The 230686-nt window shown below is 50.7% G+C and carries 220 protein-coding genes, 4 tRNA genes and 1 pseudogene (2 of these 225 cut by a window edge); 58 read left to right on the top strand and 167 right to left on the bottom strand.

The window, feature by feature from the left end; all coding sequences use genetic code 11:
• From istA (NST96_RS14685) to NST96_RS14695, 3 genes are all read left to right on the top strand, one after another.
• On the top strand, nt 1-156 hold the final stretch of the coding sequence (gene istA, locus NST96_RS14685) for an IS21 family transposase (protein WP_251256056.1). The gene continues 1353 nt to the left of window position 1, outside the view; the window shows 156 of its 1509 coding nt (coding positions 1354-1509); its start codon lies beyond the left edge, outside the window; it ends in the stop codon at nt 154-156.
• Entirely contained in the window at nt 153-896 is a 744-nt protein-coding gene (gene istB, locus NST96_RS14690) for an IS21-like element helper ATPase IstB (protein ID WP_025846873.1), read from the top strand. Before istA (NST96_RS14685) ends, istB (NST96_RS14690) begins: the two co-directional genes overlap by 4 nt.
• A gap of 196 nt (nt 897-1092) precedes the next feature.
• Entirely contained in the window at nt 1093-1224 is a 132-nt protein-coding gene (locus NST96_RS14695) for a hypothetical protein (RefSeq protein ID WP_255320384.1), read from the top strand.
• A gap of 604 nt (nt 1225-1828) precedes the next feature.
• Here NST96_RS14695 and plsY read toward each other — a convergent pair.
• Together plsY and NST96_RS14705 are read right to left on the bottom strand one after the other, a co-directional pair.
• On the bottom strand, nt 1829-2452 hold the full coding sequence (plsY, locus tag NST96_RS14700) for a glycerol-3-phosphate 1-O-acyltransferase PlsY (RefSeq protein WP_003390540.1): 624 nt from the start codon (nt 2450-2452) through the stop codon (nt 1829-1831).
• Nucleotides 2453-2757: 305 nt separating this feature from the next.
• Complete coding sequence (locus NST96_RS14705; RefSeq protein WP_264484574.1) at nt 2758-2889, bottom strand: hypothetical protein; 132 nt, start codon at nt 2887-2889, stop codon at nt 2758-2760.
• A 134-nt stretch (nt 2890-3023) separates the two neighbouring features.
• Between NST96_RS14705 and NST96_RS14710 the strand changes: the two genes are divergently transcribed.
• Nucleotides 3024-3224: a hypothetical protein gene (locus tag NST96_RS14710; protein ID WP_003390542.1), complete on the top strand. Its 201-nt coding sequence runs from the start codon at nt 3024-3026 to the stop codon at nt 3222-3224.
• Nucleotides 3225-4094: 870 nt separating this feature from the next.
• Here NST96_RS14710 and NST96_RS14715 read toward each other — a convergent pair.
• On the bottom strand, nt 4095-4412 hold the full coding sequence (locus NST96_RS14715; protein ID WP_031933044.1) for a hypothetical protein: 318 nt from the start codon (nt 4410-4412) through the stop codon (nt 4095-4097).
• A 122-nt stretch (nt 4413-4534) separates the two neighbouring features.
• On the opposite strand from NST96_RS14715, the gene NST96_RS14720 reads away from it, so the two are divergent.
• On the top strand, nt 4535-4933 hold the full coding sequence (locus NST96_RS14720; protein WP_003390545.1) for a hypothetical protein: 399 nt from the start codon (nt 4535-4537) through the stop codon (nt 4931-4933).
• 961 nt (nt 4934-5894) lie between these two features.
• A complete protein-coding gene (locus NST96_RS14725) occupies nt 5895-6023 on the top strand; it encodes a hypothetical protein (RefSeq protein ID WP_264484573.1) in 129 nt (42 codons plus the stop codon).
• A gap of 746 nt (nt 6024-6769) precedes the next feature.
• Here NST96_RS14725 and NST96_RS14730 read toward each other — a convergent pair.
• The 5 genes and pseudogenes from NST96_RS14730 to NST96_RS14750 all read right to left on the bottom strand — a co-directional run bounded on the left by NST96_RS14730 (nt 6770) and on the right by NST96_RS14750 (nt 10252).
• Nucleotides 6770-7233: pseudogene (locus NST96_RS14730) on the bottom strand (SRPBCC family protein).
• A 367-nt stretch (nt 7234-7600) separates the two neighbouring features.
• Nucleotides 7601-8311 carry a B3/4 domain-containing protein gene (locus NST96_RS14735; protein ID WP_342404153.1) on the bottom strand — a complete coding sequence of 237 codons (711 nt, stop codon included), beginning with the start codon at nt 8309-8311 and terminating at the stop codon, nt 7601-7603.
• 87 nt (nt 8312-8398) lie between these two features.
• Nucleotides 8399-9037 carry a LysE family translocator gene (locus NST96_RS14740; RefSeq protein WP_031933358.1) on the bottom strand — a complete coding sequence of 213 codons (639 nt, stop codon included), beginning with the start codon at nt 9035-9037 and terminating at the stop codon, nt 8399-8401.
• Nucleotides 9038-9106: 69 nt separating this feature from the next.
• A complete protein-coding gene (locus NST96_RS14745) occupies nt 9107-9721 on the bottom strand; it encodes an FMN-binding negative transcriptional regulator (protein WP_227278668.1) in 615 nt (204 codons plus the stop codon).
• 186 nt (nt 9722-9907) lie between these two features.
• The gene (locus NST96_RS14750; protein ID WP_342404154.1) at nt 9908-10252 is read right to left on the bottom strand and encodes a hypothetical protein; all 345 of its coding nucleotides are present in this window, start codon (nt 10250-10252) and stop codon (nt 9908-9910) included.
• 53 nt (nt 10253-10305) lie between these two features.
• Between NST96_RS14750 and istA (NST96_RS14755) the strand changes: the two genes are divergently transcribed.
• Both istA (NST96_RS14755) and istB (NST96_RS14760) read left to right on the top strand, forming a co-directional pair.
• A complete protein-coding gene (gene istA, locus NST96_RS14755; protein ID WP_023555239.1) occupies nt 10306-11811 on the top strand; it encodes an IS21 family transposase in 1506 nt (501 codons plus the stop codon).
• Nucleotides 11808-12536, top strand: coding sequence for an IS21-like element helper ATPase IstB (gene istB, locus NST96_RS14760; RefSeq protein WP_023555238.1), 729 nt, complete (start codon nt 11808-11810; stop codon nt 12534-12536). Before istA (NST96_RS14755) ends, istB (NST96_RS14760) begins: the two co-directional genes overlap by 4 nt.
• Here istB (NST96_RS14760) and NST96_RS14765 read toward each other — a convergent pair.
• A complete protein-coding gene (locus NST96_RS14765) occupies nt 12481-12996 on the bottom strand; it encodes an FMN-binding negative transcriptional regulator (RefSeq protein ID WP_342406541.1) in 516 nt (171 codons plus the stop codon). The two genes, istB (NST96_RS14760) and NST96_RS14765, sit on opposite strands and share 56 nt — an antisense overlap.
• Before the next feature lie 130 nt (nt 12997-13126).
• Here NST96_RS14765 and NST96_RS14770 point away from each other — a divergent pair, with 130 nt between their 5' ends.
• Both NST96_RS14770 and NST96_RS14775 read left to right on the top strand, forming a co-directional pair.
• A complete protein-coding gene (locus NST96_RS14770) occupies nt 13127-14506 on the top strand; it encodes a PLP-dependent aminotransferase family protein (protein ID WP_342404155.1) in 1380 nt (459 codons plus the stop codon).
• A 448-nt stretch (nt 14507-14954) separates the two neighbouring features.
• Complete coding sequence (locus NST96_RS14775; protein WP_003385600.1) at nt 14955-15863, top strand: EamA family transporter; 909 nt, start codon at nt 14955-14957, stop codon at nt 15861-15863.
• A gap of 322 nt (nt 15864-16185) precedes the next feature.
• Here NST96_RS14775 and NST96_RS14780 read toward each other — a convergent pair whose 3' ends face one another.
• From NST96_RS14780 to NST96_RS14865, 18 genes are all read right to left on the bottom strand, one after another.
• A complete protein-coding gene (locus NST96_RS14780; RefSeq protein ID WP_172920479.1) occupies nt 16186-16584 on the bottom strand; it encodes a hypothetical protein in 399 nt (132 codons plus the stop codon).
• A gap of 397 nt (nt 16585-16981) precedes the next feature.
• Nucleotides 16982-17055 (bottom strand) — tRNA-Gly (locus NST96_RS14785).
• 392 nt (nt 17056-17447) lie between these two features.
• Nucleotides 17448-17774, bottom strand: a complete 327-nt coding sequence (locus NST96_RS14790; protein ID WP_003385603.1) for an inorganic diphosphatase — start codon at nt 17772-17774, stop codon at nt 17448-17450.
• A gap of 196 nt (nt 17775-17970) precedes the next feature.
• Entirely contained in the window at nt 17971-19731 is a 1761-nt protein-coding gene (locus NST96_RS14795; RefSeq protein WP_342404156.1) for an ABC transporter ATP-binding protein, read from the bottom strand.
• 266 nt (nt 19732-19997) lie between these two features.
• Nucleotides 19998-21788, bottom strand: a complete 1791-nt coding sequence (locus NST96_RS14800) for an ABC transporter ATP-binding protein (RefSeq protein WP_031932006.1) — start codon at nt 21786-21788, stop codon at nt 19998-20000.
• A 151-nt stretch (nt 21789-21939) separates the two neighbouring features.
• On the bottom strand, nt 21940-23523 hold the full coding sequence (locus tag NST96_RS14805) for an ABC transporter substrate-binding protein (protein ID WP_327986013.1): 1584 nt from the start codon (nt 23521-23523) through the stop codon (nt 21940-21942).
• Nucleotides 23489-24313, bottom strand: coding sequence for an ABC transporter ATP-binding protein (locus NST96_RS14810; RefSeq protein ID WP_342404157.1), 825 nt, complete (start codon nt 24311-24313; stop codon nt 23489-23491). Before NST96_RS14810 ends, NST96_RS14805 begins: the two co-directional genes overlap by 35 nt.
• A complete protein-coding gene (locus tag NST96_RS14815; RefSeq protein ID WP_003385611.1) occupies nt 24310-25134 on the bottom strand; it encodes an ABC transporter permease subunit in 825 nt (274 codons plus the stop codon). Before NST96_RS14815 ends, NST96_RS14810 begins: the two co-directional genes overlap by 4 nt.
• Nucleotides 25127-26065, bottom strand: a complete 939-nt coding sequence (locus tag NST96_RS14820) for an ABC transporter permease (protein WP_216621129.1) — start codon at nt 26063-26065, stop codon at nt 25127-25129. Before NST96_RS14820 ends, NST96_RS14815 begins: the two co-directional genes overlap by 8 nt.
• Before the next feature lie 152 nt (nt 26066-26217).
• Nucleotides 26218-26706, bottom strand: a complete 489-nt coding sequence (locus NST96_RS14825) for a MarR family transcriptional regulator (protein WP_003385614.1) — start codon at nt 26704-26706, stop codon at nt 26218-26220.
• Between the two features lie 171 nt (nt 26707-26877).
• Nucleotides 26878-26964, bottom strand: a tRNA-Leu gene (locus NST96_RS14830).
• Between the two features lie 25 nt (nt 26965-26989).
• Nucleotides 26990-27074, bottom strand: a tRNA-Tyr gene (locus tag NST96_RS14835).
• Between the two features lie 6 nt (nt 27075-27080).
• Nucleotides 27081-27156: transfer RNA gene (locus NST96_RS14840), tRNA-Thr, on the bottom strand.
• A 102-nt stretch (nt 27157-27258) separates the two neighbouring features.
• Nucleotides 27259-27573 (bottom strand): hypothetical protein, encoded by a 315-nt coding sequence (locus tag NST96_RS14845; RefSeq protein ID WP_024984085.1) that lies wholly within the window; start codon nt 27571-27573, stop codon nt 27259-27261.
• A 178-nt stretch (nt 27574-27751) separates the two neighbouring features.
• Nucleotides 27752-28318: a thioredoxin family protein gene (locus tag NST96_RS14850; RefSeq protein WP_003385616.1), complete on the bottom strand. Its 567-nt coding sequence runs from the start codon at nt 28316-28318 to the stop codon at nt 27752-27754.
• Between the two features lie 257 nt (nt 28319-28575).
• A complete protein-coding gene (locus tag NST96_RS14855) occupies nt 28576-28734 on the bottom strand; it encodes a YycC family protein (protein ID WP_003385617.1) in 159 nt (52 codons plus the stop codon).
• A gap of 130 nt (nt 28735-28864) precedes the next feature.
• Entirely contained in the window at nt 28865-29620 is a 756-nt protein-coding gene (locus NST96_RS14860; RefSeq protein WP_031932011.1) for a 2-phosphosulfolactate phosphatase, read from the bottom strand.
• 406 nt (nt 29621-30026) lie between these two features.
• Complete coding sequence (locus tag NST96_RS14865) at nt 30027-30227, bottom strand: hypothetical protein (RefSeq protein WP_003385619.1); 201 nt, start codon at nt 30225-30227, stop codon at nt 30027-30029.
• A gap of 251 nt (nt 30228-30478) precedes the next feature.
• Between NST96_RS14865 and NST96_RS14870 the strand changes: the two genes are divergently transcribed.
• Nucleotides 30479-31639: a CapA family protein gene (locus tag NST96_RS14870; RefSeq protein WP_003385620.1), complete on the top strand. Its 1161-nt coding sequence runs from the start codon at nt 30479-30481 to the stop codon at nt 31637-31639.
• 24 nt (nt 31640-31663) lie between these two features.
• Here the strand turns inward: NST96_RS14870 and NST96_RS14875 are convergent, their stop codons facing one another.
• From NST96_RS14875 to NST96_RS14925, 11 genes are all read right to left on the bottom strand, one after another.
• A complete protein-coding gene (locus NST96_RS14875; RefSeq protein ID WP_024984185.1) occupies nt 31664-32206 on the bottom strand; it encodes a TlpA disulfide reductase family protein in 543 nt (180 codons plus the stop codon).
• Nucleotides 32207-32220: 14 nt separating this feature from the next.
• Entirely contained in the window at nt 32221-32931 is a 711-nt protein-coding gene (locus tag NST96_RS14880) for a cytochrome c biogenesis protein CcdA (protein WP_003385623.1), read from the bottom strand.
• 250 nt (nt 32932-33181) lie between these two features.
• Nucleotides 33182-34699 carry an ATP-binding protein gene (locus tag NST96_RS14885; RefSeq protein WP_031932847.1) on the bottom strand — a complete coding sequence of 506 codons (1518 nt, stop codon included), beginning with the start codon at nt 34697-34699 and terminating at the stop codon, nt 33182-33184.
• A gap of 133 nt (nt 34700-34832) precedes the next feature.
• Nucleotides 34833-36590, bottom strand: a complete 1758-nt coding sequence (locus tag NST96_RS14890) for an aromatic amino acid hydroxylase (RefSeq protein WP_171506735.1) — start codon at nt 36588-36590, stop codon at nt 34833-34835.
• 164 nt (nt 36591-36754) lie between these two features.
• Nucleotides 36755-37045 (bottom strand): antibiotic biosynthesis monooxygenase family protein, encoded by a 291-nt coding sequence (locus NST96_RS14895; RefSeq protein ID WP_003385627.1) that lies wholly within the window; start codon nt 37043-37045, stop codon nt 36755-36757.
• Nucleotides 37046-37122: 77 nt separating this feature from the next.
• Nucleotides 37123-38034 carry a hypothetical protein gene (locus NST96_RS14900; RefSeq protein ID WP_003385628.1) on the bottom strand — a complete coding sequence of 304 codons (912 nt, stop codon included), beginning with the start codon at nt 38032-38034 and terminating at the stop codon, nt 37123-37125.
• Nucleotides 38035-38091: 57 nt separating this feature from the next.
• The gene (gene thiE / locus NST96_RS14905; protein WP_003385629.1) at nt 38092-38772 is read right to left on the bottom strand and encodes a thiamine phosphate synthase; all 681 of its coding nucleotides are present in this window, start codon (nt 38770-38772) and stop codon (nt 38092-38094) included.
• The gene (locus NST96_RS14910; protein ID WP_342404158.1) at nt 38769-39404 is read right to left on the bottom strand and encodes a thiamine phosphate synthase; all 636 of its coding nucleotides are present in this window, start codon (nt 39402-39404) and stop codon (nt 38769-38771) included. Before NST96_RS14910 ends, thiE begins: the two co-directional genes overlap by 4 nt.
• Entirely contained in the window at nt 39382-39741 is a 360-nt protein-coding gene (locus NST96_RS14915) for a hypothetical protein (protein WP_122958316.1), read from the bottom strand. Before NST96_RS14915 ends, NST96_RS14910 begins: the two co-directional genes overlap by 23 nt.
• Before the next feature lie 335 nt (nt 39742-40076).
• A complete protein-coding gene (locus NST96_RS14920; RefSeq protein WP_039070351.1) occupies nt 40077-40487 on the bottom strand; it encodes a DUF3054 domain-containing protein in 411 nt (136 codons plus the stop codon).
• A gap of 84 nt (nt 40488-40571) precedes the next feature.
• On the bottom strand, nt 40572-41162 hold the full coding sequence (locus NST96_RS14925; protein WP_024984180.1) for a GNAT family N-acetyltransferase: 591 nt from the start codon (nt 41160-41162) through the stop codon (nt 40572-40574).
• 245 nt (nt 41163-41407) lie between these two features.
• Here NST96_RS14925 and NST96_RS14930 point away from each other — a divergent pair, with 245 nt between their 5' ends.
• Together NST96_RS14930 and NST96_RS14935 are read left to right on the top strand one after the other, a co-directional pair.
• A complete protein-coding gene (locus tag NST96_RS14930; protein WP_003385634.1) occupies nt 41408-43168 on the top strand; it encodes a UbiD family decarboxylase in 1761 nt (586 codons plus the stop codon).
• A 168-nt stretch (nt 43169-43336) separates the two neighbouring features.
• The gene (locus NST96_RS14935) at nt 43337-44824 is read left to right on the top strand and encodes an NCS1 family nucleobase:cation symporter-1 (RefSeq protein ID WP_342404159.1); all 1488 of its coding nucleotides are present in this window, start codon (nt 43337-43339) and stop codon (nt 44822-44824) included.
• 110 nt (nt 44825-44934) lie between these two features.
• Here NST96_RS14935 and NST96_RS14940 read toward each other — a convergent pair whose 3' ends face one another.
• The 6 genes from NST96_RS14940 to NST96_RS14965 all read right to left on the bottom strand — a co-directional run bounded on the left by NST96_RS14940 (nt 44935) and on the right by NST96_RS14965 (nt 52464).
• A complete protein-coding gene (locus tag NST96_RS14940) occupies nt 44935-46647 on the bottom strand; it encodes a methyl-accepting chemotaxis protein (protein ID WP_003385637.1) in 1713 nt (570 codons plus the stop codon).
• A gap of 95 nt (nt 46648-46742) precedes the next feature.
• Nucleotides 46743-47267 (bottom strand): hypothetical protein, encoded by a 525-nt coding sequence (locus tag NST96_RS14945; protein WP_024984177.1) that lies wholly within the window; start codon nt 47265-47267, stop codon nt 46743-46745.
• A gap of 117 nt (nt 47268-47384) precedes the next feature.
• Nucleotides 47385-48275, bottom strand: a complete 891-nt coding sequence (locus NST96_RS14950) for a nitrilase-related carbon-nitrogen hydrolase (RefSeq protein ID WP_122958320.1) — start codon at nt 48273-48275, stop codon at nt 47385-47387.
• A gap of 34 nt (nt 48276-48309) precedes the next feature.
• The gene (hydA, locus tag NST96_RS14955; RefSeq protein WP_122958321.1) at nt 48310-49695 is read right to left on the bottom strand and encodes a dihydropyrimidinase; all 1386 of its coding nucleotides are present in this window, start codon (nt 49693-49695) and stop codon (nt 48310-48312) included.
• A 93-nt stretch (nt 49696-49788) separates the two neighbouring features.
• Nucleotides 49789-51075, bottom strand: a complete 1287-nt coding sequence (gene preA, locus NST96_RS14960; protein WP_031932857.1) for an NAD-dependent dihydropyrimidine dehydrogenase subunit PreA — start codon at nt 51073-51075, stop codon at nt 49789-49791.
• A gap of 18 nt (nt 51076-51093) precedes the next feature.
• Nucleotides 51094-52464 carry an NAD(P)-dependent oxidoreductase gene (locus NST96_RS14965; RefSeq protein ID WP_172920488.1) on the bottom strand — a complete coding sequence of 457 codons (1371 nt, stop codon included), beginning with the start codon at nt 52462-52464 and terminating at the stop codon, nt 51094-51096.
• Between the two features lie 189 nt (nt 52465-52653).
• Between NST96_RS14965 and NST96_RS14970 the strand changes: the two genes are divergently transcribed.
• Together NST96_RS14970 and NST96_RS14975 are read left to right on the top strand one after the other, a co-directional pair.
• On the top strand, nt 52654-53211 hold the full coding sequence (locus NST96_RS14970; protein WP_039070300.1) for a hypothetical protein: 558 nt from the start codon (nt 52654-52656) through the stop codon (nt 53209-53211).
• 9 nt (nt 53212-53220) lie between these two features.
• Nucleotides 53221-53646, top strand: coding sequence for a hypothetical protein (locus NST96_RS14975; protein ID WP_003385644.1), 426 nt, complete (start codon nt 53221-53223; stop codon nt 53644-53646).
• Nucleotides 53647-53648: 2 nt separating this feature from the next.
• On the opposite strand, the gene NST96_RS14980 is transcribed toward NST96_RS14975, so the two are convergent.
• On the bottom strand, nt 53649-55001 hold the full coding sequence (locus tag NST96_RS14980; protein ID WP_227277623.1) for a hypothetical protein: 1353 nt from the start codon (nt 54999-55001) through the stop codon (nt 53649-53651).
• A 225-nt stretch (nt 55002-55226) separates the two neighbouring features.
• Here NST96_RS14980 and NST96_RS14985 point away from each other — a divergent pair, with 225 nt between their 5' ends.
• A complete protein-coding gene (locus NST96_RS14985) occupies nt 55227-55454 on the top strand; it encodes a PLDc N-terminal domain-containing protein (protein WP_003385646.1) in 228 nt (75 codons plus the stop codon).
• 92 nt (nt 55455-55546) lie between these two features.
• Here NST96_RS14985 and NST96_RS14990 read toward each other — a convergent pair whose 3' ends face one another.
• Both NST96_RS14990 and NST96_RS14995 read right to left on the bottom strand, forming a co-directional pair.
• Nucleotides 55547-56911 carry an aspartate aminotransferase family protein gene (locus NST96_RS14990; RefSeq protein ID WP_024984172.1) on the bottom strand — a complete coding sequence of 455 codons (1365 nt, stop codon included), beginning with the start codon at nt 56909-56911 and terminating at the stop codon, nt 55547-55549.
• 18 nt (nt 56912-56929) lie between these two features.
• On the bottom strand, nt 56930-58438 hold the full coding sequence (locus tag NST96_RS14995; protein ID WP_024984171.1) for a CoA-acylating methylmalonate-semialdehyde dehydrogenase: 1509 nt from the start codon (nt 58436-58438) through the stop codon (nt 56930-56932).
• Nucleotides 58439-58569: 131 nt separating this feature from the next.
• Between NST96_RS14995 and NST96_RS15000 the strand changes: the two genes are divergently transcribed.
• A complete protein-coding gene (locus tag NST96_RS15000; protein ID WP_243014688.1) occupies nt 58570-60249 on the top strand; it encodes a PucR family transcriptional regulator in 1680 nt (559 codons plus the stop codon).
• A gap of 42 nt (nt 60250-60291) precedes the next feature.
• Here the strand turns inward: NST96_RS15000 and NST96_RS15005 are convergent, their stop codons facing one another.
• The 8 genes from NST96_RS15005 to NST96_RS15040 all read right to left on the bottom strand — a co-directional run bounded on the left by NST96_RS15005 (nt 60292) and on the right by NST96_RS15040 (nt 71384).
• On the bottom strand, nt 60292-62535 hold the full coding sequence (locus NST96_RS15005) for a S8 family serine peptidase (RefSeq protein ID WP_342404160.1): 2244 nt from the start codon (nt 62533-62535) through the stop codon (nt 60292-60294).
• Nucleotides 62536-62723: 188 nt separating this feature from the next.
• A complete protein-coding gene (locus NST96_RS15010; RefSeq protein ID WP_003385652.1) occupies nt 62724-63689 on the bottom strand; it encodes a dipeptide ABC transporter ATP-binding protein in 966 nt (321 codons plus the stop codon).
• Nucleotides 63686-64669: an ABC transporter ATP-binding protein gene (locus NST96_RS15015; RefSeq protein WP_024984168.1), complete on the bottom strand. Its 984-nt coding sequence runs from the start codon at nt 64667-64669 to the stop codon at nt 63686-63688. Before NST96_RS15015 ends, NST96_RS15010 begins: the two co-directional genes overlap by 4 nt.
• Nucleotides 64670-64681: 12 nt before the next feature.
• Nucleotides 64682-65605, bottom strand: coding sequence for an oligopeptide ABC transporter permease (opp4C, locus tag NST96_RS15020; RefSeq protein ID WP_003385654.1), 924 nt, complete (start codon nt 65603-65605; stop codon nt 64682-64684).
• 11 nt (nt 65606-65616) lie between these two features.
• A complete protein-coding gene (locus NST96_RS15025) occupies nt 65617-66582 on the bottom strand; it encodes an ABC transporter permease (protein WP_003385656.1) in 966 nt (321 codons plus the stop codon).
• 80 nt (nt 66583-66662) lie between these two features.
• Nucleotides 66663-68423 (bottom strand): ABC transporter substrate-binding protein, encoded by a 1761-nt coding sequence (locus NST96_RS15030; RefSeq protein ID WP_342404161.1) that lies wholly within the window; start codon nt 68421-68423, stop codon nt 66663-66665.
• 161 nt (nt 68424-68584) lie between these two features.
• A complete protein-coding gene (locus NST96_RS15035) occupies nt 68585-70984 on the bottom strand; it encodes an AAA family ATPase (RefSeq protein WP_122958325.1) in 2400 nt (799 codons plus the stop codon).
• A gap of 196 nt (nt 70985-71180) precedes the next feature.
• Entirely contained in the window at nt 71181-71384 is a 204-nt protein-coding gene (locus NST96_RS15040; protein WP_003385659.1) for a hypothetical protein, read from the bottom strand.
• Nucleotides 71385-71518: 134 nt separating this feature from the next.
• Here NST96_RS15040 and istA (NST96_RS15045) point away from each other — a divergent pair, with 134 nt between their 5' ends.
• The 6 genes from istA (NST96_RS15045) (at nt 71519) to NST96_RS15070 (ending at nt 77112) form a co-directional block, all read left to right on the top strand.
• Nucleotides 71519-73027: an IS21 family transposase gene (gene istA / locus NST96_RS15045; protein ID WP_024985261.1), complete on the top strand. Its 1509-nt coding sequence runs from the start codon at nt 71519-71521 to the stop codon at nt 73025-73027.
• A complete protein-coding gene (gene istB / locus NST96_RS15050) occupies nt 73024-73767 on the top strand; it encodes an IS21-like element helper ATPase IstB (RefSeq protein ID WP_227278642.1) in 744 nt (247 codons plus the stop codon). The genes istA (NST96_RS15045) and istB (NST96_RS15050) overlap by 4 nt, the downstream gene beginning before the upstream one ends.
• A 289-nt stretch (nt 73768-74056) precedes the next feature.
• The gene (locus NST96_RS15055; RefSeq protein WP_171506740.1) at nt 74057-74317 is read left to right on the top strand and encodes a hypothetical protein; all 261 of its coding nucleotides are present in this window, start codon (nt 74057-74059) and stop codon (nt 74315-74317) included.
• A 1420-nt stretch (nt 74318-75737) separates the two neighbouring features.
• Complete coding sequence (locus tag NST96_RS15060; RefSeq protein ID WP_232425920.1) at nt 75738-75959, top strand: hypothetical protein; 222 nt, start codon at nt 75738-75740, stop codon at nt 75957-75959.
• Between the two features lie 280 nt (nt 75960-76239).
• Nucleotides 76240-76410: a hypothetical protein gene (locus tag NST96_RS15065; RefSeq protein ID WP_161785217.1), complete on the top strand. Its 171-nt coding sequence runs from the start codon at nt 76240-76242 to the stop codon at nt 76408-76410.
• A 258-nt stretch (nt 76411-76668) separates the two neighbouring features.
• Entirely contained in the window at nt 76669-77112 is a 444-nt protein-coding gene (locus NST96_RS15070) for a hypothetical protein (protein WP_231504320.1), read from the top strand.
• A gap of 137 nt (nt 77113-77249) precedes the next feature.
• Here the strand turns inward: NST96_RS15070 and NST96_RS15075 are convergent, their stop codons facing one another.
• The 7 genes from NST96_RS15075 to NST96_RS15105 all read right to left on the bottom strand — a co-directional run bounded on the left by NST96_RS15075 (nt 77250) and on the right by NST96_RS15105 (nt 86285).
• Nucleotides 77250-78197, bottom strand: a complete 948-nt coding sequence (locus NST96_RS15075) for an EamA family transporter (protein WP_024984162.1) — start codon at nt 78195-78197, stop codon at nt 77250-77252.
• Nucleotides 78175-78921 (bottom strand): GntR family transcriptional regulator, encoded by a 747-nt coding sequence (locus NST96_RS15080; protein ID WP_081607691.1) that lies wholly within the window; start codon nt 78919-78921, stop codon nt 78175-78177. Before NST96_RS15080 ends, NST96_RS15075 begins: the two co-directional genes overlap by 23 nt.
• 149 nt (nt 78922-79070) lie before the next feature.
• The gene (locus tag NST96_RS15085) at nt 79071-79397 is read right to left on the bottom strand and encodes a hypothetical protein (protein WP_024984160.1); all 327 of its coding nucleotides are present in this window, start codon (nt 79395-79397) and stop codon (nt 79071-79073) included.
• Nucleotides 79398-79402: 5 nt separating this feature from the next.
• Nucleotides 79403-81943: a DNA topoisomerase IV subunit A gene (gene parC, locus NST96_RS15090; protein ID WP_342404162.1), complete on the bottom strand. Its 2541-nt coding sequence runs from the start codon at nt 81941-81943 to the stop codon at nt 79403-79405.
• 2 nt (nt 81944-81945) lie between these two features.
• Nucleotides 81946-83904 carry a DNA gyrase subunit B gene (locus tag NST96_RS15095; RefSeq protein ID WP_024984158.1) on the bottom strand — a complete coding sequence of 653 codons (1959 nt, stop codon included), beginning with the start codon at nt 83902-83904 and terminating at the stop codon, nt 81946-81948.
• A gap of 367 nt (nt 83905-84271) precedes the next feature.
• Nucleotides 84272-85399: an Rv1355c family protein gene (locus tag NST96_RS15100; RefSeq protein WP_039070989.1), complete on the bottom strand. Its 1128-nt coding sequence runs from the start codon at nt 85397-85399 to the stop codon at nt 84272-84274.
• 34 nt (nt 85400-85433) lie between these two features.
• A complete protein-coding gene (locus NST96_RS15105; RefSeq protein ID WP_003385673.1) occupies nt 85434-86285 on the bottom strand; it encodes a hypothetical protein in 852 nt (283 codons plus the stop codon).
• A gap of 221 nt (nt 86286-86506) precedes the next feature.
• Here NST96_RS15105 and NST96_RS15110 point away from each other — a divergent pair, with 221 nt between their 5' ends.
• Nucleotides 86507-86884 carry a general stress protein gene (locus NST96_RS15110; RefSeq protein ID WP_003385674.1) on the top strand — a complete coding sequence of 126 codons (378 nt, stop codon included), beginning with the start codon at nt 86507-86509 and terminating at the stop codon, nt 86882-86884.
• Between the two features lie 53 nt (nt 86885-86937).
• On the opposite strand, the gene NST96_RS15115 is transcribed toward NST96_RS15110, so the two are convergent.
• From NST96_RS15115 to NST96_RS15155, 9 genes are all read right to left on the bottom strand, one after another.
• A complete protein-coding gene (locus tag NST96_RS15115; RefSeq protein ID WP_003385675.1) occupies nt 86938-87240 on the bottom strand; it encodes a DUF1292 domain-containing protein in 303 nt (100 codons plus the stop codon).
• 77 nt (nt 87241-87317) lie between these two features.
• Nucleotides 87318-88748 carry an ATP-binding protein gene (locus NST96_RS15120; RefSeq protein ID WP_003385676.1) on the bottom strand — a complete coding sequence of 477 codons (1431 nt, stop codon included), beginning with the start codon at nt 88746-88748 and terminating at the stop codon, nt 87318-87320.
• A gap of 118 nt (nt 88749-88866) precedes the next feature.
• Entirely contained in the window at nt 88867-89037 is a 171-nt protein-coding gene (locus tag NST96_RS15125) for a hypothetical protein (RefSeq protein ID WP_003385677.1), read from the bottom strand.
• A 44-nt stretch (nt 89038-89081) separates the two neighbouring features.
• Complete coding sequence (locus tag NST96_RS15130) at nt 89082-89930, bottom strand: ABC transporter permease subunit (RefSeq protein WP_035979656.1); 849 nt, start codon at nt 89928-89930, stop codon at nt 89082-89084.
• Nucleotides 89927-90856, bottom strand: coding sequence for an ABC transporter ATP-binding protein (locus NST96_RS15135; protein WP_338463445.1), 930 nt, complete (start codon nt 90854-90856; stop codon nt 89927-89929). Before NST96_RS15135 ends, NST96_RS15130 begins: the two co-directional genes overlap by 4 nt.
• A complete protein-coding gene (locus tag NST96_RS15140; RefSeq protein ID WP_003385682.1) occupies nt 90849-93104 on the bottom strand; it encodes a hypothetical protein in 2256 nt (751 codons plus the stop codon). Before NST96_RS15140 ends, NST96_RS15135 begins: the two co-directional genes overlap by 8 nt.
• An 18-nt stretch (nt 93105-93122) precedes the next feature.
• A complete protein-coding gene (locus tag NST96_RS15145; RefSeq protein WP_003385683.1) occupies nt 93123-94199 on the bottom strand; it encodes a PD40 domain-containing protein in 1077 nt (358 codons plus the stop codon).
• Nucleotides 94196-94759 (bottom strand): sigma-70 family RNA polymerase sigma factor, encoded by a 564-nt coding sequence (locus tag NST96_RS15150; RefSeq protein WP_003385684.1) that lies wholly within the window; start codon nt 94757-94759, stop codon nt 94196-94198. The genes NST96_RS15145 and NST96_RS15150 overlap by 4 nt, the downstream gene beginning before the upstream one ends.
• 172 nt (nt 94760-94931) lie before the next feature.
• Nucleotides 94932-96080: a PLP-dependent aspartate aminotransferase family protein gene (locus tag NST96_RS15155; RefSeq protein WP_003385685.1), complete on the bottom strand. Its 1149-nt coding sequence runs from the start codon at nt 96078-96080 to the stop codon at nt 94932-94934.
• A 151-nt stretch (nt 96081-96231) separates the two neighbouring features.
• On the opposite strand from NST96_RS15155, the gene NST96_RS15160 reads away from it, so the two are divergent.
• From NST96_RS15160 to NST96_RS15185, 6 genes are all read left to right on the top strand, one after another.
• The gene (locus NST96_RS15160) at nt 96232-96591 is read left to right on the top strand and encodes a response regulator (protein ID WP_003385686.1); all 360 of its coding nucleotides are present in this window, start codon (nt 96232-96234) and stop codon (nt 96589-96591) included.
• 133 nt (nt 96592-96724) lie between these two features.
• Nucleotides 96725-98248: an IS1182 family transposase gene (locus tag NST96_RS15165; RefSeq protein WP_342404163.1), complete on the top strand. Its 1524-nt coding sequence runs from the start codon at nt 96725-96727 to the stop codon at nt 98246-98248.
• Between the two features lie 67 nt (nt 98249-98315).
• Nucleotides 98316-99014 carry a peptidylprolyl isomerase gene (locus NST96_RS15170; RefSeq protein ID WP_003385687.1) on the top strand — a complete coding sequence of 233 codons (699 nt, stop codon included), beginning with the start codon at nt 98316-98318 and terminating at the stop codon, nt 99012-99014.
• 99 nt (nt 99015-99113) lie between these two features.
• Nucleotides 99114-99893 (top strand): hypothetical protein, encoded by a 780-nt coding sequence (locus tag NST96_RS15175; protein ID WP_003385688.1) that lies wholly within the window; start codon nt 99114-99116, stop codon nt 99891-99893.
• Nucleotides 99894-99899: 6 nt separating this feature from the next.
• Nucleotides 99900-100460 carry a hypothetical protein gene (locus tag NST96_RS15180; RefSeq protein WP_003385689.1) on the top strand — a complete coding sequence of 187 codons (561 nt, stop codon included), beginning with the start codon at nt 99900-99902 and terminating at the stop codon, nt 100458-100460.
• Between the two features lie 116 nt (nt 100461-100576).
• On the top strand, nt 100577-101215 hold the full coding sequence (locus NST96_RS15185; protein WP_227277632.1) for a cell wall hydrolase: 639 nt from the start codon (nt 100577-100579) through the stop codon (nt 101213-101215).
• A gap of 320 nt (nt 101216-101535) precedes the next feature.
• On the opposite strand, the gene NST96_RS15190 is transcribed toward NST96_RS15185, so the two are convergent.
• Complete coding sequence (locus NST96_RS15190; protein WP_122958330.1) at nt 101536-102300, bottom strand: glucose 1-dehydrogenase; 765 nt, start codon at nt 102298-102300, stop codon at nt 101536-101538.
• 162 nt (nt 102301-102462) lie between these two features.
• Between NST96_RS15190 and NST96_RS15195 the strand changes: the two genes are divergently transcribed.
• Both NST96_RS15195 and NST96_RS15200 read left to right on the top strand, forming a co-directional pair.
• Nucleotides 102463-102771 (top strand): YfhH family protein, encoded by a 309-nt coding sequence (locus tag NST96_RS15195; RefSeq protein ID WP_024984089.1) that lies wholly within the window; start codon nt 102463-102465, stop codon nt 102769-102771.
• A 122-nt stretch (nt 102772-102893) separates the two neighbouring features.
• Nucleotides 102894-103343 carry a DUF441 domain-containing protein gene (locus NST96_RS15200; protein ID WP_024984090.1) on the top strand — a complete coding sequence of 150 codons (450 nt, stop codon included), beginning with the start codon at nt 102894-102896 and terminating at the stop codon, nt 103341-103343.
• Nucleotides 103344-103345: 2 nt separating this feature from the next.
• On the opposite strand, the gene NST96_RS15205 is transcribed toward NST96_RS15200, so the two are convergent.
• Nucleotides 103346-103666, bottom strand: coding sequence for an iron-sulfur cluster biosynthesis family protein (locus tag NST96_RS15205; RefSeq protein ID WP_003385694.1), 321 nt, complete (start codon nt 103664-103666; stop codon nt 103346-103348).
• A 100-nt stretch (nt 103667-103766) separates the two neighbouring features.
• Here NST96_RS15205 and NST96_RS15210 point away from each other — a divergent pair, with 100 nt between their 5' ends.
• From NST96_RS15210 to NST96_RS15220, 3 genes are all read left to right on the top strand, one after another.
• Entirely contained in the window at nt 103767-103907 is a 141-nt protein-coding gene (locus tag NST96_RS15210; protein WP_170208365.1) for a hypothetical protein, read from the top strand.
• A gap of 87 nt (nt 103908-103994) precedes the next feature.
• Nucleotides 103995-105044, top strand: a complete 1050-nt coding sequence (locus NST96_RS15215; RefSeq protein ID WP_122958331.1) for a DUF2515 family protein — start codon at nt 103995-103997, stop codon at nt 105042-105044.
• Between the two features lie 22 nt (nt 105045-105066).
• Entirely contained in the window at nt 105067-106008 is a 942-nt protein-coding gene (locus NST96_RS15220; protein WP_003385699.1) for a hypothetical protein, read from the top strand.
• Between the two features lie 41 nt (nt 106009-106049).
• On the opposite strand, the gene NST96_RS15225 is transcribed toward NST96_RS15220, so the two are convergent.
• Nucleotides 106050-106892 carry a DUF1444 family protein gene (locus NST96_RS15225; RefSeq protein WP_228006815.1) on the bottom strand — a complete coding sequence of 281 codons (843 nt, stop codon included), beginning with the start codon at nt 106890-106892 and terminating at the stop codon, nt 106050-106052.
• Between the two features lie 81 nt (nt 106893-106973).
• Nucleotides 106974-108173: a DUF3900 domain-containing protein gene (locus NST96_RS15230; RefSeq protein WP_003385702.1), complete on the bottom strand. Its 1200-nt coding sequence runs from the start codon at nt 108171-108173 to the stop codon at nt 106974-106976.
• Nucleotides 108174-108324: 151 nt separating this feature from the next.
• Between NST96_RS15230 and NST96_RS15235 the strand changes: the two genes are divergently transcribed.
• Nucleotides 108325-109173, top strand: a complete 849-nt coding sequence (locus NST96_RS15235; RefSeq protein ID WP_003385704.1) for a protein kinase — start codon at nt 108325-108327, stop codon at nt 109171-109173.
• A 24-nt stretch (nt 109174-109197) separates the two neighbouring features.
• On the opposite strand, the gene NST96_RS15240 is transcribed toward NST96_RS15235, so the two are convergent.
• The 3 genes from NST96_RS15240 to NST96_RS15250 all read right to left on the bottom strand — a co-directional run bounded on the left by NST96_RS15240 (nt 109198) and on the right by NST96_RS15250 (nt 110935).
• Nucleotides 109198-109353 (bottom strand): hypothetical protein, encoded by a 156-nt coding sequence (locus NST96_RS15240; protein WP_003385706.1) that lies wholly within the window; start codon nt 109351-109353, stop codon nt 109198-109200.
• Nucleotides 109354-109391: 38 nt separating this feature from the next.
• Nucleotides 109392-110588 carry a DEAD/DEAH box helicase gene (locus NST96_RS15245; RefSeq protein WP_251246880.1) on the bottom strand — a complete coding sequence of 399 codons (1197 nt, stop codon included), beginning with the start codon at nt 110586-110588 and terminating at the stop codon, nt 109392-109394.
• Nucleotides 110589-110791: 203 nt separating this feature from the next.
• Nucleotides 110792-110935, bottom strand: coding sequence for a hypothetical protein (locus NST96_RS15250; RefSeq protein ID WP_003385710.1), 144 nt, complete (start codon nt 110933-110935; stop codon nt 110792-110794).
• A 120-nt stretch (nt 110936-111055) separates the two neighbouring features.
• Between NST96_RS15250 and NST96_RS15255 the strand changes: the two genes are divergently transcribed.
• Together NST96_RS15255 and NST96_RS15260 are read left to right on the top strand one after the other, a co-directional pair.
• Nucleotides 111056-112123: a phosphodiester glycosidase family protein gene (locus NST96_RS15255; RefSeq protein WP_172920795.1), complete on the top strand. Its 1068-nt coding sequence runs from the start codon at nt 111056-111058 to the stop codon at nt 112121-112123.
• A 10-nt stretch (nt 112124-112133) separates the two neighbouring features.
• Nucleotides 112134-112640 (top strand): DUF6886 family protein, encoded by a 507-nt coding sequence (locus tag NST96_RS15260; protein WP_227277615.1) that lies wholly within the window; start codon nt 112134-112136, stop codon nt 112638-112640.
• A 67-nt stretch (nt 112641-112707) separates the two neighbouring features.
• On the opposite strand, the gene NST96_RS15265 is transcribed toward NST96_RS15260, so the two are convergent.
• Together NST96_RS15265 and NST96_RS15270 are read right to left on the bottom strand one after the other, a co-directional pair.
• Complete coding sequence (locus tag NST96_RS15265; protein ID WP_122958334.1) at nt 112708-114279, bottom strand: ABC-F family ATP-binding cassette domain-containing protein; 1572 nt, start codon at nt 114277-114279, stop codon at nt 112708-112710.
• A gap of 26 nt (nt 114280-114305) precedes the next feature.
• Nucleotides 114306-115181, bottom strand: a complete 876-nt coding sequence (locus NST96_RS15270) for a HEPN domain-containing protein (protein WP_003385714.1) — start codon at nt 115179-115181, stop codon at nt 114306-114308.
• Between the two features lie 229 nt (nt 115182-115410).
• On the opposite strand from NST96_RS15270, the gene NST96_RS15275 reads away from it, so the two are divergent.
• Entirely contained in the window at nt 115411-115566 is a 156-nt protein-coding gene (locus NST96_RS15275; protein ID WP_340701332.1) for a small acid-soluble spore protein P, read from the top strand.
• Nucleotides 115567-115656: 90 nt separating this feature from the next.
• Nucleotides 115657-116397, top strand: coding sequence for a hypothetical protein (locus tag NST96_RS15280; protein WP_039070974.1), 741 nt, complete (start codon nt 115657-115659; stop codon nt 116395-116397).
• On the opposite strand, the gene NST96_RS15285 is transcribed toward NST96_RS15280, so the two are convergent.
• From NST96_RS15285 to pdhA, 5 genes are all read right to left on the bottom strand, one after another.
• Nucleotides 116394-116570: an aspartyl-phosphate phosphatase Spo0E family protein gene (locus NST96_RS15285; RefSeq protein ID WP_003385717.1), complete on the bottom strand. Its 177-nt coding sequence runs from the start codon at nt 116568-116570 to the stop codon at nt 116394-116396. The genes NST96_RS15280 and NST96_RS15285 overlap by 4 nt on opposite strands.
• A gap of 106 nt (nt 116571-116676) precedes the next feature.
• Nucleotides 116677-118086 carry a dihydrolipoyl dehydrogenase gene (gene lpdA / locus NST96_RS15290; RefSeq protein WP_003385718.1) on the bottom strand — a complete coding sequence of 470 codons (1410 nt, stop codon included), beginning with the start codon at nt 118084-118086 and terminating at the stop codon, nt 116677-116679.
• 6 nt (nt 118087-118092) lie between these two features.
• Nucleotides 118093-119469, bottom strand: a complete 1377-nt coding sequence (locus NST96_RS15295; protein ID WP_003385720.1) for a dihydrolipoamide acetyltransferase family protein — start codon at nt 119467-119469, stop codon at nt 118093-118095.
• A gap of 106 nt (nt 119470-119575) precedes the next feature.
• On the bottom strand, nt 119576-120556 hold the full coding sequence (locus NST96_RS15300) for an alpha-ketoacid dehydrogenase subunit beta (protein WP_003385721.1): 981 nt from the start codon (nt 120554-120556) through the stop codon (nt 119576-119578).
• Nucleotides 120557-120559: 3 nt separating this feature from the next.
• A complete protein-coding gene (pdhA, locus tag NST96_RS15305; protein WP_003385723.1) occupies nt 120560-121645 on the bottom strand; it encodes a pyruvate dehydrogenase (acetyl-transferring) E1 component subunit alpha in 1086 nt (361 codons plus the stop codon).
• A gap of 246 nt (nt 121646-121891) precedes the next feature.
• Between pdhA and NST96_RS15310 the strand changes: the two genes are divergently transcribed.
• Complete coding sequence (locus tag NST96_RS15310; protein WP_003385724.1) at nt 121892-122626, top strand: alpha/beta hydrolase-fold protein; 735 nt, start codon at nt 121892-121894, stop codon at nt 122624-122626.
• An 18-nt stretch (nt 122627-122644) separates the two neighbouring features.
• Here NST96_RS15310 and NST96_RS15315 read toward each other — a convergent pair whose 3' ends face one another.
• Nucleotides 122645-122836: a hypothetical protein gene (locus NST96_RS15315; protein WP_003385725.1), complete on the bottom strand. Its 192-nt coding sequence runs from the start codon at nt 122834-122836 to the stop codon at nt 122645-122647.
• A gap of 249 nt (nt 122837-123085) precedes the next feature.
• Between NST96_RS15315 and NST96_RS15320 the strand changes: the two genes are divergently transcribed.
• The 3 genes from NST96_RS15320 to NST96_RS15330 are packed head-to-tail and all read left to right on the top strand — an operon-like array spanning nt 123086 to nt 126973.
• Nucleotides 123086-124600 (top strand): spore germination protein, encoded by a 1515-nt coding sequence (locus NST96_RS15320; protein WP_003385726.1) that lies wholly within the window; start codon nt 123086-123088, stop codon nt 124598-124600.
• Nucleotides 124601-124616: 16 nt separating this feature from the next.
• Entirely contained in the window at nt 124617-125741 is a 1125-nt protein-coding gene (locus NST96_RS15325; RefSeq protein ID WP_051925541.1) for a GerAB/ArcD/ProY family transporter, read from the top strand.
• A complete protein-coding gene (locus NST96_RS15330) occupies nt 125738-126973 on the top strand; it encodes a Ger(x)C family spore germination protein (protein WP_327970479.1) in 1236 nt (411 codons plus the stop codon). The genes NST96_RS15325 and NST96_RS15330 overlap by 4 nt, the downstream gene beginning before the upstream one ends.
• 143 nt (nt 126974-127116) lie before the next feature.
• On the opposite strand, the gene ltaE is transcribed toward NST96_RS15330, so the two are convergent.
• On the bottom strand, nt 127117-128154 hold the full coding sequence (ltaE, locus tag NST96_RS15335) for a low-specificity L-threonine aldolase (protein WP_003385729.1): 1038 nt from the start codon (nt 128152-128154) through the stop codon (nt 127117-127119).
• A gap of 110 nt (nt 128155-128264) precedes the next feature.
• On the opposite strand from ltaE, the gene NST96_RS15340 reads away from it, so the two are divergent.
• Nucleotides 128265-128567, top strand: coding sequence for an iron-sulfur cluster biosynthesis family protein (locus tag NST96_RS15340; RefSeq protein WP_003385730.1), 303 nt, complete (start codon nt 128265-128267; stop codon nt 128565-128567).
• Nucleotides 128568-128886: 319 nt separating this feature from the next.
• On the opposite strand, the gene NST96_RS15345 is transcribed toward NST96_RS15340, so the two are convergent.
• The 4 genes from NST96_RS15345 to NST96_RS15360 form a co-directional block, all read right to left on the bottom strand.
• Nucleotides 128887-131133, bottom strand: coding sequence for a UvrD-helicase domain-containing protein (locus NST96_RS15345; RefSeq protein WP_327955575.1), 2247 nt, complete (start codon nt 131131-131133; stop codon nt 128887-128889).
• Nucleotides 131134-131336: 203 nt separating this feature from the next.
• Complete coding sequence (gene crcB / locus NST96_RS15350) at nt 131337-131705, bottom strand: fluoride efflux transporter CrcB (RefSeq protein ID WP_003385733.1); 369 nt, start codon at nt 131703-131705, stop codon at nt 131337-131339.
• Between the two features lie 92 nt (nt 131706-131797).
• Nucleotides 131798-131995 (bottom strand): DUF896 domain-containing protein, encoded by a 198-nt coding sequence (locus tag NST96_RS15355; RefSeq protein WP_003385734.1) that lies wholly within the window; start codon nt 131993-131995, stop codon nt 131798-131800.
• An 80-nt stretch (nt 131996-132075) separates the two neighbouring features.
• Nucleotides 132076-132432: a LysM peptidoglycan-binding domain-containing protein gene (locus tag NST96_RS15360; protein WP_003385735.1), complete on the bottom strand. Its 357-nt coding sequence runs from the start codon at nt 132430-132432 to the stop codon at nt 132076-132078.
• A gap of 156 nt (nt 132433-132588) precedes the next feature.
• Between NST96_RS15360 and lexA the strand changes: the two genes are divergently transcribed.
• Nucleotides 132589-133212 (top strand): transcriptional repressor LexA, encoded by a 624-nt coding sequence (gene lexA, locus NST96_RS15365; protein ID WP_003385736.1) that lies wholly within the window; start codon nt 132589-132591, stop codon nt 133210-133212.
• Between the two features lie 185 nt (nt 133213-133397).
• Here the strand turns inward: lexA and NST96_RS15370 are convergent, their stop codons facing one another.
• The 3 genes from NST96_RS15370 to istA (NST96_RS15380) form a co-directional block, all read right to left on the bottom strand.
• The gene (locus NST96_RS15370) at nt 133398-133883 is read right to left on the bottom strand and encodes a DUF456 family protein (protein ID WP_003385737.1); all 486 of its coding nucleotides are present in this window, start codon (nt 133881-133883) and stop codon (nt 133398-133400) included.
• 367 nt (nt 133884-134250) lie between these two features.
• On the bottom strand, nt 134251-134979 hold the full coding sequence (gene istB / locus NST96_RS15375) for an IS21-like element helper ATPase IstB (RefSeq protein WP_023555238.1): 729 nt from the start codon (nt 134977-134979) through the stop codon (nt 134251-134253).
• Nucleotides 134976-136481, bottom strand: coding sequence for an IS21 family transposase (gene istA / locus NST96_RS15380; RefSeq protein WP_023555239.1), 1506 nt, complete (start codon nt 136479-136481; stop codon nt 134976-134978). Before istA (NST96_RS15380) ends, istB (NST96_RS15375) begins: the two co-directional genes overlap by 4 nt.
• Nucleotides 136482-136555: 74 nt before the next feature.
• Here istA (NST96_RS15380) and NST96_RS15385 point away from each other — a divergent pair, with 74 nt between their 5' ends.
• Nucleotides 136556-137143, top strand: a complete 588-nt coding sequence (locus NST96_RS15385; protein ID WP_342404164.1) for a DUF4269 domain-containing protein — start codon at nt 136556-136558, stop codon at nt 137141-137143.
• A gap of 186 nt (nt 137144-137329) precedes the next feature.
• On the opposite strand, the gene NST96_RS15390 is transcribed toward NST96_RS15385, so the two are convergent.
• The 11 genes from NST96_RS15390 to NST96_RS15440 form a co-directional block, all read right to left on the bottom strand.
• A complete protein-coding gene (locus tag NST96_RS15390) occupies nt 137330-137893 on the bottom strand; it encodes a hypothetical protein (protein ID WP_342404165.1) in 564 nt (187 codons plus the stop codon).
• A gap of 1 nt (nt 137894) precedes the next feature.
• A complete protein-coding gene (locus tag NST96_RS15395; RefSeq protein WP_251873633.1) occupies nt 137895-138689 on the bottom strand; it encodes a transposase in 795 nt (264 codons plus the stop codon).
• A 950-nt stretch (nt 138690-139639) separates the two neighbouring features.
• Complete coding sequence (gene glnA, locus NST96_RS15400; RefSeq protein ID WP_003385739.1) at nt 139640-140974, bottom strand: type I glutamate--ammonia ligase; 1335 nt, start codon at nt 140972-140974, stop codon at nt 139640-139642.
• Nucleotides 140975-141005: 31 nt separating this feature from the next.
• On the bottom strand, nt 141006-141416 hold the full coding sequence (locus tag NST96_RS15405) for a MerR family transcriptional regulator (protein ID WP_003385740.1): 411 nt from the start codon (nt 141414-141416) through the stop codon (nt 141006-141008).
• Nucleotides 141417-141575: 159 nt separating this feature from the next.
• A complete protein-coding gene (locus tag NST96_RS15410; protein ID WP_003385741.1) occupies nt 141576-142856 on the bottom strand; it encodes a methionine gamma-lyase family protein in 1281 nt (426 codons plus the stop codon).
• A 7-nt stretch (nt 142857-142863) separates the two neighbouring features.
• Nucleotides 142864-144156, bottom strand: a complete 1293-nt coding sequence (gene hflX, locus NST96_RS15415; RefSeq protein ID WP_024983803.1) for a GTPase HflX — start codon at nt 144154-144156, stop codon at nt 142864-142866.
• Between the two features lie 49 nt (nt 144157-144205).
• Nucleotides 144206-145126, bottom strand: coding sequence for an AAA family ATPase (locus tag NST96_RS15420; RefSeq protein WP_051567368.1), 921 nt, complete (start codon nt 145124-145126; stop codon nt 144206-144208).
• A gap of 225 nt (nt 145127-145351) precedes the next feature.
• Nucleotides 145352-146140 (bottom strand): DUF4184 family protein, encoded by a 789-nt coding sequence (locus NST96_RS15425; protein WP_172921118.1) that lies wholly within the window; start codon nt 146138-146140, stop codon nt 145352-145354.
• A 144-nt stretch (nt 146141-146284) separates the two neighbouring features.
• Nucleotides 146285-146527, bottom strand: coding sequence for an RNA chaperone Hfq (gene hfq, locus NST96_RS15430; protein WP_003385747.1), 243 nt, complete (start codon nt 146525-146527; stop codon nt 146285-146287).
• 30 nt (nt 146528-146557) lie between these two features.
• Nucleotides 146558-147517, bottom strand: a complete 960-nt coding sequence (gene miaA / locus NST96_RS15435; protein ID WP_003385748.1) for a tRNA (adenosine(37)-N6)-dimethylallyltransferase MiaA — start codon at nt 147515-147517, stop codon at nt 146558-146560.
• A complete protein-coding gene (locus NST96_RS15440; protein WP_003385749.1) occupies nt 147514-148299 on the bottom strand; it encodes a class I SAM-dependent methyltransferase in 786 nt (261 codons plus the stop codon). The genes miaA and NST96_RS15440 overlap by 4 nt, the downstream gene beginning before the upstream one ends.
• Nucleotides 148300-148568: 269 nt before the next feature.
• Between NST96_RS15440 and NST96_RS15445 the strand changes: the two genes are divergently transcribed.
• Both NST96_RS15445 and NST96_RS15450 read left to right on the top strand, forming a co-directional pair.
• Nucleotides 148569-149243, top strand: a complete 675-nt coding sequence (locus NST96_RS15445; protein WP_031932882.1) for an SIMPL domain-containing protein — start codon at nt 148569-148571, stop codon at nt 149241-149243.
• Nucleotides 149244-149495: 252 nt separating this feature from the next.
• Complete coding sequence (locus tag NST96_RS15450; RefSeq protein ID WP_031932883.1) at nt 149496-150791, top strand: hemolysin family protein; 1296 nt, start codon at nt 149496-149498, stop codon at nt 150789-150791.
• Between the two features lie 95 nt (nt 150792-150886).
• Here NST96_RS15450 and mutL read toward each other — a convergent pair whose 3' ends face one another.
• The 6 genes from mutL to miaB form a co-directional block, all read right to left on the bottom strand.
• Nucleotides 150887-153007, bottom strand: coding sequence for a DNA mismatch repair endonuclease MutL (gene mutL / locus NST96_RS15455; RefSeq protein ID WP_342404166.1), 2121 nt, complete (start codon nt 153005-153007; stop codon nt 150887-150889).
• Nucleotides 153008-153028: 21 nt separating this feature from the next.
• A complete protein-coding gene (mutS, locus tag NST96_RS15460) occupies nt 153029-155605 on the bottom strand; it encodes a DNA mismatch repair protein MutS (RefSeq protein ID WP_003385753.1) in 2577 nt (858 codons plus the stop codon).
• Between the two features lie 110 nt (nt 155606-155715).
• The gene (locus NST96_RS15465) at nt 155716-157029 is read right to left on the bottom strand and encodes a hypothetical protein (protein ID WP_122957673.1); all 1314 of its coding nucleotides are present in this window, start codon (nt 157027-157029) and stop codon (nt 155716-155718) included.
• A gap of 127 nt (nt 157030-157156) precedes the next feature.
• On the bottom strand, nt 157157-157717 hold the full coding sequence (cotE, locus tag NST96_RS15470) for an outer spore coat protein CotE (RefSeq protein WP_003385755.1): 561 nt from the start codon (nt 157715-157717) through the stop codon (nt 157157-157159).
• A gap of 132 nt (nt 157718-157849) precedes the next feature.
• Nucleotides 157850-158293 (bottom strand): YlbF family regulator, encoded by a 444-nt coding sequence (locus NST96_RS15475; protein ID WP_003385756.1) that lies wholly within the window; start codon nt 158291-158293, stop codon nt 157850-157852.
• A gap of 6 nt (nt 158294-158299) precedes the next feature.
• A complete protein-coding gene (gene miaB / locus NST96_RS15480) occupies nt 158300-159811 on the bottom strand; it encodes a tRNA (N6-isopentenyl adenosine(37)-C2)-methylthiotransferase MiaB (protein WP_024983809.1) in 1512 nt (503 codons plus the stop codon).
• A 449-nt stretch (nt 159812-160260) separates the two neighbouring features.
• On the opposite strand from miaB, the gene NST96_RS15485 reads away from it, so the two are divergent.
• From NST96_RS15485 to NST96_RS15495, 3 genes are all read left to right on the top strand, one after another.
• Nucleotides 160261-161490, top strand: coding sequence for an S-layer homology domain-containing protein (locus NST96_RS15485; RefSeq protein ID WP_003385760.1), 1230 nt, complete (start codon nt 160261-160263; stop codon nt 161488-161490).
• A 161-nt stretch (nt 161491-161651) separates the two neighbouring features.
• A complete protein-coding gene (locus tag NST96_RS15490) occupies nt 161652-162500 on the top strand; it encodes a lipoate--protein ligase family protein (RefSeq protein WP_031932887.1) in 849 nt (282 codons plus the stop codon).
• Between the two features lie 70 nt (nt 162501-162570).
• Nucleotides 162571-163707 carry an acyltransferase gene (locus NST96_RS15495; protein ID WP_003385763.1) on the top strand — a complete coding sequence of 379 codons (1137 nt, stop codon included), beginning with the start codon at nt 162571-162573 and terminating at the stop codon, nt 163705-163707.
• A 7-nt stretch (nt 163708-163714) separates the two neighbouring features.
• Here NST96_RS15495 and NST96_RS15500 read toward each other — a convergent pair whose 3' ends face one another.
• Entirely contained in the window at nt 163715-164422 is a 708-nt protein-coding gene (locus NST96_RS15500; RefSeq protein WP_311068400.1) for a hypothetical protein, read from the bottom strand.
• A 289-nt stretch (nt 164423-164711) separates the two neighbouring features.
• Between NST96_RS15500 and cbpB the strand changes: the two genes are divergently transcribed.
• Nucleotides 164712-165188, top strand: a complete 477-nt coding sequence (gene cbpB / locus NST96_RS15505) for a cyclic-di-AMP-binding protein CbpB (RefSeq protein ID WP_003385765.1) — start codon at nt 164712-164714, stop codon at nt 165186-165188.
• A 64-nt stretch (nt 165189-165252) separates the two neighbouring features.
• Here the strand turns inward: cbpB and NST96_RS15510 are convergent, their stop codons facing one another.
• The 3 genes from NST96_RS15510 to NST96_RS15520 all read right to left on the bottom strand — a co-directional run bounded on the left by NST96_RS15510 (nt 165253) and on the right by NST96_RS15520 (nt 167892).
• Nucleotides 165253-166332, bottom strand: a complete 1080-nt coding sequence (locus tag NST96_RS15510; protein ID WP_003385766.1) for a YheC/YheD family protein — start codon at nt 166330-166332, stop codon at nt 165253-165255.
• A 223-nt stretch (nt 166333-166555) separates the two neighbouring features.
• Entirely contained in the window at nt 166556-167116 is a 561-nt protein-coding gene (locus NST96_RS15515; protein WP_024983812.1) for a class I SAM-dependent methyltransferase, read from the bottom strand.
• A gap of 20 nt (nt 167117-167136) precedes the next feature.
• Nucleotides 167137-167892: an MBL fold metallo-hydrolase gene (locus NST96_RS15520; RefSeq protein WP_024983813.1), complete on the bottom strand. Its 756-nt coding sequence runs from the start codon at nt 167890-167892 to the stop codon at nt 167137-167139.
• A 52-nt stretch (nt 167893-167944) separates the two neighbouring features.
• Here NST96_RS15520 and NST96_RS15525 point away from each other — a divergent pair, with 52 nt between their 5' ends.
• The gene (locus NST96_RS15525; RefSeq protein WP_003385769.1) at nt 167945-168985 is read left to right on the top strand and encodes a hypothetical protein; all 1041 of its coding nucleotides are present in this window, start codon (nt 167945-167947) and stop codon (nt 168983-168985) included.
• Between the two features lie 99 nt (nt 168986-169084).
• Here NST96_RS15525 and NST96_RS15530 read toward each other — a convergent pair whose 3' ends face one another.
• The 36 genes from NST96_RS15530 to NST96_RS15705 all read right to left on the bottom strand — a co-directional run bounded on the left by NST96_RS15530 (nt 169085) and on the right by NST96_RS15705 (nt 210317).
• Nucleotides 169085-169951, bottom strand: coding sequence for a 2-oxoacid:ferredoxin oxidoreductase subunit beta (locus NST96_RS15530; RefSeq protein ID WP_003385771.1), 867 nt, complete (start codon nt 169949-169951; stop codon nt 169085-169087).
• Nucleotides 169923-171701, bottom strand: coding sequence for a 2-oxoacid:acceptor oxidoreductase subunit alpha (locus NST96_RS15535; protein ID WP_003385773.1), 1779 nt, complete (start codon nt 171699-171701; stop codon nt 169923-169925). The genes NST96_RS15530 and NST96_RS15535 overlap by 29 nt, the downstream gene beginning before the upstream one ends.
• A 194-nt stretch (nt 171702-171895) precedes the next feature.
• Nucleotides 171896-172834: a dipeptidase gene (locus NST96_RS15540; RefSeq protein WP_342404167.1), complete on the bottom strand. Its 939-nt coding sequence runs from the start codon at nt 172832-172834 to the stop codon at nt 171896-171898.
• Nucleotides 172835-172980: 146 nt separating this feature from the next.
• Nucleotides 172981-173241 carry a stage V sporulation protein SpoVS gene (spoVS, locus tag NST96_RS15545; protein ID WP_003385776.1) on the bottom strand — a complete coding sequence of 87 codons (261 nt, stop codon included), beginning with the start codon at nt 173239-173241 and terminating at the stop codon, nt 172981-172983.
• A gap of 117 nt (nt 173242-173358) precedes the next feature.
• Nucleotides 173359-174153: a TIGR00282 family metallophosphoesterase gene (locus NST96_RS15550; RefSeq protein ID WP_024983816.1), complete on the bottom strand. Its 795-nt coding sequence runs from the start codon at nt 174151-174153 to the stop codon at nt 173359-173361.
• A 251-nt stretch (nt 174154-174404) separates the two neighbouring features.
• Nucleotides 174405-175961, bottom strand: a complete 1557-nt coding sequence (rny, locus tag NST96_RS15555; protein ID WP_031932891.1) for a ribonuclease Y — start codon at nt 175959-175961, stop codon at nt 174405-174407.
• A gap of 276 nt (nt 175962-176237) precedes the next feature.
• The gene (locus NST96_RS15560; RefSeq protein ID WP_003385781.1) at nt 176238-176879 is read right to left on the bottom strand and encodes a RecX family transcriptional regulator; all 642 of its coding nucleotides are present in this window, start codon (nt 176877-176879) and stop codon (nt 176238-176240) included.
• Between the two features lie 65 nt (nt 176880-176944).
• Nucleotides 176945-178003, bottom strand: coding sequence for a recombinase RecA (gene recA, locus NST96_RS15565; protein ID WP_003385782.1), 1059 nt, complete (start codon nt 178001-178003; stop codon nt 176945-176947).
• 162 nt (nt 178004-178165) lie between these two features.
• Nucleotides 178166-179752, bottom strand: a complete 1587-nt coding sequence (locus tag NST96_RS15570; protein ID WP_003385783.1) for a DEAD/DEAH box helicase — start codon at nt 179750-179752, stop codon at nt 178166-178168.
• On the bottom strand, nt 179749-180999 hold the full coding sequence (locus tag NST96_RS15575; protein ID WP_122957668.1) for a competence/damage-inducible protein A: 1251 nt from the start codon (nt 180997-180999) through the stop codon (nt 179749-179751). The genes NST96_RS15570 and NST96_RS15575 overlap by 4 nt, the downstream gene beginning before the upstream one ends.
• Before the next feature lie 53 nt (nt 181000-181052).
• A complete protein-coding gene (gene pgsA / locus NST96_RS15580) occupies nt 181053-181628 on the bottom strand; it encodes a CDP-diacylglycerol--glycerol-3-phosphate 3-phosphatidyltransferase (RefSeq protein WP_003385785.1) in 576 nt (191 codons plus the stop codon).
• Nucleotides 181629-182975, bottom strand: coding sequence for a 30S ribosomal protein S12 methylthiotransferase RimO (rimO, locus tag NST96_RS15585; RefSeq protein ID WP_003385786.1), 1347 nt, complete (start codon nt 182973-182975; stop codon nt 181629-181631).
• Between the two features lie 114 nt (nt 182976-183089).
• Nucleotides 183090-183998, bottom strand: coding sequence for a RodZ domain-containing protein (locus NST96_RS15590; protein WP_342404168.1), 909 nt, complete (start codon nt 183996-183998; stop codon nt 183090-183092).
• An 18-nt stretch (nt 183999-184016) separates the two neighbouring features.
• Complete coding sequence (locus NST96_RS15595) at nt 184017-184796, bottom strand: YmfK family protein (RefSeq protein ID WP_003385788.1); 780 nt, start codon at nt 184794-184796, stop codon at nt 184017-184019.
• 124 nt (nt 184797-184920) lie between these two features.
• Nucleotides 184921-185190 carry a DUF3243 domain-containing protein gene (locus tag NST96_RS15600; protein ID WP_003385789.1) on the bottom strand — a complete coding sequence of 90 codons (270 nt, stop codon included), beginning with the start codon at nt 185188-185190 and terminating at the stop codon, nt 184921-184923.
• Between the two features lie 90 nt (nt 185191-185280).
• Nucleotides 185281-186015, bottom strand: a complete 735-nt coding sequence (locus NST96_RS15605) for an SDR family oxidoreductase (RefSeq protein ID WP_342404169.1) — start codon at nt 186013-186015, stop codon at nt 185281-185283.
• 9 nt (nt 186016-186024) lie between these two features.
• On the bottom strand, nt 186025-187317 hold the full coding sequence (locus tag NST96_RS15610; protein ID WP_031932893.1) for a pitrilysin family protein: 1293 nt from the start codon (nt 187315-187317) through the stop codon (nt 186025-186027).
• Nucleotide 187318: 1 nt separating this feature from the next.
• Nucleotides 187319-188614, bottom strand: coding sequence for a pitrilysin family protein (locus NST96_RS15615; RefSeq protein WP_172921122.1), 1296 nt, complete (start codon nt 188612-188614; stop codon nt 187319-187321).
• Nucleotides 188615-188790: 176 nt separating this feature from the next.
• Nucleotides 188791-189501, bottom strand: coding sequence for an ABC transporter ATP-binding protein (locus NST96_RS15620; protein WP_003385795.1), 711 nt, complete (start codon nt 189499-189501; stop codon nt 188791-188793).
• Nucleotides 189488-191257: a branched-chain amino acid ABC transporter ATP-binding protein/permease gene (locus NST96_RS15625; RefSeq protein WP_003385796.1), complete on the bottom strand. Its 1770-nt coding sequence runs from the start codon at nt 191255-191257 to the stop codon at nt 189488-189490. Before NST96_RS15625 ends, NST96_RS15620 begins: the two co-directional genes overlap by 14 nt.
• A 1-nt stretch (nt 191258) precedes the next feature.
• Nucleotides 191259-192143, bottom strand: a complete 885-nt coding sequence (locus NST96_RS15630) for a branched-chain amino acid ABC transporter permease (protein ID WP_003385797.1) — start codon at nt 192141-192143, stop codon at nt 191259-191261.
• A gap of 60 nt (nt 192144-192203) precedes the next feature.
• On the bottom strand, nt 192204-193421 hold the full coding sequence (locus tag NST96_RS15635) for an ABC transporter substrate-binding protein (protein WP_003385798.1): 1218 nt from the start codon (nt 193419-193421) through the stop codon (nt 192204-192206).
• Nucleotides 193422-193451: 30 nt separating this feature from the next.
• Entirely contained in the window at nt 193452-194243 is a 792-nt protein-coding gene (locus NST96_RS15640) for a 3-hydroxybutyrate dehydrogenase (protein ID WP_342404170.1), read from the bottom strand.
• Nucleotides 194244-194404: 161 nt separating this feature from the next.
• Entirely contained in the window at nt 194405-196114 is a 1710-nt protein-coding gene (locus NST96_RS15645) for a sigma-54-dependent Fis family transcriptional regulator (RefSeq protein WP_003385800.1), read from the bottom strand.
• Nucleotides 196115-196196: 82 nt separating this feature from the next.
• Nucleotides 196197-196352 carry a hypothetical protein gene (locus NST96_RS15650; protein ID WP_170208368.1) on the bottom strand — a complete coding sequence of 52 codons (156 nt, stop codon included), beginning with the start codon at nt 196350-196352 and terminating at the stop codon, nt 196197-196199.
• Nucleotides 196353-196433: 81 nt separating this feature from the next.
• Entirely contained in the window at nt 196434-197606 is a 1173-nt protein-coding gene (locus NST96_RS15655; RefSeq protein ID WP_039071453.1) for a stalk domain-containing protein, read from the bottom strand.
• An 80-nt stretch (nt 197607-197686) separates the two neighbouring features.
• On the bottom strand, nt 197687-198646 hold the full coding sequence (locus NST96_RS15660; protein WP_003385802.1) for an ABC transporter permease: 960 nt from the start codon (nt 198644-198646) through the stop codon (nt 197687-197689).
• Nucleotides 198646-199716: an ABC transporter permease gene (locus tag NST96_RS15665; protein ID WP_003385804.1), complete on the bottom strand. Its 1071-nt coding sequence runs from the start codon at nt 199714-199716 to the stop codon at nt 198646-198648. The genes NST96_RS15660 and NST96_RS15665 overlap by 1 nt, the downstream gene beginning before the upstream one ends.
• Nucleotides 199709-201223: an ABC transporter ATP-binding protein gene (locus NST96_RS15670; RefSeq protein ID WP_031932897.1), complete on the bottom strand. Its 1515-nt coding sequence runs from the start codon at nt 201221-201223 to the stop codon at nt 199709-199711. The genes NST96_RS15665 and NST96_RS15670 overlap by 8 nt, the downstream gene beginning before the upstream one ends.
• A gap of 124 nt (nt 201224-201347) precedes the next feature.
• Nucleotides 201348-202409, bottom strand: coding sequence for a BMP family ABC transporter substrate-binding protein (locus NST96_RS15675; protein WP_003385809.1), 1062 nt, complete (start codon nt 202407-202409; stop codon nt 201348-201350).
• Between the two features lie 59 nt (nt 202410-202468).
• Complete coding sequence (locus NST96_RS15680; protein ID WP_003385811.1) at nt 202469-203194, bottom strand: GntR family transcriptional regulator; 726 nt, start codon at nt 203192-203194, stop codon at nt 202469-202471.
• 214 nt (nt 203195-203408) lie between these two features.
• Complete coding sequence (locus tag NST96_RS15685; protein ID WP_051925545.1) at nt 203409-205832, bottom strand: DNA translocase FtsK; 2424 nt, start codon at nt 205830-205832, stop codon at nt 203409-203411.
• A 106-nt stretch (nt 205833-205938) separates the two neighbouring features.
• Nucleotides 205939-206172: a YlzJ-like family protein gene (locus tag NST96_RS15690; protein WP_003385816.1), complete on the bottom strand. Its 234-nt coding sequence runs from the start codon at nt 206170-206172 to the stop codon at nt 205939-205941.
• Nucleotides 206169-206966 (bottom strand): ClpP family protease, encoded by a 798-nt coding sequence (locus tag NST96_RS15695; protein WP_003385817.1) that lies wholly within the window; start codon nt 206964-206966, stop codon nt 206169-206171. The genes NST96_RS15690 and NST96_RS15695 overlap by 4 nt, the downstream gene beginning before the upstream one ends.
• Before the next feature lie 77 nt (nt 206967-207043).
• Nucleotides 207044-208300, bottom strand: a complete 1257-nt coding sequence (locus tag NST96_RS15700; protein ID WP_003385818.1) for a hypothetical protein — start codon at nt 208298-208300, stop codon at nt 207044-207046.
• 340 nt (nt 208301-208640) lie between these two features.
• Entirely contained in the window at nt 208641-210317 is a 1677-nt protein-coding gene (locus NST96_RS15705) for a ribonuclease J (protein WP_003385819.1), read from the bottom strand.
• Nucleotides 210318-210530: 213 nt separating this feature from the next.
• Here NST96_RS15705 and NST96_RS15710 point away from each other — a divergent pair, with 213 nt between their 5' ends.
• Genes NST96_RS15710 through NST96_RS15725 form a run of 4 tightly spaced genes read left to right on the top strand, consistent with a single transcriptional unit; the run spans nt 210531 to nt 214713 of the window.
• Entirely contained in the window at nt 210531-212189 is a 1659-nt protein-coding gene (locus tag NST96_RS15710; protein WP_003385820.1) for a spore germination protein, read from the top strand.
• Nucleotides 212173-213294 carry an endospore germination permease gene (locus NST96_RS15715; protein ID WP_003385821.1) on the top strand — a complete coding sequence of 374 codons (1122 nt, stop codon included), beginning with the start codon at nt 212173-212175 and terminating at the stop codon, nt 213292-213294. The genes NST96_RS15710 and NST96_RS15715 overlap by 17 nt, the downstream gene beginning before the upstream one ends.
• Nucleotides 213263-214489 carry a Ger(x)C family spore germination protein gene (locus NST96_RS15720; RefSeq protein ID WP_003385822.1) on the top strand — a complete coding sequence of 409 codons (1227 nt, stop codon included), beginning with the start codon at nt 213263-213265 and terminating at the stop codon, nt 214487-214489. Before NST96_RS15715 ends, NST96_RS15720 begins: the two co-directional genes overlap by 32 nt.
• A gap of 11 nt (nt 214490-214500) precedes the next feature.
• On the top strand, nt 214501-214713 hold the full coding sequence (locus NST96_RS15725; protein WP_342404171.1) for a CLC_0170 family protein: 213 nt from the start codon (nt 214501-214503) through the stop codon (nt 214711-214713).
• Between the two features lie 60 nt (nt 214714-214773).
• On the opposite strand, the gene dapA is transcribed toward NST96_RS15725, so the two are convergent.
• From dapA to infB, 16 genes are all read right to left on the bottom strand, one after another.
• A complete protein-coding gene (dapA, locus tag NST96_RS15730) occupies nt 214774-215640 on the bottom strand; it encodes a 4-hydroxy-tetrahydrodipicolinate synthase (RefSeq protein WP_003385825.1) in 867 nt (288 codons plus the stop codon).
• Nucleotides 215641-215687: 47 nt separating this feature from the next.
• Complete coding sequence (gene dapG, locus NST96_RS15735) at nt 215688-216914, bottom strand: aspartate kinase (RefSeq protein WP_003385826.1); 1227 nt, start codon at nt 216912-216914, stop codon at nt 215688-215690.
• Nucleotides 216915-216925: 11 nt separating this feature from the next.
• On the bottom strand, nt 216926-217966 hold the full coding sequence (locus tag NST96_RS15740; protein ID WP_003385827.1) for an aspartate-semialdehyde dehydrogenase: 1041 nt from the start codon (nt 217964-217966) through the stop codon (nt 216926-216928).
• A 40-nt stretch (nt 217967-218006) separates the two neighbouring features.
• A complete protein-coding gene (locus NST96_RS15745; RefSeq protein WP_003385828.1) occupies nt 218007-218603 on the bottom strand; it encodes a dipicolinate synthase subunit B in 597 nt (198 codons plus the stop codon).
• The gene (gene dpsA / locus NST96_RS15750) at nt 218596-219498 is read right to left on the bottom strand and encodes a dipicolinate synthase subunit DpsA (protein WP_024983827.1); all 903 of its coding nucleotides are present in this window, start codon (nt 219496-219498) and stop codon (nt 218596-218598) included. Before dpsA ends, NST96_RS15745 begins: the two co-directional genes overlap by 8 nt.
• Before the next feature lie 136 nt (nt 219499-219634).
• A complete protein-coding gene (locus NST96_RS15755; RefSeq protein ID WP_003385830.1) occupies nt 219635-219895 on the bottom strand; it encodes a YlmC/YmxH family sporulation protein in 261 nt (86 codons plus the stop codon).
• Nucleotides 219896-220042: 147 nt separating this feature from the next.
• Nucleotides 220043-221296, bottom strand: coding sequence for a pitrilysin family protein (locus NST96_RS15760; protein ID WP_003385831.1), 1254 nt, complete (start codon nt 221294-221296; stop codon nt 220043-220045).
• Between the two features lie 101 nt (nt 221297-221397).
• Complete coding sequence (locus NST96_RS15765; RefSeq protein WP_003385832.1) at nt 221398-222375, bottom strand: polysaccharide deacetylase family protein; 978 nt, start codon at nt 222373-222375, stop codon at nt 221398-221400.
• 174 nt (nt 222376-222549) lie between these two features.
• Nucleotides 222550-224685, bottom strand: coding sequence for a polyribonucleotide nucleotidyltransferase (pnp, locus tag NST96_RS15770; RefSeq protein WP_003385833.1), 2136 nt, complete (start codon nt 224683-224685; stop codon nt 222550-222552).
• 161 nt (nt 224686-224846) lie between these two features.
• A complete protein-coding gene (rpsO, locus tag NST96_RS15775; protein WP_003385834.1) occupies nt 224847-225116 on the bottom strand; it encodes a 30S ribosomal protein S15 in 270 nt (89 codons plus the stop codon).
• A gap of 129 nt (nt 225117-225245) precedes the next feature.
• Entirely contained in the window at nt 225246-226187 is a 942-nt protein-coding gene (locus NST96_RS15780) for a bifunctional riboflavin kinase/FAD synthetase (RefSeq protein WP_003385836.1), read from the bottom strand.
• A gap of 2 nt (nt 226188-226189) precedes the next feature.
• A complete protein-coding gene (truB, locus tag NST96_RS15785; RefSeq protein ID WP_003385838.1) occupies nt 226190-227116 on the bottom strand; it encodes a tRNA pseudouridine(55) synthase TruB in 927 nt (308 codons plus the stop codon).
• A complete protein-coding gene (locus NST96_RS15790) occupies nt 227109-228104 on the bottom strand; it encodes a bifunctional oligoribonuclease/PAP phosphatase NrnA (protein ID WP_031932903.1) in 996 nt (331 codons plus the stop codon). The genes truB and NST96_RS15790 overlap by 8 nt, the downstream gene beginning before the upstream one ends.
• Entirely contained in the window at nt 228097-228468 is a 372-nt protein-coding gene (gene rbfA / locus NST96_RS15795) for a 30S ribosome-binding factor RbfA (RefSeq protein WP_003385841.1), read from the bottom strand. The genes NST96_RS15790 and rbfA overlap by 8 nt, the downstream gene beginning before the upstream one ends.
• A gap of 22 nt (nt 228469-228490) precedes the next feature.
• Entirely contained in the window at nt 228491-228772 is a 282-nt protein-coding gene (locus tag NST96_RS15800) for a DUF503 domain-containing protein (protein ID WP_003385842.1), read from the bottom strand.
• A protein-coding gene (gene infB, locus NST96_RS15805) for a translation initiation factor IF-2 (RefSeq protein ID WP_003385843.1) crosses the window boundary here: on the bottom strand, nt 228772-230686 show its 3' portion. It continues 548 nt past the right edge of the window; only the last 1915 of its 2463 coding nucleotides appear in the window; its start codon lies beyond the right edge, outside the window; it ends in the stop codon at nt 228772-228774. The genes NST96_RS15800 and infB overlap by 1 nt, the downstream gene beginning before the upstream one ends.

Raw genomic sequence — 230686 nt, forward strand, 5'->3', positions numbered from 1 at the left:
GCCGTAAGGCAATTATTGTTTCAGCGAACATTGCCGGAACACCGTTTGCCCCAACTCTCGTTGGCGGAGGATAGCTCTGTTCCACGTATTCAGGTAAAGGCCCCAGATCTTAGCCAGTACAATCGTTTGTTACAGAAAAGGAGTGTGGTTCATTGAGTACGAGTTTCCTGCTTGAAACCTACGCGAAACGCCTTCGCTTACCTGCGATTAAACGTGTCTATAAGGAAATCGCCCATGATGCTGCTGAACGGCAAATTCCCTACGAGGAGTTCCTCTTAGCCCTACTAGAGCAAGAAGTTCAGCAAAGGGATGCTAACCAAATCGCGAGTCGCATCAAGCACGCCAAATTCCCTTCTATGAAAACGCTCGATCAATTTGAATTCTCGGCGATTCCGTCCCTCAATAAGCCCAAATTGCTTCAACTGGCTCGTTGTGAGTACATCGAAAAGGCAGAGAACATCATGTTTATCGGAAACTCTGGCACTGGCAAAACTCATCTCTCCATTGCACTCGGGAAGGAAGCTTGCCATCATGGCTATTCCGTTCAGTTTTGGACTGCCGCTAAAATATGTAACGAGCTTATGGAAGCTCAGTCCCAAAAGCGAATCCTCCAGCTAGAGAGGCAATGGTTGAAAACAGATTTGATTATTTTGGATGAAGTCGGGTTTGTCCCTCTGAGTCGGACCGGGGCGGAGTTATTATTCCAATTTTGTGCGGCCCGCTATGAGAAAGGAAGCATGATCATTACCAGTAATCTGGAATTTACGGAATGGACACAGATTTTCAAAGATGAGCAAATGACGTCAGCCCTGGTTGATCGGCTTACCCATCGTGCCCATATCTTTGCAATGAATGGAGACAGCTATCGCTTTAAGCAGAGCATTCAAAGATCGTGATCATGAAAAAGTTACCCACCCGACGGGTGGATTGATTTTTGCCATGGTGGTCAATTTTTTGATGAGCACGGTGGTCAACATTTTGATTGACATTCACAGGCGGATGAAAACGAGGAAATTATTACCTTTTACGGTTGAAACCAGATGTAACTTGGGATAAAATTAACATAAAATTACAAATTTGGGGTGTGGAATGATGAAGAAGATCGCTGCGATTGTTTTTTCTGTCATGCTGGTTCTGTCTGTATCGAGTGCTGCGCTTGCTGCCAAGCCAGCGGAAGTTCGTCCATCGTGTGCGATGGTTCCATGGTGTGTGATTATGAATTAAGAACTTACAGGACTCTTATGAGGGGGGCTTCATGTGCCCTTTGGACTGAAGAAAACCCCGACAAAATGTGGGGGTTCTATCTGGGCTGGCACCTTACTTACAGGTGTCCGCTCTTTCTTTTTTTGAAAACCTGTCATCATGTCTACCATTCCATACGGAAAGGAGCGTGAAGGAGTGGATTCCGCATGATCGATATCGTATCAATCATTTTGATTACAGTTCTCCTCGTTAGTTGGGGTTTTATCGTAAACTCCCATTCGCTTCGTAAAAAATGGATTTATGTACTGATAACATTCGTCATGTTTTGGGGGATTGTTGAATTGATAGACTACCTTGCCCCTTCATCCCCTCACTATGAATAATCAATTACCCGTGACGCTAGCTTATTTACTTTTTTTTGTAAAAATGGCTATTGCCTCGGGTACTCTCCCTCCGCAAAGATACATTGAATGAAAAACTTCTGGAGTCCCCTATCCCGCTTGTAAGCAACCCTGAATTTTTTATTCAGGCCTCATTAAACGCTATATCCAGATCGTCGTCCCAAGAAAGAAAACCACCATGGCGCATAGCACCAATCATCAACACGCTCAACACGGTAAAAACATCAAAAAAGAAGCTTATTTTCTGTTCCTGAGAGCAGCCTTTGTATATTTGCCGTATGCCTGAAAACAACCATAAGCGCCATTAGGCACGCAAATATATAAAAATACAAGGTATTCCCAAAAACAGGAATAAATGAAATAACCGCAAAAAGCACTGTTGCACATATTGTGCCTAAAGAAACATAACGGGTCAAAGCTACTATTATCACAAAAAAGCCAAGGCATAAAAGGGCCATCACCCAGTCAACCATGAACAGCACAGCCACTGCTGTAAGTGCTCCCTTGCCCCCTTTAAAGCCAAAATATACCGGCCAGTTATGCCCAATAACCGCTCCTGCGCCTGCCGCTAAAAGGCTTACGCATTCTTTAGCCTCTCCCGAATAAAAGTAAACGCCAATGTACAAGCCTATCATACAGGCAATGATCCCTTTTAATATATCTCCCGCAAGAACTAACACCGCAGCAGATTTCCCAAGTACCCTCAGCGTATTGGTAAGTCCGGCGCTTTTGCTTCCATGGCTTCTTATGTCCGTGCCGTATATGTTCCCTACAATTACTGCGGTATTCAGGCTGCCCAAAAGGTAGCCCAAAATTAAGGCTGCCAAAAGCTTTATAATATCAATCATCGCTCTTCTCCCTTGGAGTATTCTCATTTTCTTTTATTTATCCATCTATACAGGGTTCATCCGCCGTCAAACCTGCCTCCTTTACCCATTGGTTATATCAATGAATGACTGCGGCCAAATATTTTGCCAAGCATATTTATGAACCTTTGCCAAGCAAATAGAATATATAGGGATGTTTTCTCTCATATTTGCCATTCTTTGGAGGTGTTCTCTCTCAGAATTCTTACATTCGGTAATTTTCAGATATTTTTGTTTCCTGGCTTCATTATAACATATCTCTTATTTTTTCAGATGTTCTCGCAAGTTTAAAGGGAGGGATTTTGCCGACGAGCGAATCCGATCTGGTTGTAAATTCGAGCCGTTTCCTGGGCTTCCTCTCCCCTTCTCCGTGTCTCTTTACGGTTTAGCTTCGGCAGAAAAGACATCTGTGCGCTCATCTTCCGTACCCCCTCGCGTTTTGCCATGGTATAACGTTGGTAGCGTATATACTTTCGATCTCCAGCATGGGGACTTTTCTTTTTCTGCCTCATACCTCTTCTGCTACCGTTAGTTGCGGAAGGGGGTGAGAACTATGACCAAGCGTCTGTACTTTTTTGTAAGTCTCCATGACGCGCTGCGAATCAGTAATGAACTTTCACAACTCGGTGTAAGTCGTTACCATGTACAGCCACACGATTTGGAAGTCGCTTTTGTTTTTGAACGTGTGTCAGAAGTTACACAGGTCGTCTTGAGGCGTTTGTTTGGTACAGATGGTGTGTCACAACAAGACTAACCCAGCAGCTGGTGTTTCCTCGAATGAGGGGCACCAGCTCCGTATTTCCATCGAAATATTGTGTTAAGCTTCGATATCTCATGAAAAAATGCTGTTTACAGAATCTCCCTAAAATGATACGTTATTGTCAGAACTTTCTGTGAGGAGGTGATCCGATGAAAAAGTTGCTTGCTGTTGTTTTTTCTGTGGTAATGGTTATGTCTGTAACTGCTGGTGCTACAGCTGCTGAAACACAAGGGTGTTATGCACAACGTGTTTGCCAAGAAATTTATTAATTGAACTTGTGTAGATCTTTCCATAACGGGACTGGAGCTTAAGGGTACTTTATGTACCCTTTTCTGTTTATTGGCTTCCTCCTCATCACAATTTCTCTTTTGGTAAATGACAGCTCCTTTTGCTTTGAAAAATCCGAAGCTCACTGCTTGCGGCATCTACTGGTTCCAGAAATGACAGTTACTCTTGTGCGCTGATCTTCCCTTCCCCTCACGGTTAGACCTCCGTGGTATAATTTTTGGCCGAGTTATTACCCAAATCTCCCTCAATTGGGGATTCTATAGAAAGTGGTTGATACGATGGTTTATGCCATCAATGACTGGGCCTTCTCTAATGACACAGAATTCCCTCATCAAGATTGGGACCTTTTTCTTACTGATTTAAGTACCGCTCCTTTACTACTATCACTATCAATGAATCCGAAAGTAGCGAAGGCTAAACGAAAAGTCTTTCTAGCTTGCCTATACCTATTTGTAGGTGATGCAGTTGGAATAGTAAAAGATAAAAACTACCTTGAGGAAGTCCGACTTTTTGTAGAGCAAGCATCATCCAATCGAAATTATTACATCCAACAATGGGTTTCTCGGTCGTTTCAACTTATTCAAAACCCTGAGCTTTTCGATTACAAAAAATGGTGTGATGGGATTGATATCTTTTCTTTCTGGGACGATTACGTTTTCCTTTGTTCCCGATATGTTTTGTAAAATCTAAGCCGTTCCTCCTGTTGCAAATCCTCGGTAAGAAAAAATCGCCCCTACACACCCGGACTTCATACCTTGCTGCTTGTTCGATTTCCTCATCAGTCATTCCGTATTTTTTCAGGAACCGTTCCCACCCGACTGGAATGATTTGAACTCCTTTATGAAGAATGCGGACCATCTTTAAAAAGGATTGCTTTTCCTTTTCCTGTTCCATGCCTTTACCCCTTCTTTACAAATTGAGTGATTTGAAAAATCGAATCGAATTGTAACAAATTACCACTACCTTCGTCCTTATAGTGGAAACAATACCAACACTTGAATCGGAGGTATTTCATTTTGAACAAAAAACTTTTTACATCGGGGAACTTAATAGTTGTTCTTCCTCTCTTATTTGCGCTTTTAATACCTGCAAGATTCTTACTTGACTCATCACCAGCCCAAAGAAATAAATTTGATTGGAACTTACAAGCCGGTTCTGCCAATGGAATTGTAGCCAAAACTCCAATTGATGTAGCGAGCAATTTGTATTACAACGATAGGCCGTTACGGAACGCACTGGTAAAAGTAACCTACTTTGACAATAACCAACACGTGAGTATTGTCATGCAACCTTACGAGGATGGATATGAAGGGACCGTTTTCTTCCAAGAATCAGGAAAATATACCCTTCGATTTTCTGTAGAGAAAGGAACTATTACTGGTTCAGAAGTTTGGGAAATTGATGTAAAAGAATAGGTGAGATGTGTTTTTTTGTGAAGACACCAATCTCATGATCCATTAGCAACGAATAGAGTTATAATTTACTCGACTCTTGTTCAAATAAGGATGATTTTGAATGCGACTCCCTTATTTTATCGGGCTTATTATTTACATACTGGTTTTGTCTCCAGTCCTGGCTGTAATCGCAGCCAAACCTTCACCCTCCGGATTCCTGATTGGTGCTGCGATCGTAAAATCATTCGCATTTTTCTTGTTCATACTAATCACTATCATTTTCTTCTCATACTGTTATCTAATTAAAGCTTACTCAAAAGGCCGCCACTCGTTTCTTGCGGCGATACTTGTATCCATTGTGGCACTTACTTCATTCACTCTTTGGGATCAGTATTTTTGTCATTTCTGTTATCCGGTTTTTCATGTCGGCCCAAATGAAACCCCTGTATCCGAGCGGAAATGAGTTACAAAATCACTGCTTAGTAAAAAGCCTCTTAGCAAACTCTAGGTGATCAAAAAATGGGCCTTACACATGAGTTTTTCTTAGTGCGGAGTGAAAGTTGAGCAGGTAGTTATAAGTGATAATCTTGTTATCTACATATGGGACTCTCTTCGTTAGATCCCTTCCTTTTAATCCCTCAACGAAAGAAAACCACATCGGTTTCAATTACCACGGTATAACGTTCATTCGTCACGAAGGTGCAAGACTTCTCAAAGACATTTGCTTAGGTTGGTCACACCTGTTTTCTCTGGCGCCTTCAACACGCCAACTCACTGGCGACTTTGTTATGGATGAGAACTAAAATCCTAACAACTTTGGCAGCTATTGCGGATCGGGCTTTTCACGAAAACTACATCATCGTTCACCACGGCATTTAGCATTTTGAGCAGGTTTGAAAGCTCATATATCATCCGCCCACCATTTTACAATAAACCCAAATAATGATAGAATATTAACAACTTTCAGTAAGGAGGTGATCCCATGAATAAGTTCCTTGCTGCTTCTTTGTCTCTTGCATTTGCTCTTGCTTTGCTCGCAGTTCCTTTGCATAATGCTCAAGCCGCAAGTATTACATGCATACCAAAACCAAATGAATGGTGGTGCGTCTAGATGCTAATCCGTGAGCGCCATCTCTCCGACCTGTCCTGACAAAAGTTTCTGTAATTGGAGGCGGTCGGAGTTGCCGATCACGCAAACTCTGAATTCTAATCCGGGTCCTCACACCGCCTCCCAAAGAGTAGCAATGGTTTCTGCATATGGTTCATCGTTTAGCTACTTTTCCTCGATATAATCTTTACATAATTGAGCTAGTTTTTAACATAATCATGATTATGTTAATTCAATGGCTGCTATCGTACAGATCACGTTCACCTCACCCTGTCACCCGCACGCTTGTAAATCCTGGTTGTCTGGATTGCAATGATAGGAAAAACTAGGTTCCCTCACCAGGAATGTCCGAAGAAATTTCGTCCAACAATCCTTCAGCGCTCCTTCTTTGGCTTCATTTTCACTTCCCCTGCAACCCTCAGACAAAAAGAAAAAACCTTGATTTTTCAAGGTTTCAACACTCTGATTCGATGTAGCGGGTGATGGTGCTCGAACCCTCGCCGCTAGCCTGAAAAGAAGGAAAAACAGTATCCCTGCAAACCCGTACTTATCTAAAAACCCTTGTAAATCAAGGGAGATGCAATCAACAATAAAGGAAGGTCATTTCTATTTCTGTTAGATTTGCCCGATAAGGAATCAATAGTAGGTACTCCCTCACTGTTATTGATCTGAAAGGAAACCTGTTTGGCCGCCCTTACAAATTTTTAAATCCATGAAAAGGTCCGAAATACCAGGCTTGCCTCTTCCTTTTACGATATGCTTGCCAAAAGCTCCTCCAGGCGATCCATGGTCTGTTCGGCACCTGGGACGGCATATACTTTCACCTTTCGAATATAGCGGCAGTTTCTTCGAAAACGGTGCTGTACGTAAGTCTGGTCTTACCATCCAGATCCTCAAAAATGGCTGTGGCCAGAAAATGAGGAAAAACATCGTGTTTGATGACGATTCGCTCGGGTTTAACGACCTCGACAAAAACATTGGTGTTGGGATAGTCAACGCCATCTGGACCGTGCATGATAAATTGCCATGTACCGCCCGGTTTCATCTCAAACTTCTGAAGAGTCAACGTAAAGCCTTGAGGTCCCCACCACTTTGACAGGTACTCCTCTTTCGTCCAGGCATCAAACACAAGATCGCGTGGAGCATCCAATACGCGAGTGATCACAATCTCGCGTTCGCCTACTTGCGCTCCGCTTTCGTTGTTTTGGTTCATGTCAATCCCTCCAAAATGAAATTGACTTCGACTTGCTAAACCTATAGCACAAAGCAGCTTCCCTTGCATTCCTTTCCATATGACACGGGGAAACCGTCATCATTGTTCAGCTCCTTTTTCAATCATAGCAAATACATACTGAACCGGTTTCTTTCAGATTGCTCTCTTGAATCATCCCAATCATTGTTTCCTACTCATACATTTAAACGGGGAGCATTACTCTCATGATATGATGAGGATAAAAAGCCTATAAAAAAACCCGCCGCAGCGGGTTTCATGTATGAGTGCTGACAAGCATTGATATGGACAGAAACGTATTTTCGTCCATATCAACTGACAGGGCCCCTCTCTTAAACGCTATTTGACCTTAACCAAAAATTGCCATTTCCCGATTATTCATATCCAACACTTCAATCTTCACAGTTCCCCCGAGATGACGGGACACCAAATCAGCCAATTCTTTCAGCGCCATGTGAAACTCATCGCTTCTGGTTTCATCTACTAATTCAATACAGAGGAATGCGTTTTTCGTCTTTTCTGTTAGCATCGTTCTCTGAGCTTCACGCCAATTCCAGCATCTGCATATGGCGCCCGCATCATCTTTATAAACAATTTCACCTTCATAAGGCGGAGCATTTTCATCACTTCCCAATGGAATAAACGGTTCGTTGCCAATTGCTTGTGTGAGCCGAATATCGCCTGCAAAAGTGTCGATATCTTCTCCGCCACACGGAAGTCCATAACGCAATGAAATGGAATTATAGATGTCGACAAGCGGGTTTATGGTTCCGATATGATTGCCGTTTTTCACTCTTTTTAATAAAGCTTCGATGGAGCACCTTGCCCCTTTCTTTGTCTTGAATTTCTGAAAGGCTTCCCGCCAAACGGATATGACTGGATTGCCGCTGAATTCCTCCAGCCTCAAGAATGTGTGTGCTTCTTTCTCAGCCTCCTGCAGCAGTTTCTCGTAGATTTCAACATCCCTTATGGAATTATCGATCCCTTGGCAAATAACGGTTCCAATTTTTGCGTGAGGAAATAGCGACCAAAAATCATCTTCAATGATAAATCTTGGCATCGAATATCTCTCCATTTCTTTTTGCTATATTGTTTGTGTAAAATCACGATTTGTTGTGTCACAACCCGACATGTCATCATCACACGCTTATGTTTTGGACGGGCTCGCAAAGGCGGAGAATACCCCTAGAGCAATATAAAAATAACCAGTCATCCGATTCATTAACTTTGTACTCGCTTTCCTACCCACAATCCGCTTTCTTATACTTGCTGCAAGAACAGCATACAGACCATCACTGATAAAAGCTAGGATAAGAAATATCGTTCCTAAAAGCAAAAATTGTGTTGTGACTGATCCAGCCGAAGGTGAAATGAATTGCGGAAAGAAGGATAAAAAAAAGAGTGCTGTCTTCGGATTCATTACTTCTACGAGTGCCGATTCGTAAAAAATCTTACGTAACCTTTTGCGAGGGGCTGTTGGAATTTCGGAAGTTGTTCCAGCGGATGCAGAAAATAAAGTTTTGCACCCCAGATAGATAAGATAAGCAGCGCCCAAGTATTTTACGATAGCAAAGGCTGTTGCCGATGTCATCAGGATCGCAGAAACTCCGATTGCTCCTGCCAGAACGTGAACAGAACCACCGAGTGATACACCAAGAACGGACACGAGCCCCGCTCTCTTGCCTTGATCGATACTTCTTGCCATAATGTAGAACACAGCAGGTCCAGGTATGATTAACAATGCAGCGGCAGCCATTACAAATAGCCAAATCGTTGAAAACTCCATAGGATGCAACTCCTTGTTGTATTTTTGCCCAAGCTGTAACCAGCTCCTCCTTGATTGGTGAAAGCAAAGTCAGACTTTATTTGTAAGGTTCGCTTTCATCAAGGAAGCAATTTGCTGCTCGTTTGAAAATGGAATCCGTTCCAACTGATTTATAACGAGCTCCTGTCTGTGCAAGGAATGGTTTTGACTTAGCTTTGCCTTTCCTTCCACCCGATCGATTTTGATTTTGAATCCTTGAACGCCTTTGTTCATACCAGAAAGAAACTCAGTATCTACATCTTGCAGTCTGTAAGGGCTGTCAGGAGCTTCATACTTCGCTACCATATCATTCATGGAACTCATTAATTCCTCTTCATCCTCGATTAGCTCAACTTCTCCGTAAACATGGACAGTCACATAATTCCACGTGGGCACTGCTTTATTGGTCTCGTACCAAGATGGAGAGATATAGCAATGAGGACCATGGAAAACGGTTAAGACCGTCTGATTTCGAATATCGTGCCACTGCGGGTTCGGACGGGCAAAATGACCGTACAAATGGGTTTTCTCCTTGTTCAAGATCAGAGGCAAATGTGTTGCAAAGGGCATTCCTTTATGAATGGAAAACAATGTTGCAAAACTGTTCTCCTGTATGACCTTGTAGGCGGCTTCTTCTTTCATTGTAAAATGCTCCGGGATATACATTTGCAATTCTCCTAATCCTCTTTTTGACATACAACGGATTTCCATTATCCAGTATGATATAACTCAAGCTGACATGTAAAAAAGGTACAGTATTGAAAAATCGCGCATGTCAGTGAGTGGAAAAGTGATAAAAGTGCTGACTGGCCCCTGGGGCTGCACGATAACAATCTGTCATAACCGGGCCGATTATTCAAATAACCCTTTCCGTTTCTCGCGCATCCACTGAGCAACCTGAATTTCCTCTTGATCCTCTGATTTTTCAAGCTCTGCAACAATCGATTTATAATCGGTATCGCTTCGATTCTGGCTCATTTTGGCCGCAGCTTCAATGGAGGTGATCTCAATTTCAAAACCGACGATCCCTTTCATTTCTCTCTCAAGCAGCTCAGGATCAAACGTCTCCCAGAGCCGACCATTTTCTCGGTGAGATTCATAGCTGTTTATGGCAGGATAAAAGTGCAGAGAATTGCGGCGGAAAACTGCAGAGTTCCACCGCAATTCTGAGGCCATGAAAAAGGCACTTGCCAACATCCCCCTACAAAATCTACCCTTGGATTTGGCTAGAATCTGAGGGAGTGAGAGGAATGTTGAAAGTGCCACAACAACAGTATATCCGATTTTTGCGGGAAGTCGAAGGGTGTTCGATTCAGGAAATTGCGGAACGTGTCCAGGTGAATTGGCGAACCGCCAAGAAATATGCGGATCGCGACGATTGGAATGAACCGGTATGCAAGCGAAAAGGCCGCCATCCGGTGTTGGGACCGTACTTAGAGATTATTGACACATGGCTGGAGGATGATGAGCGTCTTCCACGCAAGCAACGCCATACAGCCGTCCGCATGTTTCAGCGGTTACGGGATGAGTACGGCTTCCCTGGCGGGCAGCGAACGGTATCCGAATATGTCTCCAAACGGAAGAAAGCCATGGCAGCCGAACGAGCCGAACATTTTGAGCGTTTGGAGCATCCAGGCGGGGAAGCCCAGGCTGACTTTGGGACGGTGTACGTGGTCAAGTCGGGAGAACTGGTGGAGCGGAAAGTATTGACCCTGTCGTTTCCGTACAGCAATGCCGCCTTTGTGTTCCCGGTTCCGAAAGAAAACACGGAATGCTTTCTGGAGGCCTTAGGGCGGCTATTTCAGCAAATGGGAGGGGTTCCTCGCAAGATTTGGTTTGACAACTTGTCCGCTGCTGTTGTGTCCATCCAGCAAGGCGGAAAACGAGAGTGTACGGAAGCGTTTCGGCGTTTCTGCGCCCATTACCGCTTTGAGCCCCTGTTTTGCAATCCATACAGCGGCCATGAGAAAGGCCATGTGGAAAACAAAGTGGGGTATGGACGCCGGAACTGGTGTGTTCCGCCACCGGTTATCGATACGCCGGAACAACTGGAGACGTATTTGGCGGAAGCTGCCCGTGCGGATATGCAGCGCCCTCACTATGTGAAAAAGCAAACCATTGCCGAGTTGTGGAAGCAAGAAAAATGCAAGCTGCTGACGCTGCCGACGACACCGCTGGAGATTTTCCGGCTGGAGACGTGCCACCTGAACAAATACGCTGAGCTGTCGTTTGACGCGGCTCTCTTCCCGTTGCCGCAGTGTCGGGCCATGCAGCCGGTTTTGGTGAAAGTCAAGTGGGATGTGCTGGAGGTGTTAACGGCAGACGGGACATACACCCCGATTGTGACATTGCCTCGTCCCTATACGGAGAAAGTCATTCCAGTAGATTGGAAGGCGGTATTGAAGAGATATGAAAAACGCCCGCGGGCGGTGATGTATTCTTCCTTTACCAATATGATGCCTCAGGCGCTCCAAACGTTTTTGACGGTGGAAGACATGAATGCACGAAAAGCACGAATTCGCCTGCTCCATCGATTGCTCGACACCTATACGTTGAAGGAAATCGGGCAAGTACTGGGAGAATTGTCGCATCAGCAAGAGCATCTGGCTGTTGCCTTGGAGCATGCCCTTTACGCGATAAAACACCCTGTTTTCCGCCCGGAACCGTTTTCAGAGTCGCATACACCCCCTGCCCTTCACGGGCAGATACCCATACTGGATGAGTACGACCGGATCCTGGGGGTGAGGGTGGAATGAGAGAAGAGCTGGCAAAGGTGTGCAAAACTTTGCATTTGGCGCATGTGATGGAAACCTATGAACAGGTGCCGTTTGAAGATCGGGAGAGCTTCTTGCTGGGAGTCTTGCGGATGGAGATTCAACGGCGGGAGGAGACAAAGCTGAAGCGACTGATAAAGAAAGCCGCGTTTCCCCAACTGAAGACACTGGAAGATTACGCTTTTGAGGCAGTCACCTTACCGGAAACATGTACAAAGGAGGGATTGATCGACCTACGTTTTTTGGAGCGCAAGGAAAATGTGCTGATGCTGGGAAAAGTGGGCACGGGGAAGACCCATCTGGCAACAGCGCTTGGCGTAGAGGCGTGCCGAAGGGGATATGCCGTTCGATTCTTCCGTGTTCCCGATCTGGTTGCGCTCTTGCAGGAAAAACACGCGAATGGGGCACTGATGCGGTTTCAAAAAGAACTGGCAGACTGTGAGTTGTTGATTTTGGACGAGGTTGGGTTTGTTCCCTTTCACCAAACGGGGGCTGAGCTGTTGTTTCATGTTATCTCGGCCTGCTATGAGAGAAACAGTGTGATTGTGACGTCGAATTTGGAGTTTGGGCAGTGGAATACGGTGTTTGGAGATACGCGATTGACGGCAGCCCTTGTGGATCGCCTCGTCCACCACGCCCATATTCTGGCGTTTACCGGAGAAAGCTACCGACTGCGCCATGCTCTATCCAGCATGAAGTCTTCCTAAATTCTTTTGTATTGATGTTGGCAGTGTTCTGCATAAATTGGCCGCCAAACTCTGCATTTTTGAGTTGCAAAATACAATAGCGTTTCAGCATAGAGTCCAAAGCCGATTTCAGCTCATCCTTCTCAAGCACACGCGATGTTCCATACGCATGTACAGCGAGATAGTCCCATGTAGGAACCTCTTCTCTCTCATACCAGCTTGACGAAATGTAAGCGTGCGGTCCTTGGAAAATAAGCAACACATCACGGTTATGGTCCAATGTTTTCTTCTGGATGTTTCCGTAAGCAATGTGCCCGGTCGCATAAATTTTCCCTTCCTCTTCACGAATTTCCAAAGGGATGTGTGTAGCCAACGGGCGCTGTTCATCAACCGTAATCAATAAGGCAAACGGGTAGGACTTCATCATTTGAACGGCCTCATCATGATTCATCCGATATTGCTTAGGAATATACACATTCATCATCCTTTCAGCTCGCAATAGAATGACTCGGAAAATTGGCAGTAAAAATCGTGACAAAGATATCGTATGATGCGAGCTGACATAAAAAAAGATACAATAACAAACAAATATACATGTCAGAGGGATGAAAATGAAAAACGCCATTTTTTCCTTTCAAGATAACTCTCCGAAATACAAACAAATCTACGAGAAATTTAAATCATTCATTGAACAAGGCGACCTGAAGGCGAATGAGCCATTGCCCTCCATTCGCCAGCTTGCGGATTCCCTGCATGTGAGCCGCAATACAACATTAATGGCATATGAACAGCTTGTTGCTGAAGGGTATATTCGTGGAGAGGGCCGTAAAGGTTATTTTGTAAATGAGTTGGAGCCCCTTTTATTTCAGGAAGCTCGCAGTTCTTCCAATCATAAGCAAACCGAACCGGCCCCACCCGTTCGCGTAGATTTCCGGGCAGGCGTCGTCGATCAAGCGCACTTCCCTTTAAAAACGTGGAGAAGGATCTCGAACCAAGTATTAACGGAAAAGGACAGCTTTCGATACGGGGAACCTTTTGGCGAAATGTGCCTGCGTGAACAAATCGCAGCCTATATACTCCAGTCTCGTGGGGTGAGAACAGATCCAGATGCTATCATTATCGGAAGCAGTACCGGGCAAATGCTCGTGTATCTCGGTCTTGTCCTGAAACGTGATTTTTCCAGCATCATTGTGGAGGATCCTGGCTATGATGGCGCCAGAGAAGCTTTTCGAGCAAACGGTTTTACGCTTGAAACACTGCCCGTTTACGAGTCAGGTGCTGATTTTTCACACCTGGAATATTTGACATCACGGTTAATTTATGTGGCGCCGTCCCATCACAGTCCATACGGGGTAAGCATGCCCATTCAGCAAAGGCACGCCCTCATCCATTGGGCAAACAAGAAGCAAGGCTATATCATCGAAGACGATTACGACAGTGAATTTCGCTATACCCAGCAACCATTCCCCGCTCTCGCATCCATCGACTCAACGAGAGTGATTTATCTTGGAAATTTCTCAAAGTGCTTTCTTCCCGGAATTCGCTTAACTTACATGGTGTTGCCAGAGCCACTTTTACACGGTTACAAAAAGCAATTCAAACATTTCGAGAGCACTACTTCCCTACTTAGCCAATTTGCTATGGCAAAATTTATGGAAGAAGGGGAATGGACTCGCCATATTAAACGCATGCGTCTTGTTTACAAACGAAAAATGCAGCAGTTGGTTTTTGAGTTAAGGAATCATTTCGAGCAAAATCTATCGATTATTGGCGAGCAGTCTGGCTTGTACGTATTAGTCAAAGTACACTTGGAGCGTTCAGAGGAATGGCTCATTCAACAAGCATCCATGCAGGGGGTTAAAGTTTATCCTACTTCACTCTACTTCATTAAAAACAAAACCGATAAACCGATGATTAAACTTGGTTTCAGCAATTTGTCCTGTGAAGAAATCCAGCTTGGTGTGGAGCTCTTAAAAAAGGCTTGGTTATAAAATACATTACACATTTGCCACTTAAGAACGCCTTCTTACTGGTAGATCGGCTTAAAAAACTGCGCGGGATCAGACTGAATTTTTATTTTTGTTGAACATAATCTACTTTTGCACAAAAAGTACTCATCAGTGAACGAACGGGTTCGATAGTTGAATAATAGAGATAAGACGAGCGGCATTCTATCACCCCCACCTGCTATGAAGAGACAATTAAAGCTTGATTTCTCAAGGTTTTTATACTCTGATTTATGGGTCGGTTGATAAATTTTGTGACCTGATAAAGCTATTTTGTTGTAGAATAAGATACATCACTGAAAGGAGATGAAAGCCGATGTTGTATTCACCACTTTTTGAGAATGATGTACCTGTAATTATTCTCCCTTAACGGAAGAATAATTACGTCTCCGTTAAGGACATAAATAGTGTCTATAAAACGGAGGTCAACAATATGAAAAATACCATACTTGGTTCTTTATATTTATCACTCGCTGCTAGTATTTGGGGCGGAATGTATGTTGTCGTTAAAGTTGTGGTCGATATTGTACCACCACTTGAATTAGTATGGCTTCGCTATGTAATTGCTCTTTTAGCACTACTCATTATCGGAGCCCTGACAAAACAATCATGGCGTGTCGCAAAACGTGACTGGCCATTAATCATTTTGATTGGTTTCATTGGAAATACGATTTCTATCGTTACGCAAGAGGTCGGAACGATGCTCTCCTCTGCGCAAATGGGAGCCATTATTACATCAACGACACCTGCATTTATGGTCCTGTTTGCAAGAATGATCCTCAAAGAAAAAATTACTGCAAAGAAAGCCATTTCTATTGTTTTGGCAACCACTGGTGTCTGTGTAATTGTCGGAACTGCTCAAATCGATACCTCAAATCAGTTGGGTGGCGTATCTCTGATTATCGCAGCACTAACGTGGTCACTTATGTCTGTCCTTGTAAAGCGCGTACCAGGGCAATATTCGCAAATTGTCGTAACAAGCTACAGTATCCTTGTAGCCATTGCCCTTCTAACGCCTTTTACACTTGGGAGATTGACTAAGCTTGATTTTCAAGCGATTATGCAGCCTTCTATTTGGGGTGGCTTGCTATATTTGGGGGTCATTTCTACAGCGTGTGGCTTTTTGTTGTGGAATCGAGGCTTGCAAAAGCTTAATGCTTCCAGTGGCGGATTATTTTTCTTTTTACAGCCGATAGTGGGTACTTTTTTAGGTTGGGTATTACTTGGCGAACAGATTGGTTTGTCTTTTTGGATGGGCACAGTATTTATTTTTATTGGGCTGCTACTAGTCATTCGCGACGATAAACCTCAGAAAGAAACCAAAACTGTGTTCATGGAATAGCAGTACAGACAGAAATAACGGCATTCTAGGACTTTCTTTTCTCGTCCTGGATTGCCGCTGTTGTTCTTTGATCCGAGTTAGGTTTAAAACGAATGAAACTACTATTGACGGTAAAACTAGCTGAAAAAATAATTCAAATCGTACAGTCCATGTTTCCGAGCATCAATTAATCTAGCTAGAGTAATCCATATAGCTGACTTTTTTACTTTATAGACAAAATGATTCATACTATAAATATAAATATCCCGTCTCACTTTTCACAAGGGGAAGACGGGATGGTTATGTTTGTGGTTAGGATTTTGTTATTTCATATCCAAACTTTTTAGTTTGATCCTCCCTTTGGAACTAAACACCCTTTATCCTTTTTTATAATGAGTCCACAAATCATCGTTATTAAGAGATTGGATACTAAAGGCGGGTAAAAGATAAAGTGATTTGCCCCAAGAAATACTATAAATTCAAAAAGAGCAATGCTAAACAGCAAGATAAACAACGTTCTGCTTCCAAGTCGGTACATGATAAATATCACCACTGCCATTACAAGGAACCGAATTGCAGTCAGTTTTGAAACGCCCCAAAAATCTTTCCACGGAATGAAACCTTGATTCACATCGTCAACAATAACAAAATAAAGAAACCCTTCAAGCATTGAGCTGCCAACTATATATACAGAGAAGATTGACGGAATAATTAGTCGGAAGACTTTTTGTTCCAAATTCACTTTTACAAATTCCCCCAATAATAAGAATCAATTACATTATACGCAACCTTTATAACCACTTCAATTGGTATATGATCTTAAACACAAAATGTTGGACCACAACTGTGTATAGCACACAATGACAAAAAAATCGGTTTTACTTTTCATATCACAGGTTCTTGTCCATATAACCAGCCTGTTCTCAGATAAGGAACGAGCTATTTACTAGGCAACCGCTTTTTTTGGCGTTGGTTGTATGTTGTATTCACACGGCTTTTTGAGTTAACGAGAAAGTTCGCTATCTTTGAGGGGAGAATCACTCACCATATGCCACTAAATAGCATCCCTCCCCCCTTCAACCTAAAGAATCAAAAAGAAAAAAACCTTGATTTCTCAAGGTTTTTACAATCTGATTCTATGGAGCGGGTGATGGGAATCGAACCCACGCCGCTAGCTTGGGAAGCTAGAGTTCTACCATTGAACTACACCCGCAGGTATCCAAACATCCGCAACGAATGGTGCCGGTGAAGGGAAGTACGCCCTCTCCCTAGCTAGAAAGGAATTTCGTTTTGCGAATATTATTATAACACACGTGAAAATGAAGTCAAGAAAACATGTTAAGAACCTGCGAAAAACCTTGGAAACCAAGGCCATTTCGCAGGTTCTTCTGTTTTTTGCAGGGTTCAGAAGCGTTTGAGAGATTCGAAATGCATTTTGTACATGTCCCAGAAATCCGATGAACAAGCGGAAGCTGAGGGTGGAATCATTCGGGAAGACGGGCCGTGTGGTCGACTTTGGCATAGACAGATGCCATCAAAAGCGGATCAAAACATCAGTGGCTGGAAATACGGTTCGTACACGCAACGGACGTATTTCACCGAGCTTTACATGATGATATTGATTTGAAAGAATCGTTCTTGGAACTCAATCAATGCGCGAATCTGTTCACTGGTATAATGCTTGTTAGATACAACAAGTTTATCTTCTACATCATCATGTCTAATAACGACTGCGATTACTTTTCCTTCATAAGTTTCCAGCGGTTCAAACTCACCCAGGACATAGGCATCTATCTCCATGCCATCCCCCGAGATTGTGCCGGGAATATATCCGTAATTGAGAAGGTAGATGAAGTGATGTCTGGGATGTTTCGAACCTAACGGTCTGTCTATTTTCACTTTTACCTGTTTATGGAGGTAATCTGATACCATTGCTTTCTCCCTTCGCCAAGTGAACTATTGTGTAAACGCTTTGTAGCAGGCATTATTTCGGTCATCAATTTGAAAAGGCGCTCTGAATCAAATCATCCTTGAGATATATTGTATGCTTGGTTCTTCATCGAGAGAAACCTTTCCCCTTCTAACGGCATGAGTCCCTTCCATGATCGATTCGTACCGGCGGCCCGCACTATGCCCGTTTGACGATGTGCCAGCTCCGGGCGCGCTCGTATTGGTCGAACAGACGGGCAAAAATTCCCTCTCCCTGGCGGAGTTCCTCCGGCTTCCCGATTTCGGCGACACGGCCCGCATCGAGTACGATAACTTGATCGGCGGCGGCTAGCGTCGACGGACGATGAGCGATAACGATGACTGTCCGGTCGGGATCGCCGGCCAGATTGGCGATCGCTTGGCTAACCGCGATCTCGTTCTCTGGATCAAGCGCGGAGCTCGCCTCGTCGATCAGCACGATCCGTGCACGCTTCAGGAACGCCCGGGCAATAGACACCCGCTGCCGCTCACCCCCGGACAGTTGGGCGCCTCCCTCGCCGACACGCGAGCGCCAGCCTTGCGGGAGACGGGCGATGACGTCGTCGAGGCGGGCAGCGCGCGCGGCGGCGGCAAGCTCCTCATCCGTGGCGTCCGGCTTGGCAAGCCGGACGTTTTCCTCAATCGTCGTGTCGAACAAATACACGTCCTGGAACACGATAGCGACATCACTCATCAACACTTCTTCATTCAGGCTTCGGACGTCGACGCCGCCGATGCGTACGCTGCCTTTGTCGACGTCGAAGAATCGGGCGATGAGCCGGATGACGGTCGTCTTGCCGGAGCCCGACGGCCCAACGAGTGCTGTCATCGTTCCGGGGAGACAACGGAATGATACATCGGACAAGGCTGGCGCCTTGCCGGTTTCCTGCTCATAATGATAGGTTACGCTTTCAAATTCGATGCCAGCATTCTCCAGACGAGTTACAGGCTTTGGTGCTTTCGGAAGCGGACGGGTGTGCAGAATCGCCTGAACGCGCCCGATCGAGTTGTCCATCGCGCGGAGAGCTCCAATCAGTTCAATCAGATTGCCGATCGGCTCCAGAAAGCGGACGGCCAGCACGAACAGCACGACCGCATCCGGGATGGGAAGCGATCGTTCCAGCAGCAGCCAAGCTCCTAGCGCAAGCACGGCCGCGAACCCGATCATTACAACGGCGGTGAATGTCAGATCTGGCACCATGGAGCGACGCAAACCGCGGCGGTAGGTTCGGCGATGCTCTTCTAGCGCCTCACGCAGCCGGGCGGTACCGGTCGTACCGTGACCGGCCGCTCGCAGCACCGTCTGCGCTTGCCCGAGCTCGATGGGCCGCCCGGCAATCTCCGTGGCTGCCTCCTCCAGCTCAACCTCGGCGATGCTGGCAATGTGCCCGGCACGCCGCAAGGTCAGGAAAGCGATGGGGGCAATGGCGAGAAACAGCAGCGCCATCCGCCAGTCGACCGCAAACGTGACCACGATGACGGTAGCCGGCACAAGGACGGAAACGATCGCCGGGAATCCAATCGTAACGGTCAGGTGAGAGATCGTGTTGACGTCAGCGGTGACCGCCCGGGCGAGGCGGGCTTTGCGGTCGGCCGTGAACCATCCGAGAGGGAGAGTTGTCACGTGCCGCATCAGATGGTGTCTGAGCTCAGCGGCGAGCTCCATACTGGCGGCGAAGCCGAATGGCGTGGCGATGACGGTGAGCACAGCATAGACGGCAAGGCCGATTCCGCCCGCGAATAGCCACGGCCCAGCAGCGGCGAAGTCCGGCTCCGGGCGCAGCAGCGCCCGCAAGATCGGAACGAGCATGCCGAGCAGCACTCCCTGCAATACTGCCAGAATCACTTGCAACGAACCGAGACGCAAAAGCAGCTTCGGGTCCGGCCATAACCGATACAGGTTGCGGATCATAGGAATCATAGACATTCTCCTTTTTACAAGGTTTAACATGTGAAGGCATGGCTTCCTGGCACGTTTATCCGTTGGGCTAGGTTTGTTTTTGTTCATTCGTTTGCAGGCAGATAGGCAGTCAGTCATTCAGCCTTGTGTACGAAGGCTCCGGCGAGGCCAGCCACCCCGATGCAACTGATCTCTCGCTGCAACGCTGGCAGCCTGCGTGAGCCGAACGGCGTCAACTCAGCTGATGCCGGTGCCGTGCCGGAGTTTGTCGGAGCCGACGCTGCGACTCATACAGATTCTCCCTGCTGTTGAGCTTTCCACATGCGGGCATACAGCCCCTTGTGGGCGAGCAGTTCCTCATGGGTTCCGTGTTCGGTTAGCCGCCCATCGTTCAGAACGAGAATTTGGTCGGCGTTTCGGATTGTGTGCAGCCGGTGTGCGATGACGATCACGGTTTTGCCGGTGGCGAGCTCGGCCAACGCGTCCTGAACGGCCGCTTCGCTGTCCGGGTCAAGCGAAGCCGTGGCTTCGTCCAAAATGACGATCGGCGCACCGGACAGAATCGCCCTTGCAATCGTCAACCGCTGCCGCTCGCCGCCAGACAGCCCGCCTGTGCCAGCACCCAAAACCGTATCGTAACCGTTCGGAAGCTGTTCAATCACGTGATGGATCTGGGCGGCGACAGCGGCACGACGAACCTCCTCGTCCGTAGCGTCAGGGCGGCCAATGCGGATGTTTTCCCTAACCGTGTCCCTCAGCAGCACGACGTCCTGGAATACGAGCGACATCAACTTTAGCAGCTCCGGCGTCGGGATGGACCGGATGTCAATGCCGCCGATGCGGATCGCGCCGTCGGTGACGTCGTAAAAGCGCGGCAGCAGGCTCGCGATCGTCGTCTTCCCGGCACCCGAAGGACCTACGATTGCGGTTACGGTCCCGGGCTCGCATACTGCACTTATGTCTGAAAGCGCGTTGGTCTTGCCGTCGTAAGAGAAGGAGACACGGTCGAATTCGATGCGATGATCCCGCGGCTTCTGCGGCTGCTCCGCTTCGGACAGCGCTTGAAGCGACAGCAGCTGCTCGATATGGCTGGCCGCCATCCGTCCCTGGCGCAAACCTTGTGAGCCGTGAATCGCCGGGGTGATCGACGTTGGCAACCCAATACCGACGATCAGGAAGGGCAACAAGTCAGCGACTGCGAGCTGATCCTTAGCGACAAAACCAAGACCGGCTGCCATCACCACGGCCAGTACCGACATTTCGGAAGAAAACAGCCGGGAGACAGCAGAGCTGTACCGGGTCTCCGACACCCACGCGCTCATCGCCTCGGTATGATCGCGAACGGCTTCGGCGAAACGCTGCAGAATGCGCCCTCCCGTACCGAACGTTTTTACGACCGTGATCCCATCGGCATATTCGACACCGGCGGCGCTGATGCGCTCTTCCGCCGCCTGCAGACGGGCCATATGCGTCGTGATCGAACGCATCGCGATGCGAAAGGAAGTGGCCATCACGGCGAGAACGGCGGCCGTGATCAGCGTCATCCGCCAATCAATTATCGCCAAATAGGCGAAACCGACCGTCATTGCTACGACAGCGCCGATCATTTCACCGAGAGCATGGGCGATTAGCTGATGCATCACTTCCAGATCGGTCGTCATCGCCTTCTTGATGGCACCGGAGCCAGTTGCCCGAAACCAGCCAAGCGGCACTACACCCAGATGGCGGACGAGCCGCTTGCGGATGTCGTGCAACGTTTCGGCGTCTGCATAGTGGCCGAGTCGCGATGACAGGAAAACGAGCACGAGCCTGAGCGCTGCGCCGGCCGCTCCGATGCCCACCCACATCCAGACTTCCCTGGCTGCGTCTGCAGCACTGGCGGCGACGAGCACGTGGCGCGCGATCTCCGCGACGGCGATATAAGGGGCGAGTCCGGCCGCTGCCCCGAGCGCTGAGAGCAGGGCGCAGCCGATTAGATGCAGACGTACTGGACGCAACAGCCGGGCGAGTGCCCCGAAGCCGATCATGTGCTGTTCTTCTATGTGGGCCGAATGTTTTACCCCATCTCGTTCAACCATTGTATTCACCTCATTGGATATCAAAATAAGGAATAGCTTTGCCGGCTGATGCCGTGTGCAGCTATGCCTGTTACCTTCCTGCTCGGCTGGCCATAGAGAAGACGAGTACCCCTAAAAGTCTATAGCAGCTATAGGCCAGGGGTAAAAAAATTCACTTTAACTTGATCCCCGCAACATTGAAATGGGACGGCTGCCCGGCGTAGAACGTATATCCTTTTATTTTATCGGTGTTATGCAGTGCCAACTCCCGCGTGTAGGAAATGGGAAGCAAAGTCGCTTTGTCGTGAATTTCGCTTAAAACAAAGTGATAGGTTTTCCGGATTTCCTTTTCATCCGTCGTGACGTTCAGCCGTTGAATGATGTCATTTCCGTTTTTCACAAGAGCGAGCGCCTGAGCGGCCGGATAGTCGTTCTTCAGATCGGGTTTCATATTGGAGATCGTGGTATGCGGGTCCCATGGATTGCCGTACGTCTGATAAAGGGTAATCGCCACCCCTTTAGCGTACTCGGCATGAAACGCCATCTTCTCCATGCCGTTTCCTTTCATCTCCATGCCGATTTCTTTCAGTTGCGCGGCCAGCACGAGGATCAAATCGTCAATCATGGGGTCGCCTTTTATATACAAAATCTCACCCTTTAGCATAACGCCGTCTTTTTCCCGTACGCCATCGCCATCTGCATCCACCCAACCCGCATTTTCCAGCAGCGCTATTGCTTGTTGCCTGTCGTAAATACGCGGGACCAGTTGGACGTCGCAGTAAGGCAACGCGGGGTCCAAAATGCTGTCCGCTCTCGTTTCAATCCCCGCAAAGATATTTTGAACAATACTCATTTTGTCAATGGCATAGCTGACTGCGAGCCGCACATTCAAGTCGTCGAATGGCGCTTTGGATACATCGAAGGCAAGAAAACGGGTATAATTCGCTTCTCCCTCCGAGACGAGCGCGCCATACCCGGCAGCCTTCATCTCATTGAATCCGTCAAAAGATATTTGGCGGGTCCCCACGAGGAGATCTACCTCCCCGTTGCGAAAAGCAAGCAGCCTGGCGTGATTATCGGGAATCACTTTCACATGGAACCGCTCAACCTCGGGAGGCTCTCCCCAATAGTGGGGGTTTCGGACGAAGGTATAGATATTGCCGTCCCTGTCGCCCCTGTACATGTAGGGGCCGGTACCGAGCGTGACAGTTTTTAGCGTGTCCTTGACGGAACCATCCTCATGAAAGGCATTCGGCGACACGCTCATTGCTCTCGCCATGCAGACACGCTTGAGCTGGCCGCCGCTTAGTTCGTGGGGCAGCCGCTCCAACTGCGCCGCTGACAGCTTCATCCGTTCGGCCAGCGCCAGCACTTTCTCGCGCTCTTCGCTCCGGTCCAGGTTCGTTAGGCAGCGGATCGGCTCAGCGATCGAATCGTACACGCTGCGCCGAGGATCGAGGGAGCCGCTCGCGTTTTGCAGCACCATCTGATACTCTGCCCGTTTCTTGCGAAGCTCCCGTGGGTGCATCTCCCATACGCTGGCACCATCAAACAAAATCTCTCCGCTCGTCGGTGGATCGATCGCCATTAACAGTCGGGCAAGCGTGCTTTTGCCGCTGCCGCTCTCGCCGACTAACGCGTAACGAACATCCGAACGAAGTGTGAGGGAGACCTGCTTGACTGCATCGAACGTAACTGAACGCCCACGGCTGCCTTTGCCCCTATACTGTTTGGATACATCCCTCATCTCGATCATGTCGGTCTTCCTTCCTCATGAGTATTCTGGCCTCCAAAAGCTCCTTTGTGTATGCTTCTCTGGGTGCTGCAAAGACGTCATGTACCGTACCGCGCTCGATCACCTCCCCTTCCCGCATGACGAGCATCTCGTCCGCCAGACCCGCGGCGACGCCGAAGTCGTGGGTGACGAGCAGCAGCCCGATTCCGCTTTGCTTCAACTGTTTGAGTTCCTGCAGGACCATGCTTTGATTGCGGACGTCCAGAGCGGTCGTCGGCTCGTCGGCAATAATTACGTCCGGCTCGTGAATGATTGCCAGGGCGATGACGATCCGTTGCAGCATGCCGCCGCTCAATTCGGACGGATAGCTGTTCATCAGTTGCTCGCAGCGGGGCAGATTCATCCGCTCCAGCGCCCGGACACCGGACGAGTAAGCGTCCCTTTTGCTTATACAGCGGTGGGCCATGATCGTCTCCGTGATTTGAGTGCCGATGGTGGCGGTCGGATCAAACGCCATCATCGGATGCTGCACGATCATCGCAATCCGGTTGCCTCGCAGCGCTCGCATATCCCGCTCGCTTGCCGCAAGCAGCTCTTGTCCGCGATAGCGGATGCTCCCGGAAACAGTAAATGTACGATCATGAAGCAACCGCATGATTGCCTTGCAAGTCAGCGTCTTCCCACTGCCGCTCTCCCCGACAACGGCCAGCGCGGCCCCTTTGCGAAGTGCGAAACTCACTTGCTTGACGATGGGCTTGCCCGTTTGCTTCAGCCCGATGCACAGGCTTTCGACTTGCAACAATTCGCTCATTCGCTTGCCTCCTCAGGAGAGAGAATGTCCCGGAGCGCCTCGCCGAACAGGTTGAACCCGGCCGCCGCGAGCAAGATACACAAGCCGGGATAGACGACCAGCGTCGGATGGGAAAAGAAATGCGCTTTCGCCTCGCTGAGCATCGCCCCCCACTCCGGCGTCCCTGCTTCGAAGCCGAGCCCAAGAAACGATAGGCCGGACACCATCAGGATGAACCCGGCGATGCCGGTACTCAGGTATACCGCAAATTGCGGCAGCAGGTTGGGCATGATGTGGCCAAACACGATTCGCCAGCCGCTGCATCCAGCGATACAGGAAGCGACAATGTAGTCCTTGCCTTTTTCCAGGCTGGCGTACGACCAGACTACTTTGGCGAACCACGCCCACATGGTGCTGACGGTCGCCGCGACAATGCTCACGAGCCCTTGCCCGAGCGAGCCAATCAGCGCCAGCATGAGAACGAGAGAAGGAAACGCCATTACAATATCGCACACAACCAAAAAGCCGCGTTCCCATCTCCCGCCGATATAGGCCGCTGCCGTTCCAAGCGCCGCCCCGATGCCGCCCAGCACAAACAGTGTCGGCACGGCAATACCGAGTGAGTAGATCGCTCCGTACAGCAGCCGGGAGAGCACGCACCGGCCCAACTGATCGGTCCCGAGCGGGTATTGGGCGCTGGGAGCCAGAAACCTGCTCATCACATCAATCTTGTTCGGATCGTTGGGTGCCATGACAGGAGCGAGCACAGCCATGATCGAGACGATGGCGATCAGCGCAAGGCCGGCAAGGGCCTGTTTGTTGTTCAGGATCGCTTTACCCATACAGCCTTTCCTCCTTGTCCGTCAGCTTCGGGTTCAGTCGCGCATTGATCAGTTCCGCCGCCGTTCGGGTCAAAACGAAGATGAGCGCGATGACAAGCACGCATCCGTTGACGGTCGGCAAATCGCGGGCCATGCTGGCATTAACCAGATGCATGCCGATGCCTGGCAGCGAGAATAGACTCTCGACGACCGCGCTGCCGGTGACCAGCAGCCCGACGTATTGACAAAAGAGCGTAATGAGTGGCGGTAACGAGTTTTTGACCACATGTACCCACACAATCCGGCTCTGGCGGATTCCTCTTGCTCTGGCGTAAACGACATAATCTTTATTCAAATTGGACAACAGTGTCGCACGGAACAGGCGGATAAAGGCGGACGCCGCCGGTACCGCCAGCGTAAGCGAAGGGAGAATCAGACTGCCGAGCGTGCCCGTATTCACCACCTGGAACACAGGGAGGATCAAAGTGAACAGCAGCAGCAGGAGAAATCCGAGCCAAAAGCTCGGCAGTGAGATGCCGAGGATGGTCGCCCATCGGACTGCTTGATCGAATAGAGTTCCCGGCTTCAAGGCAGTCAGAATGCCGATCGGAACCGTAACCAACGCGACCCACACGAGGGCGAGCCCAACCAGTTGCAGCGTCACGGGCAATTTTTCGGCAATGTCGGAGAGGACTGGCTTTTTCGTCAAATAAGAGATGCCCAAATCTCCTTGCAGAAGATTGCCGACCCAACGGAAATACTGCTGATGTAACGGCAGATGAAGGCCCAGCTCTACGCGAATGGCGGCAATCTGTTCGGGCGTCGGCTGCTGGGTGACCCGGAGCGCATACGCTTCGGCCGGATCGACCGGCGAGATGCTGGCCAGCAGGAAAGAGAGGAGGGTTACCCCGAACAGTACCACTGCAAGCCCGGTCAATCTCCTTCGAATCATGGACACCACGGCATGTTCACCTCGTTTCGGCAAGTTTCTTGAATGAACAAGATAATCATTCTCAATTAATGTTGTTTTTTATTCCACCATTTCTGGTGGAATTCACAATTTGAATGTCTATAGGTACTATAGTCTTTATGTAAAAATTTTTCTCATTTTTGCTTCTTCTTCTCTTCCTCAGTTGCGGTCTGCAGTTTTGCCGCCAGGTCGATCAAACATTGTTTCAAAAACCGTACCTGCTCCTCGGATTTTCCCTCCAAAACGCTGTAAACCAGATCATCAAACGCTTCGTGAAACCTCAGATGGTTCAAATGCGCGATTTCCCCTTCGCAAGTGAGCGTGAGCAGAAATCGAGACTGGTTGCGAGGGTCTCTTTCTTTTTTGATCAATCCTTTCTTTTCCAGCTTGATCAGAATCTGGGACACAGCACCAAGGGTCACACCGAGCTTTTCAGCCAGCGCGGTAATATGTATCCCTTCGTTTTCTTTAATCGCCGATACGGTATGGATTTCCGCATAATAAATTTGTTTGCCATCCTTTGTTCTTAAAAAATGGGTGGTCTTCTCGAAATCCATATATGCTGTTACTGCATCCAAAAAGTAATAACTGAGTTGAGTTTGGCGCAACTCATTCATGTCCATGCTGATTACCACCTCAAGAAAAAAGTATATAGCAGCTATAGAGCTGTTGTCAACAAAAGGAAATATGCCCATGATGTACCGACCGCAGAGTCTGCAAATCGTTGGGACTGATGGTCCACATAAAAAAAATTCTTCAGGTGCCTCGACCCGAAGAATATCGTCGCTCTATGATGGTGCCGGTGAAGGGACTTGAACCCCCACTCCATTGCTGGAAACGGATTTTGAGTCCGTCGCGTCTGCCAATTCCGCCACACCGGCTCGAATTATAAACTGACAGAAAAGATGGTGGGGAGAGACGGATTCGAACCGCCGAACCCATAGGGAGCAGATTTACAGTCTGCCGCGTTTAGCCACTTCGCTATCTCCCCGAAAAATGGTGCCGGCGATAGGACTTGAACCCACAACCCCCTGATTACAAGTCAGGTGCTCTACCAATTGAGCTACACCGGCATACATCGATGTTTTTCCTTTTATGAAAAACGAATCGACGCTTTTAACTCTAACATAATAGAATTAATATTGTCAATACATACTCAATTTCTTCAGACCCTCTTACTTGTCGTTCCCTACCTGATCCAATATTTGCTTTGCCCACTCATGAAAGAGAGCAAGGGCCTGTTCCACATCAGGAAACGTCTTCTCTTCTTCGCAAATGTATTCGGGAAAATCGGTGATTCTGTTTCGTCTGATCCTAACTGCATCTGCCTCACATTTTATCTCTAAAAAATGAGGGACGGCATCATCGAGGCCATACTGATTTTCAAGAAACTCGTATGTACGAACCCATTCCAATATCCGGACTTCATTTGGACGAAGGCGCAGAACCTGCTCCAATGACATGATGGTCTCATTTCCGTAGTAATGCAAGCTTTTCATTCCTTCCAAAAGAAGCGGACAGGAGCGAACCGTTGAGCCGCGCTCCCATCCCTGCTTCTATTTACAGCCGATTTTCTGTCAACATGAGCACTCTCCCGAATCCGGCGTAGCGAACTGCTTCCCTGGATCTCGGCTGGTCTCGGGTGGTGCTCCAGCTCCTTGTCTGCAATTAAATAGCCGATAGTACGTCCCGCAGTTCTTTTACGATCACCTGCTGGTAGCCGGTGCCCTCTCCGTACTGGGCGAGCATCTCGGCACGAGCGACTTTAATCTTTTCCTCGTAGTCGGGTGCATTCCGGTCCGGATTCTGTTGTTTAAAAGCAGTCATCACTGCTTGCACATGCTGCGGGCGCGGGCCCCATTTGGCGAGAACATGTCCGCCAGTATCTGCAAAGATGACGACAGGAATCGCGCGGCCTCCCATGGTGAGGAATTCATCCATGAGGTCGAGGTGGTCTTCCATCACCATGATTTCTGTAGGGATTTCTGTTTCTTCCAAAGCCCGGAGCACAACCGGCACATTGCGAACCACATCGCCGCACCAATCGGCTGCGATGATCAGGCAACGCAGATCGTCACGATGGCGAAGCGATGCGAAAAACTCGCGGTCTTCCTCGCTGGCCCAAGCAAACTTCTCGAACCAATCGTTGAACGCTTCCTGATTTTTTGTCATTCCCTGGATGAAATCCTGCGGTTTTACACCAGTTCCGTATTTATGCGCTACATTTACTGCCATATGATCCCCTCCAAATTTTTGTTCTTATGTAGGTATGATTCACCAGGACCTATGAAAATCCTTTGCCTGCTTGCACATCGGGAGGATTGCTGCAGATACCGCAATGGCGAGTATGTTTGTCGGTACAACAGCATCTCGATCGACGGGCGGTTGCAGGCAAAGGAAAATGCTGCGTTGGATCTGCATGAGAACGTCGTACGAAGAGAAGCTTCTTTGATAAAGCCTCTTTGCTCGTGGAAGATCAAAGGGAAAGCTCCTTACTCCCCGGCCTCTTTTTTCTCCGCTTCTTCTTTTGCCAGCTCCATCATTTTTTGCAGCAAGATATGTTGCGGCATGTGCATCAGGCGCTCCAAAGGAACCTGCAATGCTTCCGCCAGCTTCACAGCCGTTTCCGGCGAAATCGCGAGTGGTCTCATGGACAACCACTTCCCTTCATCGTTATGTACACCTAGTATAATACAGCACTGCTTGCCTTGCCAGATACGCGGTATGAGCCGCGCGCAAGGTCGGTGATGCGATGTCTTCCATGATCCATACTACATTTCATTAAAGAGCATCTCGAAAGTGGTTCCGGTCCAAAATGGGAACCTCCTGATACATATCCAGACGGGCACAGTGGCGAACGTCTTCGGCAAAGCCCTTTTCACGCAGCTCTCGCCCGCTGCCACAATCCCAGATTAAATCTGCGATGCGGTTCCTGCCCTCGCGAAATGCTCCCTCACAGACCAGGGCCTCCGGAGATTTACTCCCCGCCAAACCGGATATGATCGCACCAGCTCCTAAATAATCCTCGATCCCTGGCCGAAGATCATTTTCGCCGTCTCGTCCGCCTTGCCAATACTCTCCGCATGGAACGACAGTGATGGACGCTCCCGTCTTTCTTTGAAGGCTATTCGCATACTTAGCAGCAGCAGTCGCATTCAACAGACTGCCGACCAATAGGGCAGAGGCACCGGCAGCAAGCCGGGAACAAGCAGCTCCATTGAGTGAGCATAGGACATATTTTTTCTCTGCATCCCTGGGCCCAAACGATACCGGGGACAAAGAGGGTCTTCCAGCTCTCGCCGCTTCTGCTCTTCCCAGCAGCAATTCTGCCCCGATCTCGTCTGCATAGGCGGCAGCCTGTTCATTAATCGGCGGGGGGTATGGATAAACAATCGCATGATGATGGATGGCAGTAACGATTGTCGAAGAAAAGCTGAGAACATCGACGACAATCGCAATATCCCCCCGTTCGGCAGCTTCTCGTGCCCCGCGTTTTCCCCATTCCACTTTTACCAGAAATGGCTCTTGATCAAACATGATTTGCACCCTTTTTGGATTCGACTTACTGTCATTATCTGATAGTGCCAAAAAAAGAAATAGACTTTTTATCCAATATTTATTAGAATTTATAATAGATTCCAAAACGCAACTTCCATATATTACCATCATTTAAGAGATGTCCAAATCGGGTATCCCTTTTTTATTATTATGGAATATTCTTCTCTGTTCTCTACTCTGCTTCCCTGTTTCCTCGTTTTCCACTTAGAATTGCACTTGGCGTGTCAACCTCCTTCAGTCCATACAGTTATGAAAATCTTGATAAGCAAACGAATAAACATATCCAAACCAAAAAATAAAGGGATAATCCCGGCCCTGACAGCTTTAAGCAGGCGATTACCCCGACCTCACACTTCTGTTTCCCTTCTCTGGAACTGATCTCGTATCAGGCACGGGGCCTGGTCAAAATACACGGCACTCCAAAACCAACGGCTCCCGGCTGCGCCATCTTCTCTACATACTCCATACCGCGTGTACATGGCTCCTTGCAGACCATGCAGGTCCCGGAAGTCACAATCTTTAAATTCACTTGATTGGGATGCTGTTTGGAATCCTTCTTTCCTCTCCCCTTCTTTGGCTTGGACACCTCTATCCCTCCTCTGCCTCATGTCCGTTTATCATATGAGGCAAAGGAATCCGTTCTCCTTAGGCAATGGTACAAAAAAAGACCGTTAGTAGCAAAAATGGGCCGGGCTTTGAAGCCCAGTCTCCTCCCTTGCTAGAGCCGCAACCAGGGCCGCTTGATTAGGCTTTTGGCTTTTCAGCATGTTATAATTATCTTTATGTTTTGAAGAAAGCCGCCCCTTGCGGCAGAAGGCTTTGATATGAGGGAGAGCGATGCATCAAACAAGGATAGACCGCTTAAAAGCGAAGCGCAGAAGAAAAAGAAAATTGTTGACGATTGTATTGCGAACGATTCTATTTACGTTTGTCCTGCTGGGAGCCTGTCTGGTTTTTTATTTGCTGCACAACTTCTGGAACCATTCCCAAGAAAAGCAGCCGGACCAGCCTGCTGAGCAGGCAGGTGAAAACAAACAAGCCGCTACCGTAAACCTGACTTTTGTCGGCGACGTGATCTTGACTGGTCATGTGGAAACCAGGTTGAAAGAAAACGGATATGATTTTCCGTATGTCCACGTACATCCATACTTTCAACAGGATGATTTTACGGTTGCCAATCTGGAGACGCCTGTTACAAAAAACGGTACACCGGCCTCCAACAAAGAGTTCGTCTACAAGTCTCCACCGGAGGCAATTCCAGCTATGAAGGAAGCAGGTATCGATCTGGTGAATCTGGCTAACAATCACTCGATGGATCAGGGGGAAAGCGGTCTTTTGGATACTTTTCAGGTGCTGGAAGACAACGGTCTGGAGTATGTAGGGGCTGGCCCGGATGCAAAGCGTGCCTATGCGCCGGCATACGTCGAGCGCAATGGCATTCGGATGGCGTTTTTCGGCTTCAGTCGCGTCGTCCCGAATGTAAGCTGGTACGCAGGCAAAAACAAGCCGGGTATCGCGGTCTCGTATGATCCGGCAAAGGCCGTGGAAGCCATTCAACTGGCCAGAGGACAAGCAGATCTGGTCATTGTCATCGCCCATTGGGGAAAAGAGCGGGAAGACTATCCCGTAGATCATCAGATGGAGCTGTCCCGGGCATATATAGATGCGGGTGCAGACCTGGTGATCGGCGGCCATCCGCATGTGCTGCAGGGCTTTGAACAGTACAACGAGAAATGGATCGCCTACAGTCTTGGGAATTTTATCTTTACCCGTTCCAACGACCCTAAAACATGGGAGACGATGGTTCTCCAGGCCTCCTGTACAAAAACGGGCGATTGCCAGCTGAAAATGCTTCCCCACCATGCCGAGCTGGGACAAGCTGTTCCGATGAATGAGGAAAACAGCCAGGCGCTTCGTCAGCGGATGGAATCGCTATCCAAAGATGTGCAAATTTTGCCTGACGGGAGCGTTCAAAGAAAAGCTGATCCGGAGAACTAAAATAAAACAGGGCCGCTGCCTCCCCTACCGCAGCGGTCCTGTTTTTCCTTCCAGCAATCTTTTCAATTCCGTTTCCAGATAGTGCCCCTCTACCATTCCGATGATTTTCTTTCGGATGATCCCTTGCTTATCCACCAGATAAGTGGTAGGAAATGCTTGAATCCAGTAGCGGTTGGCTACATCACCGGTAACGTCCATCGGAATCGGGAAAGTGAGCTTATACTGCTTTACAAATGCTTGCGCTCCCTCCAGACTGTCGTTGGAAGTTACGTTTACACCGTAAAAGTCCACCTGCTGCCCGTATTTCTCCGCAACTTTTTGCAAGTCCGGCGCTTCCAGTTTGCACGGGCCGCACCAGGACGCCCAAAAATTGATGACAAGCGGTTTCTCCCGCTTCCCTGCGACCTCGTACGTCTGATCGTCAAGCCCTCGCAGCGAAAAATGCGGCGCTTCGAATCCTGCTTCCGGCCTTTGTTCCACCGTCACTGCACCCGTCTGTTGAGAAGGCTGCCAGATTGCTGCGCCTACAAGCACAGCGATAACCATTGCCAGTATGAGTCTTTTCATGTGGTCACCCCGGGTTAGAATCCGGTGAAGCCTCCGTACATCTTAATCAGGACTTTCGTGATGTCTGTCATCTTGTCCGTATACAGCAACACGCCAAACAAGATCATCAGAGCACCGCCCACTTTCATCAGCCGGTCAGAGTACTTCATGATTCCCTTGACCTTGCTGATGAAAAACGTCATGACAAAGAATGGAATCGCAAAGCCCGCAGTATAGGCCAGGGTATAAGACAGGGCGCTCCCCGGATCATTCATGCCGAGAACGATAATACCGGAGAGAATCGGTCCCACACACGGCGTCCAGCCAGCAGCGTACGTAATTCCAACCAGGACGGAGCCGGTATACCCGATCGGCCGGGATTTCAGGTCCACTTTCCACGTCTTCATCATCCAGTCCATCTTAAAGACTTGAAGCATCACCAAACCGATGATCACAAGTAATATGCCCCCTAATTGGCGAATCAAATCCTTTTGGGAGGCAAAAAGGCTGCCCAACCAGGAAGTAGACAGTCCCAAGGCGACGAAAACAATCGAAAATCCAAAGATAAAGAACAGGGTGTGCAATAGCGCCTGCCGTTGGAAAACAGCTCTTCCCTTTTTCACCTCATCCATCGTAACGCCGGTAATATAGGAAATGAACGAAGGATACAAGGGCAGACAGCAAGGGGAAACAAAAGAAAGAAAGCCCGCACCAAATGCTAAAAAGACGGAAAGATCTCCACTCATAGATACCTCCGTGGGGTAATGGTAATTCTATTGTACCGAAACTTGGCATCGCTCAAAAGCAAAACGGGCACTTTGTCTTAAAACGTTACCATTTCTTTTACATAATAAATGTTACGTAAACAATAACTGTTTGAATCATGCTCGTTTTCTATATAATACTGACAAGCGTAAATCCTTATGAGTGCTGTCCCTTTCAAATGCAAGGAAAAAAAGACAAATGCCTCATTTGTACATGAATCATTTGTCTTTATTACCCATTTGAAATTGGAAGCCTTACTTCAAAGCGTGCCCCTCCCAAACGCAGGGAGTTCTCCGCGAAAATTTCTCCTCCGTGGTCGAGGATGATTCGCTGTGTGGTGGACAGCCCAAGTCCGGTCCCGTCAGGCTTGGTCGTGTAAAAGGGAACGAATAAATTTTTTAATACCTTATCTTCCAGACCGGGACCGTCATCTTCGACGGTCAAGACGACCTGATTAATCGACGCGTACACCGAGACTTCCACGATAGACCCCTTGGTCGCGATTGCCTCCATCGCGTTCTTGAGGATGTTGAGGACCGCTTGCTTGATGCGTGCCCTATACCCGTAAATGTACCATTCATCACCGGACCAATTCAGCTCCAGTCGAATCCCCCGTCTGTTGGACTCTGGCTCGAGCAAACGGATGACGCCGAGAACCTCATCCATGATCAGAAATCGCTCAGCCGCAATTTTGTCGTCCCGGTAGCGTGCAAGAACCAAGACATCGTTTAATAATCCGTCAATTCGCTCAATTTCAGTCAATATCACCGAAAAATACGAGGTGTTCTGCCGTGTCTCCGTCTGTTCGCGCAATAACTGGATAAACCCTTTGATTGATGTCAGGGGATTTCTTATTTCATGGGCCATGCCGGCAGCGAGCTGCCCCACCGCCGCGAGTGCTTCCCGCTTGGTCAGCTCCTCCTCGTAGCGCTTGGCGTCGGTGATGTTTCTAAGGACTGAAATCGCTCCCCACAACTCACCCCTGTGATAAATCGGACTTGTACTGACGGTTGTCAGTGTACCGTTAATCTCCGCGACGTAATGTCCGGATTGGCCGCGTTCGATGACCCATTGAACAAACCTTTCATTTTCTCTGGGACGAAACGTCTCATCTATGTGCGTACCGATAATCTGCTGACGTTCCACTTGCTGCAATTCCGCAAAGGAGTAGTTGGCTTCAACAATTCTTAGGTTGCGATCGATAATCAGCACCGCGATATCGGTCGACTGCAGAACAAGCTGAACCAATTCCTGTTCCGCCACTTCGGAAAACCGCTCGCGCGTCGCAGTGCCGGTCTGCATTTCCTTTTCACGCTGACTTTCTTCCGTTTCAAAAATGTGAATAAACATATCAATCAAGCTGTCTACAAATTGATAGAGATCCAATCGAATCTGATACAGTTCCAGTCGCTCTTCCTCTGTAAAAATGAAATAATGCGCATCTTGCTCCATTTGATCCAGCAAAGTATCCCGGCACATGCGTATCCGTTCCAATACACATGCCAGAGAAATTCCCTGTTTGGAACGATGGATCGCAATTTCTCTTGCTCCTTTTTCCACCTTCACGCGATCGCCAGTATGTATGTATTCGATCAAGCTCAGAATGAACGTTTCCAACCGAGACAACGTATACGAACGGTCTTCTAATACTAATGCAGAGATTCGGTTATGATCAGACAGAAACCCATACGTTTTGGCCGCCAACTCAGGGGCCAGTCTCGTTAAGTGCTTTCTTATCCGGTTTTTCACTCTCTACCGGCTCCTTTGTCTTTTGTTTCTATATTTGAGAAAACATTCATACCCTATTTATTCCATAAACATGAAGGAATGTAAAGCGGCGTGACCACCCAATCAGGACAATTCACGCCGCTTTTTTTGGTTCTTACAATCCGAGCAGTTGAAGCCCGTTCATGATGAGTTGCTTTTGGTTTGGATTTGCATCCTTCAACTTCTCCAAGACGGAATGCAGCCTGCTTTGTTCATGCTCCGTCCCGGCCTGACGATAAAGGATTTCCAGGAGCTCCAAGCGAATCAGCCAGTCTTCCGGATAGTCGGCGTCGAGCTCATCGAGGATCGTGAGCAATGTATCGCGATCAAAAGCTTGCTGCTTCTCCCGGATGTTTCGGACCTGTTGATACAGCTGATGCAGTCTGATTTGCTCAGGTGAGTAGCTGGACTGTCTGGCCGATATCACGGATGGCTTGTGTGTACCTGTAGCAAAGGCTTCCCTGTCGGCAGCCCCGGCAAAAACCGATACGATCCGCTCCCCTACCGCCATGTCGAACGTCCCCCACTCTGCTTGGAAAAGCGTTTTGTCCTGATACGTCACAGTGCACTCATCGAAGCCGATGAGCACAAGCCGTCCTCCCTCCCGGAGAATGTAACGGACTACTCCCGCCACTTGGAGACCGGACTCAAATGACAGGATAGAACGTTTTCCGGGCACGATTCCTTTTTCCTGCAATTGTTCATCCGTAAAGCACTCCAAAGGTGTGCTCTCCCCCGCCAACCGGCCGATTGGGGAGCCAAAGCCCTCGGCATGGTATTGCTTGCCGTGGCCTGGCAGCTCTTTATTTCCGACAGCCAACGCGGACGGCCCTGTTGTTTTCAGGTAGACCGCCTCTCCTTGGCTGTCAAATTCCAGCTCCGCCAAGATGCCGCTAACCTGCAGCCCTGAGCTGTAAACGGCCGTCGTCGTTTGCGGCATGTTTCTCGCCTTGATCAAGCTTTCCGTCCCGCCGACATTCAGCGCCATGCGCTTGGAATATTCCAAAATCGCGTCAATCAGCTCCTGGAAATCGCGGCATACAAAAAGCTGCGGCTGCGGTTTTGTGATGTCATAATCGGTCTCGATGCACGCCTGCAGCGAAAACGGAATTTTCTTTACATCATCCTGCAAGCAGCTGATGCTCTCACCGACAGAGGAAAGCAGACCGGCACCGTATATGCGCGGATTTTCACAATCGCCAATCAAGCCGTACTCGACTGTCCACCAGTACAGACGCGCCAGCTCATTTGCTTCGGAAACATTCTGGACCGCCTTTGCTTTGCGCTCCAGCTCCTCTTCGGCTTGTCTGATGACTTCCTCAGTGGATTCCGGGTCTTCTTTTACGATGGAAAGGTAGCGGATCGCTTCGTACAACTCGTAATCTTCCTTGGAGGAAAGCGCGCGGGACCCGATTTCCCCGAATATTTTCAAATAGGAACGGTACGTCTCATCCAAAATAATCGGAGCATGACCTGCCGCCTCATGAATGATGTCCGGTGCCGGCGTATACGCAATATGATCGTATTGCCGAATATCGCACGCGATCGGCAGGATGCGATGTGCTTGAAAATCAAAGAAAGCGACAGCCGGAATGAAACCGTCAATCGTGACAGCCCCCCAGCCGATCTTTGCCAGGCATTCATTCATCTCACGGATGTTGGGGATTCGCTCTACGCTGATTCCAGAGAGCCGCAGCCCCTCCAGGTAGGCGCTGTGTGCAGTCTGCCCGAGATAATGATGATTTTGCCGCATGACATAGCGCCATACAGCGTGGTCAATTGGCGTGTACTGTTCGTAATCTTGCTCCACTACAAATTCCTTCAGATGAATAGGTACTTGAACGAGAGAAAAATCAGGTTCTACGCGACTCATACTCACTTCCCCTTTATCAGGATAGTAACCATGTAAGCGTTTTCTCGACTCACCTTATCATATCATGATCAGGTTACAAATTGTGCAAAGAATGTTTATTGCAAAACTTATCTGAATGAAAAAAGGCATCCGCCTGCTTTATGCGCAAACGAATGCCTGTACATTTACGAAGATGCCTTTACCTGATAGGTGCGCAGCTCGGACTTGACCGGGCTGTTCGGATTGCTGCCTGCATGCGACCGTTTGAACGCCTCGCTCTGTGTCCAATTCAGGAAATCCTGCTCGCTTTCCCATTTGGTAAACACGGTATACTCATCGCCCTGGGTAGGCGCCAGAAACAGGAACTCCAGGAATCCCGGGACATTTTTCATCCGCTCGCCGCCCTCACTGAAGGCTTTTTCCAGGTGAGCCCGATAGTCGGACGGTACGGTCAAACGATTCATCGATACATACATGTACTTGCACCCCTTTCCAACCTGATCAAACCTATTATACAAAAAAGCGCTCCGGGAACCAAAAAGCCACAGGCAGCTTACGGGCGCCTGCGGTTTATTTGTTGCTCCAGCATGATATCGACCAAAAGAATATCCTGAAGCGGGTCCTTGGGATCTGTGGTCAAAAGCGATGCGACCGCAGCAATCGAACAGCGCACGGCGTGATAAGAGTAGAATGCATCCCGCTCGTCGTCATTGGATAAGGAAAGGTCGGACAGCTCGTGTATCGGATAGGGAAAATCTGTTTCGACACCTGCTCGATCAAGTACGACCAGCGCCTGCTTGATCGCCAGCAGAGCCGCGCTTACGCTGATTCCGTATTCCTGGCGTAGCTCATCCCACACCTGAAAGGCTGATCGTTCAACACGCTCCTGATTGGGTCTGGTAATAATACCCGACTTTCGCCCTTCCTTCAGCAGCCAGTCAACGAGGATATCCTGTCTGGGCGGAAATGCAAACACTTGCAGCTTCAGCTCCAGCTCCGTGGGCGTATCCTTCGCAAATCGGGCATGGGATAGCGACATCTCATAGCGCCTCGAAGGATGGCCCGGAACCGTGACAAAAACCGTCTCCTGACGAATAGCCGCTACCTGCAGCTTGGTCCTTGCCGGTATTCGAGCCTGGGGCGCCTTTTCCCTGCGAATATTGCCGGGGATCAGCTCAGTGCCGAACAGATGGTACTCCAGCGGTGAATCAATCCAGGGAATAGGCTCTCGATTCAGAATCTCATACAATCCGTTGAACGTGATCCACTCGCCAGGACGCTTTTGATACCGAACCAGGGCGGCATGCCGTTCTTCTTCAGGCGTCACGCTCTCTGTATCGGGGTGATCTTCGGCAGGGGCAAGCCGCTTATGTTCCACAAGCGCACAATCCGTCAGCTGGAGGCGCTCCAATAACTCTCGTTTGCTTACCCATTCATAGCCAATCCGGTAAATTCGATGTTTCATCTGTTCCACCTCCCTCGCCAGGTTCAAGTTCCCGGTCTGTCTATGGTACGTTATGTGTCAGCGTGGCTGTCCGTTCCTCGTACGATTGACGACTTCATTCAGTTCACGAGCCGCTTGCTCGGGAGATGCGGCCTTGCTGATCGCACTGATCACGGCCACGCCATCCGCTCCGGCAGCCAGAACAGCAGCAGCATTTTCCAGCGTAATCCCGCCAATTCCTACGATCGGCAGCGACCCTCCCACCGCCTCGCGTATTTGCCCCAGTCCTGCAGGACCGATCGGTTCTCCTGCATCCGCCTTGGACGCTGTGGCATACATGGCACCAACGCCGATACAGTCTGCTCCACCTGCCATCGCTTCCCTGGCTTCTTCCACTGTACCCGCAGATACGCCAATGTACATCGATTCTCCCACCAGGGCACGTACGTCTTTTAGATGCATGTCTTCCTGACCCACATGAACGCCGTCTGCTTGCAGGTCAATCGCCAGGTCAACATCGTCATTGACGAAGAAAATGGCTTGATATTGATGGGCAAGCCGCTTCATTTCGGCTCCAAGCCGAGCCTTCTCTTCGCGGGTCAATTTGCTTCCTTTATCGCGGAGCTGCAAAGTACCCGCGCCCCCTTTCAGGGCTTGCTCGACGATTTCCAGCGTACGCGCGGCCGAATATCCGCAATCCTGGGTTCCAACGACAAAATAGACACCCATTTTTTCTCGCAATCGCTCTGTGTTTCTCATCCCGTTTCCCCCTTCCACCTGTCAAGCGCTTCCCTGTATGAGCGGGCAGCTCGCTTCACGTCTGCTGCATCTGTTATTCCTGAAAGCGCCGCAATGCCAGCACAGCCCGCCGCGAGCACCTGGCCTGCATTCTCGGGCTTGATCCCGCCAAGCCCGATCACCGGGATAGAGAGCGCTTCGACGATGGTTTTCAATTCCCCCGTCCCTCTGGGAGCCAAACCCGGTTTGGAACGACTGGGAAAAATATGGCCGTACAAGACGTAGTCCGCCCCTTGCTCGGCGGCTTCCATTGCTTCTGTCATAGAGTGCACCGAGCACCCGACCTTTTGCCCGGGCGACAGTACTCTTCTGGCCGCTTTGACCGGCAAGCTGTGGTAAGCGAGATGTGCCCCGCAGCATTGGACGGCTGCTGCCACGTCGACGCGGTCATTGATCAGGATGCTTTCGCGCGGCGTGACTCCCGCCAAGGCCTCCGCCCACTCCATGATTTCGCGAGCCGTACGGTGCTTTTCCCGAATATGGAGCCGATCCATTCCTCCGCTGTATGCGGCTTCGGCCATGCGCAGCACCTCGTCGAGCTCCTGTCGTCCGCTCGTTATGACGTGCAGCTCAGGTTTGTACAGCTTGCCCATGTCCGCCTCCAGACAGCACCGTCAGACACTCCTGCAGCCATTTGGCTGTTTTTTCATTTTGCTCTTCAGGCATGCGAGCGACCATCTCGGCAACCAGTCTGCGCAAAAAGAACGATTGCGGCAAGCTGAGCGGAAACGTCACGGTCCGCGGTTTTTGTTCCTGCTCTTCCAGCTTTTGCACCCCGGCCAGCAGTATATCGGCGATGGATTCTATCAAGTCTCTCGTATTTTCCTGCTCGCGCAGATCATCGTAGCATCCGTCCATCAACCGGCACAAAATGAGGAAGGCCTGTGTGGACAGCGTAAAAGGTTGTACATCCTGCAACGGTTCGGTCACGATTTTCCCCTCCATAAAAACAAAGCGAAGCTCTGGTTATTATAGCACATTCTTTTCGTCAGACAGAATTTCACGGTGTCGCTTTTCAGCAAATAAAATGCGAGCCGTTTACACTCGTTCGGCTCGCACGGTTTTCATTTACGGTTTGTTGCGGTCGTTGTGGTTGGACTGACGCAGGTTGGTGTTTTTATCGTGCTCATCCAGCGTTTTTCCACGGTGTTTGCCCAGATCCTTGCTGTTGTTGTTCTTGCCCATGTGCCCACCTCCCTTTACAAGCATCAACTGGTAGCGTCCCCTGTCAAAGGCGCTTTTATCAGGAGGCAGGACTTGCTTAATCAAAGGGTCCGGGACGGCCGGCGAATGAGGGCGTAGACGATGGCAAACGGAATCCGCCAGCCCAGCAAAAAGGCGAGCATGATAAAATACGCAACGGCGGCGAACAGCCAGGTGAGCGGTGTTCCCAGCCAGAGTGTACGAATGACCAGACCGATGGGTGCCGCAATCGTCCACATGAGCAGGACGTTGAGCAATTGCGTGCCCGCCTTCTCCAATGAGCGGCGTCGATACGGATGCAAAAACAGCGCGACCAATATCCAGGCCAAGAGAAACGGAGCCAGCGTTTCCATGATCCCTGATGCAGTGGCCGGAAGTCCGTGCGCCAGCTTTCCGTAATACGTAAACAGCAAAAAGGCGGCCAGATCGCCTGCGAGCAGGACGTAACCGGCCGGAGCGTGTATCCGTTTCATGAACAATCCTCAACTCTTCCTATTTAGATGGTGACACGCTCATTGTACACATCTCTCTCGTCCATCCACAATCCGTTTTGCCCGTTATTCACCAAACAGCAACATTTGGAGCTTTTGATCCACCTGCGGCCATTCCCTGTCCAAAATGCTGAAATACACGGAATCGCGTATATACCCGTCGCGGACAATCATATGATTGCGCAGGGTTCCCTCGTAAACGCCACCGATTCTTTTGATGGCCCGCTGGGAATTTGCATTGCGGGCATCCGTTTTCAGCTGGACGCGAATGCAACCGAGCTCTTCGAAACAATGACGCAATAACAGCCATTTGCACTCCGTATTTACTTTTGTCTTCCAGACGGAGGGCGTCAGCCACGTATAGCCGATCTCCAGCCCGCGGTCTTTTTTCGAGATATTCAAAAATCGGGTGCTGCCGATTACTTGTCCGTCTTCCTTCCTGATGATCGCAAAAGGCAGTTCTGTTCCGCTCGCCTGGTTCTCCAGCGCCGTTTCGATAAAACGCTGGGCGTCTTCGGGCTGTCGTATCACTGTTGACATATAGCTCCATATCTCCTCGTAATTCCCTGCCTGAAATACACCTTCGCAGTGCCCGGTGTCCAGAGGTTCCAGACGAACCAGTTTTCCTTCGAGGGTGATTGGCTTGATTTGTAGCATACAGACTCACTCCTTCACTGTTCTGCCTTTTGCATATAACAGAACAGTCCCTTTAAATTTTTCCAAGGATAATGGCGACGCTCACTTTTGTCAATACAATGATAGAATGCGAGAATAAAAGAGTGGCACAGCAGAACACGGTCAGAAAAGAATTCGTCACAACCCAAGTGGGAAAAAGGTAGATTCAAACGGGGCGTTCGTGTACAGTTAGAAGAGGAATTAAGGGGATGTGGAGGTTAGGAAAGATGCACGCAAATCTGCGTTCGTTTATGGAACAACTGCGCCAGCACGGGCAGTTAATCGAGATTGACGCGCCAGTGGACCCAAATCTGGAGCTGGCTGAGATACACCGGAGGGTCATCCAGGAGGAAGGACCTGCACTCCTGTTCACCAATGTAAAAGGAAAAACATTCCCGGTCGTGACCAACCTGTTCGGCACAGCCGAGCGTGTGGACATGGCATTCGGTCCAAAACCGGAAACGATTGTAAAAGACCTGGTTCACGGGTTGGACAAGCTGATGCCGCCTTCGCTCTCCGGATTGTGGGAGCTGCGGTCGCCTCTGCTGGAAGTGATGCGTACCGGTACGAAGACGGTATCCCAAGGACAGGCTCCCGTCACCCAAGTAAGTACAACAGATGTCGATATGACAGCGTTGCCTGCATTGACAAGCTGGCATCTGGACGGAGGTCCATTCGTTACGCTTCCGCTCGTTTACACCGAGCATCCAGAGACAAAGCAGCACAATCTGGGGATGTACCGCATCCAGATATACGACAAAAATACGACAGGCATGCACTGGCAGATCCACAAGGGCGGCGGTTTTCATTACTACGAAGCGGAAAAACAAAATCGCTCGCTGCCTGTTTCGCTGACGATCGGCGGACCGCCCGCCCTCATTTTGTCCGCGATCTCTCCTCTGCCCGAGATGGTGCCGGAGCTTGTCTTTGCTTCATTAGTAATGGGAGATAAATTGAAGATGGTGGAGGTGCCCAACCATCCGCACCGCATCGTTGCAGATGCCGAGTTTGTTTTTGCGGGAGAAGTTCCACCGCATGTCCGCAGACCGGAGGGGCCGTTTGGAGACCACTTCGGCTATTACTCGCTGACGCATGATTTCCCGGTATTTCAAGTAAAACAAATGTTCCGCCGCAAGGATGCCATCTACCCGGCTACAGTCGTCGGGAAGCCGCGTCAGGAGGACTACTATATCGGCGAGTACCTGCAGCGCCTGCTCTCTCCGCTGTTCCCTGTCGTCATGCCTGGCGTCAAAGCGATCTGGGCTTACTGTGAGACCGGGGTTCACGCTCTCGCAGGGGCGATCGTCCGGGAAAGCTATTATAAGGAAGCGATGGCTCATGCCTTCCGGATCATGGGCGAAGGACAATTGACGCTGACCAAGTTTTTGATGGTCACGGATGTCCCTTGCGATTTGGCTAATTTTAGGAATTTTATGGAAATCGTTCTTGCCCGCTTCCAGCCGGAGCGCGATCTGCTGATCGTCAACGATACGTCCGGCGATACACTGGATTATACCGGCCGGAAATTCAACCATGGTTCAAAAGGGATCATGCTGGGGATCGGAGACCCTGTTCGGGAGCTGCCCAAAGAATACAAGGGGGAAGGCATCCCGAATACTTCCCGGATCCAACCGTTCTGCGGCGGATGTCTCGTCATCTCCGGTCCGTCCTTTGAGGAGAATCCGCAGTTTGGCGAAGAAATTCTGCCGTACGTAAACGAGCATTGCAAAGAGTGGCCGATGATCTGCATCGTCGATGATGCCTCGATTGCAAATGACCAAAGCCAGTTTTTATGGACCGTCTTCACCCGCTTTGATCCGGCTCATGATCTATATGCAAAAGCGACCATTTCCCGCAACAAGATTCGCTATGAAGGTCCGCTGGTAGTCGATGCGCGAATGAAGCCATTTTACCCTGACGAAGTAGAGACTCACCCGGATATTGCCAAGCTCGTCGATCAAAGATGGAAGGAATACTTTCCGAAATAACAAGCACCACAGCACCCGGAGCAATCATGCCGGGTGCTTTTCTGGTTTCTTTATGTGAGAAAATTCTGTCATTTCTTGTCGGACTGTCCAATATAATGTAGCATCTTGTATCCGAGCAACGCTTATGTTGGTCGGTTCCTATTTTCTTTATAAAGGAGGGAGTTATTCATGAAGACCCAGGTGGATTCGGACGGCATCGTCACCCTGACCAAGGAAGGCGAAAATCTGATCAAAGACAGCCCTCTGTTCAACGATGGGCTGCGGCCAACCACGATGGCTGAGCACAACTGGACTTCGTACAACTTTGCCAGCTTGTGGATCGGCATGTCGATCTGCTTGCCCGCCTACTCGCTCGCGGCCGGATTAATCGCCCTCGGCATGAACTGGTGGCAGGCGATCATCACCATCATCCTGGGCAACTGTATCGTCCTTATCCCTATTCTCCTTAATTCCCATGCGGGCACAAAATTCGGGATTCCGTATCCGGTCTACGCCCGTCTCTGGTTTGGCTCCAAAGGGGCACACATTCCTGCCGTAGCGAGAGGTCTTGTCGGCGCGGGCTGGTTTGGCATCAACTGCTGGTTTGGCGGGACCGCTATCGATACCCTGCTGATGTCCATGAGCAGTTGGGGCAATGTGCCTGGCCATACCTGGATTGCTTTTTTCGGGTTCTGGGCGCTAAACGTCTGGATCGCCTACAGAGGACCTGAAGCGATTAAAAAGATGGAGTTCTGGGCTGCTCCGACGTTGATCATCATGTCCCTCGCCCTGCTGATTTGGGCGTTGACAAAAGCTGGCGGCTGGGGACCGATGCTCTCGGCTCCCTCCAAATTTACAACCGCTGGCGAGTTTTTTAAAGTCTTCTTTCCTTCCCTTACCGGTGCCATTGCCTTCTGGGCAACGATGGCGCTGAATATTCCCGACTTTTGCCGATACGCCAAGAGCCAGCGAGCTCAAATTGCCGGTCAATCCGTAGCGCTGCCGACGACCATGGGAGGCTTCTCCTTTATCGGGGTCGCTGTTGCCTCTGCTACCGTCGTCATTTTTGGGAAAGCGATCTGGGACCCTGCGGCCGTCCTCGCGAAGTTCTCTCCGCTTGCCATCTTCTTTGGAACAATTGGCATCATCCTGGCCACGCTGACGACCAATGTTGCCGCGAACGTCGTAGCTCCTGCACGGGCCATCGAAAACCTTTCCCCGCGCAAAATGAGCTTTGGGGCTGGCGCAATCATTACCGGAGTCGTCGCACTCGTTATGCAGCCATGGTATATTTTGGATAATTTCGGCAATTATATTTTCCTGTGGCTCGGAACTTATGCCGCTCTGCTGGGACCGATAGACGGCATCGCGATCGCAGACTACTGGCTGGTCCGCAAACAGCGAATTCACTTGACGGAGCTGTATCGCACAAACGGAATTTACTCGTACAGGGGCGGCTATAACTGGAATGCCATCTGGGCCATGCTGCTCGGGATTGCTGTTCCTTTTGTCAGCAGGCTCATTCCCGGATTAGGGTTCATCTGGGATAATGCCTGGACGATCGGATTGTTCGTCTCCCTGATCTTCTACACCTGGTTTATGAAACGAAGCTCCAGCCTGATAAGCCAGGCGGATTACGAGAAGATTACCGCCAAGGCAGAGGCGCATGCTTCCTAATTAAATGTGCATACTTCCCGATGAAATGCATTCTACTGCTGCGCTAGCGTAAAAAGTGACGTAATAAAAGCTCCGCCGTTCATTTGGCGGAGCTTCTCTTTTGCTGATCTTTACATTTTAAACCGGCTAATGGACAATTGCAGCTCATGGGAAAGCTTGCTCAGATTTTCACTGGAGTTGGTGATTTCCTGCATGGACGCCAGCTGTTCCTCTGATGTCGCGGCAACACCGCGCGTATGGTCGGAAGCCTCCTGCGCCAACCGGTTCATTTCATCCATCGAGGAGGCGACTTGCTGTATGCTTGCCGACATTTGTTCGGTCGCCGCGGATACCTCCTGAATCTGTTCAGCGATCGTTTGCGATGAAGAGACGATGCGCTGGAAGGCTTCTCCTGCCTCACGGACGATCACACTGCCCGTTTCCGCTTCCCGGGTGCCTTGTTTAATTGCATTCACAACCTGTGCCGTTTCATTTTGAATATCCTGGATCAATCTCTCAATCTCGCGGGCAGACTCTTCCGATTGCTCAGCCAATTTTCGCACCTCGTCAGCCACAACGGCAAAGCCGCGGCCTTGTTCGCCGGCACGGGCCGCTTCGATGGCAGCGTTCAGCGCGAGCAAGTTGGTTTGGGAAGCGATTCCCGTAATGACCTGAACGATCTCTCCGATCGCCTCGGAGCGGACACCTAGCAGCTGCACCATTTCGGCAGCGCGGCTTACTGCTTCATTGATCGCGGTCATCTGATCGACTGCGGACTGAATGCGTTCATTGCCTTGCTCTGCTTCCTGGGCGGCTTGTCCGGAGAATTCGGAGACGGAGCCCGAGGTTTCGGCGATACGTTGTACAGCCAGGGCCATCTCCTCCATGACGCGTACACCTTCCTGGGAGCGAAGTGTATGTACCTCTGACCCGGAAGCGATCTCCTCGATGGCAGCAGCTGCCTGCTCTGACGCTCTCGCTGTCTGCTCTGCGCTCGCATGGAGCTCCTCGGAGGAAGCCGCTACCTGTTCACTCGCCACTTTTACCTGATCGATCAGGAGACGCAGCTCAGATACAAGTCGGTTGAAGGCCAATCCCAGCGTCCCGACTTCGTCTTTCCCTGTATACTCAACTGACTTCACTGCCAAATTTCCGCTAGCGAGCTCTTCCAATTTGGAAGCGACGTCGCGAAGCGGGTTGGCGATCATCCGGGCGATGGCAAATCCGACGCTGAGCGCAAGGACAATCGCAAGCACCGCGATTCCGAGCATCGTAATTTCTACGGCTTTCGCCTCTGCGGTATTTACGTTATTCGTTTCTTCTGCTCTTGCGGAATTGTAATCTGCCCAGGATTTTAGCTCTTGGTTAATCCCGTTCAGCGTCGATTCCGTCGCACGGAAGAAAGCAAAGGCTTCGTCCGGATTTTTTTCTTCTACCAAATGGATCACGACTTTTTGATCGCCCCGGTATTTTTCCAACAGCGTCTTCAGCGTTTCCAGAATTTCTGTCTCCTGTTCTGAAGTTGCAGACTCCTGAAGCTTTGCCAGCAACGCATCAGACTCCGCCACCAGGTCCTGGTACTGCTGTTTGTAATCTCTTTGTTTGGAAGGGCTCGTTTCCAGCATCATTTTATACATAATTGCCTCGATCTGTCTTGTCTCTGTGCGGAGCTCGTTCACCCACTTGATCGGCAACAGCTGATCCTGGTACATCGTGGACATCCGTGTTTCCGCTTTCATTAAATTGTAGTAGCCAGTAGCCCCTACTCCTCCCAAGAAAACACTCATCAAAATAACCAGACTCATTAGCTTTGTCCGTGTCTGCATGTTGCGCAAAAGTTTCATGTCTTGAGGCCATCTCCTTATTTTATAATCATAATTGCTGAAAATGGTCGAATAATGTCTAATTCTACCAAAGGAGGATGGACAAGTCGATAGTTTTACGACGAAACTCCTACATCAAATACTGAAAACAATGAAATGTTGGAAATTTGCTCGTCGGGGCTATAACAAATGTAATAGGTCAATTCGTCGCTTATCCGATAACAGATCCCGTTGTAGCCTTGTTCGATCAAGTAAAGTCTGATTTGTTCTCCGGTCCAGTCCAGCCATTCCTGGTCGTCCATTTCGGCTGACAACCGGTTCAGGTCGTCCTCTGAATGCCGGGATTGCAGGGCATCCAGACGCAGCTGATTCTCTCCGTATTGTTCATGCAGAGAAAAAAGTCCCGCAGTTCTCAACTCCTGCCTGAGGATGGCCGCCTGGTCCCAAGTCGTTTCCGCATGACAAATGGCATACTGAGCCGCTACCTTCATATTGCTGACAAGATACACGCCAGAACCGAACACAGCTTTGGCGATAGCCCCGTTGACAAATTGTCTGCGTTCGTGCCGTTCATATCTTTGCAGCTTGACGACTCGCTCGGCTTCCCTGTATTCAACTCCCCGATAGACGATCTTCTTCATGCAGAAAACTCCTCTTCACGATTCAACTCCAGCGGCGTATCCCAAACGGGAAAAGAGGGGGCGCCACACCGCGCCACCCTGCTTTTCGCTGCTGGGCCATTCCCATTGCCATGCGATTTAAGGGAGCAATTTGACCATATCATCGTAGGTCTCAGGTCGCCGGTCGCGGTAGAATTGCCACGTATCCCGCACCTGATGGATCAGATTTTTATCCATTTCCGCGATGATCACCTCATCCTGATTTCTGCTGCCGACTGCTACGAATTGTCCCCGGGGGTCTACCAGATACGATTGACCGTAAAATTCCCCCATGTTCCACGGCGCTTCCACTCCCACTCTGTTAATCGCAGCGACATAGTATCCATTGGCTACAGCATGAGCCGGCTGTTCGAGCTTCCAGAGATATTCGGAGAGGCCGGCCACAGTCGCCGACGGATTGAAGACGATTTCGGCTCCATTCAGCCCAAGCAGCCTGGCCCCTTCCGGAAAATGACGATCATAGCAGATGTAGACGCCCACTTTTGCAAAGGCCGTCTCAAAGACGGGATAGCCAAAATTTCCCGGTTTGAAATAGTATTTCTCCCAAAAACCGCAGCCGTTGTCGCCGACTCCCACGTGGGGGATGTGCTGCTTGCGGTATTTGCCGAGGTAACGGCCGTCCGCATCGATCACAGCAGCAGTATTGTAGTAGGTACCAATACCTACCCGCTCATAGACCGGCAGAATGAGCACCGTCCCCAGCTCTTTGGCCAGCGACTGAAATTGCTGGACGGTCGGCCCATCCGGGACCTCCTCGGCCGCTTCATACCATTTGGTGTTTTGTTCGGCGCAGAAGTACGGACCGTAAAAGATTTCTTGCAGACAGATAATTTGAGCACCTCTGCCCGCTGCCTCGCGAACCAGCCGGACGTGTTTTTCGATTGCCTTTTCTTTATGGACGTGGACCGGCTCATCGCCGTGAACGTCGTTTTTCGCCTGGATCAGGCCGATTGTTACCTTGTTTGCCATAGTGGAAGTCTGCCTCCCTTCAATGGGTTTGGGGTTATGGCTGTTCAAAAGTAGTGCGTTTGATATACTGGCCGCTTCCTGCCTGCCCGACGAATTGCTTGTCGCGCACCACGAACGAGCCCCTCGATAGAACCGAGACGACCTCGCCGTACACTTCCATTCCTTCAAATGGGTTGTAGTCAACGTTCATATGGTGCGTTTCGACGGAAAGCGTACGCTTTACATGCGGGTCAAAAATGACGATATCGGCATCCGAGCCTACCGCAATCGTTCCTTTTCTCGGGAACATCCCAAATAGCTTCGCAGCCTTCGTAGAAGAGATGTCCACGAACTGGTTCAGGCTGATGCGTCCCTGGCGTACCCCCTCGGAATAGAGGATCGTCAAGCGGTCTTCTATCAACGGACCGCCGTTGGGAATCTTGGTGAAATCACCTCTCCCCAGTTCTTTTTGACCCCGAAAGTTGAAAGGACAATGATCGGAGCCGACGGTCTGCAATATGCCGTTCTTCAATGCGCTCCACAGCACTTCCTGATTCCATTTCTCCCGGAGCGGCGGTGACCAGACGTATTTGGCTCCCTCGAAGTCGGGCTGATCCATGATACTCACATCCAAAGCCAAATATTGCGGACATGTCTCCCCGTAGACATTCCAGCCTTTCTCCCGCGCCTCCGCTATCCGCTGTACCGCCGATGCACAAGAGACATGGACGACGTAAAGCTGCGAGCCCGCCAACGCGGTCAAAGCAATGGCTCTGCCCGTCGCCTCTCCTTCCGCCTCGGGCGGCCTGGTATAAGCGTGATAGATCGGATCGGTGTTCCCCTCGGCCAGTGCTTTCTTGGTCAAATAATCGAGGACATCGCCGTTTTCCGCATGCACCTGTACGAGCGCCCCCAGCTCCTTGGCCTTGACCAAGGTTTTGAACAAAGTCTCATCGTCTGCCTGGAAGACGTTTTTATATGCCATAAACACTTTCAGCGAAGTAATCCCTTCCGACGAGATGACACTCTCCAGCTCCTCCAGCACCTGATCGTTTGCCTCCGCGATCATCAGGTGAAACCCGTAATCAATGACGGCTTTCCCGCGTGCCTTTTCATGCCAGGTCGCAATCGCCGATTTCAGCGACTCTCCTTTTTTGGTCAGACAGAAATCGACGATGCTGGTCGTTCCGCCAAATGCCGCTGCCCGGGTGCCGGTAAAGAAGTCGTCCGCCGTCACCGTGCCTCCAAACGGCATGTCGAGGTGTGTATGCGGATCGATCCCGCCTGGAATGACATAGCATCCGGTGGCGTCGATTTCTTCCGCACCGTCAATTGACAGCTGATGACCGATCGCGACTACCCGTTCGCCCTCGATCAATACGTCAGCCTGATACGTATCGGCTGCCGTCACTACTGTACCTCCGCGAATCCATTTTTTCATCTTATACCCTCCTCTTTTCCCGGCCCCGTCAGGGCAAATGCTCTGGCGGTATGTCTCTTGCCAGTACAAGCTATGCGTTCAGAGGTGAAAACATTACTCCTGGGCCGCTTCGCAGCTTCGGTCTGCTGCCAGTGCCGCTTGCCGCTGGTTCCAAGAGAGCGGCGGCTGATCAGACGGGATTTCTACCATCTCTATCGTCCCTTCGACCGGACATACGATGGAGCAGAGATTGCAGCCGACACAGTCTTCTTCACGAACGACCAGCCTTTCTTTCCCGGTCATTTCGTCAGTCACAATATCGATGCACTGGTGAGAGGTGTCCTCGCATGCAATATGGCACTTGTTGCAATTGATGCACGTTTCCTCGTGGATGCGGGCAACGACCTTGTAATTCAAATTGAGATGGCCCCAATCGGAATAGGTGTGCACAGCTTTGCCGACGATGTCCATGACCGAAGCGATTCCCCGTTCATCCAGGTAGTTGTTCAGGCCGTCGATCATGTCCTCGACAATCCGAAATCCGTGATGCATGGCTGCGGTGCATACCTGGACGCCGCTCGCTCCCATGAGCAAAAATTCGACTGCATCCTGCCATGTGGAAATGCCGCCAATCCCGGAGATCGGAATCCCCACCTGCGGATCGCGAGCGCATTCCGCTACCATGTTGAGCGCGATCGGCTTCACCGCTGGTCCGCAATAACCGCCGTGCGCTCCTTTTCCATCCACATGCGGGATCGGCAGCCACGAGTCCAGATCGACTCCGATCAGGCTGTTGATCGTATTGATCATGCTGACGGCATCGGCTCCCCCCTCTGACGCTGCACGGGCTGTGAAGCGGATATCTGTTATGTTTGGCGTCAGCTTGACGATGACAGGCGTCTGGGCGACTTCCTTGACCCACTCTACCTGCTGCCGGATCAGGTCGGGGTGCTGACCTACTGCCGAGCCCATGCCGCGTTCCGCCATGCCGTGCGGACAGCCAAAGTTCAGCTCCAGTCCGTCTACCCCTATGGCCTCCACTTTCTTCACGATTTCATGCCACGCTTCGCGCTTGTGCTCGACCATGAGCGAAGCGATCAACGTGTGCTTCGGAAACAGCTTTTTGGTCTCCAGCATTTCCTTCAGGTTTTCCTCGAGCGGTCTGTCCGTGATCAGCTCGATGTTGTTGAAGCCGAGCACCCGCTGTCCTCCGAAGTGAAGTCCGGCAAACCGGGACGTCACGTTTATGATCGGTTCCCCCAGTGTCTTCCAGACTGCTCCTCCCCACCCCGCATCAAACGCCCGCTGCACCTGATAGCCTGAATTGGTAGGCGGTGCTGAAGCCAGCCAAAACGGATTGGGCGACTCGATTCCCGCCAAATTAATGCGTAAATCTGCCATTGTTTCTACGCCTCCTTCTTATAAAACTGGCTGAGACTTTGCTTCCAGCGCCGTGTGGATCGCATGAGCCGCCCGCTTTCCGTGATTGGCTGCATCCACGACCATCGCGTCCGTATTCCCTCCGCCAAAGATGACATCGCCCGCGGCGTAGACATGCGGATGAGAGGTTCGATACGTGCCTTCCTCGATCTCCACGATTCCGTTTTTGTGCTGAAGCCCGAACATTTCGATCAAGTCCACGTGCCGCGTTTGCCCGATTGCCTTTACAACGAAATCCACTTCCATTACAAACTCGCTGCCCGGGACCGGCTCCGGACGCCTTCGTCCTTTTGCATCCGGCTCCCCAAGCTCCATCCGCATAAGCTCAATACCGGTCACCCGTCCGTTTTCGCCGATAATCCGGGTCGGCGCTACCAGCCAACGGAATTCCACGCCATCTTGTTTCGCAAATTCATACTCGAACTCGTAGCAGGTCATCTCTTTCTCTGTACGCCTGTAAAGAATCTGAACGAGCTGGGCACCCAGCCGTTTGGAGGCAGTGGCTCCGTCTATCGCCGTGTTTCCCGCCCCGATCACAACCACCTTCTTGCCGAGCATCAGATCCGTAAGCGGTTTCGTTTTCGTATCCTCCACGAGGGAAATCGCATCGAGAACGCCGATCAAGTCTTCGCCCTCGATATTCAGCATCGGGACAGCGCCCATGCCTGCCGCAAGCAAGACAGCTTCAAAGCTCTGCAGAAGCTCCTCCGGTGTCACGTCTACACCGACGCGGGTTCCAGTCTTGATGGTCACGCCCATCTGCTCGATTTGCTCAACCTCCCACAGTGCAACCTCCTGCGGCAAACGGAAGGAAACGATGCCATAGGTGTTTAGCCCGCCGGCCTTTTCTCGCGCTTCGAAAACCGTTACTTCATAACCGAGACGGGCAAGCTCTCGCGCTGCCGAAAGACCGGCTGGACCGCCGCCGACGATAGCGACGCGCTTGCCATTTTGCTCTCCTGCATGAAACAGAATTTTCTGATTTTTTATTGCCCAGTCTGTCGCATGACGCTGAAGCAGCCCGATCATGATCGGCTTGGAGGCGTGATTGAGCACACAGGCACCTTCGCACAGCTCCTCTGTCGGACAGACCCTGGCACAGCTAGCTCCGACCGGGTTTGCCTCCATAATCGTCCTCGCCGACCCGAGCAAATTGCCGGTCGCAATTTTTTTAATAAAGGACGGGATGTCGATTGAGGTGGGACAGGCCTTGATACAGGGGGCATCGTAACAGAAAAGGCACCGGTTTGCTTCGTCTATCGCTTCTTTCGGCTTCAGGGCAGGAACTACTTCTTGAAAGTTTGCCTGCAGCATAGATGCGGTCTTTGTTTCTTCGCGGCGAACGCTCATTATGCAACAACCTCCTCAGGCGTTCTGAAAATTGCTTCCTTGCTATTATCAATGTGGAAAAAAAGCGTTTTATGATTCCTTCATCACCTTTTTTAAATAGGAGGTTCCTGAAATGAAACCGACTTCCCAGGCATGATTGATTTCAATGCAGAATAGGCTGATACCAAAACAAGAATTGAGGGGGATGGCATGAAGGATTACGATCAGCTGATTGCCAGACTCAAGCAGCAAATTGCAGAAGCGATGGACCGGTTGGAGAGATTGGAAGCCGAACGGATTGCTTTTGAAGCGCAACGCTCGGAGAGAAAAAACTATGTATCATCACGCGAGATTTTGGACCTGCTCGCCTCCCGGAGCGGAAGGACGGGAAGCATGGCCTCGATTAAAAGGTGGGCAGACGATGGGCTGCTTGGCACGGTCATCGATGAGCGCGAGGTATTTCCTTTGCTGGCAGGCAAACAGGGAAACAAGCGTTTTCTGTATCCGCGAAAAGAAGTACTGCGCTTTTTGCACGGAAAAGGTTTGCTCGTTCCCAAATTTGACGTCCTGGATCGCGTTCGTCTGGAGCGGAACGGGAAATGGGTTTGTGCGGTCATCACGGCTGTCGCCTTAAGCAAGGCTGATCCTGCAGATGACCTGTTTGTCTACCAGGTACAGATCGAGGAAAACGGCGAAGTAATAGACGGGGTCACGGAGGGTGCTTTGCAGAAAGCCAATCAGACCTCCACTTCTCTTGCCCGGTCGTAAGGAGGAGTTATGGAAACAGCTGTTATCACGCTCGGCAATACTGTAGAAAACCAGGAATATTCTCGCCAAATTCGCGACTTTCATAAAAAAAAGGGGCAGCCCCTCACTATCCGTTTCAGTGAAGAGCTGACCCATATCATCCTGGAAGCCCCTTGCTTGTACGTACCCGATCGCAACATACTCGGAAAAGAAGCGGTTGTCGAAGGGGTGGTCAAGAAGAATGGCAATCATCTTGAAATTCACCCGCGAAGCAAGGGAAAAACGATTAATTTGCATCTGGATTCGGAACTGGTGAACGAGCTGGAGCAAATACGCCTGAAGGTGGCGAGCAAGACCCAGCACGACGTCATCCTGGAAATGTTCGTTCGCGGACTTCGCGCATACCAAGCCGAACAGGATGACCAGCCCGCAACCACTAAAAAAGAGCGGGGATGAGCTTATTTATAGTCCCCTTTTAAATAGTTGTAAAACGGTTGATCGACCCAAAACTGATACGTTTCCACGCTGGCAGAAGGGTTGATTTTTTTCAATCCGGATACGACTTTGGCCGAATCTTCGTTCAGGGTAAAAGTCTGGGCCAGATAGCGGCCTTTTTTCAGCACATTGTTTGTGATCACCGGATACTCATCCAGCTTTGTCAGGGAATAGTAGAGAGGCTGCCACCAGGACGATTTGAGAAGACCGGTCATATCCTCTTGATTGCGCTTCGCGTATTTCAGTACGAGCGGTTGGAATTTCTCTTTTTCTTCGACCGTGGCAAACTCCAGACTCAGATCGTATTCCTTGGCGTAGGCAATGTGATTGCCGTTGTCGATCGGGACTACTTGATAATCATCCGTTTGTACCGGCTCGCCCCATTCTTTCAAATAAACAAAAGCAGACGTTTTCGGCTCCAACTGTACTTTCGCAGCAATGCCTTCGCTGCGGAGCAGGCCGACCAATTGCACCGCATGGACGATATCGCTATGCCCGTAGGTGATCGTCCGTGCGGGATCAAAGTGGGGATCAAACTGCGTGTCCTTGAGATTGTAACCGGTGATCAGGTTTTGTTTCAGTCCTTCATCTACGGTCTTTTGCAATTCTTCTGTCCTGATCAACTGGGATTCATTCCACGCCTGGACGAGCTTTCCGAAGATGTCGTCGTCGCTGATGGTGCCGAGAAAGTTTTGCTGTTCTCCGTGAAATTCTGCCACCTTGTTCAAGAGCTGATAGGCGAGCTCGGCGGATACATTTGCTTCCAGCTTTATTCCGGACAAATCCTTTGCAGAAAGGAACCCGGTGTCAAAGGCGACCGCCACCTCCTGTGCCGCTTCCTTGGCAATCCCTTCGCCTGCTTTATACGTCAAGCCGGCTGCATCCCAGGCTGCGGAGATTTTTTCGTCCGAATACGTATGCGCCAGTTCCTTTAAGTCAGCAGCCTTTACGGAAGCGCTGATTGCCTCCCATGCCAAAAGCTTATTGCTCGTCGAGCCTTTCGGGAAGAAAGAATGATTGGCCCCATCGCTGTTAACCGCTATACTGGAAGAGGCTAGCAGCGTTTCCAAAGCCTTTTCAAACTGCTGTTTGGTAATAGTCCCGGACAAAGTGATTCCGTACCGCTTTGTGATGTAGGCGGCGGCATCTTTGACGGATGTTGGCTGAGGTACTGATGTTTGCACCGCAGTAGCTTGCACCGCCAAAGAAGAAGTGGATGCGGGCGCTGCATACACCTGCGTGCCAGCGGTCACCGCTAAAGCGGTTAGTAAAACTGCCCCCGCGGCTGCCTGTTTGATCGTACGTCCTTTGTTCATGGTTTTCCTCCCCTGTCGAAATGATTAAAACATACAATTCCTATGTATTTACTTAGTATTCATTACGTTGTACCTTATCATGATCCCCAACCCGCGTCAATACCTTTCGCTTTTGCTTGGGACATCTTCCTGGATCTGCCGACCAACTGCCGATAGAGTCTTGTTTGTTCATACATGGACATGATTTGTCATGCCTTTCGATATACACTTTTGGGAGGGACACTTGTGGAATACAAAAGTCATTTCGACTTACCAATTCAACTGATCATGTTTTTCCCGTTTCTGATCCTCCTGGTTCTATACGCGCTAAATATCCTCACCAGTATCTGGGCCTATCGGGACGCTCGCAAACGCGGCAAAAGCAACGAATACGCTTTGCTTGTACTCATTGGAACACTGCTTTTTCCGGTCATGGGTCTGATTGTCTATTTCATCATGAGAAAAGATTCTTGATTCTGAAACCATGAAACCAAACGGCCTCCTTTCCCTTTCTGCTCGTCTTAGGGCAGGTCAGGAATAGGAAGCCGTTTTTGTTATTTGATTGCTTAGGCTAATTCCGCAAACGCTTCACGCAGTACGCGAGCGATGAAGTCAATGTCTTCGCTTGTAGTCGAGAAAGGAGGCGAAAGGGTGAGAACGTTATTGAAGCCCGGTATCGTATCGCCATTTCGTCCGATGATCAGGCCGCGCTGTTTACAGGCTCCGATGACTTTGGTCAATTTGTCAGGCGCTGCCGGTTCCTTCGTTTCCCGATTTTCCACCATCTCGATGCCCATCAGAAAACCGAAGCTCCGAATGTCGCCTACATGCGGATGCTCCTCTAAGAACGACAGCTTCTCCCGCAACTCCTCTCCCAGACGGCCAGCCCTCTCGATCATCTGCTCTTCTTCCATCAGCTCAAGGTTTTTCAGCGCGAGCGCACAAGCCGCCGGATTTCCGCCGAACGTATTGACGTGACGGAAGTGCAGGTTGACTCCTTGCTCGTTAAACTTGTCGGCAATGTCTGCCCGCACCGCGGTAGCCGACAACGGCAGGTACGCACTTGTGATCCCTTTGGCCATGGTCACAATGTCAGGCTTGATGCCAAAGTTTTGATGACCAAACTTTTGACCGGAACGGCCGAATCCACAAATCACTTCGTCGACGATCAAAAGGACGCCGTACTTGTCACAGATTTCCCGCACCTTCGGCATGTACTCCGGCGGAGGAACGATGACGCCGCCGCCTGTGATCGTCGGCTCCATAATGACGGCCGCCACGCTGTTTGCTCCCTCCCAGTTGATGACCTCGTCGAATACCTGGGCACACTCGAGGCTGCAGCTCCCGTAGGACTTTCCGAATGGACAGCGGTAGCAATACGGCGGGGAAACGTGGAGAAAGCCCGGCGCCAGCGGCTCGTATTTTTGTTTTCGGATCGATTGTCCGGTAGCAGCCAAAGCTCCCATCGTATTGCCGTGATAGGCCCGGTGACGGGAAATGAACTTGTACCGGCCCGGCTCGCCGTTCTGATGGTGGTATTGACGGGCGATTTTGAAGGCTACTTCATTCGCTTCCGAACCGCTGTTGGAGAAAAAGACCCGATACTCTTCACCGAGCCACTCGCTCACCTTTTCCGACAGCTTGATCGCTGGCACATGGCTTTGTGTCAGCGGGAAGTAGGCCATCGTTTTCAATTGCTCATAGGCAGCCTCAGCAAGCTCTTGCCGGCCGTAGCCGATATTGACGCACCACAGGCCAGACATGCCGTCCAGGTATTTGTTTCCGTCAATGTCCGTCACCCACGAGCCGCTCGCTTCCGTGACGATCATCGGATTGGGATTGTAGGGCGACATGTGATGCCACATGTGCGCCCTGTCTTTTTCCAGCAGGGATTCCTTTTCCAGCGTATGAGTTTGTTGCTCCTGGCTCATTTTCGATCCTCCCTTTCGTTATTTCACGAATACTTTTTGGGAACCGATACTGGTATCGCCGTCGTCAAACCAGCGCGACGTAATCGTCTTTTTCTTCGTGAAAAAGTCGACGCCGTCTTTGCCGTTGGCATGCAGGTCTCCGTAAAACGAGTTCTTCCATCCGGTGAAGGCGAAGAAGCCCATTGGCGCAGGGACGCCTACGTTGACCCCGACCATGCCGGCTTCCACGCGCTGTACAAACTCCCGTCCCCACTTGCCGTTTTCTGTGTAAATGGTGGCTCCGTTTCCAAAGCGGGATTTGCTGATCGTTTCAAGTCCTTCCTCGAAATTCTTGACCCGCATGACGCTTAGCACAGGCGCAAAAATCTCGTCTCGGACGATCACCATCTCGGCATCCGCCTTGTCAAAAATCGTAGGCCCGAGGAAATAGCCCTCCGGGTTTGCTTTCGCATCCTCCCGTCCATCCCGAACGAGCTCGGCGCCTGCGGAAAGTCCCTGCTCGATGAAACCGTGCACTTTTTCCAAATGCGAAGCGCGAATGACCGGTCCCAGGTCAACTCCCGGCTCTAGCCCATTCCCCATTTTCAAGGCGTTGGACTCTTCGATCAGATGGCGGATCAGCTCGTCTGCGATCTCCTCTACTGCCACGACCGCGCTCGCCGCCATACAGCGCTCGCCTGCACAGCCAAAGGCGGAGCTGACGATGGTTTTGGCTGCTCGCTGCAGATTCGTGTCCGGCATGACGAGGTGGTGGTTTTTGGCCCCGGCCAACGCCTGGACGCGTTTTCCATGCGCTGCGGCTGTCTTGTAGACGTACTCGGCGACTGGCTGCGAACCGACGAAGGAGATCGCTTTCACATCCGGGTGCTCCAATAGCCCGTTCACCACATCGTGAGCGCCGTTGACGACGTTGAATACGCCATCGGGCAATCCCGCTTCCTTTAACAGCTCGGCGATCCGAATGCAGGACAGCGGCGTGCGCTCGGACGGCTTCAAGACAAATGTATTGCCTGCCGTAATCGCGATCGGGTACATCCACATCGGCACCATCAGGGGGAAATTGAACGGCGTAATTCCGCCAACGACGCCAAGCGGAAACCGAATTACCTGGCAGTCGATGTTCCTGGCGATATTCGGGAGCGTCTCACCCATGAGCAGCGTCGGCATTCCTGCCGCAAACTCCACCATTTCAATGCCGCGGAGCAATTCCGCGTGTGCCTCAGGCAGGTTTTTCCCGTTCTCCAGCGTAATCATTTGCGCCAGCTCATCCTGGTGCTCCCAGAGCAGGTTTTGGAAGCGGAACATGATCCGGGCACGATCTACCGCAGGGGTCTGACTCCAGGCCGGAAAGGCAGCCTTGGCCGCTTGCACAGCCTTGTCCACGTCATCCTTCGTCGAGAGTGGTACGCGCGACAGCACTTCGCCTGTTGCCGGGTTGGGGATATCCTCATAGCGCTCCGTCTGGGACTCCACCCATTCTCCGGCGATGTAGTTTTTCAAAGTAGGACCAACTGTTGTTGTACTCATCCTTTCAACTCCTTTGCGCACATGCATGATTGATAATTCTATCTTATCTGAACATTCAACGCGCCATCACTAGACAAACTGACAGGAGTTCGGTAGTATTCATGTTACAGACTGTCTATAGGAGGAGAAGAATGACCAATGAATGGCGCCTGACCGTGGCAGATGTCGTCAAACGTCCTTTGTTTCAGCACGCGGAAGTGGTCGCAGGCAGTCGGGGCTTGTCCCGCTCGGTGCGATGGGTGCATGTATTGGAAGCGGCTCACACTGTTCAATACCTGAACGGCGATGAGCTGATCCTTTCGACCGGACTCGGATTTGGCGAGGCAAAAGAAAAGCGGCTGGCTTATCTCTCCGAGCTCATTTCACGGAAGGCGGTCGGGTTATGTATCGAGCTTGGCGACTACATCCCGCAAGTGCCACAGGACATGCTTGAGCTCGCTGACCATCATGACTTTCCACTGATTGTCTTTCATAAGCCTGTTCGCTTCGTTGACATTACACTGGATCTGCACGAGCATTTGATCAACCGTCAAATGCAGGCGCTTCGCAACCTGGAGACGTATTCCCGCAGCTTGCAGCAGCTCAGTCTGCAGACACAGGGAATTCCGAAACTCTTGCAGCATTTTCAGGCAAGTGTACACACACAGGTGTTTTTTTTCCCCTTGGATGGAAATCCTCTCTACGTCCCTCCCCTGCCGCAGGTTGTTCAATCGGAGCTGTCCGGTTTGATGCGTACGGCCCTGCCGCAAGGGGACGATTCCGTCTCGAGCAGCGGGATCATCGCGCTCTCGGACAAAAAGAAGCTGGTCTACCAGCCCATTATCGTCATGGGACATCTGCTCGCTTATGTCGGCTTGATTCTGTATGATCGGGAAGCCGACGAATACCTGCTATTGACGCTCGATTACACCGTTAGCTCGATGGCCCAAATTCTGATGCGAAAAATGTTTGCCAAAGAGCAGATGCTCGCAGCAGAGAATCGGCTGTTCGACGATCTGATCGCCAACAGACCTTTGCCGGAGGAACAAATACGCTCTCTCCTCGGTTTGTCCGGCAAGAACAAAACACCGGCCTACTATACGCTCTTATTGTCTCTCCATCGGAGTACGGAGGACCTTTCCTCGCCACTCGCACCGCATGAGCTTACCGGCGTATTCCGTTCTTTGCTGACGAGGCTCGGCTTTCGTCCCTTCATCCGCTGCAAAGGAAACCGCTTTTACCTTCTCCTGATCGCACCAACCAATCAAACGGATATTCGCCGAACTCTGGACAAGGCCATGTCCGAGATGAAACGGATGTGCCGCCATGCCATGGGACCGGATACCGAGGTCCTGTTTGGTGTAAGCCGGCCTGGCGAGAGGCTTTCAGAGGCGGGCCGGCACCTGGCAGAATCCGAGCAGGCCCTGATCTTCCAGCAAGACGCCCACAGCCCCTATTTTGCCGAGCTGGGCTTGTTCCGTCTGCTGTTTCATGTCCCCCAGGAGCCCGTGCTCACGCATTTTATCGATGATTACCTGGGGCCGCTCCTGCGATACGATGCGGAGAACGGGACCCAACTGGCCCAGACATTGCGTGTCTACCTGGATCACAACTTGTCCAAGCAGGAAACGGCTGATCATTTATTCATCCACCGCCAGACCTTGTACCACCGGCTGGAAAAAATCCAGGAGCATCTCCCGGTAGACTTTACGCACCCCAATGAACGGCTCTGTCTGGAAATAGCCTTGCGGGCTCACGAGTGGAAGCACGGGTTGAAATACCACACTCCCCCGAACAAGGCTCAAGACAAAACGGCGCGTCCGCCACGTTAGCGTGATGGGCTGCGCCGTTTCCATCCGTATGATCATTCCGGTTTATTCAGGATAGCTCATCGAGAGTTTATAGGATACCTTCGGGCCGTCTTCAAGCTCCAGTCGTATTTTGTATCGCCCCTTCTCCGGGAGCGGCAGAACGAGGCTTTTCCTCTTTTTTATCTCCTTGATTGCCAGTATATCGCCTTGGGAGTCATACAACGTCAAGCTTAACGACGCATGATTGTTCCAGTCAACATATACTCTCAACCGGCCTTCGCTCTTGGCCCGAAATGAGTAATCGGCATACCTGTCCGACCTTTTGTCATCATGCAGCTTCCCTTGCTCGATATGCTGTCCGCCGCCTTTTTCCTTGATTTTGCCCGTTGTGGCGAGCGCAAATGGCTGTGGACCTTTTGGGACATTGAAGCCTTTTACGCTCACCGTGTACAAGCCTTTTTCCGGTCGGGAAGCCCATACTTGTTCCACATTGTTCAAATTGTCCACTTCATCGTCATACGGGTAACGGAAAAAGTCGTTTCCGTTGAACTTCTCTCCGCTGGGAGCGGTTACAGTCAGATCAAGGTTGTTCACCAAGGTTCTTTTCGCTGCCAGAGAAGCCGGATAGTCTGTCCAAGCCAATGTGATGGCAAGCGGCTTGGAGCGGTCGTACACCTCGACGGCAAACGTCGCCTCTTCTCCTGTCACCAGACCATCTGTTTCATCTACGAAATCTGTCTCGATCGCCTGCAGGAGGTTGGCCCGCCCGAATCCCTGAAGGCGCATGTCCTCATCGAGATCATCGGCTCCGCTGATCAGCATCGCTTTGATCAGGGCGGCACTCGGTTCATCCAGTTCTTTTTCTTCGAGCAAAAACTGGCGAAGCTGGGCCGCTCCTCCGGCCAGAATTGGTGCGGCCATGCTTGTCCCGCTGTTGTATGCATAGTATTGGTCGAAGAGCTCTTCAAACTCCTCTTCAGGAGCGACCGATGAGCGAGCGGAAAGAATATAGCTCCCGGGTGCGACAATATCGGGCTTCAGCCTTCCATCCTTCGTCGTTCCGCGGCTGCTGAATCCCGCTACAGTATCCGGATCATCCGCCTCATCCCCGCCTACATCCGGTCGGTCGTTCTCGGTAGCCCCTACGGCGATGACATTTTTGGCTGTGGCCGGGCTGCCGATCGTCTTGTAGCCATACTCTCCCTGATTGCCCGCAGCTACCAGGGCAGTCATATCCTTGTGTTCCCAGAGAAACTGGTCAAACAAGAAGGAATCGAGTCCGTAATCGCCGTTATCGTCAGTCCCCCATGAATCCGAGTGAATACGTGCGCCGTCCTCGTAGGCTTCCCCGAGAATGTCCTCGACCTCTCCTTTCAAATACCCCTTTTCCGTCAGCATCGAATGGAAAACCAGCTCCGCCTCCGGCGCCATTCCCTGATACTGTCCATCAGAAGCCTCTCCGCTGCCAAGTGCCGATCCGGCTACATGCGTTCCGTGTCCATCCAGATCACTCGCGTCGCCTTTGCGGCCAATTGCATACAAGCTTTTGATCCTCCCCGTAAAATCGGGATGGAGATCGTCTGGATCGCCTGTATCCAAACCACTGTCGGCCATGCCAATAATCTGTCCTTTCCCGGTAAAGCCGGCAGATTCCAGCTTGTTTGCCTTGATGATTTTTGCAGCCCGATCATTATGCAGTTTTCGCTCCGGCATAGGAATCACGGCAATGACATCTTCTGACTGGATGACCTCCTCCAATCCTTCTCCGCTCATGCGTGCAAGCGAGATGTGCCTCGCATTCTGCAGCGAGTCCACATCACCGATGCTTTCTTCACTCGCCGCCCGATACAGGGTGCGGTTCATGTCCACTTGCTGATCAAAGCCGATCACAGCTACTTCTACCTCATCGGTTGTTCCCAATGACTTGCGAAGAGTCGGCGCTACCTTGTTAACCGGATAAAAAGGAACGACCCTTTTGACAAAAGAGAGCCGTTTCAATTTTTTCTCATCGCCCTGTTCTGATAATTTGGCTATAAAGGAATAGTCAGGCAAATAGTCGCCCAGCTCTATACCGATATCCTCTATTTCTTCTTTCCATTCTTCTTCGATGGGCCCCTCGAATTGAATGACGACCAGGTCTGTTTCTCCTCCCGCTTTGGATCGGGAATCCAGAGAAAAGCCTTCCCGCGCTTCAATCTCCAGATCTCCCCTGCGCTCACCTTGTTGCTTGGCTCCTGTCGGCAGCCCGCCGACCATGAGCGACAGAACAAGTACCCCAATCAGTGCCGCATGCCTTTTTCCCCGCAATGAAATGCCCCCTTCTCCCGTCTGATTTTTGAATAACAACATTATACGAAAAGGGTAATAATTGTAAAAGTGTCCCAAGCTTCAGACGGACAAAAAAGCGCAGCAATCCCTGCTGGATCGTGCGCTTCCTGCTTTCTTTTCACCGTGGGCGTTGAGAAAGACTCAAAAAGACTGCGAGTCTCGCTCGGTTATACCAAATGACATGCCACATGATGCTCCGGGCCGACTTCGCGGTAAACCGGCACTTCCGTCCTGCACCTATCCGCAGCAACCGGACAACGGGTATGAAACTTGCAGCCTTGTGGAGGATTAGCCGGGCTTGGAATATCTCCTTTTAGAAAGATTCGCTCTCTCGTTATCGTAGGGTCTGGAATCGGTACAGCCGACAGCAGCGCTTTGGTATAGGGGTGGAGAGGATTTTTGAACAGCTCGTCGCGAGGCGCCATCTCCACTATCGAGCCCAGATACATGACGGCCACCGATGAGCAGATGTGCTCTACCACGCTTAAATCGTGAGAAATAAACAGGTAGGTCAGGTTTTGCTGCTGCTGCAAATCAGAGAGCAAATTAATGATTTGCGCTTGAATCGACACGTCGAGAGCAGAAACCGGCTCGTCCAGCACAATAAAGTCCGGCTGCAGGATGAGCGCTCTGGCAATCCCGATCCGTTGTCTTTGCCCGCCGGAAAATTCATGCGGGTAGCGGTCGTAGTGGTACGGTGCCAAGCCGCAAATATTCAGCACCTCCAACACCTTCTCGCGAATTTCTGCCTTCGAGCACAGCCCGTGATCGACGACAGCCTCGCCGATCGCCTCCCCGACTTTCACCCGTGGATTTAACGAGCTGAACGGGTCTTGGAACACATATTGCATTTTGGGTCGCAACTTGCGCAGCTCTTTAGGGGGCAGCTGATGGATATCCCGACCATTATACAGGACATGGCCCTCGGTCTTGTCGTACAGCCTGATAATCGTCCGGCCGGCTGTGCTTTTTCCGCAACCGGACTCACCGACAAGCCCCAAGGTTTCTCCTCTTTTCATGGTAAAACTGATCTGGTCAACCGCTTTTACGTGCCCGATCGTCCGCTGAAACACTCCGGAGCGAATCGGGAAATACTTTTTCAAGTCTTTCACTTCCAGGATGACATCGCTCATTTCGCTCCCTCACCTTCGTACAGCCAGCAAGCCACTTTGCTGTCAGCCCCATCCTTCTGTAAGGCAGGCTGACTTGCACGGCAAATGTCCATCGCATGTTCGCAGCGGTCGCTGTAGTGGCAATTTTCACCCAGACCGATCGGATTGGGGACCTGGCCCGGGATCGTGAACAAGCGCTCTTTTCTTTGTCCGATTACCGGTTTGGCGAGCAACAAGCCTTTTGTATAAGGATGACGCGGATTCTTGAAAATCTCCTTTACCGGCCCTTCCTCGATGACCTTGCCCGCGTACATCACAACCACGTAATCGGCCATTTCCGCAACAACTCCAAGATCGTGGGTGATGAGCATGAGCGACATGTTCCGGTCCTTTTTCAATTGCCGGAGCAAATCGAGAATTTGCGCCTGGATCGTGACGTCCAAGGCTGTCGTCGGCTCGTCGGCAATCAGCAGCTTCGGATCGCAGCTAAGAGAGATTGCGATCATGATGCGCTGCCTCATCCCCCCGCTCAGTTCATGCGGATAGCTGTCAATAATCTGGTCGGCACGGGGAATTCCCACCTGTTCGATGAGCTGGATCGCTTTTTTCCGGGCCTCGCTTTTGGATAGAAGCGTATGCTCGATCAGCGGTTCCATGATCTGGTCCCCTACTGTCAGAACCGGATTCAGCGACGTCATCGGCTCCTGAAAAATCATGGCGATCTCATTGCCGCGGATCATTCTCATTTCGCTTTCCTTGATCTTCAGGAGGTCCCGGCCTTCAAACAAGATTTCTCCGCCCACGATCTTCCCTGGAGGGGAAGCGATCAACCGCATCAATGACATGGCGGTGATGCTTTTTCCGCACCCGGATTCACCGACGATGCAAACCGTCTCTCCAGCTCGGATGGAAAAGCTGACGTCATTCACAGCTTGTACGACACCGGCTTCTGTGTAGAAATACGTTTTCAAATTGCGAAATTCAACAAGTGTACTCGACATATGCAGCTTCTCCTACCTTTTCTGTTTGGGATCAAAGGCGTCCCTCAATCCGTCACCGATGAAGTTGATCGAAACGACGGTAAGCAATATGCACACCCCAGGCGGAACCCAGAGCCAGGGCCTGTTCTGGAAGTCAATCATATTGTTTGCTGCCGAGATCATCTGTCCCCAGGACGGGGTAGGTGGTACTACGCCAAGACCGAGAAAGCTAAGCGTAGATTCGAGAAGGATCGAGTTTGCTACACCCAGCGTCGCCGCAACGATGATGATGGGTACCGTATTGGGCAGCAAATGCCTGAAAATTTTCCGTCTGTCCCTCAGCCCGAGCACTTCGTTGGCCAGCATGAATTCCTGCTCCTTCAAGCTGAGTACCTGGCTTCTGACGAGACGCGAAAGACTCATCCAGGCGATCATTCCGACGATGAACATGACCAGATAAATCCGCTTGTCCGGCGGAAACTTCAAATCAGACAGAATAGCGCCAAGCGCCACGAGGATGGGCAGCGTGGGAATCGCATAAAGAATGTCTGCCAGGCGCATGATCACCGAATCGACAAAACGGCCGTAATAGCCCGCAATGGCTCCCAGCGTCCCGCCGACCAAGACGATGATCGAAGCGGCGACGATCCCCACCAGCAAGGATACTCTTCCAGCTTCCATTGTCCTCAAAAGCACATCCCGGCCGAGCTTGTCCGTCCCGAGCCAATGAGTTTCGTTCGGCGGAAGATTGGCGTTTCTGACCGAAATCTTCGCGTCCAGATGAGAAGAAAAATAGGGACCGATAAACGAAAACAGAAACATCAGCGTAAGGACAATCATCCCGGCCAAAGCCATCTTGTTTTTGAACAGACGGCGGAAGGCACTGCGCCACGGGGAATCGGGTTTGATCTTTTTGGCTTTGAGTTCGACTTGGACGTCAGCAATATTGTGGCTCATCTCTATCCCCCCTACCTGTTCCGGACCCGCGGGTCTGCTACGCCGTACATCAGATCAGCCAGGATATTGGCAACGATCGTCAGTACAACCAGCAGCATCGTAAAGCCCATCAAGAGCGGGTAATCCCTTTGGAAGATTCCGTCCAGCACAACCCGGCCGATGCCTGGCCAGTTAAAGATGCGTTCGGTAATGATCGCCCCGGAAAATAAACCGGGAATTTCGAGGGCAAACAGGGTAATCAAAGGCAGCAATGCATTTCGCAGCGCGTGTTTGAAAATGACGACGCGCTCCTTCAATCCCTTGGCTCGGGCTGTACGAACGTAATCCTGCCTGATGACTTCCAGCATATTGGTCCGAAAGTATCTGGTCAGCGAGCCGATATTCAGCAAGGTCAAAACAATGACCGGCAATGCCAGATGTTTCATCACGTCCCAAAAATCGGCCCAGCCGGTAAGGGTGCTCCCTGTCGACCGCATGCCGCCCAGCGGGAATATCTGATAATCGACGGCGAAGAACTTCAGCATAAGCAATCCCAAAAAGAAGGATGGAAAAGACATCGCCATAAAAACAATCAGCGTGACTGCAGAATCGTAAATCGAATATTGTCTCAGCGCGGCCATAATGCCGACGATGGATGCAATGATCCATTGCAGCACCAGAACGATGATGGCAATCAGAAAGGAATTCCACATAAATGTGTTTATCACGCTCGTCACGGGCTGGCGATGCAGGACAGATTCGCCAAAATTGCCCGTGAGCAGATTGCCCATCCAGGTGAGATACTGCTTGTAGAGAGGTTGGTCAAGCCCGTGCAGGGCGCGTATCTCATCGAGCCGCTCCTGGGTCATATTGGCGTCAGCCGACATCTGGGTGACAAAGTCGCCAGGTGCCAAGGTAAAGACGAGAAAGACGAGAATAGAGGCGCCGATCAGGGTCGGGATGCTTTGGATAAGTCTGCGGATAAGGAGCTGCTTCATGATTTCCTCCCCTCTTATGCAAGCAATATGCTCAGCATAGCGCCGAGCATATTGCGAATTGGTGAAATTATCAAAAATTTTTAGTTAATTTGAACTTCGTTTAGTGACTCTGAGAAGTATTTATAAGGAGAAATCACAAAGCCGGAAAGTCTGGAGCTGATCGTATTCAAATTGTAGCGTTGGTACATAAAGAGCACCGGAATATCGTCATTGATGATCTCGTATGCTTCCTGGTAAATCGCTTTGCGCTTGGCCTGGTCAAATTCTTTCAGACCAGCCTCAAGCAGCTCATCCACTTTGGGGTTGGAGTAGGCGTCTTTATTCGATCCGCCTTTGGAGTGGAACAAGCCGTACGGATCAGGGTCTGTGGAAAGTCCAACGGCCAGGAACGCCATTTCGTGCTCTCCCTTGTTGCGTTTGTCGATGACAGCGTTGAATTCCAGTTGTTCGGCGATAAATTCAATCCCCAGTTCCTTGTAGTTCTCTACCGCAATCGGAATCAGGGCATCATTCACTTCATTTGGAGTCGATGCGGAGAACTGGATCGTGAACTTTTGGCCGTCCTTGTAACGGTAGCCGTCGCTCTCCAGCTTCCAGCCTGCCTCATCGAGGAGCTGTTTCGATTTTTCCGGATCGTAGCTGTACTTCGTCAGCTTGGACTCGTCCGGATAACCCCACGAAAGCTTGGATTGCGGCACGTCAATGACTTCTGCATACCCTTGCGAATACGCGTACACCACTTCTTCGCGGTTCAATCCGTACATCAGTGCTTGTCTGACGCGTTTGTCCTGGAACTTCGGCAGCTTGTGATTGATCGCAATATAGCCATATCCATTGTTCAGGAGCATGTCAAGATCGACAAATCCCAGTTCCTTCAATGCTTCAACGTTGTCTGCATTTACGGAAATCGAGGCGTCAAAGTCGGTTGCACCCGTTTTCAGGCTTTGAATCTGCGTTTCCGCCGTCGTTGACTTGAAGATCAGATTTTTGACTTTCGGAGCGCCCTTCCAGTAGTTTTCATTCGCTACGAGACGGACTTCCTGTCCAGGGATAAACTCCTTCAGAATATATGGCCCGCTGCCCATAGGCTTCTGATGCAAGCTCTTGATATACTCCAGATTTCCTTTGGCGAAATCTTTTCCGTAATAGTGCTTGGGCAGGACAAAAATCTCAGTGCCGAGCAACAGCAAAGTCGTTGCGTTTGCTTCTTCCACCTGAACTTGAATCGTCTGTGGATCAATTACTTTTACGCCCTCGAGGCTGGTTGCGTTTCCATTTTTGTATGCGTCTTCGCCTTTGATTTTGGCCTTTGACAGGTTCGACCTGCCGTCGTATTTGGGGTCCAACAGGACGTGATAGGCGAACGCGACATCCTCTGCCGTTACGGGCTTGCCGTCGGAGAATTTTGCTCGTTTGTCGATATGGAACGTATATGTCAATCCGTCGTCGGAAATCTCCCATTTTTCCGCAAGTCCCGGAATCACAGTGGCATCTTTTGCTACCGACAGCAATCGTTCGGTTACTGCTTCAATCACATACCGGTCATAGACTGTGTTGTAAAACCAGTAGTTGAAAATGCCTTGAGGGTCTGTGATGCCGAGCACCATCGTATCTGTGCGCTGCTTCGCAGAATCCGGCACTTTCGAAGGATCTGTCGCCTTGATATAGCCCAGCTCTTTCTTTTCACCGGCTTTCGTTTGCTCTTGCTGGTTTTGCTCTGATTGGTTCGGTTGCTGCTGATTTTGTTCCGTCGGCTGTGCTGCAGGCTGGGTGCAAGCGGACAGAAGCAGTGCCCCGGTAAGCAGGGAGCACAAGAATAGAGAAAAAGACCTTTTCTTCACTTAATTTCCCCCTTTTTGAATTTTCTCATAACATTTCCATTATAAGCTATAATCTGGAAATCAGAAAGGATATTCTTGTTGATAAAAATATGTCTTGTAGAAATGTGTCCTTTGGGGCTAAAAATAGAAAAAAAAGAGAGACGAAAGTCCCTCGCAATGAATCACTCTATGTTTTCGTTTGCATCCCCTGTCGCTAAAAACAACGGGGCAAAGTCTTCCCATTCCAGCATGCTCAGCGTATCGCGTGTCCATTCCGCTGCCTGCTTGCTCGTTAATCTTACCGCTTGATTTTGCATCGCTTCCTGAACGAGATTTTGGACGAGCCTGCCGTTCCCGTGCAGCTGATGGCTTGCGGCTGCCCGCTCCAAATAAGTCCGGATCGTTTCCACCGTTTTGTCGTGAACCAGATAGCCCCTTTGATATACCGCCAGCCGGAGCATTTGCACCAATTCATCCGTAGTGTAATCCGGGAACGGAATGTACTTTTTGAAACGCGAGTAAAGTCCCGGGTTGCTTGCCATAAATCGCTGCATTTCCAGAGGATAGCCTGCGAGAATGACCACCAGATTTTCTTGGTGTCTGGTCATTTCCTCCACTAACGTATGGATCGCTTCATGGCCAAAATCCGTTTCGCTTCCTTCGGCCAAAGCGTAAGCCTCATCGATAAACAGGACACCGCCCAACGCTTCGCGGACCTTCCTCCTGGTCAATGCCGCCGTCTGGCCTACATATCCGGCAACCAGATCAGCCCTGCCAACTGTAACCAGATGTCCGCGTTTCAAGTAGCCGATTTCTTTCAACCTTTCGGCATACAAGGCCGCAACCGTCGTTTTTCCGGTTCCCGGGTTCCCCGTGAATACCGCGTGGAGTTCAATAGGCAAGGCAGGCAGCCCGATCGCACTGCGCTTGCGCTGAACGTCCACAAACGATGAAATCTTCAACAGCTCCGCCTTTACTTGCTCCAAGCCGATCAAATTGGATAGCTTTTCCCAGGCACTATCAGACTTCTGCTCGCCCCGCTTGGGCAGAACATCCTCCTGGCTGAGAATGGTAAAATCATGCCAATCCAGCTCTTTTTCGCCATCCACCTCTCGTCCTTTGGCAAAAATGGCGTCCAGAACAATGTTTTGAACCGTACGGGCATTGCCAAAGGTATGGTCTACCTGAGCCTGTTCGATACGCTCCCGGAGAGCAGTGCGAGTTTCTGTTGTCAGCGTAAAATCATTGCGGCTCGCGACTTGCTCGGCAATGAGCAGAAGCTCTTCCGTACTGTAATCGGGAAGAAGAAAATGTCCTGTTTCCGGAAAGCGGCTGCGGAGTCCGGGATTAGCGTACAGAAACTGCCGCATTTCCTCGGGATAGCCGGCCATCATGACGACAAAACGGCCTGCGTACTCGCCGCCGGTCATCGCTGCAACCAGCGTATCGATGGCTGCCTGCCCGTAATCGCTGCCGGAGCTGTCCGGCCGCTTCAGGCTGTAAGCTTCATCAATAAACAAGACGCCGCCCTCCGCCCGTTTTACGGCATCCATCACCTTCTGCTCTGTCTGTCCCACGTATGCCCCCACCAAATGAGAGCGGTCCACCTCGACGACGTCTTCGCGCTCCAGCAAGCCAAGCTCGTGATAAAGTCTGGCGATGAGTCTGGCCAAAGTCGTTTTCCCCGTTCCCGGATTGCCCATGAAAACGAGGTGGAGCGGAATTTGGTCCCGCATATGCCAACCTTTCTCCTCCCGCATTTGGCGATAGCGGAGAAAGTTTGCCAGCGAGCGGACCCGATCCTTGATTTCCTGCAAACCGATCAAAGCTTCCAGCTCTTCCAGCGCAGAAAGTTTCCCTACCGGCTCGTCAGCGGCATCAGCCTCGTTATTTGTATCAAACAGTGCCGCCCTCTTTTCGTTCTGAGCAGCCAATGCCCGTATCGCTTCCTGCAGAGACGCAAGTGATTCACCGGAATAAAACAGCCCGCGCAGGGAAGCAGCGTACTCCTCTGCACGCTCCAGCATTACCTCTAGCAGCCGCTTTCTTTCTGCGTACAAAGCCCCTAGTACGGCCAATCTCTCAGCCGTTTCGCTTTCCCCGACCCGTCTTGCAGCTTCCCCGGCTTCAGCCGCCAGTTTGCGCCACCCGTCCAGCTCCACCAGCTCTGCTCGGCCTGCTTCCTGGAGAATTTCCAAGTTTTTGCGTCGGCTGACAGCGTTATCAGTCTCGCGCACAGATGGATAGCCTTGCTGAAACCGATGTTCTTTCAGTTGCAGCTCGTACAGCCGAAGACGGCATTTCAGAGCCAATTCAAAGGAGGGATCCAGCGAGATCGCTCTGTCCAGCCACTCCGCCGCCAGCGTATGGCCTCCCGGCTTTTTCATTCGCTTGGAGGCAAGCAATGTCAGAACGACCGCTTCCGCTTCGCTGGTACGAGCAAATTGACCGTTTTTTCGCAAATCCTCGACCAATTGCAGCGCGGACAGAAGCTCACCCTCTGTCACTTCTTTTGTATCATGAGGTTGGTCCCGCCACATCCATATTTGTTTCAGACTGTCCGGTACGTTCTGTTGCTGCATCGAAGGTCCTCTCCCATCCGTACAATCAGTTTCACCTCCTGTTGTATCATATTTTGAGCAAAGTGAAAAGAACAGGAACCTTTGGAAGGCTTTATTCCTTGATATTGTCTGCTGAATTGTACTGATACAGGTCGTGGAAACAGAGAAAGACAGCCTGACTCACGAAGAGCGGCTGCCAGTCATTTTTACCTTGACGCTATACATCGATATGACCCAGTTCCACGTCAGCCTGGAAATGGGCTTTTGCCGCTTTAAATACATCCTCCTCGGAATCCGCAGCGATTTTAAACATCGTGATCAGCTTGTCTCCGCTCAGCACCTGAACATTGTACTGGGCGTCTCCGTCATATGTAGCGGCAAACTGGTATTCCCTTCCGTTCACTTCTATACATTGTTCCATTGTCGGCACACCTGTGAATGCTAATCTAATAATTGACCACCTAGTGGTACATTGCTCATAAAAAAGTTGACCACCTGAGCACCTCTTTCCTGTATCTTGAAGTTGTCGGACCACAAGATATAGGAGGAAAGGAAATGCTTCAGATGGCTAATTACGAGTTTATCAGGAAACAACACATTCTGCTAGGAAAGTCGATTCGCCAAATTTCTCGAGAGACCGGCTATTCCCGTCAAGTGATACGAAAGGCTTTGAAATCCTCTGAGATTCCTGTGTATCAGCTTTCAAAACCGAAGCCAAAGCCAGTCATTGATTCTGTCAAGCCCATCATCTTGGAGTGGCTGCATCAAGATGAACAAGCTCCCCCGAAGCAGCGTCATACTGCCAAACGCATTTACCAGAGACTCGTTGACGAACATGGATTCACCGGCGGTGAATCTACTGTACGACGCTACGTCAGAGAGTTGCGGGTTTCTCCCCCTAAAGCATTTGTCCCTCTCGATTTCCCGCCAGGGCGCTTTGCTCAATTTGACTGGGGTGAGGTTACGGTTCATTTACAAGGGAAACAAGTAAAGGTTCAAGTCTTTTGTATGCGTTGCACATACAGCAGAAAGATTTTTATCAAAACATTTGCTCATCAGAAGCAAGAGGCTCTTCTCCAAGGTCATGTAGATGCTTTTGAATTTTTCGGTGCTGTTCCCCAAGTCATCACATACGACAACCTGACAACAGCCGTTAAGAAGGTATTGGAGGGTAAAAATCGCGAGGAACAAGAGCGATTTACTCAGCTACGTGCCCACTACCTGTTTGAAAGCTATTTCTGTGATCCCGGAAAAGGGCATCAAAAAGGCCAGGTGGAAAACCTCGTACAGTTTGCTCAGAGGCAATTTTTTACCCCTGTACCCAGTGTTTCTTCTCTGGAGGAGCTCAATCAAATCCTCCTCGAAAAATGTATCTCTTACGAGAATACAACCGTTCCAAGGTCTTCACTAACGGTTGGAGAAGCATTTGCTCAAGAGTTGCCTATCATGCTTCCATTGCCTCCACGGCCATTGGATTGTTTCCGTGTTGTACCCGTGAAAAGCAATACGCTATCCATGATCCACATTGAGAAAAATGCCTATTCCGTCCCCGTTTCCTATGCATCGACCCAGCTTACTTGCCGAGTGTTTGCTGAAAAAGTTGAGGTGTATCACGGAAAAAGCCTGATTGCGACGCATGAGCGGTGTTTGGAAAAGGGAAAGGAGATTTTGCAATACGATCATTATCTGGATTTACTTCTTATTCGTCCAGGAGCAGTTCTTTATGCTAGACCATTGCATCAGGCAGGATTACCCGCCATTTACCAAAAGTTCTTGGACAAGTGCCGCAACCGACCAGGAGGGATGAAGGAGTTCGTTCGACTCTTGCTTTTGCACCGTGAATTCGATACTTCTCTTGTCGAAGAAGCACTGGAGGAGGCCTGCCAAAAAGGGATGTTCCAATATGATGCCGTAAGGCAATTATTGTTTCAGCGAACATTGCCGGAACACCGTCTACCCCAACTCTCGTTGGTGGAGGATAGCTCTGTTCCACGTATTCAGGTAAAGGCCCCAGATCTTAGCCAGTACAATCGTTTGTTACAGAAAAGGAGTGTGGTTCATTGAGTACGAGTTTCTTGCTTGAAACCTATGCGAAACGCCTTCGCTTACCTGCGATTAAACGTGTCTATAAGGAAATTGCCCATGATGCTGCTGAACGGCAAATTCCCTACGAGGAGTTCCTCTTAGCCCTACTAGAGCAAGAAGTTCAGCAAAGGGATGCTAACCAAATCGCCAGTCGCATCAAGCATGCCAAATTCCCTTCTATGAAAACGATCGATCAATTTGAATTCTCAGCCATTCCGTCTCTCAACAAGCCCAAATTGCTTCAACTGGCTCGCTGTGAGTACATCGAAAAGACAGAGAACATCATGTTTATCGGAAACTCTGGCACTGGCAAAACTCATCTCTCCATTGCACTCGGGAAGGAAGCTTGCCATCATGGCTATTCCGTCCAGTTTTGGACTGCCGCTAAAATATGCAATGAGCTTATGGAAGCTCAGTCCCAAAAGCGAATTCTCCAGCTAGAGAGGCAATGGTTGAAAACAGATTTGATTATTTTGGATGAAGTCGGGTTTGTCCCTCTCAGTCGGACCGGGGCGGAGTTATTATTCCAATTTTGTGCGGCCCGCTATGAGAAAGGAAGCATGATCATTACCAGTAATCTGGAATTTACGGAATGGACACAGATTTTCAAAGATGAGCAAATGACGTCAGCCCTGGTTGATCGGCTTACCCATCGTGCCCACATCTTTGCAATGAATGGGGACAGTTATCGCTTTAAACAGAGCATTCAAAGATCGTGATCATGAAAAAGTTACCCACCCGACGGGTGGATTGATTTTTGCCATGGTGGTCAATTTTTTGATGAGCACTGTGGTCAACATTTTGGTTGACATTCACACACACCTCCTGCTATAGTGTGTCACGATTCGATTTCCATCATGTCGTTTCCACCTTTATTTGCAACAGGCAAAATATTTCCAAAGGTAGGATTAGTCAACAACGCCACTCACAGTCTTGGAGGGTACCAAAGAAATTTGGTGCTTTATACAGGACTACAATAAGGTAGCAACATAGAGTAAGGAGGGTGCTGTGAGGAACTTTACGATATGGTCAATTGTATGTTTGGGAGCCTTCGCCATTTTGTTTTGTTTATTATCAAATGGTATGCTTTCTCCTTCAATGGGCAAATTTTTCTTGGTTTCAGTGATTTTGCTTCCGTTGTTAGGCGTCATTTTTGGAGCTATAAGTGATGGAGGCTTGCTAAAGTGGGTACTCATCTTATTAAACGTATTTGCATTGGGTTCAATTATTTTTCTTCTTTTATTGGGATTTGGCATGGGAGAAGCGTGAAAACGACTTACGAATATTTGGGTAGCCTTTTGCTATCCTTTTTTATTTTATTCCCTACCCAAGTACAGCCAATGGAACTAAATCCCGCTTCCCTAATATCCCACTGTCATTGCACTGCCCGCAGGCCGTATATCGAAATGATCCTTCATGCCTTGGCTGGATAAGGGATAGCTTTCTGTCCTCAACAGAGGCTACGGAATACCCGATCGTTCATGGAGTGCATAACTATGCTCGGCGCAGATAACAAGCATCATTCAGCACATACGTGACAACTCGTATTTCGCTCCTTCAGTCGATCATGTATATGTATACTAACCAAATGGCATATGTTAATATTTGGATAGATAAAACATATCAGGGGCGATATAAATGTTGAGACGTATACTGATAGGCTTGGGTGTTTATCTAGCAGGATTTATCGTTGTGGGGTTAACTGTTTCTATTTTTAATGATTCACCTCAGTTTTCTTTCATGCGAGCAATTGTCTTTTCGATTTTGTATCTTTAAGCTGTAATTGCTGTCTGTGCTTCATTTGTGTTAGGAAAAACAAACAATAACTAATGTTGTGTTTATAGAGGCTATTCGTCGGTGCAGCCCCCTGTTACCTCAAGTATTCTGCCGTTAATCAGATACAGTGATACTGTCGAAAGAATGCGCATGCTTCAGAGTAAGGGCATCGTCTATACATGGTATAATTTGGTCGAAATGATCTTGAGTTAAAGGATGATTTTATGGATGTTTTTCCACCCTTGTTGGTTAGCTTTATGCTTGCCGTCTTACTATACAGACTCAACAAATACAGGCTTACTCGATATAACCGTGAAAATATCGGGATAGCATTATGTAGCCTGCTTATAAGCTCCTATATTAAGACCAAACTTGTTTTTGTAACCATAACTGTTATTTTCGCAATCTTGTTGGCATCTTTTATTTGGGGACTTGCTAAGGAACTATAGAGATTGTTCGAACAAGCATGTCTGTGACGACATCATTAGGGGCAAACGAATAATGTACGTAAACCGTGTCCTTCATAGCACATGTATGACTTCATTGTAATAAGTCCGCTGAAATATCCTTATACGAATCCTTTTTTGCTACATCAGCAGTTTGAAAAGATTAAAGACTACATCCATAAAGGGGGCAACCATGAAACTTGAATACTTGTTCTTTACCCTTTCTTGCTCTATTTTTTTGTACTGGATCGTCACCAATGCTTTAACAACCTCTGATCCATCTATTACGTATTTCTTATCTTTAATAGCTTCCCAACTCTTGATACGACCTTTATATAGCTTCAAACATGCTAAACCTCATGTACAGAGTCACCATGATGGAAAAGAGTCAATGGAACGTAATTGAGATTCTATTCCCGGCTTTTTTCTGTTCGCTCACTCGTGTACTCTGTACTAGAGGAGTGATTGTGTTGGAAAAATCATTTTACTATCCGGTCCCTTGGGGTGACGTTGCCTTTTTGAAAGAAGCTTTGATTGCCATGGAACTGCCTTTTCGTATTGAACAGCCTTCCGTTCGATTGCAGTTGGCACCTGGTGAAGTGGCGATTGTATTCAGTGATATGCATATGAGAGATTACAACGCTGTTCGGGAGCTGTTTGGAGATCATGGGAAGCGTTATCCACAGTAGGCTGTTACCCTCCGATCCAGGTTGGTCGCTGGCACCACTTTTTTCTCCCTCCATTCCGGCTATCGCGTACGAGAAAAACCCGAGACCTTTCACAAACTAGATCCTCTCTCCCCATATTTTCCGCCGCAGCAGAGCATGGACGATAAAAGAAACCCCACTCAAAATTGTGCTTGCCCGCCCCATAAAGGTTTTCCAGCTTTTCTTGATCGATCGATGCCGCCGTTTGGATACTCCTCCACACACCTGTGCACATTAATGGTATTGAGGAGATGACCAATTCATGGTAAAACGAGATGAACGAGAAACACCTGCAGCTATGACCATTAATCAAGCATCTGAAGCCATTCAAAGCACTTCTCCAGACGAATCTGCTGCAATTGAACGAGAACAAAATCAAATGTTCTCGGCTCCTGGGGAGCGTGCAGCGGAAAACGAAAACCCAGCCGATTAATAGCTTGCCTTCACCTAAAGGTGGAGGCTTTTTAAACACTCTTTCACTCTTTCTCATGATGCAGCTGGCAGCTCTACTCATAGCTGCCAGCCGTTCCTCACCTTAACCCCGAAATTGGAATTAATAGCTGGTCATTGTTCTGCCAGCGATATAGTTATACCATTTTCGTGAAAAATGTGAATATTCCTGTTTTAATAGATTTACAATAAGTGGTTTGAATGGTAATATTTATACATAACCAAAAATCAGGAGGTTATTGTGTTGAAAAAATTTGCTCAAGCTGCTTTATTCGTATTACTATCTACAGCTTTTGTCATTCCTTCACATGCTATGGCTACTAGTACCCAACAGTCTTTGGATGCGGTTTCCCCTACTGCGACAACAACACAAGTGGCAACTTTTACGAACCTAACCAAAGGTACCAGATTTCTCGACTCCGAATGGTTCTATCTTAATACACCTGGTTATATTACAGTTAATGTAACGCAGAGTAATAAATCCTACACCCCCATCATGTACTATCGAATATTAAGAGATAATCCTGATGGCACCTCTACTTTCTTTGGCACTGCTGAGATTACTGGAGAGGGCTCCTTTAGTTTCACAAGCAAGAAAGAATTGCCTATTGGCCAATACTACATTCGGTTTAATAGCAACCAATATGGGAAGACGTCTGGAACCATTTCTGTCACTACTCCATAACTCCCCCTTTCGTTATTGAGGCTTTCTGATGAAGGCCTCTACTCTTATTTTTTGCATTTCCATTGAATTACTGTGATACGTTATTATATGAGTCTGTTTTATTTTTTACCATCCCTGAAACTCGTTTCCCGCTTAGATCACCCCCTCCCTACTATCTGTTCTGCTCGCCGATCAGTCGCTTTTCTCCCGCTGCCAAGTGTCACCGTACACACGCCTGCAATGACCAGGACGATCCCGATACACTGGACCCAGGTCATGCTCGAGCCGTAAAAAAGAACGGCGATCCAACAAGCATTGATCGGCACCAGGTTCATGTAGATGCTGGCTTTGCTGGCTCCGAGACGGTGAATACCCTGATTCCAGAGAAAAAAGGCGAGAATCGTCGCGAAAATCGTCATATAAGCCATTTCTCCCCATGCTTGACCGGACATGTGCGGTACACGATCCCAGCCGCCCGCTGTAAAGGACCATACGATGAGAAAAAACGCGCCTGCCATCGTTGTCGACGCAGTTGTCAATAACGGCGATACCCCTTTCATCACGACCTTGCCGATCAAGCCGTAAAGCGCCCAGCATAGGAGCGCCGACAGAAACAACAAATCACCTGCATTAAACGACAAAGAAGTCATCGCTTCCCACGAGCCCTTGACAATCACGAGGAAAACGCCGGAAAGCGACAACAGCAAGCCAATCCCAAGCTTCTTATTCCACGATTCCTTTAAAAACAAGACAGCCCCCAGCGTAATCAATACAGGGGAGTTCGCCATAATCAATGACCCGTTAATCGCCGATGTATAGGAAAGTCCGATAAAAAACAACGCATTGTAGGCGAACACTCCTGTGACTGACATTAACAAAAGGCCCAGCCAATGTTTTTTCATTTCCGCCACCTGCCACTCGCCGCGCAGAAGTGTAAAGACAAAGAGAATCAGACCGGCCGTTCCAAAACGAAAAGCGGCTGCGGTTATCGGCGGAACTTCCGTGATGACGTGCTGGGCCGCCCCGAAAGCCCCTCCCCAGAAAAGCGGAACGGTAAACATCCAAATGTATATGCTCCAATCTTTATTGGCTGTTTCGGTTTTCACTTCCGTTATCCCCTTTGCTGATCCGCCTTTTTTGACTGCTGCTATCCTGCTCCGCTCGTACCAACACCTCATACACCTCTTGCATCGGGCGCAGCCAGTTTTGTCTCATGATTGCTGCAGCCGTTTCACTGTCCCGATTCTCAAACGCGCGGATCATCCGTTCATGCTCAAGCACCGATTCTGTTTTGGACCCCACGGGTTGTTGCAGAAATACGTATTTCAAGCGGCGCACGTGGAGTTGCAGGATGGATGAAAATTGCGTAATGTACGGGTTGTCCGCAATCTCCAAGATCAAATCATGAAACTGTTCGTCATGCTCCATCGCTTGAAACAGCTGCTCCTCTCCGATCGCAGTCCGGTAATCGTTATTGACATCGACCAGCCTGCGGATATCTCCGGTCGCTATTTTCCTCGCAGCTTCTTCGGCAGCCAGCGCCTGAAGAGCGGCAAGCGGCGGGTATATTTTCGGCACGTCCTCTTTGGTTATGGTCGTGACTTTGGTTTCTCTGCCAGGGTACGTCTCGATGAATCCCTGGGTCTGGAGCAATTGCAGCGCTTCTCGGACCGGCGTCCGGCTGATTCCAAGCGCTTCCGATAACTCTGCATCGAATAATTGCTCACCCGGCTCCAGTGTTCCATCAATGATCCAGCGCTGGAGTTGGTGAAATGCTTTTTCTTTTGCAGACATCCGTACAGGTGATTGATATCCTCTCGGGATTGGCATGTGCTTACACCCTCTTTCTGATTTGTCAGAAATATATCGCATATATATTTCATTGTCAAGAACATGAGGACATTTCCGCCATGAAAACATCTCCTTGGAATGCAAAAACCCCCGGTGTCGGGGGTTCTCACGCGAAAGCTGCGCTTTTTTTAGACAGGTGAAAATTGTGAAAGGACGGTCGGCTGACGGAGCTCAGAACCGTTTGGCAAAGCGATGACCAGCGTGCCAGTTCCATCTCCTCCATCATCCTCCCAGCGGAATCCAAACGTCAGTTTCTTCGCTTCCGTTCCGTCTGAAAAAGCCGCCAGCAAGCTGCCCATCGTCTCGGGCAAAATCGGCACGGCTACCCGATTCCCTTGCTCATCCGGAATGGACAGGAGCTTGGGCGCATCTGCGAAATACTGAACCGTATCAGCGAGCAGGGATACTTGCTGCTGAGTCAATTGCGATACAAACGCTTCAAAAGGCACTCCCATTCCGATCATTCCTTTTCTGGGTCGTCAAACAAGCTTTGCTGGATCAGCGTTTTTTTCTCCTCACCGCGTGGAGCGGCCTGCAGCTCTTCATTGACTTTCGAGGAAGCGTCCTCCTCTTCGCCAGTCAGAACCGCTTCATATGCGACGCTGCGGACTTCTCCTTCGACTGCGGCCCTGCCAATACCGCCTTGTTCCGTGATGCCAACCTGTTCAGCCTGTACCTGTACCCACTCCTGTTTGTCTGTCAAGGCATAGAGGGTCTCTTCGACAGTCACGGCGACTACCAGATGGGGATGCGTTTTCCGTTTGCGGATCAGCTGCACTCCTTTTCCGGCCCTTCCCTGCAAGGGGATGCTCTCCAAATAGGTGCGCTTCAGGGTCCCTTCTGCAGTCAAAATGCTGAATACCCGCGGATCTTTCTCTTCGATCGGCAATACCCCGACCACATGATCGCCTGCTGCGAGGGTGATCGCCTTGACACCGCTGGAAGCCCGTCCGGTCGGGCTTACGTCGCTCTTCAAGAAGCGGATGCCCATCCCGTCTTTCGTGACGACGAGGAATGCTCCCTTCTCCTCCGCCGCAAACGCAGCGACATACTCATCCTCTTCGGATTTCAGCTTGGCCGCTACCAGCGCGCCGGAACGATTCGTTTCGTACTCGCTCAAAGCCGTTTTCTTCACGAGACCCGAGCGGCTCATGTGAACGATTTGCAACGGCTGCTTGAAGTTCTCCACGATCGCAAAACCGATTACGCGCTGATGCTTTTCAAGCGGAATGATGTTGACGAGCGCCGTGCCGATGTCTTTCCATTTGTCGTCAGGAATGGCATGCACCAACGTGGCAAAATACTTGCCATCCTGCGTGAAAAACAGCGCTGTATGGGACGTGTTCGTCTCGATGAAGTAACGGACCCGGTCTCCTTCCTTCACTCCACACGTATCGATCGTCCCTCCCATCGACTTGAACGAACGCGGACTTGTCCGCTTGATGTAGCCTTCGTTGGTCAGGGTGACGATGCAATCCTCCGCATTGATCTGCATGGCGATATCCACCTTGATTTCCTCGATCTCGCCCTGTATTTCTGTCAAACGTGGATCTGCGTACTTCTTTTTGATCTCGTTCAGCTCGGACGTAATTACCTGGATCAGCTTTTTCTCGCTCTCCAGGATCGATTTCAGCTCGGCAATCTCCTTGGCAAGCGTCTCCAGCTCTTTTTCCAGCTTGACGATGTCCAGGCGGGTCAAGGAAGCAAGCTGGATGCTTAGAATGGCATCGGCCTGCGGATCGGTAAAGCCGTACTTCTCCATGATGTTTTTCTTGGCATCGGCCCGATCTTCCGAGTCCATGATCGTATCCACGACCTGCCGCAAGATCGATTTCGCCCGAATCAGGCCTTCCACCACGTGCTCGCGCTTGGATTTTCGATCGAGGTCGTACTGGGTACGCCTGGTCACGACTTCCTTCTGGTGATCGATGTAGGCGACGAGCAGCTCTTTTAATCCCATCTGGCGAATCGTGCCTTCGTGAATGACGTTCATGTTGTAGTTGTAATAAATTTGCAAGTCGGTGTTTTTGTAAAGATAGTTCAAGATCGGTGTCTCATCCACATCCTTCTTGATGTCGATGACGATCCGCACCTTTTTCTGCTCCGCCTCCTTGCGGCCGGTCTCGTCCCGGACGGCAAGAGCCCCTTCGATTTTTCGCTCCATGACGAGCTCATCGATCTGGGCAACCAGCTTGGACTTGACCACGTCGTAAGGAATTTCCGAGATGACGATTTTCTTCACCTTGGCTCCCTTTGGCTCCTCGACATGGGTTCTGCCGCGGATGATGAACTGTCCGCGCCCTGTTTCAAAAGCCTTGCGAATGCCGGAGATCCCTTGGACGATTCCCCCTGTCGGGAAATCTGGCCCTTTTACGTAGGTCATCAGCTCATCCAGACTGATGTCCGGCTTTTTCATTTGAGCAATGGCCGCATCAATCACTTCGCCGAGATTATGTGTCGGAATATCCGTGGCAAACCCTACGGCAATCCCCGAAGCTCCGTTCACAAGCAGATTGGGGAAACGGGACGGCAGCACTGCCGGCTGCTCCGCCGAATTGTCGTAGTTCGGGATGAAGGTAACGGTATCTTTCTCGATGTCCCGCAGCATTTCGTTGGCGAGCGCCGAAAGACGGGACTCGGTATAACGCATCGCCGCAGGCGGGTCGGCATCGAGGCTGCCGAAGTTGCCATGCCCCTGAATCAGCACCTGGCGCATTTTCCACCATTGCGCCATGCGGACCATCGTTTCATAAATGGCGGCATCTCCGTGCGGATGGTACGTCCCCATCACGTAACCGACTGTTTTCGCCGATTTCCGGTACGGCTTGTCATGGGTGTTTCCCTCTTGGTACATCGCGTACAAAATACGGCGCTGCACCGGCTTCAAGCCATCGCGCGCATCGGGGATCGCGCGGGACAGGATGACCAGATTGGCATAATCGCCGAAGCGTTTTCCCATGATTTCCGCAAAGCTTTGTTCGATAATTTGATTGGACAGCATGCTTATTCATCCTCCCCCACTTCAAAGGTGACGTGGCTTTCAATCCACTCTCTGCGGGGCGGTACCTTGTCGCCCATCAGTACCGTCACCAGTTTTTCGCAGTGGGCCAGGTCTTCCAGTTGAACCCTGATCAGTTTGCGCGTTTCCGGATTCATCGTCGTTTCCCACAGCTGATCCGGATTCATCTCGCCCAAACCTTTGTAGCGCTGCACTTCAGCACCGCGGCCAAGCTTTTTGAGGGCTTGTTCCAGTTCGTAATCACTCCAGCAATATATCGATTCCGCCTTTCCCCGCCCCTCTTTTTTCACCTGATACAAAGGCGGCTGGGCGATATAGAGATGCCCGGCTGCAATCAGAGGCTGCATATAGCGGAAAAAGAAAGTGAGCAGCAAGGTCTGAATATGCGATCCATCGACGTCTGCGTCAGACATGATGATGATTTTGTTGAACGCGCAATTCTCGATCGAAAAGTCTTCGCCGATATCCGTTTCCAGCACTTCCAGCACTGTGCGGAATTCCTCGTTGGATAGTACGTCGGAAAGCTTGGCTTTCTCTGTATTGAGCGGTTTTCCCCTCAATCCGAAGATCGCCTGAAATTCGGAGCTCCGTGCTTGCTTGGCCGAGCCTCCGGCAGAATCCCCCTCCACGAGGAACAATTCATTGCGCTTCGGGTCTTTATATTGCGGGGGAGCAAACTTCTCCGAAATGGACTTGCGTTTCTTTGTATTTTTGCTCTTTTTGTCTCCGCGCAAAGCCTCCCGCTGTTTTCGCAGCTCTTCCCTGATTTCTGCCGAACGAATGGCCTTGTCTACGAGCAGCTTTCCGACTTCCGGGTTTTCTTCCAGGAAAAAGCCCAGCTTTTCCGAGACGATCTGCTCCACGATTGTCCGCGCTTCTTCGTTCCCGAGTTTGTCTTTGGTCTGGGATTCAAACTGGACGTCAGCCATCTGCAAAGACAGAACCCCGAGGAAGCCTTCCCGCAGGTCGTTCCCTGTCAGGTTGGCGTCCTTTTCCTTCAGGTAGCCTTTTTTTCGGGCAAACTCGTTAAATACCCGGGTCGTCCCGTTGCGGAAGCCTGTCACATGCGTACCGCCATCCGTGGTCGGAATCGAGTTTACGTACGAGACGAGGGTCTCTGTGTAGCCGTCGTTGTATTGAAATGCAAGCTCCACGTAGACGTTATCCTTTTCCCCTTCGAAGTAAACGACCGGATGGAGGGTATGCTTGCCTTCGTTCAAATATTCGACATAGGACTTGAGGCCATCCTCGAAGTAAAATTCCTCCTGCTTTTTCTCCGGACCCCGCTCATCGATCAGTACCATCCGCAGTTTCTTCAGCAAAAAGGCAGTCTCGCGGAACCTGTCGCGAATCAATTCATAGTCAAAGCGAGCGTTTCCAAAGACCGCCTCGTCCGGCAAAAAGCGAACCGTCGTACCCGTACGTCTTGTTTTTCCGGTAATAACGAGATCCGTTACCGGCTTGCCCACATGTTCATTTCCTGCCTCGTCCACGACATAGGCAAATTTTTGCTTGTGCACCGAGCCCTCGCGGTGAATCTCTACTTCCAGCCATTTCGACAGCGCCACAACCACACTGGAGCCTACGCCATGCAGCCCGCCGCTCTTTTTGTAGCCTCCGCCGCCAAATTTTCCGCCGGCGTGCAGGGTCGTGAAAATGACCTCGGGCGCAGGACGTCCAGTCTTGTGCATGCCGGTCGGAATTCCCCGGCCGTGGTCTTCCACGCTGACACTTCCGTCTTTATGTAAAGTTACAATGATCTTATCGTTAAATCCGGCTAACGCCTCATCCTTGGCATTGTCAACGATCTCCCACAAAAGATGGTGAAGACCGCGACTGCCCGTAGAACCTATGTACATCCCCGGCCGCTTGCGGACGGCTATCAATCCTTCTAGAACCTGAATGTCTTCTTCGGTATATCGGAGTGCATCTGTTTCCTTCAAGCGCTTTCTCCCCTCTACTTCTTTCACTGCAGTTCCGCCAAGGTCGCTGGCGAAGTCTCGTTATAAAAGCGAACACTTAATCGCTATTGTACCGTATGGAAACCATTGTATTCAATGTTTAGCCGCCATTTCGGACGGAAAAAGACTTGCGAATGCGTATATGCCGATCAAAAAAAATGTATCGAATCCCCAGTGCGGCGCGCTTTTGCCGACAATGCTGCCAGCAAACTCTCACCATTCAAAACGGTAACTGCTGACGAGTCATCGCGAATAGAGTGGTTCCGCGGGTGCTTGCGATCCATTTGGCGCAACAGAAAGCCATCTCACGCTGCGCGAGATGGCTGGTGACATGTTTTTTTGCAAAAGCCTACACAAGATTCTCCTGCCTGTCGGAAACGATTTCCTCCATATCGACGAAGTACCGGCCTGAACCGGTAAATTGCCCCAACGAGATTCTGCGGCAAACATCTGCGCCCACTGCGGCTCCCAGAGAAACAGACGAGGCAAGCTGGGGCCAGGTCATAATGCTCTTCCCCACCTCCTGCAAAGACGCCTTGAGCCGTTCAGACATCGTTTCATAACCGACGATTTTCAAAACGGCGGGAATCTTCTCCTGGTCGGACAACCCCTGCAGCCGGCTGTAATCCAAACCTTCCGCCAATCCGTGAAGGATGGGGCGGTCCGGCTCCAGATCAAAGCGTTCGACGTCCAATAATCCGCGGTCGCTCGTATCCATGACGACTGGTATTCCATGCAGCCGCGCTTTCTCCCTGGCGAGAATTTTAATATTGAGGCTGTCGCACTCATCTACGAGAATATCCAATTTGCCGCCATCCCATAAGAAGCGTTCGATATTTTCTTCTGTAATACCTTCCGGATAGCAAACTACCCGCAGATATGGGTCAATTTCCGCAATTTCCCTCGCCGTAATCACCCACTTGGGCAGCCCGAGCTGGAAGACACCGGCCCGGATGCGGTTTAAATTGGAAAGCTCCAATGTATCAAAATCGGCGATCCGGATTTCACCGCAGCTTCTTTCCATCGCCAAAGTCAGGGCGATCGATTGACCGACAGACAGCCCGATAACGCCGATGCTTTTTTCAGAGAGCCGCTTTTGCTCCTCCGCCGTTATTTTGTTGCGGTTCCGATTGGTCCGCACAAAAATGAAATCCTCTTCGTCCAGCAAGTGAACCAGCTTATTCCTCCACGGATAATACACCCATACCCCATGAAAAGAGATGGGTGTGGAGCCGAGGTACTCGTCCACCGCGGCAGACAGCTCCTCGGGCGAAAAGCGTATCCCTGCATGTTTCGCCTTGATCATCTCCTGCAATTGGGGACGCAGACGATCAATGACTTCCGGACGTTCCGTCTCCATCAGCTCGCTTACACGATGCTGGTCTTCGATTCGTGACAAGCGAAAAAACTCCGGACGCCAAACGAATCCCGTTTCCTCTTGCTTCGTTCCCGGGTGCCAATCATGGAATGAATGCATGCATAATCCCCCGCTTTCAGACGACTTGTCCTGATTACAAAATGATCGTGTATCCATTCAGCTCTTTTTTAAAGGGCTCCACTTGCGGCGAAACAGTGTACAGAGCGGGCTGCTCTTCCACGGGAGCACCCGGCTTCCAGTACTTTGAAAATGTATTTCGCATCTCGTCATACTCTTTGGCCTCACTTGGCAACGCGAATGGAACCGGAATCAGACCGAATCCAGATTCCGCCATATACTTCTTTACATGGGGCGGGAGAATAATAAACATCGTCCCCCATTCGGCCCTTTGGGCGAAGTCCACCATCGTGGAGAGAAGCATGCGAAAAATATATCGTTTGTGCAGTTGAAGGATTTTGAACATAGTCGCATTCGGATCCTTGGGAAACATATCCAGGATGGGATGGAAGGAAAAGCGGACAAATTCTACCGCCTTCTCCCTCCTCTCTACCCCTTCAAATAAGTCGTAGCAATCAAGCTCTGATCCCACGACTGCCCGGGCCGTGGCCAAAACAACAGAGTCATTTCCCAAATCCTGTTGGACAGTAAAAACTTGCGACTTGTCATCTACTTCGTAACCGATCGGAACATATTGCGTAGGATCGCTCAGATACCGGTAGTTGTAACTGAAGCTGATAATATCCTGCACCTGTGACCACGCCGACGCATCTGCCTGTGTCGGACTTGCCCAGTAATACAGGCGGCTGTTCAGGACATCGTCCGGCCTCTCCATCAATGGTTTTGACAGTGAGTGGTAGAGCTGATTCAGCTGGACGGAAGCGAACGAATCGGGATGCTGAAATCGTTTTAGGGGAAACACGGAGTAAGGACTGGTACGTAGAGGCACATGCTTGGCGGTTACAGAGAATGAATGTGGCGTTGGCATTGTGACAACTTCCTCCTGTCATCTTCCCTGCCAGACGACGGGTTCGGAAGGCGTGATGGGATAGCTCGCGTCTGTCGCATGGGAATAATTACCTGATTACATGGTTCTACAGAAATTTCCGTTTTCCTCCAAATCTATCTACGATTTTCCAAACGATGTTTTTCATCGTTATGGGCAAGCTACGAATGAGTGAAAACCGCAGGCAAAAAGGGGGAACTTCCTTGATCAGCGCAACGAAACCTTTCGTGAAATTTCACCGTTATGACCAGGAGCTGGCCTCCGATATACAGGCTCTGAATGCTTCCGGCTATCACAAGGACGATATCTGGGTACTCAAATGGAATCCGGACAAAAATCACTCCAATCAGCGTGACAATTACTACAAGTACAGTACTCATTTTGAGAGCGCAGTTGGAAATATTGACAGCAAGGCTCACTTTTTCGACAATGGCGGGGAAGAATTGCGGACACGTCTCGAAAAGCTGGGTTTGACAAAGGATGAGGCTTCCGCGCTAGTTCGGGAATTGCAAGAGACCGATTACACCTGCCTGCTGGTCGTTCGCGATCTGAAGGACAACATCATCAAAATGAACGATTAGCAACAAAAAGACCGCTGCTCGTATATGCAGCGGTCTTTTTGTACATTTCTTTCTTATTCGTTCTCGATCAATTCGATGCCTTCAAGCACTTCGTTCAGCTTATTGTAAACGGCATCTTCCTCGTTTTCTTCCAGCGGTACCATTTCGCCACCGTCTATTTGAAATACGAAAATGTCAACTTCCTCTTCCAAATCCTCGTCGCTATCCTCGTCTTCGACAGCTTCTGTAAGGGCTACGTACTCTTTCCCGTTCAATTCGAACATTGCGATGACTTCGAAATCGCCCAAAGGCTCTCCGTTTTCGTCGTCAAGCGTGATGACGTCACCCAGTTCCAGGTCTTTTTCCTCAGCGGTCAATGTGTTCACGTCCTTATTGATGAAATTGGCTACTTCCTTCCCATCATACCGGTTTTTTCCTCAGGAAGCAAATAAGCTTAGACAACAGGCAGCCTCACCTCAAACGTGCTTCCTTCCCGTTCCTTGCTCTTGACCGTGATTTTTCCGCCCAGGCTGTTGATAATTTTATAGCTGACCATCAGACCCAGCCCCGTTCCTTTTTCCTTCGTCGTAAAAAAGGGCTCGCCAAGCTTTGGCAATCGATCCTCCGGTATGCCACAGCCGTGATCGCGGAAACGGACCACTACAACATTGTCCTCGCGCTCCACCTCTACATGCACCTCTCCACCGTCAGGCATCGCCTCGATCGCGTTTTTCAACAGATTGAGAAATACTTGCTTCAACTGATTTTCTTCGCAGCGAACCGGGGGCAGGTCTGCATCATATTTCGTGACAATTTGTACATCGTGCATAATCGCGTGCGTTTCCGCGAGCAGGATGATCTGCTCCAGCATGGGACGGATGTCATGGAGATTAAAGACAACGTTGTGAGGTTTGGCCAAGACGAGAAACTCGCTCACGATATGCTCAATCCGGTTTAGCTCAGAGAGCATGATGTCGTAGTATTTCGGTTTGTCTTCATAGCGGGATTGCAATAGGTGGAGGAAGCCTTTCAACGAGGTAAGCGGATTGCGAATCTCATGAGCGACACCGGCAGCGAGTTGCCCGATAATGGAGAGCATCTCCGACTTTCGCAGCATTTCCTCGGCCTGTTTTCTTTCGGTTACATCAAGCAAAATGCCGATCACTGCCGGAAGCCCTTTGTACACCGTCGTTTTTTGCAGCACTTCCAGCTCGACTGTGCTCCCATCCTTTCGCAATCCGCGAAAAGGATAGCGCATCGAGTGACTGGTATCCTTGTGGCTGTTTGTTGTTTCATCGGCTGTTTCCACGGGGAGGATGACTTCGTCCATTCCCAGCTTCATCAGCTCTTCCTGAGTATACCCAAACATATCCGCCATATACGGATTTACGTAGACAAAGCCGGGTTCGTTCACATAGGCGATGTATACGCCAACCAGCGTGTCTTCTACAAGACTGCGGTACAGTTCTTCCGTTTCTTTCAATTCTCGTTCCATTTGTTTTCGCTCGGTAATCTCTGTAAGCGAACCGACTACTTCCACAACGTCGCCAGAATCCGTAATCGGCGCCAATGTCGTTGTAAATATCCGATCGCCGATCGAGGCTTCGTATTCGACAATTTGACCTGCATAAGCACGTTCATACAAAGGGAGTATTTTTTCCTCGTTACAGGTCAGCAAGATCTCTTGCAGCTTTTTTTGGCCGATTGATTCAGTCGTCAGCCCAAAATCCCTGGCCAGCTTACCTTCTGACAACGTAAAAATAAAAGACCCATCTTCGCCGCGTTTGTACTTGAAAATCAGATTATGTACATTTTGTATGGTCCGGCGCAGTTCATCCCGATACAGATCGATCGCCTGCTTTCCATCCCTCTCTTGCGCTTGCAACCGGAAAGCACTCCTTTATAACAATGTTCAGATGGGTCATGTATTCGCCATTTTTTTCCTGTATCCTCTTTTTTTCCGAAAAAGAAAGGCAGCCTACTCAAAGCAGGCTGCCCTATCGCTATTCTTTCACTTCTTGAATGACTCCTTTTTCCATCAAAAACGCTTCTTCTGCTTGAAGGATCATAATGATCGCATCCCGCTGCACGTACTTCCCGGCCTCGGCCAGGCGGCGTTCCACGAAGCGGAGCATTTCTTCAAAATCGATAATCTGAATGTCCTGATCACTCACCGCGTATTCCCCCTTTTTCTATGAACCTATTGTACATGAATGTTCTACTTCTTCCAACTCCACCATTTTCGCCGGATCGGCCTCAAGAGATATGCGCTCCATAAGACAAGCAAAATGCTCAGTACCAAATAGAAGCACGAAAAAAACAGCCAAGGGGTGAAATCGAAGCGAATAGTAGGCAGTACTGTCTCGCCCAGTATGGCGAACAGCACGATCACCGGATTGATCCCGGCAAGGTATTGAAGCTCCGGCCTGCCCCACACTTCCTGCTGGAGCGACCGATCAGGGGTCAGTTGAATCAGAATCTCTCCGAGAAAGAGGAAGAGCAGACCAGTTACCACGACAAAAAAGAATGCAATGCCGTACGCGATGATCGTGCTGACTGCCGTCCGCTTGATCCAGGTGGAACAAAAAAGCCCGAGCGATCCGAGGAACATGATGTTCACACCGAAGAACAGAGCCAGTGTCAGGAGCTGTTCCGGGGATACGCTGCCGTACAGCATGACGATACTGTACAGAGGCATGGATGCAATCACGAGCAAGGATGTGAAGGCAAGCGAAGTAAACAGCTTGCTCCAAATAATCGTCCTCGGCGACAGTTGAGTGGTCAGCAGGATGTTCAGTGTCTGCCGCTCTCTCTCGCCGCTTACCGCGCCCGCCGTCAAGGCCGGCGCCACGAAGCAGATCATGGCGTAGTGAAGGGCTGCCGAGATGACGAACAGGTCTTTGTTTTGCCCGAGGCTTCCGGCTTTGATCGGATTGACGATCAAAAAGCCAAGCGGAATCCCTCCCATGATCAACAAAAACAGTGCCAATGTCCAAACTGTTTTTTTGGAGCGAAAACGTTCACGCAGCTCTTTGACGATGATCGGATTTAATGATGACGACTTCATCTTCCCGCCACTCCTTCCGTGATGGCGAGGAAGACAGCCTCCAGATTCTCACTCGACTCACCGAAGTACGACACGGCTACCTCTGCCTCGATCAGTTTTTGCAGCAGCTCCGCTTTCTGATGGTCGCTTCCGATGAAACGAAACCGAAAACCGTCCATGTTTTCCTCCAAATCTTCCACAAACATGTTTTCGGCCAAGATAAGCGCTGCCCGATGGTGATTTCTGAGTGTTTTCACCATCATCAGTGTCACTCCGCGCGCCCGAATGCTCACTTCATCCAATCCGCCGCAAGCGATTAATCGGCCTTTTTCGATAATTCCGATGTCATCACAAAGCTCAGCCAGCTCTGGCAGAATGTGCGAGCTGATCAGGATCGTTTTCCCCATACAGCGTAGCTGCTTTAAAATTTCCCTGAGCTCGATTCGCGCCCGGGGGTCCAGACCGGATGCCGGCTCATCCAGAATCAGCACCTGCGGGTCATGGATCAGGCATCGAGCCAGACTGAGCCGCTGCTGCATTCCGCGGGACAGAGAGTCAACATAGGCTTCCGCTTTGTCCGACAAATTCACCAGCTCCAGCAGGTCTGCGATCAGCGAGCTTCTTTTTTGCGGAGCTATTTTGAAGGCACCTGCGTAAAAATCAAGGTACTCGACAGCTGTCAAATTGTCATACACGCCAAAAAAGTCGGGCATGTAGCCGAGTGACTGGCGGACCTCAGCCGGTTCCTTCCGCACATCGTAACCGCAGACGAACGCCTCGCCTTCGGTTGGCTCCAGCAATGTCGAAAGGATCATCATCGTCGTGGATTTCCCCGCCCCATTTGGGCCAATAAACCCGAATACCTTTCCTTGCTCGATCCGTAGCTGGAGATCGATGAGTGCTTGCACCTTGCCATAGCTCTTGCTTAGGTGAATGGTCTCAATCATTTTGCTTGCGCTCCTTTCCCTCCACCTGGAAATACGGCATCGGCAATGCCAGGCGTTGCTCTCCCGGATTTGAGAAGCGGATCAGAATCGATCCATCGGGGGTAAGGTACTCACGAAGCTCCTTCTCAAGCATAAGCCGTTTATCCCTTGGCAGCGGCATCCATTTGCCGCTCTTTTGATGGAAGACCTCTTTTTCGAAGGGACGAAACATGCTGTGGTCGAGAGGCACGGTCAATTGAACCGCTGTCTGCAGGGCCTCGCCCAATTGCAGGGCAAAGGTTGCACTGCCTTTGGACAGCTCCCAGAGACCATCACTGTTGGAATCGAAATCGCCTTTTACTTCGTGGATATCGACACGCAGCATCCCGAATGGATATGTGATGTAGCCATTTGCATCCGGTTCGAGCTGAACATTTTGCGCGATGACATTCCAGTGATGGTCCCGATGGGGAAGCTTCAGCGTGAAAGGAGAAAGCGGCTCCTGATTGATACCCTTGATTCGGATCGTGTTGCCACTGCCATATGCCAGGACATCATCCTGCATGCGGCGAACGCGTTGTTCCGGCGTCTCTTCACCCTCGGAAAATGTTTGACGAGGAATGTACAGAGACTCCAGCTTTACATCGATATTCTTTCCCTCCCCCTTTTTCAGGCTTCCTATCGGGATGCGCTGAAACCCAACCTCCAGGTAGGTTTGTTCAAGCGAAAACACGGTATCGTTTTTGATGCTGCCCGTGATGCGGTCTCCTGTTACCCGGAGATGGGTCTCGATTTGTCCTGTATCGCGCAGCATGCTGAATCCTACCGTTTGCCGGGGGGTCAGATACGGGACATTCTGAAACGTCAGAATGCTGTCACCACTGTTTTTCCCTTCCGCGACCATCCCTTCCGGCTCGTAATCATTTCGTCCGACAGACAGCGGTACCGCCACGGTTCCCGGTTTGGTATCGACGTCAAAATTCCCGCCGCTTACGACCAGGAAAGAAGAAGCGGTCATCGCCTCCGCCGCCTCTTTATCCAGCAAACGAACCTTTGTCACGGCATAGCTGACGTCTTCCGATACGACCATAGGCTTGCCCAGATAAAATATCCCTGTACTGAGCAAGACAGCCGCCCCTGGAATGATGGCCCAGGCCCATTGTCGTTTTTCTTTGCGTTTCAAGAGCCAATACAAAACGGGAGCGACGATGAGCACATACAGCACCCATAATCCGGCCATCATGACCGGGTCAGGCGTTCTTACCTGCGGAATCTGTCTGCTCAGTTCCAAAGACGGACGCCCAAGCTGGTCAAAGTACATATTATTTGACAAGGTGTTCTGAATGCCGTGTTGTTGAAAGACGTTTTGCCAGAGCTGTGCGTTGTATTGCCAAGATGCCAACGGTTCTTGTGAAACATCGTAATTGACAAACAGAAATAACCCTTCGCCCATTTTCCGAGAGACGAATAAAGGCTGACGCTCATCGTAAACAGGGATGTCAAGAGAAGGTATGATTTTTTCCGAAAGGTATGGACGGAGACCTTCCGTTGCTGATATTTTTCCATGCTCGTGTGATTTCAAGGAAAGGAGGTCCGAGAATCTCTCCGATACCCTCGGTTGATCCGGTCCTGCCGAAAAAATGAGAACCCCGCCTTGCTTGACCCAGAGTTTGATCGCCTCTACTTGCTTGTCTCCAAGGGCCGAAACGTCATTTCCACCTAGCGCCAAAATATCCAGGTTGTTATATTGCCACGGCACCTCAGGCATCAGCTCGGGTGACAAATTGTGGACGATATAAGGCGCCCTGACACCGGGACCAGGTTGGTTCATTGCCAAAAAGTGAAAGGCGCTGTCGCCGGAGTGCAACACGCCTATGATGATACCGTCTCTGGGGTAGGGCAATCGTACTTTTTCACTTTTCACCGTCCTGCCATTCTCGACCAGGTGCAGCTTCCAGTCGTTCATCATCATTTCGGCCGGGAGATCGAAAAAAATCTGTTTCTTCTCTCCCTCTTGCAAGGTCAAGGGCTGTTTCAGTATGACCTTGCGGCTTTGCTGCCTGTAAGGATCTTTTCGCAATTCTACCGTCCCGGAAAAAGGCTTGTCTCTGCTTGTTACCGCTACCTCCAGCCTCATCCAGGAATCGTATTTGACAATGCCATCAAGAGGGACATTAACGGTTATCTCGTAGTTCCCTTCTGCAGCTGCGGGTGCAGCTGCTGCCCCCAGACAAAGCACTATCAAAGCGAGCAGCCATTTCCATTTCATGCCTCTATCCTCCGCTCGTCATCGTGACGCAATTGAAATTATGGTCTTCGTCTCACCCTTTTGCTTTTGAGTCAAAAGCAGGTGGTTGCGGTCGCTGGACCACTGAGCCTTGACCAATGCGCCATCCCCTAATCTTCGAATGGGAACAATCCGTATCTCAGGCGGGTCTTGACTCATCTGGGCTTGCTTCATTTTTCCGTCCGGTGTGGTAAATGTAAGGCTGTCGTCATTATTCCATGATGGCCATACGCCTGCCTCCAGCTTTGTGACCGCCCCCGACCGTACTTCCATAACGTGGACGGTGTCCTGTTTTACAAAAGCCAATAACCTTCCGTCAGGCGACCACTCCGGCTGCGTTCCCTCGACCAGCTTCCAGTCTTGCATGGCTACGGTGCTGCTGACCCAAATCTCCTCGGTTCCATCGCTCGTCTGCCGCGTATAGGCGATGCTTTCATCGTATTGCGACCAGCTTGGAGCTCCGAGTACAACGCCTTTTTCTTCTTTCAGGAGCCGTTTGCTCGAAGGACGATTCTCATCTGCCAAGCTGACAATCCACAAACGCGAAAACTCTTCTGCCTGTTCCACAACAGCCAGTTGTTTTCCGCGATTTGACCAGGCTACTGCCGTATACTCACCGCCGCCATCGGAAAGGACAAGGGTCCCTTGTGACTGCGAATGATCCGGCTCTCTTGTCTTGACAACCCTCTTGTCTTCCACGTAGGCAACAACGGTACCATCCGCATTCAGGTCAACCAGCGGCTCCGTCCCATCGGTGGCGAGCGTCATCACCGAGTAGTGACGCACCGACGGAGTATTGTCTCCCCACATACCGAAGCATACAGCAAGAAGCAGCAACAGAAGGCCGCCGCTTGTCACCAGCAGCAGACGGCGGGCTTTGCCGCTTTTCTGGCTCGTCTGCGCTCGTTTCCGTTCCTGCTCTAGCTCTTGTATCCGTTGAAGCAATTGCTTTTTCAACTTTTCTTTGAGCATATAGTTAACCGGTACTGCCCGTCTAAGTTCCTGAAGGTGGGAGAGAAGCTGTGCAATGGTACCTTCGTCATAACCGTCGTTGGGGAAGCGCTCTTGGTCTCTCATTGGTTGTCTCCCCTTTCGTACATCCTCTGGAGCTGATGCAAAGCCCGATAGGAGATCATTTTTACGCTTGATTCCGTTTTCCCCAACACTTCTGCCACTTGGCTGATTTTCAAGTCGGCAAAATAGCGCAGCGTCAGCACATCCCGCTGGTCCTGCGTCAATAATTCCAGACGGTCCCGAAGCATGCGAATATCTTCATTCAACAGTGTCAACCGCTCCGGCTGCCACGTCTCATCTGCTTCCGCTCCCACAAACATTTCCTGATCCACCGGCACTTCCCTGTTTTTTCGCATAAAATCGACATACGTGTTGTGGGCAATCCGAAAAATCCAGGATGCAAAGGGACTGGTTCTGCTGTATTGTTCAAATTTTTCTAGCGCTTTTAAAAAGACCGTCGTGGTCAAGTCATCCGCGTCCCAAGAATTCCGGACTCGGCAGCGAAGATAGCGGTTTACCCGGTCAAAGTACTCATCGTACAGTTCGCTAAAATCGCGCGCTTCAAAATATTGATTTGATGACTCGGTGGACGGCCCTTCCGATCGTTTAATCGCCATCTCCATACTGTTCGTCACCCGCTGCAAGACGAATCTTGGGTACAAAATTGGGTACAAAAAATCGACATTGCAGGAGCTTTCCCCCTTTTGGACTACATCAAAGTACTACGTTTCAAATGGGTAAAATGTTACAGGATTTGGCGAAAAAAATTGTTAAAAAAGGTAAGGTGTTGGAAAATCATGTCAACAATGCCCGATTAAGCTCTTCCATGATATCTTCTGCCGCCTCAATCCCTACCGACAAACGGACCAGCCCCATGGTGATTCCGCTTGCGGAACGCTGCTCCTCTGACAAGGCCCGATGCGAGGTCGTTACTGGATGAGAGACACTTGTCTCCACGCCAGCCAGCGAAGGAGCGAGCTTGATCCAACGCAAGGAACGATAAAAATCGTACACCCGGCTCTCATCGGCAAGCGTAAATGAAACCATCGCCCCCTGCTTTGGACGGACGAAGAAGGCGGTGTGTTCCGCGTCCGGGTAAAACGTCTCTTTTACAGCCGGATGGTCCTTGAGAAATTGAGCGACCCTGCTGGCATTGTCACATTGTTTTTCCATGCGAAGCGCCAATGTTTTGAGTCCCCGCGCGGTCAGCCAGGCTTCAAACGGACTGAGAGACGCCCCGTAGTTGACTATCACTTGTCGGGCACGCTCAATCAGTTCTTTCGACCCGACCAGAACACCAGCCGTTACATCGCTGTGACCCCCAATGTATTTGGTTGCCGAGTGCACTACCAGATCAGCTCCAAAGAGCGTTGGCTGCACCAGATAGGGGGTCGCGAACGTATTGTCGACCATGACCGTCAGACCGTAGCTTTTTGCTTGCTGAATCCAATAGGGCATATCGACAACCGTCAGCAAAGGATTCGTGATCGTTTCCATGAAAAACAGCTTGGTGTTGGAACGGATATGCTTGTCGAGCGAATCAAGACGATTCAGATCAATGCCCTCCGCAGATATTCCGAGTTTGGCCAATTCGTGAAACAGCAGATGATAAGTGCCTCCGTAAATCTCATGAGAGGCAAGCACATGGTCCCCCGGTCCCAGGACAGAAAGCAGACCAGCCATAATCGCTCCCATTCCAGAAGCAGCACTGACTCCCGCTTCTGCCTCCTCCAGGCGGGCCACAGTATCCGCCAGCTCATGCTGGTTCGGGTTTCCATTTCGTGTATACAGGAACTCCCCTTCTCCGGCATAATACCGCTCAACATCCTCCAGACTCGAGAAAGCGAAAACAGACGTCTGGTAGATGGGAGTAGCTTTCCCTTTTACCTGTCTCAGCGGTTCGTGTCCAATATGTACGGTTTTGGTTTCAAAGCGGTCTGCCACGCTAACCCCTCCAATGTCACATTTCCTAACATTATATCATGTGCCTACCTCTGTCGATCAAGTGACGATCCTTCAACGTTGCGCAGGTTTAGTCCTGCGAGCGAATGGGTATATAGTCCCTGTACACCAAGAAGCAAGGAGAGAACAATACATGGCTAAGATTTTAGTGGTTGACGACGCAGCGTTTATGAGGATGCAACTGACTGATATTTTGCAAAAGGGCGGGCACGAGGTCATCGGACAAGCCGAGAATGGTCAGGAAGCCATTGAAAAATATAACCAATTGAGACCGGATTTGGTGACGATGGATATTACCATGCCGGTAATGGAAGGCATTGACGCTGTAAAGGGAATCAAGCAGATTGATCCGGGAGCAAAAGTGATCATGTGCTCCGCGATGGGTCAGCAGCACATGGTCGTCGCTGCGATTCAGGCAGGGGCAAAAGACTTTGTCGTAAAACCATTTCATCCTGACAGGGTTCATGAAGCGATAAAAAAAGTGATCGGCTAGCATGCTCTATCCTCTCTTGCACGAGAGGATTTCAGCCTGTAGACAAAGTTCCGTAAGGAACAGGGTCTGCAGGCTTTTTTGTTGAATATAGAACATGTTACGTTTTCAAAAGTTATTTTTTAGAGGTGGCATTATGCTTAATAAGCAAGAGGCCGAAGGGCGTTATCAGATATCTGCATTCTCGCTAGATGAGTTGGTGCCAGAAGATCATCTCGTAAGAAAAATTGAAAATGCAATCGACTTTTCGTTCATCTATGACTTGGTGGAAAGCCTTTACTGTCATGACAATGGCAGACCCAGTGTTGACCCTGTAGTCTTAGTTAAAATTGCTTTCATCCAATATATTTTTGGAATTCGTTCCATGCGACAAACGATTAAAGAGATCGAAACCAATGTTGCCTATCGGTGGTTTATTGGCTATGATTTCAGTCAGCCCATTCCCCATTTCACGACCCTAGGCAAGAACTATGTTCGCCGTTTTCGGGATACTCAACTCTTCGAGTCGATCTTCCTTCGAATATTGGAGGAGGCGGTTCATCATGGATTCGTGAAGCCTGATGTGCTTTTCATTGATGCTACGCATGTAAAAGCCAGTGCGAATAAGCATAAATACGTGAAAGAAATCGTTGAAGAACAAGCGAAGAAATATCAAGAGCTGCTGGACGAAGAAATCAATCAGGATCGTATTGCACATGGAAAGAAGCCCCTTGAAAAAAAGACAGAAACTTCGAAGAAGGAGGTGAAAGTCAGCACAACTGACCCGGATTGCGGATTGTTTGTAAAAGGGGAAAAGGAACGTGTATTTGCTTATAGTTTTCATACAGCATGTGATCGAAATGGATTTGTGCTTGGTGCCAAGGTAACGCCAGGCAATGTGCATGACAGTCAGGTTTTTGAGGATGTTTTGAATCAAGTGCGAAAGACGTTTGCACAGCCTCAAGCTGTGGCAGTGGACTCGGGATACAAGACGCCTTACATCAGTAAAACACTCCTTGATGACCAGATTCGCCCCGTTATGCCCTACACAAGACCACGCACCAAAGAAGGTTTTTTTAAAAAGCACGAATATGTGTATGATGAATATTTCGACTGCTACATCTGCCCGAACGAGCAAATCTTAACATATGAGACAACAAACAAGGATGGGTACCGTATCTATCGATCAAATTCTCAAGTTTGCCGAAGTTGTCCGTTCTTGAAACAATGCACGGAAAGTAAAGACTACACAAAGAGAGTGAGTCGCCACATCTGGGCTGATTACCTCGAAGAGGTAGACCACCTCCGGCATACCGAGGAAAACAAACAAATCTATAGCAAACGGAAAGAAACGATTGAACGTGTATTCGCTGATATGAAGGAAAAGCATGGCATGCGTTGGACGACCTTACGAGGACTGGAGAAGGTCACGATGCAGGCGATGCTTGTTTTCGCTGCCATGAACTTGAAAAAAATGGCGACCTGGCTATGGAAATCAGGTCGCCAAAAGGTGAACGATCAAAACACCTTCGGTATTTTCATCAAATTATTAAACAAACTCCCTCTGCTGTTCGTTCAGCGAGGGAGTTTGTCTGCAACCTGCTATCCTCTCTTGCACGAGAGGATTTTTTTCTTTCTTCATAAGTTTCCTCAACTTTTCCATATCCCTGCCGCATTTTGACGAGATGGTGAAGTGTATGATAATGTGTGTTGTGAATCAAGGATATTACGAAAGGATGGATGACTAGATGAAGAAATCCTTACTGGCTATCTTCACGATTGTGCTCTCAATCGGACTCTTGATCGGCTGTAGTTCCAATAACGAGTCTACCTCTCCGGAAAATACAAATAATCAACCGACTCAAGAACAGCCGAAAGAAAAGGACAAGACCCCGGCTCAGCCGGCGCCTCCGGGAAAATATAAGGAATACCCAGCCATGTCGATCGACACGAACAAGAAGTATACTGCAAAAGTATCGACCTCTTTGGGAGATTTTACGGTGGAGTTGTTTGCCAAAGACGCTCCCAAAACAGTCAACAACTTTGTTTTCCTGGCGAAGGACAAGTTCTACGACAACCTGACCTTCCACCGCGTGATCAAAGACTTCATGATCCAGACCGGCGACCCGAAAGGCGATGGAACCGGCGGCCCTGGGTACAACTTTGAGGATGAACTCAACAACGGCCACAAATATGAAGAAGGCATCGTCGCGATGGCCAATGTCGGCCCCAACACAAACGGCAGCCAATTCTTCATCGGATCAGGGAAGGATGTCGAGGGACTGAACAACTCGCCTAACTACACCATCTTTGGCAAGGTCGTAAGCGGCATGGATGTAGTCCACAAAATCGCCGCCGTCAAAGTAAAAGCAAACCCGCTCATCAACGAGCAAAGCGTACCGGAGCAACCCGTTACCATCAAAACCATTACGATCGAAGAAAAATAATGCATCGAAGCCGTCGGTTAGCCGTCGGTTAAAACCGGCGGCTTTTCTTTTGAAACTTTTACCAATCCCGAGCGTCTATTTCTTTTGAGGTGTACATGGATGAAGAAAAAGACAATCTTTGCAGCCAGTGCCATCTGGCTTGTCATGTGGGTTCTGAGTATCGCTTGGTACGAGCACAAAACCCTCAGTGAACTGTATATACTGCGCCACTACGAGCGCCTGCCCCTCTTCAATGAAGGATATGTATGGAATCTATCCTTCGTCAAAAATACGAATGACCCCCGAGAGGTGCGAAGCATTGTTGTACCCGGTTTTCCTTCGGCGATCCGCGCCTCCGGCGGTGACGGCAATTATCATCTAGACAATTATGTGAGCTATCGCGGAGTTCAATTTATCATTCCAAACGAATCCGACATTCCTAAGAAAATAACAGAGCTGGAGGTCACTTTTTCGGATGGCTCCTCGCAGATGGTCGACATCGGTGAGCTTTATCTGGATGAAGAGCGGGAAGGAGAGCCTTCAACAGTATTAAGCGGTTATCACAGCAGAGGCTCGGAAAATGAGGGCAGCGCCACTTCCCGATTTGCAAAAGATGCACTGCTTACAAATGTAACCTTCCTGCCCGCCGCCGTATCCGCAAAAGATTTGGAAGTTTCGATCAATGACTCCCTGTGGGAAAAGGGCAAGACACTCTCTTTCTCGAAAGGGGAGCCGCTCAAGGTTTCTTATCGCGTAGTATCTGAGGACGGTGTGAGCTTCGCCGGAACGATACATCTGCACTTCCGAACTTCTGATGGCACTGAATTCGTAGAGGAAGTGCCATTCCGCGCCAGAAGCGATCGCGATCAACTACTCCAAGCCATCCGGAAAGGAAGATAACCCGTCGTGTATCGAAAAGCGTATTTGCAAATATGGTGGGGCTTGCTTTTTCTCTTGATATCCTTCCGTGTGCAAGGGATTGATCTGTTGCCTGACTTCATCGGTTACGTGCTGCTCTTTCTCGGATTCCGAGCCTTGGTCTCGCTACATCTCCGCTTCCGTACGGCCATGTTTATGACGGTCCTGTCCGTCATTTATCGGGTAGCCTTGACAGTCATTCTCCCCGGGAGCGAAGAGGGAAAACCGATACTTTCTTATCCCTTGACACCTTTTCTCGAAAGCATTCAAACCATATTTCATTTCCTGATAATCTACACCATGTACCAGGCGATCTGTTCCGTCGCCAAAATGCAAGGCTCCCTCGACTTTGCCCAGAAGCTCGAAGGGGCTCAAAAAATACTGTTATATGCGTTTCTGGCAGTGGCGTTTACCTCGCCGCTCCTCCCCCATTCGGTCGACGGAATAGTTGCGCTTCTCTTTATCCCGCAGCTGATTTTTATCTTCTGCTGTTTGTATTCCCTCATCTTGGTCCGGCTTGCAGCACGCCAATCAGCAATTAGTAAATAGTTCTATGGAACCAATCTCCTATTGAACCACTTCCAATCCACAGGTAAACTGGCACATGACCTGATTCGCTTCCGCGACACACGAGCAAAAAGCGAAAAGGAGTGGTTTTGATCGTGATGACACGAGAAGCGCGAATGCGCTTTTTCTTCTTTCTAAACAGCTTTGTTTTATTGTTGCTTTGTTTGTTTGTCACCCCGACGAACGCAACTGCCCCCCAGATTATCAAGTGGGGACCCTCTCTGCCGTTGAAGGGTGACATGCAGCCAGCGAAAGCCGAGGTGGCGGACAAGCAATCTTCACGGAATGGTTCAAAACCTCGCATTGCAAAAGAAGAACGCACATCCGTTCGAGCGAGTCGAGACGATCAGCGGATCGCTATTCGAAACGGAAAAGCAAGAATCTCGAAACGAGATATGGAACTGTTAGCCCGGTTGGTTTACGCGGAAGGCCGGGGAGAACCGTATGAGGGACAAGTGGCCATCGCCGCGGTCGTGTTGAATCGGGTAGAGTCTCCTCAATTCCCAAACACGGTTCGAGAGGTCATTTTTGCCCGCAATGCATTCTCGCCCGTACAAAACGGCCGTTTATCACAAAAAACGAATGAGACGGCGAGAAAGGCTGTGAGCGATGCGGTCAACGGACGGGATCCTTCTGGGGGAGCTCTTTACTTTTTCAATCCAAAAACGGCAACGTCGGATTGGATCTGGTCCAGAACGCCAACGCTCCGTATCAAGAATCATGTGTTTGCCCGATAAGGCCGGACATCAGATTTGTGAATTAAATTTAATATTACTTTATTTTTATTTTATCAACAGTTAACCTTTTTCTGTTACATTTCTATACGTAAGCACTTTTTCAACGCATTGAGAAAAGTTCACGATTTCTCACAGTACGCATGATTAGGTCTCTTGATTATCTAGTTATGCCTACTGTGAAAATGCCGGATGAAGATCGTTGCTTTGGGTGAGAGCAAAGCAGCTTCTTTTGGGCCAATCGACATTTTTCTCAATCGCCCCCAAAACTTGGCATTCCCCTTGGGAGTGCTGTTTTTTTTTGCAAAAAAAGAGGGTTCTGTCTAGAACCCGTAAACGGACATCCCTCCATCAACTGCAATTGTCTGGCCGGATATGTATGCAGCAGCATCGGAAGCAAGGAAAATCGCCGGCCCGACCAAATCCTCTGCATTTCCGATCCGTCCGCTCGGAGTACGGCTCAGCACTTCCTGCAGAAATGCTGGATCATCCAGGAGCTTTTCTGTAAGCGGAGTCCGAAAATACCAGGGAGCGATCGCATTTATGTTGACGCCGTACTTGCTCCATTCCAAGGCAAGAACCCTTGTCATATGAATTACCCCGGATTTGCTCGCACCGTAGGCTACTCCCGTCCGCAAGGCGACCAGCCCCGCTACCGAGGCAATATTGACAATGCGTCCGTACCTCTGCTCACACATGATTCTGCCTGCGGCCTGGCACATGCGAAATGTGCTTTTCAGATTAAGATCAACGACCTTGTCCCAGTCCTCCGTTGATACGTCTAGCGCTTGTTTGCGGATGTTCATGCCGGCGTTGTTGATCAAGATGTCCCAGCGACCCCATTTTTCCATCACCGAAGCAGCTACTATCTCCGGAGCCGCGTCCTCTGTCAGGTCTGCCTGGATCGCAAAAGCTGTACCACCCATCTGTTGGATCTCCCGTACCACTTCGCGGATATCCGTCTCTGTGCGAGCTACGCAAGCCACCTTCGCCCCTGCTTCGGCCAATCCCAGCGCCAACGCTTTGCCAATGCCTCTGCCTGCTCCGGTTACGACCGCCGTTTTTCCTGTTACATCAAATCGGTTCAAGTTCCTCATCCTCCTCTTCGTGCTGAATTTTGCTGACTTTATCCTCTATACCTGGTCTTTCTATCCTATAAGTGCTTTGCCGACCTCGTTTAGCATTCGCCGTACATAGTCAATTCCCCTGTTTCCTGTTACAATGGAAGGCATGGAAAGGAGGTCGTCGGCGTGCGATTGTTAAGTCAAATGACCTTGGCTGAGCTGCAGGAAGAGATGGAGCGTCTGCGCCTCTTGATCGAAGAAAATAAGCAACTCGGCGACTCGTCGCAATTGGCCATCTATCGCCAAAAGTTTTTTATGGCCAAATCGTATTACATCGGGACCGATGAATTTCGGATCGGCGGAACCTATCGCGTCCATGAGCACGATCAACCATTTACGATTGAGTATTTCAATGGCGTGTTTGCCTGGGGGAAATTTCCCGATTCACCCGAGGCTGTCGGTTTCCCTGTCGGAATGCTGGAGTTGTGGGTATAGCTGGTGTATGTATGAAAGCCGGTCTTGGCAGATACAAGACCGGCTTTTCTCATGAAAAGATTGCCACGACTCCGCTTTACTCGGGTATAATAGGGGCAAAAAGAAAGAGAGTATTTGTAAACATGGACATTATTAATCTGATGCTGCTAGCCCTGCTTGCCATGGGCATTCTCGGAAATAACTCCGCTGTCTCCATCGCCGTCGCTGTATTGCTTCTGGTCAGGCTGCTCCATGTTGAGAAGGCCTTTCCCTTCCTGGAACAGTATGGCTTACAGATCGGCATCATCGTGTTGACCATCGGCGTCTTGGCGCCACTGGCAAGCGGAAAGATCAGCCCGCAGACCATCCTCTCTATTTTCACCCACTGGCAGTCGATTGTCGCCGTTTTTGTCGGGATATTCGTTGCCTATTTGGGAGGCAGAGGAGTCACCCTGATGACAGCAAATCCATTGGTCGTGACCGGCATTCTGCTAGGTACGATCATTGGCGTGACGTTTTTTCGCGGTGTACCGGTCGGTCCACTTATCGCGGCGGGTATGCTCGCCTTCATTTTGCAATTCTTCCCCAAGTAATCTTACTCCCATCTTCCTTTGACACGCAGCCCATAGGCGACAATTTGCTCAGGGGTTACCAGTCGGAACCCCTGCTGCTCCCGATAATCGACAACGAGCGAATCACTCCCGATGTAATCCACTGTCTCTGCGTCCAACAGGAAGGTTACACCTGCTTCTTCGGTTATCTGGTCACTTGGGGCGGGGTCATCCCAAAACAAGCCATATTCGACGGTCATCCCGCAGCCTCCCACCAATTCTCCATTGATCCGTACTGCTTGCCCCCTCTCTGCGGCCATAGGACGCAGAATCGCGATTGCTGTCTGTGTTGCTGTTATCTTCATCTGTGCTCACCACTCCCGGGTTCGGCTTTGTTGTTGATGCATCATCTCTTCCATAATAGCATACAATGGTTGAAAGGCTTTTTGGAGGAGACGATCGTTTATGAACATCTACGAGCAAGACGGCATGTTTATCGCAGAAATGGAATACCAATCAGAGCGTATCATTAAGTTTGGGAAAACATGGGAAGAGGCCAAAGAAAATCTATTGGTGCGTCTTCTCGTACTGGAAATGATAGGATAAAAAGCGGGTCACCACGGCGGCCTGCTTTTTTACTGGAACGGTGGATGAAACACAACCGACAGACTGATATCAGAAAGGCAGATCTGGATGAAACCAATTCTTACAGAAGAGCGCGGGCTGGTGGCAGAGATCAGGCGCGCAACGAATGAAGCCAATCGGAACAACCTCACTCGCACCAAGGCGTACCTTGATTTTTTTCAGAAGCATCCTGAGGTGCATTGGGCATTGCTAGCCCATCTTGTCTCTCGCAATGGCGGGTGGAATATGACCGATCTGAAAGGAGAGTGGCTCCCCCGTCTCATGGACGCAAGTGAGGTGGAGCGGACGTTTTGGTTTCTCGAACGCTGCAACTGGCTTATTTTCCACGATGCCTACGCCCAGCTGCTGCTTTACGAAAAAATGAAAGACGCGAATGAAGACTTGACTCTTTTCCTGCCGGATCTGGGTGTTTCACGCTTTATGCAGCCGATTTGGCAAGACTTTCTACACAAACGCGACAGCCAGCTTTTGACCCGTGCGCTGATCGTCAATGAACAGCAGTACATTGAGCAAAGAGTAGTGGACAAGCCCTTTGCGCAGAAGCACATTTTCTTTAGCCCGGCTTTCTTTGCCCAGTCAGTCCTCTCTTTGAATCAGGTACTCTTTCCTTACAAGGAGCACCCGACCGATCGCAGACTCCGCATTTGCGGCATGACCGTTCAACGCTTTCCTTCCCTGGAGCAGCGCATCGCTACGGGCAAAGCCTTGTACCAACTGCTCTTTGACAATCCTGTCCGCCTGGCAAAAATATACGAATGGGCGCAGCGGATTCCCCATTCCGGTTCGCGTGCCGACTACTGGCCCCATCTCTTTTCGCCGCGGCCGCATGCAGTGGATGCGCATGTCGCATACACCCCGCGAATGGAAGGCACGGAGCTTCGTCCCGGCACTCACAAGCTGTACAGTCCGACACTGACTGCCGCTTGGCCTGATCAGGAGCATCCGCCTGCAGACGGGGTAGACTGGTATCGCGACGACAAATGGCATGCGGAGTTGGATGAGCGGTCTGATCTGCCTACCATTGACGAGGAGAAATACATCCGTTCCCTGCATATGATTGAGTGGGGCGTCAGATTTGTCACTGCTTTTAGCCCATAGAAAAGGCGGGAGGCTGTGTTTGATGCAAGCGGCTGTACGTTTACAGAAGCAATACATACTGGACTGTCAATTGCCGTCTGGCACCTTTCTACTGGGGCCTGATCGAAAACAGGTCAACCCTTACTTCACGAATCTCGCCTTGATCCCCCTGATCAGACTGGGTGAATGTAAAAACGTGCAGAGCCATGCAGATTGGTATTTGCGGAACAGGAATGAACACGGCTATGTAAATGACTTCCTCGTTCGCGGCGAACGCCTGGAAGACACGGGCACGGCAGACAGCGAGGACAGCTACCACGCCACATGGTTCAGTCTGGTGGCAGAATTGATGCGGTACGAAGGCGACAGGGAATGGTTGAGAGATCGTGAGCAGGAATGCTTGGAACTCCTGGAGGGAATCGCCCGTTTGCAACAGAAGGACGGTTTGACGTGGGCGAAGAGCTCTTATCGGGTAAAATACTTGATGGATAACTGCGAGGTCGCAAAGGGGCTGGAGGATGCCGCATTTCTGTTCTCCCTGCTCGAAAACCATGCAGCCTGCAGAGAAGCAAAGCTCCGGGCAGAGGCCTGCCGGCAGGGAATCCTCCGGATGTACAGTCCGCTGCGAAAATCGTTTGCGGTCTTCAACCGCAGCTTCCCCAATTGGCGCAAATGGTACCCGGATGCCACTTCACAGGCGTTTCCCATTATGTACGGCATTGCTCCGCCAGAGATCGCGCATTCGCTGTATCAGCGTATCACAAGCTCCTTTCCACAGTTCGAACGGTTCCAGACGGACGATCCTTACCCGTGGATGGCGATGGGTGTCTGCGCGTTGCGGATGGGCGATTACGCGCGGGTAACCCGCATGCTCGATACCGCCCAAGCCTTGTACATCGAAGGGCCTCGCCGTCCCTACTGGCTCATCCATGAAGCTGGCCGCTTCATGGAGCTTGCGCTGGAGACGGGAGATGTCCGCTTCTAGGCGAGAGAATAGCCACGAGGAGGCCGAGGCTCCAAACGGCCTTAGCTCTTGGCTCCGGGTCCGGCCCCTTTCTTCTTTTCATGCGTGACGACAACGATCGGAATAAGCTCCCCAGCTTCCCAGACGAACGGAAGCGGCGAGATCGGCATCGAGCTCTTGGATGCAAAGTCATAGGTGAGTCTGGACAGCAGTTCAGCCCCCGAGTCGCCATGCAAATCACCGAAGATCAGTACATCCGGGTGGGGAATGGCGACACCCAGAACATCTCCTGTCCGAGACGCTTCCATCTCTTCGATGAGCGAGGGCAGCAGTATTCTGCTTGCCGCATACCCGTCCGCAGCCGCAATAAAGGTGATTGTGTTTGGCCCTACTTTTTGCTGCTTTTTCGGGATCGGCAGTTGTTGCAGATTGCTGATGGCATGCCGATGCAGCTCTTCCGCTGTCCAACCGGCACTGACGAGCATTTCCTGTTCGATCAGGCGATAGCCTTTTGCATCGTCCAAAGCGTACAGGATCGACGTTTGTTCCGTATGCGTGCGATGGACCCAGCGCTCCGGGTTTTTCTTCACAAACGAGGAATGCCTCAGGACGGGATATATATGGCTTTCCGCACCTTTCAAGGTCATCGGCTTCAAATGTCCCTGAACAATGGCGAGCACACGCCTGGCGAACGCCTGCGTCAGTTCGGCAGCTTCCTGCGGAGTCTTTTCAGCTCGGACAAAAAGCGGCGTTAACGGCAGCCCAGCGATCAATTGCTTGCCTGATTCAGTTTCCACGATACGGATTTCTCCATCCCCTCCCACACAGGAAAGACCTGCCGGAAGCTGTCTGTTCAACAATTCCACCGTCTTTTGCATGAGAGATTGTCGATTGGTGTTTTCCATGACCTATCCACCCGTTTCTTTTTGAAAGTATACTCCTGTTGGCCGCAAGCGAGCCTCCGTTTCACCTGCTGTTGCCGAGCTTTAGTCCCATGGCGGGGTGTCGTCGGGAGGTGTTTGCCGATTTGTTGGGATACCTTGAGCGGGTTTGCCGGGTCCGGCATCCGCGTCATTCCATGGCGGCTTCTCGGAAACAGTTGGCGCATACGACTGGGCGTAGCCTGGGCCAGGCTGGCGACTCTCCAATTCTCGAACAATTTCATGAAGATCCTTCGGCTTTAAAAACTCGACGGGAGACACCCCTCTTTCGAACTGCAAAAAGTCCCCATCCAGCAAAATGACGTATCGGCCGTTCACTTTGGCGATATGAAAATTGTTCCCGTAATCAGCAAGCAGCGCTTTTACCTGCATGTGGTCCAGCTTGCACTTCAGCTCAATTTCCGGCTGCCTGTCGGTAAGAATTTGGGCGGCTTCCATCACCGTCTCATGGTCCCATTTTTCCGCCAGTTCGCGCTTCGGGCTTGCAGCAATCAGCTCGATCTCTTCCTCCGCCCGCTGCCGCTCTTCAGAAGCCTCGGGGTAGACGAGCTCGATATGCTGCCGGGCCAGCGTGAGCACTTCCTCCGAAATCAGTTGCGTCACCGTCTGCGGGTACTCCACAAAGCGCAAAAATTCCTCAAAATAGCGAGCATGGGAGAACTGGTGTATTTTGACGTGATACGGGTCGTTCATGCCGGTTTCAATCATATTCGGATACATCAAGGACTTCATGTTTTTGGCATTAATAGCCATTTGCACATTGGAAATGAGACTGTGTTCATCGGTAATTACCGCTGTTTTCTGTTCAAAATCGCACTTGAGGATGAAGACGAACGGCTCGTCCAAGGTCTCCAACCGGGTCCGCACCACGATCAGGACCCCGCCTCTCACTTGCGATGTACGCAGATACGATTGCACCAGCTCCTGCGATGGCTGCTTGCTCTCTCCTACGGTGACGGCCTGGAGCAAACGATTCAGCAGGGCATAGTTGGGGTTCGCCTCCAGCGGATGGCCCTCTTCGATCACAAACCGGCCCAGTTTGGTCGGGCTTGCTTCACTCTTCGGATTCATCTCTGCCTTTCGCTTGGCGATGCGGGCAAACTCGCCATCCAGAAACTCCCGCAGCTCACTCTTCTCATATTCATCTCCAGACAAATGGCGGGTCATCCGTACCTGCTTGTTCCCGCTCTCTTCCTCCGGCTGTTCGATGAGATAAAATGAAAGCCAATCGATTACAAAATTCATACGCTTCCGCTCCTGTCTGACAAGTAACAGAACTGATTATAACAAATGGCGGAAGAAACGGTCAGCCTTTTTCGGAGCATGAAAGGCGCTTCCTTTTCAAATGGACTCGCTGCCGCTTATGGTATGATGGTTTCAGGAGGAGGATCTATTCATGTGGAAACGACTGGTCGCTTGGTGGAATGAAACCGTTCGAGACAAGCCCTATCCGATCGGGACTCGCATCGGGAAGTACACTGTCGATCGCGTACTCGGAATGGGCAGCTACGGGATCGCGTACCTTGCCTGTGATGAAGTGACAAGTGAGCTGATCGTCCTCAAACAGGTAAAGCCTAGCCTGCGCCATAGCCCAAAAGGAGAAGCCATGCAAGCATACGAGCAGCGTATTCTCCAGGCTCTTTGCCACCCGCAAATGCCCCGTTTTATGGAACGGTTTCATTTTCGGGGTGATTCCTTTTTGGCGATGTCATATATAGAAGGACCGACGCTGGAAGAACTGCTGTTTGACGAGCAAGCTGTCCTCGGCGAGTACGAGGCGGCCCGATTCATGCTCCGGGTCGGCGAACTTGTCTCCTATCTGCACAAGCAAGGGATCATTCATAGAGACGTGCGAATACCGAATGTGATCTGGCAAAAGGGGACCCCTTACCTGATCGACTTTGGTCTGGCGCGCTTTTACGGAGATTCGCCAACCTACATCGCAGATGACATGAGCAGCTATCCGGAGGAAAAACAGTTGAAACGCCGTGTTGAACCTGCAAGCGACCTTTACGCCCTCGGGCACTTCTTTCTGTTTCTGCTTTACACCGGGTATACGCCGCCCGAGAACCAGCCAGAGCGAAGCTGGGAAGAAGAGCTGACACTTCAGCCGGAGGTCTCCTCGATGATCAGGCGACTCCTGCACATCGATCAAGGCTATGCCGATGTGGACGAATGGCTGCATGAGCTGAAAGCCTTTATCCGCAACCAGAAGATGAAAAAGAGCAGTATACCCTCGTCATAGCTTGGGGTATCTGCTCTTTTTGCATTACTTGCGGATTGGCTCCTGCTTGGCATTCTCCATTTTTTGCTTGAGTTCCCCCGCTTCACGACGCAAGGTCTGACGCTCATGCTTCGAGAGCTCTTCTCCGCCGGCGGGACCATTGACCAGCAAATCTTCCTCATACAACCGATCTTTGCGCATGGGAACCTCCTGTGGACAAAAGAATGGTGAACCCACTCCTACTTTGTTTCAAAACGCCGCTTCTTATGTACCGGACGTCTTTCGTTTGAGACTTCCCTGGCCTGTTCGGGGTCGAGCAATTGCCCGTGAGACATGACCTTTTCCATGATGGCAAGCCCGGTTTGCTTTGAAAATTTCCGGAGAATAAACAGTTCCTGGGGTGTGCTGATGGAAAAGACGAGTCCAGCCCTGCCCATTCGCCCTGTTCGTCCGCTGCGGTGCACGTATGTATCGGAGTCAGGGGCTGGATCAAAGTGAACGACGCACTCCACTTCCGGTATATCCAGGCCCCGTGCCGCGACGTCTGTCGTGATCAAGACCGGATACACGCCTTCGCGGAACTGCTGCAAGGCCCTGGCCCTCTCTTCTTTACTCGTGTCGCGGTGCAGGAAACGGCACGGCAGGTGATGGTATTCCAGCTTGGCGACGATCTCCTCTACCTTGTCGATCTGATTGACAAAGACGATAGCCGCCCGAACATTTACCAACCGCAGGAGACGCCGCAGGGTATCCACCTTTTTCCGCGGTTCGCTGACAAGATACATGTGAACGACGCCAATGGCATTCTCCGGCCCCGATGCCCTGATCAAAACAGGATCGTTTGCCATTTCGGACGCTAGTTCGATAACCGCGTCAGGGAGTGTCGCAGAGAAAAAGAGCCGCTGGGTATCTCGCATCACCCGGCGCATCACTTCCTGCACGGATCGAAGGAAGCCGCTATCCAGCAAGCGATCTGCCTCATCGACGACGACTGCTTTGACTTCATGCACCTTTACCTTGCGACTTTCCAAAAGTTCAACCAGTCGACCGGGGGTGGCAGCTACGAGTGAGGGGCGTTTCTTCAGCCGCTCCAATTGGCGCTTTACGTCCACTCCTCCGATGATTGCCGCTGCCGACATGTTTTTCTTGGCAAGCAAGCCTTCCGCGACCTTCGTTATTTGCATGACGAGCTCGTGCGTAGGTGCCAAAACGAGCAGTTGTATGTCTTTGGACTCGGTATCCAGACGATCGATCAGCGGGAGCAGGTAAGCAAGCGTCTTTCCCGTTCCGGTAGGTGATTCAACCAATGCATTTCGGCCGCTCTGAATGAGAGGAATCGCTTCCTCCTGTACAGGCGTCGGCCGCTCTATTTTTTGCTCTCGCAAAGCATCCATCAACGGTGCGCTTAATGTAAAATCTGCAAACGTGGTGCTCACAAAAACCCTCCTGGCATTGCTTTATCGTGCTTGGGTAAGCTTACCACATTTTGCGCCTGTGCGAAACAGCGCGGTTTCTGCACTCGCCCAAGCCAACCTTGCCATTGCCGGGCAGTATCATTGTCCTGGGCAACTCCTCATCTTTTCAACACCGTCTTTGCTGTGAAAAAAGCGAAATCCGCCTGGAGGATTTCGCTCATCGGTCACCGATTGTTCGAGTCAAGACGGGTCTCCCGCTTTTCCATCTTGTCATGCCGATCCTTCTCCGTCCGTTGATTATGGGTTCCCGGGGGATTTTCCCGATACGCCTCCACCTCGTTTTGAAACTCTTCATCATAGCCGCGCATCACTATCACCTCCTGCGGTTATTTTGTCCGGATGTTGCTTTTCTGTTTCACGAAACTTTTTTACGCTCCGTTCGTCAATCTATTACAGAGAACTTATTACATTTTATAGGAAGGGTCACCATGCAAACTTTATCACGCACTCGTACGAGAAAAAGACGCCAACGACGAAACCGCCCCTGGCGGCTATTGAAACGCCTTCTATTTATGGGCACGATGACCGCCGCTACCTTTATGCTTCTCGGAGCTACATTTCTGTTCGCTACCGACACGGGAGAGGAGCTTCGGGAATGGGCCGCAGGCACGCTGCTGACGACTCAGCACGATTACTGGGCGCCTTATACATTTTTGCCGGAGGAGAAGCTGGAGGCTCTCAAACAGCAAATCCGCAATCCCATCGTCATTAACTCGGCAGACGAAACCACGAACACGCCAAAGGATGAGCCGGTGGATGAACCATCTGCTGTAGCGATTCCGGAAGTAAAAAAGGAATTGATTGAAATCGAGGAAATCGACGAAAAGCGCAGCAATTATTACTTTAAAGGAAAGATCATGTATATCAGCGATCCGAAACGCGTTCAACTGCTCGTCTCCAATCGGAAGGATCGCGGCGAGCTGCTCGATGAATTTGTCAAAAAGCACAACGCTCTGGGAATTGTAAATGCGAGCGGCTTCTCCGATCCCGATGGTTACGGAAATGGCGTCAAAGCGTTTGGACTTTTGATCAAGGATGGAAAGATTTTGCAGAACTACAACGCAAAAGGCGGGGAAACAGCGCTTGGGATCACTTTTGACGGGAAGCTGATCACAGGGAACTACACAGCCCAACAGCTAGTGGACATGGGCGTGAAAGACGCCATGAGCTTCCGTCCGCAGCTCATCGTCAATGGAAAAAATCTGTTCGCGGACAAGCCGGCAAAAAGCTGGGGGATTCAGCCGAGGACAGCCATTGGTCAGAAGGAAGACGGAACGATCGTATTTGTCGTCATTGACGGACGCCAGCCTGGACATTCAATCGGCGCCAGCATGAACGATATCGCCGAATTGCTGGCTGAGCGCGGAGTGGTTACCGCGATGGCGATGGACGGAGGCTCGAGCTCGATGATGCTGCATAATAACGAAGCGATCACGAAAACGTCCTGCCCGTATTACCGCGGCCGCTATCTGCCTAATGCCTGGGCAGTTATATAGGAGGTTTGGCTTGTACTATCACTTTAGCGAAGACCCGTCGATCATCTGCTTTCATCCGCGACCGCATCCATCCCATCCGTCTCTGGCACCGGTAGTCTGGGCGATCGACCAGGAGAAATCCCCGCTGTACTTTTTCCCGCGGGACTGTCCCCGGATCGGGTTTGGCCGTTCGGCAAAGACCACGCCTGAGGATGCCGCCCGGTTTATGGGATACTCGGATGCTTCCATGATCATCGCTGCAGAGTCAGCATGGTATCAAAGAATCAAAGAAGCAAAGCTGTACAAGTATACGTTCCCTCCCAACCCCTTTGTTTGCTGGGATCATGGGGCCGGCTATTATGTTTGCCACGAGACAGTTACGCCTCTATCCGTGGAGCCAATGGGCGATCTGCTGGACTGCCTGACTCAAGCAAACGTGGAGCTTCGTCTCACTCCTTCTTTGAAGCCCTTGCACGATTCCCTGCTCGATTCCACGATGCAGTTTTCCATGATCCGTCTGCGAAATGCCCGGCTGTAATGACCGGATTCAAAAATATCCGCAAACAGAAAACAGGCAGCCCGTCAAAATGGCTGCCTGTTTGTTATTACAATTTGATCGGTTTTTTGGCCTGATCGAGACTCCACTCTTCCACGTTCCAGACCTGTGTCACCCAGTCCTCGTAAAATTCGGGCTCGTGGCAGACGAGCAATACAGTCCCTTTGAACTCTTTTAAAGCTCGCTTCAACTCTTCCTTGGCCACAACGTCCAGATGGTTCGTCGGCTCGTCGAAAACCAGCCAGTTGGCCTCTCTCTGCAGCAGCTTGCACAGCCGCACCTTCGCCTGTTCACCGCCAGATAAAGCTGTCAGCGAACGATTGATGTGCTCGTTTTTCAGACCGCAGCGAGCAAGTGCCCCCCGTACTTCGTGGTTGTTCATGTGTGGAAACTCATTCCAGACATCATCCAGAGCAGTGACTGGCTTCGGCTTTACCTCCTGCTCGAAGTAAGCCGGGAACAAAAAGTCCCCGCGATCCAGCTTACCGCCCAATGGCGGGATCATCCCCAGCATTGTTTTTAACAACGTCGATTTTCCCACACCGTTCATACCGACGACTGCTACCTTTTCCCCGCGTTCGAGGCTGACCGTAAGCTTGGGCAGGAGGGGATGGGTATAGCCGATCGCCAAATCCTCTGCCGTAAAGACAAAGCGGCTGCTTGCACGGGCTTCCTTGAAAATGAAGGTTGGTTTTGCCGCAGTTTCCGGTTTGTCGATCCGCTCAATTTTTTCCAGCTGCTTTTGGCGGCTTTTCGCCCGTCCGGATGTAGAGGCACGAGCTTTGTTGCGGGCGATGAAATCTTCCATTTTGGAAATTTCTTCTCTTTGCTTTTCGTAGGCGTCAAAGTGCTGGGAGCGCTTCATTTCGGACTGAGCCAAAAAAGACTCGTAATTCCCGGTATACCGGTTCAATTTGGTGAACTCCAGGTGGTAAATCACATTGACGACTTCATTCATGAACGAGGTGTCATGGGAAATCAGGATAAAGGCGTACGGATACTCTTTGAGGTACCCTTTCAGCCAGGTGATATGCTCTTCATCCAGGTAGTTGGTCGGCTCGTCGAGCAAAAGCACGCTTGGCTTTTCAAGCAGAAGCTTGGCCAAAAGCACCTTTGTCCGCTGACCCCCAGAGAGCGCGGACACATCGCGGTCCAGACCGATGGCAGTCAGACCGAGCGCATTCGCGATCTCCTCCACCTTGGCATCGATCAGATAAAAGCCGCTGTTCTCCAGACGGTCCTGGATTTCTCCCATGCGCTCCAACAGCTCTTCCAGCTCTTCAGGAGTCGCTTCTGCCATTTTCTCGCCAATCGCCAGCATTTCGGCTTCTTCTTGCAGCAAAGGCAAGAAAGCATCCTTCAAAACATCGCGGATCGTTTTGCCCGCCTGCAATTTTGTATGCTGGTCCAAGTACCCGTATTGAACCTTCGGCATCCATTCGATTTTCCCTTGATCAGGAATCAACTGCTTGGTCAAAATCCCCATCATCGTGGACTTGCCCGTACCGTTGGCACCGACCAATCCGACCCGATCATTGGGCTGCAGCCGAAAATTGACATCGCGGAATAGTGCGCGATCCGCAAAGCCATGTGATAAATTTTCAACGATCAAAACACTCATAAAGATCCTCCTGCAATATTCTTACGTCAAAAGGAGACGTTCTCAAAGAATTTCGGCTGATAACGCAATTCGTAGCTGGACCCTGTTAAAACTTGCTCATCGAGACGGCGGCGAAGTTCGTTTAACGAAATCTTTTCCATCGCCGTGTTCAAAATAACGGCACGGGCCATTTGCCTGAGCAGCTTGACTTCGTCAGCCAGCGAATCCCCATGCTCTTTTCCGCTGTGGACGATCTCAGAGCGATGGTTGTAGGAGCTCTTGACAAATTGTGCGATCTTTTCCCGCTTCTCGGGCGTGTCTCCGTAATAATACGCCATGCGGAAACGAAGCTTGTAGGTAATCTCCCCTTTTTTCCCGTCAGGGGCAAAGAGGGATTCCAGCGAGATCCAGAGATCGAGCAATTGGTCTTCCAGGCTCTTCTTTTCTAATGACAGGGAATAACGTCTGAGCGCCAATGACGGCAGCGTGATTCCCTCCTCCATAAGCGCGAGGAAAATTTTCTGTGCTTCTTCGTCAAACAAGTATTTATCTCCATCAAGCGATCGCTTGAGGTACGTAATGCCGTACACAGGAAATTTTGCTGTAATGATGTATGGGATCGAGCAGATTCCCCCGGTGGATGCCAGATTCAGCTTGTTTTCAATCTCTTCAATCCAAGTCCGTTCATCCGAATACTTTAATTCGTGCGTTTCCGCAGGATATTCCGCCAGCAAAAAGATACTCGTCAAGTCGACTTTTCGATCGAACAAGTAGCGGCTTTCGTCCATCACGTTGCGAAGATACCGCGAAGCGACGTTATACGGCTTTTCGGCACCAGAAACAAGATGAAATGATTTGGGAAGCTCGATGTGCAGCGGTTTCGTTGTAGTGGTATTAAAAATTGGGGCAATCAATGTCGGCATACAGTCATCTCCTTTCCTGCGTGAAAGCCCAAAAATCGAGTGAAATATCTAATCATACCATAACATATTCGATGACAACACGGTGCTTTTCGCAAATATGCAAGTATTTCCGAGATTGCCTTTTCACTGCCAACATGCTTGTACACAGACTTCCCTTTAGAATACCAGTATTTCCTATGGTTCGTCACTATTTGATTGCGGCATTCTAAAAAAGGAAGGAGTGGATACGATGGAAAAAGAGCATATGCTGGATGAAAATCCGCACCAAACCTACAATAACACCTACGAGCCGATGGAACAAACGGGCAGGCCGATGCCAGGCTCCAAAAAAGTAAAACAAGAAAACCATTCGCGTCAAATCAAGACACGGGAAGGATGGGGCTAGCCCCTTCCTGTTTTTTACAGTGCAAAGATTGAATTGTCCCACAAGGATGAACTATGATGATAACAGTATCCTTGTTGGAGGTCTACAATAATGATTTCAGTCCCTCTTTCGGGCGGCAGCCCTCTTCATCCTACCGTTACTTACAGCGTTTCTCCCCTATTTGAGGCAGCCGCCAGCCTTCACAGCTTGGCCCACACAACGCAGACAAAGGAGCATTCCGACTGGGCAGAGGAACTTCTGTCTGGCTTTGATTCAGAAGGGATCTTGAAAGAATGGGAGTACTTTGCTCCCATCTTTCGCGAGACAATTCCGGATGTTTTGGATCCTGTCCAGACGAAAGAGGTCATGTTCGTAGAAGACCTCTACGGCTACTTTGTTCAGATGCCAACAACATCTTTTACAAAAAGTTTTTTAACACCCGAGGATGGCAGAGAAATCGGCGATGCTCCTCCTGCCATCTATCAGGATGCAAGACAGGATGCCGAATTCGTCAAAGGTCGGTTCTCCCTATTTCTTTCAACGTATTGGCTGCTGTTTTTTGAGGAAAAATGGGAAAAAATCGCTCCGTTGTTTGTGAATGAAGCCGAGAACATTTACGAGGCAATACGCACGCCAGAAGGCTGTATGGCCTTTTTGCAAAAAGTTGCTCCGCTTTTTACATATCGTGAAGAAGAGCAAAAACTGATCTGTGACGATGGAACGACAGAAAACGTCCAGGCAGATCAGCTGATTTTGTGTCCAAGCTATTTTTACGATCAGGTTCGCCTCGTAAAAGAAGGATTATCCACATACCTCATCTATCCGATGAAGAAATGGAAAACGCCCCGTTAAGGGCGTTTTCCGTCTTGGATCATGTGCGCAACGATTAATTTATCCAGTTTTTGACTAATTTTTACGATTTCCGGGTCGAGAAAATTGTAGCCAGCGTTCTTGGCTGCTTGTTCCAACTGCCGGCGAACATCATCAATCATCTTTTGCGTAATCTCCATGGTGTCTACCCCCACCCGACTCGTTCTCCCACTATTTTACATTATTTGATAAACGGTGGAAAGGGGAAATGCTGAAAAAAACCCCGCATCATTTCAGGATGCAGGGTTTCCATAAACGAATTTACTTCATCACATGAATGGGGCGACCCAAAGCCAGCTCCGCTGCTTCCATCGTCACTTCACCCAAAGTTGGATGCGCGTGAATGGTCAGCTCGATATCTTCGAGCGTCGCACCCATTTCAATCGCAAGACCGATCTCCGCAATGATGTTGGAAGCCTCTGGTCCGACGATTTGCGCCCCGAGTACCAGGTTGGTCTCCTTGTCGGCGATCAGCTTGACGAAGCCTTCACCCGCATTGACCGAAAGCGCGCGGCCATTGGCAGCAAACGGGAAGCGTCCAGATACGTACTCGATGCCTTTTTCCTTCGCTTCACGCTCGCTGATCCCTACGCTTGCGATCTCAGGGTCGCTGAATACGACAGCCGGGATTGCTTTGTAGTCGACCTCTGCCGGGTGTCCAGCAATTGCTTCGGCAGCCACTTTTCCTTCATAAGAAGCCTTGTGGGCCAGGGCTGGTCCTTCAACGATGTCCCCGATCGCGTAGACATTCGGGATGCTGGTTTGACCTTGCTTGTCTACGACAATATAACCGCGGTCAGTCAGTTTCATGCCGATATCGCGTACGCCGAGCTCGTCGGTGTTCGGACGACGGCCAACTGTCACGAGGATATATTCAGCTTCGACTTGCTTTTGTTCGCCTTTTACCTCAGCCGTAACGACAACGCCGTCTTCCTTCTCTTCCATTCCTTGTGCCAGCGCTTTTGTATGAATCTCCACGCCCAGCTTTTTCAGCTTGCGGTCAACGAGGCGGGTCATTTCCGCTTCGAAGCCCGGAAGGATTTGATCAGAACCTTCCAGGATGGTTACCTTCGTGCCGAATTTGGCAAACACGGTACCCAGCTCCACGCCGATGTAGCCACCGCCGATTACGACCATGCTCTTTGGAATTTCCGTCAGTGCAAGTGCTTCCGTCGAAGACAGCACACGCTTGCCGTACGGGAAAGCCGGCAACTCGATCGGACGGGAGCCGGTCGCGATGATGCAGTGGTTGAAACGGTAGCGGTTTACATCGTAGCCATGGAATACCCGGACTTCGTTCTCGCTCACAAACAGAGCTTCGCCGGGGATTACCTGGATTTTGTTGCCTTTAAACAGTTTGCCGACGCCACCAGTCAACTGGTTGACGATGCCTTTTTTCCACTCCTGAACTTTGGCAAAGTCTACCTTTACGTTTTCCATGGTAATGCCCATGGCATCTGTATGTTGAGCATGCTCATACGTATGAGCTGCATGGATCATGGCCTTGGACGGGATGCAGCCGACGTTCAGACATACGCCACCGAGCTCGGCTTTCTCTACGACAGCCACGGTTTTGCCCAGCTGGGCAGCGCGAATGGCTGCCACATAACCGCCGGGACCGGCACCGATGACGAGAACGTCTACCTCTGTTGTAAATTCTCCTACTACCATCGCTTGTTATCCCTCCATGACGAGCAGTGTTGGGTTTTCCAAGAGCTGCTTCACGTAGTTGACGAATCGCTGAGCAGGTTCGCCGTCGATGAGTCTGTGGTCAATGCTGAGCGAGAGCGACAGCACTTGGCCAACCACGATTTCACCATTTTTCACAACCGGTTTTTCACTGATGCGGCCTACGCCGAGGATCGCAGCTTCCGGATAGTTGATGATCGGAGTAAAGAACATGCCGCCTGCGGAACCGATGTTTGTGATGCTGAAGGTAGAGCCTTTCAGCTCGTCAGCGGACGCTTTGCGGTCGCGTGCCTTTGCAGCCAGCTCGCTGATTTCGCCAGCGATTTCAAAGATCGATTTGCGCTCGGCAGCCTTCACTACCGGCACAACCAAGCCTTGGTCCGTAGAGGTAGCGATACCGATGTTATAGTATTTTTTGTAAACAATTTCTTGTTTTTCGTCGTCGATGGAAGCGTTCAGTTCCGGGAACTTTTTCAGTCCTGCGACAACAGCCTTGACGATGAATGGCAAATAGGTCAGCTTTACGCCGCGCTGTTCAGCCAGCGGCTTCGCGTCTTTGCGCATAGCGACCAGCTCTGTCACGTCCACTTCATCAAAGATGGTGACGTGCGGAGCGGTGTAAGCAGATTTAACCATTGCTTTGGCAACCGCTCTGCGAATACCTTTGAGAGGCACCCGTTCTTCGATTTCGCCAGCTTGTGCCGCGTAGTGGACAGTCGGAGCTGCCGCTGCTTGCTGTACGCCAGTTGCTTCCGGAGCATCAGAAGCCACTGGTGCTGCCGCTTCAGCTGCTGCAGGAGCAACTGCTGCTCCGCCAGTCAGGAAGCGGTCGATATCTTCACGCGTAATGCGGCCGAGTTTGCCTGTGCCTGGCACATTTGCCAGCGCAACGCCTTTTTCACGAGCGTATTTGCGTACAGACGGCGTAGCCAGTACGTGTTTGCGATCGATTGGTGCCGCGGTTGCTGTCGCTGCAGGTTGTGCGAGCGGAGTATCCATTGCTTGGTTTGCGTTTGCGCTTACCTGGGAGCCAATATCGCAGCCCGGTTCCATTTTCTCTTCGACAGCCGGTGCTGCTGCTTGACTGTCTCCATGACCATGGTCAGGGAGATTCGGGATTTCGCCCTCCACGTCAAATTCGATCAGCGGATCGCCGACTACGCAGACAGTGCCTTCCGTAACTTTCAGTTCCAGTACCTTTCCTTTTACAGGAGATGGAACTTCCACTACAGCCTTGTCATTTTGCACTTCCATGATAACTTGGTCTTCTTCAACGGTATCCCCCGGCTTGACATGCCATTTGACGATTTCGCCCTCATGGATGCCCTCGCCAAGCTCCGGGAGTCTAAAAGTAAAACGACTCACGCTATCTCCTCCTCAATGAGGTTGTTTGTACAAGCATAACTATCCATTATGGAAAAAGAGTTGCCTAAAGAAGGCGGAAAGCAATCTCTTTCCGCCGGGTATGTGATTAAAAATCGAGTACTTGGGTCAAACCGTCTACGACGCGTTTCACATCTGGCAGCCAGATGTCTTCTGCTTGTGCGAACGGGAAGATCGTATCCGGTGCAGTAACGCGAAGCACTGGCGCTTCCAGGTGCAGAATGGCGCGTTCGTTGATTTGAGCGATGATTTCGGCAGCTACGCCGGATGTTTTTTGCGCTTCCTGCACCACGATGGCGCGGTTGGTTTTCTTCACGGACGCGACAATCGTGTCGATGTCGATCGGGTTTACTGTGCGCAGGTCGATCACTTCCACTTTCGCGCCGCGAGCTTTTTCCAGCTCTTCAGCCGCTTTCAGACTGGTATGAACCATAGCGCCGTAGGTGATGATGGTAACATCGCTGCCCTCTTTCACTACGTTTGCTTTGCCGAGTGGAATGGTGTACTCGCCTTCCGGTACTTCCTGACGGAAAGAGCGGTACAGTTTCATGTGCTCCAAAAATACAACCGGATCGTTGTCGCGGATGGCAGAGATCAGCAAGCCTTTTGCATCGTACGGATTGGATGGGATGACCACTTTCACCCCAGGCGTTTGCATGATCAAGCCTTCCAGCGAGTCAGCGTGCAGCTCAGGCGTTTTTACCCCGCCGCCAAAAGGAGAGCGGAATGTGATCGGGCTGTTGTAGCGTCCGCCGGAACGGAAACGCATACGTGCCGCCTGAGAGGCGATCGCGTCAAATGTCTCGAATACGAAGCCGAAAAATTGGATTTCGGCAACCGGACGGAATCCGTTGACGGAGAGGCCCACAGCCAGGCCGCCAATTCCGGACTCGGCAAGCGGCGTGTCAAATACGCGCTGCTCGCCGAACTCGGCTTGCAAACCTTCTGTTGCACGGAATACCCCGCCGTTTTTACCCACGTCTTCACCGAAGACGAGAACGGTTTCGTCGCGTTTCAATTCAACGCGCATTGCGTCCGTAATGGCTTGAACCATTGTCATTTGTGCCATGGGTTATTTCGACTCCTTTGCCAGATATTCCGCCTTTTGCTCTTCCAGTTCAGGCGGCAGTGTTTCGAACATAACGTCGATGAGGTCGCTAACTTTCATTTTCGGCGCTTCGTCCGCTTTCTTGATCGCGTCAGCAACCGCTTGTTTTGCTTCTTCGATAACCGCTTCCTCGTCTTTTTCGCTCCACAGCCCTTTGTTTTCCAGGAACTTGCGGAAGCGAATCAGCGGGTCTTTTTGTTCCCATTCGCTTTGCTCTTCGCCAGTACGGTAGCGAGTCGGGTCGTCACCAGCCATTGTGTGCGGACCATAGCGATAAGTAAGCGCCTCGATCAGAGTCGCTCCCTCGCCGTCAATACCGCGTTGCTTCGCTTCGCTCACAGCATGGTACACAGCAAGAATGTCCATACCGTCTACGCGCGCGCTGGCGATACCGGCAGCTTTTGCTTTTACAGCAACGTTTTCAGCAGCTGTTTGCTTTTCAAACGGCACGGAGATAGCGTATCCGTTGTTTTGCGAGAAGAAAATGACTGGCAGCTTGTAAACGCCGGCAAAGTTCATCCCTTCGTAGAAATCACCCTGGGACGTTGCGCCGTCACCAAAGTAGTTGATCGCTACGCGTTTTTCACCGCGGAGCTTGTAGCCCATCGCAATACCTGCAGCCTGTGTACATTGAGCAGCGATGATGATTTGCGGCATCAGAACGTTGACGTCTTCTGGAATGCGTCCGCCCTCAATGTGACCACGGGAGTAGAGGAAAGCTTTGTGCATTGGAAAACCGTGCCATACCATTTGCGGAATATCGCGGTAGCTTGGCAGGATGAAGTCTTCTTTGGAAAGGGCAGCCTCGGAACCGATCATTGCGGCTTCCTGGCCGGCAACCGGCGCATAGAAACCAAGACGGCCTTGGCGGTTCAAGCTGATTGCACGTTGGTCCCACACACGGGTAAAGACCATTTTGCGCATCAGATCGCGCAATTCATCATCAGAAAGCTTGGGCATGAGATCAGGACGAACAACGGTACCGTCCGGAGCAAGAATTTGCAGCGGAGTGTTGTTACCCGTTTGTTCAACAGCAGTAGTCACGCTCATCACATTCACCTCGTCACTGGATTATAAAGCGGGAAAGGTTAATTGCGCAGAAAGTCGCCGTGTTGAAAGTGCTTACAACCACTTTCGCACAACCCTGTTATACCTCAGATAAAATAACTGTTCAATGTGTTATAGTATTGATATTACAGGGTTTATTTCCTTCCTGTTATCATTTACTATAAAATCTGTATCAGTTTTTTTCAAGGATTAGTTTGGAATTTCGTTTAGGAGTTGAGATGAAATCCCATGTCAGACTATGTAAAAAGAACGATTGTCAAAGAAGAAATTCCCAGCGTCTATTTGGATTCGCCCCGCTCCGTAAAGGTATATCTCCCCCCCGGATACAACGAGCTGCTCTCCTATCCCGTCGTCTACTGCCAGGATGGGAATGATTTTTTTACCATGGGTCGGATTGCCACGATTGCCAATCAACTGATCCTCGACGAAGGAGTGCCGCCCTTTCTCGTTGTCGGCGTCTCCGTGGAGAGAAGCAAACGGACAAGCGAATATTCCCCTATCGGATCGCGGCACGAGGGGTACAAGCGTTTCTTTATAGAAGAATTGATCCCCTACATCGAAGAGCGTTATCCGGTACGGAAAAATCCGGAAGCGCGCGTGCTGGCGGGCGATTCGCTTGGCGGAACCGTCTCCTTGCACATCGCTTTGGACGAACCCGCTCTCTTTCCGAATCTGCTCTCCCTGTCGGGGGCGTATTTCCAGCCTACTTTGGACCAACTGTCCGCTGCAGACGACCTTTCTTGGCTGAATGTCTGGATGGTGGTTGGACTGGATGAAACAACTGTCGAAACACACATGGGAACCTTTGACTTTGTGGAATGGAACCGCAAAACAAAAGACATTTTTGAAAAAAAGGGCGCTTCGCTTTCCTACCGGGAGAAGCCGGGAAACCATGTCTGGGGCCTGTGGCAAAAAGAATTGCCGGATGGCTTGCGACACTTTTTTCCGGCCTCCGATCTGTAGTTGTCCGCCTGCAACCGTCTATAGTCCGTTGATCTCCCGAATATCGGCGTAGCTGTAGTAACTGCCATCCGTCAGGAACAATCCCTGGTGGGTGGCTTTTTCGATTTCTCCCGCTACTTGCCGTTCATCGCTCAGGACAATGTTGACAACTTTGCTTTCGTCCCGCTGCATCTGATTTTGGACCTGCTGACGCTGTTTCGCGGAAATCATTTGAATCCCTCTTTCCCTTTTGTTGGATACTCGTAGTATTCCTTTGCAAAGGTCGATTTACTCCCCTGCTCTCATCAGGTGAGCGCCTTGTTGCCCGGCTGACTGGTGTCGATTCGCGAGACCCCTACTATGCCGCGGAGCTTCTTTCGCTTGAGTGAGATGGCACATTTTGGGGCAAACTCTACCCAAACTCGCAAATCCGAGCTTGTCATTCGGAGCTAAGAATTCACCTGGAAAGGATTCACCCAGATGAAGCCGTATGCAAAGTCCCACTCCCCGGAGCTTGTCCCCTCTCTCAGCGACAATCTGGAGCATATCTTGACGCTGCTCGGAAACAGCTCCGATATCGTTTATAGAGAAATGTCCTTGGGCGAGACAGAACGCAAGGCTGTCGCCATCTATGCAAAAGGGATGGTTGACCAGCAATTTTTGTACAGTCAAGTATTCGGGGTGATCTCCCGGCGCTTTCTCACAGAGGTGGAGGCCAGTCCCCCAGACTATCCGCAAAACCTGAAACATTTTGCACAGCATGCGAGCACATTCGGGGATATTTCAGTGGTATACAAATCTGATCAATGTGTCTCGGAGATATTGGCCGGAAATACTTGCGTTCTCTTCGACGAGTATCCCGGCGCCGTCATATTTGGAACGGCTAAGGACAAGTCCCGGCAGCAAGAGGAGCCTGCCAGCGAAGCCCTCGTACGTGGTCCGCGGATCGGTTTTGTAGAAGAGGTGAATGAAAATACAGCGATTCTCCGCCGGCGGTTGAAGGATCCCCATCTGACCTTTGAATCTTTATTTTTGGGCAGGCGGGCACGAAAAGAGGTCATCATCTGCTATCTGCGCGGGGTAACGAATCCGGATCTGGTGAATGAGGTAAGACGGAGACTGCAAAAAATCGACATCGACGATCCGATTGAATCCGGGTATGTTGAGAACTACATTCAGGACAACCCCTATTCTCCCTTTCCGCAGGTTCAAAATACGGAACGGCCGGATCGCGTGGAGGGCGCGCTTTTGGAAGGCCGGGTTGCGATTCTGATCGATGGTACGCCTTTTTCACTGATCGTCCCCGTAACGTTCCCCATGCTGATGCAATCGCCGGAGGATTACTACGACCGCTGGATTCCCGCTTCACTCATCCGCATGCTCAGGACATTGGCGCTATTCTTTGCGCTTTTCTTGCCTGCGTTATACGTAGCGCTCGTCTCCTACCATCAAGGACTCATCCCGACGAAATTGGCCATCTCTATTGCGGGTACGCGAGAGGGAGTTCCGTTTCCCACCATTGTAGAAGCGATGTTTATGGAAATAACCATTGAGCTCTTGCGGGAGGCTGGTTTGCGCTTGCCAAAGCCTGTCGGTCAAGCAGTGGGAATAGTAGGGGGCCTTGTCATCGGACAATCCGCTGTCGAAGCGGGTATCGTCAGCCCGATCATGGTGATTGTCGTTGCGTTGACGGCCATTTCGTCCTTTGCGTTTCCACAATACCCTGCTGCCATCGCGATACGTCTGCTTCGTTTCGGGATGATGCTGGCCGCCTCTATTTTCGGTCTATACGGGATCATTCTCGTATTTGTCTTGATCACCTCTCATGTGGTAAGACTCAAAAGCTTTGGCATCAATTATGCGGCTCCATATGTCCCCAATCGTGTATACACGTGGAAGGACCTGTTCCTTCGCTTGCCCTTGCAGACGCTGTTAAAATTCCGGCCAGCGATGTTCAAGCCGCTCGACCGAAACCGTTCCGATCAATCAAAGTAAAGGAGAGTGGGCTTTCGTGAGTTCCCTTCGGATTTCTCCTTTTTCACCATTCCAGCTGACGATTACAACTGTTTCTACCATCATCGGGGTAGCCATCCTTACCCTCCCCCGCGTCATCGCTGAAGAGGTGGGAACGCCGGATGTCTGGATCGACGTTATCCTTGGGGGAATCATTACTGCGGTCGCGGCAATGATTTGCCTGCATCTAAGCAACTGCTTTCCGGGTGAGACCTTTTATGTTTACAACGTGCGCATCGTAGGAAAAGTACTGGGGACTCTGATCAGTGTTTTGTACATCTGCAACTTTACGACATTTGGGGCCTTTGAAGCGCGGGTGCAGGCGGAGGTTGTCCGTCACTTCCTATTGGACGAAACCCCTCTGGAGGTAACCATGCTGGCCTTTATACTGGTTGGCTTTTATTTGGTGTCAGGCGGTTTGAATGCGATCATTCGGATCAATGAGTTTTATCTCCCCATCACCCTGTTGATCGTGTTTACGATTCTCTTTCTCAATTGGAAAAACTTTGAGTTTGACAATATACGTCCGTTCCTTGAAAACGGACCGTCAGCCTTACTCCCGGGCATCCTCCCTACCGCCCAGGCCTTCTCAGGTTTTGACGTGATCCTGTTTCTTGTGGCCTATACGCGCAATGCCCAAAAATCAACGCTCCCTATACTGCTCGGCTTTGCACTCGTCACACTCATCTATATGACCATCGTCATCATGGTAATCGGCTCCTTGACGCTTAACGAAGTGATTACCTTGACTTGGCCCACGATGGAATTCGTAAAGCAGATCGAATTTCCAGGAGCTTTCTTTGAACACTTTGAAATCTTTTTTATCACCATCTGGCTGCTAAATATGTTTACAACGTTTTTTATTAATTTGTATTTAGCTTCTTTAGGAATTCACCTTCTCATCGGCTGGAATATCAAGCTCGTCATGTGTTTGCTTCTCCCCGTGATATACGGAATCGCGCTATTGCCAAAAGATCTCAACGGGGCATTGGAACTCGGCAAGAGCATTGGCTTTTTCTCTGTCCTTGTCTCGACCCTCATCCCGCTTTTTTTGCTTCTGATCGCGATAGCCAGAAACCGGCCGAAACACGATCAACCGGTTAATGAGGGGTCGAGACCATGAGCATGATGAAAGCCAGATCTCTGCCAATCTTAGTTACGCTCCTCCTGTGCAGCGCCATCGTTTCCAGCGGTTGCTGGGATCGTCGGGAGATCGAGGACCTGGGGATCGCCATCGGGATGTCCGTTGACCAGGCTATACAGAAGAAGCGGACCTCCGAGGAAGAAAAACAAATCGTTCACAAGCATAAAACGATAATGCCTATCTCCGTTACTTATCAGATCGTAAACCCCAAAATTATTGGGGGAACCTCAAGGGGAAACCCTTCCAACCAAAAGCCTTACATTAACATTACAAGTTCAGGGGATACGGCTTTCCAGGTTGCGAGAGAAACAGCTACTCGCATAGGTCGTCCGCCCTTTTTCATGCACTTGAAAATAATTATTTTGGGTGATCAGGTATCTCGTAAAATTAATCTGGCCCAATTGCTAAACATGAATTTGCGAGATACCGAGATGCGTCGTACCGTTCATCTGACCATAGCGGAGGGAAACGGGAGAGAGATTCTTGAAGCAAAAACCAAAAATGAAGACTTGCCCTCCTTCGAGCTGTTAAGCCTAATCGATAACCTTTCTAAATCCATTCATATCGCCCAGCCTATATCCATTGGGACAGTCTCGGAACAATTATCTGCCGACAGCAGCTTTTGCGTACCAAGGGTGGTTCTGCACCAAAAAGAAATGAAGCTGGCTGGCGCAGCCGTCATAAGCGGAAAAACCGGAAAAATGCTAGGGTGGATCGGCGAAGAGGAAACAACCGGACTCAATTTGGTCCAGGGTACGGGAAAATCAGAAGAGGGCCATAAAGGCGGCATTATTGAAGCAGTCATCAAAGGGAGTAGAGATCCTTTTTCATATGAAATCGGAAAAATCCGCAGCAAGATCATTCCGATCGTAAAAAATGGACAATTGTCTTTCAGAGTAGACATCAAAGTGGAAGGGCGATTGGGAGAAGACTGGGCTCTAAACGAAAACGCTTTTGAAAAAGACTACCTCGATAGAGTAAATGCTGCAGTAAAAACAAGGATTGAACAGATAGTCAACAATACCTTGAAAAAAACACAAAAGGACTTTCGCGTAGATGTAGCCGGCTTTGGAAAACAACTGCACATCCATTATCCGAAGGAGTGGAAGAAGCGAAAGGAAAATTGGGACGAGGTGTTTAGTCGAATACCAGTATCTCTCGACGTAACGGTAAAAACAGAGGAGTTTGCCTTGAAAGGCAAGAAAAAATGATCCCTTTTTCAAAGAGAACGTGCACCAGGGAAGTCTGCTGCACGTTTCTCTTTCGGTATGCTGGTGCAGCCCTTTGTGACCCTGCTGCCCGCTGCTCCGTTCTTCCTCCCGGAAAAGTCATTTGGTAAAAAAGCTTGGACGCGTCATCCCGTTGACCTTGATGGATGCAAGATCGCTTCCACTGCTGCCAAAGTGTTCTGAATATCCTGATCACTGATGTGACGATGTGTTGTAAAACGAACGACCGTTTCGTCAAAGTCGACAGCAAGCACCCCTTTTTCAGCCAGCTTGGCCAAAAATTGTTCGGCAGAAAGACCCGCTTTGTCCGTGTGAACCAAAACTATGTTCGTTTCTACCGGTTCGACATGCAGAGATAGCTTTTGCAAACCTACGGCCAAATCATGCGCTCGCTGATGGTCTTCCGCAAGCCGTGACGTCATTTCCGTCAAGGCGAGTATTCCTGGTGCTGCCATGTAACCGACTTGGCGCATGCCGCCGCCCAGCTTCTTCCTCCACCAACGCGCCTCCTGGATAAACGCCCGGCTCCCTGCCAACACAGACCCTACCGGTGCGCTCAATCCCTTCGACAAGCACACCTGAACACTGTCTGTATACCGGGTAAGCCCGGTCACCTCGCAGCCCAACGCGACAGCAGCATTGAATAATCTGGCGCCATCCAGGTGGACAGGTACGTTGTTACGATTTGCTACTTCGTATACGCTTTTCATCTGTTCAGGGCGGACGACCGCCCCTCCAGCGCGGTTATGTGTATTTTCCATGCAAATCAAACGGGTCCTCGGAAAATGGATATTGACCCCGCGAATTGCTTTGGCTACCTCCTGTGGAGGCAGTGCCCCCCTATCTCCCGCGATCGTCCTGGTTTGCACCCCCGCGAGAGCAGCCATTGCGCCTCCCTCATAGTAAAAAAGGTGGGAGTCTGCCTCCAAAATAACCTCGTCGCCATTTACACAGTGGGTAAGGACTGCCACCTGATTCCCTTGTGTACCGCTCGTGACAAACAGCGCGTCTTCTTTCCCCAATATCTCGGCCGCCACTCTTTCCAGGCGGTTTACAGTCGGGTCTTCTCCATACACATCGTCCCCTGCTTCTGCCTCATACATGGCACGGAGCATCGCATCTGTCGGCTTGGTAACCGTATCGCTGCGCAAATCAATCGGCATCTTTCTTCTCTCCCTTCTCTCTTGCCATTTTAACACTTTCTGCATTGCATCGGGATTTGGCAGTTTGCTAATATGGAGGAGTACGATACCAAAACAAGGGAGACTGACCCATGAAGGTAAAAATTACTCGCAACGCCGCAAAACAATTGAAAGCCATTTTGGACCAAGAAGAGGATAAAGAGTTGAAGCTCCGCGCATACATAACACATGCACACGGTGACCATGCCCATTACGGCTTGGCATTGGATAAACCGACCGACGAAGATACCGTCGTTTCTACCGACAAGGAAATCGACGTAATCGTCAAGAAAGACGAGCCGTTGCTAGACGGCCTTGTTATCGACTACCTGTATACACCACAAGAGGGATACGTGCTTACAAATCCTTCCAAAGGAAATCACGGCGATCATTAATGGCTCCCTTGTCCCCGCTGCGAGTCATCAGCGGGGTTTTCTTGAGAATGAATTGTTTTGGGAAAAAGCTGTTTTTGTAAAAGCTGCTAGGAACCAAAAAAAGAGACATCTTGTCGATGTCTCTTTTTTGTAATGGACTCTATACAATTGTTGCAAAACTCTATTTGGGTCTAGAGCTCTTTTTTGTTCCAGGGCCTTTCCCATCTTTCGGAGTTCTCGTTTTCGCTGCAGGACCTTATTTCGTTACCAAAGTCTCTTGTTCGTTGCAAGCCGTTATTTTCGTTACAAAGCCTTCTTCTTTATTGCAAGACTTTTTTCTTTACAAAGATCTCTTCTCGTACAACTCAGGTGGCACGTCAGCAAAGAGCGGACTCATCCTGTCTTCCTGATGAATCATGAAAAGCCGATGTACGGGTCTGGTCATGGCTACATACAGGAGCTTTGTATCCCACTTATTGTCCAAGTACTCCTCGATATTCAACAAGATGACCACATCAAATTGCAGCCCCTTGGTCAAATAAGCTGGCATTACTACGACACCGCCCGGGAATTGGGTATCCTTGCTTCCCAGCAGCTTCAGTCCTTCGATGGAGGCCTTCAATGACTTGTATGCTTTTTTGCTGGCCTCGGCTGTTTTGGCTACGATCGCGATGGATTGAAAGCCCTCTTGCCGATAATCATTTACAAGCTGGACCAGATTTTTAACCGGCAGTTCTTTCCCGTCCCATGATGCCAACAAAGGCTTTTCCCCATGCCGCAATACCGGTTTGGCCATAATCGTCTCCGGCAGGTTTATCTTTCGCAGTACCTCGTTGGCACATTTCATAATTTCGATTGTGGAACGGTAGCTCTGCGCGAGTGTGTAGTAAACCCCCCGCGGCTGCTGAAAAACTCCCTCCAACAGTTCTTCCCACGATTGCAATCCCCTGTATGCATGGATGCCCTGCGCGATATCTCCCACTACCGTCAAAGAATGTCTCTTTGTCACAAGCCCGATCACCGCAATTTCCAACGCACTGAGATCCTGTGCTTCATCAACGACACTGTGGTCAAAGTGGTCGGCCTGCTCCAATCCTTCGATCAGATGCCGCAGATAGATCAGCGGCGCAACGTCTTCTGGCTCGATCCGCTCCGCTTCGAATATCTCTGCAGACGACCGGCAAATATCCTCGATATCCTCGCCATTGACTTCCCCTTTTGTCAGCTCTTTCAATAAAGCTGTGTCGGTCAACATTTCGCGGTACGACGAGAAGACATCCAGTTCAGGAAAAATGGAAAAGTATTTGTCCAGAAGCTGATCAATCATTTTCTCATATTTAGCCAACGCTTGCTTATCCAGATCAATTCGCTTCTCTCGCAGATGGGCGAACAACTGTTTATTGATGTCCTGCTTAACGTGCTTTCGAACGGCTTCCATTCGCCGACGATATGGCAGATGGGCATATTGTTCGGCAAAAAGCTGACGGATGGTCTCACCCGGAATCGTAAAAACATGTTTGGTTCTGTTGTAGACAAAGCTTAATTTTTTGTAGGCTACCCTGTTTTCCGCTACAAACAGCAAATATTGCTGGAGTACATCCCGGAAAGCGAGCGAGCCCTTGAACCGAAGACGATGCAGCACCGTCCGACGCTCGGCATCGCTCTGTCCTTGTTCAAAGAACAACTGAAGGGGCTTGTGCGGGTCCAGAATCCGCCAGCCTTTTGGAAGGATGGACTTGACCAGCTTGGAAGCCCAATCCAGGAATGTCGCCTGCTGAACGTCATCCACTCCCAATTCGGGAAGAACCTCTGAAATGTACGTAAGGAACAACCGGTTTGGTGCAAAAACCATAAACCTCTTTGACATCATCGAGTCCTGATAATTGTAGATCAAATAGGAGAGCCGGTGCAGCGCAATCGTCGTCTTGCCGCTTCCGGCCACCCCTTGAACGACAACCGGGCGATCCTTGTCTGCTCGAATAATGTCATTCTGCTCCGACTGGATCGTCGCTACGATATCCTTCAATCTGCTGTCGTTCGTCTGATTCAGGTTGGCTGCCAGGAACTCATCGATGTACCCTTCCTGCAAAAATTCATCCGGATGGCCAACTTCGCGATGAATCGTCTCTTTGAGCGCTCCATCGTATATCCCTGTAATCTTCCCGTCCTCAATGGCAAAATTTCGCTTCAGGCGGACTTCGCCTCGCACAATCTCCCTGCCGCTGCGGAAGTACGCATCCTTGCTCTCGCCGCTGTAATATAAACTGGCAATGGGAGCACGCCAGTCAACGACAATTGAATCGAATGTGTCGCTCCGAACGATGCCCCTCTTTCCTATGTATACGCTGTCCAACTCGTATGTCTCGTCTTTCAGGAAGTCCACTCGCCCAAAATACGGCTTTTCCAGTCCTTGGTCCTCAAGGTAGCGAAGCTCTTTTCCTTTTTTGTAGTTGACGACCTGTTTCACATAATCGTCCGTAATCTCTTTAACCTCTTTCCGAAGAGTGTCCACTTCCTTTTGGATAATAGAGCGTGTTTCATCGAGTCTCTTCTGTTCATGCTCGTAGTCCGGGTGCTGTACAGTCATTTATATCCTCCTTTCCAAATTGTCAGGTTCAGCATCGCAAGGAGAAGTCCGGTTTTATTTCCACATGGTTTCCGGGCACGGGCTCTTCTTTGTTTCCTCGTAGCCTTCCAATGCCCTCTTCTTTGATTTGATGTTGCTTCCGGATTGGCTCTCTTTTGTTCTCGTTGACGCCTGCCCGTCTTATCCCGCTATATCTTGCCTGTTTACCACACTTGTCTGCCGATCCAGATCCCTGAACCGCAAGCAAGAAGGCCGGCCAAAACACTGGCGCCTGCATAGAACAGCCCTCTGCCGATCTGCCCATCTCCGATGAAGCTTACCACCTCAAGCGAAAAGGTAGAGAACGTAGTAAATCCCCCCATCAGCCCGGTTGTAAACAGAAGGTACATCTCCAAAGACATCAATCCTTTTTCCTTTCCCCACGCATAGAGCAGTCCGATGAGAAAAGAACCGGAGACATTGGCCAGCCATGTCCCAGCCGGCAATCCGGGTTGGTTCATTGCGAGACCGAGACCATAGCGTAGCAATGAACCGACGGCTCCTCCTACGGCAACAGCCAGCCATGCCATCATGGCAATCCCCCCTTCTCTCCTTTTTTGTATGGAACAAAAAGACATCCAGGCAAAAAGCATGGATGTCTTCTTTTTATGTCAAATGGTGCGTTTTAGTGTTTGGGGTTGTTATCCTCGAGGTCTTCCACGTAGCGGATCGATTCGAGATTGGAGCGAAGCGACATTTTCACAGCATCAATGTATTTTTGCCGCAGTTTTTTCTGTTCCTGTTTTTCCTCTTCAGTCAACCCGGCTTCACGAGATTTTTTGGCCAACTCGTTGATCCGTTTGATTTCCGCGTCTGATACCAAAGCCGTTTCCCCTCGCTTTCAATGAATGCCGCTCTATTATATCACATCTCGGCAACGAAGCAAGGGAAAGCTGCAGCTTGTCAATTCCCGACAGGAATTTGAATCGATTGGCCTGGATAAATAATGGCACTTTCCAGCTTGTTCAATTTTTGAATCGCATATACCATATCGCGAACATCCATTTTCGGGTCACTCTTGTAGGTGACCGCCAGCTCCCACAAGCTGTCTCCCGGTTGGACGACGATTTCCTTTACTGGTTGGATCATTTGAGCTTGTTGTACCGTATGATCCCCAGAAGCGAACACTAGTTCTGTCAAAGTGTAAAAAAAGAGAGTGAAAGCGGCAAAAAACAGAATGGCCTGTCCACGCGTAATGCCAAAACGAGCAGTTTTTCTTTCTTCTTTGGCGAAGCGATTAGATACGGTCATTGTACTCATTATTTCATCCCCCTGCAAACGTACGTTCTATCTTCTTGTTCTCATCATAATGCGAACACTTGTTCATGTCAAGAAAAAAACGAACTTATGTTTGTCGAACGCAGGATCCCATGGTATAATATAGAAAACATGTTCGAGAAGATAGAGGTGTGGTCTATGTCCAAGCTATCCAATAGACAGCAAGCCATCATCGATTTCATCCGCAAAGAAGTAAGGGACAAGGGTTATCCCCCATCTGTCCGTGAAATCGGGGAGGCTGTCGGTCTGGCATCCAGTTCAACTGTTCACGGCCATCTGGCCAGGTTGGAAAAAAAGGGGCTCATCCGCCGCGATCCTACCAAGCCCCGCGCGATTGAGCTGCTGAAAGAAGAGGAGCGCTTTCAAGACGACTTTGACGTATCTGTTGTACGCGTACCGGTGATCGGAAAGGTGACTGCGGGTCAGCCGATCACTGCTGTCGAGCAGGTGGAGGATTACTTCCCACTCCCTGACAGCATCGTGACATCGGACAAGGTGTACATGCTGCGCGTGTCCGGAGACAGTATGATCGAGGCTGGCATCCTGGATGGAGACTACGTGATCGTTCGCCAGCAGAATGTGGCCAATAACGGTGATATCGTCGTCGCCATGACTGAAGAGGACGAGGCAACCGTGAAGCGTTTCTTCAAGGAAAAGAACCATTTCCGGCTGCAGCCTGAAAACGCGACATTGGAGCCGATTATTCTGGATTCTGTAACGATTCTGGGGAAAGTGATTGGCGTGTACCGCTTGATTCACTAGAATAAGAGATTTCGTTGCTTGGATGAGCCATGCCTTATGGCGGACTCTTTGAAAAACGCAATCGACTACGACAAGCTTTCCTTTTCCACCCTGACAGCAAAAAAGGCGTTCGCGATTGCCTCGCGGACGCCTCTTCTTTTCATTTCCTTCGATTCTTTGATCGGTCCTTCTCCTACGAATCCCACTTACAGTGCGACAAAGAACCAGATGATCATCACTACCTGAAGAACAACTTTTACGACCACACTGCCCAAAAAACCGATGAGCGAACCCACTCCCGCTTTAACAGCCCGTTCAAACGGCTGCTTTTGGATCAGCATTTCCACCAGAACGACCAGCACGAACGGCATGATCAGCATGCCAAATGGGGGGAACAAAATCACCCCGAGCAAAATCCCCAGTGCAGCTGCCCACGATGACGCTTTGGAGCCCCCGTACTTCTTGACAAAGTACATGTTGGTGAGTAAATCCGCACCGTAGAGAAGAACACTTAAGACCGCCATTCCCCACCAGAAGGAGGCCGGAAGTCCGGCACCCGGATCAGCAATAAAAAAGTGATACAGCAAGAATCCGCCCCACAATAAAATCGTATCAGGAATGACCGGCAAAAAGATTCCGGCAATACTGAGGATAAACAAGGCCGCTATCACGATCCACAACAAGATCTCCATCCATTGACACTCCCTTCTGTATAGGGTATACGATAAAGTGCGGTTTTCGTTTCCATCGACTCGCTACATTTTGACAGAAACCTGTATATACTCGGTTCTTCTGCGAGTCGTAAAGCCAAACGTCGAATCGGAACATAGATGGTCTCGTCCCTCATTGTTCCCCTGCAGAGTTGCAAATAAAAGAAAGATAATCTGAAAGGACAGAAAATGGCTATGCATTCTCAAACGAAGCGAGATTGGTTTGACCCTTCCTACCTGAAAAAAGGAACCCCTCGGCAGCGGGAAGCCTGGTGTATTTTGCAACTCAAAAATGCAGAGTTTGGCGGCCAATTTATGCAGAACACTGCCAACATCAATACAAAAGAATTTAGGAAGACTTCATGCTGGATAGAGCATGGCGCAGTCGGTAGCTTTCTCCGGTAAACGCCAGAATATGGGCGTGGTGGACGAGGCGATCCACAAGGGCTGCCGTCAATCGCGTATCTCCAAACACCGTATTCCACTGCCCAAACTCCAAATTCGACGTCACAATCACACTGTTTCTCTCATAGCAGGCCGAGATAACATGAAACAACAGCTCAGCCCCCGTTTGGTGAAAGGGAACAAACCCAACCTCGTCCAAAATCAACAACTCACAGTCTGCCAGTTCTTTTTGAAACCGCATCAGTGCCCCATTCGCGTGTTTTTCCTGCAAGAGCGCAACCAGATCGGGAACACGGAAGAATCGAACGGCATATCCCCTTCGGCACGCCTCTACGCCAAGCGCTGTTGCCAGATGGGTCTTCCCCGTGCCCACTTTTCCCAGCATCAGCACATTTTCCTTGCGCTCCAAAAAACGTAGGTCGATCAATCCCTCCTTTGTACATGTTTCCGGTAAGGTGACTGCCTCAAAAGCGTAATCTTCCAGTGTCTTCAGTTGGGGAAACGCGGCTTTCTTTATCAGTCGCTTCAGCTTTGTCTCCTCCCGCCGTTGAATCTCCATCCGCAAGACTCCCAGCAAGAAGCTCTCCCGATCTTCAAACGGCACCTGTTCATAGGTTTCCATCACATGCGCCAAATGCAAAGTTTTGCACACCTTTGCCAGCTCTTCTCTCATTCCACCCTCACCCCCAGGATCCGGTCGTACTCATCCAGTATGGGTATCTGCCCGTGAAGGGCAGGGGGTGTATGCGACTCTGAAAACGGTTCCGGGCGGAAAACAGGGTGTTTTATCGCGTAAAGGGCATGCTCCAAGGCAACAGCCAGATGCTCTTGCTGATGCGACAATTCTCCCAGTACTTGCCCGATTTCCTTCAACGTATAGGTGTCGAGCAATCGATGGAGCAGGCGAATTCGTGCTTTTCGTGCATTCATGTCTTCCACCGTCAAAAACGTTTGGAGCGCCTGAGGCATCATATTGGTAAAGGAAGAATACATCACCGCCCGCGGGCGTTTTTCATATCTCTTCAATACCGCCTTCCAATCTACTGGAATGACTTTCTCCGTATAGGGACGAGGCAATGTCACAATCGGGGTGTATGTCCCGTCTGCCGTTAACACCTCCAGCACATCCCACTTGACTTTCACCAAAACCGGCTGCATGGCCCGACACTGCGGCAACGGGAAGAGAGCCGCGTCAAACGACAGCTCAGCGTATTTGTTCAGGTGGCACGTCTCCAGCCGGAAAATCTCCAGCGGTGTCGTCGGCAGCGTCAGCAGCTTGCATTTTTCTTGCTTCCACAACTCGGCAATGGTTTGCTTTTTCACATAGTGAGGGCGCTGCATATCCGCACGGGCAGCTTCCGCCAAATACGTCTCCAGTTGTTCCGGCGTATCGATAACCGGTGGCGGAACACACCAGTTCCGGCGTCCATACCCCACTTTGTTTTCCACATGGCCTTTCTCATGGCCGCTGTATGGATTGCAAAACAGGGGCTCAAAGCGGTAATGGGCGCAGAAACGCCGAAACGCTTCCGTACACTCTCGTTTTCCGCCTTGCTGGATGGACACAACAGCAGCGGACAAGTTGTCAAACCAAATCTTGCGAGGAACCCCTCCCATTTGCTGAAATAGCCGCCCTAAGGCCTCCAGAAAGCATTCCGTGTTTTCTTTCGGAACCGGGAACACAAAGGCGGCATTGCTGTACGGAAACGACAGGGTCAATACTTTCCGCTCCACCAGTTCTCCCGACTTGACCACGTACACCGTCCCAAAGTCAGCCTGGGCTTCCCCGCCTGGATGCTCCAAACGCTCAAAATGTTCGGCTCGTTCGGCTGCCATGGCTTTCTTCCGTTTGGAGACATATTCGGATACCGTTCGCTGCCCGCCAGGGAAGCCGTACTCATCCCGTAACCGCTGAAACATGCGGACGGCTGTATGGCGTTGCTTGCGTGGAAGACGCTCATCATCCTCCAGCCATGTGTCAATAATCTCTAAGTACGGTCCCAACACCGGATGGCGGCCTTTTCGCTTGCATACCGGTTCATTCCAATCGTCGCGATCCGCATATTTCTTGGCGGTTCGCCAATTCACCTGGACACGTTCCGCAATTTCCTGAATCGAACACCCTTCGACTTCCCGCAAAAATCGGATATACTGTTGTTGTGGCACTTTCAACATTCCTCTCACTCCCTCAGATTCTAGCCAAATCCAAGGGTAGATTTTGTAGGGGGATGTTGGCAAGTGCCTTTTTCATGGCCTCAGAATTGCGGTGGAACTCTGCAGTTTTCCGCCGCAATTCTCTGCACTTTTATCCTGCCATAAACACCTGGGCAGTCCTCGACAGCTTGGGAATCTTTGATGGGCTCAAAGAGTATCAACCGGTTCTGTGCGGAACGATCCCCCTCGATATTGATGTTGAGGACAGCGATCTTGATTTGATCTGTACGACAGCCGACCTGGATCGGTTTGGCCATGTGTTGAAAGAAAAATACGGGCATTTGGACCGTTTCACACAAGACCGCCGAGAAATCCGCAACATCCCTACGGCGACTGCTTCCTTTTGGTATCGCGGTTTTCAATTGGAGTGTTTTGCTCAACCGATTCCTGTCACAGAGCAAAACGCCTACCGGCATATGATGATCGAAGCACGGCTGCTCCAGCTGTCTGGGCAAGAAGCAGCAAAAGAGATTCGGGCTTTGAAAGAACGGGGGCTGAAAACGGAGCCTGCTTTCGCTCTGTATTACGGGATTGTCGGAGATGATCCTTATCAGGCTTTACTTGAATTGGAAAGATATTCGAATGAACAGCTTAAGCAAGTGATGGCAAATAAACCGACCTAAACGCCGGCCGTAAACCGGAAATACGAATAATGGTAAACTCAGACAACTTGTGTGTCCTTATGCGGGCATAAAATTAAGATGACTTCTGGATACTTCGGAAGTCATCTTTTTTGGATTGCTAGATTTGTCGTTTTACCTTTTATTGGTTAGATTTCAGTTGAAGACGGCAAATCATGATTTTTTTTTCTACGACTGACCAATTAACATACAGTAAGCATTTTCGGCCTGTTCCAGGTACACACTTGGATTCGTTCGGAATCGTCTGCGTTTGGTAGCTTCACTCAAACGAGCAGACCAACGCAGGCCTTCATTTTTAAAATCAAGGTAGTTTACAGACTGAAGTCTACTTAACACATTACTCTGGTGAAGTGCGTCATCGACAAATACGACCATTTCACCACTTCGGAGGATATATTCGTTCCAACTTCTCAGACCCGTCATCCGTCGATGCCGGGTCTTCGTCTGGCGGAAGAAACGCTCATGGTCGTTGTTCGTTCGTGGGACATGCGGATGGTCGTAACACGTAAACAGGCCTTTCCAAAACCCTCGGGAGTAGCTTTTCAGATTTGCAACCATTGGCAAGTCGTCTTTGCTGGTGTACGTCTGTTCAACCCAATCTAACAGATGCTGCATATGAAATCGAACCGTTTCACTTCGTTTATCTATGCTTGGATTCAAGATCCCGGCAACGTGGTGAATCGGTTTGGACCAGCGCATCACGGTAGCATATTGCTCTTCAAAATCATCCAATTTATCGAAAATTCTGATTAGGTTTTTGAGCAGAGAGGGCCCCTTTTTTACTCAGGCATCGTTCGAGGGAAGCCTGAATGGCTCTAGCATTTTCATAAACACGTATGCCCGGTAGATCGAGTGGGGGATTGCCGTCTTCGAGGAGCACAGAACGAATGGCCGCCACGTAATCTTTTGCCACCTCTGCTTCTGTAGAGGCATCGTTTTCGATTCGCTTCTCGACTTCGCGAATACCACGGAGGCTCTTCTTGATTCCTGTCTTGAGCTTGCGGTCTAAATCGACAACAGGCTTTGCAATGTCCTTTAGATAGTGGTATTGGCAGTATTGGTACGGCACGTCCGGCAGTAACGATTCCATGGCCATTCGGATGGATTGTTGACCATCCGTAACGATCCCGATGATGGGAAATCCCAGTTCGATAACAGGCAGGATGAGTTTCTTAAGTTCTTCTGCGGAGCTACTCTTTAGATTTTGTGCAGACAGGATCGTTCCGCTGAATACTTCTCGTATGACATAGAGCGTCTCATTGCCTTTCTCGGGCTGAACACCGTCCATGGAAATCATGATACCGCCACGGTCCTGAACAACTTGCTTGAGTGCTTGCTTGACGTGATCCGTCACGCTAGCGCGGAGCAAGGTAAGATAACGTTCGTACAACCGCTGAGAATTGCGTTCTGACGTGGTTACCCCGCGCTGATTCAACGTTTCCGTAATTTCGCCGATTGTCATATGTTGCTTAAACCGAAGCTGACCAACCAACGCTAGCACGTCAAAACCGTAGGAAGTGTGTTTCATGCTGAGAAGCTCAGCTTCAGCGGATTTGTAATAGGTTCTGGGGTATGAGCAATCTGCGTTGCTGCAAGCATAAGCCATACTCCAAGCTTGGATAACACCGGCAAGTGTGATGACATTCTTTTTCCATGCGGTATGATGTCGCCTGAGTTTCGTGCCACAGTGCGGGCAATGCTGTATCTCTGGCCGAAAGTATATTTTCTTTTCAGGAATGACACGATTCTTGGGTAAAGGCATGAGAAGACCTCCGTCAAATAGGCTAATGACTAACTTCGACAGAGGTCTTGGAAATCCTTGTTAGTTAATTGGTCAGTCGTAGTTTTTTTAAGAGACTGATATAAAATGTACACGAATCCAACATAAATGGGAAGCCAAACGGGTTCAAAGAATCCTGGAACTCGATAATCAGTAATTACAATTTTGTTTGGCCCAAAATCCAATTGTTGAATTAGATCTGAGATCATAAAAATAAAAACCCAAATCATCATCATTGTCGACAACACAATGGAAATCGCAATTTTTTTAATAATATCACCTCGTTATTATCAATAATCATTTCTTAAACGGACTTCAGAAAAGAAATGATCATTTTTGTAAAAACCCGAGTTAGTGTGCATACGCTGGATTAAGTCCGCATTTCATTAAACCCAACCATCAAATAATATGTTAATAATTTTTTATTTAACCATTAATATACACATCTGTAAACATATTTTAGGTATTTTGTTCTAAATTTTACATTGTAAAGGGGGTTAATCTTTATTAGCAGCATCCCATCCAACTTTAGTCAAATAAATTCATAAAAAAAGCCTTAAAGTTAATAGGAAAGCAAGTTTCCCATCTACTTTAAGGCGTATCTAACTTATAAAGCTGAAACCTAGTTAAAATTAAACTAAACAAGTTTTGTTTCTTTTTAGGGTCCAAAGAAATACAAGTACTCTTTCCCCTAAATATTAATACGTATTCATATACTGCTCGCGCTCCCACTCCGTTACACGGGTGCGGAACATATCCCACTCGATTTCCTTCGCGTCAACGAAGTGCATCAGTGCGTGTTCGCCAAGCGCTTCGCAGATGACCGGATCGGCCTTCAGGCATTCGATCGCGTCCTTCAAGGTAGCCGGCAAGCTGGCGATGCCCGCTGCTTCACGCTCAGCCTCGTTCATGATGTAGATATTGCGATCGACAGCCGGCGGCAGCTCAAGCTTGTTCTTGATTCCGTCAAGACCTGCTTTCAGCATCACGGCGAGAGCCAGATATGGGTTGGCGGCAGGGTCCGGGTTGCGAACCTCAATCCGGGTGCTCATACCGCGAGATGCCGGAATCCGTACAAGCGGAGAGCGGTTTTTCGCCGACCATGCTACATAGCAAGGAGCTTCATAGCCCGGTACGAGGCGCTTGTAGGAGTTCACCAGCGGATTGGTGATGGCGGCAAAACCGCGGGCGTGCTTCAGAATACCGGCCAAGTATTGCTTCGCCGTTTTGCTCAGGCCGAGGGTATCCTTGTCGTCAAAAAATGCGTTTTTCTCCCCGATGAAGAGAGACTGGTGGGTGTGCATGCCGGAGCCGGCGACACCATACATCGGCTTGGGCATGAACGTTGCGTGCAATCCGTGCTTGCGTGCGATCGTTTTCACCACCAGTTTAAACGTGAGAATCTGGTCCGCAGCTTGGATGGCATCTGCGTATTTGAAGTCGACTTCGTGTTGGCCAGGCGCAGTTTCGTGATGGGATGCTTCCACCTCAAATCCCATTCTCTCCAGCGTGAGAACGATGTCACGGCGGCAGTTTTCACCCAGATCGAGCGGAGCGAAATCAAAGTATCCGCCCTGGTCGTTCAAATCCAAGGTCGGCTCGCCTTTGTCATCCATCTTGAACAGGAAGAACTCCGGCTCCGGTCCGACGTTGAAGTTCGTGTAGCCCATCTCTTCGGCTTCTTTCAGCGCCCGTTTCAAGATGTAGCGAGGGTCCCCTTCAAACGGAGTTCCATCTGGATTGTAAATGTCACAGATCAGGCGAGCGACATTTCCATGCTCATTCCCCCACGGGAAAATGACCCATGTATCGAGATCCGGCACCAGATACATGTCGGATTCCTCGATGCGGACAAAGCCTTCGATCGAAGAACCGTCGAACATCATCTTGTTGTCCAGAGCTTTGGGCAATTGGGAGATCGGAATCTCGACGTTTTTAATGATCCCCATCAGATCAGTGAACTGCAGGCGAATGTAGTTTACATTCTCTTCTTTGGCCAAACGAAAGATGTCTTCTTTGGTGTACTTGCTCACGTTTCTCTCCTCCTATAGTCGTATGCATGTATCAGTGGAAGAAGCGGGAAAGCTCTCCACGTATCAACGCATGCTCGCTTGGGCGATTTGCGTTGCTGAAAAATATTTGTTGTTTGAGGAGCTGATGAAGCTCTTGCTCGGTAAGTTCCTTCCGCTTGGCCTCCGAACTGACGGTAATTTCCGTCTGCTCCGGAACAGGGTCTTGCAGCTGAAGCACCTGTTTGATTCCGGCAATGTTCAGTCCTTTTTCAATCAAGGCCTTCACTTCCAGCAAGCGGTCGACATCATTAAAAGAAAAAAGCCGCTGCTTTCCTTCTGTACGTGCAGGCTGTATCAGTCCGTTCTGCTCATAGTAACGGATCTGCCGCGCAGTCAGATCAGTCAGCTTCATGACGATACCAATGGGAAACAGCGCCATGTTTCGACGAAGGTCATCACTCATGACTTGTCCCTCCTTTGAAATCATTCCTTGCTTGCTATTGTATGATTCAAAAGCAACTCTGTCAACGGATGTCAGAAAAGATTACACAAAAAAGTAATAAAAAAGCGACAAGCCGCTGTTTGTGCTTATCGCCTCATAAACAACTCCGATTGATCTTTGCTAGTCTCTTCCGGGAATATCGAGCAAGCCCTTTTCCAGCAGGCCGTCAAGCGCTGTCAGGATGCCCACCTTCACATGGGAGTACGTAAGTCCGCCCTGCACAAACCCGAGGTAAGGGGGACGAATCGGTCCGTCTGCAGAAAACTCGATACTGGCTCCCTGAATAAACGTCCCGGCCGCCATAATGACCGGATCGGCATAGCCCGGCATCTCACTGGGGTAAGGCGTAACATGGGAATCGACAGGCGCTGCCTTCTGGATTCCCTGACAGAAAGCAATCAGCCGTTCGGCACTCCCAAACTCGACAGACTGGATCAAATCCGTACGAGGATCGTTCCATAGCGGGTTCGTCCGAAAGCCCAGGCGCTCAAGCAAAGCCGAGGAAAAGACCGCGCCCTTCAACGCCTCGCCTACCACGTGCGGCGCGAGGAAGAAGCCTTGGAACATTTCCAGCAGGGAGTACAGCGATGCCCCTCCTTCGGCTCCAATCCCGGGGGCCGCCATGCGGTAGGAAGCTCTCTTGACCAATTCCTTCTTGCCGACGATATAGCCGCCGGTTTTGACCAAGCCGCCTCCGGGGTTCTTGATCAGCGAGCCTGCCATGATGTCTGCTCCGACCTGGAGCGGCTCCAGCTCCTCCGTGAATTCCCCATAGCAATTGTCCACGAAGACGATCAGTTCGGGATTGATCTCTTTGACAAACTGAATCATCTCTTTCAGCTTGGCAATCGTAAAGGACGGACGGTCTGCGTAGCCGCGAGATCTCTGGATACCGATTACCTTTGTTTTCGGAGTGATGGCTGCCGCTACTGCGGGAAAGTCGATCTCTCCGGTAGGAGCAAGCGGCACATACTGGTACCCGATGCCGTACTCCCTTAGCGAGCCTTGCCCCTCTCCGCGGACGCCCACCACTTCCTCCAGCGTATCGTATGGCTTTCCGGTAATGTAAAGAAGGTCGTCACCGGGGCGCAGCAAACCAAAAAGAGAAATAGCGATCGCATGTGTCCCAGAAATGATATGAGGGCGTACAAGCGCATCCTCTCCACCGAACACATCCGCATAAATCGACTCCAGCGCCGCCCGACCGGAATCATCGTATCCATACCCGGTCGAGGGCGCAAAATGAAATTCATTCACTTCATGCTTTTGAAAGGAACGCAGCACTTTCAACTGATTATAGTCGACCAGGGCAGCGATCTCTTGATGCCGCCCTGTGATCATTTGTTCTACTTCTTCTACGATGGGGCGCAGACGCTCCCCGTGGGCAAATAAGGAAAACATGTGCTACTTACCAACTCTCTTCTTCAGTCTCTGGTTTTTCCAGGAGAAAAGGAGCAATCCTTCCGTAGATGGGATGATCTCTGTTCACTCTGACAGAAATCCGATAGGAGGAATCCGCTTCGTCAAATTCCTGTTCCATCTCTACCCCTTCCCTGTGCAAAAGCGACAGGATGTCGCCGCGCTCTGCCGGGACGATCAAGGTATAGCGATCAAACGAGGAGTAGACGTAGCCTTCAATCCGCTTAAGCAATTCGGCGCGGTCCTCCTGCCGAATTGCCGAGATCAAAATCGAGTCTTCCACCTTCGGCAGGTATGTTCCCTCCATAATCAAATCCGCTTTGTTGTAGACAACGAGCTGCGGGATGTCATCTGCTTTCAGCTCCCGCAGAATGCGATATACGACCTCCATATGAATCTCCAGGTCAGGATGATGCGCGTCGACCACATGCAGGATCAGATCCGCTTCTTTCACACCTTCCAGCGTAGAACGAAAAGCAGCAACAAGGGAAGTCGGCAAATCCTGGATGAAACCGACCGTATCAGTCAGGAGCACCTCAAGCCCGCTCGGCAAGGTAAGCTGGCGGGTAGTCGGGTCCAATGTCGCGAACAGCTTGTCTTCTTGGAGCGTTTCCGCCGAAGTCAGTTGGTTCAACAGCGTCGATTTGCCCGCATTTGTATAGCCGACCAATGCGATTTGAAACACATTGTTCTTTTTGCGGCGCTCCCGATGCAATTGACGGGTGCGAACCAGCTCTGACAGCTGCTGCTTCAGCTCGCTGATTCGCCGCCTGATGTGCCTGCGGTCGCTTTCCAGCTTGGTTTCCCCAGGGCCGCGCGTACCGATACCGCCGCCAAGGCGGGAAAGCTGCTTGCCTTGACCGGCAAGGCGCGGCAGCAGGTAATTGTACTGTGCCAGCTCCACCTGGATTTTCCCTTCCCGCGAGTGCGCTCTCCCGGCAAAAATATCGAGAATCAACTGCGTCCGGTCAATCACCTTGCAGTCAAACGCGGTATCGAGGTTGCGCGTTTGGCTGGGTGAAAGCTCGTCATTGAAAATGATGACATCCACGTCCAGCTCTTCCGCACGATGAGCGATTTCCTGTATTTTTCCGCTTCCCAAATACCAGGCGTTGTCAATGCGTTCGCGATTCTGCGTGATGACATCCAGCACCTCTACATCGGCAGTCCTGGCGAGCTCATGCAGCTCCTCCATCGACAAGCGGGAGCGTTCCATATCGCGATTATCCAAAAAACAGCCAACTAAAATGGCTGTTTCCTTCGTCTTGATTCCACCTTCCAAGGAATCACGTCCTTTCTTTCCCCTATCATACCACATTTTACTCCTGCCGCTAGGAAGCGGACCAGACAAAATCCTCCGGCAACAACGTCATGACGTCATCCTTGGTCGGCTCTGCCACCGTCATCAGGCGGACAGCCTGCTTGCGGATCGCCTGCTCGATGGCATTGCGTACATACCGGGCGTTGCTAAAATTGGTTTCAAAAAGGTCGAGGCGAATGCGGTTCAAGTGCAGCCTCAATTTTTCCCTGGCGCCTGTAGAAAGCCTGTATTCTTTTCCCTCGACCATTGTCTCGGCAATTTTAATCAGTTCGTCTACGGTATAATCGGCAAATTGTAGCTGAATGGGGTACCGGGAGGGCAGACCGGGGTTCAGCTCCAAAAAGGCATCCATCTCGTCTGTGTAGCCTGCCAGTATACAGATGAAATCGTTGCTGTAATCCTCCAGTGCCTTCGTGAGACAATCAATGGCCTCTTTGCCGAAATCCTTTTCTCCGCCTCGCGCGAGCGAATACGCTTCATCGATAAAAAGGATACCGCCGATCGCTTTTTTGACGAGCTCTCTCGTCTTTTGCGCCGTGTGCCCGATAAACTCCCCGACCAGGTCGGCGCGTTCTACTTCGATCAAATGTCCTTTGCTCAATATCCCCATTTCCCGGAAGATTTTGCCGAATATACGGGCGACGGTCGTCTTTCCGGTGCCAGGGTTCCCTTTGAATACCATGTGATACACTTGTTTTTCCAGCTTCAGGCCGTGTCTTTCCCGCTCCTTGTTGATCCGAAGCAGCGCGTGAATCTCGTACATCAGCTTTTTGGCTTCCTGCAAGCCGATCAGTTTTTCCAGTTCATCGAATGCAGCGGCCACATTGCCGGGTGCAGTCGTTCGTACCTTCTCGGACAGTGTTTCCGGTAATTTGACCCGTTCCGGCTGGCGAAACACCACCTGTATCCGGTGGGGAGCCTTCTCTGCCATCGTATCAGCCGGCGGTTGATTGCCCGACGGTTTCACAAGCCATCACCTGCCTCTTGGTCATACCTTAGTATACTCACCTGCCCGGAAAACCTGCCCATTTTTTGTCTCCGATCTTGTGCTCGATGCTCCAGAAGTTGTTCTTTGCCTTAGATGCGGTCTTTACTGCGGTCTTTACTGCGGTCTTCACGCCGCTGCAACCCCCAGCCTTCTCCCGGTGTAAGGCAATTACCTTCCCGGGACCCGTCGCCATCGCAAGTAACAGGAAACAGCAGCCAATCCTGCCATGCATCCCGACAAAAAGGGAACAACAGCACGAAGCGGCCGCAAGTGGGGAAACAACCCGTCAATCGCATAAAGGTATGCGCCCGCAGCAAGCAGGCCAAACCCGGCAACCCCCAGCCAGAAAGACCATTTTTCCCGGCAAGAAAGCTGTCTGCTATCCTTGGAAGCCGCCTGCGGCTTCAGCTCGGCCCGACGCAACCCATGCCTTGCTTCCCTTGCTATCACGAGCCCTATGCAGAGCAACCCGCCCATTGTACTGCCGTGCTGCAAAAACTTGTACACGGGGATGGCCATTCCAGCCAGCTCCACTTTTTCCTGCAAGAGCTGCAACCGACTTACCATGAATGCCCCGTCAGGGGTAAAAGCATCCCAGAAAATATGGGTTACGCTCCCCAGGACAGCAGAGCAGCAAAAGACGAGAAAAGAACGCAGCGTGGTAAGGCGCCTGGGCGACTCGGCACAGTGCTGCAGTCCGCGGTCAAAGGGTGCTGGCAAATGCTCGATCATCGCTCTTTTCACAATGCCGTGAAAAAGAAGGGCCAATAAAAACGTCATCGGCAAATCAAACAGAAACAGTCCTGCCAGCGTATGGCTCATCGAGCTGTATGCTTGCAAACGCAAAAAATACTCGAAATCCGGGGCCATGCTTCCAAAAACAAGCGCAGTAAAAGAAAACCAGCGAACCCGCCGCAATGGCAAGACGATTGCTGGATGGGCAAAAGTAAAAGGCATTGTCCTCTCCCGTTTACATAAGAAAAGTTATGTATACTATCCTGCTATTTTGTCAGCTATATTCTCTTCGTGCGGATTGATTGCGTTGTCATACCAGATAAAAAAGCCCGGATGGCTAAGATCCCGGCTTCGTTGTTGTGACGCTTATGCTTGTTGATTGTTGTCCTGAGACATGAGCGACACGGGACGCTGTGGAGTGAAGGTGGAAATGGCATGCTTATAGACCAGTTGCTGCTTCCCTTCACTGTCAATGACAATCGTGAAATTGTCAAACGCTCTGATGTAACCGCGCAATTGAAAACCGTTTACCAGGTAGATGGTGACCGCGATGTTTTCCTTCCGCAAGTGGTTCAGGAACGTATCTTGAATGTTGATCGTCTGTTTCATTGGTCATTACCCCCTAAAAGGACTTGTATGTTATATATTCGGCAATTGAGGAAACTTTCCTGCCATTATCTGTTTGATTGTTTGGACGATCTTCGGGTAGTCATCAGTGTTCGTAAGGTCAAACCACTCGATAGCTGACATCCGCCGGAACCAGGAAAGCTGCCTTTTGGCAAAATGCCTCGTACGCTGCTTGATATCGTTCACGGCTTTCTCCAATGTGATTTCTCCGTAGAGGTAAGGGATCAGCTCTTTGTACCCGAGTCCCTGCATAGAGGTCAATGCCGAACCGTAGCCGAGATCCAAAAGTCGCCTTACTTCCTCTACCAGACCGTCCTCAATCATCTTGTCCACTCGCTGATTGATGCGCTCATACAGCTTTTGCCGATCCATCGTCAGGCCAATCATGAAGATGTCATAAGGCGAATATGCTTCCCTGTGTTGAAAATCGGACATCCGCGTACCCGTCAGTTGATAGATCTCCAGGGCTCGGATGACCCGTTTCACATCATTGGGATGCAGTCTTTGCGCCGTCAGCGGATCCACATCAGCCAAGCGCCGATGCAGCTCTTCCACACCCTCAATCTCAGCCAGCCTTTGCAGACGGCTTCTCAATTCCAAATCTTGCTCGGCTGCAGCAAATTGAAAGCGATGGGTCACTGACTCTATGTAGAGCCCGGTTCCTCCCACGATAAAGGGCAGATGTCCGCGTCCGTTGATCTCGGTAATCAATCGGGTAGCTGACTCTTGAAAGCGGGCTACTGAATACTCTTCATCTGGATCAATAATGTCGATCAAATGATGCGGTACTTTTGCCAATTCAGCCGGAGACGCTTTTGCAGTGCCGATATCCATCCCGCGGTAAACCTGCATGGAGTCACCGGAAATGATTTCTCCCCGAAACTGCTCAGCCAGCTCCAGACTTAAAGCTGTCTTGCCCACTGCCGTCGGTCCTACGATTACGACGAGTCTCTCTTTCTCTTGCACGTTCACTCCCCTCCGCCTTTCTCTTTATAGCTGTATACGACCTGGTTTCCTCTGGTTCGATAGGGAGTGAAACCGAACTGTTGATACAGCCTTCCTGTCTTCCCTTCCTTCAGGACGACTCGCCTTTTGGCAACGCGAAGCGCCTCCGCTACGGCAGCTTGCTCCAGTGAACGGTTATTTGCCCATTCCCTGATTCCGGCTATTCCCGCGGAGCTGTTCACCGTCTCTTCGAACATGGGATCAAAGTACACCACGTCAAATGAATCGGCAGGCAAGCTTCTCAATACGTCCAAATGGTTCCCGACCCGAACTTCCACCCGCTTCATCGCTTCACGCAAAGCTTGTGATTCGGCTGGCCAGTATGCAAGCCCGTCTTCAATCAACAAAGCGATGGTCCGCTCGGATTCAACCCCGACTACACGTCCCGTTTCTCCAACGCCATGAGCAAACACGATGGCATCAGCGCCCAAGCCCATGGTGGCATCCAGAACCTTGTCTCCTGGTTGAATTTGGCAAACAGTGAGCATAGTATCATTATCGCCGCGCTCCAACCGCTTTATACGAAATGCAGCCGTGTTCGGGTGAAAAAAGAACGCTGTTTTTCCCACTGCCTCCAGTCTAGCTCCCTTGGAGGATACGATCAATACTTCCGATTCAGCAAATCTTTTTCTCAATTCAGCAAGCGAGTAGTCCTTTCGCTCTACGAGAGTCAGGTTGAAACGCGCCGCAAGCTCACGTGCGTGCCTCGTCGTTTCTGCGCTCGGTTCAAGGGAGGTGGTGACGATCATCCGTATCACCCGTTCGTAATGAAATCATGATCTGTCCAAGACGCTCCTTTTTACAATCATTCCACATTTCGCTTTTTTGGCATTCTTGTCCACTTCATTTTTATATCTTTTCCGGTTGGGGATGTCAAATCTGTTTTTGCCTCTCCCTTGGCCTGCAATAAATTTTTTACAAGAAGTTTACAATCGCTGGACCTTTGATCTTGAGGTATGGTCTCGATGCGGCGTAATACAGTGTAGAGAGCATATTTTTATGAAAGGTGGTTCGTTTGATGTATCCCCATCAATCCATGTCTCATTACCCTGTGCTGCCAACTCCCCGGAATCCGTACGTGATCAAGGTTACTGGCGAAGGTACAATCTCCGCGGCTCCGGACCAGGCGGTTGCGATTTTGGGAACAATTACAGAAAACCGAAATCTCCAGCTCGCTCAAGCCGAAAATGCAGAAGCTGTGTCGCGGGTCATTCAATCTCTGACGAACCTGGGAATTCCACAAGAGCTGCTGAAAACACTCCGCTACCAAATCGAAATCCAGTACCAATACCAGGATGGCAGACAAATTTTCCAGGGCTACAAAGTGACTCATATGCTCCAAGTTATCATAGGCCAGATTGAGCAGACCGGGCTTGTTGTCGATACGGCTGTCGAGCATGGTGCAAATACCGTTTCCAGCATCCAATTCACTCTAAGAGACCCCGAGTACTTTTACAATCAAGCTCTCTCGACGGCGGTCAAGGACAGCCAGCAAAAAGCCGCAACGATCGCAAGGACACTCGGTGTCCGATACAACCCTATTCCTCATCAGGTGCAAGAGCTTACCTCAGCTCCTGAGGCTCTTTCGTCTCGAGCCGAGACATTCCTTGCCAGAGCGGCCACCCCGATCCAGCCTGGTGAAATCAAAATTCGTGCATCCGTAAATGCGGAGTATACCTTCTCTCCATGTTAGCCATTGCTGCCAAATGTGCAGAAATCTCTTGAACAACGGAACACACATGTTCGCAAAACATGACCCCGCTAGGATTGCACCAACATCCACATCAAAGCCTCCATCGCTCTTCTAGATTTTGCCCTCTTACAAAAAATACATAGAAAAGACATGTGAAACCCGGCGCATTGATATTCGTAAATGTTAATATGGATGCAGCTAACCATACATTCGAACAGGGAGGTGTACGCCTTACTTGTGTAAGGCTACTCATTGGAACTAGTTAACTTAATATTGGTAGTGATCCTGATTGCATTAACCGGTTTTTTTGTGGCAACTGAATTTGCAATCGTGAAGATCAGAAGCACCAGGATTGACCAACTGGTGGCAGAAGGTCGGCGTGGTGCGCTCGCTGCAAAGGAAGTAACCACGCACCTCGATGAGTATTTGTCGGCATGCCAATTAGGTATCACGGTTACCGCAATGGGACTAGGCTGGTTAGGGGAGCCGACAGTCGAGAGGCTGCTTCATCCCTTATTTGTAAAGTGGGACTTGAATGACTCTATCTCCCATCTGTTGTCTTTCGGCATTGCCTTTGTCGCCATGACATACCTTCATGTTGTAGTGGGCGAGCTGGCGCCCAAAACGGTTGCCATTCAAAAAGCGGAGACCATTACCCTGCTTTTCGCCAGACCGATCATCTGGTTCTACAAATTGATGTATCCTTTCATCTGGTTGTTAAATGGATCTGCACGTGTACTGGTCGGCGTTTTCGGTATGAAACCGGCTTCTGAACACGAAATGGCCCACTCTGAGGAAGAGCTCCGGCTGCTGCTGTCAGAGAGCTATCAAAGTGGTGAAATTAATCAGAATGAATTGAAGTATGTGAACAATATTTTCGAATTTGACGAAAGAATCGCAAAAGAAATTATGGTTCCCCGTACAGAAATCGTCAGCTTGTCCATCCATGATTCTTTTGAGGAAATGGTAGAAACCATCAGGAAAGAGAACTACACCCGCTACCCCATCGTAAACGGGGATAAAGACGATATTCTCGGGATGATCAATATAAAAGAAATTTTGACGGCCAGGCTTGTGAACGAATCCTCTGATATGAGACTCGAGTCGTTCATCCATCCGGTCATCCGGGTCATTGAAACCATTGCAATCCGCGATTTGCTGGTAAAAATGCAAAAAGAGCGCATTCACATGGCGATCCTCTTGGATGAATACGGCGGCACATCCGGATTGGTTACTGTTGAAGACATTTTGGAAGAGATAGTCGGGGAAATCAGAGACGAATTCGACGCTGACGAGATACCCGATATCCGCAAACTGAAAGACAATCACTATATTTTAAGCGCGAAGCTTATCATCAGCGAAGTAAACGACCTGCTCGGCACCAACCTTTCAGACGATATCATCGATACACTCGGCGGTTGGTTCCTCTCCAAGCATTTCACTGCGAAGACCGGCGACAAGCTCGTGGAGGACGGCTATTGCTTCAAGGTAGTGGATATGTCTGGCCATACGCTGAAGTACATTGAAGTAACCAAAGCAGAGTCCTGACTTGCGATTCGCAACATTCGCACCATATCTTCCGTTACATGAAAAGGGTCAAGGGCTTGTGCAGACAGCCCTTGACCCTTTTTTCACTTAGAAACTTACATAACGCGCTTGAACATTTTCTCCAAATCATAACTGGAGAAATGAATGATGATCGGGCGGCCATGCGGACAGGTGAATGGACTGGAGCTTTCCCGAAGTTGGCTTAGCAGGCTTTCCATCTCCGCGTGTGTCAAGAAACGATTCGCTTTGATCGACGCTTTGCAGGACATGAGTATCGCTGCCTTCTCCCTCATCGAGCGAATATCAGCCTGTGCTGCCTCGCTGGCCTCCATGACAAATTGGATCAGCTCTTCGATTACCTCCAGCTCGCTTCCTCCCGGGAACCAGTGAGGATGTGCACGTACGATAAACGTCTTTGTGCCGAAGGACTCAATCTCAAGCCCAAAGGAGCGCAGCAGCGGGAGCCGTTTGTCCAGCTTCAACGCTTCCTGGGCAGTCAATTCAACCGTATGCGGAAACAGCAGCATCTGACTTGCGACACTTTCCTCCGCCAGCTTCTGCATGAAATGCTCATAGAAGATACGTTCCTGGGCAGCGTGCTGGTCAATCAAATACATGCCATTCTCATTCTGAGCCACAATGTACGTACCGTGCACTTGGCCGACGGGATACATTTGCGGCACTGTCTCCGTTTTCTCCGCAACAGCTACATCTTCCCCGTATGGATCCAAGCTGCTCTCCGCTCCACGTTCTTCGGGACCTTTTTCATATCCATCCCGGGGGAGATGAACTTCCAGATCGGTCCTTTCAAAATCATCCCCACTTGCTGTGGTCGCCGTGGACACCCCCGGAGAAACGGCCGCTAGTGCTGTATCAGCAGCCATACCGCCGTTTTGCCACGCTGTGTATTCCTCTCTGCCCTCTTTTACAGCGTTGTGCTTCTGCTTTCCGGCATCAACAGCCTGCTCTGTATTTGAACGGGCCAAATCATGCGCCCGAACGAGGCTCACCGCTTCAGCGGCCGGCATCTCTTCGTTCGCTCCCTGTATTTCCGGATGGAAGCTGCCGGGACTGGAAAGCGGCTGCTGTATTTCTGCCTGAAATGGCTTTGTAGTGTCTGCATTCGATTGACCGGCAGGCTTTGACCAGGTCAGATCAAACTGCGGCTGTACCACCTGCTCGATAACCCTTGCCTTGCGCTCTGCTGTCAACGGACGCACAATGTCCAGTCCCTGGCGCAGCGTAGACCTCACGCATTGCTCGATCGCCGTGCACAGCTCGTCTTCCTTGCTAAAACGAACCTCCAGCTTTGCTGGATGGACATTGACATCCAGCAAAGTCGGGTCCATCTCGATCTGGAGCGTGACGATCGGGTAGCGGCCGATCGGAAGCAATGTATGATAGCCGCTCATGATCGCGTTGTTCAACCCGAAATGGCGTACGTATCGACCATTTACAAGGGTAGACAGATACGACCGGTTTGCCCGGGTTACTTCCGTTTTGGAAATGAATCCGGTCCACCGAAAATCGAGCGTCTCTCCGCTGATCGGCAGCAGCAGCTTGGCTACCTGAACACCGTAAATGGCAGCCATTACGTGCAGCAGCTTGCCATCCCCGGATGTATGCAGCAAATTCTTTCCGTTATGAGTCAACGTAAATGCCACTGAAGGGTATGTCAGGGCTAAACGGTTGACGTAATCGGAAATATGGCCAATCTCCGTAGAAATCGATTTCATATACTTGAGGCGGGCTGGCGTGTTGTAAAACAAGTCGCGGACAACGATCTCGGTCCCTTTGACAGCTGCGATTTCGCTAATGCTTGCAATCGCTCCACCCTCCATCATCAACCGAGTCCCTACCTGCCCGCTCGATTGGGTGCTCGTCAGTTCCACCCGGGAAACCGCCGCGATACTGGGCAAGGCCTCTCCGCGAAAGCCAAGCGTCCGTATTCGGAACAAATCTCGGGGACTGCGTATTTTGCTCGTCGCATGGCGTTCAAAGGCGAGACGGCAATCCTCCCGATCCATGCCTTGACCGTTGTCGACTACACGGATCAGGGAAAGGCCGCCTTCTTCCACATGGATTTCCACTGTGCTTGCCCCTGCATCAACTGCATTTTCCACCAGTTCTTTCACAACGGAAGCGGGTCGTTCTACCACTTCGCCTGCGGCGATCATATTGGCCAGGTTGTCATCCAGCACATGTATGTTCCCCATCGGTTTCCTCCTCGAACTGGTTTACTTGCTTTTTTTCATTTGCTGTTTCCAATGGAAAAGCTTCAGCATGGCGTCCATCGGCGTCGTCTGATTGAGGTCCAGCTCGCGAAGCTCAGACAGCACCTGTTCCTCTTCTGGCGACAACAGGGATTTCGGTTCTTCGCGTACAGCAGCCACTGGAGCAGACCAGAGCGTTTCCAGGGACATTTGCACATCACCTGCCGTCGTGCCCGCCGACTCCAATCCCGCCAAAATTTCTCGTGCACGTTCAATGACCTGCTGGGGCATCTCGGCCAGCTCTGCGACGTGGATTCCGTAGCTTTTGTCTGCGCGGCCAGGCTCAATTTTGTGTAAAAAGAGCAGCTTTCCGGCCCGTTCTTCACATCTTGCGTTCACATTGACGACTCCGGTCAACGATTCCTCCAGACCTGTCAGCTCATGGTAATGGGTAGAGAACAACGTTTTGGCACCGATCTTTTGTCTGATGTATTCAATTACCGCCTGTGCCAGAGCCATTCCGTCATAGGTAGAGGTGCCTCGTCCAATCTCATCGAGCAGGATCAAGCTTTGGGCCGTTGCTTTTTGCAGAGCGTGCCTGGTTTCCAGCATTTCCACCATAAACGTGGAATGCCCGGAGGCCAGATCGTCGGCAGCGCCAATCCGCGTGAAAATCTGATCGACCAAAGACAACCGGGCTGCTTTTGCCGGCACGAAGCAGCCGATTTGCGCCATGACGACCAAGAGCGCAATTTGCCGCATGTACGTGCTTTTCCCGGCCATATTCGGACCGGTAATGAGGAGAATCTGCCGATCTGTCTGGTTCATATGAACGTCGTTGGCGACGTATTTTTCCCGTTCGAGGACGGCTTCTACCACAGGATGTCTGCCATCTGTAATGACACATTCACCCGTTGTGACCAGCTCCGGACGTACATACCCGCGTTCGTCGCTTACTGTAGCGAATGCCTGCAGCACGTCGATCGCTGCCACCCGCTCCGCAAGGCTCTGCAAGCGCGGGATATGAGCCGCTACCTCATTGCGAATCTGGACGAACAATTGATACTCCAGCTCGATCAGCTTTTCTTCCGCCTCCAGGATCAGCGCTTCCTTTTCCTTTAATTCGGGCGTGATGAAGCGTTCCGCATTCGCCAATGTTTGCTTTCGTTCATACCGGCCAGCTGGCACGTTAGCCAGATTCGCCCGTGAAACCTCGATGTAATAGCCAAAGACCTTGTTGTATCCCACTTTTAACGAGCGAATCCCGGTCGCTTCCCGCTCTGTCTGCTCCAGTTGGGCTATCCACGTCTTGCCCTCGCGACTCGCTGTATGAAGCTTGTCCAGATACTCATCATAACCGGTCCGGATCAAACCGCCTTCCCGTACCGAAATAGGCGGATCGTCTACGAGAGCAGCCTGCAAGTACGTGACGATGTCTGCGCACTCATCCATTCCCGCAGCCAATTCCTTCAAAACCGGTGCATCTGTCTCCAGCAGCAGCCGCTTCAACATCGGTATCGTTTCCAGCGAATGACGAAGCTGTACCAGATCGCGAGCGTTCGCATTGCCGTAAGAGATCCTTCCTGCCAGACGCTCCAAATCGTACACTTGATCCAGACAGTTCCTCAAGTCTGAACGAAGCAGCATGTCCCCTTTCAAATACGAAACGGCATCCAGGCGGGCCTCAAGTTCACTTTTGTTTACCAGCGGACGTTCAATCCAGCGGCGAAGCAGCCTGCCTCCCATCGCTGTTTCGGTGCGATCCAGAAGCCAGAGCAGCGAGCCTTTCTTCGATTTGTCCCGTATCGTTTCGGTCAGCTCCAGATTTCTGCGGGAAAAGCCGTCCATCTGCAGGTACTGCTTGGCATCATAGCGCTTGATCAACAACATGTGTGACAGGCTTCGCTTTTGTGTGACGCCGATATAGTGAAGCAGGGTGTTGACTGCCTTGCGCATGGCGAGATCAAGCTCACGTGCGTCGTTGCCGTATTGGCGGTCGACGGCAAGCCCGTCCAGCTCAGTGTCCTCTATGTATGTGACAGGTACATCTGACTTGAGCTCTCCAGCCCACCCGGATAACACCAATTCCTTGGGGTGGTACTGCATCGCTTCATCCAGCGCTGCCTCTCGTCTGCCAATCAGCGAGGTTACGTACATCTCGCCGGTACTCATGTCACAAGCGGCGACACCCATGCTGCCCTCCGCTTGCGCAATCGCAACCATGTAATTGTTTTCCTTGTCGGAGAGCCATTTGCCCTCCATCATCGTCCCGGGAGTAATAACCCTCGTGACCTCCCGACGGACGACTCCTTTCGCTTCCTTTGGATCTTCTACTTGTTCACAGACGGCTACCTTGTAGCCTTTTTTCAGCAATTCGGCAATATAAGCATCAGCAGAGTGATGAGGAACGCCGCACATCGGGATTTTTTCTTCGCCGCCGCCCTCGCGCCCTGTCAAGGTAATTTCCAGCTCACGCGATGCCACGACTGCGTCTTCAAAAAACAGTTCATAAAAATCGCCCAAGCGAAAAAATAAGAAAGTATCCGGATAGTCACGCTTGATCGCCAGATACTGCTGAATCATCGGTGTATATTGTGCCATTGTAACCTATCTCCTAGCTTCATTCTCGTTCGTCCATTATAACACGGGGAAAGCCGTATGTTGAACCTTTCCCCGTGCATGGCTGCAAGAGATCGCGCTCATCCTGGCGATTATGCTTTGCCGACGTAATGGCACCATACCTTCCTCAGATCGCTGTTTGCCGGCCAAGTATGACCTGCCAGCAAAAAAGAAAAGTAATCGTCCAGACAGCTCCGCGAACGCTCGTATCCAGGCAGCGCAGATATCTCCTTCCAAATGCTGTTTACGTAAGGGACCAATTGTTCCTTTTCCCCCTTGTAATAGGCACGGATCAAGGCAGGGGCGATACAGCCTCGTGATAATATATCCGCCGAAGACGCAACCAGTCGCGCCAGATGAAGAACGCCTCTCGCCACGACGGGATGCACGAGCCAACTGGGCAAGGTGCGATACTCGAAGCCTTTTACGATTCCGTATTCCTTTTCGCGAACATCACCGAGAAATCCATAGCGTGGACGCCGTTTTTGACAGCCTTCATCTTCGATCAGGACAAGCGGAATCGCGAGGTATGCATCCAGGCGGCGCAGCAGGGAAAAATGGGGTCTGATCCCGCTGAAGTGTATATGGCCGCCTGTCGGGTAGCCGTCGAATGGCATCCCCCCGCTGATCCATTCCACTTCCTTGTCGACGATTTTCTTGGCTGCAGCTCCGAGCGCTTTGACAATGCGCGAGAACAACGCGTCCGGCTCTGCCGAGGGCGCGGGGCGGAGCTCGACCAGCGGATGCTGATGCAGTGCAAGGTCTTCGCGATAACGGGTTGAGTCGCACCCTACTACACCACTGATCCCCATGAAATCAGAGGCAAGCGCCATTTTTCCGTCGGGATGACGAAGCGCAAACTCCGGATCGGCCCCAAGCTGGATTTGAGGACTTTCCCAGCTACCCTGTTCCTTCAACCACCACGCTTCAGCCTCGGCGAGAAATCCCGGCTTATGCTCCGCGTCCCATTCGGCGGAGATACTGCGTACTTTCACACGAAATGGAGAGGCCGCCTGCAGGATGATCTGACCTAGGTGCAAACCGACCGCATACAAGCTGCGGATCGCGAGGCGGATAACCGCCCTTGCCTCATAATCGTCGACAGCCGGATCTATTCGCTGGAAATCGCTATGAGCGATGGAGTACTTGGTCCACTGCTGCTGCACATAGGATTTTTCGACCATCAGCACGTGATTTTCAAAAAGATGAACGCGGTAGATTCTGGTTCCGGGTTCAGGGGCCGCTTTCGTCGTCACCGGTATGCCGCTGGTTCGCAGCAAATAAAGAATTCGATCCGGTTTTTGCATAAATTTGATCGTACTCTCTTCATTTCCGGGCAAGGCTGTCTGGCATCCAGGATCTCCCCATCGAGCTGGAGAGCAATCCACTTCACTTTTTGCAAACAAGGGCCTCACCTCCACTCTGATGTGATAGCCTATGTCGCAATCCGGCAAAAAGTGAAGCCGCCGCGCTCTGCTTTTGCAGACGGGCTTCATTTGGCAAAAAGAAAAAGAGGAGACAGTTTCTCTCCTCTTAATCCAATTCGTCCAGCAGGGTGGCCGAATCAAAGTCATCAAACTCGTCGCTGTTGTCTTCGTAATCACCAATCAAATGGTAATCCTTGTCGTCGCAGCTATGGCAAACGACTACGCATACCTTGGTTTCCCCGATTATTTCGACGGCATATTCACTTTCGACTCTTACAGTGACGGTGCCACCGCCGCTCAGTTCGGCTTTGACGCACTTCGGCTGTTCAACGGCGCGGGCCAGGATTTCCAGGTCTCCGCGGCTGTTTCTGTCGAAGAACGTAAGCGGAACGAGTACGGAGAAATTGACTGTCTCCCGCTTTACTTCGGTTTGCGTGTTATCTGCAAACGAGTACCAAAGGTTGACGTCATACGTACCAGATACCTCAACCGCGTCCCCTACCTTCTCTGCCTGGAAGTTCGTGTTTATCACCCAGCATCCGAGGATCGTCGAAGGAGTATGCGACGGTATGATGGTGTGGGTCGTTTGTGTGAATTTATGACCTTTACCGCAGACGGCTTTTGCGATGAGTTCCCGGCACTGCAGGTCTTTGTCTGTACCCGACATTTCGTTACCTCCTCCATACAACGTTTCTGTACATTTGTATGCAGGGCATCCGACTAGGGTGCAAACACCTACTGCCATTTTGGCAGAGCTTGTCGCCGGTTCATCCTCCCGTATCTTTCCGTTGCCGGAGTATCAGGAGCAGCAGCCGCCTTTATGCTTTTTCTCTGGTCCGCCGCCAGTCTCGCCTGTCAACGGGTTCCCGCCGGTATCCAGTACGATGCGCTCTGAAACGGTGTTGGTGATAACCGTGGTGACCATTTGCAGAAGATCGTTTACATCGACTTGCGATTGCTTAAATTCCGTAACAATCGGAATGCTGTCCAGCTCATCGTGAAGCTGATTGTATTCTGCTTCCACTTTGCTGACCAGCTCCGGCTTGTTCATCGATTCAAACATGACCATCTGTTTTTGTTTCTTCTTTAAATCGTCGATCAAATCTTGCACGCGCTCATTGTGCTTGATCTGCAGTTCTGCCCGCTTGTAAAAATCTACTTCTTTGGTCTGTGCAATCATAGCTGCCAGCTCTCTTGCTTTATCCAAAATCTCTTTTTGCGTGTACAGGCCTGTTTGTTCCATCATTCATTACACCTCGATTTTTGTCACGATTTCGCCGTGCAAGGTCCATGTTTTTACGTCATTGATCTTTACATGCGTGTATTGTCCGATCAGCGATTTATCACCCGCAAAGTGAACCAGCTTGTTTGTCCGGGTACGCCCAGCGAGCACGTTCGGGTTGTTTTTCGATTCGCCTTCAACCAATACCTCGACGACTTGATCCTGCAATGGTTTATTTTTTTCCAAACTGATTTTTGCCATCAGCTCATTCAAGCGATACAGCCGCTCTTTTTTCACTTCCATGGGAACATTGTCTTCCATGACAGCTGCAGGGGTACCTTCGCGCGGCGAATACACAAATGTATATCCGGAGTCGTAGCCTACCTCTTCAACAAGCGAAAGCGTCTCTTCAAACTGCTCGTCGGTCTCTCCCGGGAATCCGACGATAATATCGGTTGTCAGCACTACATCCGGAATCACCGCTTTAATTTTACGCACCAGCTCCAGATAGTGTTCGCGCGTATATTTGCGGGCCATCCGTTTGAGTACCTCAGTCGAACCGGATTGGACAGGCAGGTGAATGTGTTCAACGAGATTGCCCCGTTTACCCAGCACCTCGATCAGATGATCGTCAAAATCACGCGGATGACTCGTCGTAAAGCGGATACGCGGAATGTCGATCTTGCGGATTTCGTCAAGCAGGTCGCCAAATCCGTATTCGATATCCTCAAAATCTTTTCCGTAGGCGTTGACGTTCTGGCCGAGCAGAGTGATTTCTTTAAAGCCTTGGCGGGCCAGTTCCCGCACCTCTGCGATCACGTCCTCGGGACGGCGGCTGCGTTCTTTGCCGCGCGTGTACGGAACGATACAGTACGTACAGAACTTGTCACAACCGTACATAATATTGACCCAGGCCTTGATATTGCCTACGCGGTTCTTCGGCATGTTCTCGATAATGTCGCCCTCTTTGGACCACACTTCGACGACCATTTCCTTGCTGAATATGGCATCCCGAAGCAGGAAAGGAAGCCGGTGAATATTGTGCGTCCCAAAGATCAGGTCTACCTGCTGGTAGCTCTTCAGGATCTTGTTGACAACCTTCTCTTCCTGGGACATGCAACCGCAGACACCGAGTATCAAGTTGGGATTGTTGTTTTTCAGACGCTTCATATGTCCCAGCTCGCCAAAAACCTTATCCTCGGCATTTTCGCGAATCGCACAGGTATTGAAGAGAACTACATCAGCCTCTTCGAAATCCTCTGCAAACGTATACCCCATCTGTTCGAGAATACCTGCAATGGTTTCTGAATCATGCTCGTTCATCTGACAGCCATATGTCCGTACATGATAGCGCTTGCCCTTCCCGATCTCTCTCATCTCTTCCGGGATATCAAAGTTGTAGTGTACCTGAATTTCTTCTTTGCCCCGTTTTTTTGCTTCCTTTAAAGAGGGCGGTTGAAAATATTTGGCGAAATCCTCTACCGTTTTGGATGACTTCCCGGATTTTAAGTCCGGAGTCGCTTCCTTGTTTACTGACATCAGTCTATCACCTCATCTGCAAGATGTGTTTGTAGGTAGTTACAACTCATGATTATAGCATATCAATGCCTTTTTCCTGAAATGAAATACGAATATCCTATGAAGATTCCAGAGAGCTTTATCCGCTCCTTCGCTCATCCAACCGAACGGTATGGCATGTCCGCGAAAAGCGGATTCATGAATGAGGAAACGGTCCCATATAATTTCCCAAGAGCACATCTGCTGTGGTCCGTGCCTCCCCTGTTTCCTTGTACTTGTCTCATACATACCGGCTCCCCTTTCAGAGCCCCTGCGTCATAGCCTTTTCCTGCTTTCTTCATAGAACAGCGTTTCTGCGTGAGACTAATTACACAATTTTGCCAAACGGGCTTGGTTTTCTGCAACTTATCCTTGTCCCCTGGCGTCATAGAAGCAGGCCGAACGAAATCAAAAGAGATCAGGAGGTTTCTATGAAAAGAGTTCTTACGTTTTTAATGGCGGTGATGCTCTTTGTCACTGTCGTGCCGTTCGTCAGCGCGTCGACGACCTTCTCCGATGTCCCTCGGAGTCACTGGGCGTACAAAGAAATCCAGGCAATGGCGTCCAAAGGGATTATCAAAGGCTACGAGGATGGAAAATTCCGTCCCAACAACAAGGTAACCCGTGCCGAATTTGCCAAAATCATGATTGCAGCAGCTGGCGTCGATATTCACAAGCAAAAGGTGAGCCAGACCTTCCAGGACGTTCCGCGCAATCACTGGGCGTTCTACTATGTAGAATACGCCAAGCCGTACCTGACCGGGTATAAATCCGGGAACAAATACACCTACAAGCCTGATCAGTATGCTGTACGGGAAGATATTGCCGTCGCGCTCGTCCGCCTGTTGGGCTACGATCGCACACACAAAGCCGACCTTAGCGTACTGAAGCGCTTCAACGATGACGACCGCATTTCGGCTGCGCTTCGCCCTTACGTTGCGATCTCGATCCAGACCGACCTGATGAAAGGAAGCAACAACTACTTCCGTCCGCAAGATGCGATTACTCGTGCGGAAGCGGCTTCTCTCCTGTATCGGGCTCTGTTGGATCGCGAAGATGATGAAACAAAAGTGGTCTTCCCATCCCCTGACAAGCCAACTCCGGAGCTTCCGACCAGCGTCAGCGACAATTTCTCTTCGGAGGAATTGAAAAACTGGGATACAGACAATGCAGTAGGCACATGGGGTGTCATTAACAAGCAAGCAACGGCCACGACTACTGACCGCAAGCTGGAGCATTTCTTCCTGCCTTTGATCTGGAACGAAAAGGCCAATACGGATCACTTTGAAATGTCTGTGGATGTCAATGCGAACGGGACAAACGGTTTGGGCGGCCTTTACTTTAACGCAAAGGACGGCAAAGCGCATGTCGTTTTCCTGAACAAAGATCGTGTGACCCTTGCGACCGTGGATGACGTCAATGACGACGATTTCGATACCATTGCATCCGGTTCTTACAAGCTGAAAGGGACGAACAAATTGAAAATCGTGGTAAAAGACGATGCCGTTTCGATTTACATGAACAACCAGTATTTGTTTGGCCAGGAAAAATTGAAGCTTTCCAATACTCAGCTTGGCCTTTATTTGCAAAAAGATGCGACAAAGGATGCTCCGCGCAAGCTGACCTCTCTTGATAACTTCACGTTTAAAGTGCTTGACTGAGTTTCGATATCACCGTTTCCGTCGGTTGTGCGGTCCGCTTGTGGCCGCCAGCCGGAAACGGTTTTTTTATTCGCGGCAAAAATTGCGTGTAGAAGATCACTAGAAATGAATGGCGTTCAGAGTTATAATGGTAGCGATTCTTGACCGGGAAGGGGTTTCCTATGTCATTTCTTGTAAACCAGCCGTTTTTGTGGATGGATTCGGGCATCTACCGGAAAAGCCCGCTTGAGCCTCTCTCCCGTGACGAAGCGTTGGCGGCTCAGATGAAGAGAGATGGAGCAGCTCCCATTTTACATTTGTGGGTGTATGACAAAGCCCTGTACCTGGGGCGGCGCGATGCCAAGCTCCCCCGGTTGGAGGACGCTTTACGCCATTTTGGACAGCAAGGCTTTGGCTGTGTGCTGCGGTCTTCCGGCGGCGCCTGTGTCCCGCTCGATGCTGGTGTGCTAAACTTGGCCTGTTTGCTGCCCGATACCACCATCTCTATCGATGCATTTTTCCGCTTCGTTACCGGCTTGCTCGCAGTCGGACTGCGTGACTACGGTGTCATCGAGTTCGGGGAGGTGACAGGCTCTTACTGTGCCGGAGAGTATGATTTTTCGATTCACGGAAAAAAAATCGGCGGCATGGCTCAGCGCCGCACTCGTTTTGGTTCCATCCTGCAGTTGTGCATCAATGTGGAAGACCAGCCCCGCGGAGAGTGGATGGAACATTTTTACGATTTGGCCGGCCTGGCTGAAATGGAGAAAAACAAGCCGATCCCCTTTATTGACGGAAAAACAGTAGGCAGTATCGATGCCCTCACCGGCAAAAGCGTCTCTGTAGCCGACGTCAAAGAACGGCTGCTTGCTGCCATTCAATCAGAATGGCCCGTACAGCCTGCAGCGTTTGCCGTTGATGCGCAAACACTTTCCGAGTCTCGTGTCCATTTGGCAGAAAGGCTTGACTTATTTGCATTTACTGCGGAAGAGTTGCGTAAACCAGACTGGAAATTAACAGCCGAACCGTAAAAACGTATTTCCTGGCAACCAGAAAAAAGCACGTGGATAAAACGTGCTGTTAAAAGCTTTAGGAGGAGATATGAATAGCAATCGAAAGGGGACTTTTCAGGATCTGAATGCCCTTTTTGTTTTTGGGGCTGCTACCGTATTGGTCATTCATATTCTGGGTTTCTTTATTCAGACACAGAGCGAGTATCCCTGGAATACGGACATCGAGGCTGTCTTGCTCATATTGCTGCGGTTTGGACGCTCGCTGTTTATCTTTGCAACGGGGATGCTGCTTTTTTACTGGTATCAGAAACGCCAGGTCGACTGGGGGGCATTCTGGCGAAAGCGCTGGAGAGTCATCGTTCTTCCCTATATCATTTGGACGGCGATTTATACAGTTTTCAAGCTGCAAACCGTTAACGTGGCCCAATTGGCTCCACAATTTTTTCACAGCCTGCTAACCGGCAGTTCTTTTTATCATTTATATTATATTCCGTTATATCTGCAGCTGAATTTGCTCTTTTTTGTTTGCAAGGAGTGGTTTGAGCGGTATTTGCGCTTTTGGATGGTCGCTCTGCTGTTTTTCTTGCAAAATGCGCTGTACGTCGCATTCCACTATTTATTTGCCGATCCTCAGTGGGCAATCGATTGGTCTGCGGGCCCGCTGCTCTCTCTGATCGAGCACGGATACGTAAGCGGTCAAAATTACGTCTATATGTACTTCTTTACTTTCGCACTGGGGGCATATGCCGGACTTCATGTGGATAAATGGCGGCTCTGGACAGATCGCATCAAGCTGCCAGCATGGATCTTGACAATCAGTCTGGGCGTTTGGATCGCGTACCGCTATTTGAACAACCACATCAGTTATGAACAGAGCCTGAATATTTTTGATCCGATTTACTTGATCTATACGACGAGCTTCCTGGTCAGTTTTTATCCGCTCTCCCGGTATCTTGGCAAACTTCCGGCGCTCAGCGAATGGCTGTCCAAATGGGCGAGGTATAATATGGCCATCTACCTTGTGCATCCGCTGATCCTATTCCTGCTGGAGAGCTACGTCATCTTCCGACTGAATTGGTCAACTCCGGTCTTAATGGCGGCAATGTTTGTAATTACCCCGCCATTGTGTATTTTCCTGTATGAGCACACCCTGATTTCCTTCTGGAACCAAAGGCCAAAACGCAAGAGCCGTAGACGGGTACAAATAAACACACATGGCGCTTAGGCGCCTTTCACTTTTCAAAGCGATGGGTCCGTTCATTGTAACGCAGAAGCTGGTAGGAGCTCTTCTCCATCAAAGCGACTCCCGTCTGGTCCAAAGTGCGTTCCAAACTGAAATAAACCATGGTTTTTCCATCTGGGTCCAGCTTTACGGTGGCATCGAGCACATCCATCGTCTCTTGTTGATTGCGGCGGTGGGCGATACCGCTCCAGGCCTCATGATAACCTTCGGGCGTCTTATGAATCACGTATAAGGCACGCTCATCTCCTTGCACAGCGGAGATGTCTGTCGTCAGAACCAAGTAATCCTCCCCGACAACCTGATAGCTGTATACGCTCTCCTGCTTGCTGAATACAGCTTCATAGTCACCATTTCGGCGTTCGTACAGGATTGTCGCCCCTAGTCCCTCTGGCAGTTTTACAGCCGCGAGCAGATCAGGAGCATCCGGCGTACCCTCAGTCGCCGAAGAGGGCTTTATAGATGCGTCTATTTTTCTTATCCCTATAGGGACAACTGTAATTTGGGCAGGAACAACCAGATTGCGCACGCTTTCATCCAGCTCTTTGCGCAAATCCTCCACGAGCCAGTCGGGGACTTCAGACATTTGGGCGCGATCAAATCCTGAGCCGTGCAAAGATAACTGTCTGCCCACAAAAAAACCGGCTCCTGCAGATAAGATCATGAACAGGGCAACAGCCCCCCAAATTGTTTTTCGCATGGCAACACAGCTCCTAGCAAAAGGGGATCCATCAGTAAGACGATTGAACCGGTAAAAAAGTTACGCCTGTTTTCCTACAAAATCCTAGTGTAAATAGCCCTGCGATCCTGCATACTACAGGGTAAGGGACGTTTGTTCCACACCTCGATATTTGCCCGGCTGTTTTGCCGGGCATCTTTGTTTTGTTTGCACGCAGCCCTACCCTTCCCTCTCTCCATACGGTATCATAGAGGTGAACCACATAAGGCGAATCAGGTTCGCCAATGTAGAGAAAGGTGGTGGACGTTGTTTGAATCCGGACTGGCAACTGCTCCATACAAAAATAAAAGATCTCGTAATTGCGTCGACAAAAGTAGCTCACGTACAACTGGGGAATTCTTTGGAACATGCCCTGCTCGTACTCATCAAGTCTGGCTATTCGGCAATTCCCGTATTGGATCACTCCTATCGCCTGCACGGTCAGGTCAGCACAACGAATATTTTAAACAAAATCTTGGGCTTGGAACGATTTGAATATGAAAAAATGGATGATTATACAGTCGATGAGGTGATGACGACCAAAATTGCCCGGATGAAGAATTCGGAGGAGTTTTTGAAAGCGTTGGAAATGTCGATCAACCATCCATTTATATGTATTGAGGACGAAGAAGGGGTTTTCCAGGGCATCCTGACGCGAAAATCTATCCTGGCAGTGGCATATCGCCATTTCCGCCAACTTCCTTACCCGGCGGCAGAAAATCAGGCCACTCCATCTGATGCTACATAGTGTCCCTCATTTTTGCTAAAAGAAAAAAGCAGGCCTGGCCTTTCGGCAAACAGGTCTGCTTTTTTTACTGGCTGCTTTTTCTGATAGACGGAACCATCCCTCTCATCAGAGAGCTGGCGTATTCAAGGGGATGGCGATAGGTCTGCTTAAACATTGCCATTTCCCCCGCGCTATAAAAGGAGTAGCGCTGATCTCGAATATTGATCTCGATGAGATAGGGGTTCCCTTTCCCATCAATCCCCATGTCCATTCCCAAATCGGCAAGCGAAGGGTAGTAGCTTTCATACTGCCTGGCCAACTGTATCGCTGCAAGCCCGATCCTTTCGATGATTTCCTTCTGCTGCTCAGGAGAAAAACTCTCTCTCAAAACGGTCTCCAGAGGGAAAGCTCGACCTCCGCGAGCCAAATTGCTCAGCTTGTTCTTTTGATTGGCCACTTTCGCAACCATTCCGCTTACAGACCACTTCTGCTCCCGGTTTTTTTGCACGGAGACCCGTATGTCAAATGTTTTGCCTTCATACCGGGCCAGAGGGATACCTTGCTGGATCAAGTACCGTTTGTTTCCGATCCACCTGGCAAGCTCCACAATCAGACCTTGCCGAGACAATACTTTTCGATACTGTGAAGAGATGAAATGGTAATGGTCCCCCTCTCGCTCGATGCGAACCACTCCGATTCCTACCGAACCAATCGATGGCTTCACGTAGACGATTCGATAGCGGTCGAGGAAATGACGCAGGTTGTCTCTTGAATAAGGGACCGTATGGGGCAAATAGCTACGCACTTGCGGGTTTTTCCAAAGCATCTGATGGACTTTCCGCTTGTCTCTGACGACCAAACCGTTAAAAACGAGCTGTGTCTTGCTCAGGCTTCTGATTACTTGACGGGCTTTCAGGTCTCCTGTCAACACGCGGTTATGGATAACCCGCGGCACAGGAACCACTCTCGGAACCAAGCGGCTCCCATTCCAAAAATAGCCTTTCACCTTTCCGTTCGACAAGACATGGCGAGGATGAAAAAAGACTGGCTCAAGACCTAATTCTCTCCCGATTTCCACATAATAAGGCAGTCGTTCATACGATTTTTTGCCGTTGATGCCGTGTTGGATGATGTTCCAATCCAGCATGATTCCGACTTTATTCACGGAGTTTTGCCCCCTTGATGCATTCCTCATCATAGGGTATGTATATGACCCGGGAAGGGCGTGCCTATTTTCCCGAACATGTTTGTTTGCTCCTTCGACACCCTTTTGCATTCTTTTTTAAGGTTGTCGGAACATGCGCTTGCCCGGGAAAGAAAAAATCTCTGCCGCCAGTCCAAAGCTGCGAAATACAAAAATCAGGCCTCCGTAAATGGCAAAACGCTCCTCACATTTCTCTTCGTTCTATCGCCAGCAAAAAAGGGGCCTGGTTCTGCTGATTGAGATACTGGTATTGGAGCACCAAAAATTCCAATTGGCTGAGTTGCGAGCAATATAACTGCACCGCTTCCTTTTCAGCGGAGCCAGCCGGATGCCCCCAATAAACCATGACGGTCATAATTCCGCCGGGCTTCAAAAGGGACAGACCCGCTTCGATCGCCCGGATCGTAGTCGCTGCCTGGGTCGTGATCTCTTTGTTTCCCCCTGGCAAATACCCCAGGTTGAACATAATCGCCCCGACCGGCCCCGTCAGCTGCGTCATCTCCTCGTGGCTCGCTAATTTCATCTCGACCCGTTCGAGGACTCCCTCTCGCTCGAGGCGTTCTTTTGTTTTCTCCATGGCTTGGGGTTGGATATCATAAGCGATTACCTTGCCGGTTTCACCCACATGACGAGCAAGGAACAGGGTGTCGTTCCCGTTTCCCATCGTTGCGTCGATCACCGTTTCCCCGGCAACAACTCTCTCCCGTATTAATGTTCGTGCTACTTCCAAGACATTGGGAAACATCTTGCTTCTCTCCTCTCTTTCTATAGCGATAGATCTATCTGCAAACCGATTTTTGCTACATAACAAGTGCCGCTCCGGTACGCTTTCGCTTCTTGCCGCACTTCCTCTTCTGTGTACTCGTGAAACAGATGAGTGATGAGAAGGGAGCCGCAGCGCAGTCTCTCCGCCCATTCCGCCGCCTGCCCAACGCTCAGATGTCCATTTGGGCGTGCAGGCTTGTTTCGCTCCAGATAAGTACCCTCGCAAATAAACAAATCGGCCTGGCTGGCGAACGGTGTCCAATCCGTTCCCGGACCGCTGTCTGCTCCATATACAATCGTTTTTCCCGACGATTCCAATCGGATTGCATGGCAAGGGTCGCCATCTCCATGATCGGTGCGGAGGAATGAGACGCGGATATCCCCGATCGTCAAAGTTGTCGTTTCATCTACCGGGTAAAAACGAGTCGCATCGCGGTACACCAGTTCCGCCGTTTTTTCAGCAGGTTTGCCCGGAGCGTAAATCGGCAGCGGAGACTCTTGGTCCCGCTGGCCAAATAATTGATGGACCATGAGGCCGTACTGCAATACGCCGACATCGGCTACGTGATCATGGTGATAATGGGAAAGGATGAGCGCATCCAGATCGTAAACCGGCAGATGACGGGTAAGCTGAGCTAATACACCACTCCCGCAATCGAGCAGAAGGTTGGTATATGCGGTCTGAATCAGGTAGCCGGGAGTCGCTCCGGCAGGGCCCGGATAAGGGGACTGAAACCCCAGGACAGTAAGGAGCATATTCATCGCTTCCTCTCTCATAGGATGAAGTAAGTGGGACAGGAGGTTTGTCATGCAGCGTTCTTGGAAGGCCGCACTGCAAATTGCCTTTACGTATATCGGTACGGTGGTGGGAGCAGGCTTTGCTTCCGGCAAAGAAATTGTTGAGTTTTTTGTTCAGTATGGCTCCCAGGGGCTGGTAGGCATTCTGCTTGCCACCGGCTTGTTTATCTGGGGCGGAATCCGGGTCATGGTGCTATCCTATCGGATTCAGGCCGATTCTTACCAGGACCTGAGTACCTATTTGTTTGGACGACCCGTCGGTACTATCTTCAACATGCTGCTCTTGACTGTGTTGTTTGGAACAACCTCAGTGATGCTGGCTGCAACTGGAGCTGTCTTCCTGGAGTCTTTCCAATTATCTCCGCAGCTCGGGATTTGGGTAAGCATGATCCTGATTTTTTTGGTGGCACGAAAAGGCTTGTTTGCCATTCATTCCGTCAACAGCTTGTTCGTCCCCCTTTTGATCGGCTTTACCCTGCTCGTATTTCTATATTCCCGGCCTTGGCTGGATGACGAGCCCCTGATCGAAGCCGTCAAGCCTTGGGCCTGGCTGAGCTCCCCTCTCTACTATGTTGCCTTAAATATCTCGCTGACACAAGCTGTGCTCGTTCCAATCGGTCGTCACAGCTTTAGCGAGAGACCGCTGATATGGGGAGGCATACTGGGCGGTTTGGGCATTGGCATTCTTTTGCTGTTGGCCTATGCTTCGATGTCCGTTCGCATGCCGGCGATCGGCCACGCAGAGATGCCCATGATCGCTCTGCTGCAGGGCCTCGGCAAAGGGATTCCGTTTTTCTTCTCGATTTTGGTCTACACGGAAATATTCTCAACGCTCGTCGCGAATGTTTTCGGCCTCTCCGAACAGATCAAGAAGGCAACAGGCCTACGCCGCTATACGATTGTAGCAGGCATCCTGCTGGTCGGATACGCCATCAGCTTCATCGGTTTTGGTCCCTTGCTTCGTCTTCTTTATCCCATGTTTGGACAACTCGTAATCTTGTTCCTCCTGATGCTGTTTATCCAGCAAATCCGCGGGAAACCGACATCGTGACGCATTCTGGAAGAGCACTCCGCAGCCATCAAAAAAACCTCTCCATCACCCGGAGAGGTTTTTCTCATGCTTTTCATCAAAAGGTGCGAATATGCATGCTTACGCGAATTCAGCTACCAGTTTCGCAAAGTCTTCTTCGCTCATGCGAATATCTTGACCAGCCAAGGATTCTTCTTTAAATCCGGTTACCAGCTGCTCGTAAGCTTTTTGTTCTGTGTTTTGGTAGATCAGACCGGTCAACAGGCCTTTGTACTGCATGGAAGTAGCCATCGCTTTGATGCGGTCATGCGGATCATAGCCTTCGATGGTGTCTACCGGCACAATGTTTTCTTTGAACCAGTCATAGGTGTTTACCTTGTTGTAGGTTACACAAGGACTGAATACGTTGATCAGAGAGAAGCCCTCATGCTTGATACCCATTTCGATCAGTTCAGTCAACCCTTTCAGGTCGCTGGAGAAGGATTGGGCTACAAAGGTAGCGCCGACAGACAGAGCCAATTCAACTGGAGAAATGGCAGATTCAATCGAACCAGCCGGAGTCGACTTGGTTACGAAACCGGTCGCGGAACGTGGAGACGTTTGACCTTTTGTCAAACCGTAGATTTGGTTGTCCATTACGATATAGGTGATGTTCATATTGCGGCGGATCGCATGAACAGTGTGGCCCATACCGATCGCGAAACCGTCACCGTCACCGCCGGCAGCGATAACAGTCAGCTCGCGGTTCGCCATTTTCAGACCTTGCGCGATTGGAAGTGCACGACCGTGCACGCCGTGGAAGCCGTAGCAATTGATGTAACCGGAAATACGTCCGGAGCACCCGATACCGGATACGACTGCCAATTGTTCAGGTTCGAGACCTACGTTAGCAGCAGCGCGTTGAATCGATGCCTGTACGGAGAAGTCTCCACAGCCCGGGCACCAGTTTGGCTTTACGTTATTGCGAAACTCTTTCAAAGTCGCCATGTTTAATCAGCCCCTTAACTTCGCTATAGATTTCCTTCGGCAAGAACGGGTTTCCGTCGTATTTCAGCACGGATTGGATCTTTTCAGCGTGTCCGACGTGCTGTTTGAGCAGATTGGTTACTTGCGCTTGTGCGTTATGTTCAACTACGATCACTTGTTTTGCTTTTTCAACATGCGCTTTCAGTTGTTCAGCCGGGAATGGATGAATCAAACGGATTTGTGCATGGTTTACTTTTACGCCTTCGTTTTCGAGACGAGCTTTTGCTTCCTGGATCGTACCGATCGTGGAGTTGATTCCTACGATCAATACATCAGCCTCTTCGTGCTTCGCATCGAATACGACTGGGTTTTTGAAGGTTTTCAGCACGCCTTCCAGTTTGCGCATGCGCTTATCCATTTGAGCGACACGGTTAGCTGCGTTCTCAGATGGACGACCCGTCTGGTCATGCTCAACGCCTGTAACGTGGTGCAAGCCGTATTTTTGTCCCGGAATAACACGCGGGGAAACGCCGTCTTCCGTTACTTCATAACGCTTGAACAGGTCGTTCTGCTCTTTTTCAGGCAGTTCTTGTCCAGCCAGCAGTTTTCCGCGGCGGATCTCAACCTTGCTATAGTCAAATGGGTCAACGGTTTGTTTACCCAAAGAGAGTGTCAGGTCGGTCATGAGAATGACTGGGAGCTGATATTCTTCCGCGATGTTAAACGCTTCCACAGTGTCATAGAAGCACTCTTCAACCGTGCTCGGCGCGATAACGACTTTCGGAATATCGCCGTGAGTACCGTAGATCATTGCGTTTACATCGGATTGTTCTTGCTTGGTAGGCATACCTGTAGATGGGCCGCCGCGTTGTGTATCCACGATCACAACCGGTGTCTCTGTAATACCTGCCAGACCGATTGCTTCCATCATCAGGGACAGACCAGGACCTGCAGAAGCAGTCATCGCGCGAACGCCACCGAAGTTAGCGCCGATAGCCATTGTAATGGCAGCGATTTCGTCCTCAGTCTGAATAACAGTACCGCCAAACTTCGGCAGCTTTTTGATCAGATATTCCATAATTTCGGAAGCCGGAGTAATCGGGTATGCAGGCATGAAACGGCAGCCTGCGGCTACTGCACCGAGGGCAATCGCGTCGTTTCCGATCAAGAACAATTGTTTTTGACCTTCAGCCTTCTCCAGTTGGAATTCAGGGAGTTGTCCACCCGTCAATTCGTTGACAAAGTCAAATCCGCGGCGAATAGCCTCCATGTTCTTTTCGACTACTTTTTCGCCTTTGCGGAGGAACATATCTTCAACAATGTTACGGTAGCTTTCCGCCGGAATGCCGAGGATCGCGCTGGAAGCACCAATGGACACCATGTTTTTCATCAGGGACGTACCCAGTTCGTCTGCAATCTCGGACAAAGGAACGGTAAAGAAGCGAACTTCTTTCAGACCTTCCGGCAGCTTCGGGTTAAATTTCGCGTCCGCAATGATGATACCGCCTTCGCGCAGCTCGTGAGCGTTAAAATCAATGGTCTCCTGGTCGAAAGCAACGAGGATGTCCAGATCGTCGGAGATTGCGCGCATAGGCTTGGTGCTCACACGAATTTTGTTGTTGGTGTGTCCACCCTTAATACGGGAAGAGAAGTGGCGATAGCTGTACAGATGGTAGCCCATCCGATTCATGGCCATCGAGAAGATTTCACCAGTACTCTCGATACCCTCCCCTTGCTGTCCTCCAACTTTCCAGGAAAGTTGACTAATCATTCAGATTCCACCCTTTCAGTGACTGTGAGAAAAAGCTGCCCCACCTTACACGACAGGTTCCGATAAGATGTGACAAAATTGTGCATAGACTGTACCAATTGTAGTCCGAGCCATGCAAAAAAGCAAGTGCTTTTACTCAACTTAACTTTGACCTGAATAAAACGTTGAACTTGGTACATTAATGTTCTCAATGACTATTGTAGCACGTTTCGGAAAACACGCAACCAGTTTTCACGCATAAATTTCTGTACTTCCGCCTCTTTATAACGCTTCTGGAGCGCATTCACCAGATTGTGGTAATCGCCCGCTCTGGCAAGGTCTCCAAAGGTTGTCGTGATGCCGTCAAAATCGGAGCCGAAAGCAACATGGTCGACTCCTCCCAAAGCGCAAACATGATCCAAGTGACGAAGCAGGTCGTCGATCCAGACCGTTCTCTTTTCCAAGGTGACAAAGAAGTCTACAAAGGTCAGGCCCATCACGCCTTTATTGGCAATGAGCGCTTTGATCTGCTCATCGGTCAGGTTGCGCGGATGATCACATATGCTGCGGGTATTGGAATGGGAAGCGATGACCGGATCTTTCGACAGCTCCAGTGTATCCCAGAAACCGGGCTCGGCCACATGTGAGAGATCGATCACCATCCCCAGGCGATTCATTTCCGCAATCACCTTTCTGCCGAACATTGTCAAGCCTCCCGGATTCGGTTCCTGGCAGCCTGACGCCACGGCATTTCCGTGATTCCAGGTCAAGGTCATGCCTCGCAAACCCAGACGGTGCCAAGTTCTCAGTTGAACCAGGCTTTCTTCCAGTGCATGCGCCCCTTCTACAAACAGAATAGCCCCTTTGGTTCCCTTTAATACACATTCCTCCAAATCAGCGTTGCTTAGAATTGGACGGAACTGTTCACTCGCCACGCGCTCATGAAACAGGTCAAGCATCTCCAGCACGGCCTGAAAGCGCCTTCCGAACGGAACATGCTGCGGCACGTAGCAAGCGAGCACTTGTATATCCACATTCCCTTTTTGGAGGTCAGGGAAACCTGCCTGCAGCTCCTCATGCCCCTGGTAAAAATCAAGCTCCGGTCTCTCCCACAGCTTGGACAACACGTCGCAATGGGCATCAAAAATCCCCACAGCCACCCCTCCATATCTATAGAAGCTCTCTGACATGCATCACTCTCAAATCAAACCGTACCATACCTGCCCTGCTTTCGTATACATGAAAAAAACCTGTTCATTCTACGAACAAACAGGCAGTCCAAAGCATGTTCAGTTAGGAATTATCTGGGTTCTACGATCAGCTTGATTGCTGTGCGCTCTTCTCCATCAATCACGATGTCGGTAAAGGCTGGAATGCAAATGAGGTCAACACCACTCGGCGCTACGAACCCTCGTGCGATTGCTACTGCTTTTACAGCTTGATTAAGTGCCCCGGCGCCAATGGCTTGAATCTCAGCCGCCCCGCGTTCGCGAAGCACACCTGCTAGGGCACCAGCAACGGAGTTGGGGTTAGACTTTGCTGAAACTTTTAATACTTCCATCCTTTTGAACCTCCCGTCTGATAGGAATCCTCTCATCATTAGAATGATATTCGCATAACCCCTAAAAATTCCTGCAACTGCACATGAAAGATTCAAAAAATTCAAATCTTATTCTTATTATTCCATAAATGGATGGTCGGCGTCAATTCGGATTCTCTCTAGTTTCTTCGCATTCCCTGTTGCTTTGTCGATGGTTATGAGCACAGCGTTCAGTTGGGCCGGTTCCCCGGCTACCTCGAATCTCGCAGGAAGCTGGGTCATGAACTTTCTGATGACGGCCTCGCGATCCATACCCAAAATACCGTTCATCGGACCGCACATCCCGACGTCACACAAAAAGCCTGTACCCTGCGGGAGAACCCGCTCGTCCGCTGTCTGCACATGGGTATGCGTGCCGACTACCGCGGTAACCCGGCCGTCCAGATACCAAGCTAGCGCTTGTTTCTCTGAGGTTGCCTCCGCATGAAAATCGACAAAGATGTATTTGGTACGCTTTCGCGCCTGCTCTACAAGCTGATCCGCCGTTTGAAACGGACAGTCCAGCGGCGGCAGAAAAGTCCGGCCCTGCAGATTGATGACCGCCAGCTCTCCTTCTGATTGCTTGATATACGTAATCCCGTTGCCCGGAGCTCCCTGCGGGAAATTGGCGGGACGGATCAGGCGAGGCTCACCGTCGATGTAGTCGAATATTTCTTTGTTATCCCAAGTGTGGTTTCCCATTGTAATGGCATGGACGCCTAAGCCAAACAGCTCCTTGGCAATTTTCTCTGTTATCCCTCTTCCGTGAGCAGAGTTCTCTCCGTTTACAACCACAAAAGCGGGTTGGTACTTTCTTTTCAATAATGGAAGATACGTTTTGACGATGTCTCGTCCAGGAGATCCCATGATGTCTCCAATAAACAGCAGTTTCATTTCGCCTTCACCTCAAGTACTAGTATAGCATTTCTTGCTCGCAGAAAAAAAAGCGGCCCTTCTCTTGGCGCCGGCACTTCCGCAACGGCTTTGCACGGTCGTAAACATTTCGGCCATCGAAGCTTTTGACGCGCCGCTGCTGGCTCTTTTGTGATGAAGAAGCATTTTATTCGCTCGAAAAAGGGCAGCAACTATGACTCCGCTCATTCCCCACAGCGACGATAAAAAAAAGTAAAGTGGCATCTGCCACTTTACTTTGCATACTCGACTGCCCTGGTCTCACGAATAACGGTAACCTTGATGTGACCTGGATAGTCAAGTTCATTTTCAATTCGCTTCGTAATCTCACGTGCCAGACGAGTTGCTTCGGCATCGTCGATTTTCTCAGGCTGCACCATGACGCGAATCTCGCGTCCAGCCTGAATGGCGTAAGATTTTTCCACGCCATCGAACGACTCGGAGATCTCCTCCAGCTTTTCCAGACGCTTGATATAGGTTTCCAGCGTTTCGCGGCGCGCACCTGGTCGTGCGGCCGACAGAGCATCCGCGGCTCCAACCAGCATGGCGATAACAGAAGTTGGTTCCGTGTCTCCGTGGTGAGATGCAATACTGTTGATAACCACAGGATGTTCGTTGTACTTCTTAGCCAGCTCGACGCCAATTTCCACGTGGGAACCTTCCACTTCGTGGTCGATTGCTTTTCCGATATCGTGCAAAAGGCCTGCCCGTTTTGCAAGCTTCACGTCCTCTTTCAATTCCGCTGCCATCAAACCGGCGAGATGAGCAACTTCCATCGAGTGCTTCAACACGTTTTGACCATAGCTGGTCCGGTAACGCAGGCGTCCCAAGATCTTGATCAGATCTGGATGGAGGCCGTGAACACCTGTTTCAAAAGTAGCCTGTTCTCCGTACTCACGAATTCTCTCATCCACTTCCCGACGAGCCTTTTCAACCATTTCCTCGATACGAGCCGGATGGATACGTCCGTCAGCAACAAGCTTGTCCAGAGCGGTTTTCGCAATCTCCCGGCGAATCGGGTCAAACCCTGACAAAATAACGGCTTCTGGAGTATCGTCGATGATAAGATCAATCCCGGTAAGTGTCTCCAACGCGCGAATGTTTCGTCCTTCTCGACCGATAATTCGCCCTTTCATTTCATCGTTCGGCAACGTGACGACCGAAACGGTTGTTTCCGCCACATGATCTGCAGCACAACGTTGAATCGACGTTGTGATGATTTCGCGAGCGCGTTTGTCGGCTTCCTCTTTGGCTTGGGTCTCGATCTCTTTGATCATGACGGCCATCTCGTGGCGAACCGTGTGCTCTACCTCAGTCAGAATGATGGTTTTCGCTTCTTCTTGCGTCAAACCGGAGATGCGCTCCAGCTCTGAAACCTGCTCTTTATATAAGTGCTCCACCTTGCTTTGCATGTCCGCAATGGTTCTGTCGCGTTCGGCCAATTCTTCTTCCTTGCGCTCCAGCTGTTCCATTTTGCGATCCAACGCCTCTTCCTTTTGCAGAATGCGGCGTTCCTGGCGCTGGATCTCGTTGCGCCGCTCGCGCAGTTCCGTCTCTGCTTCGGAACGAAGTTTGAATACTTCATCCTTCGCTTCCAGCACCTTTTCCTTCTTGACGGCTTCCGCGTCCCGTTTGGCTTCTTCCACGATCTGTCGTGCCGCTTCCTCAGCGCTGGAGATTTTTGCCTCCGCGATGGATTTGCGTACGAAGTAGCCAATGGCAAGTCCGACAAGCAGCACGGCAACAAGCACAATCATCATAACTATGGAGTTTTCAAAAATGGCACTCATAGGCTTTCTTGTTTCACCTCCTTGTGGTAAGACATCTCCCCGCTTTCCAAGCATTCGTTATTCACGGCGTACTGCTGTTCTATCGCTCTTACGAAAGGCTAAAAAACAGGACCGATTTTACTCGGTCCGCTGAATCCGTACATCCCGTACGGTTCTTCAGTTGTTCACTGGGTACGAGCGATCAAATCAGCGAAAAGGTATGATACAGCTAGTAAATACATATCTATTTTATTATTTGTGAACAAGAATTGTCAAGAACATGCAAATGGAGCCATTCTAGTCCGCACCGTGCTCTCTCAGCTCTCGGCGAATCTCCTGAATGACTGATTGCGAGAATCCCTTCCTGTACAGCATGGCCAGAATTTTTTGCTCGTCGTTTCGATCTAATTCCCCTTCGAAGCGGCGCAGTTTCTTTTGAACCAGTGCACGTGCGGCACCAAGCTCATCGTCTCTGGTGACTGTGCTCATCGCTCCTTCGGCTGTCTCCTTGTCGATCCCCCGCTGTTTCAGCTCCATCCTCAGCATCATCGGACTTCTCGGCTTTAACCGCAGCCGTTCATTTACCCATTGCCTCGCAAAGGCCTGATCATCGATATATCCCATTTGCTTGCATCGATTCACAATAGTTTCCGCCACTTCCAGCGGATACCCTTTCTCTTGCAGGTAGGAGACTACCTGCTGGGAAGTACGCGGTCTGATCCCCAAATAGCGCAGGGCAAGCAAAAATGCTCTGTGCTCTTCCTCAGCCAAAAGGATTTCCCGCACAAACCCATCGTCTACTTCTACGCCTTTGGCAAGCTGATACTTTACCAATATATCTTCGTGGACCGAGAAAACCAGTTCATCACCGATATAAAAATGATAGCGATGCTTATTTTTTATATCGCGGTGAACAGCGGTGATCTTGCCGCTCTTCATCGGCTTCTCCCCTCTCACAAAACAGGAACAGCCTGTCTAGAGCGACAGGCTGCCACATTTTCAGTTTACTCCAGATCGAACATCGGTTCCTCATCTTGCTCAGGATCGACGACCGGTTCGGTTGCCGGGATGGAACCTGGGTTCAGGCTGTAGTATTCACGTACCTTGGCCTCGATTTGGGCTGCGATTGCCGGATTTTCCTTTAAGTAGATCTTGGCATTTTCACGGCCTTGGCCCAAACGCTCATCATTGAAAGAATACCATGCTCCGCTCTTTTGCACCACGTCGATTTCGGCACCGATATCAAGAATGCTTCCTTCCTTGGAAATCCCTTCGCCGTACATAATGTCCACTTCCGCAGTCTTAAACGGCGGCGCTACCTTGTTCTTGACGACCTTCACCTTGGTTTTGGAGCCGATCACGTCATTGCCTACTTTGATCGATTCAGCCTTGCGGACATCCAGGCGAACGCTGGCATAGAACTTCAGAGCTCGTCCACCAGGCGTTGTTTCAGGGTTTCCGAACATAACCCCTACTTTTTCACGCAGCTGGTTAATAAAGATCGCAATCGTCTTGGACTTGTTGATGGCACCGGAGAGCTTGCGCAGAGCTTGCGACATCAGACGGGCCTGCAAACCGACGTGCGAATCGCCCATCTCCCCTTCAATCTCAGCCTTCGGTACGAGTGCCGCAACGGAGTCGACGACAATGATGTCTACCGCGCCTGAACGAACCAGCGCTTCCGCGATTTCCAGAGCCTGCTCGCCAGTATCCGGCTGGGACAGCAGCAGTTCCTCGATGTTGACGCCCAGCTTGGCGGCGTAAACAGGATCGAGTGCGTGCTCCGCATCGATAAATGCTGCCTGTCCTCCCTGACGCTGTACTTCTGCAATCGCATGAAGGGCGACAGTCGTTTTACCGGAAGATTCCGGTCCATAAATTTCAATAATTCGGCCACGCGGGAATCCTCCCACACCGAGAGCAATATCAATGGCTAGAGCGCCAGTGGATACGGTGGAAACTTGAACGTTCGCCATATCCCCCAGCTTCATGATGGAACCCTTACCAAATTGTTTTTCTATTTGACGCAATGCACTTTCTAAAGCGGCGCGGCGGTCTGACAAATACGACACTCCCTTTCCAAATCGTTACTGTTATCTTCTTGTCTTCATCATACATCGAGACAGAAGGGTTTGCCAAGTATTTTTTGCGAACAAATATTCGCATAGAAAAACCACCTGCCCGAAATGCGGGGCTCGGTGGTATTTTCCAGCCTTGCAGAAGGATCAGGAGCGCTTGCCGCGCGGCTTTGCAGGCTCCAGGTTGATCCGCTTGCCGTTTATCCGCGTCTGGCGCAGCGACTCGTATACGAACGGCGCCACTTCCTCAGGCACCTCGACAAACGTGAAGTTTTCGAAAATGTCGATGCGGCCGACAGCCTTGCCAGGGATGCCGACAGACTCGGAGATTTCGCGAACCAAATCTTGCGGGCGAACATTCGCGTTGCGCCCTACATTCAGGAAGAAACGAACCATGCCTTTTGCTGCGCCGGTTTCACCAAAGTTGTAGGCTTCAGCCTCTTCCGTTTCGCCAATTTCACTGTGGAAGGCGAGATGCAGGGCTGCGGCTGCCACCTTTTCAGGAGGATACTGTTCCGTCAGCGATTCTGCGACCTTCGCGTACATTTCGGCGATCGTATCGTTTTCCAGAAGCGAGATCAGTTGCTCTCTTAGCTGCTCCTGCTTGCGCTCCGCCACTTCCTCCAGGGACGGAACATTGCGGGAGATGATCTGCGCTTTCGTCTGTTTCTGGATAAACATCATTTGTCTCATTTCGCGAGGGGTCACCAGCGTCATGGCGATACCTTTGCGTCCGGCGCGGCCCGTGCGTCCAATCCGGTGGACATAGCTCTCGGAGTCCTGCGGAATGTCGTAGTTGATGACGTGAGAGACATTTCCGACGTCGATCCCGCGGGCAGCTACATCAGTTGCGATCAAGAACTCGATCGAGCCTTCACGGAACGCATTCATTACTTTGTCCCGCTGCGCCTGAGAGAGGTCCCCGTGCAATCCGTCCGCCAAATATCCGCGTGTCTGGAGCACCTCTGTCAGCTCGTCTACGCCTCTTTTCGTCCGGCAGAAAATGATTCCAAGCTCGACGTCTTCGCTGTCCAGAATGCGGCAAAGGCTCTCTACCTTGTTGCGGTCAAAAACCTTGTAGTAGACCTGTTCAATCAGGGGAGCGGTCACTTCCTCGCGGCTCACTGCAATCGTTTCCGGCTGCTTCATGTACCGGCTGGCGAGGCGTTTGATCTCAGGAGGCATGGTTGCGGAGAAGAGCAAGGTTTGTCTCTCTTCCGGGAGGTGGTTGATAATCGTTTCGATGTCATCCACGAAGCCCATGTCGAGCATTTCGTCTGCTTCGTCCAGTACGAGTGTATGTACATTTTCCAGTCTGAGCGTTTTTCGGCGCAGGTGGTCGAGCACGCGTCCCGGAGTCCCCACGACCACTTGCACGCCTTGACGAAGCGCACGGATTTGGTGGCCGATCGATTGTCCTCCGTAGATCGGCAGGGTGCGGATTTTTTTGTACTTGGCAATTCGCATCAGTTCGCCTGCTACCTGAATGGCCAATTCGCGCGTCGGCGTCAATACAATGGCCTGCACTCTGTTGCCTTGCGTCACTTTTTCCACGAGCGGAATCCCGAATGCTGCTGTTTTTCCCGTACCCGTCTGGGCTTGACCGATCAGGTCTCCGCCCTCAAGCACTTTCGGGATGCACGCCGCCTGAATCGGTGACGGCTCCTCGAAGCCCATGTCATAGATGGCTTGCACAATTGATTTATGTAAAGGAAAATCAGAAAAAATCGTCATATACGTTCACCTTTCTTTAGTCGCTGAAGCGCGTAGAATAAAGCAAATTTGGCAGCACGTCCCACGATAGCGTGTCTTCTGCCGGCAAGTCGGAGCTCTTTGACAACAGTCGGCAGTCCATCTATTGCCACTCCAATGTAAACAAGTCCCACGGGTTTGCCCTCTGAAGGGTCCGGACCGGCAACACCGGTTACCGAAATGCCGCAGGTCGCGCGCAGTTTTTGACGCACGTTTTCGGCAAGCAGCCTTGCTGTTTGCTCACTTACCGCTCCGTCAGTGTCGAGTACAGCTTGGGGAACATCGACCAGCTCGCGCTTGGCATCGTTCGTATAGCATACGATTCCCCCGCGCATGACTGTTGAACTGCCGGGAACGGAGGTAACTAGCGAGGCGACTTTGCCGCCTGTGCAGCTCTCGGCGCATGCGATGGTCTTCCCGTTTTGTTTCAACTCTTCTACAAGGACCTCGTGGAGAGAGGTTTCCCCTTTGGCATAGATAAATTCGCCCAAACGTCTGTAAATCTCCCGCTCGACCGGCTCGATCAGCTTCTCTGCTTCGGCCACCGTTTTTGCCCGTGCCGTAATCCGCAGTGTAACCTCAAACTCTTTGGCATAAGGGGCAATCGTCGGATTCTCCTGGCTTTCAATCAGATCGAGCAGCTGTTCTTCCAACGCGGATTCGCCAATCCCGTAAAAACGCAGGACATGGGAGTGAACCACCTGCTGCTCCGGCAGCAAGCCGATCAAATAAGGCATGACGTACCGATCGGCCATCGGGTACAGTTCGCTCGGCGGCCCCGGCAAAAGTACAAATGTACGGCCATTGTGCTCTGCTGCCATCCCCGGCGCCATCCCCGTGTCGTTCGGAAACACCTGCCCGCGGTCAAAAACGAGCGCCTGCTTGCGATTGTTTTCTGTCATGACAATGCCGCGCTGGTGAAAAAACGATTCAATGCGTTCCATCGCCACAGGATCAGTCACAAGTCCGGCGTCAATATGTGCCGCGACCGTTTCCTTGGTCAAATCGTCCTGAGTCGGGCCCAGACCGCCGGTAAAAATAATCAGGTCGGAGCGGACAGAAGCTTGCTTGATGACCTGCATCAGCCGCTCGGTGTTGTCGCCCACAACCGTATGGAAATAGACTCCTACGCCGATCTCCGCCAATTTTTGCGACAAAAACTGCGCATTGGTATTGGCGATCTGCCCCAGTAAAAGCTCTGTTCCAACAGCAATAATCTCCGCTTTCATGCCCCTCATCCATTCTCTTTGAGGATTGAAAAAAGAGTCCAATACCCGTTTTCTTACGAGTATTGGATTACGTTGCGATTCTTGGCGAAGTAGTCATAGCCCGAGTATAGAGTGATCACTACCATGGCCCAGATCGCTACTGTATCAAATGGAATCCCAAAAATAGCAAACGGGAAGTTGCGGATAATCACGGCCGTGATCGCCACGATCTGAATCCACGTTTTTATTTTGCCCAAGGCGCTGGCTGCAATTACCTGTCCCTCTGCCGCTGCGACGAGACGCAAACCGGTAACAGCAAACTCCCGGCTGATGATGATAATCGCAATCCATGCCTCCAGCCTTTGCATTTCCACGAGAGAAATCAAGGCCGCAGAGATCAGCAATTTGTCAGCCAGCGGGTCGAGAAACTTCCCCAAATTGGTAACGATTTTTCTTTTGCGGGCGATGTAGCCGTCTAGACCATCCGTACTGGCCGCTAGGATAAAAACCAATGCCGCAATCAGCTCGTTGTAGGTCATCGTCAGGCTGCCGATGGTAAAACTCCCGATATTGTAACGCACCAGCAGAAAAAACATGACTACGGGCACCAGGAAAATCCTGGCAAGGGTGATGCGGTTGGCGAGATTCACCTAGACTACCTCCCCGGCCAAGTCATATTCGTAGGAGTGCGTAATCTTTACTTTCACGATCTTGCCCAGCTCGCCTTTGTAGCCGGAAACAAACACTTCACCGTCAATTTCCGGTGCATCGTACTGGGTGCGACCGACGAAAATGTCATTGCGCCCTTCGTAACGTTCGATCAAAACATCCAGTTCGCGACCGACAAAACGTCCGTTCCGCTCAGCGGCAATCTCCCGCTGGATCTCCATCAGAATGTTTGCTCGCTTTTCCTTTGTTTCTTCATCGACATGGTCAGGAAGCCGTGCTGCTGGTGTATCGTCCTCATTGGAGTAAGTAAACACACCCAACCGATCGAATTTCACGTCCTTTATGAACTCGCAAAGCCGCTCGAAATCCTCTTCGGTCTCACCCGGAAAACCGACGATCAGAGATGTACGGAGAGCCACGTCCGGCACCTGAGCCCGGATCTTGGCCACCAGTTCACGTGTATCCCGCTGGCGTCCTGGGCGGCGCATTTTTTTAAGGACATGGTCCTCGGAATGCTGCAGGGGCATATCCACGTATTTACATACTTTCGGGTTGGAGGCGAAAACGTCAATCAGCTCGTCCGTAAAGAAGCCCGGATAAGCGTAGTGAAGCCTCAGCCACTCTATCCCTTCCACCTCTGCCAGGCGGTTCAGCAGCTCGGGAAGCATGTGTTTTCCGTCGTAAATATCGGTTCCGTAATTGGTTGAGTCTTGCGCAATCAGACTGATTTCGACAATGCCCTGTTCGGCCAGATGCCTTGCTTCTTCCACAATGGATTCGATCGTGCGGCTGCGAAATCCTCCGCGCATGATCGGAATGCTGCAAAACGTACAGGCGTTGTCGCAGCCCTCGGCAATTTTCACATAAGCGGAGTAGGTGCCTGCTTTTACTTTCCGCTTGACTACTTCCTCGTACGTAAAAATGGGATTGCCCACATAGACCGGACGTTTTCCTGCAAGTGATTCCTCGATAATGCCGGTGATCGACATGAAGTCGCCCGTACCGACAATTCCGTCCACCTCGGGAATCTCGTTCAGGATATCCTCTTTGTATCGTTGCGTGAGACAGCCTGCCACTACCAGCGATTTCAGCTTTCCGGAGTCTTTCAGCTCGGCCATATCGAGAATCTTGTTGACCGATTCTTCCTTGGCAGCATCAATAAAACCGCAGGTATTGACGATGACGACAGTCGCTTCATCAGGATTGTCGACCAGTTCGTAGCCTTTCTCATCTATCAAATGGGCCATCATATCCGAATCGACCAGATTTTTTTCACAGCCCAATGTTACGATCGCAACTTTTTCTCGTGAGCCTACCTTCTCTGTCATCCTTCATTTCCTCCAATTGGTCACACCAGCCCAGATTACACCTATACAGTATAATATAAGCTACAACGGAGTGTCAAAGTTGAAGAACGCACAAAAGGCAAGCAAAATGCTTGCCTACTCAGTGACTGGCTGCCCCAAAGTGATGCTTACGTTGGATGGCATGAACTTCAGTTTTGATGTATCCAATGCCGTTCCGTTGACGGTCACTTGCACTGCACCCGGTTTGCCAAGACGCATATACGCTGTTTTTCCCAGCTCGATCTCAACTTCCTGATCCTTGGTCAGCGTACCCTGTTTCGGGAATTTCGTCGTCTTCGCCTCCGCCGCGCCATACCAGCAGTTTTCTCCAACCGCTTTTATTTTTACTTTGATTTTGTCGCCGCCAGTCAGGGTGTACTTGTACAGAGAACCTTGCTGGGATTCAAACGTCAGTACCGACTGCGGCACCTCCTCCGGAACAACCGGTGCTGTCGAACCGTTATCCGGCGTTGTTTCCGGCGTTACAGCAGGCGGATTGGGGGTTTGCGCCTGTGGCACTTGTGGCACTGGTGTCGGATTTCCTGCCTGGCCCGGTCCTACAACCTCTGCCCCTGGATTCAAATTGCCTCCGGGAACCGGCTGCGTCGAAAACCCGTCGCTATTGACAGCAGCTACGTAAATAACCCCGATGATCAGCCCTACAAAGAGCACCAGCAGCGTCTTGGTAACCCACTTGCCTGCTTGAAGCGGATTGCTTGTTGTAGCGACTCGCCGCCGGCGGAGCCGTTCCAATTGTTCCTGTGGAGGTTGGGCTGGCAGGTCCGACTGGAAATGGCTCATGATATGGTTTGGATCTAGCCCAACAGCTTCCGCATAGCTCTTGATGAACGCGCGCGCGTAAAAGTGGCCGGGCAGTACGTGCAAATGGCCCCTTTCAATGGCTTCTAAGTAACGCCGTTGAATTTTTGTGATCCGCTGAATGTCGTCGAGCGTAATTCCTTTTTCTTCGCGGGCCTCTTTTAGTACTTGACCTAGCTCAGACACAGCTTACCCTCCTTCATCTTATGTCATGTCAAAATTGTCGAATCCGCGGTTGTTGATCAGTTCGTATGTAATTTCCTCATCAGGGTGCTGCCGCAGCTCGATAATGTAATGGAACTCTGACAGTTCGTACTCCGACTCCCGCACGAAGACATCGGGATGTTCGATAATTTTGGCTGCCGGAAAGCTCATGACTTCCCGCAGGAGAGAATGATGCTTCTCTGTCGCACGCATGGTGGAAACAATCCCGTCAATCAAATATACATGATCAGCGGACATCTCATCAATGGCAAGCGAGCTGCGGACCGTCTGTCTGAGCAGGGTTGAGGAAAGAAAGGTCCATCGCTTGTTGGCAGAAACACTGGCGGCAATCATCGATTCCGTCTTGCCTACGCGAGGCATTCCCCGGATTCCGATGAGCTGATGTCCTTCCCGCTTCAAAATCTCTGCCATGAAATCGACGAGCAAGCCCAGCTCATCCCGCACGAAACGAAATGTCTTTTTATCTTCGCTGTCACGCTCGATATAACGGCCGTGCCGAACCGCCAACCGGTCGAGCATCGTGGGTGGACGCAACCGCGTTATCGTTATCTTGTCCATCTTTTGGATAACATTGCGCAGAACTTCCATTTTCTCGTCATCATCCGTCGTGAGCAGCATTCCCCTTCGCATATCGTCAACACCGTTGATCGTCACGATGTTGATCCCGAGCATCCCCAAAATGGATGCGACATCTCCCAATAAACCGGGGCGATTTTTTGAAATTTCGTATTCCATGTACCACTCTTTTTGCGCTTCCATGCCCGATCCTCTCCGACACCCAAATTTCTCTTCCTAAGTAGTATAACACGTTCCGAATAATCGACAATGGACGGAAAAGAAAAATCCCCAAAAGACGGGGATTTGTGATTCATTACGACCCTATTTAATTGCCGCGATTTACATTGTTTGGATCTTGGACCAGCTTGACCATCAGAGAAGCGAGCGCCTTCTGCTGCTCTTCGTCGCCGGCGTCCCAGAGCTGCTTCAGCAGGCGTTCCTGATCGTTTTTCGGATCGACCTGCTCAGCCAGGTAGCCCCCGATTTGATAGGCTACATTTTGCAGCGTGTCGCTCTCCATCCCCGCTTGCTTCGCCTGCTCAACCCGCTCGCCGAGAAACGCTTTCCAATCGCGAAAATTGTCAAGAACTGACATGTATTTTCCCTCCTCCTATGCATTGCGGTCCCCTATGCGACCGTTACATTGGTAGAGTTCCAACAAGCAGGGAAAAATATGCACGATTTTCTATGCGTACCAACCGCCGTTCGGACTGATGATCTGCCCGGTCACGTAACCGGCTTCCGCAGAAAGCAAAAACCTTGCGACGGCCGCAACTTCCTCTGGCGTGCCCAGACGTCCGGCCGGAATCTCGCTTGCAAGCATACTCACTTCCTCGGGTGAAAACCGGTTCATCATGCCGCCCTGTATGGCACCGGGGGCAACCGCGTTTACGGTAATGCCGTTTGGCGCGAGCTCCTTGGCCAGCGCCTTCGTAAAGGAGTTGACCGCTCCCTTGCCAAGCGAGTAAAGCACCTCGCAGGACGCTCCCGTCATCCCCCAGATGGAGGAGATGTTGACAATCCGACCAAAGCGCTCGCGAAGCATAGCGGGCAGTGCAGCCTGGGTCACAAAAAATGCGGACCGTACGTTGGTCGCGATCAAGTCATCGAACTGCATGGGCGACACGTCAGCAAAAAGGCCTACGTGATCGACCGATGCATTGTTGACGATGAGCAGCGGTGGGGTGATCATTGCTGCGAACATCCCGGCGATCTGGTCAGTCTGACGCAAATCAGCCTGAAAGGCGTAGGCCGAGACCCCTTTTTCATGGCAAGCCTGAAGGATCGGCTCTACCTTGTGCGGCGACTGATGATAATGCAGGTAAAGCGGGATGCCTCTTTCGGCGAGAGCCAGGCTGATCGCCTGCCCGATCTCGCCGGAGGCTCCCGTAACCAATGCCCATGGCGGCGTACTGTACATAAACCTTCACTACTCCTGTGGCGAAGCGGAACGAACAATCGAGACAGCCATTTGCTCGGGAACAAAATGCTCCTTCATGCGCGCTTCTACGTCTTCGCGGGTGATCGACTCAAGCGTCGGCACCACGGAGAACAGCTCGTTCCCGTTGAACTTGTAGCTGGTAAACTGGTTGGCAATAAATTCAACCGAGTTGAGCGAACGGAGGAACAGCCCGATTTTTTTCCGTTTCGCCCGTTCAAAGTCTTCCTGGTTGATTCCAGCCTGCTGCAATTGGCGAATTCCCTCTTTGATCTGTGCCGCGAGCTTGTCGGGATCAGGCGTATCTCCTCCCATAATGGAGTAGCCGTACTCCTTTTCTCCGCTGTAGTCGAAATCAAAGCTCTCCGTAATCAGCCCCTCGTTGTACCATTTTTGGTAGAGCGAAGAACTGGTGCCGAACGCGATGTCCAATACCAGTTTAGTGGTCAGGTCGCGCTTTAACAAGGCCTCTCCCGTCAGACCGTCTGCTTTTTCCTTATAGCCGATCAGGCATTTGGGCAAGCCTACCGGCAACTGAAATTCTATGCGCTCTTTGGCGACCGCAGACGGCTCCTGCGGAAACAAGCGCTCGATGACCGGCGTTGGCGGAAATTCTTTCGCTGCCTGGTTGTCGCGCACCCATTTCATCACGGTTTCCGGATCAAAGGAACCGACTACCAGCAGCACCATGTTCGCAGGATGGTAGAACGTTTCATAGCATTGATACAACGTATCCTTGGTGATATGGGAAATGGATTCGATAGTCCCGGCAATTTCAATGTTGATCGGGAACTTCTGGTACATGGCTTTCAACAGGTTCATGTACACTTTCCAATCCGGATTGTCGTCGTACATCGTAATTTCCTGACCGATGATGCCCTTTTCTTTTTCTACGCTGGCCTCGGTAAAATACGGCTCTTGCACGTAATCAAGCAGCAGATTGAGATTGCGGTCAAGGTTTTCCGTGCAAGAAAACAGGTACGCGGTCCGGTTGAAGCTGGTAAATGCGTTGCACGAGGCACCATTTCTACTGAACTCATGCATGACATCCATGTCTTTCTTCTCAAACATCTTGTGCTCCAGAAAGTGGGCAATCCCGTCTGGAACATGCACTTCTTCGCCGTTTTTCAAGCGAAAGTGACTGTCAATCGAGCCGTAACGAGTCGTAAATACAGCGTAGGTCTTGCTGAATCCCTGCTTGGGCACCAGATAGACAGCCAGTCCGTTTGGTAGCTTTTCCTCGTAGACAGTCTCATTCAGCTGTTCAAATACGGTCGTCTGCATATCAGGCATCTCCCTTCTTGTCCCGCAGCAAGTATATCGTGTCAATGGCCACCTGTGCCGCTACCCGCTTCAAATCCTCGACGGTGATCCCGTTGATCTGGGCGAGCAGCTCCTCCAGATGCCGCTTGCGTCCGCTAATCACGCCGTTATAGGCAAAGTCGATCATCATCCGGGCACTGTCCAGAAGCTCGCGAAATTGGTTGGAGAGTGTCGCCTTCGTCTGCTCAAGCTCCTCCTGACCGACATTTCCCTGCTTCATGCTCTCCAGTTGTTCCTTGATAATCGTGACAGCCCGGTCGAAGTTTTTCACATCGATCCCGGACATCATCATCATGATACCCTTGTGGCTCTCCAGTCTGGAGACCGCGTAATAAGCGAGGCTCGCCTTTTCGCGCACATTGACAAACAGCTTGGAGTGCGGGAAGCCGCCCAATACGCCGTTGTACACAAGCAGCGCCGGGTAGTCTTCATCCGCATAGCTGATCTGGGTACGGCAGCCAATGTTCAGCTTGGCCTGATTTACTTCCAGCCTGTCGATCACGACACGCTCTTCGGCAACCTGTTTTTTTGCTTTGGTCGGCCCGATTTGCTTGACATCCTTGCGGTCAAGCTGAACGAATTTGCCGATTGCCGCCTCAACCTCTTTTTGCTCCACGTCTCCGACTACAAAAATGTCGATCGGACTGTGGCTCATCAGCTCTTGAAAATGGGCGTACAAGCTTTCGCCGCTGATGCCGGCAAGATCCTTCGTCCGCCCTTGGGCCAGGAGAGCAAACGGCTCGCCTTGGCACATCTCTTCCGTCACGCGCTGGTTGGCGTATTTCATCTTGTCGTCGATCAGGCTTTCGATCCGCTTGCGCAGCGTCTCTTTTTCCTGTGCAACGTATTTTTCTGCGAATGCATTCCCTTCCAGATAGGGACGGCTCAGCACGTCGCCCACAAAGCGGATCGCGCTTTCCAAAAGAGCGTTTTCCTGGGACAGGTACTTCTCGTTTGGGACCTCCATGTAGATCTGGAGGATTTGCCGCTCGCCTTTTTTCACAACGTCCACATCAAAGATCGCTCCGTAAAGAAAATCCAGATGCTCACGAAGCTGCTTGGTCTCCGGAAATCGGGCTGTTGCCCGCTTCATCACCATCGCCAGCAGAGCCGTCTTCGTGACGGTTTCCTCTGAAAGCTCTTGTTCGATCATGGTCACGATTGTCGTTGTCTTAAATTTGGCTGTAGGCATGATATGTACGTTTATACCGTTCAAAGCGGTGGTATGAAATGAAATTTCCTTTACGCTTTCGCTCATGGCCAAACTCCCTTCTCCGTCGACTTACTCCCCTCTATTGTAACCAATTGGAAGGGGGTTCAGCAAAGATCACTCCCTGAAAATAACCCACCCGGCAATAGCAGGAGCTACGGCCGGGCGGTTTGCCCTGCAAAAAGCGGCATTTACACAATCCGCCTTTTGCTGCTTTTCTTACATTATGCGCCGAGATAGGTGCGTACGACTTTTTCGTCATGCAAAAGCTCGTCGGCAGCTCCGCTCATTTCCACCTGGCCGGAGGAGAGGACATAGGCCCGGTCTGAAATGGCCAAGGCAGCGGCAGCCAGCTGTTCTACCAAAAGGATCGTTTTGCCTTCGCTGCGAAGCTGTGTCACCGTATCCAAAATGAGCTTCACGTATAAGGGCGACAGCCCCATTGACGGTTCATCCAGGACGAGCAGCTCGGGATCCGACATCAGCGCACGGGACAGCGCCAGCATTTGCTGCTCTCCCCCGGACAAGGTCCCGGCCATTTGCTTCGCGCGTTCCTTCAGTCTTGGAAAACGGGTGTATTCCCGCTCCAGCCACTCGCGAACCTGACGTGGCTGCTGTTTGATCTTTGTATACGCCCCCAGAATGAGATTATCCTCCACCGTCTGGTCTCCGAATACTTGCCTCCCCTGCGGTACATGGCCGATGCCGAGACGCATGATCTCATGAGCAGGCATGCCGGATATCCGCTTTCCTTGGAAATGAATCTCCCCTTCTCGCAGTTTTACCAGTCCCGTAATCGCTTTTAACAGCGTTGTCTTGCCCGCGCCGTTGCGCCCGATCAGAGCGACGACCTCCCCTTTCGCGACCTGGAGATTGACCCCACGCAGTGCTTCGGCCATCCCGTAATGAACCCGAACGTTATTAACCGACAACAAGCTTCGTCACCTCCTCCCCGCCCAGATAGGCTTCGATGACTTGTGGATGGTTCTTGATGAAAGCGGGATCGCCCTCTGCAATCTTTTTCCCAAAGTCCAGCACGGTGATCGTATCGCAGACGTTCATGACGATTTCCATATGGTGCTCCACCAGCAAAATGGCAATCCCCGAGTCCTTCACTTTGCGGATGACCCGAACGATATTGTCCACCTCATACAGACTGGCTCCTGCCGCAGGTTCATCGAGGATCAAAAGATCGGGCTTGGTGGCGAGTGCACGGGCGATTTCGACCAAGCGCTGCTGACCGTAGGAGAGCGCTGCCGCCTGCTCGCCCGCTTTTTCGGCCAGGCCGACAAATTGAAGCAGACGCATCGCTTCCGCCCGGAAATGGCTTTCTTCTCTCAAAAAGCCGGGCGTATGCAGGATATTGGCGGCAAAGCCCTTCCGGTAGTGGAGATGGAAGCCGAGCATCACGTTTTCCAGTACGGTCAATTCGTGGAAAAGCTGCAGATTTTGAAACGTTCGGGTAATCCCGGCGGCAGCCATCCGATGAGGCGGAAAGCTGGTTACGTCCACACCCTTCCACGACAGCTTCCCTTTGGTTGGGACATAGACGCCGGAGAGCATGTTGACAGTCGTACTTTTGCCCGACCCGTTCGGCCCGATCAGCCCTCTTACCTCCGAGCCTTTTATCTGCAGATCGATGGCATCCACCGCCCGAAATCCGTCAAACTCCATGACCGCTGCCTGTACGTTTAAATCGGCTCCGTCCCGGCTGCCCATCTGGCTCGGCCCATCCGAATCAGGAGCAGGTAGCGAAGGTGTGCCGGAATATTGGTTCCTTTGTTTGAAGATGCGCTGGATCCCCCCGACGATCCCCTCAGGCAGGGCGATCAGACTAAGCAGCAGAATTCCGCCGAATATCAGCAGGTGGTAATTGTACAAGCTTTGCACCCATTGCGGCAGGAGGAAAATGACAATCGTCCCGACCAGCGGTCCCAGTCTCGTACCGGCACCGCCGACAATGACGCCGACAAGAAACAGAATCGATTTGTCGAAGGTGAAGGTATCGCTGTTGAAATACGCATTTTGAAACGCAAACAGCGCTCCTCCGAGACCGGCCGTGCAGGCGCTGATTGCAAACGCCAGCACCTTCCAGTTGCGGACGTGTACGCCTGCTGTGGCCGCAGCTACTTCACTGTTCCCCATCGCCCGGAATGTTCTGCCATATCGAGAGGTAAAGAGATTGTCGATCAAAACGGTGACGACAAGCGCTATGACAGCAATGAACCAGTAGTAAGACACCGTTCCAAGACCAAGTCCAAACAGCTTTGCTTCCGGCAAATACAAGCCTGCCGGTCCACCCGTCACTTCTACCCAGCGATTGGCTACAATCTCCACGAGCAAACCAAAGGCGATCGTCACCATTGCAAGATACGGCCCTTTGGCCCGGAGCGACAGCATTGCCACGAGTCCGCCCGCTCCGGCACAAATCAGGACCCCTAGCAGCAAGCTGAGAAGAAACGGCACCCCGGCTACAGTGCAAAGGCCGGTGACATAGGCGCCTATGGCATAAAATCCGGCATGCCCCAATGAAAGCTGGCCAGACAAGCCGACAAGCAGATTGAGTCCGGCTACGACAATATAGGTGTAGAGGAAGCCTTGGGCCATATGCACGTAATACGAGCTGGGAAACAGCCAGGGAAAGAAGTACAAGGCAAGCGCTATCAAGAGATAAAGGAGCCACTTTTTCATATCAAAACTTCTCCTTTACTTTCTTTCCGAGCAATCCTTGGGGCATAAAAATAAGGACGATCAGGATCAGCAAAAACGCGCTGGCATCCTTGTAGGCAGAACTGTAGAGAGAGAATACCTGCTCGATGACCCCGAGCAGCAGTCCGCCGATCAAAATTCCGAGCGGATTGGTCAATCCCCCGATAATGGCAGCAGCAAAAGCCTTTAAACCGAGTGTTGCTCCCATGAAAAACGCGGTATTGGTGATCGGTCCGACCAGGATGCCGCCGACGCCGGCCAACGCTGACGAGAGAGCAAAGGCGAGTACCGCCATCCGCCTTGGGTTAATGCCCATCAGCGACGCAGCATCCGGGTTGAAAGCGACAGCAGCGAGAGCCTTTCCGAGCAGCGATCGGTTCAGGAAGAAAAACAGGCAGGCCATGATGACGATGGCACAGATCGCGACAAAGATCTCGTGCTTGGTGATGCCCACGGAACCAAATCGGTAGACCTCATTTCCAAAAGGGGACGGAAACGGGATCACATTTCTCCCCCAGATCAGCATCGCAATATTGCGAATCATCAAGGAAACGGCAACCGTACTGAGAATCCAGCCCACGGACAAAACGTGGCCGAGGGGCCGAATCGCTCCCCTCTCCAGCCCCCAGCCAAGCATGGCCATAGCCGCTGCCACGACCACCATCGTGACGAGAACTGATACAAACAGGTTCATTCCTGCAGAAGTCACCGTACCCAATGTTGTCAATCCCACCAAAGCGCCCAGCATCAGAAAGTCTCCCTGGCCGAAGTTCATCGTCCGGGTGGTCACAAACGTAATGTAATAGCCTTGGGCAATAATCGCGTAAATGCTCCCCAGAATCAATCCGCTCACGATGGCTTGCAGCAATAACACTACCTCCTCTCCAGATCTTCCGTGCCACGAAGTCGTCAAGAGAACTTCGAAGCGCTAAGGCTTGACGATTACGCCGTCCCTATAGGTCGCCAAAAACATATTGGAGCTGGTCAACGCTTCGTGATTCTCTTTTGTAAACGGCTGTTCCCCAATCGCCGTGATGCCGGTAAAGCCGGTCATATTTTCGATAGCGTCCCGTATCGCCTTCGGGTCTGTTCCCGCTTTCTTGACGGCCTGCAGGATCAGCTGCATGCAATCGTACCCTTGAGCCGATGCGATCGGGAAGATGTCTTCGCCGTATTTGGCTACCACCTTGTCGTGAAATGCTTTTGATTCAGCGCTTTGATCGATCGTAAAGGACTGAACCATGTAAACGTCCTTGTTGACCAGATCTCCCACCAGCTCTTTCACTGTCGGGTCCCCCATCGCCCAGGACGCGACCGTCAGCGGATAGTAGTTCAGCTTTTGCCGGGATTTCAAATATTGAGCCGCCTCCGGGGCAAGACCGTAAAAGATCACGACTTCAACCTGTGCATCGCGCATTTTGCTCAACTGCGCCTCCATGTTCGTATCGTTTACCTGGAACGACTCGGTTGCGGTCAAAGTCATGTTGTATTTGTCTTTCAGCACGCCTTCCACGTCCGTCTTGCCGCCCTGCCCGTAACCGGTCGTATCATGCAGCAGACCGATCTTGGTCAATTTTTTCTCTTCCACGACCCACTTCAGGATGGTTTCTACCTGCCCCTTGTCATAGGGCGCTACCCGAAAGATGTAGTTCTTGTCCTCCTTTTCATAGGTCTGGGTAATGGTCGTTCCCGTCGCGACCGGGATGATCTCCGGCACCCCGGCTTCCTGAGCAAACTTGATGTGGGCTTTTGCATTTCCGGAGTTGGCAGGCCCGACAAAGCCGACCACTTTGTCCTGCTGTATCAATCTCTGAACGATCTCAACCGATTTCTCGGGTTTGGCCTCGTCATCGTACACGATCAGCTTCGCTTTCTTGCCATCAGCTCCGCCCGCTTCGTTAAACTCGTCGACCGCCATTTGGGCAGCCCGCTTGACCGCTTCCCCGAACTTGGCCGTTCCGCCGCTGAGCGAAATCGCCAATCCGACGTTGAACTCTCCCCCGGAGCTCTGGCTGCCGGGTGCTGCTCCCGCCTGCGTCTGCCCGCCGGATTGACCGCCTGAAGATTGGTCCAGCTTCGGTCCGCATCCCGCTGCCCCCACGGCAAGTACCATCGCCAACGTAAACCACCATCTTGCCTTTTTCACTGCTGCCAGTCCCCCTCTTACCCAAAATTATTAGTGCATGACATATCCGCCCGAGATATTGATGGCCTGACCGGTGATTGCCGCAGCTTGTTCAGATGCGAGAAATACCGCAAATTCGCCAATTTCCCCCGCCTCCAGCAAGCGGTGCTGGGGCACGTTTCTGAGAATCACCTCTTCGAGCACTTCTTCTTCTGGTACCTGGTAGCTTTTTGCAAGATCAGCCAATTGATTGCGGACGAGCGGCGTATCCACATACCCGGGGCAAATGGCGTTACAGGTCACACCTGAGTCTGCCGCTTCCATCGCCGTCACTCTCGTCAGTCCGATAATCCCGTGTTTTGCAGAACAATAACCGGCTTTAAACGGAGCACCGATTTTGCCATTGATCGAGGAAATGTTGATGATTCTGCCCCAGCCCCGCTGTTTCATCTGGGCAAAAACGGCTTGTGTCGCCACGAATGGTCCTACCAGCATGACCTCAATCATTTTTTGAAACGTCGCAGGATCATACGTCTCAATCGGAGAAACATGCTGGAAGCCGGCATTGTTCACGAGGATGTCGACAGCGCCAAGCTCTTTTTGGCAAACAGCAACCATCTCGCGGATCGAAGCGAAGTTGGACAAATCCGCCTGAATGGCGATTTTCTTTTGGCTGTCCCTCGCTTCCATGGAGTCAACAGCAGACCGCGCCTTCTTTTCGTCGATGTCAGCGATGGCGATCTGACACCCCGCGGCATACATTTTTTCTGCGATCGACAGCCCGATCCCGCTTGCCCCCCCTGTAATCAAAGCGACTTTGTCGAGTTTCAGATTTGTTTGCATAGGTCCTCCTTCCACACTTGTAACCGTTTGTAATTCAGAATATTTGCAACCTTTGTGCCAAGTGGAAAGGAGCAGAATTGATCGCTTTCTTGAATCTGAATGTTTCATTTTTGCGACACATTCTTGATTCAACTTTGCGACATGTTGCGTTTTTGCGACGATCATTCGTTGGGTATCCGGTGCTTTTCCAGCTTCCGGTACAAGCTTGCCCTATGTATGCCTAGCAGTTGGGCTGCCTGGACTTTGTTTCCGCCGCAGTGAGCCAGTGCAGCTTCGAGCACGCGTCTTTCCGTCTTGGCCACCTCCGCCTCGAGGTCAAACGAAGCATTTTCACTGTCAACAGTCACCTGTCTGTCCAGCAAATAAGGCGGCAGATGCTCCACCTCCAGCTCCCCCTGTTCCGCCAACTGTACGGCCCTCTCCAGCACATTGTTCATTTCCCGCATGTTGCCCGGCCAACGATGCGCCAAAAAAATCTCCTGTACCTGCCGGCTGATGCCTGTTACATCGGTATACAGCTCGTTGTTCAGCTTTTTGATCAGCTCATGGGCCAGCGCAATGATGGAGAGTCCGAGCACCCGGAGAGGCGGCAGGTTAATCGTGAAGACATTCAGTCGATAATACAAATCCTCGCGAAAGCTGCCTTCCCGAATCAATTTCTCCAAAGGACGATGGGTGGCCGCGATGACGCGAATATCCACGCTGACCGGTCTGGTCGCTCCGATCCGCTCCACTTCCTTTTCTTGCAGGACGCGAAGCAGCTTCGCCTGCATATCCAAAGGCATGTCCCCGATCTCATCGAGAAACAGCGTCCCGTTGTTTGCCAGCTCAATCTTGCCGGGCTTTCCTCCTTTTTTCGCTCCGGTAAACGCTCCGTCTTCGTACCCGAACAGCTCTGCTTCCATCAGATCCTTTGGGATGGCGGCACAGTTTACCCGGACGAACGCTCCATCCGCCCTGCTGCTCTCTTCATGGATTGCATGAGCAAACAGCTCCTTACCGGTCCCGCTCTCACCGAGGATCAATACCGAGGATTTCGTTTGCGCGATCCGTTTGGCCAGATGGACGGCTTCTTTCATGAGGGGGTGCTCGGCAAAAATATGGGCGAACGAGTATTTCGCTCCCATCATCCGCTTTAGCTCCTGACGGTAAAAGTCCAGCTTTCGCTCCATGATGTTGTAGCGTTCCACGATACTGCGCAGCTCGCGCAAATCGCTGAATACGACCTTGCCCAATGCGCCTACCGTCTCCTCCCCTTCCTTCAGCGGCATACGGCTTACAATGATCTCCCTGTCACCGATCCGCATTAGCTGGTCTATCTCGGGTTTGCCGCTCTTGATGACGAGATGCATTCTCGTATTTTCAATCACTTCCGTAACATGGCGTCCGATCGCCTCCTCAATCGTCGTGCCTAAAAAATCGCAGTAGCTTTGATTGATCATCGTAATGATCCCGCTTTTGTCACACATGACAATTCCGTCATACAGCTGCTCGACCAGCTCTTTGAACTGATGCAGCTCGCGTTCTTGTTCGGTCCACCTTCCGAGGCTGTCTGCCATATGGCCCAGAGGCTGAAAAATGGAAATGCCACCTACCACTTCTCCTGCAACAGAGAAAGGGAGGCGGTCAACGAGAAAAAGCTTTTCGCCATAGCGAATCTCTCTGCGTAAACTGGGTCGTCCCTGGCTCATGACCTGCAGCATATCAGAGCCGGGGGCAATACTGCTGATCGGCCGCTCCACAATCTCTTCTCTCTTCAGTCCCAAAAGCTGTGAACCGGCCGTGTTGACAAAGGTAATCATTCCATCCCGATCAACCAAAACAATCCCGTACGGAATCAAGTCTAAAAATTCGATCAATTCAATCTGCATCGGATTACCTCCTTTATGCTTCCACTTTACCGAAAAAAAGGAAAAGAAAAAAGGAGCGATTGGCGCTCCCTCTAATCATGCACTAAAAATCCGTGGCGTCCCATTCACTGAGATCGTCGTGGTCTGAAACGCTTTCTGCAAATCGCCCGCAATCGGGTTCCAGACAAAGCATGCCGTCCAGCTGACCGTCATGAAAAGGCAAGCCGTGATTCCCGCCACAGTAGGGACATGTCCACATATGGTGTCCTCCTTCTTCCTCATGGTTGAAGTCCTTCCATACAGGTAGTCTGCCCCAAATGCTTCCTTTGCTAATCAGCTGCTAATCAACCTTGTTGTTTTCCCAGTATTGCAGGTAGTAGTACGGATTGATTGCCCGATCGTCTGCAGTCCGATACAGTCCGAAATGCAGGTGAGACGGAAACATGCCATCTGTCCCAGGTGGTCCATAGCCTGTCGTGCCGACAAATCCAATCAACTGCCCGGGTCTGACCGTCGAACCTACTTTCAGATCAGGCGGATAGGCTGTCAAATGGGCGTAGTACATCCGGTATTTCCCGTTTTCATCGGTGATGTTGACTCGCCACCCGCCATAAGTGTTCCAGCCGATCCGATTGATCACGCCGTCTCCTACGCTGTAAACAGGCGTCCCCTGTGGTGCCATGATGTCAATTCCTTCATGGGAGCGGACTGTTCCCGAGTTTGATTCTGTCCACTCCCGCCCAAAGCCAAAGCTGTCTCCAAATGGCTGATACTCGCTTTTGCTGTCAAATGGGAAGACGTATCTTTCCGAGAGCAGCACAGAATGGTCCACCGCGGCAGACAGAGGGTTCACTGCCTTTTTCGCGTTACCCGGCAAAAACAGCAGTTGACCCGTGAGCAGATACCCGGCGTCGTCAGCATTGTTGCCTTGAATTGCAGAAACACTTGTACCATGCCGCTTGGCGATCGTCTCCAAGGTATCTCCAGCCTGGACGATATACGGGTTTCCTCGCTCCAAGCGCTTCCTTTCATTTTCGGCGACTGGCTTTGTCCAAATCTTCGCCACTTTTGCCCGTTGGTCCCACGTCACTTCGTATCCCAAGGATTCACTGACAAACCGAATCGGTACAAGTGTCCGTCTATTTCTGACTACGGGTGCTGTATCCAGCTTTTTGCGGCTTCCATTTACATATCCCACTCTGCTTTCAGGGAACACAGCCACCTGATGGGCTCCATCCCGCAAGGTCACCTGGCGTGTATCCGGATCATAGGAAACATCTGCGCCCGAGTGCTCCGCAAGCAGGCGGATTGGAACCAAAATGCGTCCGTTCTGATGAAGAGGCTGTACATCGGAGAGCACCCCTTTGCCATCTATCATCATCGAGATGACGGGGCGTGATGTCTGGGCATGAGCATCCATGCTGTGGGTTATCGTGAAAGATGTCACAAGCAAAAAAGCGCCCAGAAGCCTGCTGATAAGACGAGGGCTGTTAGTATGTACACAGCGAGTCATCTTTTTCCCCCCTATGCGTTCAAACTCGTACACATTATCGCACAGGGGAGAAAGCAGGTTCCAGACGCAAAAAATGTTAATCAGCGAGATCCGGTATCATACACTTTGCCCAATGCGGCAGGAGCGCTGGAGCGTCCAACCACACCAGCCAACACCAGGATGGTGAGAATGTATGGAAGCATGAAAATCACTTCGGTCGGGACGTATTTGGTGAGACCAAAAATTTGAACCAGCGATTTGATCGCTTGCGCTACCCCGAAGAACAGGGCAGCCCCCATCGCGCCGGCAGGATGCCATTTCCCGAAAATGAGAGCGGCAAGGGCGATAAAGCCTTGTCCGGACACGGTATTGTGAGAAAAGTTGCTGGTGGTAGTAAGCGCAATCGTTGCTCCACCCATAGCTGCCAAAGCGCCGCTGATCATAACAGCCGTGTAACGCATGCGTTTTACGTTGATCCCAACGGTATCGGCAGCACGCGGGTGTTCCCCGACCGCCCGCAGGCGAAGCCCGAATGACGTTTTAAACAGCAGATACCAGGAAAGCGCAACCAGTGCGAAGGCAATATAACTGGTCGGGTAGCCTTCGAAAATGGCATGTCCCAAAATGGGAATGTCGCTGAGCACCGGGATGTGCCACTTGCTGAATACTTGCTGCAATGTCGTCGTTTGTCCTGCACCGTTGAAAATGATCTTGGTCAGGTAGACAGACAGACCTGTTGCCAAAAAGTTGAGGGCGACACCACTGACGACCTGGTCGGCTTTAAACGTGATAGAAGCGACCGCGTGCGGCGTAGCGAATAGCGCTCCGGCAATGCACGCTCCCACCAAACCGATCCAAGGAGCCAATGAGCCGAATGAATCCTGAGCAAAGAAAGTAAACACTGCACCGGTAAAGGCGCCGATGACCATCATCCCTTCCAGCGCGATGTTCACCACGCCGGATCGCTCCGAATACATACCGCCCAGAGCGGCGAATATCAAGGCAGTGGAAAACACGATGGTATCATGAATAAGGTTGCCGATAATCACTCCCCAATCCATCAGTTTCCACCCTCCTTCTTCTGTAAAAGTGGCTTAATGAAAAACTTGACGATTCCATGCGCTGCAACGAAGAAAATGACAGAGGAGATTACTACCCGAATCAGCTCGACCGGTACCCCTGCACCGAATTTCATACCGGCAGCTCCAAATGTAAGCATTCCAAACAGAATGGCCCCCAAAATGACACCAAGCGGGGTGTTTCCTCCGATCAGCGCTACCGCAATACCGTCAAAGCCGTATCCGGGCTGTGCAGCCATAATCGATTGGTAATGGAATACGCCCAAAATCTCGCACGCTCCGCCGATACCTGCGAACATGCCGCCGACGAACATGGCATTGACCACATTGCGGTTCACATTCATCCCCGCGTATTCCGAAGCATGCGGGTTTAACCCTACAGCGCGGAGCTCGAAGCCCGACTTTGTCTTCCAGAGAAGGATATAAAAGAATACCGCGGCCAAAATCGCAAGCAACGTCCCCCAATGCAGGCGGGCACTGTCAAACATCTGGGAAAGCCATGCAAAAGAGATAGACGCCGAATCCTTGATCATTTCCGAGCGCTGCTGGCCTTCTTGAAGGTAAAACGCCTTGACAACGTAGTTGGCAAAGTACAAGGCAATCCAGTTTAACATGATTGTCGTGATCACTTCGTTTACGCCTCGCGCAGCCTTGAGCCATCCCGCGATAGCGCCCCACAGTCCCCCGGCAAGAGCACCTGCAATCACTGCGAGCGGAGCATGAATATACGCCGGAAGATCAAAAGAAATCCCTACTGCCGTAGAAGCGATCATCCCGATAATAAATTGCCCCTCGGCACCGATATTGAAAAGACCGGTCCGGAACGCAAATGCCACGGAGAGACCTGTAAAGATCAGCGGGGTAATCTGACGAATCGTTTCCCCAAAGTTATAAGAGCTTCCAAATACCTTTTCAACCAGGGACGCATATGCCTGAATTGGATTAAAACCGCCTGCCAGCATGGCGACAGCGCCCGTCAACAGGCCCAGAATAATGGCAGCAACCGGTACGAGGAACGACTCCTTGGTAAAGATGGCAATGACTCTATTCACCGTTGCCGCCTCCTTGCATTCGTTTTCCACCAGACATCATCAAGCCAAGTTCTTGCTCGTCCGTCTGTTTTGCATCAACAATGCCGACGATCTGCCCTTCGTAAATGACCGCGATCCGGTCGGAAACGTTGATGATCTCGTCAAGCTCTAGGGATAGCAACAAGACGGCCTTTCCTTTGTCCCGCTGTTCAATCAGACGTCTATGGATAAATTCGATGGCTCCAACGTCGAGACCACGTGTAGGCTGAGCTGCAATCAACAGATCCGGATCCTTGTTCACTTCGCGGGCGATAATCGCTTTTTGCTGATTGCCCCCGGAAAGAGCCCGTGCAGGGGTGTGAATACTCGGTGTCCGCACGTCAAACTCCTCGATCAGTTTGCTCGCATGCTTGTCTATTGCCGCGTAGTCCAGGAAGCCGTTTTTATTGAACTCTGGATGGAAATACGTTTCCAGCACCATGTTTTCACTCATCGGGAAGTCAAGGACAAGACCGTGCTTGTGGCGGTCTTCGGGAATGTGCGACAAGCCCGACTCCGAAATGACGCGCGGTGTCTTGTTCGTTATATCTTGACCTTTGAGCAGCACACGTCCGCTGGAGGCTTTCCGCAGCCCTGTCAATACCTCGATAAGTTCACTTTGCCCGTTGCCATCGACACCCGCGATGCCGAGGATCTCCCCGCTCCTTACTTCCAGCGAGATGCTGTTGAGCGCATTGACGCCTCTGTTGCCCATCGCCGTAATATTTTCCACAGACAAAATGACTTCTTTCGGATTTGCTTCCTTCTTATCGACACGGAAGTTAACTTCACGACCGACCATTTTTGCCGCAAGGTCATCCGGATTTGTATCCTTTACCCCTACGGAATCGATGACTTTTCCTCTGCGGATGATGGTAACCGTATCACAGACAGCCATGATTTCTTTTAGCTTGTGGGTGATCAAGATAATCGTTTTGCCTTCTTTGACGAGGTTGTGCATAATCTCGATCAGTTCCACGATTTCTTGAGGGGTTAACACAGCTGTCGGCTCATCGAAGATCAGAATATCGGCGCCGCGGTAAAGCGTTTTCAAAATCTCTACACGCTGTTGCATCCCCACGGATATATCCTCAATTTTGGCTCGCGGATCCACCTTCAAGCCGTATTGATTGGACAACTTCTCGACTGCTTTGATGGCACTCTGCATATCTATCTGTAACCCGGATTTCGGTTCATTTCCTAATACAATGTTTTCTGTAACCGTAAACTTTTCTACGAGCATAAAATGCTGATGAACCATTCCAATACCAAGATCATTCGCTACGCTGGGGCTGGTGATTTTCACCGGCTTCTCGTTAATGAGGATTTCGCCCTCTTCAGGCTGATACAAACCGAACAAAACATTCATCAGTGTGGACTTGCCAGCGCCATTCTCTCCCAGGAGGGCGTGGATTTCCCCTTTTTTCACAACAAGGTTGATGTTGTCATTGGCAATAATGCCGGGGAAGCGCTTTGTGATACCGCGCATTTCAACAACAGTCTGTACAGGTTTCAACCATGTTCCCCCCGTTTTTGTGGGTCTAGTGTAGAAGGTAAAGAACAAGGCTAGTCGCTCGAACTAGCCTTGTCCGTGTGCAGTCTTAGAGGTCTTCTTACTTTTCTGGTACTGTAATTTCGCCTTTAACGATTTTTTGCTTGAACTCATCTGCCAGCTTCAATACGTCTTCAGGCACATTTTTCTTCGAGGTTTCTGCCAGGCCTACACCGTCTTCAGCCAGACCGAGCCATACGATTTTTCCGCCTTCAAATTTGCCGTCGATCACGTCTTTGGATACGCGGTAAACAGCTTCATCCACGCGTTTTACCATGGAAGTCAGCGTTACTTCATCACCAAATGTCAGGGACTGGTCTTTGTCTACACCAATTACCCAAACATTTTCGCCTTTGGATTTGCGGTCTTTTGCTTCGTTGAACACGCCATCGCCAGTTGCGCCGGAAGCGTGGAAAATGATGTCTACGCCTTGGCCGTACATTTGGGATGCAGTAGATTTACCGAGGTCAGGCTTGTCAAATGCACCCGTGTATACTTTTACTACTTCAACACTTGGATCAGCTGCTTTTACACCAGCTTCAAAGCCAACTTCAAAGCGCTTGATTACTGGGATTTCCATACCGCCCACGAAACCAACTTTTTTGCTCTTGGACATTTTCGCCGCTACGACACCAGCCAGGAAGGAACCTTCATGCTCTTTGAACAGAACGGATTCCACGTTTGGCGCGTCTACTTCTGCGTCGATGATAGCGAGCTTGCTGTCAGGGTTTTCAGTAGCTACTTTCTTCACGTGGTCACCGATAACGAAACCGATACCCCAAGTCAGATCCCACTTGTCTTTTACAAATTGAGTCAAGTTCGGGATGTAGTCAGCATCAGAGGTGGATTGCAGGTAGCTTACGTTGTCCTGCGGCAGGTTCAGGTCCTTCTGCAGTTTTTGCAGCCCTTCCCATGCACTTTGGTTAAAGGAGTTGTCGTTTACCCCGCCCACGTCGGTAACCATGCCGATGCGTGCAGTAGGCGCTGCTCCGCCTTGGGCTCCCCCTTCTGCTCCACCTTGGTTAGCACCACCTGGTTGTCCTTCTGGTTTGCTTCCACAGCCGGCCAAAACCAAAGACAGGCTAAGGGTTGCCACGGACAGGACAGAAAGTACCTTTTTCATGTCAGAATACCCCCTATTTTTAATGAGATGAAATTGTTGAGTGAGGTTTCCCTCACGTGTTACAACCGTCTGCGTACAACGTGAAAGTGAAATTTGTCAGCCCGAAAGTAATTGTGTGAATACAAGACAGGCCGTTCACTTTCGTCGTAGTGAATCTGTTTCAAGAGCAAGAGAGGCGTCGCCTTGTTGCACTGCAACAGGGGAGATACCTTTTCGCAATGTCCGAGCGGTTCCATATCGGCAATCGCATAAGCGATGCGGATCCCGGTCACGGACTCCAGCCACTTGAAAATAGATTCTCCACCCTCCGTATAGCCTCCAGGTACCAAATGGGCGGGTATGCGGTCAAAACAGTAGACCACCGGTTCCCCATCTGCCGTGCGAATCCGTTCTACCATGAGAACGCCCTCTCCCGGATTGAGAGAAAGCTTTTTCCGCTCTTCCTCCGCAGGTTCGCCGTAAGCTGTACGCAAAATGGTTGTGCCGGCAACATAGCCTTGGCGTTCGATTGCATCCGTCACACTAAAGAGTTCCCCAATTCCACCTGAAAAAACAGGTCGAGAATTAATAAAGGTCCCCACACCGTGTCTCCGAATGACAATCTTCTCTTCTTCAAGCAAGCGAAGAGCTTCCCGCAGCGTCGCTCGGCTCACACCCAACTGCTTGGAAAGGTCGGCTTCGGAAGGTAGACGTTCACCGGGTTTTAGCTTCCCGGAATCGATGTCGCTTTTGATCTTGTCCATTACCAAGAGACAAAGCGAACGGAAATTCCCCTTGATGCTCATCTTCCTCCACTCCTGCTTCCTCAGCTATTCGAATAGGTAGGACGTCAGACCTCTTGAAATCAAGAGAGGATAACAACAATTTCCTTCAATCCCGTAAAAATTGTACCCTAGGGGCGAATATCATGCAAGCCAATTTTTTTGACTAGATGACAGTTTTCTGACGATCGTCTCGTCTCTGCGCCCCGCAGGTACATATATGAAAATCATGTTCATTTTAGGAAATGTTGCTCTCGGGAGTGGGCCTTGGCAAACGCACTTCTCTCGGCTTGCTTCCCTCGTAAGGCCCCACGACGCCTTGTGCCTCCATCATGTCAATCAAACGGGCCGCACGTGTATACCCAACCCGCAGTCTGCGCTGCAGAAGCGAAGCCGATGCCGTCTGGGCCTCTACTACGACTTGGACAGCCTGGTCGTACATATCATCGTCGACTACCGGCTGCGCGTCTTCTGTTGTCTCTTCCGGAATCATGTCTTCCTGGTAGCGTGCCTCTTGCTGTTCCTTGACAAACGTTACTACTTCCTCTACTTCCTTGTCAGAAACATAGGCCCCCTGTACACGGGTCGGCTTGGAAGCGCCCATCGGCAAATAGAGCATGTCTCCGCGTCCGAGGAGCTTCTCCGCACCGCCCATATCCAGAATGGTTCGGGAATCGGCCATGGATGATACGCCGAAGGCAATCCGGGAAGGGATATTCGCCTTGATCAATCCCGTGATGACATCTACTGACGGGCGCTGCGTAGCGATGATCAGATGGATCCCCGCCGCACGCGCCATCTGGGCGAGACGGCAAATCGCATCCTCCACCTCACCGGGCGCGACCATCATCAGGTCTGCCAGCTCGTCCACGATCACGACAATGTAAGGAAGTGGAGCCCCTTCTGCCTGCTGGTTGTACATCTCAATGTTGCGGCTGCCTGTCTTGGCGAACAGATTGTACCGCCGCTCCATCTCAGCCACGACTTTTTTCAGCGCAACCGAGGCTCTTCGCGGGTCAGTGACTACCGGTGCCAACAGATGCGGGATGCCGTTGTATACGTTTAGCTCGACCATTTTGGGATCGACCATCATCAGCTTTACTTCGTCCGGGCTTGCTTTGAATAAAATACTCATGATCAACCCGTTGATACATACAGACTTCCCGCTGCCCGTAGCGCCTGCGACGAGCAAATGCGGCATTTTCGTCAGGTCGGCAACGATCGGCTCGCCAGATATATCGCGCCCGAGGGCAACCGTCAATTTCGCGGAGGCATCCTGGTAAGAGGCCGATTCCAGCACCTCTCGAAGCGAGACAACCGCAACCTCGGAATTCGGGATTTCGATCCCGATCGCTGATTTTCCCGGAATAGGCGCTTCGATGCGAATGTCCTTGGCAGCGAGCGCCAGCGCCAAATCGTCTGTCAGACTGACAATCCTGCTCACCTTCACCCCGGTTGCAGGCTGCACTTCATAACGGGTAACGGCCGGACCGCGGTGAACCTCGGAGACGATCGCATTGACCCCGAAGCTTTTGAGCGTTTGCACCAATTTGTTCGCGTTGGACGTATGATCGACATCTTTGCCTGGAATGTACGCCTTTGGTCGGGTCAGCATCTGAATGCTGGGGAGCACATAAGGAACGCTCGGCTGCGCGCCTTCCTCCTCCAGCGTGCCAAAGATCTCTTCGTCCCCCTCAAGCGAAAAGGTAATCTCGCGCTCAACCGATGGTTTCGTGCGAGGAGTTGCAATCGCTTCCTCTTCCGCCTCGCTTCCCTGCTCGGTCACCAGCCTTTCCGCAAAATCGCGAATAAGCGGTGCGCTTGCATGCTGTGTCTGCTCTTCTCCGCCTGTTCCAGGCTGGCTGTCCCCGGAAGTGGCAGCATTGCCGGCATCAAAGGCTTGTGTTGCGTTCGACGCGGCTGCCATCTGCGCTTCCTTGGCTTTCTTCGCTTCGCGCTCTTCTTCAGCCAGTTGCTTCCGCTTTTCGCTTTCATTTTGCAGCATTTGAACAGAATCTTTGACCGAATCTTTCATCTTGGCATACAGCAGAGCGATTTTGTCTCTCGCAAAAATGGCGATGTCCACGTAAGACAGGTTGAACAAAAACATGATTCCGGCCAAAATCAAAAAGCCGATAATCAATCCGGTACCGATCGGCCCGACGAGACCATTGCATAGAGCGAAAAATACCGCCCCCACCATCCCGCCGCCGACTCCGGTCGTCGACACCTTCTGGCTGTGGTCAAGCCAGATCCGATCCCAGGTGACGCGGATGATGCTCTGATCGGAAAACGTTCCTCCAGCCGTTACCTGCTTGTACAAAAACATGTGATCCCAGGTCAAAACAGCGACAAGTATGAGCAGCAATCCAAAAACGCGCAACGACATCCGCGGCGGTTTTCGGGTAAACATCATATGTACGGCCAGCCCCATGATCAATAATGGGATGGTAAAATCCCACGACCCGGCCAAAAAGCGGAATAAAAAGGCGAGAATGTTCTTTCCAAGCCAGCCGCTTTCCAAAAGTCCGATGAGACAAAGCACGATCATGACCAGTCCCAGCAGCTCCAGTTTGACAACAGAGGCAACTGCCGCTTGCGACTGTCTTTTTGCTCTTCTACTCAGGTGGCATGCCTCCTTTCTTTCGTTTCCATCACTCATCTATCACTCAAAAAAAGTCCGGACGTATAAAAAGGCAGCCGTTTGTAGGTCGGCTGCTGTTTGTCCACATCTAGTATAACACAGGAAATTCATAGAAATACAGGTCTTATTGCCCGAAACCTTCCGGCCGAAAACGGATCACTTGACCGGGTGCAAACGCCGGGTTGAGATAGTCCTGCGGATTGGGACTGATCAGGCGAACCATCTTGCCCTCGTAAGGACCTGTTTGCTCAACCACCATAGTCGCCTCACCCATCGGGAGCTCACGCAGGACTTGTTTCTCTACCTGATCCATCCCTTCGAACACTACTTCCATCGGGACCACGGAATAGAAAATCACTGCAGCACCTTCTCTCCGTTCCGGGCTTTTTCGATCAGCTCGTTCAGCTTTTTCAACGCCTTGCCGAGCCCTCCTACCTCGTCAATCAACCCGTACTTGACCGCATCTGCTCCGATGACATTGGTGCCGATATCCCGCGTCAATTCGCCTGTCCTCAGCATCAGCTCGCGGAACTGGTCCTCTGTGATCCTGGAGTGGCGGGCGATAAAGCTGACGACTCGATCCTGCATTTTATCCAGGTATTCAAAGGTTTGCGGGACACTGATCACAAGGCCGGTCAAGCGTATCGGGTGAATCGTCATGGTCGCCGTTTCTGCTATGAAGGAATAGTCGCCAGCGACGGCGATTGGCACGCCAATACTGTGTCCTCCTCCAAGGACCAGTGTAACGACCGGTTTCGAGAGAGAAGAGACCATCTCCGCGATCGCCAAGCCTGCCTCTACATCTCCCCCGACCGTATTCAAGATCACCATGACTCCCTCAATTTTGCTGTTTTGCTCTGCCGCAACCAGTTGCGGAATGATATGCTCGTATTTCGTCGTCTTGTTTTGCGGCGGCAGCTGGATGTGACCTTCCACCTGTCCGATGATCGTCAAACAATAAATATTGCTTTCCAGTTGAGGAACATTGGTTTGCCCCAACTGCGTGATGGAGTCGAGCAAACGCTTTTTCGGATCTTCTGCACCCGGAGGCTGGCCAGGCTGTTGCGGTTCTGTCGGCGCGGTTTGCGGGGCCTCCTGATTGCTCCCAAAAGGGGGGCGATTCAAATAATCGGGCCTTTGTCTGTTTTGCATGAATCCTCCTCCTTCGCTGTCTGTGATAGTATGGGTCGCAGGAGGAGAAAAGATGCAAGCTTTGGAAGACAATCCGTTTATTTACCGTTCGCCAGCTTTGTCAGCTTGGCGATTGTTTGGTTGTATTCCGCCTTGTTTTCCGGATTTTTTTCTTCCTTCAGTTTTGTGAGTAGCTGTTTGGCCAGCAGCTTCCGCTCATTTGGAAATTCTGCGTTGAACAGCTTCAAGTCATTGTCAACCAAATAGTTAACATACCAATAGAAATTCCCTTTGTAGACAGCCGGGACATCGAGCTTGCCAAGTCCCTCCATAAAGGAACGGTACCACTGCAGCTTCATCGCCTTTTTCTTGTCGGCAGCGATATCTGGAAGCTTGGAGACCTCATATAGGTTTCCAAGAGAGATGGCATAATCCTGGTAGTATCGTTCGTTCTCTGTGATCGTCTGATTATTGGTTTTGATCATTTCAATGATTCTGTCTCCCAGGGAAAAAGACAGACTGCCTTTCCCTGCTGTTCCAGGCATCGCTTTGTAAGTGTTGTAGATCGAAAGAACAGCCTGTAATCTTTCATCCAGCTTCGCTGTGTTGTCTTTTTGCAGATCATCTAAAAATTTCACTGTATATTTTTCGGTCCAGGCGTGTACAGTCTCAGGGTACGCTGATGCCAACGGCTTATGAAATTCTTTAAGGACATTCATCGTAAAAGCGTGCCCCCATTCAAAGCGGGCAAAATGTCCACCAGGGATATGGTCCCGGTACTTGTAAATGTCCTCCCGAAAACGGTCGAGAGCTTTCTCTACGCCTTCTGCATACTGGTAAGCAAAATTGATATCCCTGTCCTCCACCCACTCTTCTCGCAGGTCGTCCCAGAGGTGCAGATTGCTTGCGACGCGGACAGCCTCCTGCAGGATCTTCACTTCATTCGGAGAAACGTCCTGCATTGACCCGACACGTGCAAACATGTCGAGCACAATCCCCTTTATTTCCTCTCTCTGCTGAGAGTAGGGAGCGGAAACCTTTTGCTCCCAGACAAGCTGCAGTATTTTCGTTTGCTGCAGATACAGATCGTTCAACCGCCGCAAAAGATACAGTTGATCGGGTGAAAGCTCAGCACCGTTAGCCATGTCGGGATATGCGAAAAAATCGGGTCCAATCTGATGGGACCATCCCCTCGTCGTCCGGCATCCCATTGTGCACTCTTTGTTTCGTTCTTCGGCCAGCTGTTTTTGATCCGTTTCTTTCATTTTTTTGACGATGGCAGATTCGGCCCACACTTGGGATGAGGGTACCAGCAAGCAGGCTACAATCGCCAGAGGAATGATCTTCGTTTTCAATATGATCGCTCTCCTTTGCTTCTAAACACATATAAGGGAAGAACCTTCAAGAAATACGTGTAGCATGTAATGTGACGTTGTACGCTTCGTGATTGTTTCAATCCAGGACTGTCAGCAACTTGGGAATTACATCCCGGGCATGGGATTGGTTCATTTTACCGTGCTATTCCATTTTTTTCAAAATAAAAATAAGGAGAGCAGGGCAAAAGCCTTGGCAAGTAGTGCAGGGCCACTAATTTCGCTGCATTAAAGAGGCTTTTCAAGAAAAATAAAACAAGCCGAAAACCCTTGTGCAAACAGGATTTTCGGCTCGGATGTTGCTTGTAAGAAAAAAGCATTTTTAAACTTCCATGATGATGGGCAAGATCATTGGACGACGGCGGGTTTGATCGTACAAGAAACGGCCCAAGGCTTCCTTGACGTTATTTTTCAAAGAAGACCATTCATTCACATTTTCTTCCATGCATTTTACAAGTGTTTGGGTGACGATGCGATTTGCCTCGTCCAACAGCTCTTCAGATTCCCGAACATAGACAAATCCGCGGGAAATGATGTCTGGACCGGACAAAATCGTACCATTTTGTTTGCTGAGTGTAACGACAACTACCAGAATTCCATCTTGTGACAGTAATTTGCGGTCCCGAAGAACAATATTTCCTACATCGCCGACACCAAGGCCGTCAATCAAGACATTGCCAGCGTTGACCTTTGGCCCAAACCGTGCTTTTCCCCCGGAGATTTCCACTGTGTCACCGTTGTCCAACAGGAAAATGTTCTCACTTGGAACTCCCACCTGTTCTGCCAACATGGCGTGCATTCTCAGCATGCGGAACTCGCCGTGAATCGGGATAAAGTACTTTGGCTTCATGAGATTCAACATCAGACGAAGCTCTTCTTGACTGCCGTGACCGGAAACGTGCACAGCGCCATTCGGACCGTGCCCGCCGTAAATCACCTCAGCGCCAATCCGGGACAATTGATCGATGGTGCGTGCTACGTATTTTTCATTGCCAGGAATAGGTGTAGCTGCGATTACTACTGTGTCCCCTGGAAGAATATCGATTTTCCGATGGGCGGATCGGGCCATACGAGTGAGCGCGGACATCGGCTCCCCTTGACTTCCAGTGGATAAAATGACTACTTGCTCGGCAGGAAGCTTGTTCACTTCATCCGTATCGATGAACAGACCTTCAGGCACGTTGAGGTACCCCAGATCCTTACTGATATTGATGACGTTTTGCATGCTCCTGCCCACGACAGCGATCTTGCGACGATATTCGGTCGCAGCATCGACTACCTGCTGAATCCGGTGAACGTTGGATGCAAAAGTGGAAACGATGATCCGTCCTTCCGCTTTGCTGAACACATCCTTGATCGCAACACCGACAGAACGCTCCGAGCCGGTAAAACCGGGCCGCTCGGCATTGGTGCTGTCCGACAGCAGACATAATACGCCACGGTCACCGATCATGGCCATCTTGGCCAAATCAGCCTGTTGATTGTTTACCGGTGTCTGATCAAATTTGAAGTCCCCCGTATGCACTACGTATCCTTCAGGGGTTTCCAGACAAACGCCTACGCTGTCCGGGATACTGTGGTTGACGCGGAAAAACGTCGCCTTCATGTTCCCGAAATCAACTTCCGAGTCGCTGTTAATTAAAATGCGCTTTGTATCGTTTAGAATACCCGCTTCTTTTAATTTTGCTTCAATCAGACCCAGCGTCAATTTTGTCGCATATACCGGTACCTTCAAACGTTTTAGCACATAGCTAAGTCCGCCGATGTGATCCTCGTGTCCGTGCGTAACAATAATACCGCGAACTTTGTCGCGATTTTCCTCCAGGTACGTAATGTCCGGGATTACCATATCAATTCCCAGCATTTCCTCTTCCGGGAATTTTAATCCGGCGTCGATGACCACAATTTCATCGTCACATTGGACTACGTACATATTTTTCCCAATTTCGCCTACTCCGCCCAGGGCGAAAATGAGAACAGAGTGATTCGATTTTGCCAAAACGTGTAACCTCCTATATTTAGTTGTCTTTCACACTCAAATTAACCGCCCCAAATCACTTAGATTCATTATACCCGAATCGAAAAGTGGAACACAAGAAAAAACAACCACCCGGAAAAGTCATTTTCCAGAATAAAAAAGAGCACCTATCAGAATGAATTGGCGGGAATCTGACAGACTATAGGGTAACTTGCCGAAAAGGAGGTGGCCCGCATGTCTGTGTGGCAGAGGCTAAAGTACAAGAAAGAGACTCAGAAGCTCTCTTCTCCCAAGGCCACGTCTGGCTCTTCCTTCGCTGACAATCGGCGGTTAACCGCCAATCTAGAAGAGACGCTTGCTTACATGAGGCAGACATTTGGAGACACCGACGACTTCAAGATTCGTCGGTTTGATGTGTTTGGCCGCTTTCCGGCAGCACTACTCTACTTGGAGCACCTTACGAATCAACGGGAAATGAAAGAAGACATCCTGCGTCCGCTCCTCCAAAAAAACGGTACGCAGGATGAAAACGGAATTGTTGATAAAAATGAATTGCTCACCATGATCACAAATGACATCCTGATCGGAGGGAACGTATCTACCCAACATGAGATTCGCTCCCTGGTCGAGCAGGTTTTGTCCGGTCAAGTCGTGATTATCATCGACGGATTCGATAGAGCAATCATTTCGGGTTCCAGCAAAGTCGAGCACCGTGCTATCAGTCAGCCCGAAACGGAGCAAGTGATCCGCGGTTCCCGGGAAGGCTTTATCGAAAGCCTTGGCGTGAATCTTGCCCTCCTGCGAAACCGGCTTCCTTCCGTGGATTTGCTCGTCAAAACCGTTCAGATCGGTCGAAGGACAAAGACGAAAGTGGCAGTCTGTTATCTGCGGGATGTGTGCAATCCTGCACTCGCTAAAGAGGTGATAGACAGACTGCAGCGAATTGACATCGACGGCGTGATCGATTCCGGCTATTTGGAACAGTTCATCGAAGATCACCATTTTTCACCTTTCCCGCAAATACAAAATACGGAGCGACCGGACAAATGTGTGGCCAACTTGCTGGAAGGCAGAGTGATTATTCTCGTCGACGGCTGCCCTTTTGCCTTGATAGCCCCAGCTGTGTTCAGCCAATTTTATCAATCTGTCGATGACTATTCCGAACGGTTCGTGCTATCCAGCTTTGTCCGGCTATCGCGCCTGGTAGCCCTTCTGTTTTCCTTAATTTTTCCATCTTTATATGTTTCTGTTATTTCTTTCAATCCCGAGTTGATCCCGACCGAGTTCGCCGTTGCTGTTGCCGGTGGTCGCGCAGGGGTCCCTTTTCCGTCCCTCGTAGAAGTGCTGATCATGGAAATCTCCATGGAAGTTTTGCGGGAAGCGACGATCAGGCTGCCTCAGCAGGTCGGAGGCGCACTGTCGATCGTCGGAGTGCTTGTGATCGGACAAGCTGCCGTATCAGCAGGGTTTGCCAGCCCGATTACCGTCGTTGTTATCGCTCTTACTACCATCGGGTCGTTTGCCACACCAGCATATGACATGGCTCTGGCCCTGCGACTTCTTCGTTTTCCGCTGATTATCCTGGGGGGAATCTTTGGGCTTTATGGGGTCATGGTTGGCTTGATTCTGATCGTAAACCACATGCTTTCTCTGCGGTCTTTTGGGATACCTTACATGAGTCCTCTCGTGCCTGGGCAATGGCAGGGAATGAAGGATACGGCAGTGCGTGGTCCCTTTTGGCTTTCCCGCAAGCGTCCTGAACTCTTGCACCCTCGTGATCCCAATCGGACAGGGACAAAATCCCAGGTAATCGAGCCCAGACCACATAATACGCTTGATCCGGTTTCTGTCGGAAATAGGAGGTGGGAGGATTCGGATGGAGACTCCACGTGAAATTACGTTTTTGCAGGCTGCAGCCGTGTTGATCAGCACCATCATCGGAGTCGGGGTTCTTTCCTTGCCGGTCATCGCCGTAAAAGCGGTAGATACCGGCGCCCCGCTCCTTACCTTTATCGGAACCATGATCGCCCTTTTTTCCTTGGGTATCCTGGCGGCGTTGGGGAAACGCTTTCCCCGCAAATCGATCATTCACTATAGCGAAGACATTCTCGGTGTCTGGATAGGCAGGATCGGGAGTGTCGCGATTATCTTCTTTTTTGCCGTCTTATCTGCTCTGACAGCCCGAGAATTCGGAGAAGTCGTCGTTACTGCTGTGCTCAGAAATACTCCATTGGAGGTCACTGTCATTGTCATGCTTGCCTTAGCGGCGATCTCTTGCCGAAACGACCTGAGCACATTCTCTTACATCCATCTTTTCTACCTGCCTTTTATTCTGGCTCCGGGACTATTAATTGTCGCTTTGTCTCTGCAAAACGCTGAGTTGATTAATTTGCAGCCCATCGCCCCGATTCACAAAGGCCAGTGGTTTTACGGCAGCTTGACCATTGCAGCCCTGTTTCAAGGTTCATTTATCGTTACCATGATTATTCCATCCATGCGCCATCCGGCGAAAACATCGATCGCCTGTGTGCTGGCGATTATCGTCTCAGGCGGTCTCTACCTCTTGATCGTGATTGCCAGCGTGGCGATCTTTGGAGCCGAGGAGACAAAGATGCTCATTTGGCCCACCCTTGAACTGGCCAGAATGACCTCTCTCCCGGCCAATGTCCTGGAGCGGTTGGATATTTTGTTTCTCGCTGTTTGGGTAACGGGTGTATTTACGACTCTGTTTTCCACCTACTACTTTACGATCCATTCGCTGAGCAATCTGCTTCGCCTCAGAGATCACAAGATGTTTTCGCTGTTTCTGTTGCCGGTCATCTTCGTGCTGGCCATGGTCCCGCAAAATGTTATGGATACCTACCGATTTATCCTTACAATCGGTCTGTGCGGCCTCATCATCACCATCGGTTACCCCGCAGTCCTGTTGATTATCGCGATTTTGCGCAAGAAAAGGGAGGATCAACATGATCGGGAACACGCACAAAAAACACCTTAATATCGTTTTGATACTCGCTCTGCTCCTGCCTTTTCTGACAGGATGTTGGGACAGAACCGAGATCGAGACGAGAGCCAACATTCTCGGAATCGCCATTGACGTATCCGAAGATAACCAACAGATGCATGAATCCGAAGTAAACCATATGACCGGTATCTTCCCGGAGCCGAACAAAAAGCTGATCCAGATTACGGCACAAATTGCTGTACCGGGAAGAATTCCTCTCGGGCCGGAAAGCGGAAGCAACGGTTCGCAAAAGCCGGTCTGGCTCGTCAGCACCGTCGGTCATACATTGGATGACGCGATCCTGAACCTCCAGCAAGAAATTGCGGATCGACTTTTTTTCGGTCATTTGCGAGTCATTATCGTCAGCAATGAAGTTGCCCGCAAAGGTCTTGGCGATCTTAACGATTATTTGCGCCGAAATCCTGAAGTACGCCGTACTGCATGGATGATCATCTCCAATGGCAGAGCCTCAAAGGTCATGGAGAGCTCACCGCAACTGGAACGCATCCCTACGCTCTATCTTTCGGCCATGATGGAAAACGCCGTTTCTCTGGGCAAGTTTCCACGAGCGTTCCTCGGCCTATTTTGGAGCGCCTCTTCCAAATTGGGCCAAGAACCGTTTTTGCCAGTCGTTGAAGTAAAACGGCATGAAAACACCGAAATCTCGGGGATGGCATATTTTCAAGGAGATCGGATGGTCGGGGTTCTCCAGCCTTTAGAAATTGGGTTTTATATGGCAGTGATGGGAATCAAACAAGGAGGCTATTCCGCTTTTACTCCTGTCCCCGGCCAACCGGGAAGCGTATTGGTCCGCTCCCGCTCTCGCGACGCGCAAATTGACGCCGTACTGGATCATGGACAGCCAAAGATCAAGCTCTTTATCCACGTGGAAGCTGATATCGTTGAAAAGACAAAAAATACCCGGTCTTTGAATCAGCCAGGCCTGTTAAAAGACATCTCTGCCGAAGTATCGGACCGTGGCAAAAACACCATTAAAAATATTCTTGCCATGACCCAAAAGAACGGATCAGATATATTCGGCTTTGGAGAGCACGTTCGGGCCAAGCTCCCCGATTACTGGAATACCCACATCAAAACGAAAGAAAACTGGCGGAAGAAATTTAAGGAGTTGGATGTGGAGATCAACTTTACGACCACAATACGCCGCGTCGGAATGAGGCTGGGTTAGGAGGTCAATACATGAGTTTCTCCCTGCATCTCGGGTACATCTACTATGCAGTGTTTCTGGCGATAGCTACCGGCATATTCGTCCTTCTGATCGACTCCGAGACTTACCGGGCGGCAAACATGAAGAGAGAACGACGAGCCGCAAAGCTCCTCGGCTGGATCAACATCAGTCTGGGAGTGCTGGTTCTTTTCCTTCACTGGATGTTCAGTCCCTTGCTGGTCTGAGAACAGAAGCGAAACAGCAAAACGGGAGCCTTGGAGCGGCTCCCGTTTTTGGTTCGCTGTTTATCCCAACAGCGAATGGACAAACGCTTTTTCTTCTTCGGTCAAATCGACCAATGGCAACCGAACGCCACCGGTCTGTACTCCGAGCTTCTCCAGGGCCGCTTTGACCGGTCCTGGGCTGGGATAGGCAAACAAGCCTTCAAATACAGGCAGGAGTTTGCGATGAATAGCCGCTGCCTGTGCATGCTCTCCACGGAAAAACGCGGACATCATCTCGGACATTTGTGCACCTACCACGTGGCTGGCCACGCTGACGATGCCTACGCCCCCGATAGACAGTACCGGAAGTGTCAACCCGTCATCCCCGCTGTACAGCTCAAACCCTTCCGGCGCATGCTCAATGATGGATGCCATTTGAGACAGGTTGCCGGATGCTTCTTTCACGCAAACCACATTGGGCAGCTGCGCGAGCCGGAGAGTAGTCTCTGCTGTCATGTTTACACTCGTACGGCCGGGAACATTGTACAGCATGACTGGCAGCTTGGTAGACTCGGCAAGAGCCTTGAAGTGCTGATATATTCCTTCCTGGGAAGGACGGCTGTAATACGGAGTGACGAGCATGACTGCGTCAACGCCGATCTTTTCAACCTCTTTCGTAAACTCGATGCTCGCCGCCGTATTGTTGCTGCCTGTACCGGCAATAATATGGCATTTCCCTTTTGCATAGGACACGACATGCTTGAACAAATCCAGCTTTTCCCTGGCGGACAGCGTCGGCGACTCGCCCGTTGTCCCGCTTACTACTACCGCATCCGTCCCGGTGGCCAGCAAATGATCAATAAGACGCTCGGTTTGTTCATAATCGATTTCCAGTTGTTGATTGAAAGGAGTTACCATCGCGGTAACCAATCGGCCAAAACGTGCCACTGCCCCCAACTCCTCTGTCTATTCTCACATGTATAATGTCATAGCTGCTATAAGTGTCCGGTATGCAGTTGGAATTGATGGTGCAGGGCGCGAACGGCCCGTACCATGTCTTCCTCGTGCACCAGAACCCAAATGGTCGTATGGGAGTCAGCAGACTGCAGAATGGGAATGTCCTCGTGCGTCAAAGCTTCCACAATCTGAGCCATGACACCGGGAACGCCCGTCATCCCCGCACCGATTACAGAGACCTTTGCGCAATGCGGCAATAACTGAGGCTCGTATCCCATATCCGTCAAGATGCGGGAAGCCTTTTCTCCCATTTCATCATGGACCGTATACGCGACACCCAACGGATTCACGTTGATGAAGTCGACACTGATGTCATTCTTGGCCATCGCCTTGAATACCTGCAGCTGCGTATCGTAACGGCCATCCTTGTTGGCGACTTTGATTTGCGTAATATTCGGGACATGCGCGATCCCCATGACCAGCCGATCATGTACAGTGTACCCCATTCGACCAATCTCCAAAAGGTTGGTAACCAGTGTACCTGGATCATCCGAAAAAGTGGATCGGACACGAATGGGGACATTTGCCTGCATGGCAATCTCGACAGCACGCGGATGGATAACCTTCGCCCCCAGATGTGCCATGTTGCAGATTTCCGAATACGTAACCGTCGCCAGCGGCTGGGCCTCATCCACAATCCGTGGATCAGCCGTCATGATTCCGTTCACATCAGTGAAAATGTCTACCATTTCGGCATGGAGCGCGACGCCTAGAGCTGTTGCCGTCGTGTCGCTTCCTCCTCGGCCGAGCGTCGTAATTTCCCAATCCGGCGTCCGTCCCTGAAAACCGGGAACGATAACCACTTTCCCGGCTTCCAGCTCCTGCAAGATTCGCTTTGGTTCAATCGTCTCGATCTGCGCATTAGTAAAATCATCGCTGGTGACAATATTCGCCTGCCCGCCTGTCAAAATCGTCGCGTGTATTCCCTCGGCATTCAGCATGCTGCACATGACCGTTGCCGAGATGATTTCACCCGTGTGCATCAACAGATCCGTCTCTCTTTTGGGCAAACCGTTCCCGTTGCTGCGAATGAGCTGCAGCAATGTGTCAGTCGCGTAGGGATCGCCCTTGCGCCCCATCGCTGACACGACAACGACGAGGGCATAGCCTTCGTCGATTGCTCTTTTTATATGCGTAATAGCCCTGATCCGGCAATCTTCTGTTGTCAGTGAAGATCCACCGAATTTCTGGACGAGAATTTTCACAAACCTCTCCCCTATGCTCGTGCTTTGATGAGTTCTTCAGCGATTTGTACTGTATTCCAAGCAGCACCCTTGAGCAGGTTGTCGGACACAATCCACATGTGCAGTCCTCTTGGATGATGAAGGTCGCGGCGTACGCGTCCTACAAACACATCCAGTTTGCCTGCCGCATCCGTAGCCAAAGGATAGCGCTGCTCTTCCGGTACATCGGTCAATACGACGCCGGGAGCTTTTTCCAGCAGCGATTTTACTTCTGCCAGATCGTAATCCTCTTTCAGCTCTACATAGACAGCTTCGCTGTGTCCATATACAACCGGGATGCGAACGCAGGTAGCAGATACGAGCACATTGTCGTCCCCGAAGATTTTCTTTGTCTCGTTCACCATTTTCATTTCTTCATACGTAAATCCGTTTTCCGTAAACACGTCGATTTGCGGAATAGCGTTGAACGCGATCTGATGATGAACAGGCAGTTTCCCTACCGGAAGCACCTTGCACTCCGGTTCTTTGCCGTCCAAAACGTCACGGGACTGCGTCAACAGCTCTTGAATGGCAGACGCGCCCGCTCCGGAGACTGCCTGATAAGTAGAGACGATGATCCGATCTATTCCATAGCGATCATAAAGGGGTTTCAAAGCGGCTACCATTTGAATTGTCGAGCAATTCGGGTTGGCAATGATCCCCTTGTGGGCAAGAGCGGCATCCATGTTCACTTCCGGAACGACCAGCGGGACTTCCGGGTCCATCCGGTAAGCGCTTGTGTTGTCGATTACGACTGCGCCGTGGCGCACAGCGTGAGGAGCCAGCTCCTTGCTGATCGCTCCGCCTGCGCTGAACAGGGCATAATCAACTCCAGCAAAGCTGTCCGGTGTCGCTTCTTCCAGAACGATCTCTTGTCCCTTGAACATGACCGTTTTGCCTGCCGAACGGCTGGAAGCAAGCAGCTTCAACTGCTTAATTGGGAAATTCCGCTCTTCTAAAATTTTGATCATCTGCTGCCCGACTGCGCCGGTTGCACCGACCACAGCAACGTTGTAGGTCAGTTGGTTCGCCATCTTCTACTCTCCTCCTAATCGCGCTCAAACAGTACTGGTTTTAGTATTGGTATCTTTCTATCAACAAGGGTTGCAATTGTCGGCCTTCTAACGCAGCCTCACACGTTTCCAAAATAAGTTCCATACGAGCTACCAGCGAGGTAGGTTTTTTGTCAGGAGCATCCTGTCCGAAAGGCACAAAATAGACGTTTTTCGCCGCCAGAAGCTTTGCAATATTGGCTGCGTTCAAACCCAATCCGTCATTGGTCGAGATCGCTATTACAACTGGCCGCAAGTTTCGCATCGTAGCCTTGGCTGCCATAAGCACGGGGCTGTCCGTGATGGCATTTGCCAGGCGGCTGGTCGTGTTGCCCGTGCATGGAGCAATCACCATTACATCCAGCAGCTTGGATGGACCGAGCGGCTCCGCCTCCGGGATCGTTGTGATCAGCTTTTCCCCGGTTATGTCCACAAGCTGCTTTTGCCAGCTCTCGGATGTGCCGAAACGGGTGTCAGTGGTAAGGAGCGTATTCGTAACAATGGGAACGACACGGGCGCCCGCGTCCACAAGCCGCTTGATTTGCGGCATGGTTTCCTCAAACGTGCAGTGTGAGCCAGACAGTCCAAAACCGATCGTCTTTCCCTGAAGTTTACCCATGCTGATTCCCCCTGGTGATCGTTTGCTCCCCGATAAGACGCGACAAGGTTTGGGCTAAAATCTGTCCGGCTGTTTTGGGTGCGACGATACCGGGTAATCCGGGTGCAAGCAAAGCCTTGATTCCCCGTCTTTCGGCATAGCGAAAATCAGTCCCCCCCGGTTTGGAAGCGAGGTCAAGAATAAATGCCGTTTGCGGCATTTGGGCGATGATTTCCGCTGTCAGTACAAGCTTCGGGATCGTATTGAAAATAAAATCGGCATTGTTCACCTGCTGTTTCAATTCGCTCATATGAAAGGGCGTCAGCCCCATTTCAAAAATACGTGCTATGTGTTCCTGACGTCTTGCCCCTACACGAACTCTGGCTCCCAGCGAATGCAGCGCACGCGCCATGGACATGCCTGTCCGTCCCAAACCAAGCACGATGGACTGCGAACCGTGTATCGTGATGTCTGTATGCTGGATGGCCATCATCAAGGCTCCCTCTACGGTCGGGATCGAATTGTAAATGGCCACATCATCACGATCCAGAAGTTCCACCAGCTCAATTTGCTGGGCGGCAAGCAGTTGCTTCAAATATGTCTTTGCCATACCCGTGTAGACAATGCAGTGCTTTTGAAGACTCGCTACATGCTCATCCAATAGCTGCAGCGGCTTAGAGCAGAATATGCTTTCCACATAGCCGTTGTCATCCGACCCGACGATGGGAAGAATCAAGGCGTCAACGTCTTTCAACACATCGCATGTTAATGGTCTTTTGGTTGCCCCGGTGAAGATGCTTTCCAGGTTGTCAAAGCCAATCAGCGTGACACTGGCATCCAGTTGAATGCAACGCTTGATCACTTCCAACTGGCGTGCGTCGCCGCCGATAAAGGCAACGTGTTTGCCCGTTAGCATGCTGCGTTCCCCTTTCCACACATTTTACTGCATTAAACGATCGAAACGCAAAGGTTTTTCCGTGTGAAAAAGATAACGGAAAGCGTTACGTCTACCCCATCCTATTCGGCCGTATCCGGTTCGGTGACTAAAGCGCCTATTTTTCCAAAGCTTGTGACTGATTTTTATTTACCTGAATAATCACCATATCCGGCCCGATTTTGACGATGGCGTCCCAGGGAATGACCATGTCGTCGCGCTTCTTTCCGAAACCAAAAAAGCTTCCACCCGGTACGATAATCGCGTGGATGCTTCCTGTCTCGGTATTGATCTCCAGGTCAGAGTCGCCGATCACGCCCAATCGCTCCCCATTGTCCAACCCGATGATTTCCTTGCCGCTCATCTCGCTTAAACGCATGCACTCCATCCCCCTTATTTTGAACCGCCTCTCATGCCAGTTCTTATGAAGTGGCCGCTTCCTTTACGGACCCGCCATTCCGGGGCTCGTCAAGGTTATTCGTTTCTACTTTTATACGAAAAAAAATCCGGTCTATGCCGGATTTTTTCACAGGAGAATATCGCTTCTAACGTTGTCGGGGAAACCGTCCAATGGACTTACCATGGCCATGGCCAGCTTGGAGCGGAACAGCTGTCTAGCGACTGAAAGGACGGACTCATGCGAAACACGGTCGATCTTCGCGACAATCTCATCCAGACTGAGATGACGCCCGAGCAGCAATTCGTTTTTGCCGAGGCGGCTCATCCGGCTGTTTGTGCTTTCCAGGCTGAGCATCAAGCTGCCCTTCAACTGCTCCTTGCCCTTTTTCAGTTCTTTCTCGGTAATTCCATGTTCGGTAACATCGCGAAGCACATTGGCGACAATATCGAAAACCTGCCCAACCTGCTCCGGTGCGGTTCCCGTATAAATGGTGAATGTACCTGCCTCTTTGAAAGATGAATGATACGAGTACACCGAGTAAGCCAGGCCGCGTTCCTCACGAATTTCTTGAAACAGCCTGGAGCTCATGCTGCCGCCGAGCACGTTATTCAACAAGATCAGTGAATAGGTATCCTCATGGCCTACCTGAAAGCCTGGCAGGGAAATGCACAAATGTGCCTGTTCCGTTGCTTTATGGTGGGCAATCGAGCGTCCCTGGAACTCCGGCGTCCGTACCTCTTGCATCCTTGCATTTCGCTGCAGGGAAGAAAATCTGCGCTTGATATCCTCAATCAATGCTTCGTCAAAATTTCCGGCCACCGTCACGACGGTATTGGAAGGGAGGTAATGACCATCAATGTAATCGAGCAAATTCTCTCTTTTCAAAGAGCGCAGCACATCTTCCGTCCCGAGAATCGAATATCCTAGCGAATGGTCCCCGTAGCTTGCCCTTGCAATCAAATCGTGGACCAGGTCGTCTGGAGTATCCTCGTACATGCTGATTTCCTCGATGACCACATTTTTTTCCTTCTCCAGCTCTTCTGGATCAAATACGGAGTTAAAATACATATCCGTCAATACATCCAGGGCGATCGGCGCATGCTGATCGAGGATGCGCGCATAGTAACACGTGTACTCCTTGGAGGTGAAGGCGTTTACATTCCCTCCGATTTCATCAAACGTTTCCGCAATTTCCTTTGCTGAACGGTTCGTCGTTCCTTTGAAGAACATATGTTCAAGAAAATGCGAGATTCCGTTATCCCGTTCCGTCTCAAACTTGGAACCGGTTCCGACCCATACACCCAAAGCCACTGAACGTACGGATGGGATTTTCTCCGTAATGATGCGGAGCCCGTTCTCACATGTATATCGTTGTATCACATAAACCCTCCTCGGTTGCTATTCCATCCTTTGCTCGTTTGATTGCTTGCAAACAAGTTTTACTATAACAAAATTCGCCTATTCTCACAATAAAGGGGGTGTCATCGCAGCCGCTTACTGGAAATTACTTCTGAAACCGGCATCGGCATCAGGCCTTTTTTCTTGGCGTCCTGGATCATTTTATCCAATCCTGCAGCTGTAGGTGCCGTTGGGTGCATCAGAATCAGAACACCGTTGCCCAGCTTGGCCTCGATGCGACTGACCATCTCGCCCACTGGCGGCTTTCTCCAATCGACCGTATCTGCCGTCCACAAAATGGTCTTCATCTGAAACTCGTTGTGAGCAATGTTGACCACCGATTGATTAAAGGAACCGGAAGGAGGTGCAAACAAGACCGGTTTTATTCCCAGCGTCTTTTGAATCACTTCCTGGGTTTTTGAGATTTCCTGCCTCATCCGCTCCACGCCGATTTTTGCCATATCCGGATGAGAATAGGCGTGGTTGCCGATCTCGTGGCCGCGCTCTGCAATTTTTTTGGCCAGCTCCGGGTACCGCTTCACCCAGGAGCCATCCAGGAAAAAAGTCGTTTTCACGCCGTGTTTGTCCAACGTATCCAAAATCGTATCCAAATATTCATTGCCCCAAGCAACATTGATCATAAAAGAAACAGCGGGTTTTTGCGGATTTCCGCGATAAATCGGATGGGCTCCCAGCTGTTCCAGCGAGATGGCGGGAGGGATTTCTTCGAAGACAAGCGCTCCGGGGCCTGCTGTCTGCGCGGTCTTCAGCTTTTCGAGGGAGGCTTCCACGTTCACAGCCAATCCGTTATATCCCGGAATGGCACGCCACACCCGGTCGACCTTCGCATTGATCGGCGCCTCCTCCCTCCCCTGCTTCCACTCGTCGATTTTCTTCCGAAGCTCATCCTCCTGCCCACCCGCAATCGGCTTGTCGGCCGTTATCGATTTGATTTTTACCGTTTCTATATAGCGATCGATCGGTCTGTAATTCAGGGTCAGTGCGAGCAATACGGCGCAGCCTACCGTAAACAGGATCCGAAATGTCACTGCTTTGTTCATCCACATGCCCCTCCCGGCTTTCACACGTACAAGTCCTTCTTTGTCCAATGTATGAGGAGAGCCGGGAAGATAGAAGGAAAAAGAAAAAGCTTCCGTACGCGAAGAGTCCTTCGAGTGACGAAGCCTTTGTCTGCGAAAAACGTCATGACGTTTTTCTGGGAAACGGTTAACCCGTTATTCTGCTTGTACTGGTGCGTTTTGCGCCGCTTGCTCTTTCAGAACAGCTTTGCGGGACAGGTTGATACGGCCTTGGTCGTCGATCTCGGTGACCTTTACCATCACTTTATCGCCAACGGATACGACATCTTCTGTCTTCGCTACGCGCTCTTCAGCCAGCTGGGAAATGTGGCAGAGCCCTTCTTTTCCAGCGAACAGCTCGATGAATGCACCGTATTTTTCCACGCGCTTCACAGTTCCCAGGTATGTTTGTCCGAGGGCTACCTCGCGCACGAGATCTTCGATGATCTGTTTTGCCCGCAGGTTTGCGTCGTGGTCCACCGATGCAATAAAGATGCGGCCATCCTGTTCAATATCGATTTTGACCCCGGTCTCATCGATGATCTTGTTGATGATACGGCCTTGAGGTCCGATGACATCGCGGATCTTGTCCGGATTGATTTGCATCGTGAGAATCTTAGGCGCATAGGGAGACAGCGTCTTGCGCGGCTCGGAAATCGTGCTGAGCATATGCTTGAGAATGGTCAAACGGCCTTCTCTTGCCTGTTCCAGCGCTTGCTCCAGAATTTCACGGTTGATGCCGGCGATCTTGATGTCCATCTGAATCGCAGTAACCCCTGTTTCGGTACCTGCGACTTTGAAATCCATATCGCCCAGATGGTCTTCCATCCCTTGGATGTCTGTCAGAATAGAGAAGGTTTTTCCGTCTTCGCCCATGATCAGACCCATGGCAATTCCGGCTACAGGTGCCTTGATCGGCACACCGGCATCCATTAAAGCAAGTACGCTGGCGCAAATCGAGGCCTGCGAGGTGGAACCGTTCGATTCAATTACTTCCGATACAAGTCGGATTGTATACGGGAACTCGGTTTCGGATGGGATGATCGGCTCAATTGCGCGTTCACCCAACGCACCGTGACCAATCTCGCGGCGGCCTGGAGGACGAAGCGGACGTGCTTCCCCTACGCTGTACGGCGGGAAATTGTAGTGATGCATAAAGCGTTTAGACTCTTCCAGCCCAAGGCCATCCAGGATTTGCACGTCGCCCAACGCGCCGAGGGTGCAGACACTGAGAGCCTGGGTTTGACCGCGCGTAAACAGTCCGGAACCGTGTGTACGCGGCAAGATGTTCGTCTCGCTGGACAGCGGACGAATTTCGTTCAGAGCTCGTCCATCGGGGCGAATTTTTTCTTCGGTGATCAAGCGGCGTACCTCTTCCTTGACGATGTTGTAGAGAACCTCGTCGATGGCCCGCTCTTGCTCCGCATAAGTCTCCGGATTTGCTTCGGCGAAATGCTGCTTGGTCTCCGCTTTGATCGCATCGATGGCGTCGTAACGAGCCTGTTTCTCTTCAATGCGAATCGCTTCTTTCAGACGCGCTTCAGCGTATTCCCGAACAGCCTGATTGACCTGCGGGTCTACCTCATGAAGCACCACAACCATTTTTTCCTTGCCGATCTCAGCTACGATCTTGTTCTGGAACTCTACCAGCTTCCGGATCATATCGTGACCGGTCATGATCGCTTCCAGCATGACTGATTCAGGAACCTGATCTGCTCCTGCTTCCACCATGTTGATCGCATCATACGTTCCTGCTACCACCAGGTGAATGTCGCTCTTCTCCATCTGTTCAACAGTAGGGTTAACGACGAGCTTTCCATCTACACGCCCTACGATCACGCCGGCAATCGGCCCGTTGAAAGGAATCTCGGAAACGCAGAGGGCGGCAGACGTTCCGATCATGGCTGCGATCTCAGGAGAGCAGTCCTGATCCACCGACAGTACGGTGTTTACCACTTGGACGTCGTTGCGGAATCCTTCAGGGAACAGCGGACGGATCGGACGGTCGATCAGACGGCTGGCCAAAATAGCCTTCTCGCTCGGGCGTCCTTCCCGTTTAATAAACCCTCCGGGGATTTTTCCGACAGCGTATAGACGCTCCTCATAGTTGACAGTCAATGGAAAGAAGTCAAGCGGCTTCGGCTCTTTGGAAACCGTAACGGCAGAAAGAATAGCCGTATCGCCGTATCGAACCAAGACCGAACCTTGCGCCTGCTTTGCCATTTTGCCAAATTCCAGCGTCAGTTTGCGGCCTGCCAGTTCAAACTCGTATGTACGGAATTGTTGCTCCATGTTGCTAGCAGTCCTCCTTTACCTCATTGTGCACGATACACAATCATTTTCTACCTGTATGTATTATTTCCTGCCGCCATCAAAATTAAATGGGCAGCTTTGGCAGCGGTTTTAGATAATAGAAAAAGCGGGATGAACCCGCTTTTTTCTCCTGATACGAACTAGCGACGCAGACCAAGACGATTGATCAGTTCGCGATAACGTGTAACATCCAGCTCGCGCAGGTAGCCCAACAGGTTGCGGCGTTGACCTACCATTTTCAAAAGACCACGACGGCTGTGGTGATCTTTTTTGTGCGTACGCAAATGCTCGTTCAGATTGTTAATGTTTTCTGTCAGGATAGCGATCTGAACTTCCGGAGAACCGGTGTCATTTTCATGAGTGCGGAACTCTTGGATCAGCTGTGCTTTACGTTCTTGAGACAATGCCATCTTGACTCACCTCCTACATTTTATCCCCGTCAGCCGAGTTTGCCGTCGGTGAGAATCGGACAACCAAGCTGCGGTTTTTCTGCAACGTTATGAATTATAGCATACAGGCCCGCTAAAAGCAAAGACGAATCATGCATTTCCCTCAGCGAATTTTTCCTTGGCGACCTGTACATCCTGCTGGATTTGCGCGATCAGGGCTTCAACCCCAGAGAATTTTTGTTCATCCCGAATGAAGAACAAAAATTCTACTTCTACTTTTTCCCCGTAGATTTCGCGTTTGAAGTCAAAAATGTGCACTTCCAACGATTTTTCTTTCTTCTCCAATTCAAATGTCGGCTTGATCCCGACATTCATGACACCTTGATATACTTGTCCGCCAACGGTAAACCGGACACCGTACACTCCGTTCTTGCCGATCAGATAAGGACTTGAGACGCGTACGTTCGCCGTCGGAAAACCGATGGTACGCCCGCGTTTATCCCCGTGTACCACTTCACCGCTGATTTTGTAAGGACGTCCCAGCAAGTGCCGGGTCTGTTCCACATCTCCATGGTGCAGGTATTCGCGAATGACCGTACTGCTAACTTTTTCGCCTAGGCGGTTGACCGGGCCAACGATGTCTACGCCGTATCTGCCTCTGGCAAGCTCCTGCAGAGTCTGGGCCGTTCCCATCCCCCGGTGACCGAATGTGTAGTCAAAGCCGACAACGACATGACGGCACCCCAATGGCAGCAAGCATTCTTCGATAAAGTCCTCGGGATAGACAGCCGCGAAGGAAATGTCAAAGCGAATGACGTACGCCAGGTCGACGCCCATCTTCTCGAGCTGCTCCAGCTTTTCCGGGAGGGGGGTAAGATACTGGCTGTACCCGGTTTGTCCCAGCACTTCCCGCGGATGCGGATCGAATGTCATCACAGCGCTTTTCCATCCATTTGCCTTGGCTGTGTCAATCGCTTTCTGGATTACCCGCCTGTGACCGATATGTACACCGTCAAAATACCCCAGAGCGACCGCGCAGGGGACAGGTAGCAAATCTTTTGGCAAAGGATAAGTCAAGGATATCGTTTTCACGGTTACACCTCAGGAGGAAAGACTTTTTCAGCCTTTGCAAAAAGGCCCTTGGGTCCAAGGCAGACGCGATGGATTCCCAGAAGCTGTTCTCCCGAAAAAAGACAGATCAGCGTACCTTCTTTAGCCGCAAGACCCGGGAGAGCGGTCGACAGTCCGTTCAGCACCGCTTTTTTTCGGTCGGGGGCGATTTCATACCGCGGTAGGAACGACAGCGCATGGGAGATCGGAATAACGTGCTTCGTTATATCCTCACCTGTCTGGACTGCTTCTTCCAGCCGCTCAAGCGGTATCGCTTCCTTTTCCAAAAACGGACCGCTTTTGACTCGCCGCAACTGCTTCATATGGGCAGGATACCCCAGAGCACGCCCAAGGTCAACACATAAAGTGCGGACATACGTTCCTTTTGAGCATGTGCAGGAAAAGGAAACGTCCACAAACTCGCCGTCCGTTTTTACCTGGTGAAAATCCAGCTCGTAAATGGTTACCTTCCTCGCGTTCCGTTCAATCACAATTCCTTCGCGTGCAAGGTCGTACAGACGTTTCCCGTTTACCTTTACAGCGGAGTACATCGGCGGGATCTGCTCGATTTCACCCAAAAACTGCCGGAACGCTTCCTCGATTTTCTGCTGTGTAACGTCATGCGGGTCGACCTGCTTGTGCTCGACTATTTCACCGCCAGCATCCTCGGTCGTTGTCGAGGAGCCGAGCCGCATGATGACGTCATAGCGTTTCGGCAGCTCCTGCAAATACTCCACCAGCCGCGTCGCGTTGCCGATACAAATCGGCAAGACACCGGTCACTTCCGGGTCCAGTGTACCCGTATGACCGACTTTCTTGGTTCCAAACATCCGGCGTACCCGTGCCACACAGTCATGGGAGGTCATGCCAGCCGGTTTATCGATCACCACGACACCGTGGACCTTACTCATTGTCCTTCACTCCCATGACTTCCCCCAGCAGGGCCAAGACTCGATCGCGAACCTCGTCCAATGATCCGTGAAGCGTACATCCCGCCGCTTTGGCGTGGCCTCCTCCACCGAGCTGCTTGGCTATCTCGGCTACATTGACGTAGCTGCGCGCCCGCAAGCTCACCTTGACCACATTCGGCTCCGCTTCCACGAAGGAAATGCCGACTTCGACACCCTCGATGTTGCGGCAGTAATTCACAAGGCCGCCTGCGTCTTCGCGGTCGGCATTCGCCTCGGCCAGATCCTGTCTGCTGACGCAAACAGAGGCAACCTGGTTCTGGAATGACAGCTTCAGACTGCCCAACGCTTGGCGCAAAATGTTCACATGCCCGAGTGTAATCACTTCGAGGCAACGCTCAGCGACCTCGCCCGGATTAACGCCATATTTGAGCAGACTGGCGGCACTCTCCATCACATGCGGCGTGGTGTTGGAATAGCGAAATCCCCCTGTATCGGTCAAGAGGCCGGTATAGAGGCATAGCGCCAAATCCGCTTGAAACGGCAAATGGCCGGCTACAGCCAGATCGTACAGGATTTCCGCAGTCGCAGCGGCATCGGTCCGGATCACATTGCATGTGCCGAATTCGTCGTTGGTCGGATGATGATCGATGTTTAACAGTTGCACATCCTGAGCAAAGAGATGCTCGACATTGCCCATGCGAGAGCGGTCCGCGCAATCGACAGCAATCACCGCCGAGAAAGACTCCTCCAGCGGTGACTGCGATACATTGCGAATCTGTTCAAATCCGGGCAAAAAGGAAAATCTGGCCGGTGTCTCGCCTTCGTTGATGACTACAAAGGTTTTGCCGAGATCACGCAGCATCTGGGCGACGGCCAACGCAGAGCCCGTGGCGTCCCCGTCCGGATTGACGTGGGAAAGAACCAGAAAACGGTCATGCTTCTTCATGAAGCTGACCGCTTCCTCCAAGGAACGGTTGTAATTACTCATCCTGTTTGTCCCCTTTTTCTCCATCCGTGGAGATTTCACGCAGGATGGTTTCAATTTTGCTGCCATAATCAATCGATTCATCCAATTTAAATACAAAATCCGGTATATGACGGAGCTTTACCCGTCTTCCGATCTCTGTGCGCAGGTAGCCCTTCGCTTTTTGCAACCCAGCCAGAGAGTCTCTCCGTTGTTCTTCGCTGCCAAAAATGCTGACGTATACTTTCGCAAGCTGCAGGTCGCTTGTCACCTCTACATCCGTAACGGTCACAAACCCGATGCGAGGGTCCTTCAAACCGCGCTGCAAAACGATGCTCAGCTCTTTTTTGATCTCTTCGCCAACCCGGCTCATCCGTGTCTTGTTCATATTTATCACCTCCGCTGGCTTCCTACTCGTAGTATTCCGTATCGGCTTGGATCAACTCCACACCGGGATGGTTTTCCACCAGCCGTATCATCGCTTGCATCTGATTTGCCAAAAAGGACATTTCATTGGCAACGGCAGCGATACCAATTTCGGCACGCTGCCACTGCTCCTGATAGGCCAGCTCTGCCGCGGAGACATGGAATCTGCTCCGCAGTTTTCCCAGAACGCTTTTGACAATGGCCCTTTTCTCTTTCAGATTTTGGCAGGCAGGCAGAAACAATTGAATCCGCGCACCCGCAATCATTATTGTTTTACTTCTTCCATGACGAAGGCTTCGATCACATCGCCAACCTTGATGTCATGGTAGCGCTCCAGCGTAAGTCCGCACTCGTAGCCTGCGGCAACTTCTTTGGCGTCATCCTTGAAGCGTTTCAGCGTATCCAGCTTTCCTTCGTAGATCACGACGCCTTCGCGGATCAGACGAGCACCGGCATCGCGGGTCAGCTTGCCCTCTGTAACATAGCAGCCTGCGATGTTGCCCACTTTGGACACTTTAAATACCTCGCGAATTTCTGCCTGGCCGATGATGGACTCTTTATAGACAGGGTCCAGCATGCCTTTCAGTGCTTGTTCAATTTCTTCAATCACGGTGTAAATAACCCGATGCAGTCGAATATCAATGCTCTCCTGCTCAGCCATGCTCCGCGCGTTTGGTTCCGGACGTACGTTGAAGCCGATCACAATCGCATTGGAGGCATTTGCCAGCGTAATATCGGATTCCGTAATCGCACCTACGCCTGTGTGAATGATTTTTACACGCGTTCCGTTGACATCGATTTTTTCCAGAGAGCCGCGAAGAGCCTCGACAGAACCTTGAACGTCAGCCTTGACGATCAGGTTGAGCTCCTTGATGTCGCCCTCTTGAATGTGCTGAAACAGATCGTCTAAAGATACGCGAGTGTTTGCGCGGCGCTCGGATTCACGCTGCTTGGAAGCACGGGCTTCCCCGATTGCACGCGCTTTTTTCTCATCTTCAAAGACCATGAACTGGTCCCCGGCTTGCGGCACGTCGTTCAGACCGGTAATTTCTACAGGCGTGCTCGGTCCAGCTTCCTTCATGCGGCGTCCTTTGTCATTTACCATGGCACGAACGCGTCCAAAGGCGGAACCGACGACAATCGGATCTCCGACTTTCAGGGTACCGTGTTGAACGAGGACAGTCGCTACAGGTCCGCGTCCCTTATCCAGTTCGGCTTCCACGACGGTACCGCGGGCCCGCTTGTTTGGATTGGCCTTCAGCTCTTGCACTTCGGAAACGAGCAGAATGTACTCGAGCAGCTCTTCGATACCTTGGCGCTGCTTAGCGGAAATTGGAGAAAAGATCGTATCTCCGCCCCATTCTTCTGCTACCAGCTCATACTCGGTCAGCTCTTGCTTGATTCGGTCGATATTGGCTTCCGGTTTGTCGACCTTGTTTACGGCGACGATAATCGGAACCTTTGCTGCCTTGGCATGACTGATCGCTTCAATGGTTTGCGGTTTTACGCCGTCGTCTGCAGCAACTACCAGAATGGTAATGTCCGTAATTTGCGCACCGCGCGCACGCATGGTCGTAAAGGCTGCATGGCCAGGCGTGTCGAGGAAGGTAATCTTCTTGCCTTTAATCTCGACCTGATATGCACCGATGTGCTGCGTGATGCCTCCTGCTTCGCCTGCCACTACGTTCGTGGAGCGGATGGCATCAAGCAGTGTCGTTTTTCCGTGGTCAACGTGACCCATGATCGTAACGACCGGCGGACGCTCCACCATATCTGCCGGATTGTCCACTTCTTCGATCGTTTCAAAGTTGGTTTCGTCGATGACGATTTTTTCTTCGACTTCCACATTGTATTCCGAACAGATCAATTCGATGGCATCGCGATCGAGATCCTGGTTAATCGTAGCCATGATGCCCAAATTAAACAACTTTTTGATGATTTCCGCCGGTTCCTTGCGAAGCTTCTTCGCCAGCTCTCCTACGGTCAAAGATTCAGTGAACGTAATTTTGCTAGGTGGCTCGAGAACAGGACGCTGTTGCTGCTGTTCGCGCTGGCCGCCATGCCTGCGGTTGTCCTGGCGTTTGTTTCCGCCTTTGAACGGCTGGCTCTTCTTGTTGTCTTCAAAGGTTTTCTTTGGTCCTGGGGCTTTTTTGATTTTTTCCCGTTTTTCCAAGCTTACC

This window comes from Brevibacillus sp. FSL K6-2834, from assembly GCF_038592925.1.
Classification (GTDB): Bacteria; Bacillota; Bacilli; order Brevibacillales; family Brevibacillaceae; genus Brevibacillus; species Brevibacillus borstelensis.

Bases quoted from the DNA above. Each gene is read 5' to 3' on its own strand.
- NST96_RS14935 (WP_342404159.1), top strand. From the start codon at position 43,337: ATGAAGACCCAGGTGGATTCGGACGGCATCGTCACCCTGACCAAGGAA.
- NST96_RS15420 (WP_051567368.1), bottom strand. From the start codon at position 145,126: ATGGCAGAGAAGGCTCCCCACCGGATACAGGTGGTGTTTCGCCAGCCG.
- opp4C (WP_003385654.1), bottom strand. From the start codon at position 65,605: ATGAGCCACAATATTGCTGACGTCCAAGTCGAACTCAAAGCCAAAAAG.
- NST96_RS15720 (WP_003385822.1), top strand. From the start codon at position 213,263: ATGATCGGGAACACGCACAAAAAACACCTTAATATCGTTTTGATACTC.
- cotE (WP_003385755.1), bottom strand. From the start codon at position 157,717: ATGTCGGGTACAGACAAAGACCTGCAGTGCCGGGAACTCATCGCAAAA.
- truB (WP_003385838.1), bottom strand. From the start codon at position 227,116: ATGAGTAAGGTCCACGGTGTCGTGGTGATCGATAAACCGGCTGGCATG.
- NST96_RS14950 (WP_122958320.1), bottom strand. From the start codon at position 48,275: ATGGCAAACAAGGTAACAATCGGCCTGATCCAGGCGAAAAACGACGTT.
- istB (WP_023555238.1), top strand. From the start codon at position 11,808: ATGAGAGAAGAGCTGGCAAAGGTGTGCAAAACTTTGCATTTGGCGCAT.
- NST96_RS15575 (WP_122957668.1), bottom strand. From the start codon at position 180,999: ATGAAAGCGGAGATTATTGCTGTTGGAACAGAGCTTTTACTGGGGCAG.
- NST96_RS15235 (WP_003385704.1), top strand. From the start codon at position 108,325: ATGTGGAAACGACTGGTCGCTTGGTGGAATGAAACCGTTCGAGACAAG.
- NST96_RS15205 (WP_003385694.1), bottom strand. From the start codon at position 103,666: ATGAAGATAACAGCAACACAGACAGCAATCGCGATTCTGCGTCCTATG.
- NST96_RS15625 (WP_003385796.1), bottom strand. From the start codon at position 191,257: ATGAAAAAGTGGCTCCTTTATCTCTTGATAGCGCTTGCCTTGTACTTC.
- NST96_RS14790 (WP_003385603.1), bottom strand. From the start codon at position 17,774: ATGGTATCAGATTACCTCCATAAACAGGTAAAAGTGAAAATAGACAGA.
- NST96_RS15490 (WP_031932887.1), top strand. From the start codon at position 161,652: ATGTCATTTCTTGTAAACCAGCCGTTTTTGTGGATGGATTCGGGCATC.
- NST96_RS15675 (WP_003385809.1), bottom strand. From the start codon at position 202,409: ATGAAAAAGGTACTTTCTGTCCTGTCCGTGGCAACCCTTAGCCTGTCT.
- NST96_RS15170 (WP_003385687.1), top strand. From the start codon at position 98,316: ATGAAGAAATCCTTACTGGCTATCTTCACGATTGTGCTCTCAATCGGA.
- NST96_RS15485 (WP_003385760.1), top strand. From the start codon at position 160,261: ATGAAAAGAGTTCTTACGTTTTTAATGGCGGTGATGCTCTTTGTCACT.
- NST96_RS15525 (WP_003385769.1), top strand. From the start codon at position 167,945: ATGCAGCGTTCTTGGAAGGCCGCACTGCAAATTGCCTTTACGTATATC.
- hfq (WP_003385747.1), bottom strand. From the start codon at position 146,527: ATGAAACAGACGATCAACATTCAAGATACGTTCCTGAACCACTTGCGG.
- NST96_RS15685 (WP_051925545.1), bottom strand. From the start codon at position 205,832: ATGAGTGATGGAAACGAAAGAAAGGAGGCATGCCACCTGAGTAGAAGA.
- NST96_RS15010 (WP_003385652.1), bottom strand. From the start codon at position 63,689: ATGAGCGATGTCATCCTGGAAGTGAAAGACTTGAAAAAGTATTTCCCG.
- NST96_RS15445 (WP_031932882.1), top strand. From the start codon at position 148,569: ATGTATCCCCATCAATCCATGTCTCATTACCCTGTGCTGCCAACTCCC.
- NST96_RS15550 (WP_024983816.1), bottom strand. From the start codon at position 174,153: ATGAAACTGCTGTTTATTGGAGACATCATGGGATCTCCTGGACGAGAC.
- lpdA (WP_003385718.1), bottom strand. From the start codon at position 118,086: ATGGTAGTAGGAGAATTTACAACAGAGGTAGACGTTCTCGTCATCGGT.
- NST96_RS15140 (WP_003385682.1), bottom strand. From the start codon at position 93,104: ATGAAATGGAAATGGCTGCTCGCTTTGATAGTGCTTTGTCTGGGGGCA.
- NST96_RS15085 (WP_024984160.1), bottom strand. From the start codon at position 79,397: ATGGGAGTGCCTTTTGAAGCGTTTGTATCGCAATTGACTCAGCAGCAA.
- NST96_RS14995 (WP_024984171.1), bottom strand. From the start codon at position 58,438: ATGAGTACAACAACAGTTGGTCCTACTTTGAAAAACTACATCGCCGGA.
- NST96_RS14880 (WP_003385623.1), bottom strand. From the start codon at position 32,931: ATGAGTGGAGATCTTTCCGTCTTTTTAGCATTTGGTGCGGGCTTTCTT.
- NST96_RS15500 (WP_311068400.1), bottom strand. From the start codon at position 164,422: ATGCGAAAAACAATTTGGGGGGCTGTTGCCCTGTTCATGATCTTATCT.
- NST96_RS15145 (WP_003385683.1), bottom strand. From the start codon at position 94,199: ATGAGAGACCAAGAGCGCTTCCCCAACGACGGTTATGACGAAGGTACC.
- NST96_RS15765 (WP_003385832.1), bottom strand. From the start codon at position 222,375: ATGAACAAAGCAGTGACATTTCGGATCCTGTTTACGGTAGGCTGCGCC.
- NST96_RS15310 (WP_003385724.1), top strand. From the start codon at position 121,892: ATGTCAGACTATGTAAAAAGAACGATTGTCAAAGAAGAAATTCCCAGC.
- NST96_RS14715 (WP_031933044.1), bottom strand. From the start codon at position 4,412: ATGGAACAGGAAAAGGAAAAGCAATCCTTTTTAAAGATGGTCCGCATT.
- NST96_RS15610 (WP_031932893.1), bottom strand. From the start codon at position 187,317: ATGCAGACGACCGTATTTGAACAGCTGAATGAGACTGTCTACGAGGAA.
- thiE (WP_003385629.1), bottom strand. From the start codon at position 38,772: ATGAGAAACACAGAGCGATTGCGAGAAAAAATGGGTGTCTATTTTGTC.
- NST96_RS15740 (WP_003385827.1), bottom strand. From the start codon at position 217,966: ATGGCGAACCAACTGACCTACAACGTTGCTGTGGTCGGTGCAACCGGC.
- NST96_RS15000 (WP_243014688.1), top strand. From the start codon at position 58,570: ATGACCAATGAATGGCGCCTGACCGTGGCAGATGTCGTCAAACGTCCT.
- NST96_RS15240 (WP_003385706.1), bottom strand. From the start codon at position 109,353: ATGCGCAAAGATCGGTTGTATGAGGAAGATTTGCTGGTCAATGGTCCC.
- NST96_RS15300 (WP_003385721.1), bottom strand. From the start codon at position 120,556: ATGGCACAAATGACAATGGTTCAAGCCATTACGGACGCAATGCGCGTT.
- NST96_RS15745 (WP_003385828.1), bottom strand. From the start codon at position 218,603: ATGGGTAAACTTCAGGGAAAGACGATCGGTTTTGGACTGTCTGGCTCA.
- NST96_RS14735 (WP_342404153.1), bottom strand. From the start codon at position 8,311: ATGCCAAGATTTATCATTGAAGATGATTTTTGGTCGCTATTTCCTCAC.
- NST96_RS15530 (WP_003385771.1), bottom strand. From the start codon at position 169,951: ATGGCGACTTTGAAAGAGTTTCGCAATAACGTAAAGCCAAACTGGTGC.
- NST96_RS14940 (WP_003385637.1), bottom strand. From the start codon at position 46,647: ATGAAACTTTTGCGCAACATGCAGACACGGACAAAGCTAATGAGTCTG.
- NST96_RS14765 (WP_342406541.1), bottom strand. From the start codon at position 12,996: ATGAATGTGTATATTCCTAAGCAATATCGGATGAATCATGATGAGGCC.
- crcB (WP_003385733.1), bottom strand. From the start codon at position 131,705: ATGATGGCATGGCTGGCTGTTGCCGTAGGAGGAGCCGTCGGTTCATTG.
- NST96_RS14870 (WP_003385620.1), top strand. From the start codon at position 30,479: ATGCATCAAACAAGGATAGACCGCTTAAAAGCGAAGCGCAGAAGAAAA.
- istA (WP_023555239.1), bottom strand. From the start codon at position 136,481: ATGTTGAAAGTGCCACAACAACAGTATATCCGATTTTTGCGGGAAGTC.
- pdhA (WP_003385723.1), bottom strand. From the start codon at position 121,645: ATGAGCGTGACTACTGCTGTTGAACAAACGGGTAACAACACTCCGCTG.
- NST96_RS15080 (WP_081607691.1), bottom strand. From the start codon at position 78,921: ATGCCAATCCCGAGAGGATATCAATCACCTGTACGGATGTCTGCAAAA.
- NST96_RS15255 (WP_172920795.1), top strand. From the start codon at position 111,056: ATGCAAACTTTATCACGCACTCGTACGAGAAAAAGACGCCAACGACGA.
- NST96_RS15230 (WP_003385702.1), bottom strand. From the start codon at position 108,173: ATGAATTTTGTAATCGATTGGCTTTCATTTTATCTCATCGAACAGCCG.
- NST96_RS14945 (WP_024984177.1), bottom strand. From the start codon at position 47,267: ATGAAGAAGATCGTCTATCGGGGAGTTGAATACAGGGAAGCCGAGCGA.
- NST96_RS15105 (WP_003385673.1), bottom strand. From the start codon at position 86,285: ATGCCAACGCCACATTCATTCTCTGTAACCGCCAAGCATGTGCCTCTA.
- mutL (WP_342404166.1), bottom strand. From the start codon at position 153,007: ATGGGGAACATACATGTGCTGGATGACAACCTGGCCAATATGATCGCC.
- NST96_RS14925 (WP_024984180.1), bottom strand. From the start codon at position 41,162: ATGCTACAAATCAAGCCAATCACCCTCGAAGGAAAACTGGTTCGTCTG.
- NST96_RS15535 (WP_003385773.1), bottom strand. From the start codon at position 171,701: ATGATTAGTCAACTTTCCTGGAAAGTTGGAGGACAGCAAGGGGAGGGT.
- NST96_RS15670 (WP_031932897.1), bottom strand. From the start codon at position 201,223: ATGCGCGGTATCACAAAGCGCTTCCCCGGCATTATTGCCAATGACAAC.
- NST96_RS15100 (WP_039070989.1), bottom strand. From the start codon at position 85,399: ATGCATTCATTCCATGATTGGCACCCGGGAACGAAGCAAGAGGAAACG.
- spoVS (WP_003385776.1), bottom strand. From the start codon at position 173,241: ATGGAAGTATTAAAAGTTTCAGCAAAGTCTAACCCCAACTCCGTTGCT.
- NST96_RS15315 (WP_003385725.1), bottom strand. From the start codon at position 122,836: ATGATTTCCGCGAAACAGCGTCAGCAGGTCCAAAATCAGATGCAGCGG.
- NST96_RS15405 (WP_003385740.1), bottom strand. From the start codon at position 141,416: ATGAGTGATGACCTTCGTCGAAACATGGCGCTGTTTCCCATTGGTATC.
- NST96_RS15600 (WP_003385789.1), bottom strand. From the start codon at position 185,190: ATGTCAGTTCTTGACAATTTTCGCGATTGGAAAGCGTTTCTCGGCGAG.
- NST96_RS15065 (WP_161785217.1), top strand. From the start codon at position 76,240: ATGGTAAAACGAGATGAACGAGAAACACCTGCAGCTATGACCATTAAT.
- NST96_RS15035 (WP_122958325.1), bottom strand. From the start codon at position 70,984: ATGCAGCAACAGAACGTACCGGACAGTCTGAAACAAATATGGATGTGG.
- NST96_RS15385 (WP_342404164.1), top strand. From the start codon at position 136,556: ATGGCCTCAGAATTGCGGTGGAACTCTGCAGTTTTCCGCCGCAATTCT.
- NST96_RS14805 (WP_327986013.1), bottom strand. From the start codon at position 23,523: ATGATCGAGATGAGGGATGTATCCAAACAGTATAGGGGCAAAGGCAGC.
- NST96_RS14745 (WP_227278668.1), bottom strand. From the start codon at position 9,721: ATGTATATCCCGGAGCATTTTACAATGAAAGAAGAAGCCGCCTACAAG.
- NST96_RS15340 (WP_003385730.1), top strand. From the start codon at position 128,265: ATGAAGGTAAAAATTACTCGCAACGCCGCAAAACAATTGAAAGCCATT.
- ltaE (WP_003385729.1), bottom strand. From the start codon at position 128,154: ATGCCGATTGATTTGCGCAGCGATACGGTTACCAAGCCGACAGATGCG.
- NST96_RS15250 (WP_003385710.1), bottom strand. From the start codon at position 110,935: ATGCGCGGCTATGATGAAGAGTTTCAAAACGAGGTGGAGGCGTATCGG.
- NST96_RS14900 (WP_003385628.1), bottom strand. From the start codon at position 38,034: ATGAAACATCGAATTTACCGGATTGGCTATGAATGGGTAAGCAAACGA.
- NST96_RS14725 (WP_264484573.1), top strand. From the start codon at position 5,895: ATGAATAAGTTCCTTGCTGCTTCTTTGTCTCTTGCATTTGCTCTTGCT.
- NST96_RS14815 (WP_003385611.1), bottom strand. From the start codon at position 25,134: ATGGGTAAAGCGATCCTGAACAACAAACAGGCCCTTGCCGGCCTTGCG.
- NST96_RS14860 (WP_031932011.1), bottom strand. From the start codon at position 29,620: ATGTTTGATCAAGAGCCATTTCTGGTAAAAGTGGAATGGGGAAAACGC.
- NST96_RS15330 (WP_327970479.1), top strand. From the start codon at position 125,738: ATGAGCATGATGAAAGCCAGATCTCTGCCAATCTTAGTTACGCTCCTC.
- rny (WP_031932891.1), bottom strand. From the start codon at position 175,961: ATGAGTGCCATTTTTGAAAACTCCATAGTTATGATGATTGTGCTTGTT.
- NST96_RS15570 (WP_003385783.1), bottom strand. From the start codon at position 179,752: ATGACGATTTTTTCTGATTTTCCTTTACATAAATCAATTGTGCAAGCC.
- NST96_RS15185 (WP_227277632.1), top strand. From the start codon at position 100,577: ATGACACGAGAAGCGCGAATGCGCTTTTTCTTCTTTCTAAACAGCTTT.
- NST96_RS15515 (WP_024983812.1), bottom strand. From the start codon at position 167,116: ATGTTTCCCAATGTCTTGGAAGTAGCACGAACATTAATACGGGAGAGA.
- NST96_RS14710 (WP_003390542.1), top strand. From the start codon at position 3,024: ATGACCAAGCGTCTGTACTTTTTTGTAAGTCTCCATGACGCGCTGCGA.
- NST96_RS14825 (WP_003385614.1), bottom strand. From the start codon at position 26,706: ATGGACATGAATGAGTTGCGCCAAACTCAACTCAGTTATTACTTTTTG.
- NST96_RS15135 (WP_338463445.1), bottom strand. From the start codon at position 90,856: ATGATTGAGACCATTCACCTAAGCAAGAGCTATGGCAAGGTGCAAGCA.
- NST96_RS15015 (WP_024984168.1), bottom strand. From the start codon at position 64,669: ATGTCGAGTACACTTGTTGAATTTCGCAATTTGAAAACGTATTTCTAC.
- parC (WP_342404162.1), bottom strand. From the start codon at position 81,943: ATGCTGTCCAATCAAATTATCGAACAAAGCTTTGCGGAAATCATGGGA.
- NST96_RS15275 (WP_340701332.1), top strand. From the start codon at position 115,411: ATGGAAAAAGAGCATATGCTGGATGAAAATCCGCACCAAACCTACAAT.
- NST96_RS14770 (WP_342404155.1), top strand. From the start codon at position 13,127: ATGAAAAACGCCATTTTTTCCTTTCAAGATAACTCTCCGAAATACAAA.
- NST96_RS15410 (WP_003385741.1), bottom strand. From the start codon at position 142,856: ATGTTTTCCTTATTTGCCCACGGGGAGCGTCTGCGCCCCATCGTAGAA.
- NST96_RS15710 (WP_003385820.1), top strand. From the start codon at position 210,531: ATGTCTGTGTGGCAGAGGCTAAAGTACAAGAAAGAGACTCAGAAGCTC.
- NST96_RS14705 (WP_264484574.1), bottom strand. From the start codon at position 2,889: ATGAGCGCACAGATGTCTTTTCTGCCGAAGCTAAACCGTAAAGAGACA.
- NST96_RS15395 (WP_251873633.1), bottom strand. From the start codon at position 138,689: ATGAAACACACTTCCTACGGTTTTGACGTGCTAGCGTTGGTTGGTCAG.
- NST96_RS15225 (WP_228006815.1), bottom strand. From the start codon at position 106,892: ATGGAAAACACCAATCGACAATCTCTCATGCAAAAGACGGTGGAATTG.
- plsY (WP_003390540.1), bottom strand. From the start codon at position 2,452: ATGATTGATATTATAAAGCTTTTGGCAGCCTTAATTTTGGGCTACCTT.
- rimO (WP_003385786.1), bottom strand. From the start codon at position 182,975: ATGACAGAGAAGGTAGGCTCACGAGAAAAAGTTGCGATCGTAACATTG.
- NST96_RS15520 (WP_024983813.1), bottom strand. From the start codon at position 167,892: ATGCTCCTTACTGTCCTGGGGTTTCAGTCCCCTTATCCGGGCCCTGCC.
- NST96_RS14975 (WP_003385644.1), top strand. From the start codon at position 53,221: ATGGAAACAGCTGTTATCACGCTCGGCAATACTGTAGAAAACCAGGAA.
- NST96_RS15320 (WP_003385726.1), top strand. From the start codon at position 123,086: ATGAAGCCGTATGCAAAGTCCCACTCCCCGGAGCTTGTCCCCTCTCTC.
- NST96_RS15695 (WP_003385817.1), bottom strand. From the start codon at position 206,966: ATGCAAAACAGACAAAGGCCCGATTATTTGAATCGCCCCCCTTTTGGG.
- NST96_RS14740 (WP_031933358.1), bottom strand. From the start codon at position 9,037: ATGGAGTTTTCAACGATTTGGCTATTTGTAATGGCTGCCGCTGCATTG.
- NST96_RS15800 (WP_003385842.1), bottom strand. From the start codon at position 228,772: ATGATTGCGGGTGCGCGGATTCAATTGTTTCTGCCTGCCTGCCAAAAT.
- NST96_RS14795 (WP_342404156.1), bottom strand. From the start codon at position 19,731: ATGATTCCTATGATCCGCAACCTGTATCGGTTATGGCCGGACCCGAAG.
- hydA (WP_122958321.1), bottom strand. From the start codon at position 49,695: ATGAAAAAATGGATTCGCGGAGGTACAGTAGTGACGGCAGCCGATACG.
- NST96_RS15150 (WP_003385684.1), bottom strand. From the start codon at position 94,759: ATGGAGATGGCGATTAAACGATCGGAAGGGCCGTCCACCGAGTCATCA.
- pnp (WP_003385833.1), bottom strand. From the start codon at position 224,685: ATGGAGCAACAATTCCGTACATACGAGTTTGAACTGGCAGGCCGCAAA.
- NST96_RS15650 (WP_170208368.1), bottom strand. From the start codon at position 196,352: ATGTGGACATGTCCCTACTGTGGCGGGAATCACGGCTTGCCTTTTCAT.
- NST96_RS15175 (WP_003385688.1), top strand. From the start codon at position 99,114: ATGAAGAAAAAGACAATCTTTGCAGCCAGTGCCATCTGGCTTGTCATG.
- NST96_RS14775 (WP_003385600.1), top strand. From the start codon at position 14,955: ATGAAAAATACCATACTTGGTTCTTTATATTTATCACTCGCTGCTAGT.
- NST96_RS14990 (WP_024984172.1), bottom strand. From the start codon at position 56,911: ATGAGCCAGGAGCAACAAACTCATACGCTGGAAAAGGAATCCCTGCTG.
- NST96_RS15165 (WP_342404163.1), top strand. From the start codon at position 96,725: ATGCTTAATAAGCAAGAGGCCGAAGGGCGTTATCAGATATCTGCATTC.
- NST96_RS14895 (WP_003385627.1), bottom strand. From the start codon at position 37,045: ATGTATGTATCGATGAATCGTTTGACCGTACCGTCCGACTATCGGGCT.
- istA (WP_023555239.1), top strand. From the start codon at position 10,306: ATGTTGAAAGTGCCACAACAACAGTATATCCGATTTTTGCGGGAAGTC.
- NST96_RS15615 (WP_172921122.1), bottom strand. From the start codon at position 188,614: ATGAGCGAAAGCGTAAAGGAAATTTCATTTCATACCACCGCTTTGAAC.
- NST96_RS15370 (WP_003385737.1), bottom strand. From the start codon at position 133,883: ATGGAGATCTTGTTGTGGATCGTGATAGCGGCCTTGTTTATCCTCAGT.
- NST96_RS15425 (WP_172921118.1), bottom strand. From the start codon at position 146,140: ATGCCTTTTACTTTTGCCCATCCAGCAATCGTCTTGCCATTGCGGCGG.
- NST96_RS15040 (WP_003385659.1), bottom strand. From the start codon at position 71,384: ATGGAACAATGTATAGAAGTGAACGGAAGGGAATACCAGTTTGCCGCT.
- NST96_RS14855 (WP_003385617.1), bottom strand. From the start codon at position 28,734: ATGAGACCACTCGCGATTTCGCCGGAAACGGCTGTGAAGCTGGCGGAA.
- NST96_RS14695 (WP_255320384.1), top strand. From the start codon at position 1,093: ATGAAGAAGATCGCTGCGATTGTTTTTTCTGTCATGCTGGTTCTGTCT.
- NST96_RS15660 (WP_003385802.1), bottom strand. From the start codon at position 198,646: ATGGATTGGGGAGTGATTATCGGCAACCTTATTCATGATACCATCGTG.
- istB (WP_023555238.1), bottom strand. From the start codon at position 134,979: ATGAGAGAAGAGCTGGCAAAGGTGTGCAAAACTTTGCATTTGGCGCAT.
- NST96_RS15215 (WP_122958331.1), top strand. From the start codon at position 103,995: ATGAAACCAATTCTTACAGAAGAGCGCGGGCTGGTGGCAGAGATCAGG.
- rpsO (WP_003385834.1), bottom strand. From the start codon at position 225,116: ATGGCATTGTCTCAAGAACGTAAAGCACAGCTGATCCAAGAGTTCCGC.
- NST96_RS15605 (WP_342404169.1), bottom strand. From the start codon at position 186,015: ATGTACAGTACGCCGCCATGGGCATTGGTTACGGGAGCCTCCGGCGAG.
- NST96_RS14980 (WP_227277623.1), bottom strand. From the start codon at position 55,001: ATGAACAAAGGACGTACGATCAAACAGGCAGCCGCGGGGGCAGTTTTA.
- NST96_RS15200 (WP_024984090.1), top strand. From the start codon at position 102,894: ATGGACATTATTAATCTGATGCTGCTAGCCCTGCTTGCCATGGGCATT.
- NST96_RS15560 (WP_003385781.1), bottom strand. From the start codon at position 176,879: ATGAAGAGCGGCAAGATCACCGCTGTTCACCGCGATATAAAAAATAAG.
- NST96_RS15475 (WP_003385756.1), bottom strand. From the start codon at position 158,293: ATGGAACAAACAGGCCTGTACACGCAAAAAGAGATTTTGGATAAAGCA.
- NST96_RS15495 (WP_003385763.1), top strand. From the start codon at position 162,571: ATGAATAGCAATCGAAAGGGGACTTTTCAGGATCTGAATGCCCTTTTT.
- NST96_RS15755 (WP_003385830.1), bottom strand. From the start codon at position 219,895: ATGCGTTTAAGCGAGATGAGCGGCAAGGAAATCATCGGGTTGGACAAT.
- NST96_RS14930 (WP_003385634.1), top strand. From the start codon at position 41,408: ATGCACGCAAATCTGCGTTCGTTTATGGAACAACTGCGCCAGCACGGG.
- istA (WP_024985261.1), top strand. From the start codon at position 71,519: ATGCTTCAGATGGCTAATTACGAGTTTATCAGGAAACAACACATTCTG.
- NST96_RS14850 (WP_003385616.1), bottom strand. From the start codon at position 28,318: ATGGCAGTAAATGTAGCGCATAAATACGGAACTGGTGTAAAACCGCAG.
- NST96_RS14750 (WP_342404154.1), bottom strand. From the start codon at position 10,252: ATGTTGGCAAGTGCCTTTTTCATGGCCTCAGAATTGCGGTGGAACTCT.
- rbfA (WP_003385841.1), bottom strand. From the start codon at position 228,468: ATGAACAAGACACGGATGAGCCGGGTTGGCGAAGAGATCAAAAAAGAG.
- mutS (WP_003385753.1), bottom strand. From the start codon at position 155,605: ATGGCACAATATACACCGATGATTCAGCAGTATCTGGCGATCAAGCGT.
- NST96_RS14970 (WP_039070300.1), top strand. From the start codon at position 52,654: ATGAAGGATTACGATCAGCTGATTGCCAGACTCAAGCAGCAAATTGCA.
- NST96_RS14810 (WP_342404157.1), bottom strand. From the start codon at position 24,313: ATGAGCGAATTGTTGCAAGTCGAAAGCCTGTGCATCGGGCTGAAGCAA.
- NST96_RS15360 (WP_003385735.1), bottom strand. From the start codon at position 132,432: ATGAGTACAATGACCGTATCTAATCGCTTCGCCAAAGAAGAAAGAAAA.
- NST96_RS15220 (WP_003385699.1), top strand. From the start codon at position 105,067: ATGCAAGCGGCTGTACGTTTACAGAAGCAATACATACTGGACTGTCAA.
- NST96_RS14820 (WP_216621129.1), bottom strand. From the start codon at position 26,065: ATGATTCGAAGGAGATTGACCGGGCTTGCAGTGGTACTGTTCGGGGTA.
- NST96_RS15725 (WP_342404171.1), top strand. From the start codon at position 214,501: ATGAGTTTCTCCCTGCATCTCGGGTACATCTACTATGCAGTGTTTCTG.
- NST96_RS15270 (WP_003385714.1), bottom strand. From the start codon at position 115,181: ATGCCGACATTGATTGCCCCAATTTTTAATACCACTACAACGAAACCG.
- NST96_RS15680 (WP_003385811.1), bottom strand. From the start codon at position 203,194: ATGAGCATCAAGGGGAATTTCCGTTCGCTTTGTCTCTTGGTAATGGAC.
- NST96_RS14965 (WP_172920488.1), bottom strand. From the start codon at position 52,464: ATGAGCGTTCGCCGCGAAGAAACAAAGACCGCATCTATGCTGCAGGCA.
- NST96_RS15280 (WP_039070974.1), top strand. From the start codon at position 115,657: ATGATTTCAGTCCCTCTTTCGGGCGGCAGCCCTCTTCATCCTACCGTT.
- NST96_RS14890 (WP_171506735.1), bottom strand. From the start codon at position 36,590: ATGAGTCGCGTAGAACCTGATTTTTCTCTCGTTCAAGTACCTATTCAT.
- NST96_RS15645 (WP_003385800.1), bottom strand. From the start codon at position 196,114: ATGCAGATTGAATTGATCGAATTTTTAGACTTGATTCCGTACGGGATT.
- NST96_RS15160 (WP_003385686.1), top strand. From the start codon at position 96,232: ATGGCTAAGATTTTAGTGGTTGACGACGCAGCGTTTATGAGGATGCAA.
- NST96_RS15345 (WP_327955575.1), bottom strand. From the start codon at position 131,133: ATGACTGTACAGCACCCGGACTACGAGCATGAACAGAAGAGACTCGAT.
- NST96_RS15595 (WP_003385788.1), bottom strand. From the start codon at position 184,796: ATGGAAGCGCAAAAAGAGTGGTACATGGAATACGAAATTTCAAAAAAT.
- NST96_RS15715 (WP_003385821.1), top strand. From the start codon at position 212,173: ATGGAGACTCCACGTGAAATTACGTTTTTGCAGGCTGCAGCCGTGTTG.
- NST96_RS14800 (WP_031932006.1), bottom strand. From the start codon at position 21,788: ATGGTTGAACGAGATGGGGTAAAACATTCGGCCCACATAGAAGAACAG.
- NST96_RS15440 (WP_003385749.1), bottom strand. From the start codon at position 148,299: ATGATCGTCACCACCTCCCTTGAACCGAGCGCAGAAACGACGAGGCAC.
- NST96_RS15790 (WP_031932903.1), bottom strand. From the start codon at position 228,104: ATGAGTAATTACAACCGTTCCTTGGAGGAAGCGGTCAGCTTCATGAAG.
- NST96_RS15655 (WP_039071453.1), bottom strand. From the start codon at position 197,606: ATGACTCGCTGTGTACATACTAACAGCCCTCGTCTTATCAGCAGGCTT.
- NST96_RS14920 (WP_039070351.1), bottom strand. From the start codon at position 40,487: ATGAAACGGATACACGCTCCGGCCGGTTACGTCCTGCTCGCAGGCGAT.
- NST96_RS15640 (WP_342404170.1), bottom strand. From the start codon at position 194,243: ATGCAAACAAATCTGAAACTCGACAAAGTCGCTTTGATTACAGGGGGG.
- NST96_RS14875 (WP_024984185.1), bottom strand. From the start codon at position 32,206: ATGAAAAGACTCATACTGGCAATGGTTATCGCTGTGCTTGTAGGCGCA.
- preA (WP_031932857.1), bottom strand. From the start codon at position 51,075: ATGGCAGATTTACGCATTAATTTGGCGGGAATCGAGTCGCCCAATCCG.
- dpsA (WP_024983827.1), bottom strand. From the start codon at position 219,498: ATGCTAACGGGCAAACACGTTGCCTTTATCGGCGGCGACGCACGCCAG.
- NST96_RS14910 (WP_342404158.1), bottom strand. From the start codon at position 39,404: ATGGGCAAGCTGTACAAACCTGAGCTGCACGTCATAACGAGCGGACGA.
- NST96_RS15025 (WP_003385656.1), bottom strand. From the start codon at position 66,582: ATGAAGCAGCTCCTTATCCGCAGACTTATCCAAAGCATCCCGACCCTG.
- NST96_RS15130 (WP_035979656.1), bottom strand. From the start codon at position 89,930: ATGAAGTCGTCATCATTAAATCCGATCATCGTCAAAGAGCTGCGTGAA.
- NST96_RS15210 (WP_170208365.1), top strand. From the start codon at position 103,767: ATGAACATCTACGAGCAAGACGGCATGTTTATCGCAGAAATGGAATAC.
- lexA (WP_003385736.1), top strand. From the start codon at position 132,589: ATGTCCAAGCTATCCAATAGACAGCAAGCCATCATCGATTTCATCCGC.
- miaB (WP_024983809.1), bottom strand. From the start codon at position 159,811: ATGTCAGTAAACAAGGAAGCGACTCCGGACTTAAAATCCGGGAAGTCA.
- NST96_RS15265 (WP_122958334.1), bottom strand. From the start codon at position 114,279: ATGAGTGTTTTGATCGTTGAAAATTTATCACATGGCTTTGCGGATCGC.